This is a genomic window from Mesorhizobium sp. BR1-1-2 (assembly GCF_020165435.1).
Lineage (GTDB): Bacteria > Pseudomonadota > Alphaproteobacteria > Rhizobiales > Rhizobiaceae > Mesorhizobium.
This window is the reverse complement of the sequence record NZ_JAIUID010000002.1, coordinates 166,127-389,962: the sequence shown is the minus strand read 5'-3', so window position 1 is coordinate 389,962 and position 223,836 is coordinate 166,127. Positions and strand designations below refer to the sequence as shown.

The following is a 223,836-nucleotide window of genomic DNA, read 5'->3' as shown; positions in this document are numbered from 1 at the left end:
CTTGAGCACCCGGCCGCGGGGTACGTCGCGTTCGCGCGCCTCGCGTTCGCGCCATGCCGCCACGGCCTGCACGATCGCCAGCTCCTGCGGTTTGCGCAGCCGCATCTTCAGCCGCTTCCAGGCATCCTCCGGATGCGGATCGTAGGTTTCGCGCGAGGTCAGGACGTCCATCTCCTCGTTCAGCCAGTGGGCGCGGTTCTCCCGCTCGAGTTCGGCGCTGAGATGCTGGTAGACCTCGATGAGATGGGTGACGTCGGCAAGCGCATAGTCGAGCTGCTTTTCGGACAGCGGCCGGTGGCGCCAGTCGGTGAAGCGCGAGGACTTGTCGAGCCGCGCGCCGGTCACGCGCTGCACGAGCTGATCGTAGGAAACGCTGTCGCCGAACCCGCAGACCATCGCCGCAACCTGGGTATCGAACACCGGATGGGGAACGAGATCGCCGAGATGGACGATGATTTCGATGTCCTGCCGCGCGGCATGGAAGACTTTGACCACAGCTTCGTTGGCCATCAGCCTGAAAAACGGCTTCAGGTCGATGTCTGGCGACAGCGGATCGATCAGCGCCGTTATGCCGGGCGCCGCCATCTGGATCAGGCACAGGATCGGCCAGAAGGTCGTTTCCCGGATGAATTCGGTGTCGACGGTGACGAAATCCGATTTTTCGAAAGCGGCGAGAACGGTCTCGAGTTCTTTTTGGGTGGTGATGACGTGCATCAAATCGCTTTTGGCAGGAGTAGGGTCTTCCTAGATTTCAGCCGGAAAGGCTTTCGTCAAGCTTTGGCGCTGCGTCACGGTCCGTCCGTCCCGTCCGGATCGCCGTTTCTTCTCGCCAGCCGGGCGAAAACCGTCGAGGTGCGCAAAAGCGCCGTGAAGCGGCTGCGCTTGCCAGCCGGCACGCCCGACCGCGCCCGCATCCGATAGAGGATGACGGCGATGAAGATCGCATAGAGCAGGGCGCTGAACACGAAGAGCGCGCTCGGGCCAAAATACTGCATTGCCGTCGAGGCGGCGAAAGGGCCGCCAATGGCGCCGAAGGAATAGAACAGCATCAAGGCAGCGTTGATCAGAACGAATTCGCCTGCGCCGGCGCGGTCGTTGGAGTGCGCCGCCGACAGCGAATAGAGCGGCATGGCGAAACAGCCGAAGATGAAGATGATGATGAAATTCAGAAACGGGTCGGCTCCCGCCACGAACGCCAGCGCCAGTGCTGCCAGCATGGCGCAGCAGGTCGTCGCCAGCAGCACCGAGCGCCGGTCCCAGCGATCGGAGAGATAGCCCAACGGGTATTGGATGAGAGCGCCGCCGAATATGCCGACGCTGACGAAGGTGACGACATCGGCGACCGACATGCCGATCTGCTCGGCATAGACCGGCGAAAGCGTGCGGAACGCGCTGTTGGTGACCCCGACGGCGATGCAGCCGAAACAGCCGAGCGGCGAGATCCGCCAGACGCGCGCCAGGTCGAGCTTGACGTCTTCCGGCGGCGTCGGGTTGGAGCGGTCGCCGAGCGACACCGGCACCGACAGCGTGATCATCATCGACATGATGGCGAAGATGGCGAAACCGCCCGCGCCGAAGATCGGGATGAGGAACTGCGCGCCGGTGACCGAGCCGATGTCTACCATGCGGTAGATGGCAAGCACGCGGGCGCGGTCCTTGTTGCTGACCCCGGAGTTGAGCCAGGCCTCCATCACCGTGAACAGGCCGGCGAAGCAGAAGCCGCCGGCAAAACGCACCGCGCACCACATCACCGGGTCGATGACCAGAACCAGGAGCAATGTGCCGGCCGATGCGGCCGCCGCCAGCGCCGAGAAGGTCCTGACATGGCCGACCGCCTTCAGGATGCGGGTGACGGCTAGGCAGCCGAGCAGGAAGCCGGCGAAATAGAACGTGCCCATCAGGCCGATGTCGGAAGCCGAAAAACCTTCCTGCGCGCCGCGCAGCGCGATCAGCGTGCTTTGCAGCCCATTGCCGCCGAGCAGGATGCCTGCGGCGATGAGGAGCGGGATCAGCGGACGGATGGAGGACATCAGGCGATCACATGACTGTGATCCCTTCTTGAACCATCGTTTCCGTCAATGCCAGCGGCAATTCCCCGGACTAACAGAATGTGCCCGCCTTTCCGTTCAAGGACGCCGGCGACTGCTTTCACCACGTCCCACGGCGAACCCGCCGGCTGCTCCCGACGCGATGGCTATTCCCGCCAGGACCGCGATGAGCCCGACAATCAGGTTTGCATTGACTTGCTCGCCGAGAAAGACCGCGCCGAAGATCGATGCCGTCACGGGATTCACGGCAACCGAAACGGCAACCAGCGTTGGCGGCGCACGTTCAAGCGCGAACGCCCAGAGGAAGAAAACGAGGGCGCCGCAAATTACGGCCAGGTATCCGCTGGCAACCCATTGAGACCCGTCAAGCGCGGCAAGTCGCGTCAGGCCTCCAGTCAAAATCGACAGCGCCAACAGGCAGGCCGTGCCGACGGCCATGCCAGACGCGGCGAATGATGTCGGCGCGCAGCGGGAGAGAAAGGGTCGCGACCAGACATTGTAGAGCGCCATGCAGAATGCCGCCGCGATCATCAGGAGGTCTCCGCGCCATGCGCCCTGGGGAGCTGTCGTCAGGCTGCTGCCAAGCGCGACAGCCACTCCGGCCATCGCGACCAGGACGCCGACGATCTTGCGCGTCGTCGGCGGTTCGATCCCCAGAACCGCACCCGCCAGCATGGTGAGCACGGGCAGCGTCGAAAGCGCCAGAGCTCCTCGCGCCGCCGTCGTGTAGACAAGGGCCCCGTTGAAGAGCACCGGGAACAGGCCGAAGAACAGCAGGCCCAATACGGCGGCGCCCGGCCAGTCGCTTTTCGCAGGCCACTTGTCCCGCCGCAGAAGCGCTACGGCGGCGAGCACCAGAAAACCACCCCCGAACCGGACCGCGCCGATGGTGAGCGGATCCAGCGAACGCGCGAGATAGCGCGTTGCACCGACGGCGGTGCCGCCAAAGGCGCTGGAGAGAATCGCCGCGAGCACGCCTCCAGTTTCCATCGCTTCCCCCCTGTCAGTTCGGAGCCCAGCGGTATCGGGCAAACCGGGTAAAAGGAATCGAATAAATGCAATGAGCTTGATAAGCTTGCGCTATGAGCAGTCGGAGTCTCGATCCGGAATTGTTGCGGGCTTTCGTCGTCGTTGCCGAGCGGCTCTCTTTCACGCGAGCCGCCGAGCAGCTCAATCGAACGCAAGCCACCGTCAGCTTGCAGGTGAAGCGCCTTGAAGAGCGCCTCGACATTTCGCTGTTCCGTCGCTCGACGGCCCATGTCGAGCTTACGGCCGCCGGGGAGGGGTTTCTGATCGACGCACGCCGCATTCTTGCACTTAACGAGCAGGCGATTGCCCGTGTCTCCAACCAACAGGTGGCGGGACGCATCCGGATCGGCGTCATGGAGGACTACGGCACCAAGATCCTGCCACGCCTCCTCGCCGATATCGCCGTTCGATTTCCGCTCATGCAGGTCGAAATGGAGATCGGCCTCACCGCGCGGCTGCTGAAACGGCTCGGCTCATCATTTGACGCGGTCATCGCCATGCATCCGGAAGGTGCGGCCGAGGGCGATCTGATATGCCGCGAAAGGGCGATATGGGCGGCGGCGAGGACCCACTCTGTCGAGGAACTCGATCCACTGCCCGTCGCGTTGTCGGACCCTGATTGCTTGTTTCGCGCGTGGGCGGTTGAGGCGCTCGACAGAGCGGGCCGGCCGTGGCGACTGGCCTATGTCAGCCCGAGCCTTGCCGCGACGGAGGCGATCGTCGAGCAGGGCCTTGCGGTTACCGTGGTCAAGGGCAGCATGCTCGCGCCCGGCCTGCGCGATGTCCATCCTGGCCCTTATGTGCCGCCGCTGCCCGGGGCGGAGATCCGCCTTCATCAGGCCGCAACATCCTCCGCAAGCACCGCATTGGTCATCGGTCACCTCGCGCGGCGCCTGCGGCTGTCGAGCCTTGGCTCATAGGGTGACCCGGGCCGGGACGGAGTGGTTCAATCCAAGGCTTCCGAAACTCGGGTTTAAGAAATCCGACGACGGCCAGTCCGCTGGTGCCTGTCCGCTGGCGCCTTGACAGGTGAGGGCAGTTAATGCTACAAATTACCTATGGTGCTGATTTGCGCCAGTGACCCGCCACCCAGGCGGGTTTTTCCGTTTAATGCTCCGTCAGCCAGCGCGCCGGCGAACGCTCCAAAGGTAACTCCGTGAACACGGGTTCGTTGCCTGGCCCTCCGCCCACTCGCCTTGACAAACCCGGCCTCCCATGCGCTTTTCGCGCAAATTTTCAGGCGGGCTTCGGCCTGCAACCCAGCACCCCGGACCTTACCAATGACAATGCACCGTTACCGCAGCCATACCTGTGCCCAGTTGAGGAAGAGCGATGTCGGCAGTTCCGTTCGCCTGTCGGGCTGGGTGCATCGCGTACGCGACCACGGCGGCCTGCTGTTCATCGACCTGCGCGACCACTATGGCCTGACCCAAATCGTCGCCGATCCCGATTCGCCGGCCTTCAAGATCGCCGAGACGGTGCGCGGCGAGTGGGTGATCCGCGTCGACGGCGAGGTCAAGGCGCGCTTGCCTGAAACCACCAATGCCAACCTGCCGACCGGCGAGATCGAGATTTTCGCGCGCGAGATCGAAGTGCTTTCGGCGGCCAAGGAATTGCCGCTTCCGGTGTTCGGCGAGCCGGACTATCCGGAGGACATCAGGTTGAAATACCGTTTCCTCGACCTGCGCCGCGAGACGCTGCACAGGAACATCGTGGCGCGCACGAAGATCATCGCCGAGATGCGCAAGCGCATGGGCGAGGTCGGCTTCACCGAATTCTCGACGCCGATCCTCACCGCATCGTCGCCCGAAGGCGCGCGCGACTTCCTGGTGCCGTCACGCATTCACCCCGGCACCTTCTATGCGCTGCCGCAGGCGCCGCAGCAGTACAAACAGCTCATCATGGTCTCGGGTTTCGACCGTTATTTCCAGATCGCCCCCTGCTTCCGCGACGAGGATCCGCGCGCCGACCGCCTGCCCGGCGAATTCTACCAGCTCGACCTCGAAATGAGCTTTGTCGAGCAGGATGACGTGCTTTCCACCATGGCGCCGGTGATGACATCGGTCTTCGAGGCCTTTGCCAACGGCAAGCCCGTCACAAAGGACTGGCCGCGCATTCCCTATGATGTTGCGATGCGCAAATACGGTACCGACAAGCCGGATCTGCGCAACCCGATCGAGATGCAGGCGGTCTCCGACCATTTTCGTGATTCCGGCTTCAAGGTCTTCGCCAACATCCTGGCCAACGATCCCAAGGCCGAGGTCTGGGGCATTCCGGCCAGGACCGGGGGCAGCCGTGCCTTCTGCGACCGCATGAACAGCTGGGCGCAAGGCGAGGGGCAGCCCGGATTGGGCTACATCTTCTGGCGCAAGGAAGGCGAGAAAATCGAAGGCGCGGGTCCGCTTGCCAAGAACATCGGCGAGGAGCGCACCGAGGCGATCCGTCTTCAACTGGGCCTTGCCGATGGCGATGCCGCCTTCTTCGTCGCCGGCGATCCCAGGAAATTCGTCTCCTTCGCGGGCGCTGCTCGCACCCGCGCCGGCGAGGAACTGAACCTTGTAGACCGCGACCGTTTCGAGCTGTGCTGGATCGTCGACTTTCCGTTCTTCGAGTGGAACGAGGACGAGAAGAAGATCGATTTCGCCCATAACCCGTTTTCGATGCCGCAGGGGGGCATCGACGCCCTCAACAACCAGGAGCCGCTCGGCATCAAGGCATTCCAGTACGACGCCGTGTGCAACGGCTTCGAGATCGCCTCGGGCGGCATCCGCAACCATTTGCCCGAAACCATGGTCAAGGCCTTTGAGATGGTCGGGCTGGATCGCCAGACCGTCGAAGAACGCTTTGGCGGCCTCTACCGTGCGTTCCAGTACGGCGCGCCGCCGCACGGCGGAGCGGCGTTCGGCATCGACCGGGTGGTGATGTTGCTGGTGGGAGCCAAGAACCTGCGTGAGATCACCATGTTCCCGATGAACCAGCAGGCTTACGACCTGTTGATGAATGCGCCGTCGGAAGCCACGCCGCAGCAGCTTCGCGACTTGTCGCTGCGTGTCGCGCCGATCAAGAAAGAGGCATGATGGCGCTTCGGACGGCGCTTTAAAGAATCCTCCGAAGCGACTCGTTCGATTTGAGAATCCCAGACAAAAGCCCGGCATCGCTGCCGGGCTTTTCGCATCCTGAAGCAAGTCGAGGTCGCTTCGATCAGTCTTCGTTGGCCTTGACGGTGACGCCGAGCGTCTTCGGCAGGTCGGTTGGATTGGACATGGCGCCCGCCATGATCAGCGCGAACGGCACCGACGCCGACGGCTTGGCCGAGATTTCGAGGCTCTTCGGGTCGTCGAGATATTTGCCGACCGCCGCCGTTACCTGCGCCGTCAGCTCGGGATTGTTGAGCTGCGCCATGCCGAACGGCACGATCGCCTTGGCCTGGTTGGCGATGTCCTTGCCCGACATGCCTTGCTGCTTGCCGACATAGTCCAGCACCTTGTTGGTCAGCGAATCGTCGTCGAAGCGGATCGAGGCGCTGTTGAAGGAAAGCTGCTGCAGCAGCCCGAGCATGGCCATGCCTTGTGCGGAATTGTCGGCGCCTTCAGGCCGCGCCGCCATCTTCTTCTGCATTTCCTGCAGCGACTTGATGAAATCGAGCGTGTAGCCGCCCAGGTCGAAGGTCATGCCGAGCGTGCCGGCATTCTCGACCGAAATGTTGTATTTCGACAGCTCCATCTTGCCGTCCGTGGGCTGCCAGGTGCCGGCCATCTCGAAATTGCCCGCAATGTTCTGGTAGCCGAGTGCGTTGATGACCTCCTTCGACTTGGGATCCTCGACCAGCGTCAGGTCGGCATTGAACTTCTCGGTGGTGCCGGTGAATTCCATCGCCTTGCCGTCCGCCGGCGGCGTGATCTGGATGGCAAGCCCATCCATAGAGAAAGCCGTCTTGTCGGCGACCTTGACCGTCATGTTCGACAGTTCAGCGGACTTGTACATCATCAGCGAGCCCAGCGGGCCGCTGGCGCCTTCGGCCGGAACCATCATGTCATGGATGACGAAGGGGCTGAGATTGAGGGTGACGCCGTCCTTGCTGTGTTCGAAGGCCGAGGTCGACACGGTTGCGATATCATAGCCGCCATTGGCTTCGGTCACGCCTTCGAGTTTGACGTCGCCGATCGGAAAGGCTTCTTTTTCCGCGCCCGGTTTGATGGATACGCCCTGCAACACCATGCTGGCGTTGTCGCCGGTCACGCCGGTCCAGGAGATGTTGACGCCCTGCGCGGCAAGTGCCGCCTTCAGCCGGTCGGCGACCGCGGTGTCCTGGGCGAGCGCCGCGTTCAGCGGCAGTGTGAGCAAGAAGGTCGAAAAGGCGAATTTCCTGAGAGTCGAGCGTTTGATTGTCATCGCGAATGCCCCTGCGAGTGTCCTGAAAATTATTTTTCAATTTTTGGCGCCATCACCCTTCAGTGACGAACTGGACGGGAAAAAGGCGCATCCCGCCACAATGGTCAAAAATCGCGGCGAAAGGCAAACCCGATCCGAACATGCTGGAGACCGGGCCGCCGAGCGTCGCGCTTCGCAATAGAGACGGCATGTAACGGATTGATGTTGGCTGGCGGGCTTGCCTGCGGCTTCGTGTTGCAGGGCAGGGCATGCACCCGCTTCAAGGCTTGCCCTCTTGCCGCGAATCACCCGCTCGGCTAGTTCCAGCCCATGGGAAAAAGGCTTTTGCCGCCTGACAATGGTGGCGGCGATCATATCGAACCGGTCGATCTGAAGAAGGCGCTGGAAGAGCGCTATCTTGCCTATGCGCTGTCGACCATCATGCACCGGGCGCTGCCCGATGTCCGCGACGGGCTGAAGCCCGTCCATCGCCGCATCATGCACGCCATGCGCCTGCTGCGCCTCAACCCCGACCAAGGCTTCGCCAAATGCGCCCGTATCGTCGGCGAGGTGATGGGCAAGTTCCACCCGCATGGCGACCAGTCGATCTACGATGCGCTGGTGCGGCTGGCGCAGGATTTCTCGATGCGCTACCCCTTGGTCGACGGCCAGGGCAATTTCGGCAACATCGACGGCGATAACGCCGCCGCCATGCGCTACACCGAAGCGCGCATGACCGATGTGGCGACCGAGCTGCTCGCGGGCATCACCGAGGATGCCGTCGACTACCGGCCCACCTACAATGAGGAGGACGAGGAGCCTGTGGTGCTCCCGGGCGCCTTCCCCAACCTGCTGGCCAACGGCTCGTCCGGTATCGCGGTCGGCATGGCGACATCGATCCCGCCGCACAACGCAGCCGAACTTTGCGACGCCGCCCTTCACCTGATCGAGCATCGGGACGCGCCCGTGGCCAAGCTGATGGATTTCGTCCAGGGCCCGGATTTCCCGACCGGCGGCATCATCGTCGACAGCCGAGCCTCCATCCTCGAAGCCTACGAAACCGGTCGCGGCGGCTTTCGCGTGCGGGCAAAATGGAGCCAGGAAGACCAGGGCAGGGGCACCTGGAGCATCGTCGTCACCGAAATCCCCTATGGCGTGCAGAAGGCGCGGCTGATCGAGAAGATCGCCGAGCTCCTGATGGCGCGCAAATTGCCGCTGCTCGAGGACATCAGGGACGAAAGCGCGGAGGACATCCGCGTCGTGCTGGTGCCCAAGAGCCGCTCCGTCGATCCCGGTATCCTGATGGAATCGCTGTTCAAGCTCACCGAGCTTGAAAGCCGCTTCCCGCTCAACATGAACGTGCTGTCACGCGGCAAGGTGCCTAACGTCCTGTCGCTGAAAGGCGTGCTGCAGGAATGGCTCGAGCATCGCCGCGACGTGCTGATCCGCCGCTCGAAACATCGCCTCGGCGAGATCGAAAGACGGCTGGAGATCCTCGCCGGCTACCTGATCGCCTATCTCAATATCGACGAGGTGATCAAGATCATCCGCGAGGAGGATGAGCCCAAGCAGGTCATGATGGCCCGCTGGTCGCTCACCGACACCCAGGCCGAAGCCATTCTCAACATGCGCCTGCGCGCCCTGCGCAAGCTGGAAGAATTCGAGATTCGCAAGGAATTCGACGGCCTCACCGCCGAAAAGAAGCAGATCGAGGCGCTGCTTGCGTCCGAAGCCAAGCAATGGGGGACGATCAAGTGGGAGGTCGCGAGCCTGCGGGAGAAATTCGGTCCCGAGACCGAGCTCGGCAAGCGCCGCACCCAGTTCGCCGATGCGCCCGAGCATGACCTGACCGACATCGCGCATGCCATGATCGAGCGCGAGCCGGTCACCGTGGTGGTTTCGGAAAAGGGCTGGCTGCGGGCGATGAAGGGTCATCTGACCGACCATTCTCAGCTTGCCTTCAAGGAAGGCGACAGCCTGAAACTAGCCTTCCATGCGCAGACGACCGACAAGATCCTGGTGTTCACCACCGGCGGCAAATTCTACACCATCGGCGCCGACCGGCTCCCGGGCGGGCGCGGCCATGGCGAGCCGATCCGCATCATCGTCGACATGGACAACGACCAGGACATCGTCACCGCCTTCGTCCACGATCCGAAGCGCAAGCTGCTGCTGGTCTCGCATGACGCCAACGGTTTCATCGTGCCGGAGGAAGAGGTCGTCGCCAACACCCGCAAGGGCAAGCAGGTGATGAACGTCAAGGCGCCCGACGAAGCCAAGCGCTGCGTGCCGGTCGGCGGCGATCATCTGGCCATCGTCGGCGAGAACCGCAAGATGCTGGTGTTTCCGCTGTCCGACATTCCGGAAATGAGCCGCGGCAAGGGCGTGCGGCTGCAGAAATACAAGGATGGCGGGCTTCTCGACCTCAAGCCGTTTACGCTGGAGACCGGTCTTTCCTGGCAGGATTCGGCCGACCGCACCTTCACAAGGTCGCGCGAGGAACTGGCCGAATGGATCGGCGCCCGCGCCTCCGCCGGCCGCATGGTGCCCAAGGGTTTCCCGAGGACGGGGAAATTTGGATAATTTCCCCCCTCGTGGGGGAGATGTCGCCGAAGGCGACAGAGGGGGCTCGACCGGACGCAACCTCATACTTGAACGGAGTATGCTAGCGCCTTACGCAGCGACCCCTCTGGCCTGCCGGCCATCTCCTCTCGAGGGCCCTCGTGGCGGAAATCCGCCGCTTCACCATCACGATTTGGACTATCGTCACGATTGCTGCACTATATCAGTGCACAGCAGCCGAATGGGCCGGGGAGAGACGAGCGTTTGAAGGAAGCGAAAATCCAGAGACCGGGGCAGCGCCTGTTCGGCCTGTCGACGCCGCTCAGGGCCGCCGTCATCCCACCGCTCTCGGCGGCGCGCTGGCTGCTCGTGCTGATCGTTGCCGCCGGCGTCTATTTCTTCCACGGCTTCCTGTTCCCGGTGCTGGCCGCGCTGGTCATCGCTTTCGCCAGCTGGCCGCTCTACCGGCGGCTTTTGGCCGGTGTCGGCGGCAACCGCACCATCGCCGCCACCTTCGCCATATTGTTCATCCTCGCCTTCCTGGTGATACCGATCGCGCTCGCGGGCACCTACGCCATCAACGAGGTGCGCGAATGGGTCGGCTGGGCGATCGAGACCAATCGGCACGGCGCCCCTACACCGCACTGGATCGCCACGCTGCCTGTCGTGGGAGAATGGCTGAACCAGCAATGGACGACCAATCTCGGCCATCCCGGCGGCATTGGCGAACTGATCCAGCTGGTCAGCGGCGCCAATATCGGCAGCATCTATCGCGGCGCCCTTGCCGCCGGCGGCAGCGCCTTCGGCCTGCTTTTGACGCTTCTGTTCATGATGATCGCGCTGTTCTTCGCCTATCGCGACGGCGAGCATTTCGCGGGCCAGGTCGACCGCCTCGGCGAGCGCATCCTGCCGACGAGGTGGGAGCGCATCTCGCGCGTCGTGCCGGCGACCATTTCCTCGACCGTGACCGGCATGACCGTCATCGCCATCGGCGAGGGGCTGGTGCTGGGTATCGCCTATTGGCTGGCCGGCGTGCCGTCGCCGGTGACGCTTGGCGCGCTGACCGGCGTCATGGCGCTGATTCCCGGCGGAGCGCCGCTCTCCTTTACGCTGGTTTCGATCTATCTCGCCGCCAGCGGCTCACCGGTGGCCGGCCTGGCTTTGTTCATCTGGGGCACGGTCGAACTGTTCATCGTCGACAAGACCTTGCGACCGAAGCTCGTCGGCGGACCGATAAAACTGCCCTTCCTGCCGACCTTTTTCGGCCTGATCGGCGGCGTCAAGACGATGGGCTTTCTCGGCCTGTTCATCGGCCCGGTGCTGATGGCGCTGCTGGTGGCGATCTGGCGCGAATGGCTGCGCGAGGTCGAGATGATGGACGAGATGCCTGCTTCCCCGGAACAGGAGGGCTCGCCGTCGCTGATAGAGATCGACGGCGAGGCGAAGAAGATTCAGGCAGGATGACGCACCGTAAGGGCGGCGCGGCGCCTGCGTCCGTCATGCAATTGCCACACCGAATGGACCACCAATGTGACGATCAGGATCGCGCCGCCGATCAGGCTGTTGCGCGATGGCGCTTCGGAAAAGATCAGCCATACCCACACCGGCGCCAGCACGGTCTCCAGAAGGTAGAACATCGCCACTTCCGGTCCGGAGATGTATTTGGGGCCGGCCGCCAGGCAGAAGAACGAGATCGGCATGATCACGGCGCCGTTGAAGATGATCCACCAGGGCGCGCTCACATGGATGCCTTCGCCTGACACCATGAAGGCCGCCAGCACGAGCGGCGGAACAACCCCGACCAGCGCCGTGAAGCCCATGTCCTTGCCGCTGGCCCGCGAAATGGTGATGGCCACGGAAATGAAGAAGGCCGAACACAGCGCCATGAAATTGCCGAACAGGTGTCCGGTGCCGACGGATCCGCCGACGATTACCAGCACGCCGAGGATCATGACCAGCATCGCCGCGAGCGTCACCGCCCGCGGTCTTTCCCGGAGAAACAACCAGGACAAGAGCGCGGCGAACACCGTGTTGAAGGCCAGGATGAACACCAGGTCGGCGGTCGAGGTGTGGAAGACGGCGGTGACGAAGGTGATCGAGGTCAGCCCGTAGCATATCGCGGCCGCCAGTCCCGACCAGCCTGGAATGAGCTGGGGCGCGTTTCGGCTCAGCGCCCGCCAGACCGCCCAGATGATCATTGCCGCGATGAAGGTGGTCCCTCCGCGCAAGAGCAGGATCGTCCATGCGCCGCCATCGGCGAGCCGGATCAGCGGAATGTCGACGGTCAGCGTCAGGCCGCCAATGGCGGTTATCAGAAGGCCCTTCTGGTGGTCGCTGTGGGAACTCATATGCAAACTTTCGTAATGAAATACGGACGGGGCGGCCGATCGGCGCAATGACGCACTCTCCCGCCAAGCGGCTGAAAGACCAGCATCCCCTGCGTTGAAACAGTTAAACGTGGATCTTGGAAAAACTCAGCGTGAGACCGCTTCGTTGGTGTAGCGCTCCCAGCCTTTCGGGCCGAGATGCTCCTGCGGCATGAAGCGCATCTTATAATTCATCTTGCGCGAGCCGTTGACCCAGTAGCCCAGGTAGACATGGGGCAGCCCCATCGCCCTGGCGCGGGCGATGTGATCGAGGATCATGAAGGTGCCGAGAGACCGCTCCTCGAAGTCGGGATTGAAGTAGGAATAGACCATCGACAGGCCGTCGGCCATCTTGTCGGTGAGCGCCACCGCGATCAGCTCGCCCTGTACCTTGCCGGTGATGAAGGTGTCGGGTCCGCGCCGGCGGTATTCGATGACCTTGGTGTCGACATGGGTGTCCTCGACCATCATGGCGTAGTCCAGAACCGTCATGTCCGACATGCCGCCGCGGCGGTGGCGGGCATCGAGATAGCTGCGGAACAGCGAATATTGTTCGGTCGAGGGCTCGGCATTGTGCATGGCGCCGACAAGATCGGAATTGTGCTGCAGCACGCGCTTCATGTTGCGGCTGGCGACGAATTCCTGCGCCAGGATGCGCACGGAGACGCAGGCGCGGCAGGTCTCGCAGGCCGGCCTGTAGGCGATGTTCTGGGAGCGGCGGAACCCGCCTTGCGTCAGGAGATCGTTCATCTCCGACGCCTTGTCGCCGACCAGATGCGTGAACACCTTGCGCTCGAACTGGCCGTCGAGATAGGGGCACGGCGACGGCGCGGTCAGGAAGAACTGCGGCGACTGGGTCGGGTGCTGCGTCATCGAGTCTCGGAAACACTCCTTCGAATCGCTCTACCTTTGGCGCGGAAAGCGAAAAATTCAACAGGATTGTGAAGGCGGGGCCATGTGGACGCCTTCACATTTGCGCCGACGCCGCGGCGATGCTTGCGAAAATGCCTCTTAGCGGCCGGTGCGGCTGACCACCGTGCCGAGCAGCAGGTCGTGCAGCGTGCGCTTGCGATCGGCAAACAGCGTCACCAGCAGCACCAGCGGCGACAGGATGACGTTGCCGGCCCAGAACAGCACCGAATGGACCACTGCCGTGAGCCCGTCGATCGGCCTGCCGTCGAGCCGGTCGAGCCGGATGCCCATCATCTTCATGCCCGTGGTCGCCTGGTCGGCGCTGCCAAGCGTGTTCCAGATGTAGAGAATCGCCACAGCCGGGACCAGGACGCCGAACAGCATCCAGCCAAGACCGAGGGTCAAAAGCCCGAGGAAAAACACCAGTATGGCGACGGGGATGGTGAGCAGCGCGACAATGACATAGTCGATCATGACCGCCAGGACACGGCGCGTGCGCACGCCTTCGTAGGCCCTGACGTCGTCGAGCCTGGTGTTGATGATTTCGCCGTCGAGAACGCGAGCGTTCATGTCATTTCCTCGTAACAGGGGCCTGCTTAGCCTGCGCCCCACCTGCTGGGAAAATGGTAAAGGCTGATGACGGAATCAAGATCGGGCCTTTGCCGGTAAGCAAGGCGGGCGAAGCGGCCGGCGGGCCGGTTGAATTCGCGCCTGACATGGCGTTAGCTTGTTGCGGCGCACCAAAAGCGCCGAGGGGCAGGGACGGGCAGGATGGACTACGACATGCTGGTCATTGGCAGCGGCCCTTCCGGCCGTCGTGCCGCTGTGCAATCGGCCAAACTCGGCAAATCGGTATTGGTCGTCGACAGGGGGCGGCGCCTGGGCGGCGTTTCCGTGCACACCGGCACCATTCCGTCGAAGACGCTGCGCGAAACCGTGCTCAATCTCTCGGGCTGGCGCGAGCGCGGCTTCTATGGGCGCGGCTACCGGGTCAAGCAGGACATCTCGGTCGGCGACCTGGTCGAGCGCCTGCACAAGACACTCGACCACGAGGTCGAGGTGCTGCAGCACCAGTTCATGCGCAACACGGTCAAGAGCGCCCGTGCCGCGGTGAAATTTCTCGGGCCCAACAGGGTCAGCCTGACATCGGACAATGGCGACTACAGCGAGGTCGGCTTCGCCAATGCGCTGATCGCCGTCGGCACGAGGCCGCACCGGCCGCGCGACGTGCCGTTCGACAAGAGCCGCGTGTTCGACAGTGACGAGATGCTCGAGCTTGACCGCTTGCCGCGCACGCTGACGGTCATCGGCGCCGGCGTCATCGGGGTCGAATACGCGACGATCTTTTCGGCACTCGACGTGCCGGTGACGCTGGTCGAGCCGCGCAACACGATCCTCGATTTCGTCGACCGCGAGATCGTCGACGACTTCATCCACCAGATGCGCGACCGCGGCATGACCATCCGGCTGGGAAGCGCCGTGAAGGAGATCGCCTCGAGGCCCGACCATGCAGAGGTCACGCTGGCCGACGGTCGCACCATACGTTCCGAGATCGTGCTCTACGCCGCGGGCCGCACCGGCAATGTCGGTAGCCTCGGCCTCGACGCGGTCGGCATCGAGGCTGACTCCAGGGGACGCATCAAGGTCGATCCGCATACCTTCCAGACCAGCATGCCCAACATCTACGCCGCCGGCGACGTGATCGGCTTTCCGAGCCTGGCCTCCACCTCGATGGAGCAGGGCCGGGTGGCCGCCTGCCATGCCTTCGGTGTGACCTTGCCGCCGGCGCCGGAAACCTTCCCTTATGGCATTTACGCAGTGCCAGAGATCTCCACCGTCGGCCAATCCGAGGAACAGGTGCGCGAGAGCGGCGCCGCCTACGAGGTTGGCGTGGCGCGTTTCCGCGAGACCTCGCGCGGCCACATCATGGGCGTCAACACCGGCTTTCTGAAGCTTCTGTTCTCGATCGAGACGCGCCGCCTGCTCGGTGCGCATATCGTCGGCGAGGGCGCCACCGAACTGATCCACATCGGCCAGGCGGTGATCAATCTGGGTGGCACGGTCGACTTCTTCGTCAACAATACATTCAACTATCCCACGCTGGCCGAGGCCTACAAGATCGCCGGGCTGGACGCCTGGAACAGGATGGGGCAGGGATAGTCCTGCCGCCGGCGCACTATTATCCTCACTCCGCCGCCTCCCGTTTGGCCGTGGGCGATCCGGTTGCAAGCAGCAGGGGCAGGCAGAGGACATAGAGGGTCGCGCCCGCGACCCACACCATGCCTGGGAAGACCATTCGAGTGCGAAAATAGAGCATGGCGATGACGAGTGGTCCGAACACCGAGACCAGGCTCGTCATGCTGGTGAGCACACCTTGCAATCGCCCCTGGTGATCGGCGCCGACGCGTGACGTCAGCAACGATTGCAGCGCCGGGGCTCCGATGCCGCCGAGACAGAAAAGCGGCAACAGCGCGAACGCCATCCAGCCTTGCCAGGCGAGCGCGATCGACACATAGGCCGTGCTGTCGGCAAGGATGGCGACCATGAGCGCTCGCCTTTCGCCCCAACGCTCGGCGATCGGTCCGGCGACGAAACCCTGGGCCGCGGCATGGAAGAGGCCGAACAATGCCAGCGAGATGCCCACGGTGAAAAGGCTCCAGCCGAATTTGTCCTGCACGTAGAGAACCCAGACGGTGCCGCCGACTTCGCCGACAAGGCCGAGCACGGCAAAGGCGCCGAGCAGCGGCAGGAGGGCCGGAAAAGTCAACGCCCAACGCAGCGGCGCCAGCGGGTTGAACGACAGCGGCTCGCCTGTGCCGCCGACCCGCTCCGGCTCCGGCAGCAGAAGGAAGGCCAGCGCCAGATTGATGCCGGTGAACCCTGCCGCCGCCAGGAAAGGCGCGCGCAGCCAGAGATCGCCGAGCAGGCCGCCGAGGGCCGGACCGGCGATGAACCCGACGCCAAAAGCGGCGCTCAGATGGCCGAAGGCGCGGGCGCGCCGCTCTTCGCTGCTGATGTCGACCATATAGGCGGAGGCCACCGCCATACTGGCGCCCGTTATGCCGGCGATCAGTCGGCCGACGAACAGCAGCGGCAGCGACGGCGCGAAGGTCATGAACAGATAATCCAGCATCGACCCGGCAAGCGACAGAAGCAGCACCGGCCGGCGGCCGTAGCGGTCCGACAACGCGCCGAGCAGGGGCGAAAACAGCACCTGCATGGCGGCATAGGCGGCCAGGAACGCGCCGAAAATCCAGCCGATGTCCTCGACATGGCCAAACCTCGCGCAACAGCCCCGGCAGCACCGGCATGATCAGCCCGATGCCGGCCGCGTCCAGCGCCATTGCCGTCAGCACGACGAGATAGGCCCTTTTCATCGAGATGCTTCTTTCCTAAAGTTTATCGGTGATAAGGTGGCGTTTATCACCGATAAAATGGACGGGCAAGCGAGGTGCATATGAAGCTGGACAAGGCGCTGATCGTCGCGCTAGCGCTCGAGCTGTTGAACGAAGTCGGCATCGATGCGCTCTCGACGCGGCTGCTGGCGCAGCGGCTCAAGGTCCAGCAGCCGGCGCTTTACTGGCATTTCAGGAACAAGCGCGCCCTGCTCGACGCAATGAACGAGGAGATTCTGCGGCGCGGCCATGACCATCGAGCGCCACTGCCGGGCGAGAGCTGGCAGGAATTCGTACGCAACAACGCCCGCAGCTTCCGCGGCGCCTTGATAGCCTATCGCGACGGTGCGCGCGTCCATGCCGGTACCGAGGCCGATCCGGGCGATCTCGAACATGTCGAACGGTTGCTCAACTTTCTGCGCGAGGCCGGCATGCCTTCCGTCATGGCCATGCGGTTGCTGATGATCGTCGGGCGCTACACGGTGGGCTGCGTCCTCGAGGAACAGGCAGAATATCCGGCCGGCCCAGGTCGAGGTGCGGCGCTCGATGCCAAGGCAAGCGGTTACCCGCTGCTCAGCCAGGCCCTGGCCGATTATCGTGCGGGCGGTCACGAGGCGCTGTTCGAAAGCGGCCTCGACTTGCTGATTGCCGGGGCGCAGGCGGGCATCGCTGAACCGGGCTAAGCGCGGCGATCCGCGTCTTGCCCGTCAGGCGACAGGAACGGGCGGGGCAAGCCATTGCCGCACGATCGCGACATCGGGATCGCCGATTTCATGGCCCGAAGCGACGATACGCGCATCGACCTGGGCACCGCGCTGGCTGAGCAGCGTTACCAGCGCCGGCGCGAAGGGTCCGTAGGTCAGGTCGGCGGCGCCGGCGACGATCAGCGCCTTGATGCCGGTCAGATCGGTTGCCGGCGTCTCGTCCAGCACCGGCATCGGCCGCAGCAGTGCCGCCCGTCCGACAAGGCCGGGATGGAGCAGCATCAGGCTGGAAACCAGATTGGCGCCGTTGGAATAGCCGAGAAAAGCCGTGCGCTTCGGATCGATCCGGTGCCGCTCCATGGCCGCGGCCACGAACCGCGCGAAAGCGGCCGTCTCACGGCGGATGCTGGCCTGCTCGAAGCTGGTCGGCGTGATCCGCTCGAACCAGCGGAAGCCGTCATCCTGGACGATGCGGCCAAGCACGGCGATCAGGCAGGCATGCGGCGCGATCTGCCTCGCCAGCGGCACCAGGGTCGTCTCGTCGACACCCGATCCATGCAGCAGGAACAGGCAGTCGTCGCTGGCTCCGCCGGATCCGAAGAAGCGGTAGGGGAAGGTCAGATCTAGCCGCGGCAGGCCGTTTTCGAGGCTTGTATCGCTCATGCCGCATCCTTTTGATTATATTTCGTTTCGCTCAATTTGCCGGCTTCAAAACGCAATATTTTCATGCTCCGCGAAAGTTGATTGAACCGGGCGCATTTCAGTCCGTTTCTGCGCCGATATACTCCATCGCGGAGGAATCGAAGCGGTGCGCCGGGGGTCGCATTGCTGGGCATGAACAACCAGCTTTGAGGCCTTTTGTCGATGACCACCCCAGTTCCAACCGAGCGCGATACGCGCATCGATGTGCTGCGTGCGCTCGCGCTGCTGACGATCTTCGTCGACCATGTGCCGGGCACGGCTTTCGAGACGCTGACCTACAAGAATTTCGGCTTTTCGGATGCGGCGGAGGCTTTCGTGCTGATATCGGGCATTTCGGTCGCGCTCGCCTATGGCACGAAGTTCCGCCGGGGAGGCCGGCTGCTCGCGACGCTGAAGATGTGGCGGCGGGCAGGCGTGCTCTACATCGCCCATATCGTCACCACGATGGCGGTGATGGCGTTGTTCTGTGCCGCGGCGGTGTTCGGCCATAGGCCGGAACTGCTGAAGCTGATCAACATCGAACCGCTGATGAAGGACACGCCCGAGGTGGTGGTCGGCATCGTCACGCTCGGCCACCAGCTCGGCTACAACAACATACTGCCGGTCTACGCGGTGCTGCTTTTGCTGGCGCCGGCCTTCTTGCTGTTCATCAGCTACAGGCCGCTTGCAGCGCTGACCGTGTCCGGCCTGCTATGGCTTGTAGCCGGCATCTGGCAGATCGCCCCACCGAACTATCCCGAGCCCGGCCTGTGGTTCCTCAATCCGCTGTCCTGGCAGTTCCTGTTCAACATCGGCCTTGCCGCCATGCTGCATGTCAGGCGCGGCGGCGTCATTCCGGTCAACCGTTGGCTGATCGGTGCCGCCGCCGCCTATGTGCTGGCCGCGCTGGCATGGGTGCATAGTCCGCTTTGGGGGCAGGTGACCTGGTTCGACCTGCCGGTGGTGCTGACCGGCTTCGACAAGACATTCCTGTCGCTCCCGCGGCTGCTGCATATCCTGGCGGTCAGCTATCTGGTGGTGGCACTGCCTGTGGTCTCGAACCTGTTTCGCACCGGCCCCGACCATCCGCTGGCGATACTCGGCAAGCGCTCGCTGCCGGTGTTCATCGCCGGCACGCTGATCGCTATGGTCGCCCAGGTGATGAAGCTGATCAATCCCGGCGGCCTCGCTTATGACAGCCTGTTGCTCGCCGCCGGCATCGCCATGCAGTTCGCGCTCGCCTTCTATCTCGAATGGTTGTCGACCATCGGCGGTTCGGGGAAAGCCAGGACGACGCAAAAGGACGCCAAGCCCGTCCAGGCGTCTTACGGTATCTCGGCCGTGGCAAGAGCCAACCGCTGAGGTCGGCGAGCCGGTTCAGCGGCGCGGTGGAGCCGAGGAGGCGCGCACGATCAGTTCGACCGGCAACAATTGCCGGCTGACCTTGCCGTCGCTTTCAAGAATCGCCTTGACCGCAAGCCGGCCCATCTCGGCGATCGGCTGTGCGACCGTGGTCAATGGCGGCTCGGATAGCGCTGCCTCGGGAACGCCGTCGAAACCGATGACTGAAACATCATCGGGAACGTTCAGCCCGCGCGCGCTCAGCCATTCAAGTGTTGCCAAGGCCATTCTGTCAGACATCGCCAGGATAGCCGTTGGTGGCTCGCGGGAAGCAAAGATCGTTTCCAGCCCCGCCTTTGTGGTGGCGGCATCGTTGGCGGTTTCGTAGACGGGCACCTTGGATGTATCGATGCCAACCCGCGAAAGCTCCCGGAAATAACCGGTGAGGCGATCGCGTGTCCCCGCATAGGCTGCGGCGCGAAGCTCCTCGGGCGAAATGAGGCCTGTCCTGTCATCGGCGAAAGGCAGCGCCAGCACGGCAAAGCGGCGATGCCCGAGATCCGTAAGATGACGTGCCGCCAGGCCGGCGCCGGCGATGTTGTCGACGCCGATCGCCGCGACGGACCCATCCTCCGAATCCAGGTCGAGCGCCACGAAGGGCAGCTTGCGCTCACGCGCCAATTCGACGAGGCGCGAGCCTCCTTCGATGCAGAAGACGATGAAGCCGTCGACAAGGGCGCTCTGGATATTCCAGGCAAGCTGTTCGGTGTTGGCGGCCGAGACTAAGGAGATGCCGGCCCCGGTCGCATCGCAGGCCTGCGAGATGCCCGCCATCATCACGCGCGCGAAGGGATCCTCGAAAAAATAGGAGAGGGGCTCCGCGGTGGCGACGCCGATGGCGTTGACCTTGCCGGCCCGCAGCAGGCGGCCCTTGGGGTCGGGGCCGGCATAGCCCATCGCCTCGGCCGTCGCGCGAACGCGTTCGCGGACTTCTTCGCGCACGATCTCGGGGCGGCTGAAAACATTGGAGGCAGTGCCATGCGAAACACCGGCGGCCTTGGCGATGTCGGCCAGCCGGACGGGTCGTCGATTGCCTGCGGTGAGTGACACCATTTGTGCGTGCCTCCTGATATGCATTTAGCACGTTCCCGATTTGCATCTAGCACTTTCGTTGGATCGATTCAAATTTTGCTTGACCGGCGGCTTCCATAGGCCTATCTTTGAATCGATCCAATTCAGGCTTGCCTGCTGGATCAAATTAGATGGGAGGTGCGCCATGCATCCTGTTAACTATCTGTTCGAAGACATTTACCGCGACGACTGGAGCATCGGGTCGGCCGCCAAAGTGTCCAAGCGCCGCGGCGGAACAAGCCCGTGGATTCGCGATCTGCGCTTCCTGGTGGCGCGCAAGCGGAGCTGACTGGCGTGAATTTTTTGCGCCGGCTGATTGGATCGATTCAATTAAAGTCAAAAGGAGAAGAGCCATGCATCCGATGAAGCATCTGTTCGACGACATCTATCGCAATTATTGGGGCATCGGCCCGTCCGCGGAGCGGCCAGAGGCTCCGCCGCGCCGCGCGAAGCTCTCGGCGCGCAACCGCGATCTTTGGATCCGACTTGAACGTCGCCGGGATTGAAACCGGCCGCGCATCTCAGGGTCGCCGACGCACCACGGCGGAGACAGCTATGGCCAGCCAGCCTGCGATGAGCAGGGTGCCTCCGATCGGCGCCGACATCGGAAACAGCCTCGATCCCAGAAAATCGCGGGCAAGAAGATCGCCCGTGAAAAGCACGAGCCCGACGAGCAGCACCAGGCTGGCTATCCGCAGCGGGCGATTCGCGTCGAGGAGACCGACGGCCAGAAACGCCGGTGCGTGCATCAGCAGGAAGGATGCCGCCGTACCGGTGAAGGCGCCGCCGAGATGCGCGGCGGCCGCCGACAGCGCCACTCCTGCCGCGCCAATAAGGCCTGCGGCGAGCACAAGCAGACGGCTGCCGGTCGTTTCGGCCAGGTTCATGTCGACGCTCCTTCGCTTGATCGGCTGGGCAGCTTGTCAGAGCTTGCCCGCTTCCATCAACATATGCCGCGTCCGCCGCGCCTGGACAATCCAGTTGTAGACCGCGCCGAGCGCCATCAGCACCGACGTGCCGAGAAACACCGCCCGCATGCCGAAATGGCCGCCGACGAAACCGCCGGCAAGCGGTCCGGCCACCTGCCCGACATATTGGGCCGAGATGGAAAGGCCAAGCACGTTGCCGCCGACGCCGTCGGGAATGTTGTGGCGGATGACGCTGGTGATGCAAGGCAGCAAACCGCCGAGCGCCAGGCCCATCAGGAAGCGCAGCCCGATCAGTTGCCAGCCGTCGGTGACGAAGGCCTGTGGAATGAGCAGCAGCGCCGACACGGCCAGCGCGCCGACGACGACGTTCCAATGACCGACGCGATCGGCGAGCCTGCCAAGCCATGACGCCGACAGAATGGCGCCAAGGGCTGCCGCCGACATCACCACGCCGGCAACGAGCGTCACCCGGCTCTGGTCCTCGATCAGCTGCTGCACATAGACGGTGATGATCGGTTCGATCGACATGGTGGCGAAGGCCAGCAGCATGCCGGTCGTCAGCATGGCCACGACCGGACGCTTGTCGGCAATTTGCGACCAGCCGCTCTTCGGCTTTGCCGCCGTCGCGGCCTTGCTTGCTTGCGGGCGCTGGTTCTCCTTGATCAGGAATGTCGTCGCCAGGAAGGCAAGGAAGATGACGCCGCCGGACAACAGAAAGGTCGCGCGGATACCGATTACCGGCGGCAGCGCGCCGCCGAGCAAGGGGCCGACCAGCGAACCCGCCGTGATGCCAGCGGACAAGACACCGAGCGCCCAGCCGGAGCGGTCCTTCGGCGTCTGCATGGCCACCAATATGGTCGAGCCGGAGGAATAGCCGCCGGCAAAGCCGATCAGCAGGCGCAGCAGCACCAATTGCCAAACCGTCTCGACCATTCCGGTCAGCGACATGCAGATCGCCATGCCGAAGGAGGCGCGTACCAACATCAGCTTGCGGCCGTAGCGGTCGCCGAGCCGTCCCCATAACGGCGCAACGAGCGCCGCCGCGAAGAAGGTCGCCCCATAGGCGATGCCCGACCATTGCACGATCGCCGCATGGCCCTCGACGCCCAGTTGCTCGACATAGAGCGGCAGGAACGGCAAGAGCAGGGTCATGGCGATGAGCGTGCTGAACGAACCCGCGAAGCAGACGGCGAGATCGCGCCGCCAGTGGATGTTGTAGCCGCCCTGTGCCGTATCGTTCTGCGTCATGTCGTGCCTGCGTGTGTCAGGGGATTGTTGTGGATACCGTTTTGGGATACCAAGTCGGTATCCGTCATGGACCCACAGCCCGACCGCTGTCAATGCGGCACGTGAAAAGGCAACAACGATGTCCCAGATGCACAATGTCGAACGGCAGCTCCGCGAGATGATCCTTGGACTTGAGATCGGCCCGGGTGAGAAACTCACCGAGCGCTGGATCGAAAGCCGCTTCGGCGCCTCGCGCACGCCGGTCAGGGCTGCGCTGCTGCGGCTCGAAACCGAGGGGCTGGTCGGCAGGGACGGGCGCGGCTGGACGGTCTCGCCCATCAACCTGGCCGAACTCGAGCAGATCGCGGTCTACCGCGAAGCGGTCGAGGTCGCGGCCTTGCGGCTGACATGCGGGCTTGCCGACAGAAGTGCCATCGATGTCGTCGAGGCTATGCTCGTCTCCTGCGACGACGACACTCCGCGCGAGGAATGGCATCGCGTCGGTATGGATTTCCACATCGAGCTGGCACGACTGTCCGGCAATGAATTCCTGTTTCGAGCCGTCCGCGATGCGATGACCAGGCTTTCGCGCGCCCGTTGGCTGGAGGTACGCGATGGAGCGGCCCTTGGCCGCGCGTGGTCCGAGCATCACGCCATCCTGGCCGCCGTGCGGAGCGGCGATGCACAGGAAGCCGCGCGCTTGCTCTCGGAGCATATCGTCGGCAGTCGCGACCGTCTGTTGACGTCGCTGGCCAATGATCGCCGCGGCCTTCGCGCCAGGGGATTTGCCGTCGTGGCGGCATAATGCAGCCTGCAGGGCAGGCCACTCGCCGCCGAAAAAAGGACCGCCGGCCCCGAGCCCCACTTTCGGCCTCGCTTCGCGGACGCCGATGGCGTAGGACCGGGCGATGGAAAACAACCGATTTGAAGTACCCGTGACCGTCAAATCAGTCACGGCGGGAAGTACACAGCTCTTACGCTCGGCCCGCGAGGCTTCCGACTATCTCATGAACAGCTGGCCCGGCAAGCGCACTCCCAAGCATCGCGCGGCGCTGCAGGCCTGCCACGATGCGCTGGCCGGCGACAAGCCGGCCATGAACGCAAGGCGCGCCTTTATCGCGGCGGCGCGTGAAGTGGACGTCTTCGTCAGCGACAAGGCGCCGGCCTGATCCAGGCGGATTGCCGCCGCGCGCCGTCACTCCTCTGTTTCAGTCTCGGCGTCAGTCTCGGGTTTCGAACGCTCCCGCGCCGCAGCCTTGGCCGCCAGCTTTTCGGCCTTCTTGGCCGCCTTCTGGCGATCGCGTTCCTTGCGTTCCTGATCGTAATTTGGTGCTCGTGCCATGGCGGCTCCTTTTTGCTGTTCTTGTGGGCTGACTACGCGTCGTTCGCCTTCCGACGTCTCGGAGCCGGCATCAGGGTTCCTATAAGCTGCTTCGGTCGATCACAAGGTCGGCGGCGCCGAAACGTTCCTTTGCCGTCAGCTGCTGATGCCAATAGGGATAGAGCAGGGGCGGGCGGCTGACCGCGTCGAGACGGTCACGTTCCTCGCCGGTCAGCGTCAGGCCGGCCGCGGCGATATTGTCCTTGAACTGGGCCTCGTTGCGCCCGCCGATCACCAGCGAGCTGACGGCCGGCCTGCCAAGCAGCCAGGCAAGCGCCACCTGTGCGGCGGATACGCCGCGGGCCTTGCCGATTTCGACCAGCACATCGACGATCCGCCACAGCCGGTCCTCGTCGCGGATCGGCGGTTCGGACCACCCGGCGATCTGGCGCGCGGTCGGGCTGTCGCGGTGATATTTGCCCGACAGCAGGCCGCCCGCCAGCGGACTCCACACCAGCACGCCCAGCCCTTGGTCGACCGAGATCGGCAGAAGCTCGTATTCGGCTTCGCGTGCCTCGAGCGTGTAGTGGATCTGCTGGGTGACGAAGCGCGGTTGATGGCGGCTGTCGCTGATGGAGAGCGCCTTCATCACCTGCCAGCCGGAATAGTTGGAGCAGCCGACATAGCGGATCTTGCCCTGGCCGACCAGTGTGTCGAGCGCGGCGATGGTCTCTTCGAGTGGCGTCACGCCGTCCCATTCGTGCAGGAAATAGATGTCGATGACGTCGGTCTTGAGCCGCTTCAGGCTCTTCTCGCATTCGCGGATCAAATGATAACGCGACAGGCCCTCGTCATTGGGGCCATCGCCCATGCGCATGCGCGCCTTGGAGGCGATCAGCACGTCGCTCCTGCGCTTGCCGCCGAGCGCCTCGCCGATGATCTCCTCCGAGAGGCCGCTCGAATAGACATTGGCCGTGTCGATGAGATTGATGCCGGCATCGATGCATAGATCGATCATGCGCTTCGCCTCGGCGAGATCGCTGTTGCCGACAGCCGCGAAAGGGCCGGCGCCGCCAAAGGTCATGGTGCCCATGGTCAGTGTCGAAACCTTCAGGCCGGAACGGCCGAGAGTGCGGTATTCCATGTCAGTCCTCGCGATTGAGTAGAATGGCCCGATAGGGTTGCTGGATTTGTAGGACAATCCGCGCGGCTTGTCGCCCTCCGGCCCCGCACACCGATGAGCGGCCGTGGCGTGCCCCTGCAATAAAACCGTCATTGTCGGCCTATACTCAGTCGGTCAGGGTGTTGCGCGCCGCCGTCAGGACGCGGCCAGTGCGCCCGGCCGTTGCCGGAGGCGGCAGCTTGCAGATGGAGCAGCACGAGATGAATGAATCCATACCCAAGTCCGGCGCCAGGGACTGGCTGGAAGCCGAACTCGCCGACACGCTCGACGAGGACTATGAACTGGAGATGTCGGAACCGGCGCTGTCGTTGGAGATCGCCAGGATCTACAAGAACGCGCATCCGCCTTCTATCGACCGCATGCAGTATTTTCGCGACCTGATCGGGCTGCAATCCGAGCTGATCAAGCTGCAATCCTGGGTCGCCTACCACAAGAAGAAGCTTGTGGTGATCTTCGAAGGCCGGGATTCGGCAGGCAAGGGCGGCGTCATCAAGCGCATCACCCAGCGGCTCAACCCACGCATCTGCCGCGTCGTGGCGCTTCCGGCGCCGACCGAGCGCGAGAAGTCGCAATGGTATTTCCAGCGTTATGTGCCGCACCTGCCGGCCGGCGGCGAGATCGTTCTGTTCGACCGCTCGTGGTACAACCGTTCCGGCGTCGAGCGGGTGATGGGTTTCGCTGGGCCCGATCAGGTGGAGGAATTCTTCCGTGACGTGCCGGAGTTCGAGCGCATGCTGGTCCGCTCGGGCATCACGCTGGTCAAATACTGGTTCTCGATCACCGACGAGGAACAGCAGATGCGCTTCCTGATGCGCATCCACGATCCGATGAAGCAGTGGAAGCTGTCGCCGATGGACCTGCAGTCACGGGTGCGCTGGGAACAGTACACCAAGGCCAAGGAAGAGACCTTTGCCCGTACCAACATTCCGGAGGCGCCCTGGTTCATCGTCGAGGGCAACGACAAGAAGCGAGCGCGGCTGAACTGCATCGACCACCTCTTGCAGCAGGTTCCCTACGAAGAGGTGCCGCACGAGGAGATCACGCTCCCCGAGCGCGTCTTCAATCCCGAATACGAGCGCCAGGTGCTGCCGCGCGAGCTCTACGTGCCGGAGAAGTATTGAGGCGGGTGAAGCTGCGATCTCCCCCACGAGGGGGAGATTACGCTCCCCACCTTACGCCCGCTTGATCACCACATGCGTGGCAAGCGGCGTCGCTACCTGTTCGCTGCACTGATAGCCGAGCTTCGGCAGATCAATCCCGGCGAAGAGGTGCTCGCCGGAGCCGAGCAGCACCGGCGAGATCGCCAGATGCATCTCGTCGATGAGCTTCTCCTGAAGATATTGCCGGACGGTGGCGACGCCGCCGCCGACCCGCACATCGCTACCATTGGCCGCTGCCCTTGCCTGCTCGAGCGCCGAATGGATGCCATCCGTAACGAAGTAAAAGGTCGTGCCGCCTTCCATGACGATGGGCTCGCGCGCATGGTGCGTCAGCACGAAGACAGGCACATGATAGGGCGGGTTGTCGCCCCACCAGCCCTTCCAGTTTTCGTCGGGCCATTCGCCGCGGATCGGCCCGAACATGTTGCGGCCGAGGATCCAGGCGCCGACATTCTCGAAGCTGCCCGCCGCGAACGCGTCGTTGGTATCGGTGGTGCCGCCATCTTCTCCGAGCACCATCTTGCGGAAGGTGCGGGTACCAATCATCCATTTGTGCAGGGCTTCCCCGCCGACGCCGAGCGGGTTCTTCAAATCCTGGTCGGGACCGGCACCGTAACCGTCGAGCGACAAGGTGAATGCATTGACGCGAAGTTTGGACATGGAGGCTCCTCAGACTGATTGTAAATTGCAACCAGTATGGAATAACGCAACCGATTGCATATTGCAAGCTGTATTCCCATTGCTGTGACGTGGTGAACTGCCGGCGGTTAGCGGCAGCACCGCCAATACGCTTAATGCTTCTGACGAAGGTGACCGGGATGCTTGTGCAGCAGGCAGCTGCGGAGTGGCCGCAGCCGGCCCGCGAGGAAATGCAGCTATTTGCCTTGCAAAGCCTTGAGGATTCGCTCGATGGCCAGGCGTAGCGGCGGTAGGCTGTCTGCAACTACTGCCCAGACGAGAGCTTCGGACGTCTTGTGATATTCGTGGCGTAGAATGTTGCCTATTCCACGAACCTGTTTCCAAGGGATTTCTGGAGCAAGAATGATCAAATCGTCCGGGATATGCCGCGTGGCTTCAGAAATAATCTCGATGCCGCGCTCGACGCCATGGCGAAGTAGCCAGCTGTTACGAAAATTTCGAGAGTCTTGCCCGCGGTGGCAGCGTCGATGCCATCCAAGGCCGTCATGATCTCGGCTAGGATTGGCTCGATCCGGCGGGCTCCCATCAGAATACGCACACGGCCGATCGCTCGATCTCGGCTTTCAACATCGGATGAAGGCTATCGCGTGTGGTGAGGTCGATCTCCGCCGAGATATTCTCTTCGAGAAATTGCTTGATACCCACCAGATCGATCAGCGAAAACCGCCGCGTCGGATCATAGTCGATGAACAAGTCGAGATCGCTGTCAGTGTTCCCACTGTCGCGTGCGATGGATCCAAATAGGTAAAGCGATGTCGCGCCCATGCCTCGGATGGCATCCGCGTTTCTCCGCAACCGTTCGATGATCTCATCCTTGCGCATGATTCATTGTAACGGATTAGACTGAAATTCCAAACGATCAGACGGCTTAACCCCTCAGCATCGCCGCCACCTCAGGGGCGAAATAGGTGAGGATTCCGTCGCAGCCGGCACGTTTGAAGGCAAGAAGCGATTCCAGCATGGCCTTTTCGCCGTCGATCCAGCCATTGGCGCCCGCCGCCTTGATCATCGAATATTCGCCCGACACCTGGTAGGCGAAGGTCGGCACCGCAAATTCGTCCTTCAGCCTTCGGATGATATCGAGATAGGGCAGGCCGGGCTTGACCATCAGCATGTCGGCGCCTTCGGCCAGGTCCTGCTCGGCCTCGCGCACCGCTTCGTCCGAATTGGCGTGGTCGATGTAATAGGTCTTCTTGTCGCCCTTGAGCAGACCGGCCGTGCCGACCGCCTCGCGGTACGGCCCGTAGAAGGCGGAGGCGAATTTCGTTGCATAGGACATGATCGCCACGTCCTGGAAACCGTTTGCGTCGAGCGCATCGCGAATGGCGCCGATGCGGCCGTCCATCATGTCGGACGGCGCGATGATGTCGGCGCCGGCCGCGGCCTGGATGACGGCTGCCGCGGTCACCTGTTCCACCGTCTCGTCATTGACGATGAGACCGTCACGCAGGATGCCGTCATGGCCATGGCTGGTGAATGGGTCGAGCGCGGCGTCGGTGATGACGCCGATTTCAGGCACCGCGTCCTTGATCGCGCGCGTGGCGCGGTTGATGACGTTGTCGGGATCGAGGATATGTGAGCCGGTCTGGTCGCGCAGCGAAATGTCCACATTCGGAAAGGTGGCGAGCGCGGGGATGCCGAGCTTTGCCGCGCGTTCGGCCTCCTTGACGGCAAGGTCGATCGACAGGCGGAAGACGCCCGGCATGGCGGCGATAGGCTCGCGCACTTGTCTGCCGTCGACGACGAAGATCGGCCAGATCAGGTCGTCGACGGAAAGCCTGTTCTCCTGCACCAGGCGCCGTGACCAGTCGGCCTTGCGCATGCGGCGCAAGCGGCGGCTGCCGGTGATGTCGTCGACGCTGCGCGCGCCGGCAGGTTTTGCGGGGGTGAATCTGTTCATCGCCAAAACTCTCGTTTGGCGGGCTTTTATCACGCACCCGTGGTGCTGACCAATGCGACACGTTTGTGCCAGCGATCCGGTCGGGTCCCTATTCGGGTTGCCCGTTGCCCGAAAGGATCTGCGCCGCACCGCGCATGCCGACACGGAACGCCTCGTCGAAGCCGACGCCGCGCACTTGCCAGGCGTAGGTCTTGCCGGCCTTCGCCAGCCGCCAGTGGGCAATCCAGCCGAACTGCTTGTCGCTCCAGACGATGCTGCCGGAAAGCGCCTGATCGGCGCCGGCCATTTTCGCAACCGTGTCCAGCTTCGCCATGTCGGCGTCGCGCATGGTCCTGTCGTCCAATCCTGCCTTCGACAGCAGCGCCGCCGTGGGGAAGGCCACCTGCATGGCGATCGGCGCGGCGGCATTGCCGAACGACTCGCGCATCAGCACGCCGCGCTCGTCATCGGCATCGAGCGCGAAATGCCCGACGCCGCGCTCGGTCGACAAGAACACCGCCAGCCGTGGCCGTTCGGTCAGCCACGGCCTGCTGCCGAGCGAAGCCAGCACCGGATCGATTACCGCCGGGCTGTACTGTCAGTAGAGATTGTGAGGCCGATCATAGGTGCCCTGATCGTCATGGTTGGGAATGCCTTCCATGCGATCGCGGTAGCGAAAGCCCGCCACGAAGCTTGCGGCTCTGTCGCGCAGCGCCGCCATCTCCGGTTTCGCCGGCAGGCGCTGGTCGCCGGAGACCCGGACCAGAACAGCGTCGAGGCAACGTTTGAAGCCAGCCTGGCGGTTTTTCTCATACCGACCATTGACGATGGTCTGCGACTGGTAAAGCTCGGCGAGGCTTGCCGCCAGGGTCGGTTGCAAAGCCAGGCAAATGACGATCAGCCCGATCATCATCGGCACGAGGCGCGCAAATCCAGCCATGAGCCACACCCCATTGGAACCCGCTACAGCTGCGCCGTCGCCATGCGGTTCCCGGCGTTGCGGCCACAACGGCTCTTTTTAGCACTGGGCTCCGGCACGAGCCAAGACGCGCTGTCAGCATGCCGGCATTGACGCGGCCATGCGCCACGCTTTAGCACTTCAGTCCCGGCGGAGCGGGGGAGGGATTCTTTCACGATGGATTTTGGCGGAGGCGACGAGATCCGCTTCGAACATCTGGGTCGGGCCGGCATCGTCACGTTGACGCGGCCGCGGGCGCTCAACGCGGTCACTCACGGGATGGTCAATGCGCTCGCCAAGGCATTGCACGCCTGGGAGCGGGACTGGAGCGTCGACGCCGTCGTCGTCAAGGCCGAGGGCAGGGCGTTTTCGGCCGGCGGCGACATTCTGCACATCTACGAGGCCGGCCGGGCCGGCAAGCCGCCCGTCGAATTTTTCGCCGACGAGTATCGGCTGAACGCCCAGATCGCACGTTTCAAGAAACCTTATGTGGCGCTGATCGACGGCATCGTCATGGGCGGCGGCGTCGGCATCTCCTTTCATGGATCGCACCGGGTGATGACGGAAAATGCCCAGTTCGCCATGCCGGAGGTGGGCATCGGCTTTTTCCCGGATGTCGGCGCCAGCCACCTGCTGCCCGATCTTGGCGGTTCCTTCGGCATGTATCTGGCGCTGACCGGCAATCGCATCCGCTATGGCGACGCGTTGTGGTCCGGGCTGGCCACGCATACGATCAAGGCGCAGGACCAGGCAGGCTTTCTTGACCAGCTCGCCGCTACCGGCGATCCAGAATCGGTGCTGCGCGGCTTCTTCATTCCGGCGAAGCGCGAGACGGAAAGGCGCGTGCTGGAGGCGATCGCCCGTCATTTCGCGCAGGCCTCGCTTGCCGATATCATCGGCAGCCTGGAGCGCGCGGCAGGCAGCGACGACTTTGCCGCAACGACCCTGGCGACGATCTTGACCCGCTCGCCGACCAGCCTTCGTGTCGCCTGGCGCCAGATCACTGCCGGCCTGACGCTGCCGATGGACCAATGCATGAAGATGGAGTTCCGCATCCTCAACCGGATGCTTGCGGGCCACGATTTCTACGAAGGCATACGCGCCACCATCATCGAAAAAGGTTCCAAGCCGCAATGGATGCCGGCAACCCTCGATGCGGTCGACGATGCCGATGTCGATGCCTATTTTGCCTCGCTCGGTGAACGGGAACTCCCGCTATGAGCGAGGTGACGTCCAGACGCGTCGTGCTTCAGCCCTCGGGGGTGGAGGTTATCTTCGCCTGGTTCCAGCGGATCATATCAGGTTACTGCCTATTGTTCGGCATTCTGTACTGGGTCAGGCTGATCGGCTTCTATCCCGGCTCGCTGTGGCGCTTCGACCTGATGCCGGTCCACTGGCAGGTGACGGCGGTGATGCTCGCCGTGTTTTTTCCCTTTGCCGCCGCCGGCCTATGGATGCTGGCCTCCTGGGGCCCGGTGATCTGGTTCATCTGCGCCGTGACGGAGATCGTCATGTATGCCGGTTTCCCCGAACTCTTCGGCCACCGTCCGCTCATCGTCGTCTCGCATGCGAGCGTGGCGCTGCTCTATGTCGTTTTCCGCCTCGTCATCTATCTACAGAAGCGGTCGCCGCGGACCTGAGACCGGCACGCGCCGCCCGCCTTCCGGCGGATCAGATTTCGCCCTGAAATCATTGGCTAAATCTTTAGGTTAATTATCCTTCCTCGAGTGACCGTTCGTTAAGCGTCTTGCGAAACCTATTACCGGTAAGCTCTTGTTAGCCTTGGCGTTTAAGTCGAATTTTATGAGTATTCGATAGTGTCGCGATCAAGGTGAAAAACAAAAAATCACCAGGGCGACAAACGAGAGGCAAAGACAATGATCAATTCGCGTCCGGCGGCAAAGACCGCCAACGTTTCCGACGATCGCCGCGAGGCAATCCGTTCGCTGTACATGGAATCGCTCCAACTGGTCGAGCGCCTGCACCGCCGTCTGCTCGACGTGATCAAGGACGAGTTCGACCGCAACGGCCGTTCCGACATCAACGCCATCCAGGCCTTGCTGCTCTTCAACATCGGCAATTCGGAGCTGACCGCCGGCGAGCTGCGCTCGCGCGGCTACTATCTCGGCTCGAACGTCTCCTACAATCTCAAGAAGCTTGTCGATCTCGGCTTCATCAACCACCAGCGGTCGCGCATCGACCGCCGTTCGGTCCGCGTCTCGCTGACGCCGAAGGGCAACGAGGTGGCGGAGGTGGTCGCCGGTCTCTACGAGCGCCATGTCGGCTCGATCGAGCAGGTCGGCGGCATCAACACGGACGAATTCAAGCAGATGAACCGCGCCCTGCAGCGCCTCGACCGCTTCTGGAACGACACCATCGCTTACCGGATGTGAGCCAAGTCCAGGACTAGAAGCCGCGCCACAGAAGCGCGGCAGCAACAGCGACCTCCAGTCAGGGCCGGTGCCGAAAAGCATCGGTCTTTTCTTTTCGTTGCGTTGGCCGAAGCAAATTGCGGGCCAAGGCCACGTTGCCGCCATATTCCAATGGAACCGAAGATGGCAGTGATGCTGTGGTGAAGGCCATGGGTTCACCCGCAGCCGCGTAGCCTTGCGCGTTTTCACACCGAGGTGATGCGGACCATGGTTGGCTAATTGTTAAGATTGCCAATTTTAGAGTGCGGGCGAGATCGCCCGATGATCAACGCAGCAAGTGTCGAACTGCTACAAATGTCTGGAACGTCCATGAGAACCAGCCGCCGTTTCTTCCTTTCCGGAGCCTCCGCGCTCGCAGCCGCCGTTGTTGCCGGCCGCGCCAGCGCGCAGGACGTGATCGGGGACATCCTGAAGTCCTCGGCGCGCGGCAACTGGGATGATCAGTTCGACGCCCGCGCCAGTGCAGGCGGCAAGGTGGCCTCGACGCTGCCGATCTTCAGCCCGCAGACCGTCGCCTTCACCGAGCAGGCCGTGGCGCAGTACCAGAACATCGTCGGGCAGGGCGGCTGGGTCGAGGTTCCCGCGACCAAGAAACTGCAGCTCGGCGTCGATGATCCCGATGTCGTGCCGCTGCGCAAGCGCCTGATGGTCGCCGGCGACCTGTCGCAGAGCGCCGGCATCTCGACGGCCTTCGATTCCTATGTCGACTCGGCGGTCAAGCGCTTCCAATTGCGCCACGGCCTGCCGGCCGACGGAGCGCTGGGCAAATATACCTACGCGGCGATGAACGTTTCGGCGCAGATCCGGCTCGGCCAGTTGCAGACCAATCTCCAGCGATTGAAGGAGAAGGCGGGCACGCTTGGCAGCCGTTATGTGCTGGTCGATATTCCGGCAGCGCAGGTCGAGGCGGTCGAGAACGATCGCGTCGTGCTTCGCCATACCGCGATCGTCGGCAAGATCGATCGCCAGACACCGATCGTCAATTCCAAGATCAACGAGATCATCGTCAATCCATATTGGAACGCGCCGGTGTCGATCGTGCGCAAGGACATCATCCCGCTGATGCGCAAGGACCCCGATTATCTCAAGAACAGCCATATTCGCCTGTTTGCGCCAGATGGCAGCGAAGTCGATCCGATGAATGTGGACTGGTCGACCGACGACGCGGCCAAGTACCGTTTCCGCCAGGATCCCGGTTCGGACAACGCCATGGCGTCGGTGAAGATCAATTTCCCGAGCCCGGACGGCGTCTACATGCATGATACACCGCAGCAGAGCCTGTTCGGCAAGATGATGCGCTTCGATTCCTCGGGCTGCGTGCGGGTGCAGAACGTGCGCGACCTCGTCACCTGGATCCTGCGCGACACGCCCGGCTGGGACCGGCAGCATTTCGAGGCTGCGATCAAGACCGGCGAGAACACGCCGATCCAGGTCACCAACCCGGTGCCGGTGCATTTCCTCTATCTCTCGGCCTGGTCGACGGGCCCCGGCGTCGTCCAGTTCCGCGACGACATATATGGCCTCGACGGAGCCAACGAGCTGCAGATTACTTCGTCGCTCTAAGTGATTGATTGTTCAGGGAAAGGCCGCTCTTGAGCGGCCTTTTTCTGTCGCCAGGCCGTTCACGCCGCCGCTGACCTCCAACTCTGCGTAGGCCCGCTCCGGCTGGACGAAGCGGGCCATTGCGCATGGTCGGCAAAACTGCCGGAATCGGACCATGCAAGTTGCCGTCTTCATCCTCGTCGTGCTCGTCCTGGTGGCGCTTTCCGGTGCATTGGTGCGGCTGGTGCGGGTGCCGCTGCCGGTTCTGCAGATCGCCATGGGTGCTGCGCTGGCCTGGCCGGCGCGCGGGCTGCATGTCGAGATCGATCCGGAACTGTTCCTGCTCGTATTCATTCCGCCGCTTCTGTTCGCCGATGCCTTTGCTGCGCCCAAGCGCGAGCTTGTCGCCTTGCGTGGACCCATCCTCGACCTTGCCATCGGACTGGTCTTCTTCACCATCGTCGGATTTGGCTACGCCTTGCATTGGCTGGTGCCCAGCATCCCACTCGTTGTCGCTTTCGCGCTCGCCGCGGTGCTGTCGCCGACCGACGCGGTGGCGGTGTCTTCCATAGTCGACAGGAACATCGTTCCGGCGCGGCTGATGCACATATTGGAAGGCGAGTCGCTGCTCAACGACGCGTCGGGTCTGGTCATGTTCCGCTTTGCCGTGGCGGCGGCATTGACCGGCAGCTTTTCCTTCGCCGCGGCCTCGCTGAGCTTTCTCTATGCCGTAGGTGCCGGCATCCTCGCCGGCATGGTGGCGCTGTTCGTTGCCGCCAAGGCGCTGCAACTGCTCAACCGCATCGGCGGCGTGCCGGCGGAGGCGCAGGTTCTGGTCATGATCCTGGTGCCTTTCGTCTCCTATCTCGGCGCCGAGCATATCGGCGCTTCGGGCATCTTGGCGGCGGTCACCGCCGGCCTGTTGACCGGAGTTTCCGGCATGTTCCGCTTTCTCGGCGTCTCGGCGCGCATGCAGACGATGTCGCTGTGGTCGACGCTGTCCTTCGTCTTCAACGGCGCGCTCTTCATCCTGCTTGGCCTGCAGTTTCCCGATATTATCCGTAAAGTGCCGCCGGAGTTGTCCAGCCGGCACTGGATTATCGAGCCGGTGCTGACAGTGCTGCTGCTGACGCTCTGCCTGATCGGCCTGCGTTTCCTGTGGATCTGGATCGGCGACATGGCTGGCGCCATGTCGGCGCGGCTCGGCAAGCGAAAGGCCGAGCCGTTCGGCCTGCGCGTGCGGCTCGCCGGATCGGTCGCCGGCGTGCGCGGAGCGATCACGTTGGCCGGCATCCTGTCGCTGCCGCTCACCTTGCAGGACGGCTCGCCGTTCCCGGCCCGCGACGTGGTGATCTTCCTCGCCGCCGGGGTCATCATCTGCTCGCTGGCCATCGCCAGCCTCGCGCTGCCGAAGATCGCTCGCGGGCTGGTCGAGCCGGGCGAGGACCCGGCGGCGGCCGAGGAGCGCCGGGCGCGGGTCGGCGCAGCCAATGCGGCGATCGCCAGGATCGAGAGCATCGCCAATGAGGCAGGCGAGGGCGGGGCCGTCGAGGCACGGCTCGCCGTTGCCGACAGCATCGTCGCCGGCTACCGGCGCCGCATCGCCGCCTCCGACGAGGCCGACGAAGCGCGTGCCGAGGCGCGCGAGGCGAGCCGTCTGGAGCTTGAACTCAGGGCGGCCGGCATAGAAGCCGAGCGCGCCGCGCTACGCGCCATGTTTCTCAGCCGCGAGATCAATGACCATACGATGCGGGCGCTGTTTTCCGAGATCACCTTGACCGAGGCTCTTCTGAAGCAGCGGCGCGACAGGAAATAACGGTCCGCCGCTCTGCCTGCCGCAATCCGGCCAGCAAATTTCGCGCCGCAAACGTGGCGAGGCGAAAACAACTGTGTTAATGGCGCGGCGAACCCGATCCTGTCACCCGAAAATGTGCAGCGGTTTGGGACAACGGCATGCGCAAGACAAAACCGACCCTCCGGACCTAAGGAATTCAGGCCATGGCAACAGCAGCGGCAGCGTCGAACAAATTCGAATCCTTCTTCGAAACCACGCTGGAAGACGCCGATCCGGAAATTTTCGGCGCCATCCGCAACGAACTCGGACGCCAGCGCCACGAGATCGAGCTGATCGCGTCTGAGAACATCGTCTCGCGCGCCGTGCTCGAAGCGCAGGGTTCGATCATGACCAACAAATACGCCGAGGGCTATCCGGGCAAGCGCTACTATGGCGGCTGCCAGTTCGTGGATGTCGCCGAGGAGCTGGCGATCGAGCGCGCGAAAAAACTGTTCGGTTGCAATTTCGCCAACGTGCAGCCCAATTCCGGCAGCCAGATGAATCAGGCGGTGTTTCTGGCTCTCTTGCAGCCGGGGGACACCTTCATGGGCCTCGACCTCAATTCCGGCGGGCATTTGACGCACGGCTCGCCAGTCAACATGAGCGGCAAATGGTTCAAGGTCGTGTCCTACGGCGTGCGCAAGGACGACCACCTGCTCGACATGGACGCCATCGAGAAGACGGCGCATGAGACGAAGCCGAAGCTTATCCTGGCCGGCGGCACCGCCTATTCGCGCATCTGGGACTGGAAGCGTTTTCGCGAGATCGCGGATGCGGTCGGCGCCTACCTCATGGTCGATATGGCCCACATCGCCGGCCTCGTCGCAGGCGGCGTGCATCCCTCGCCGTTGCCGCATGCCCATGTGGTGACGACCACCACGCACAAGTCGCTGCGCGGCCCGCGCGGCGGCATGATCCTGTGCAATGACGAGGAGATCGCCAAGAAGATGAACTCGGCGGTGTTCCCCGGCCTGCAGGGCGGGCCGCTGATGCATGTCATCGCCGCCAAGGCGGTTGCCTTCGGCGAGGCGCTGAAGCCGAGCTTCAAGCTCTATGCCGAGAGCGTCGCCGCCAACGCCAAGGCGCTCGCGTCCAGCCTTCAGGAGACCGGCCTCGACATCGTGTCGGGCGGCACCGACAATCACCTGATGCTGGTCGACCTTCGTCCCAAGAATGCCACCGGCAAGCGCGCCGAGGCCGCACTTGGGCGCGCCAACATCACTTGCAACAAGAACGGCATCCCCTTTGACCCGGAAAAGCCCTTCGTCACCTCCGGCGTGCGGCTCGGCACGCCCGCCGGCACCACGCGCGGCTTCGGCCAGGCCGAGTTCCGCGAAATAGGCAAGCTGATCGCCGAGGTGCTGGATGGCCTCAAGGCCGCCAATTCCGATGATGGCAATGCCGCGGTAGAGGCTGCCGTCAAGGCCAAGGTCGTGGCGCTGACCGATCGGTTCCCGCTCTACCCTTATCTCGGTTGACCTCGCGCCACGCGTCATCTTTTATCCGCCAGCGGCGCGCCGACCCCCGATCGGTCGACGCGCCGAACTGGAGACCAGACGATGCGTAATTTCCGCCCCGCCACTCTTGGCGCCCAAGCCTTGCTGGGCGTTTTCCTGACATTGCCCGGAGCTGCCCTTGCGCAGACCCAACCCGCCCCAGAAATGCCCGCCACCGCTACCTTCGGCAGATGGACAACCATCGTCGATACGCTCGACACCGGCCAGGATGCGCGCAAGACCTGCGCCGCTTCCACCGCCTTTTTCGATGCCAGCGGCAATTCGGGCACGCTGACGCTGTCGATCTCGAACGGCGACGCCATGCCGCCGGACGCCTACCCGGTCATCATGATTATTGTCGACAACGGGAACCTTCCCACCGGCAAGAAGATCGCCGCCACTTTTGGTGATCCTGGCGTCAAGGTTTCCGCCACGGTCTATTCGAACGATGCCGTCAACGGCCGTCCCAGCTGGACGGTCGACAACCAGCCCAAGACCAGTCTCGCTCTCTTGCGAGCCATGCGCAAAGTCACCTCGCTCGATGTCGCTTTCGGCAAAGAGGCTTTCGCCAGCATTCCGATGGACGGCTTCACCAAGGCCTACCGCAACCTCGGCACATCATGCGGCTTTCCGACCAAGGACGTTGCACCCTAGCCAGGTGTGCTGAGGCAGGTGCTGGCAATCTGCCTCGCGGCTCGCTATCTCTGACGCGAAAGGGTCTGCGTGCCTTGCCATCGTGGCAAAAGGCTCTAAGCCTTTTCGCCTCACCAGATTCGCGAACCCAAGGCTCTCAATGCGCTGTCCCTATTGCCAGTCCGAAGATACGCAGGTGAAGGATTCGCGTCCCGCCGAGGATGGCGCGGCGATCCGCAGACGTCGCGTCTGCCCCGATTGCGGCGGCCGTTTCACCACCTTCGAGCGCGTCCAGTTGCGCGACCTCGTCGTGGTCAAGAAGTCGGGGCGAAAAGTGCCTTTCGACCGCGACAAGCTCTTGCGCTCCGTCGAGATCGCGGTGCGCAAGCGCAATGTCGATCCCGAGCGCATCGATCGCGCCGTGACCGGCATCGTGCGCCAGCTGGAAAGCTCCGGCGAGACAGAAGTGGCCTCGGGCGAGGTTGGGCGGCTGGTCATGGAAGCGCTGAAGTCGCTCGACGACGTCGCCTATGTCCGCTTCGCCTCGGTCTACCGCAATTTCCGCGAGGCCAAGGATTTCCATGAACTGCTGGGGGAATTGAAGGGCGACGAGGACAAGAGCGAAGAGGACGCCGGCTGAGCATGGCGGAACGCAGCGAGGCCGAACAGGCAGCCCTTGACCGCCGTTTCATGGCGGCTGCACTCAGACTGTCGCGCAGGAATGCGGGCCGGACCTCAACCAATCCTTCCGTTGGCACACTCATCGTGCGCGACGATGGCTTGGGCCCGATGATCGTCGGCACCGGCGTTACCGCCGTCGGCGGCCGCCCGCATGCCGAGACCGAGGCACTCGCCGAAGCGGGCGAACTGGCGCGCGGCGCCACCGCCTATGTCACGCTGGAGCCTTGCGCGCATCACGGACGCACGCCGCCTTGCGCCAACGCTCTGGTCAATGCCGGCATCGCGCGTGTCGTTGGCGCCGCCAGCGACCCCGATCCGCGTGTGTCAGGCCAAGGCTACGCGATCCTGCGCACCGCGGGCGTCGAGGTTGTGGAGAATGTCCTGGCGGCGGAGGCCGCCGAGCAGATGGCCGGCTATCTCATTCGATCGCTTAGGAAACGGCCGGAAGTGACTCTCAAGCTGGCGCTTTCCAGCGACGGCAAGATCGGCATGGAAGGGGCTGGGCAGGTGTCGATCACAGGCGACATTGCGCGCCGCGAAGTCTATTTGATGCGCGCCGAGGCTGATGCCATCCTGGTCGGCATTGGCACGGCGCTGGAAGACGACCCGGCGCTGACGGTGCGCTTGCCGGGACTGGAGAACCGGTCGCCGGCGCGCATTGTGCTCGACAGGCAGATCAGGCTGCCTGAGACTTCGAAACTGGTGTCCGGTGTCGACCGGGTGCCGCTCTACGTCGCGGCTTGCCTGGAAGCCGATCCTCTGCGGCGGGCAACGCTCGAACGCGCCGGCGTGCGTTTCATCGGCACCGAGACGCATGAAGGCGGCGTGGCGCTGCCGGAACTGCTCGAGGATCTTGCCGCGCTCGGCATGGCCAGCGTGCTGGTCGAAGGCGGAGCCAAGGTGGCCAGCGCCTTTCTGTCGGAAGGCCTGGTCGACCGCATCGTGCTGTTCCGGGGGCCGGAGGCGATCGGCAAGGGGGGCATTGCATCGCCCATCGACGCCAACCATGTCCCGGCGGGATTTCGCAAACTGCGCGAGATGCGGTTCGGCGAGGACAGCTACGCCGAATGGATAAGAGACTTTTAGGATCAACACCGATGTTTACCGGCATTGTTACCGACATAGGCACCGTCGCGGCCGTCAAGCCGCTGCGGGAAGGCGTGGGATTGCGCATCGACACCGCCTATGATCCCGAAACCATCGCCATCGGCGCCTCGATCTCCTGTGGCGGCGTTTGCCTTACCGTGACGGCCTTGCCCGACAGCGGCTCGAACGCGCGCTGGTTCGAAGTCGAGGCCTGGGAGGAGGCGCTCCGGCTGACGACGGCGATGGGTTGGAAATCGGGCACGCGGATCAATCTGGAGCGGGCGTTGAAGATCGGCGACGAGCTTGGCGGCCACATCGTGTCGGGCCATGTCGACGGTACCGCCGAGATCGTCGAGCGCAAGGACGAGGGCGATGCGGTGCGCTTCACGCTGGAAGCGCCGCGCGAGCTGGCGAAGTTCATCGCGCCGAAAGGCTCCGTCGCGCTCGACGGCACCTCGCTCACCGTCAACAAGGTGGAAGGCACCCGCTTCGACGTGCTTCTGATCCACCATTCGCTGACCGTCACCACCTGGGGTGAGCGCAAGGTCGGCGACCGCGTCAATCTCGAGATCGACACCATGGCCCGCTATGCGGCACGGCTGGCGGAAGCAGCGAAAGAGGGGCTTTGAGCATCGCCGAGCTGTTCATGAGGAACTAGCGGTGATGGAACACAGGAATTCCAAAGTGCAAGCGCGGCTGAGGTGGCCGATGTAGATGCTGGCCGAGTAGTGGCCCACGCCATTGTTGCCTGGGCTCAAAGCCTCGCTACAGATTGTCCGATCTCGGTACCCCGGCCCAATGAAGGCAATCTTGTGCTTGCGATCAATCCGGCTTCGGCCTAAGTCACCGGCGATCCCGGAGACATTTATGGCTGGCACATCCCAACACGGCAAAGCGTTCATTCGCCCGAAGAAGAAGGCCCACCTTCTCGTTATCGAGGCACGCTTCCACGACGATCTTGCCGACGCGCTGCTCGAAGGCGCGACGAGCGCGCTTGACGAAGCGGGTGCGACCTACGACGTCGTCACCGTTCCAGGTTCGCTCGAAATTCCCGCCGTCATAACCTTCGCGCTGGACGGCGCGGCGGAAGGCGCCACGAACTATGACGGCTTCGTCGCGCTTGGCACCGTCGTCCGCGGCGACACCTATCACTTCGATATCGTCGCCAATGAATCCAGCCGCGCACTCATGGACCTGTCCGTGCAGGACTCGGTCTGCATCGGCAACGGCATCCTGACCACGGAGAACGACGCGCAGGCCTGGACGCGGGCCAAACGTTCGGAAGGCGACAAGGGTGGCTTTGCCGCGCGCGCGGCGCTGACCATGATCGCGCTCAAGGAACGACTGGGAGCGCGATCGTGAGCGACCCCGCTTCGCCCGGACAGCCCACGGTGCGCCACGCCAACAAGCGCGGCGCGGCGCGGCTTGCCGCCGTGCAGGCCCTCTATCAGATGGATGTCGCCGGCAGCGGCGTCTTCGAGATCACCGCCGAATACGAAGCGTTCCGCCTTGGCAAGGAAGTCGATGGTGCGCTTTACCGCGAGGCGGATGCCCAATGGTTCCGCGCCATCCTCACCGGTGTCGTCGAGGACCAGAAAACCATCGATCCGGTTATCCGCCAGGCGCTGACCGATGATTGGCCGCTGTCGCGCCTCGATTCGACGCTGCGCGCAATCCTGCGCGCCGGTGTCTACGAACTGATGAAGCGCGAAGACGTGCCGGTGGCGGTGATCGTTTCCGAATATGTCGATATCGCCAAGGCTTTCTACGAGGAAGACGAGCCGAAGCTGGTCAACGCCGTGCTCGATCGCGTCTCCCGTCGGGTGCGTGGCGAGGGACGCGGCAAGGACGCTTCGTGACGGCGATCGCCATCGAGGCGGCCAGGGAGGCGCGGCGCACCGCGTTGATCCTCGCCGCCTCGCAGGCAATCATCGGTTCGGCGGCGCCCATCGCCATCTCCATGGGCGCGCTGGCCGGTCAATATCTGCTCGGCCCCGACAAGTCGCTGGCGACGGCGCCGATCACCGGCTTCAATCTTGGAGTGGCGCTCGGTGCGCTGCCGGCGGCGGCCATCATCCGCGCGATGGGCCAGCGCGGCGGCTTCATGACCGGTACGATCGTCACCGCGCTTGGCGGTCTGGTCGCGACGCTGGCACTCTTCCATGGCAGTTTTTGGCTGTTCGCCTTCGGCCTGACGGTGATCGGTGTCGGTGGCGCCTTCGTCCAGCAGTTCCGCTTTGCCGCCGCCGACAATGCGCCGCCGCAGTTCAAGGCGCGCGCCATCTCCTTCGTGCTGGCGGGCGGCATCATCACCGCCATTCTCGGACCGCAGATCGTCATCTTCACCCGCGAGTTGTTCGCACCGGTGATGTTTGCCGGTTCGTTCGCATCCATCCTGGCGCTGGCCGCCGTCGGCGCGGCGATCCTGTCATTGCTGCGCCTGCCGGCGAGGGCCACCGCTGGCGGACCGGAAATTGCCGGCAGCGATGCCCGGCCCTTGGCCGAGATCGTTACGCAGCCGCGTTTCGTCGCGGCACTCTTTTGTGCCGTCGGTAGCTATGCCCTGATGAGCTTCGTCATGACCGGCGCGCCGCTCGCCATGGTTGGCTGCGGCCTGTCGGAGGACGATGCGACGCTCGGCATTTCGTGGCATGTCATGGCAATGTTCGGGCCGAGCTTCTTCACCGGATCGCTGATCCATCGCTTCGGTGCTGAACGCATTGTCGCGGCCGGCCTCCTGCTGCTGATCGGCTGTGCGGTCGTTGCGCTGTCCGGCCTGGCGCTATGGCAATTCTGGACGGCGCTGATCCTGCTCGGCCTCGGCTGGAATTTCGGCTTCATCGGCGCCACGGCCATGGTCGCGGCAAGCTACCGGCCTTCCGAAAAGGGCAAGGTGCAGGGGTTCCACGACTTCGTCCTGTTCGGCTCCGTGGCCTGCGCCTCGCTGATGTCGGGCATGGTCTACAATGCCTGGGGCTGGACCATGCTCAACTGGATGATCTTTCCCGTCACTATGCTATGCTTCGTCGCGCTCGGCGCTCTGAGGATGGCGAGCTTGCGTCTGGCTTGACGCCCAATTTGAATCTATGCGTCCGGCGGCAGAACCTGAAGCACTCGCGCTATGAACATGTGGAACTCAGCCATATAGTTGCGTAGGAAGTCCTCGGTTGATTCGACCGTCACTTCGCCCTCGTCCGTGATCAGCCCCGGCGTGAACTGGATATAAGCTTCAGGCGCGTTCATCTGGGGCGAATTGCAGAAACTCAGAACGCTTCGAAGGCTTTGTTGAGCGACGGCGGTCGCGATGGCGCCCGGCGATGTTCCGATGACGGCTGACGGTTTGCGCGCGAAGGAATTCTTGCCGTAGGGGCGGCTGGCCCAATCGATTGCGTTCTTCAGTCCGCCGGGAATAGAGCGGTTATACTCTGGGGTGACAAACAGCACGGCCTGGACGGAGGCGATCGCCTTTTTGAAAGCCTGGGCGACCGGCGGGAAATCGGCGTCATAGTCGTAGCTGTAGAGCGGCAGATCCTTGAACGAGATTTCCGTCATTTCGAGTTCGGGAGGGGCAAGTTGAACGAGCGCCTTCGCGAGCTTGCGGTTGATGGATTCCCGGGCAAGACTGCCGATGAGGTAACCGACTTTGTGTATGGCCATGACACGCTCTCCGTGTTTGCCGCCCGCACCCTCGCTGCATTATCCGCCAGATGGCAGCAGATCGCCAGCGTCGCGTCGCAATAGGCCTTCCGAACAAAAATATTGCGTCTGTACCACTTGTTATGAAACCGTGTGCCCCGACGAGACGTTGGAGCCGTGCTCATATGCGGCACCGAATTCCGGTTCACAGCAAGGGATTTTCACAATGTTTTCAATCAAGGTTCTGGCTGGCGCGGCGCTCGCGCTCGGTATTACGATAGCGTCGGCGAATGCTCAGGTGGTAGTCTCCTCGAAGATCGACACCGAGGGCGGCGTGCTCGGCAACATCATCCAGCTCGTCCTCAATGCCAACAACATCAAGACCACTGACCGCATCCAGCTCGGCGGCACGCCGGTGGTGCGCAAGGCAATCACCGCCGGCGAGATCGACATCTATCCCGAATACACCGGCAATGCCGCCTTCTTCTTCGAGAAGACCGACGACCCGGTCTGGAAGGACGCCGCCAAGGCGTATGAGACGGCCAAGAAGCTCGACTATGACGCCAACAAGATCGTCTGGCTGTCGCCATCGCCGGCCAACAACACCTGGGCGATCGCACTGCGCAAGGAGGTGGCCGAGACCAACAAGCTCGCCACCCTGTCCGACTTCGGCAAATATGTCGCCGGCGGGGGCAAGGTCGTGCTCGCGGCCTCGGCCGAGTTCGTCAATTCAGCCGCGGCCTTGCCGGCCTTCCAGACCACCTACGGCTTCACGTTGAAACCTGACCAGTTGATCACGCTCTCCGGCGGCGACACGGCCGCGACCATCGCGGCGGCAGCCAACCAGACCAATGGCGCCAACGCCGCCATGGTCTACGGTACCGACGGCGGCATCGCGCCCTCCGGGCTGGTCGTGCTCGACGACGACAAGGGCGTGCAGCCGGTCTACCAGCCGGTGCCGATCATCCGCGAGGCGGTGCTGAAGGAGCATCCCGAGATCGAGACGTTGTTGAAGCCGGTCTTCGCCAAGCTCGACCTCGTCACGCTGCAGGAACTCAACGGCCGCGTCCAGGTCGGCGGAGAGCCGGTCAAGGGTGTGGCGGAAGACTTTTTGAAAAAGAACGGGTTCTTGAAGTAGTCAGCGCACCCGTGACGTTGATGCGAGGCGCCCCCCTCTGTCCTGCCGGACATCTCCCCCACAAAGGGGAAGATTGGCAGTTTGCGCGCCTCGCTTCTTTCTACAACGACGGAGATTGGCGAAGGCCATCACGTCATCTGATCTCCCCCCTCGTGGGGGGCAGGCCAGAGGGGGGCGCCTCGCGCAAACGCGCGTCATGATGCTCCGCTTCGACAAGCTCGGCGTGGTCATTGCCGCGATTGCTGCCTATGCGGCGTTCGCCACTCCTTTCGCCACGTTCCGCGCCAATCGCATCGTGCCCGGCCAGGCGCGCTCGATCGTTGAGGCACTTCCCGCAATGGCCGGGCCGCTGCTTTTGGCCGTCATTGTCGCAGCCGCGCTTGTCGCGCTGCTGAAAACGCCGCTCGTCCTGCGCCTTGCCGCCAGCGTGATCACGCTGGCGGCTCTCGCGCTGTTGATCGGCGTCACCGGCACATTCCTGACCCCGGCAGGCAACACCTTCGCGCGCGTTTCGCCGGGCTCCGGGTTCTGGCTGCTGGTCTTCGCCTTTACCCTCCTGCTGGCCGACGTACTGACGAGAATGAACCTGTCTCCCTGGTCACGTGTCGGCGTGCTTGTCGTTGCCGCGCTCGCCATCGGACTGCTGCTGATATCGGGATCCTGGGACAGCCTTTCGATCCTCAAGGAGTATTTCAACCGTGCCGACAGTTTCTGGGCCGAGGGCGCCAAACATGTCACGCTGGCGCTCGGTTCGCTGGCGGCGGCGGTGATACTGGGCCTGCCGCTCGGCATCCTGTGCCATCGCGTCGAGCGCCTGCGCGCCGGCGTGCTCAACGTGCTCAACATCGTCCAGACCATTCCCTCGATCGCGCTGTTCGGCCTGCTCATCGCGCCGCTCGGCTGGGTGGCGGCGCATGTGCCGGGAGCTGCCGCGCTCGGTATCCGCGGCATCGGAACGGCACCTGCGTTCGTGGCGCTGTTCCTCTATTCGCTGCTGCCGGTCGTCGCCAACACCGTAGTCGGCCTTGCGGGTGTGCCGCGTGCCGCCAATGACGCGGCGCGCGGCATGGGCATGACCGATCGCCAACGCCTGTTCGGCGTCGAGTTTCCGCTGGCTTTCCCTGTGATCCTCACCGGCATCCGCATAGTGCTTGTGCAGAACATCGGCCTTGCCACCATCGCCGCCCTGATCGGCGGCGGCGGCTTCGGCGTGTTCGTGTTCCAGGGCGTCGGCCAGACCGCGATGGACCTGGTGCTGCTTGGCGCCATGCCGACGGTCGCGCTCGCCTTCGCTGCCGCCATCATTCTCGACGCGGTGATCGAAATGACCTCAACCAAGCGCAGGGCGGACCCCGCATGATCGAGATCGAAGGCATTACCAAGCGCTACGATGCGACCACGGTGGTCGATGACGTCTCGATGATCATCGAGCCCCGCACGCTTTGCGTCATCGTCGGCACCTCGGGCTCCGGCAAGACGACGCTGCTTCGCATGATCAACCGGCTGGTCGAGCCGACTTCCGGCGTCATCAAGCTCGACGGCGCCGACAACCGCTCGGTGCCCGGCTACGAGCTGCGGCGCAGCATCGGCTACGCCATCCAGGGCCACGGCCTGTTCCCGCACCGAACGGTGGCGCAGAACATCGCCACCGTGCCGGTGCTGCTTGGGTGGGACAAGGATCGCATCAGGGCCCGCGTCGACGAACTGATGACGCTCTATCAACTGGACCCGCAGGCCTATGGGCCGCGCTATCCGCACGAGCTCTCCGGCGGCCAGCAGCAGCGCGTCGGCGTCGCTCGCGCGCTCGCGGCCGAACCCAATGTGCTGTTGATGGACGAGCCGTTCGGCGCGCTTGACCCGATCATCCGCACCAAGGCGCAGGAAGATCTGCTTGCGATCCAGAGGCGCTTCGGCACCACCATCATCCTCGTCACCCATGACATGGAAGAGGCCGTGCATATGGGCGACAAGATCGCCGTCATGGATGCCGGCAAGCTGGTACAATATGCCAGGCCGGCGGAGATACTGGCGAGGCCGGCCAGCGGCTTCGTCGAGACCCTGGTCGGCGCCAGCGAAAAACCGTTCCGGCTGCTGTCGCTCGGCCGCGTGCGCGACGCAGTCGAAAAGGGCGCGGCGGAAGGTGAGGCGATCCTCGGCGACGCCAGCCAGCGCGACGCGCTGGCCGAACTTCTCTGGTCCGGCCGTCCGGCGCTGCCGGTCAAGGATGCCGACGGCAAGCCGCTCGGCCGCGTTACCGTCGACGGCTTGGTGAAGCGTGCGGCGAGGCCGGCATGAAAGCCTGGCTGCCGTTGCTGCTCAGGCTTGCGCTGGTGGTGCTGCTGGTCGCTTTCGTCACCAGTCCCGGCTGGTTCGAGCCGCTGCTCAAGCCGCTGACCGAGAACGGCGCGCCGGTGATCTACAATCAGGGCAGCCTGCTGACGCTGATGCTGCTGCACCTGCGCACCGTGCTGATCGCCACGCTCGCCGCCACCGTCGTGGCGGTCGCGCTCGCCATCCTGGTCACCAGGCCTGCCGGCGCCGAATTCCTGCCGCTGTCACGCAGCCTGGTCAATATCGGCCAGACTTTCCCGCCGGTGGCGGTGCTGGCGCTTGCCGTGCCGGCGGTCGGGTTCGGCGAGAAGCCGACGCTGATCGCATTATTCCTCTATGGTCTGCTGCCGATCTTCGAGAACGCGCTGACCGGCCTGACGACGTTGCCCGGCAATGTCATGGAAGCGGCGCGCGGTGCCGGCATGACCGGTTGGCAAAGGCTGCTGAAGGTCGAATTGCCGCTCAGCGCGCCGGTCATCCTCGGCGGCATAAGGCTGTCGGTGGTTATCAGCCTCGCCACCGCCACCATCGGCTCGACGGTTGCAGCGAAGACGTTGGGCGAGGTGATCATTGCCGGGCTCTTGTCCAACAATCTCGCTTTCATCTTGCAGGGCGGCCTGATCGTCGCCGCCTTGGCCGTGCTGATCTATGACGGATTGTCGGCGGTCGAGCGCTATACCGCGCGGCGCATGGGGCGCCAGGCCGAGTAGGCTTCCATCCAGGGGCTCCGATCTTTCAACGTCCACTTGAACGGGCAGGGTGGTCGAGCGTCAGTTCGAGTTCGATGCCTTGCTCTTTGCAGTCCAGCGGCGGCAGATGACGGCAAAGTCGTGTTGTGTACCTGCTTTCACGAGCGAGACAAGATCACCAACGGCGCAATCGCTGCCGAGCTGGAGCGCCTCGATGGGTTCGGCGATGACTTGCTTGCCGGCATAATGTCTTGCGCTGGCCGTGAGCATAATCGACACCCGCCTGCCAGTTGCGCGATCTTCGGGACTCGGCGATTGATTGGGCCAATGCCCCGATCCTTCAGCAGGAGTTCTTGCCATGACCTTGCGCTTCTCCAAGATCGTCATGTGTCTCTGTCTGGCGGCTTTCGCCTTTCTTGTCGCTTTCGGCAACGTCACCGATTACGGCTCAAACTTCGCCTTTGTCCAGCATGTGCTGAGCATGGACACGACCTTTCCCGGCAACGCGCTGATGTATCGCTCGATCACCAACCCCTCGCTGTGGACGACGGGCTACTGGCTCATCATCGCCGGCGAGGCGCTGACCTGTCTGCTCTACCTGATCGCGGCCTGGAACCTATGGCAAGCGCGCAATGCCAGCGGACAGGTTTTCAACGATGCCAAGAAATTCGCCGTTATCGCCGCGACGATGGGATTCCTGATCTGGTATCTTGGATTCATGGTGGTGGGCGGCGAGTGGTTCGCCATGTGGCAGTCGAGCATCTGGAACGGCCAGCAGAAGGCATTCATGTTCTATATGACCATGCTGACGGTGCTGATCTTCGTCATCCAGCCAGACGGCGATCTGCGCCAGGCCTGACTGCTGATTGGCGATTTCAATCGATATAAAGCAGCAGCGGCATGGCGACACCTGCCGCTGTCCGGCTCTTTTGGGCGAAAGCCGGGCAAAAACCGAACAATATCTTGACGTTCGCGGCCCTGTTTCGCATACACCGCTGCGAAGAGGGGGATTCCGCGCACGGGATTCCGTCTTTGTCTCAACGGCCCAGGGAGGGGTTCTTTTGGGCCAGCAATCGAGGAAAACCCGGCAATGACCATAATTTCCGCCGTCATCGCCTGCGGCCTGCTTTCTGTCCTTTACGCCATCTGGGCGACACGTTCGGTCCTTGCTTCGGACCAGGGCAATGCACGCATGCAGGAAATCTCCGCAGCCATCCGCGAGGGCGCGCAAGCCTATCTGGCGCGCCAGTACACCACCATCGCCATCGTCGGCGTGGTCGTGCTGCTGCTCGCCTGGTGGCTGCTGTCCATGACCGCCGCGATCGGCTTCCTGATCGGGGCCGTGCTTTCGGGCGCGGCCGGCTTCATCGGCATGCATGTTTCGGTGCGGGCCAATGTTCGCACGGCACAGGCCGCCTCCAACAGCCTTGCCGCCGGCCTCGACATCGCCTTCAAGTCGGGCGCCATCACCGGCATGCTGGTTGCCGGGCTTGCCCTGCTTGGCGTGTCGATCTACTACCTGATCCTCACCCATTTCATGGGGCTTCAGCCCAATGACCGCGTCGTCATCGATTCGCTTGTCGCACTCGGCTTCGGCGCCTCGCTGATCTCGATCTTCGCCCGTCTTGGCGGCGGCATCTTCACCAAGGGTGCCGATGTCGGCGGCGATCTGGTCGGCAAGGTCGAAGCCGGTATTCCCGAGGATGACCCGCGCAACCCCGCCACCATCGCCGACAATGTCGGCGACAATGTCGGCGACTGCGCCGGTATGGCCGCCGACCTGTTCGAGACCTATGCGGTCACAGTCGTCGCCACCATGGTTCTGGGCGCCATCTTCTTTGGCGGCACCGCCATTCTGGGTGCGGCGATGCTCTATCCGCTCGCCATATGCGGCGCCTGCATCCTAACCTCGATCGTCGGCACTTTCTTCGTCAAGCTCGGCTCCAACGGCTCGATCATGGGCGCGCTCTACAAGGGCCTGATCGTCACCGGCCTGTTGTCCATCGTGGGCCTGGGCGTCGCCACCTCGGCCACGCTCGGCTGGGGCGAGGTCGGAACCGTCGCCGGCATGGTCATCACCGGCAAGAACCTGTTCATCTGCGGCCTGATCGGCCTCGTGGTGACCGGTCTCATCGTCGTGATCACCGAATACTACACCGGCACCAACAAGCGTCCGGTCAACTCGATCGCCCAGGCGTCGGTGACCGGGCACGGTACCAACGTCATCCAGGGCCTTGCGGTCTCTCTGGAATCGACGGCACTGCCGGCCATCGTCATCGTCGGCGGCATCATCTCGACCTATCAGCTCGCCGGCCTTTACGGCACGGCGATCGCCGTCACCACCATGCTCGGCCTTGCCGGCATGATCGTCGCGCTCGATGCCTTCGGCCCGGTCACCGACAATGCCGGCGGCATCGCCGAAATGGCCGGCCTGCCCAAGGAAGTGCGCCACTCCACCGACGCGCTCGACGCGGTCGGCAACACCACCAAGGCGGTGACCAAGGGCTATGCCATCGGTTCGGCGGGCCTCGGCGCGCTGGTGCTGTTCGCGGCCTATTCGAACGACCTGAAATTCTTTGCCGCCAATGGCGACAAATACCCCTACTTCCAGGGCATGGGCGAGGTCTCCTTCGATCTTTCCAACCCCTACGTCGTCGCCGGCCTGATCTTCGGCGGCTTGATCCCGTATCTGTTCGGTGGCATCGCCATGACGGCCGTCGGCCGCGCGGCGGGCGCCATCGTCGAGGAGGTGCGCAAGCAGTTCCGTGACGACCCGGGCATCATGGCCGGAACGTCCAAGCCGAACTATGCGCGCGCGGTCGATCTTCTGACCAAGGCGGCGATCCGGGAAATGATCATCCCGTCGCTGCTGCCGGTGCTGGCGCCGCTCGTCGTCTATTTCGGCGTGCTGCTGATCTCGGGCTCGAAAGCGTCGGCCTTTGCGGCTCTCGGCGCCTCGCTGCTCGGCGTCATTGTCAACGGCTTGTTCGTCGCCATCTCGATGACTTCGGGCGGCGGCGCCTGGGACAACGCCAAGAAGTCGTTCGAGGACGGTTTCACCGACAAGGACGGCGTCAAGCACCTGAAGGGTTCCGAGGCGCACAAGGCCTCGGTGACCGGCGATACGGTCGGCGATCCCTACAAGGACACCGCCGGCCCGGCGGTCAACCCGGCGATCAAGATCACCAACATCGTGGCGCTCCTGCTGCTGGCGGTGCTGGCCCACGGCTGAGCGGCAAACCGTTGAAAGCCCGCGGGGAGCAATCCCCGCGGGTTTTTATTTGACGGCGGTTTCGGAAAGCGGAAAAGCGAATTTCAACGGCTGCGTCCGCGTCCTGCCGTGGCTGGCTGCCCATCGCCGGCGAGCCGGCCTCTCCCGCTCCATGATAACAAAAACCCGTGGGATCGCTCCCACGGGTTTTTGGTCGCCTGAGATGGTGCTGCCTTCCCCGAGGGGAGGCGGTCTGAGATCAGGGAGTGCCGCCGCCGGGAATGCCGGGCGCCAGCTTGCTGGCGCCGTTGATGATCTGGCTGAGGAAGTTCTGGTCCTTGCCGCCAGTCGGCGTGGTGCGCGATATGAAATCGAAGATCTTGCCATCCTTCAGGCCGTAATTGGCGATCTGGGTGACCCGCCCATCGGCCCCGAAATAGACCGCCAGCACATGCTGATCGATCAGCCGCGGCTTGTCGAAGGCGACGTAACGCTTGCGAGTCTGCGAGATGTAATAAAAGGCCTCATTGTCGAAGGTCGCCGTCGTCGAGGGCGTGCCGAGCGCGAGCAGCACCTGCTCGCGGCTTGAGCCGACCGGCACCGAATCGATCGCCTGCTGATCGATGACATACCCCTGCGTCAGCGTTTCGCTGGGGTTCAGATCGCCGATCATCTTGGAACTGTTGCAGGCCGAAAGCGCCGCAATGATGGCCAGCAGCGAGATCGCGCCAGCGGGCCTGGAAGAGAAGGTCGACTTGAAATTCAGCGCGCGCAACAACAATTCTCCATTATATCGCCGCAACTTGCGCTGGGCCGCAAAACCGGTAAACCAGCTTGCTTGCCGATGCAACAAGGCCAATTCAACAAACGGTCCCCGGAGACCATCCCCATGTTCCAGCGCCTTTTTGGTCGCGAACGCCACGCCAACCGCGCCATCACCGACGCGCTTTACGCACAAATCGTGGCGGCCGCGCGGCAGACGGTATTTTATTCCCACTGGAATGTGCCGGACACGCCGCTTGGCCGTTTCGAGATGCTGTCGCTGCACATGTTCCTGGTCCAGCACCGGCTGCGTGGCGAAGACGGCGTGGCGCAGGAGATCGCTCAGGTGCTGATCGACGAGTTTTTCCTCGACGTCGACCATTCGCTGCGGGAACTCGGCATTGGTGATGTCGGAGTGCCCAAGCGCATGAAAAAGCTGGCGAAGATGTTTTATGGCCGCACCGCCGCCTATGACGACGCATTGGAGCGCAATGATCATGATGGGCTCACCGCCGCCCTTGCACGCAATATCCGGCCCGATGCCGTGGCCTGGGCGGAAGCGTTGCGACTGTCCGACTATGTCGCCGATGCCCGCAACCGGCTGGCCGCGCAGCCGTGCCGGGCGATCGTCTCCGGCACAGTGACCTTTCCGCTCGCCCAGGAGGCAGATCGATGAAGCACGCCGATCCGCAAAGCCCGGTGTCGTTTTTTGCCAACGTCGCCCGCCTGCCGCAGAAGGGCCTGCCGGTGGTCATCGAGGCCGACGCCGCGCAGCGCGCGAAACTCGCCGAGGAGCACAGCTTGCTCTCGGTCGAAGCCTACCGCGCCGAGTTCCTGGTGACGCCGTGGAAACGCAATGGTGTGAAGGTCAGCGGCCGGGTCGAGGCCGACATCACCCAGGCCTGTATCGTCACGCTCGATCCGGTCGGAGCGAATATCGACGAATCATTCGAGGCTCTGTTCCTGCCCGAGGACTCCAAGCTTGGACGACAGGGTTTCGAAGGCGGCGGCGAGATCATGCTCGACGCGGATGGACCTGACAGTCCCGAAACATTTTCAGGCGACACGATCGATGTCGGGGCACTCGCCGAGCAGTTCTTCGGATTGGCCATCGATCCTTATCCGCGCAAGCCGGGTGCGACGCTTGATGCCGGCGGCGAGGCCGAACCGGTGGAGAATGAATTTCAGCAGAAACTGCGGTCGCTGCTGGGAAAATCCTGAAAACCTCGCCCGCGACGGAAAAGTCGGTTGTGCGAATGTCCAAAACCGCTATTTTCGCCGAACCTTCGCGATCACTAAAACGATCCGCCGCCTAAGCAAAACCGTGAGATGAATACCGCGTGATCAGGATTTCCATCGATGCCATGGGCGGCGATCACGGACCAGCCGTGGTCATTCCGGCGCTCATGACCGTCGCGACCCGCCGTCCCGACGTTCGCTTCGTCATCTACGGGCGGGAGGAGGCCGTACGGCCCGAACTGGCCAAATTTCCCAAGCTGGCCGGTGTCAGTGAATTCTTCCACTGCGAGGTGGCCGTCAGGATGGACGACAAGCCGAGCCAGGCGCTGCGCCATGGCCGCTGGAAGTCATCGATGTGGAAGGCTGTCGAGGCGGTCAAGTCGGGTACGGCGGACGCGTGCGTCTCGGCCGGCAACACCGGCGCGCTGATGGCGATGTCGAAATTCTGCTTGCGCACCATGGCTACCATAGACCGCCCGGCGATCGCGGCACTTTGGCCGACGCTGCGCGGCGAAAGCGTGGTCCTCGACGTCGGCGCCACCATTGGCGCGGATGCGCACCAGCTCATCGATTTTGCCATCCTTGGAACCGGCATGGCCCGATCGGTCTTCGGCGTCTCGCGGCCCAGTGTCGGCCTGCTCAATGTCGGGGTCGAGGAGATCAAGGGCCAGGAAGAGGTTAAGGAGGCTGGGCGCATGCTGCGTGAAGCCAATATGGCCTCGATGAACTATCACGGTTTCGTCGAGGGCGACGACATCGGCAAGGGCGTGGTCGACGTCGTAGTGACCGAAGGCTTCGCCGGCAACATCGCCCTGAAGACGGCGGAAGGCACGGTGCGCCAGATTGGCGGTTACCTGCGAGCGGCGATGAGCCGTACACTGATGGCCAGGATCGGGTATATCTTCGCCAAGGGTGCGTTCGATCGCCTGCGCGAGAAAATGGATGTGGGCCGCTCCAATGGCGGCGTTTTCCTCGGGCTGAACGGCATTGTGGTCAAAAGCCACGGCGGCGCTGATTCGGATGGTTTCGCCGCCGCCATCGAACTCGGCTACGACATGGTGCGCAACAATCTGCTCGACCGCATCGAGGCCGACCTGGACTTGTTCCATGCGCGCAATCCGCATGCCCAGACATCTAGGAAATCCGACGTCGTCAGCGACGCAAAGGAATAGGAAAGAACTTTGATCAGATCAGTCGTGCGCGGCATGGGCGCCGCGCTGCCCCGCCGCATCATGAAGAATGCCGACTTTGAAGGCATGGTCGAAACCTCGGACGAGTGGATCGCCCAGCGCACCGGGATCCGCCAGCGCCATATCGCGGCCGACGACGAGACGACCGCTTCGCTGGGTGAGGCGGCGGCGCGCGCAGCGCTCGCAGATGCCGGTCTGACGCCCGGAGACATCGACCTGATCGTGCTGGCGACCTCGACGCCCAACAACACTTTTCCGGCCACAGCCGTCGAGATCCAGAACCGGCTCGGCATGCATCACGGCTTTGCCTTCGACCTGCAGGCGGTATGCTCGGGCTTCGTCTATGCGGTAACCACGGCCGACCTCTATATTCGCGGCGGCTTGGCCAAGCGCGTGCTGGTGATCGGCTCGGAAACCTTTTCGCGCATCCTCGACTGGACCGATCGCTCGACCTGCGTACTGTTCGGCGACGGCGCCGGTGCCCTGGTTCTTGAAGCCGGCGAGGGGGATGGCAGTATTGCCGACCGCGGCGTGCTGGCGATGAGCCTGCGCTCCGACGGCGCGCACAAGGACAAGCTCTTTGTCGATGGCGGGCCTTCGACGACGGGAACGGTCGGCTATCTCAGGATGGAAGGCCGCGAGGTCTTCAAGCATGCGGTGGGCATGATCACCGACGTCATCGAGGCGACGTTCTCGCAGGCCGGCATCACCGCCGACGACCTCGACTGGTTCGTGCCGCATCAAGCCAATAAACGGATCATTGACGCTTCCGCCAAGAAGCTCGGGATAGCCGAGCAAAAGGTGGTGGTGACGGTCGATCTGCACGGTAACACTTCGGCTGCTTCCGTGCCGCTTGCGCTTTCTGTGGCTGTTGCCGATGGCCGCATCAAAAAGGGCGACCTGGTGCTTCTGGAAGCGATGGGCGGCGGCTTCACCTGGGGCGCGGTTCTGCTTCGCTGGTAAGTGCCGAACGGTCCGGTTCGGTCCTTGACCTTGCCGGATCAATTACTTAGGCTCTGCCGCTGTTGTGTCGATTTTATGTTTTGAGCTGATGGGACGGTCGCATGGGGGGAAAGACACTTACGCGCGCCGACCTTGCCGAAGCCGTTTACCGCAAGGTAGGTTTGTCGCGCACTGAATCGGCCGAACTCGTCGAGGCGGTGCTGGACGAGATCTGCGAGGCGATCGTCCGTGGCGAGACGGTGAAACTGTCGTCTTTCGCGACATTCCACGTCCGCTCCAAGAACGAGCGCATCGGGCGCAATCCCAAAACCGGCGAAGAAGTGCCGATCCTGCCGCGCCGGGTGATGACTTTCAAGTCGTCGAACGTGCTGAAGAACCGCATCTTGCGTTCCCACCAGAGCGGCAAGGCGAAGGGCGGCAAGTAGGCTCGCTCCAAATGCACGGTTGAAAACAGGCCTTGCGATCATGCCGGGCTTGAATATTGCCTCACAAACCGCTGAAATGAGACCCGATTCGGCAACATGGCCGGATTGGTGTTCCGCGTGATCGTTACGCGCAGCCGGAATGAGCTCCCCTCCTGTGGAGGGAATCCCATTCGAACGCCGGTTCCCATGTCCCGGGATCATGCTCCAGTGTGAGGATTTCGCCCATGGACAAGAGCCCTGACGCCTTTCGCACCATCAGCGAGGTCGCCGAAGACCTCGATCTGCCGCAGCACGTGCTGCGCTTCTGGGAAACGCGTTTCAACCAGATCAAGCCGATGAAACGCGGAGGCGGCCGCCGCTACTACCGGCCGCAGGATGTCGAACTGATCAAGGGCATCCGCCATATGCTCTACGACCAGGGCTACACCATCAAGGGCGTGCAGAAGCTGTTGCGTGAAAACGGCAACCATTTCCTGGTTGCCATCGGCAATGGCGACATGGCCGCCGTCGAGGCGATCTCGCAACGAAAGCAGGCCGATCAGGTGCCGTTGACGGCGGCAGCGCAGCCGCGCGGCGGAGATGACGAACTGGTTGGCCAGCCGAGGGTCAAGCCCAGCCGCCGTTTCTTCGGCCTTGGCAAGAGCGACGAGGAAGGCCCGGTCCAGCCGGACGCTTCGAAACTGTCGCGCGACAACCGCGCGCTGTTGCAGGAAGCGTTGTTCGACCTGCTCGAATGCAAGCGCCTCCTCGACCAGGTGCGCTGACGGGCAACCGGCCGGCGCCTGAAGACCGGGAACCCGCCTTTGGGTGATGCGTTACGTTTCCTTGAGCAAGACAAGGCTTGAGCAGACAAGGAAACGCACCATGGCATCATTCTCGACGCTCTCGGACGTCGATCTCGACAAGCGGGTCGCTGCACTCTCCAGGGAACTGGCGGCCCTGAAGAAGGCCGTGTCCAGGCGGGGCGGCGCTTATTACGAAGGCGGTCGCGACGCGGCGCTCGACACGTATTCCGACCTTGCGGAACGTCTGCACGATGCGATGCCGGCGATCCGCGAACGAGGCAGGGCGATCGAGAAATCAGCCCGCGAGCATCCGGCGACGGCCGCCGCCATAGGTCTCGTGGTGGTTGGTCTGGTCGCCAGTCTGCTATTCAGCCGGCGCTGACTTTATTTCATTCTTCTCAAAAGACGGTTCCACCGGAATCGGTGCGGGCGGACGATTCATGTCGCGCGAAAGTGCACCGCAGTTTGGGACAGCGGCGCCTTCGGGCGTAGCGAAGAAAGGACCCTTCCACCAGCTTGTCGGTCTGTATAACGAACAGGGATTTTTCTTCAGAGCAGACGCTCGTTGTAGCTCTCGGGCTCCGCGGGAATCGCACTGATACGGCCCGTGTCCGGAGGAAACCAAGAGGAGACCGGCTTCGAACGAGAGGCCAAAACCGGTCTTCTCATTGGCAATCGGTTAAGCTCAGGCCTTCTTGCCCATAACCTTGTGGTGGTGGTGATGATAGTGGTGGCTGCGATGGTGCTTGCGATGGTGACGGTGATGCTTGTGCATCGGCGCCGCATCAGCGCTGGTCGCGCCGAGGATTGGCATGGTGAATGCAAGGGCAATTGCAAGCCCGAGGGCCGAGAGGAGGGACTTCTTCATGGATATCTTCCTTTTTTCGCAGGCAATCTGAATCAGGCCAACAGCCTGTTCGCCGCGAGCGGGATTACGCTCCCGTTTTTTTTCGTCAGTATTTCCCGAATATAGAATTTTGTTTCTGGAATGTGTCTGGCGGCGCAGGCTGTGGGCTCCGCCGACAGGCTGAGCTCACAGTGCCGATGAGCGGGAGAAATTTCGGTACGAGGCCGCAGATCCAACCGGCTTATTTACATGGGCGGGACCACGCCATTGTTGCCGACCACGACGCGGTTGGCACTCAGCGTGCCGTCGGCGCCGCGCGTCGCGGTGACCACGACGGGCGCTCCGGGCTTGAGATCGGCCGGCACGGCCGGCGCAAAGGTGACGACCGGCGTCTTGTCGGGGATTGAGATCTTCTTTGTCTGGCCGTTGTCATAGGTCAGCGTCACCGCGCGGCCATTCACCTCGGTCACGTCGGCGACGGTGCCGTTGGTCATGCGGCTGTTGGGCTTGAGGTCCCAGGCGCGGTCGCCTTCGCCCGTGCCTTTCAAGGCAGCGGGAAACACCACGACCTCGAGCGCACCGCTGCCGCCGTCGGCCTTCGACACGGACGCTATGCCGAGGAAATCGCCGAGCTTGATGTCCTTTACCGACGCGCCCGCAACGCCCGATATCTTCCATCCGGCGGCTAGCTTGACCTTATCCATGCCACCCTGTCGGTTTTTCACCGTCAACTGGGATTGATCGGAACTGGCCACGACGCCGCGCACGCGCACCGTGTCTGCCGCCGGCGCGCTGGTTGCAGCAATGCCAAGGCTGGAAAGCGTGCCGAGCACGATCATGATTGTCCGCAATTTCATCGCATTGATCCTTTCAGGAAAATGATAGCCGCGCCGGCAACGGTCTTGGGTTACGCGCCGGCGCAATTGAAACAACGAACGGGGCGTCAAAATTATCGAGCGACGAGGTGATCAGGCGCTCAAAAGAACTTGATCGAGAAAGGCTGCAAGCGACGTGCGCCACACCCCGGTTCACGATGCTGTGACGGCCAGTTTGTGACTTGGCAAATCACCCGCAAGCGGGCATGTTCTCGCCGTCTCAGGCAACACCATTTTCATCAAACTCTTTCAGCCAACGGAGTTGCCAATGCCATACAGTGCAAAGCGCGAACCCCTCCCGGAACTGGTTGCCAGCGAAGCCGGGCAAGGCCCTAGCGCCCTCAGAACGATTCGGGAAACCAAGGGATACAGTGTCGAGGAGCTGTCCCTGACAACCGGTCTGGCGGTCGACGAAATCGAGGATATCGAGAACGGCAGGACGGCCGATCCGTCGAAGCTGCGCCGTATTGCGTCGGCGCTTCGGCTTCCTCAGGAGGCGCTGCTCGGCACGGCCGCGCAGGCGCGGGCTGCGCAAGACCGCCCCGCGCTGTAAGGGCCAGTGCCAACCATGTTCGAAAACCCGCCGGGGATCTTGGCGGGTTTTCTGTTTGCCGTGACTGAAGGCTTGCCTGCTTACCCTTGGCACGTGTTTATGGACGCGCCGGCCTAGCTTGCTGCTTCGTCATGCCGGTCCGCGGGGTTTCGATGAGCCTGGAATCCGTTCGTGCCTTTTTCGCCGGCAAGGCGCCCGATATCGACGTGATCGTGACCGGGGCGAGTTCGGCGACCGTAGCATTGGCTGCGCAGGCGCACGGCGTGTTGCCGGCGCAGATCGCAAAGACGATCTGCCTTCGCGTCGGTGAACGCACCATGCTGGTCGTGACCAGCGGCACCGCCAGGCTGGACAATCGCAAGTTCAAGGATCGATTCGGCAGCAAGCCGCGCATGCTGGAGGCCGCTGAGGTTGTCGAGGCAACCAGCCATCCCGTCGGCGGTGTCTGCCCGTTCGGCCTGCCGGCGCCGCTGCCGGTCTATTGCGACGTGTCGCTGCGCGGTTTCGAAGAGGTCGTGCCCGCCGCCGGCGCCACCAACGCGGCGGTGCGTATCGCGCCGCAACGCATGGCTGACCTCACCGGCGCCGAATGGATCGATGTCTGCCAGGGATAGATGGCGATCCCCGCACGTGGCGGCAGGAAATCGAGAAACGGATCAACGAGTTGCTCGACCGGTCTATGGCGCTTATCACCGCGCTGGACTGCATGGAGGCGGACTGTGACCTAGAGGAAACCGCCGACGATGAAATACGCTCGGCTGAGGGAACGCGGCCCCTCAGGGGGTGGGATGTCCAACTGTGAGGATGCCGAGGAAGACAGCGGCGATATGCCGGAAGGAGATGACGAGCGAGAGGCCGATGACGCTGACTATGACCAGCCCGGTTTCATCTGGGGCGGGCGCGAAGGCGGGGCACCGCGCACGAAGGCGCTTGGTCAGCCCACAAGCGAAACGATGCCCGGCTGTGAGTGTAGCCGGGCGCTACGACTCCAGCTAAAATTGCCTTGTGAAAACATCAAAGCCGCCAGCAGATCATCATTTTGTACCGCAATTTTTGTTGCGAAACTTCCGCGACGAAAACGAAGTGCTGCATGTTTATGACAGCAGAACAGTTCACAGGGGGGTCTTTCCAGAGACAACTAAGAAGGTTTTTTTCGAAAGCCACCTTTACAGCAAGTTACAAAAACAAGGTGAGAAAGACCCGGCTCTCGAATGCGCTTTTAGTGCTATGGAAAGCGCCATGGCCGGCTTGGTCAAAGACATTTGCGATGATGCGAGGAAAGGAAAGAGGCGGAGTTTGTCGGCCGACGAACGGAGTCTGGTCGATCTGTTTTCCTATATGCAATGGAAACGGGTTCCCGACCGCATTAATGCAACGATGCATGATGACACCTTGCGGGCGATAGTAGACGACTCAATTCTCGAATTCGAGAAGACCTACCGCCCGCTTTCGGACGCAGAAAGGGCGGAAAGCAGCGACCCGGCCGTCTGGCGCCGAGTGAGGCAAAATGCCCGAACAAACGCCCTGGCAAATATCAGCAAAACCGTCATGGGCGAGTTCGCAAAATGCGCCTTCATGATTGTGAGGATCACTAACCCCCGATGTGCTTTCGTCATCTCAAGTAATCCAGTGTTTCGATTAGGCGGTATCGACGGCGACACGCGCCTTGGCCATCAAAATGTGGAGCTTTGGCTACCAGTCGCTTCCGATATTGCTTTTGTCCATGGCCCGCGGAATTCGCGTACGAGCTATGCGGAAGTTAACGACTCACTTCGCATTCGAAAATGGAACGCAGTTGCAGCATCCGGCAGCAAGATGATCGCTTCCAAGGCCAAGGCGCTGACCGCCAGCCTTATTGGATCTGTAGCGACGGATTTGCCCCAACCAACTAAGAAACAAGCATCAGATGGCTGAGGATGATGGGGGCGATCCGCTGCCTCACGGTGGCAGGCTTTGCATTGACCGGCAAGCGGAGCGGCGTCTGCTAGAATTTGTTGCTTGGTGTCATGTCAATCGATCGGAAATTTCGGTCGCAACTTTCCTAGTCATCGAACGGTGAGGAGGAGGCAATTCTTTTGCCCCACTCTTTTGTCGTATCCCCACTCTTGCATCCGTTTCATCAGGTCCAGCGTCCACATAGCGCTCACGACTTTGATACCGGAATGCCGTTCGCCACTGTAGGGATTGCAGGCGTTTGAACGTTCCTCTTTCCGTTGGGGTCGTAAAATGCGTGTCCGCCGCCACCAATGCCGGGTGTCCATAGTCGCAGCAACCGCAACGAATGAGGGCACCCTATGCGTTACCCCAGTGGAAAATCGTTTTGGAAACCGACGGGGGGACTTTGGGGGAAGTCCTTGTGAAAAATGGTCGGAGTGGCCGGATTCGAACCGACGACCCCTTGACCCCCAGTCAAGTGCGCTACCGGGCTGCGCTACACTCCGGACCGGTCGCGATGTATCGTGATAACCCCGCTCGGGTCAACCGAAATTCGGCGCTTATCACGCCCGTGTGGATGCGATGGCTGTTGGATCCGGCATCGCCATCCGCAACTGCCGCTGATGGCGATGTTCCAGTGCGATCGCCCCCCAGACCAATCCGAGCAGCAGGTAGACATGGCGCCAATGGTCGATGTCGATGAAGGTTCCGAGCCCGATATTGCCGATGAAGGCGACATAGGCGCACAGGAGATAGGGCTGCCATGGCCGGTCGCGCAGCAGGATGCGGAATCCGGCACCTATCGTCCAGATGACGAGCGTCAGGAACGATACGAAGCCGAGCCAGCCATAGTCCATCAGCATCTTCAGCCAGATGTCGTGGGTGTCCTCGCCGAAGATGGTGCCGAACACCAGCGGTCCGATGCCGAACGGATGCTCCATCGCCATCTGGAAGCCGATCGCATAGCGGGCGAAGCGGCCGAGGCGGGCGGTGTCGTAGCTTTGTTCGAGATGGGCACGGTTGGAGAACATCTCCGCCACGCCGGGCAGTTGCAGGATGACGATCATGGCGATCGTCAGCAGCGACAATGCCGCAATGGTCATCACCACCACGCGCAGCCGGAACATGCCGCTGTTGCTCTGCAGGAACAGGCAGCCGGTGAGCAGGACGGCAGAGACGGCAAACATGCCCCAGGCGCCGCGCGAGAAGGAGAAGAAGATGCCCGATGTGATGATGAGCAGCGGCACCGCCAGCAGCGGCATGCGCGAGACCGGCCCGGTCAGGAGCAGATGGAGCAGGTAGATGCCGGGCAGCACCAGGAACGGCCCGAACACGTTCGGGTCCTGGAAGGCGCCCGCGGCGCGGTCGTATTTGGTGAACATCTCCGCCCCCGGGAAGGCATGGAAATAGCCTGCTATGCCGAGCAGCGACGTCATCACCGCGGATATGACATAGGCGATGAAGATCAGCCGGTAGAGGCTCGGCTGCGTGGCGGTGACCGATGCGAAGAACACCGCGCTGAAAGCGAGAAACAGCGACACTGAAAGGTAGAGCGGTGTGTTGGCGAGGTCCGACATCTGCGTCATGGCGATCATGCCGCCGATATTCATCGTCACCAGAAGCACCAGCAGCGGCGCGGCCGCGCGCGAAATCCTCAAACCGAAAAGCGCCCAGATGGCAATCAGGCCGGCCATGTAGATTTCGTAAGGGGCCGGCTCGCTGATGACGAAGCCGGAAAGCAGGATGCCGAGCCCGACCGCGCCCGAGGAAATCAGCGCGATCAGCTTGGCGTTAACCGCCGCGCGCGGCAGGTCATGGGTGACCGCGCTCAATAGGCGTTTTCCGTGTTGAGCAGCCGGATCGGCGTCAGGAACAGGATCCGCAGGTCGAACAGCATCGACCAGTTCTCGATGTAGTAGAGGTCGTATTCCGTCCGCATGCGGATCTTCTCGTTGGTGTCCATCTCGCCGCGCCAGCCATTGATCTGCGCCCAGCCGGTGACGCCGGGCTTGACCTTGTGGCGCGCGAAATAGCCGTCGACCACCTCGTTGTAGAGCAGGTTGTGCGACTGCGCGGCGATCGCGTGCGGGCGCGGGCCGACCAGCGACAGCGAACCCAGCAGCGAATTGAAGAACTGCGGCAGTTCGTCGATCGAGGTCTTGCGGATGAAGCGGCCGACACGGGTGACGCGCGGATCGTTCTTGGTCACTGTCTGCTTCGCGGTCGGGTCCGACCGGTCGGCATACATCGAGCGGAATTTGTAGACCTCGATCACCTCATTGTTGAAACCATGCCGCTTCTGGCGAAACAGCACCGGTCCCTTGCTGTCGAGCTTGATGGCGATTGCTGTCGCCAGCATCACCGGCGAGAACACGACGATGCCGATCAGGCTGAAAACGATGTCGAAGGCGCGCTTGGCCACCGAATCCCAGTCGTTGATCGGCTTGTCGAAGATGTCGAGCATCGGCACGGAGCCTATGTAGGAATAGGCGCGCGGACGAAACTGCAGCGCGTTCGAATGCGCCGACAGCCGGATATCGACCGGCAGCACCCACAGCTTCTTCAGCAATTGCAGCACGCGCGATTCGGCGGTCAGCGGCAGCGACACGATCAGCATGTCGATGCGGGCGATGCGGGCGAATTCGATCAGCTCCGAGATTGTGCCAAGCTTGGGATAGCCGGCAACGATAGGCGGGGAGCGTTTGTCGCTGCGATCGTCGAAGATGCCGCAGATGCGGATGTCGTTATAGGGCTGCCTCTCGACGGAGCGGATCAGGACCTCCGCTGCCTTGCCGCCGCCGACGATGACGGCGCGCCGCTCCATGTGGCCGTCGCGCGCCCAGCGCCGGATCAGCTTCGACATCACCAGCCGCAGGCCGAAGATGAGAATGAAACCGACGGCGAACCAGGTGCCGAACAGCAATCGTGAATAGTTTTCAGATATCTTCATCACGAATGCCGTCAGCGCCATGAGGGCGAACGTGCCGGCCCAGACCAGCAGCAAACGTCCAAAATTGGCGATCGGCCGCATGAGCGAGACGATCTGGTAGCAATCGGTGACGTCGAGCAGCACCACTGCAAGGAACGACGCGGCGGCGATGGTCAGCGGATATTGCCAGGCGAAATAGTTGAAGAAGCCGACAAAGTAGAAATAGACGCCGAGGCCGGAAAGGAACAGCACTGCGAACTCGACCATCCGCAGGACGCCGCTGACCATGATGGGCGACATCGTATCGCGCCGGTATTGCGAGGCGACCTGACGGGCGACATCATTCATGCCGCCCGGCATGCCGCCATCGGTCGGGGTGTCGAGTTTGCGCACAGCCTCTGCCGAAAAGCGGTGCACGGGATCGATCTCGTTCATGGGGTTTCCGCAAGCTTCCCCCAGGCAATAGCAAAAGAGAGCTAAGAAACCCTTGAAACAACGCGTGGCTTTGGAAGAGCTTGGGACGGTGGTTTATTTGGCCAGCGCCGCGAAATACGCCTTCTCGATCTCGGCGGCCATGACATCGGCTCCGAAGCGTGCCTCCAGATCGGCGCGATCGGGCATCAGTTTTCGATAGACGGCGGGATCGGCCAGCGCTTCGGCCATCTTGTCGGCAAGCTGCAACGGATCGGGCCTGATCAGGGCAGGGGATTCGGCGCCGAAAATCTCCGGTATGCCGCCCACGGCCGTTGCGATCATCGGTTTTCCCGCCGCAAGCGTCTCCAGCACGACATAGGGCAATGCTTCGGCGCGCGAGGGAACGACGACCAGTGCGGCCAGCGCAAAGGCATCCCTGGCCGGCATAGGCGGCAGGAAACGCACGTTGCCGTCGAGCCCGAGCCGCCTCACTTGCGCGCGGTAGCGAGGCAGGTTGTCGCCGTCGCCCACCATGACCGCGCCCAGCGGGCGTCCGAGCCGTGTCCCGGCAAGGGCCAGCGCGTCGATGAAGATGTCGGGTCCCTTGAGGTCACGCATCATGCCGATGTAGAGCAGGTCCACCGTTCCAGGCTTCTCCGGAACGGGATCGAACTCGGCCGCGCGCAGGCCATTGTAGACCAGCGCGTTTGGAACGGGCGCCTCGCCGACCTTCCTGCGATAGGTGCGTCGCTCATAGTCCGAGACGAACAGAAGACAGTCGGTGAAGTGAGCCATGGATCGCTCGAGCGCGAAGAACAGCTTTCCCGTGAACGTGCTCTCGTCATAGTGGAGAGAACCGCCATGCGGCGAATAAAGGCGGGCTACGCGAGACCTTGATACCCGCAACAATGAGCCGAACAGACGGGCATAGGCACCACCTTTGGCACCGTGCCCGTGCAGCACGTCCGGCCGCAATTCTTTGATGATCCCGTAGGTGCGCCAGGCCGAGGCGAGATCGCCCAGTCCGACATGGCGCTGCATCGGCGTGCGATGGATGCCGAGCGCCAGCATGGCCTTCATCCGATCGAACAGGCGCTCCTCGAATTCCCCGCCTGTGGTCGAATCGCACACGATGCCGACCGAATGGCCGGCGGCGACCTGAGCTTCCGCGAGGTCCCGCACATGCCGAAAGATCCCCCCGACAGGTGAACGAAAGCAATGGACGATCCTGAGTTTGTCCGCCACGTGTGTTCGTCAGAACAGACGTTCGCGCACATAGACGGTATCTCCGGGCAGCAGCGGGTCTGACGTGACAACCCGGCCGGTCATCACCTTGCCGTTGATATCTCGGGTGATGTCGACGCTTTCCTGGTTGGCGCGCGGCGTGAAGCCGCCGGCAATGGCGACCGCTTTCTGAACGGTGAGGCCGGGCACATAGGAATACTGGCCGGCGGCTCCCACTTCGCCCATGACGAAGATAGGCCTGTAGCGGTCGATCTCGACGGAAACGTCAGGGTCGCGCAGATAGCCCTGGCGCAGTTTGTCGGCGATTTCCTTTTCCATCTGCTGGGCGGTGTGGCCGCGCGCCGGCACGGCGCCGACCAGCGGGAACGAGAGATAGCCGGACTGATCGACACTGTAGGTGTTGGTCAACCCGTCCTGCTCGAACACGGTGACGCGGACGCGGTCACCGGCGCCCAGGCGATAGGGTTGATCGAGCACCTCGTGGAAGGCGGCCGGCGTCGGCCGGTAGCTGGAGCAGCCAGCAAGCATCGACACGGCAAGCAGCGCGCGAAAAAGGGAAGCAGTGCTTTTCATGACAGGACACATACCTTCGACTGGCCGCTGCGGCGTCGCAGCAAACATCTGAGAGCGCGTCCGTTATCGTCCTGTTAGGGTTAATGGCCGGTAAAGGGCGCGATCGATACGGCATCGATCGGCAGGAGTTTTACAACTTTGACGGTTTTGCTTGGCGTCTGCCAGTAAGTCCTGACGGAAGCTTCCTGTGATCTTAACGGCTGAGTTACCATAGTTGTTTACGGTGCATGCGATCCGTATCGGAGTAGGATGCATGTCCGTTCAGTCCACGGCCGCAGACGTTGACGTCGATCTCAGGCAACTCTTCGCCAGCCTGGCGAGGAACTGGCTGCGAATATTGGTCGTCTCCCTGGTGGTTACCGGGTTGGCGTTTGCGCTCGCTTCGCTGGCAACCAAGCACTACAAGGCCCAGACGCAGATTCAGATCGATACGCGTGAATCCGTCTACACGCGCCCGGCCGGCAGCAATGACAGCGACAAGCCTATCCTCGATGAGCAAGGCGTCGCCACCCAGGTCCAGATCATTTCGTCCAACGAAATCCTCAAGCAGGTAGCGCAGAAGCTTGATCTGTCGCGATTGCACGAATTCGATGAAACTGTCGATATGTCGCCTCTCAGCCGCCTGCTGATCCTGGTGGGGTTGAAGAACGATCCCATGGATATCCCGGTCGACGAACGCGTCCTGAAGAAGATGCGCGAGAAGCTCAACGTCTATGGGGTCGAAAAGACGCGTATCATCGCCATCGAGTTCTCTTCGGAAGATCCCAAGCTCGCGGCTGCTATCCCCGATGCCATTGCCGCCGCCTATATTGCAGGCCAGGGCGCGGCCAAGCTCGAATCCAACACCGCCGCCGCGGACTTCCTGGCTCCCGAGATCGCCGATTTGCAGAAGCAGGTCAGGGATGCCGAGGCCAAGGTCGCCGCCTATCGCGCCCAGTCGGACCTTCTGGTGGGCGGCAACAATTCTGTGCTCGCCACCCAACAACTGGCCGAACTATCGACCGAATTGTCGCGGGTGCGGGCCAACCGCGCCGCAGCAGAAGGCACCGCCGAAAGCGTGCGCAAGGCGCTGCAGAACGGCGGCTCGCTGGATTCGCTGCCCGAAGTGCTGTCGTCCGATCTCATTCAGCGCTTGCGCGAGCGGCAGGTCGAGCTGCGCGCCAACATCGCTGACCTGTCGACCACGCTGCTCGACAATCATCCGCGCATTCGCGCGGCAAAATCACAGCTGGCCGATCTCGACGCGCAGATCCGCAGCGAAGCTCAGAAGGTGATGAAGGGCCTGGCCATGCAGGCCGATGCCGCCAAGGCACGTGAGAGCCAGCTCGTCGCCGACGTCAACACGCTGAAGGCGGCTTCGGCGGAGGCGGGCGAACAGCAAGTCGGTCTCGATGCGCTGCAGCGTGATGCTGCCGCCAAGCGCCAGCAGCTCGAACTTTACCTGACCAACTACCGCGAGGCGGCTTCGCGCCAGGATCGCAACTACGTGCCGGTCGACGCACGTGTCATCTCGAAGGCCGTGGTGCCTTCCGAGGCCTACTTCCCCAAGATCGGGCCGATCGTCGGTGCTGCTTTTGCCGCCTCGCTTTTGCTCATGTCGGTGTTCACGCTGCTGCGCGAACTCTTTTCCGGCCGCGCCATGCGCCCCGCCAGTGGCGCTCGCTTCGAGCCGATCGACGAGGTGGCGATGCCGGTCGCGGCCAGGGAACCGACGATCATTCCAGAGCTCGGGCCTAAGCACCACGCCGAGAAAGCGGCAGAACCGGAGATGATGGCGGAACCGGATCTGCCCTCGCCGGCGGAACCTGCCACAGAGGTCGAAGCCGCCGCTGGCGCCCCGGTCGCCGAAACCGCTCCTGTCGCCGAGGCCGTCCCGGTCGCCAAAACCAGGCCGCGTTCGGTGCTGGGCGAGATCGACGTCGAAAAAGCGGCGGAAAAGCTGATCGCAAGCGGCGCCGCGCGCGCCATCTTCGTGTCACCGGAAGGTGACGAGGCGGCCGCGTCCGCGATCCTGGTGGCGCGCGAGGTCTCCGACGCCGGGCTGCGCGTGCTGCTGCTCGACCTCACGGCTTCCGGCGCCGCCTCGCGGCCGATGCTCGACAGCGGGCTGTTCCCGGGCATCACCAACCTGCTCGCGTCGCAGGCGCAGTTCAGCGAGGTCATCCACCCCGACCTCTATTCCGACTGCCATGTCATTCCCGTCGGCACCGCCGATCCGGTTCGCGCCATGCGCGCCGCCGACCGCTTACCGATCATCATGCAATCGCTGACCACCGCCTATGACCTGGTGGTGGTCGAATGCGGCCCCGCGGACGCGCAAGGCATCGGCCGTCTGGGTGGCGATGCGACCGAAGTGTTCCTCTCCATGCTTGAGCCGGATGACGAGGTGACGCAGGCCGCCGTCAAGCTGATCGAGAATGGTTATCCGGAGTTGACGCTGGTGACCCCGCTCGGCCACGAACCGCCGGGCAACCCGGTGCCGGGAAGGCGCTCGGCGGCTTGAGTCCGTTGAGCGGAGCGTACGGTCATCACGTTGGAAGGGGTTAGCTTCCGTCCTCGGCGGGCGCCGGCGCCTGGCCAGCGGCCTTGCGACGAAGCAGCTTGGTCAGCTTCCACATCGTCGGACTGTTCTTGACGACGGCTTTCAGCCTGGCGCTTTGCCGCAGCCCCAGCGCCAGTGCGCGGCCTTTCGACGTCAGCGGAACCAGTACCTCGAAGTGCTGCGTTTCGATATCGCACCATAAACGCTTGTACGGCTCGTCGCCGACCGAGAAATCATAGACGTCGAAACCCGCCTCGCAGGCTTCCTGGATATTGTCGAAGAACAGGAAGTCGCCGGGGCTGGTGTGGGCGAGGTCATCCTCGGCGATCGCGCCGAACTCGCAGATCAGGCGTTTGCCCGAGCGGCTCGATCCGGTCACGGCGCGAAGCTTGCCGGCAACCTCGAGCCCGTGCAGCACGAAGGAGGGCTTGTCCTCGGCAAGTGCCTCGGTGAACAAAGCACGGAAGAACGCGCGCACTTGATCGTCGCCGAAGACGTTGGCGATGCCCATCCTGCGGAAGCGGAATTCCTTCATCTCGAAAAAGCCGTCGAGCAGCCGGCCGACCTCGTCCACAGTCCGCGCCTCGATGCGCCGATGGCTGCCGATGGCCTCGAACTTGCGCGTCTGCGAACGGTGCTTCTTGCGTTTGCGCTTTCCGTTTGTGCGAGAGAGCAGTGCATCGAAACCGTCGGCCAGGTCGACGGCGAGCGACAGGTTCGGGCTGTCGAAATGATCGAACGAGGCGAGTGGGTTGGCTACGCCATCGAGGTCGGGCAGCAGGCGTTCGAAGGCGACGAGATCGATGTCGGGGCGAGCCTCGCCTATAGCCGCCAGGGTCGAACGAATAGCGGCGCTGTCCGCCCTGGCAAGCCACTGCGGGTCGGCGGCGACGAAATTGCCATTGGCGTGGCGGCCGCCCATGAAGCGGGCAACCCGGAATGGCCCATGGCCGACGACCTCCAGCGCCAGTGCGAAAACCGGCCTGCCTTCGCAATTCAGCATCGCCACGACCGGGTCCGGCTCGACCTGCGCGGCCCAGTTGCGGATCCAAACCGCGCTCTGCGCCGGCGCGAACAAAGCTGAGCGGCAGAACGCGGCATAGGCCGCGAGCCCATCGGCGGAAGCGGTGGAAACCGACAGCCCGGCCGAGTCTGTCGGCGGCGCGCAGGGCGAGGCTTCGGTTGCCGCCAGGCGATTGCCGTCAAATGACGCGGCCGCGTCAACCATACCTCAATCCTTAGGGCGTATTGCTGCCGATTTGGGGGCGCTCAGGCGTATCCGTGCTTGGTTCAGCCTAGGCGCAAAAGGTGAAGGAATGATCGACGGCGGGGAGGCACTCCGAAAGCTGGCGCTCAACGTCGCCCGCTATACCGGCCTCGCACCGCTGGCCAAACCGCTGGTCGGCGGTATTGGCGCCATCCTCATGCTGCACCGCGTTACGGCAAAGCCCGAAAAGCCGGACAGCGTCAACCGTCATCTCAACATTGCGCCCGGCTTCCTCGACGCCATGATCGCCGGCCTGAAGGCGGATGGCTACGCCTTCGTCTCGATGGACGAGGCGGTGGAGCGTATCGCGGCGCGCGGCAAGGGCGGCCAATTCGCCGCCATCACCGCCGACGACGCCTATCGCGACAACATGACCGAGGCTTTGCCGGTACTCGAAAAGCACGGCGCGCCGATCACCATCTATGTGGCTCCCGGGCTGATCAACGGCACTGCGGATCTGTGGTGGGACGTGGTCGAGGATCTCGTCAACGCGGGCGATCGCCTGACCCTGACGACGCCCGACGGGCAAACGACGATCGACTGCACCAGCCCGGCCAAAAAGCTCCAGGCCATCGCACGGCTGCACACCTATCTCACCACCGAGATTCGCGAGGAGGACCTGCGCGCCGTGCTGCGCGAACTGGCGCATGCGAACGGCGTCGACGCCGACCGGCCGCGCGTAGACACCCTGATGACCTGGTCGCAGATCCGCGCGGTCGCAGCGCATCCGCTGGTGACGATCGGCGCCCATACGATCAACCATAGTAATCTGAAGCGGCTTTCAGAAGCCGATGCGCGGCACGAAATCGTCGGGGTGAAGTCCATCCTGCGAGCCGAGCTGGGCGAGGAGCCGCGCCATTTCGCCTATCCCTACGGCTATGCCAGCGCCGTCGGCTGCCGTGAAGTGGGTTTTGTCCGCGATGCCGGCTACACTTCGGCCGTGACCACCCGCCACGGCGTGCTGCGCGCCGAACACGCCGGTTTCCTGCACGCATTGCCGCGCATCTCGGTCAACGGCCGTTATCAGAACCTCGCCCACATCCGCACCATGCTGTCGGGCGTGACGACGCCGCTCGCCAACGCCGGTAAGATGGTGGTCACCGTCTGACGGCGGCCGGCCACGGTTCAGCGCTTGGGTCGGGGCTCCAGCATCAGCCATTTGATGATGCCCATCGCCGGCAGCACCCAGAGCAGGCCGCTCAGCAGGAAGAACAGGAAATGCGTCCACGGGCCCGCCTCGGACAGTCGGGCGACCGCGAAGATCGATGCGACCAGCGCATAGATGATGACAAGCCCCACCAGCAGGAACATTCCGATCAGCTTTTTCAGGCGCACGGGCATGGTTGGCCTCCTGGAGCTGGGTGAAGGTGCGGCCCAGCTCAATGTGTCGGCTTCGCATAGAACCTGTCGCGAAGCTGCGCAACCCGGCAGACGCGGCGCGACGGCGTGCCGCGCCATCCGGTCTTGCATGCGGGAATGCGATGGTCCACCAATCCGCGACCTCAACCTGCCGGGATAAATCCATGGCCGCCATTACTGCCGCGCCTTACGAGGCGCGTGACCGCGATCTGCACAACCGCGCGCTGGTGCGTGGCTGGCTCTACGTCGTGCTTCTGGTGCTGTTCGCGCTGGTGCTGGTCGGCGGCGCCACAAGGCTCACCGAGTCCGGCCTGTCGATCACCGAGTGGCAGCCGATCCACGGCGTCATCCCGCCGCTCAACGACGCAGAATGGCAAGAGGAATTCCAGCGCTATCAGCAGATCCCGCAATATGCCGAGCTCAACAAGGGCATGAGCATCGAGGCATTCAAGTCGATCTTCTGGTGGGAGTGGGCACATCGTCTCCTGGCGCGCAGCGTCGGTCTGGTCTTTGCCTTGCCGCTGCTGTTCTTCTGGGCGGCGCGCCATATCGAGCGCGGACTGGGGCCGAAGCTGGTCGGCATCCTGCTTCTCGGCGGTCTGCAGGGCGCCATCGGCTGGTGGATGGTCGCCTCGGGCCTGGTCGACCGCGTCTCGGTCAGCCAGTACCGGCTTGCCACCCATTTGACGCTTGCCGCGTTGATCTTCACGGCCACCATGGTCGTCGCGCGCGGCCTTGCGCCGCATTCGGAGCCTGCGGCCGATCGCTCGACCCAGAAACTGGCTGGTTTCATAGTGCTTCTGGCGCTGATCCAGATCTATCTCGGCGGTCTGGTGGCCGGGCTCGACGCCGGCCTGAGCTACAACACCTGGCCGCTGATGGACGGCAAGATCATCCCCGGCGATCTGCTGATCCTGGAGCCGGCATGGCGCAATTTCTTCGAAAGCCCCAAGACGGTGCAGTTCGTGCACCGGATCGGCGCCTACACGGTGTTCGTCGTCGCCCTGTGGCACATGATCGCCACGCGTCGCCGTCTGCCCGGTTCAACGCATTCCCGCCGCGCGACACTGTTGTTTGCCCTGGTGCTGGTGCAGGCCTCCATCGGTATCGGCACGCTGTTGATGCATGTGCCGCTGCACTTGGCGCTGGCCCATCAGGGATTCGCGTTGATCGTGCTGGGGTTTGCCGCCGCGCATTGGCGCGGCACCAAGGGCGCCTATTCCTTGCCCCACGAGATCGCCGTCGGGCGCTGAGTCTCGCAGGTCACGTCTAGAGCGCCCGACTGCGCCTTGTCGCCGTAGAATTCCGCCTGACGCAAGGCGGCACGGATCAGAAGCCGAGCCGTACCGTTCGGATCGCTGCTGCGACCGACAGTTCGCGGTTCTCCTCGACCGCGTTGCCGTCCTCATGGTGCCACGAGGCCGACAGGCAGCCATAGGCGATGGTGTGATCCAGTATTGCCGCCGGCGTCTGGCCCAGCGTTCGCGCAAAGACTTCGGCCATCCCGGCAATCCGCGGGGGATCGAGACAAAGGTCGTCGCGATCAAGAGGGTTGTAGAACATGTTCGCGGCGTCGAAGCCGGGATCGCCAAAAATGCCCTTGGGGTCGATCGCCAGCCAGCCGCGCGGCCCGTGCAGAATGTTTTCGTGGTGCAGATCGCCATGCAGCGGCCGGATGTCGCGCGGATCGTCCAGCAGCCGATCGGCGATAGCGGCGGCCTCGACATAGATGCTGACATGGCCGGCGTCGCGGTCGGTCGCGGCTTTCTTGAACAGGCTCGAAAACCGTTCTCGAAGCGGCTGCAGGTCGGCCGGGGCAGGGTGGTCCGATGGCGAAAGCAGCTTTGCCATCACCTCGGCCGCGATTGCAGTCGCGGCATCGTCGCCCTGCTCATCGAGAACCTTGGAAAGCATGGTCTCCCCGGCATATTCGAGCAGCTTGGAGTGCCCGTCGCGGCCCAGCAGCCGCACGGCGCCTTCGCCCCGCCGCCAGGCAAGGAAATGCTCGCCGCGCAACTCGTCCGCTACATCGTCGAATGGCTTCAGCGCCTTGACGATCGCCGGCGACCCGTCCTCGCGCCGCACCTTCCAGATGCGGCTCGAAAAGGTTTCGGCGATGAGCTCGGGCGCGCTGACCTTCCAGCGGTCCGGAAATGCCGGTGCCGCCATCAGAGACCGAGCATCAGGTCCATGTTCTGCACGGCAGCCCCCGATGCCCCTTTGCCGAGATTGTCGTAAACGGCGAGCAGCAGGGCCTGCGCGCGCTTGTCATTGGCAAAGACGTAGAGTTTCATACGGTTGGTGCCATTGTAGATTTCCGGATCGATCTCCGGAATGCGTTCCAGATGCGCATAGGGCGCCACTTCGACCACGCCGCCCTTGATGGCGGCGAAATGGTCGGCGATGGCTGCATGGAGTTCCGCACCGGTCGGCACATGGTCGAGACCACCGAGCTGCAGCGGCACCACCGTGATCATGCCTTGCGCGAAATTGCCCACCGCAGGCTGCATGATCGGATCGTGCGACAGTTTCGCATAGGCCCTGAGCTCCGGCACGTGCTTGTGCTGGAGGGTGAGCCCATAGGGCAGGAATTCAGAGGCGGCCTCGCCCTTGGCGACATAGTCCTCGATCATCGGGCGGCCGCCGCCCGAATAACCCGAGATGCCGTTGACGGTGACCGGGAAATCCGCAGGCAGCAGGCCGGCGGCGATCAGCGGCCGTAGCGTCGCGATCGGTCCTTGCGGCCAGCAGCCAGGATTGGCGACGCGTTTTGCCGCCCCGATCTTCTTCGCCTGCTCCTTGTCCATCTCGGCAAAGCCATATTCCCAACCTTGCGCGACGCGATGCGCGGTCGATGCATCGATGACCCTGGTGGTCTCGTTGGAAATCAGCGAGACACTCTCCTTCGCCGCATCGTCCGGCAGGCACAGGATCGCAACGTCGGCGGCATTGAGGAATTCGGCTCGCGCCGCCGTTTCCTTGCGGCGCTCGGCAGGAATTGAGATGATCTCCAGGTCGCCGCGCTCGGCAAGCAGCGCCCGGATCTGGAGGCCGGTGGTGCCGTGCTCGCCGTCGATGAAGATTTTCGGTTTCATTGGCTGATCAAATTCCCTGATATCGAAAACTATATGCCGTTGCCTTGATTCACGGCGGCGCCGTTGTGGCTGCCGTTGTTCAGCTCTTCGAGCCGTGCTTTCCGCTCGGCCAGCAGGCCGAGATACTGCATGGCGATCATCGAGCCGGCAATCGCCGTTATATCGGCGTGATCGTAGGCCGGCGCAACCTCCACGACATCGGCCCCGACAATATCGATCTGGTTGAGCTGGCGCAGCGTCGACAGGATCTTTGCAGAGGACGGCCCGCCGGCGACCGGCGTGCCGGTGCCGGGTGCATAGGCAGGATCAAGGCAGTCGATATCAAAGGTGAGATAGGTCTTCTTGCCGCCCGTCCTGTCGACGATGGCGTAGGCGATGTCGGACGCACGCATCTCCTCGATCTCGTGACCGTAGAGGATCTTGATGCCGAACGTGTCGGGCGCGTGGGTGCGGATGCCGATTTGGATCGAGCGGTCGGGATCGATAATGCCTTCCTTGACCGCGCGGCCGACGAAGGATCCGTGGTCGATGCGTTTGCCGTCATCCTCCCAGGTATCCTGGTGCGCATCGAACTGCACCAGAGCGAGCGGGCCATGGATTGCGGCATGTGCCTTGAGCAGGGGCCAGGTGACGAAATGGTCGCCGCCCAGCGACAGCAGGAAAGCACCTGACTTCAGGATCTTGGCCGCCTCGCGTTCGATCGTCCCCGGCGTCTTCTGGTGGTTGCCGGTATCAAGCAGACAATCGCCATAGTCGACCACCGCGAGGTGCTCGAACAGATCACGCGAAAAGGGATATTGCGGATCATTGTCGAGGATTGCCGAGGCGCGGCGGATCGCCTGCGGCCCGAAACGCGCGCCGGGCCGATTGGTGACGGCGGCATCGAAAGGGATGCCCCAAACCACAGCGTCCGCGCCTTTCACATCCTTCGTGTATCTGCGTCGCATGAATGACAGCGCGCCGGCATAGGTCGGCTCCAGCGAAGCACCCGTTTTTGAGCGGGCTGTGAAGGCATGGTCGATGTTCTTGTTCGCCATTACGGATCCTTGATTTTCATCGGGGTGCAACAACTACAGAACCGGCACGCAACATGCCAGTCACAGCTTGGGGAAACGAAACGGCGCGGCCGCGGTGCCGCCGCGAGACAGGATTGTATCATCATGACGCAGACCGCGTTTCTTGATTCTCCCCATGGCGCGGCGTCGATCCAGGCCGGCACGGTGGCGGGTGAGCGGTTCCTGGTTCTCGATTCGTGGCGCGGCATCTGCGCCCTGCTGGTGGCGCTGTTCCACTTCCCGACCGGTTCGACGATTTCGCAAAGCGCCTTTGTCGGTTCGTCCTATCTGTTTGTCGACTTCTTCTTCGTTCTCTCCGGTTTCGTGATCGCCAGCTCCTATGGCGGGCGGCTGAACCAGCCGCGGGAGGTTGCACGCTTCGCGCTGGTGCGCTTCGGCCGCATCTATCCGCTGCACCTTCTCATGCTCGCCGGTTTTGCCGGTTTCGAGCTGCTGCGGCTGATGCTGCCACAGTTGCATGGCGCCGGTGCCGCTCCCTTCACCGGCGGCTTCAGCCTCGAGAGCCTGCTTGCCAATCTGCTGCTGCTCCAGGGGGTCGGTTTCGAGGATCAATTGACCTGGAATGCGCCAAGCTGGAGCATTTCGGCGGAGTTCTTCGCCTATCTGTTGTTCGCCGGCGTGGTCCTCACCGCAGGCGCGCGGGCCTGGGTGTGGTTCGTCGCCGCCGCCATCACCGCGCCACTGTTCCTGCTTGGCTTCTCGACCCACCATATGGATGTGTCCTTCGATTTCGGTTTCATACGCTGCCTGTACGGCTTCTCGCTCGGCGCCTTGCTTGCCTGGTTCCAGCATGATTCCATTGCAGGCGCGCGACAGGCGCTTGCCCGGACCGGTCCGCTGCTGAGCTGGACCGTTGCCGAAATCGTCATGGCGGCTGTCATTGTGCTTTTCGTCGCGCTGGCGGGCGACAATGATGCCGGGATCGCTGCACCGCTGGTGTTCGCGCTGGCGCTGTTTCTCTTTGCTCATGAGGGCGGCTGGATCAGTGTCTTTCTGAGAACCCCATTCATGCTGACGCTCGGCGCGCTGTCCTACTCGATCTACATGGTCCACATCTTCGTCCAGGCGCGCATGATCAACGTCGCCGGCCTTGTCGAGCGCAAGCTCGGCCTCGGTCTTGTCGGCGACATCGTCTTGCGCGGAGAGCCGGCGACCGGCTTCGGCGCCGGCTGGGCGGGGGACGTTGCGATCCTCGTCATGCTCCTTGCCACGATAGGTGTCTCCTGGATCACCTGGCATTTCGTCGAGATGCCTGCGATGGCCTGGTTCCGCCGACTGTCGAAACGCATCTGAGGCGACATATCGCGGCAACCGCTAGCCGGCTTCGTTCACCTAGACGTCACGGGCATCGCCTATTCCCGGTTCGATCCGGAATGGAGCGATTCTCGATGCGGACCTTCTGGCCGAGCCTTCTGTTTTCAGTCACGCTGGCGGCTTCCGCCAGCCAGTCAATGGCGGGCGAAACCCGTGCGAGGCAGATCCTCGACCGCTTCGAACATGCCAACCAGTGGCGCGACCACGTCATGGTGGCCGCGCATCGCGCCGGCAGCATGCAGGCCGGCAAGACGCTCTATGCGGAAAATTCGGTCGCCGCCGTCGAAGGCTCGATCGCGATCGGCGCCGAGATCGTCGAGGTCGACATCCGGCGCTCGAAGGACGGCGAGTTTGTCGTCATGCATGACAGCTGGCTTGATCGCACCACGACCTGCAAGGGTGAGGTGGTTAAGTACACGCTGGCCGAACTGAAGAGTTGCCGGTTGGTGATCGAAGGCACGGGCGCCGTCACCGACGAGACAGTCGCGACGCTGCGCGAGATGCTGCTGGCGACCCGCGACAAGATCCTCATCAATCTCGACAACAAGCTCGAGGTTGGGGACCTGTCGGGTATGGTCGCGGTGGCGCGAGATCTCGGCATGGCCGATCAGGTCATCGTCAAGGAAAACCTGTGGAACCAGACCAGGATCGCTACTGTGAAGACTGCCATGGAAGCGGTCGGCGGCGGCGTCCACTTCATGCCGATCATCGCCGACGACGCAGTGCATGACGCCGGTTTCGCCGCGACGGTCGACCATGCTTTTGCGCCGCGCGCGATCGAGCTGATCAACTGGCGCGCCGGCGCGGAGACGTTGACCGAGACTGGCGGGCCGCTGTTCAGCACGCGCATGCGCGCGGCCGCTGTGAGGGGTGACTGGCACATCTGGGCCGACACCTACGCCATCGTCAACAAGCCGGGCGGCTTCCTTGCCGGCGGCCGGGGCGATGAACTGGCGGTTCAGGCGAACCTGCCGCGTGAAGCCTGGGGCTTCTGGGCTGATCGCGGCGCCACCATCATCCAGACCGATGAGCCGAAGGCGGCGATAGGCTGGCTCGCCGCGAACGGTTTTCGCGTGCCCTATGCCGGGACGGGCGAACGCGTCGAACCTGCCGCGACCGCCAGCATCAATTGATTTGCCGCGGCTGAAGTTCCAGCCTGATTGTCGCAGGCCGGCGCCTGCTGACGCAACGGTGTCAGCGGAAACCCGTTATCCATGGGCATGCCCGATACCATCGTTCTCAAGCGCCCTGCCGCCTATGCCGCCACCGTTGCTGCGACCAGCCTCGGCTTCGTGGTCGTGCAACTCGATGTCTCCATCGTCAACGTCGCGCTGAACAGGATCGGTACTGGGCTGTCGATGGGGATCGGCGGCCTGCAATGGGTCGTCGACGCCTACACGCTTGCCTTCGCCTCGCTGCTGCTCGCCGGCGGCGCGCTCGGCGACAGGGTCGGCGCCCGCCGCGTTTTCGTTGGCGGCATGGCGCTGTTCAGCATCGCTTCGCTGGTTTGCGGCCTGGCTCCGAGTGCCTGGTTGCTGATTGCGGCGCGCGCTGCACAAGGCGCGGGTGCCGCTTTGCTGATGCCGTGTTCGCTGGCACTCCTCAATCGCGCCTACGCGTCCGACAAGGCGCGCCGGGCACGCGCCGTGGGGCTGTGGACGGCGGCGGGCGGCATCGCGCTGTCGGCAGGGCCGGTGCTCGGCGGCTTCATGGTCGCGTCGCTTGGCTGGGCCAGCATCTTTCTGGTCAACCTGCCCATTGGCGCTCTCGCCATCTGGATGGCTTATCGGTTTCTGCAGGAGACGCCGCTCAAGGCCGAGCGGCCGCCGATCGACTGGATGGGGCAAGGACTTGTCGTGCTGGCGCTGTTTTCGCTGACCGGAGCCTTTATCGAAACCGGTTCGTGGGGCTGGATCTCAATGCCGGTCATTGGCGGACTGGTGTTGGCTGTGGTGGCCGCAAGCCTGTTCCTGCTGGTCGAGAGCCGTACGAGGGCGCCGATGTTTCCGCTCGGTCTTTTTGCCAGCCGCGTGCCGGCTGTGACGAGCCTCGTCGGACTGGCGGTCAACCTGACGCTCTATGGGACGATCTTCATGCTCAGCCTGTATTTCCAGCAGGAAAGGCATTTTTCTCCCGAAATGACGGGGCTCGCCTTTCTGCCGTTCATGGCGGCCGTCACCGTGTCGAACATTGCCGCCGGGCGCCTTGCCGCGAACCATGGCCCACGATTGCCCATGGCGATTGGCCTGTTCGTCGCAGCAGCCGGTTTCGGACTGATGGCGCTGATCCAGGCCGATACGTCCTACCTGTCGCTGCTGTGGCGCCTGCTGTTCCTGCCGGTCGGCATCGGCCTTGCCGTACCGGCCATGACCACCGCGCTCTTGTCTTCCGTTCCGGCGGAGATGTCGGGAACGGCATCGGGCGTGCTCAACACCGTGCGCCAGTCGGGTGGCGCGATCGGGGTGGCGCTGTTCGGGTCTGCCTTGGCACTGGGCACGATCGAGGGCATGCAACTGGCATTCCTGGCCTCGGCGTTCGCGGTGGCCGGCTCGGCACTTTGCGCGTTCCTGTTCATCCGCGACTCCGACCATTCCGCTCGATAGTGATGCGCAACGCAAAAAGGCCGCCCGGAGGCGGCCTTTCGATTGTGAAGCTGCGGTGCGCTTAGCGCTTCGAGAACTGGAACGAACGACGGGCCTTCGCCTTGCCGTATTTCTTGCGTTCGACGACGCGGCTGTCGCGGGTCAGGAAGCCGCCCTTTTTGAGCACGGCACGCAGCGCCGGCTCGTAATAGGTCAGCGCCTTTGAGATGCCGTGACGCACAGCGCCGGCCTGGCCCGAAAGGCCGCCGCCGATGACCGTGGCGACGATGTCGTACTGGCCCGAGCGGTTGGCGGCGATGATCGGCTGGTTGAGGATCATCTGCAGGACCGGACGCGCGAAATAGGTCGCGAATTCCTTGTCGTTGACGACGATCTTGCCCGAACCCGGCTTCACCCAAACGCGCGCGATGGCGTTCTTGCGCTTGCCGGTGGCATAGGCGCGGCCCGACTTGTCGAGCTTCTGGACATGGACGGGTGCCGCGGCCTGCGTATTGGTGTTGCCGGTGGCGGCGCCCAGTTCTGCGAGCGAGGAAAGCTCAGCCATCTTATGCGACCTTCTTGTTCTTGGAATTCAGCTTGGCCACGTCGAGGACTTCTGGCTGCTGGGCGACGTGCGGATGCTCGGCACCTGCATAAACGCGCAGGTTCTTCATCTGGCGACGGCCGAGCGGGCCACGCGGAACCATGCGCTCAACGGCCTTCTCGACGACACGCTCGGGGAACCGGCCTTCAAGCAGTTGGCGCGCGGTGCGCTCCTTGATGCCGCCGGGGTGGCCGGTGTGCCAATAATAGACCTTGTCGGTGAACTTCTTGCCGGTGAACACCACCTTGTCGGCATTGATGACGATGACATTGTCGCCGTCGTCGACATGCGGGGTGAAGGTCGGCTTGTGCTTGCCGCGAAGATGATTGGCGATAACGGTGGCGAGACGGCCGACGACGAGACCTTCGGCGTCGATCAGGATCCACTTTTTCACCACATCCGCAGGCTTCTGCGAAAAGGTTGTCATGTTTTCTGCTTTCGGTTCGGACCTTCCCCAATCCACAAACGATAAGGAAGGCGTTTCTTGTTGCTTGGATTGGCGAAAAGCGTTTGCCCGCCGCCAATAACAAAACGGCGGCCTTTCCGGGCCGCTGCTTCGTGAGGGCTTATAGGGGAGGGCGAGGATCACGTCAAGGCGAGTGAGAAAGCGGATGTCAAAGAAAGTATAGCGAAAACAAACGCTTGGCTTAAAGGTATTATTTTACCACATCTTGTGGGACTGCGTACCTGGTTTGGTGAGTGCTTGCCTCGATTCCCTTGCGGGCCGCGCTCGAAAGTGACGTTAGCCCTGACGACTGCGCTGTCATTGTCGATGAACGGCACCGAGACGAGATAGCCCCATTCGGCAAGCGACTCGCATATATCAGGGAGGGCGACAATCATTTCGTGGCCAGGGATATGGGGGAAGCGGATACCGAAAGCGGTGTTAGTCTCTTTTTCGACTAGCGCGAATGGTTCTCCATCTTAGCCTCCGGCATGCCTATTGGTTCAATCGCTAAGATCGTTGCGGCGGGATCGAATAGGTGCCGGTCGCATGTGCAACCGTTTGTCCCTCCGGGCCGGCGACGATGTCGATATCGAACACCATCAGGCTTCTTCCAAGCTTGAGGATCCGGCAATGGCCCTCGACCGGCCCGGCTTGCGCCTTGCGCACGAAGTTGATGTTGAGATTGGTGGTGACCGAGAGCGCGTCCGGGCCGGCATGAGAGAGCACGCAGGCATAGCCGCCTATGTCGGCAAGCGTGAACAGCGACGGGCCCGACACCGTGTCGCCGGGGCGCAGGTGCCGCCCGGAGGCGTTGAGCCGAACCGTGCAGCCGCCGGGGAACACGTCGAGCACCTCATAGAAGCGGAACTGCTCGTTGAGCTGCGGATAGACGCTATTCATCAACGTGTTGGTTTCGGCCGCGGTCAGCACGGGCGTCAGATTGCTTTGGGCGGGCATGGGCGGTTTCCTATATGAAATATGAGAGCTTCGGGCGAGAGATGCCTGGGCCAAATGTTGCCATGGAGAAAACACGCCGCGCGGCTGTTCTTCAATCGGCAGCATGCTAGTTCTTTTGCTCCATGGCCCGCCAAGCGGGGCAGACAAAGAGGTTTCATATGGCTGAAATCGTCGCCATCAAGCCGGCCGCCGAAGGCCCCGTCCTTGCCAGCCTCGACAAGGGCGTGCTGCGCCTGACGCTTGCCAATCCCCCCGCTAACGCGCTTTCCCTGGCGGCGATGGCGGCGCTGACCGAGGAACTGGACCGTGCCAGGGCCGACAAGGCCGTTCGCGTCATAGTGCTTTCGGCGGCCGGCAAGGTATTCTGCGCCGGCCACGATCTCAAGGAGATGACAGCGCGCCGCGCCGACGCCGATCGCGGCAAGGCCTTCTTCGAAGAGACGTTTGCCGCCTGCGCCACGCTGATGCAGGCGATCGTGCGCCACCCCAAGCCGGTGATCGCCGAAGTCGATGGCTTGGCCACCGCCGCCGGCCTGCAGCTTGTCGCCAGTTGCGACCTCGCCATCGCCTCGCATGAGGCGACCTTCTGCACGCCGGGCGTCAACATCGGCCTGTTCTGCTCGACGCCGATGGTGGCGCTGTCTCGCAACGTCTCGCGCAAGCACGCCATGGAAATGCTCCTGACTGGCGAAACCATCGATGCCGCGACCGCCAAGGAGTTCGGCTTGGTCAACCGCGTCGTGCCGCGCGAGTACCTGAATCAGATTGTCAACAAATACGCGCAAACCATTGCTTCAAAATCATCTTCGGTGGTGAAGACCGGCAAGGAAGCGTTTTACGCGCAGGCCGAGATGGGGCTGGCGGATGCCTATGCCTATACCGGGCGGGTCATGGTCGAGAACATGCTGGCGCGTGACGCCCAGGAGGGCATCGGCGCCTTCATCGGCAAACGCAAGCCGGAATGGACCGACGAATAAGGACGAAAATCATGGAGCCGCGCATCTCCATCATCACCATCGCCACCGACGATCTCGATCGTGCGGTGCGCTTCTACGAGACGATGGGCCTGAAGCGCCATGCCGGCATCACCGATGGCGTCGCCTTCTTCCAGATGGGTGGTGTTATCCTCGGCCCGTTCCCGCGCGCCAGCGCCGAGGAGGATTCCGGCATCACCTTCGCCAAGGGGCCTTCCGCCGTCTATCTCGCCTACAACACCCGCTCCGATGCCGAAGTCGACGCGGTGCTTGCGATGGCTGAAAAGGCCGGCGGCCGCATCGTCAAGCCGGCAGGCCGTGCCTTCTGGGGCGGCTGGTACGGCTATTTCGCCGATGCCGACGGACATGTCTGGGAAGTGGCGCACAACCCGGCCTTTCCGATCGCGGAAGACGGCACCATCTCGCTGCCCGATTGATGGCTTACCGCAGGCAGTTGACGCGGCTCAAGGCGCCCTATCTCAAGCGCATTCTGCTCGATTCCGAGCGGGTGACCGATTGGGAAAAATACCCGTGGAACCTGCCGCTGTTTCGCGGTCATGCCTTCGAACTCGAATTCACCACACCGATTACCATCATCGTCGGTGAGAACGGCACCGGCAAATCGACATTGCTCGAGGCGATCGGCGCGCTCGCCGGTTACGACGAAGCCGGAGGCGGCAAGGGCTACCGGCCCGTCGACCATTCCGGCGCCATCGACAAGAGTGGTGCCGCGCTGGCAGACACCTTCCGTGGCCATTGGTTGCCAAAAGTCACCGCCGGCTGGTTCTTTCGCGCCGAAACCTTCTACTCGGTGGCTCGCTATCTCGACCAGGTGGCCCTGGAAGATCCGTTCAAGCCATCTCCGCCCGACTTTCTGTCCTGGTCGCATGGCGAAGGGTTCATCCGCTTCTTCGAGGAACGTTGCCGCAGGCAAGGCATCTACATCCTCGACGAGCCCGAAAGTGCGCTGTCTCCATCGCGCCAGATCGAACTTCTCAAGATGCTGCGGCGCATGGACCGGTCGGGCACTGCGCAAGTGATCATGGCGACGCATTCGCCGCTGCTGATGGCCTGTCCCGGCGCGCGGCTGTTCCGCATCGGCCGGTTCGGGTTAGATTCGACCGATTTTCGGGATACGGACCACTTCCGCATGATGCGCGATTTCAGCAGTGATCCTGATGGCTTTCTCGCCGAGGCGTTGTATGAGGACGAGCCATGAATCACGATAGCTATGACAACGCCTACATCGCCGGCATCCTCAATTCGGTGAAGACCATCGCCATGGTCGGCGCGTCTGCCAACGACGTGCGTCCAAGCTATTTCGTGTTGAAATACCTGCTGGCCAAGGGGTTTGAGGTGTTTCCTATCAATCCGGGCCATGCCGGCAAGCAGATACTCGGCCGCACGGTCTACGGCAGCCTTGCCGAGATTGCGCAGCCCGTCGACATGGTCGACATCTTCCGCGCCTCGGCGGCGGTGCCCGGCGTTGTCGACCAGGTGCTGAAGCTCGATCCTCTGCCGAAAGTGATCTGGATGCAGCTCGGCGTGCGCCACGACGAGGCCGCCGCGCGCGCCGAAGCTGCCGGCATCAAGGTGGTGATGAACCGCTGCCCCAAGATCGAATATGGCAAGTTGTCCGGCGAGATCGGCTGGACCGGGGTCAATTCCGGTGTGCTGTCGTCGAAGAAGCCGCTGATGCGGTCGGGGTTCCAGAGTTTCGGCGTGCGGCAAAAATAGACAAGTGGAAGGCGCAAAATTATTCCGGCAGGAGCCGCATTTTCCTGCTGCGTGGTCGAAGATGAAACGCCGAAGGGTATTTTCTTCTTTGCATTCGTGGTCGAGCTTGGCCAAGAATGGCCGGCGAATTTCAGAAGTTTTTTCGAGGGAGGTTTCAGTGACCCGCACGCCCGGTTTCAACACGCTCGCCGTCCATGCCGGCGCCAAGCCCGATCCGGCCACCGGCGCGCGCGCCACGCCGATCTACCAGACGACCTCCTTTGTCTTCGACGATGCCGACCATGCTGCCTCACTGTTCGGGCTGAAGGCCTTCGGCAACATCTACACCCGCATCATGAACCCGACGCAGGCGGTGCTCGAAGAGCGCATAGCGGCGCTCGAGGGTGGCACGGCCGCCCTAGCGGTCGCATCCGGCCACGCCGCCCAGGTAATCGTGTTCCACAATTTGTTGCAGCCGGGCGACAATTTCGTCGCCGCCAACAAGCTCTATGGCGGTTCGATCAACCAGTTCGGCCATGCCTTCAAGAACTTCGGCTGGGAGGTGCGCTGGGCCGAAGCGGACGATCCGTCAACCTTCGAGAGCCAGATCGATGACAAGACCAAGGCGATCTTCATCGAGAGTCTGGCCAATCCCGGCGGCACCTTCGTCGATATCGAGAAGATCGGCGACATCGCGCGCAAGCATGGCCTGCCGCTGATCGTCGACAACACCCTGGCCTCACCCTACCTGATCCGACCGATCGAGCACGGCGCAGACATTGTCGTCCATTCGCTGACCAAGTTCATTGGCGGTCACGGCAACTCGATCGGCGGCGCCATCGTCGATGGCGGCACGTTCGACTGGTCGAAATCAGGGAAGTACCCGATGCTGTCAGAACCGCGCCCCGAATATGGCGGCCTGGTGCTGCACGAAACCTTCGGCAATTTCGCCTTCGCCATCGCCGCGCGCGTGCTTGGCCTGCGCGATCTCGGCCCGGCGATCTCGCCGTTCAACGCCTTCCTCATTCTGACAGGCCTCGAAACCTTGCCGCTGCGCATGCAACGCCACTGCGACAATGCGATCACCGTCGCGGGTTGGCTGTCCAACCATCCCAAGGTGGCCTGGGTCAACTATCCCGGCCTTCCCAGCGACAAGAACAACGCCCTGCAAAAGAAATACTCGCCGCAAGGCGCCGGCGCGGTCTTCACCTTCGGCCTCAAGGGCGGTTACGAGGCCGGCGTCAAATTCGTCGAAGCGCTGGAACTGTTCTCGCACTTGGCCAATGTCGGCGACACCAAGTCCTTGGTCATCCATCCGGCGTCGACCACGCACCGACAACTGTCCGACGAGCAGAAGGTCAAGGCGGGTGCGGGACCGGACACGGTGCGGCTGTCCATCGGCATCGAGGACGTCACCGACATCGTCGCCGACCTCGAACAGGCACTCGCCAAAGTTTGATCTATTCTCTCCCTCGTTGGAGGATCGGCGCAAAGCGCCGGGGGTAGGGTGAGCCGGCCCGAGGCCGGTTCTTTCATGGAGGCAAATCCTGTCCGCGCATTACCTGACGATATCTACGGACTCTGTCGACGCCGAAGAAGGCGCGCCGGCGCCCGATCGCCTGATCTCGGGCGATCCGAAATTCCGCACCTGGAATGTCGAGGAGCGCGAAGGCGGCCTTTATGCCGGTATCTGGGAATCGACTCCGGGCAAGTGGCGCATCGCCTACGACGAATGGGAATTCTGTCACATCCTCTCCGGCGTTTCGGTGATCGAAGAGGAGGGTGGCGAAGCGCGCACCGTCAGGGCCGGCGACAGCTTCGTGCTGCGGCCTGGCTTCAAGGGGAGCTGGGAAGTGCTTGAAATCACCCGCAAGCAGTATGTGATCAGGCTGTGATCACTTTGCTGCGCGCAGTTAACAGCCCAGGCCTGCGCTTCTTCAGAAGCCGACGGTGAGCGCTTCCAGCCCGTGGAAATGATACGTGTCGCGGAAGCTTGGGCTTTCGGCAAGACGGAGCTTTGGGTGCCGCTCGAACAAGGTTCTCAGCGACACCTGCAATTCGAGCCTGGCCAGAGGCGCGCCGATGCAGAAATGGATGCCGGCGCCGAACGACACGTTCTTCTGGTCGGCACGATCCGGCCGGAAGGCCCGCGGCTCGGCAAAGGCATGAGGGTCATGGTTGGCCATGCCAAGCAGCAGACCGATCGTCTGGCCGGGCTGCACGACGATCCCGGGAGCGATTTCGATCTCCTGGTAGGCGTAACGCGTGAACATGTGCAGCGGCGCATCGAAGCGCAGGCATTCCTCGACAGCGGCCGCGGTTGCCTCGGGTGAGGTGATGAAACGCCGCGGGTCGCCGCCTTGCGCAAGGATCGTGCGCACCGCATTGCCGGTCTGGTGCACGGTCGCTTCGTGGCCGGCATTGAGCAGCAGGATCGCCGAGGACACCATTTCGTCTTCCGACAGTTTTTGGCCGTCCTCCTGCGCCGAGATAAGCAGCGACAGCAGGTCGTCGCCGGGATTTTTGCGCCGCTCGGCGATGGTGCCGCGCAGGAAATCGGCGAAATCCTGCGCGGCGCGATTGGCCGTCTCCTCGGTCTCGCGGGTACGGCCATGCACGTACATGGCGACCATCTGATGTGACCAGTCGAGCAGTTGCGATCCCATTTCGACCGGCACGCCGAGCATCTCGGCGATGATGGTGATGGGCAGGGGAGAAGCGAAGGCGGGCAGCAGGTCGACTTGCTCGCTCGGCTCGAAACGATCGATCAGTTCGTTGGCGAGCGCCTCTACACGCGGCCGCAGCCGTTCGACCTGGCGCGAGACGAAGGCGCGGTTGACCAGTGTTCGAAGCCGCGTGTGCACCGGCGGCTCCAGTTCGAGCATGGAATTGGCTTCGATGCCGTCGAATGCCTTGAGATGTGTCCTATCCCGGCCGACCCCTCGACTGTCGGGAATGCCCGCCGGATTCTGACGGCCGAAGCGGCGGTCGCGCAACAGCTTGTTGACATCGTCGAAGCCGCCAAAGCACCAGAACCCGAATTCTTCCCAGAAAAAGGCGTTCGACGCATCGTGCAGGAACGCGTAGGCCTCGTAAGGATCCTGGAAGAAAGCCCGCTCGTGCGGGTCAAGCCTCAGGCGACGGGTCGCTGGATCAAAGGCGAGGTAGGATGGCGTCAATTTGGTCATGCCAGACCAATAGCGCGGCTTGCCAGCCTGGTTCCAGACCGTATGTTGGCGCCCGCAATCCAATGCGTTGAGCCAGCCGCAACGGCTGCGGAAAGTCTGATTTGATGAATGTGATCGTTGTCGGCGCGGGCATCGCCGGTCTCTCCACCGCATGGTCGCTGGTCAAGGCCGGCCATAGCGTTTCCATCGTCGAGCAGGGGCCGATCCCCAATCCATTGGCGGCATCCGGCGACCATCACCGCATCATTCGCCGTGCCTACCGGGCCGGGACCGGCTACGGCCGGCTGATCAGCGAGGCCTATGAAGCCTGGGACGAGATGTGGGCCGACCTCGGCGAGAACCATCTCGATTCCAGGGGCTTTCTCTGCGTGTCGCGCGAACCGGGCGACGAAGCCGAGGAATACCGGGAAGGGCTGAAGGAGGGAAACTATCCGTTCGATCTGCTGGAACCCGATGCCGCGGTCGAACGCTGGCCTTTCCTGGAGCCGGGCTCGTTCCGCTACGCCTATTTTTCGCCGGAAGGCGGCGCGCTGCATTGCCGCAAGATCGCGTCCGGCCTGGCCAAGTGGCTGCGCGCCAACGGCGCCAACGTCTACGAGAACAGCAAGGTGACTGAGGTCGAGCCCGAGGCAGGGCATATCGTGCTCGCGTCCGGCGAGACGATGCAGGCCGACCGCATCGTCGTCGCTGCGGGCGCCTGGGTGTTGAAACTGTTCCCCGAACTCGGCGGCCAACTGAAGACGTACCGAACCGCGCTCGCCTATGTCGAACCGCCGGCGGACCTCAAGGCCGTCTGGGAAGTTGCGCCCGTGGTCCTTGATGTCGGCGGCAAGACCGACGGCTACATGATCCCGCTGACCCGAGGTGCCGGCATGAAATTCGGTTCAGGCCTGCACAGGGTGCCGACCAGCGACGCCGACTGGAACCGGCAGCCGGTGCCGGGCGAGGGCGAGGCGATCCGCAACCTGTTTTCGCCGCCGATCGCCCGCATCGAGGAGTATGAGGTGACCGAAGTGGTCACCTGCGCCTACACATTCACGGACGATGAGAAATTCCTGGCGCATGAGACGGGCAAGTGCATGATCGTCTCGGCCTGCTCGGGCCATGGCTATAAATTCGGGGCGGCGGTCGGCAGGCGCGTGGCGGCGGCTGTCGACGATGGCGATATTGCCGGCCTGAAACGTTGGCTGCGAGCCGAAATCGCCTGAATTCAGTCCTGGCAATGCCTTGGAATATGCACGCGCCGCCAGCCGGATGAGCCTTCGCGCACCAGCACGCGCCGCGGGACGGTCTGGTAGGCGGCGGGAATGTCGATGACGCGCCTTTGTTCCGGTCGCACCAGCACCTCCTCGGCGATCCTGTCATATTGCGCCGGAATGACGACGCGCCGTGTGCGCTTCGGCCGGACCACCACCGTTTCGGCGACGCGTTCATAGCGCGCCTTGTGCCGGACCTTGCACAGCACCTTGCGGCCGTGGATGACGCGCCATTCCCAGGAATAGCCGCCATCGTCGACCTTGACTGTGTGATAGACGGTGCGGGTGATTGCGGGCACCACCTCATAGGTCACCTGTGCCGGAACGGTCATCACCACGCGCTCACGCGTGCCGTAGATCGGCGCTTCATAATCGACCTGCTGGCTCGGCGGGCTGACCATCACGTCCTCGTACACCGTGTCATAGACATCAGGCGTGCGGACCGGCTCATAGCATTCGACGGCGCGCCCGCCCGCGGCCGTCTGCGAAATCGAGCCGAGCATGGTCAGCCCGGCCATGGCGAAGCATGCGGTTTTCCTGGACATGACATTCCCCCTGTTGAACCGCGGACACAAGTTCAACGTTGAATTGTAGGGCAAGCGGTCCGCCAGAAAAGCGGTTTCGGCGCATTTCGTTAAGCGAAGCGGTTAAGAAACTGCTACCTGTCGTCTGCGGCAGGTGCCGTCGCGGGCCTGCGGAAGCATCCGCGGCTGCGAATCTTGGCTGGAAAGCTTGATTCGACTTACCCAGATGGCTAGGACGGGTCGGCCTTGCACAAGGATGAGCCGGCATCCTATTTACGCAATAACGATCCAGAACCGATTCTGCCCGAGTTGCCAGCATGTCCGGCGCCGGAATCCCACCGCGAGACAAGAGATAACGAATGAAGAACCCCGTCGAAACCTACATGAACCTCGTTCCGATGGTGGTCGAACAGACCAATCGCGGCGAGCGGGCCTACGACATTTTCTCGCGCCTCCTCAAGGAGCGCATCATTTTCATCACAGGTCCGGTCGAGGACGGCATGGCGACGCTGGTCTGCGCGCAGCTCCTGTTCCTCGAAGCCGAGAACCCGAAGAAGGAAATCAACCTCTACATCAATTCGCCCGGTGGCGTCGTCACCTCGGGCATGGCCATCTACGACACCATGCAATTCATCAAGCCGGCCGTGTCGACGCTGTGCATCGGTCAGGCGGCCTCCATGGGCTCGCTGCTCCTGACCGCCGGCCACAAGGACATGCGCTTCGCCACGCCGAACGCCCGCATCATGGTTCATCAGCCGTCCGGCGGCTTCCAGGGCCAGGCGTCCGACATCGAGCGTCATGCCCAGGATATCATCAAACTGAAGCGCCGCCTCAACGAGGTGTACGTCAAGCACACCGGCAAGAGCTACGACGAGATTGAAAAGACGCTCGACCGCGACCATTTCATGACCGCGGACGAGGCCAGGGACTTCGGCCTGATCGACAAGGTCATTTCGTCGCGCGAAGCGGCCGAAGGGGCGCTGGCATAACGGCATATTGGCAGTTGGATAGCGGCATTACGCGCTTTTGGCGCATCTTGCGGCATTTCGGCCACAATTGGCTGTTCCCTCGACGGTCGGGATTGCCTACGTTAAGGCTATGTTGATTTTCGACGGCTTAGCTTTGTGTGGGGTTGCTGCGAATCATTGCCACGTTTTCTGATTTGTGTTTCGTACGGAATACGTTGCGGGAGCCGGGATACTGGCGGCGGCGGATTCCCGCGATAAATAGAGTATGCGCCCTTTCAGCCAGACCATCGGCGGGCGGCCATGAAAGGACATGAAAATGAGCAAAGTCGGCAACAACAGCGGCGATTCCAAGAACACGCTTTATTGCTCGTTTTGCGGCAAAAGCCAGCATGAAGTGCGCAAGCTGATCGCCGGCCCGACGGTCTTCATCTGCGACGAATGCGTCGAGCTGTGCATGGACATCATCCGCGAGGAGAACAAGACCTCGATGGTGAAGTCGCGCGAGGGCGTGCCGACCCCGCAGGAGATCCTCAAGGTTCTCGACGACTACGTCATCGGCCAGCCCTACGCCAAGCGCGTGCTCTCGGTGGCCGTCCACAATCACTACAAGCGCCTCGCCCATGCCGGCAAGAACAACGATGTCGAACTGGCCAAGTCCAACATCCTGTTGATAGGCCCGACCGGTTGCGGCAAGACGCTGCTGGCGCAGACGCTCGCCCGCATCATCGATGTGCCCTTCACCATGGCCGATGCCACGACGCTGACCGAGGCCGGCTATGTCGGCGAGGACGTCGAGAACATCATTCTGAAGCTGTTGCAGTCGGCCGACTACAATGTCGAACGCGCCCAGCGCGGCATCGTCTACATCGACGAGATCGACAAGATCTCGCGCAAGTCCGACAACCCGTCCATCACCCGCGACGTGTCGGGCGAGGGCGTGCAGCAGGCGCTGTTGAAGATCATGGAAGGCACTGTCGCTTCCGTACCGCCGCAGGGCGGCAGAAAGCATCCGCAGCAGGAGTTCCTGCAGGTCGACACCGCCAACATCCTGTTCATCTGCGGCGGCGCTTTCGCCGGGCTGGACAAGATCATCTCGGATCGTGGCCGCAAGACCTCGATAGGCTTCGGCGCCACCGTGGCATCGCCCGAGGATCGGCGCACCGGCGATGTCTTCCGCCTAGTGGAGCCAGAGGATCTCTTGAAGTTCGGCCTTATTCCCGAGTTTGTCGGCCGTCTGCCGGTTCTGGCGACGCTGGAAGACCTCGACGAGCCGGCGCTGATCCAGATCCTGACCGAGCCGAAGAACGCACTGGTCAAGCAATACCAGCGGCTGTTCGAGATGGAGAATGTCGACCTGACCTTCCACGAGAACGCGTTGTCTGCAATCGCCAAGCGCGCCATCGAGCGCAAGACCGGCGCGCGCGGCCTGCGCTCCATCATGGAAGCGATCCTGCTCGACACCATGTTCGAACTGCCGGCGCTCGAAGGCGTGCGCGAAGTGGTGATTTCGGAAGAAGTGGTGACCGGCAGTGCCCGGCCGCTCTACATCTATTCCGAACAGAAGGAAAAGAAGGGCAATGTCAGCGCCTGACATGCCACTTGGCCCCATATTTTTGTGGAACGGCGCCCTCGGGGCGCCGTTTTGCCATGAGGGGCATGTGAGCTTCGCGAGGGAATGGAAAGCCGGCGATGTTAACTCTTGATCTTTGGCCCTCTGGCATCCACCTATCACGAGAAGGCCGAGGTGCCCGATTTCTGTGCTGTAAAACTCCCGTCACAAACGGTGGTAGGCGGAACGATCCCCGGTCGTTAATATAAGATTCGCGGTTGGCCTAATGGCGGCCGCGACATGAAAGGTTGGACAATGGCCAAAATAACCAAGGCTCCCAGCGACGGCGTCTTCGCAGTCCTCCCACTGCGCGACATCGTGGTGTTCCCGCACATGATCGTTCCGCTCTTTGTCGGGCGTGAAAAGTCGATCAAGGCCCTGGAAGAGGTGATGGGTCAGGAAAAGCAGATCCTGCTCGCCACCCAGATGAATGCCGCCGATGACGATCCGGAGCCCGACGCCATCTTCGATATCGGCACGCTCGCCAACGTGCTGCAATTGCTGAAGCTGCCCGACGGCACCGTCAAGGTGCTGGTCGAAGGCGCCTCGCGTGCGAAAATCACAGCGTTCACCGACCGTCCCGACTTCCATGAGGCCCGCGCTACCGCGCTGGTCGAGCCGGAAGAGGAAGAGGTCGAGGTCGAGGCGCTGGCTCGTTCGGTCGTCGCCGACTTCGAGAACTACGTCAAGCTCAACAAGAAGATCTCGCCCGAGGTGGTTGGCGCCGCCAGCCAGATCGACGACTATTCCAAGCTCGCCGACACGGTCGCTTCACACCTCGCCATCAAGATCCCCGAGAAGCAGGAGATGCTGGCCACGCTCTCGGTCAAGGAGCGGCTGGAAAAGGCCATGGGCTTCATGGAGGCCGAGATCTCCGTCCTGCAGGTGGAGAAGCGCATCCGCTCGCGCGTCAAGCGCCAGATGGAGAAGACGCAGCGCGAATACTACCTCAACGAGCAGATGAAGGCGATCCAGAAGGAGCTCGGCGAAGGCGAGGATGGCCGCGACGAGGCCGCCGAGATCGAGGCCCGCATCAAGAAGACCAAGCTCTCCAAGGAGGCCCGCGAAAAGGCGGAAGCCGAATTGAAGAAGCTGAGGACGATGTCGCCTATGTCGGCGGAATCCACTGTGGTGCGCAATTATCTCGACTGGATCCTGTCGATCCCGTGGGGCAAGAACTCCAAGGTCAAGCAGGACCTGGCGTTCGCGCAGAACGTGCTCGACACCGACCATTTCGGTCTCGACAAGGTCAAGGACCGCATCGTCGAGTATCTCGCCGTGCAAAGCCGCCAGAAGAAGCTCAAGGGGCCCATCCTGTGCCTCGTCGGCCCTCCCGGCGTCGGCAAGACGTCGCTCGGCAAGTCGATCGCCAAGGCAACCGGCCGCGAGTTCATCCGCATGGCGCTGGGCGGCGTGCGTGACGAGGCCGAGATCCGCGGTCACCGCCGCACCTATATCGGCTCGATGCCCGGCAAGGTCATCCAGTCGATGAAGAAGGCGAAGAAATCCAATCCGCTCTTCCTGCTCGACGAGATCGACAAGATGGGCCAGGATTTCCGCGGCGATCCGTCGTCGGCTTTGCTGGAGGTGCTCGACCCCGAGCAGAACTCGACGTTCATGGACCACTATCTCGAGGTCGAGTACGACTTGTCGAGTGTGATGTTCGTGACGACGGCGAACACGCTGAACATCCCTGCGCCCTTGATGGACCGCATGGAAATCATCCGTATCGCCGGCTACACCGAGGACGAGAAGATCGAGATCGCCAAGCGGCATTTGCTGCCCAAGGTGGTGCGCGATCACGCTCTGCAGCCGAAGGAGTTCTCCGTCAGTGAGGACGCGATCCGCGCCATCATCCAGACCTACACCCGTGAAGCGGGCGTCAGGAGCCTGGAGCGCGAGCTGATGAAGCTCGGGCGCAAGGCGGTGACCGAGATCCTGAAGACGAAGAAGAAGACTGTGAACATCACGGCGGACAATCTCGCCGACTATCTCGGTGTTCCGCGCTTCCGCTTCGGTCAGGTCGAGGCAGACGACCAGGTCGGCGTCATCACCGGACTTGCCTGGACGGAAGTCGGCGGCGAGCTGCTGACGGTCGAAGGCGTCATGATGCCCGGCAAGGGCCGCATGACGGTGACCGGCAATCTGCGCGACGTGATGAAGGAATCGATTTCGGCGGCGGCCTCCTATGTCCGCTCGCGCGCTCTCGATTTCGGCATCGAGCCGCCGCTGTTCGACAAGCGCGACATCCACGTCCACGTGCCGGAGGGTGCCACGCCCAAGGATGGGCCGTCGGCCGGTGTGGCGATGGCGACCGCGATCGTCTCCGTGCTGACCGGCATTCCGGTCAGGGCCGACGTCGCCATGACCGGCGAGATCACGCTGCGCGGCAGGGTGCTGCCGATCGGCGGTCTGAAGGAGAAGTTGCTTGCCGCACTGCGCGGCGGCATCAAGAAGGTGCTGATCCCGGAAGACAACGCCAAGGATCTGGCGGATATTCCTGACAACGTGAAGAACGGTATGGAGATCATCCCGGTCTCGCGGGTCGGCGAGGCGTTGCGCCACGCGTTGGTGCGTATGCCGGAGCCAATCGAATGGGTGGAACCGGTCAATTCTCCTGCCGCGACGGACACTGCGGATGACGCCGGAAAGTCGCTTGCGCATTAGTTCTTGCTAAAGTTGCAGCGCACAAACAGAAAGCCGGGCCTCGCGCCCGGCTTTTTCATGTGAAAAACCCCGGAATTCCGGGCTTTTTTCCATTCTTTCCCGGCTTTTCGACTTGGTTGCGCGAGCGCTTCTTTCTAAAGTCCGTTTCCTGCCGGATGAGTCGTGAGTTCCGGTGTTCTCATGGAAGGGAATTTTTATGAACAAGAACGAACTGGTGTCCGCTGTCGCCGACGCCGCGAGCATTTCGAAGGGTGACGCGCAGTCGGCTGTCGATGCGGTATTCTCCGTCATCACCGGCGAACTGAAGAAGGGCGGCGATGTCCGGCTTGTCGGCTTTGGCAATTTCACCGTCTCAAAGCGTGCGGCCTCGACCGGTCGCAACCCTCAGACCGGCGCCGAAGTGAAGATCCCGGCTCGCACCGTGCCGAAGTTCTCGGCCGGCAAGGGTCTCAAGGACGCCGTCAATTAAGCGCCTTTTTTAAATTTCAAAATATCAGAAAAGCCGGGCAAGCCCCGGCTTTTCTTTGCGCTCGTAGTGGTCGATAGGTTCGCGATGGCGAGCTACGCGGTCGGCGCGTCCGCCCGCATCAGGCCGTCCTTCTTCAGGTCGGCCCAGAGTGCCGCAGGCAGTTTCGCATCGAGCAGCGACCGGTTGCTTTCGACCTCGCTTGGCCGCTGGCCACCGGGGATCACCGACACGACGGACGGATGCAGCAACGGGAACTGCAGCGCTGCCTCGATCAGGCGCACGTCATGGCGCCGGCAGACCGCCTCGATACGCGCCACCCGGTCGAGCACGTCCCGCGGCGCTTCGGTGTAGTTGTAGAAGGCACCCGGCTTCGGCCCCGTGGCCAGGATGCCGGAATTGTAGGGACCGCCCAAAACGATACCGATGCCGCGCTTCTGGCAGAGCGGCAGGAAGGATGTCAGCGCCTCCTGCTCGAGCAGCGTATAGCGGCCGGCAAGCAGGAACAGGTCGAAATCACCGCGCTCGGCCAATGTCTGGGCAACCTGCCATTCGTTGATGCCGCCGCCGAAGGCCTTGATGACGCCCTGGTCGCGCAAGGCAAGCAGCCCGTAATAGCCGGAGCGCATAAACTCCTCTATGCGCCGGTCGGACGCTTCCTTGCTGCCATGAGTGAAGATGTCGACGTCGTGCACGAACAGAATGTCGATGCGGTCGACGCCGAGCCGTTCCAGGGACGCTTCGAACGAGCGCATCACGCCGTCATAGCTGTAGTCGTAGACCTCCTTGCGCGACGGCGTGTCGAAGAACTTGCCGATGCCGGTGCGCTCTTGCGGCGGACAGGCGCGCATGATGCGGCCGACCTTGCTCGACAGCACGTAGTCGTCGCGATTCTTGCCGCGCAGGAAGGGATTGAGCCGCGTCTCCGACAGGCCAAGCCCATAGAGCGGCGCGGTGTCATAGTAGCGGCAGCCGGTCGCCCACGCAGCCTCCAGCGTCGCATTGGCGTCCTCGTCGGAGACGGCGCGGTAGAGGTTGCCAAGTGGCGCCGTGCCGAAGCCGAGTTCGGTGAAGCTGATGCCGCCATTGCCGATGCGGTCGAAATACCGTGTCTTCATATCCTGCCGTTTGCCTCATTGATTTGTCTGACATGACACTATCACGCTCGTGGCACAGCAAAAGCGCGCAGGGGCGTTGGACACGGATTTTCGCGGTGATACCATGAATAAAAACAAGCTGTTCGGGGAGAGACGTGACCGGGAATTTCCACTCTTCTTCGACCTTGGGTCGTTGGACGGCACCGCCATGAGCGATGCGGGCTCGCAGATGTTCAGGACCGCTCTGGACGAGCTCGGCACTGTGCTGGCGCGCGTTGACGACGGCCGGATCGATGCCGCCTGCGGGATGCTCGCAGGAGCACGGCAGATCGTCGTCTATGGCTGCGGCCGCGAGGCCTTGCAGGTCAAGGGCTTCGCCATGCGGCTCCATCATCTGGGCCTGCCGGTGTCGGTGGTCGGCGACATGACGACGCCGCCCGTGGGACCGGGCGATGTCTTCTTCGTCAGTTCCGGGCCTGGAGAAACCGCGACCGTGCTGACCCTGATGCAGGTGGCGCGCCAGGCCGGCGCGACGGTTCTGCTTCTGACCGCCCAGCCGGGTGGCAGTGCAGCACGCTTGGCTGACTTCGCGCTGCTCGTGCCGGCGCAGACCATGGCCGACGACCAGGGCCCGCAAAAAACATCGGTCCTGCCGATGGGATCGGTGTTCGAAGGCGCGCTGTTCCTGCTGTTCGAGGTCATGGTGCTGAAGCTCAGGGGTTTGACCGCGGCCTCGCCGGAGGCGATGCGGGCCCGCCACACCAATATGGAGTAGTGCGAATGCGCTATGAGCTGATGCTGCCCCACCAGATTCGCAAGGCGATCGCCCAGAACTGGCCGGTCGCGCTGCCGCTCGGCGTGCTCGAATACCATGGCGAGCACATGGCGGTCGGCATGGACACGCTGGCGGTCGTCAAGACGCTGGAACTGTTCGAGAAGGAGCGGGACATCGTCATCCTGCCGCCCTTCCACTACGGCGCGGCGAGCTACGCCGTGGCGCCGCCGGAAGGCACAGGCTCGGTGCAGGTTGGCGGCAATCAACTGGCCCCCTTCGCGGAAGAACTGTTCTACAGCCTGCTGCGCATCGGTTTTCGCAACATCCATGCCATAATCCACCACCAGACCGAGAATTTCGCCGCCGGCATGCCGACCGATCTCGCCTTCAAGACCGCCGGCCGCCAGGCGATCTTCCGCTTCCTCGAAAAGCAGCGTGGCGAGGGCTGGTGGGGGTCCGACGCGATGGCCGACTACTATGCCGGACACGCCGCGGGTGAAAACTTCTTCAACTGGGTGCAGGTGCATCCTCTGATGCCGGCCGCGATGAACGGCAAGTACCCGTTCGACCATGCCGGCATCGGCGAGACCTCGCTGATGCTGGCGCTATGCCCCGAAGCTGTCGATACCGGCCATTTTGCCGACAATACGAGCTGGTATACGGCCAGCGCTCCGGATGCCTCGGCGGAACTCGGGCAAAAGGGCGTGGCGGTGATCCTCGATCATTTGCGGGCGATATTGGGGCACTGACGGGACGGTTCTGCCTTCTCCCCTTGTGGGAGAAGGTGTCGCCGAAGGCGACGGATGAGGGGTGTTCCAGGGAACGCCGACGTCTCACTTCGCTGGAACACCCCTCATCCGTCTCGGCACTGCGCGCCGATCCACCTTCCCCCACAAGGGGGAAGGAAGGAGCGCCGCCTATTTCACCGCTCCCGCGGTCATGCCCATGATCAGGTAGCGCTCCAGCGCGATGCCGATGACGGCCAAGGGCGCGATTGCCGCCGTGGCAAGCGCTGCCATCGACCACCAATTGATGCCTTGCGAACCGGTCTGGCTCGCCACCATGACCGGAATTGTCTTGGCGTCGGTCGAGGTCAAAAGGGCGGCGAAGAAATACTCGTTCCAGCACAGCACCATCGCCAGGATGAAAGCCGCGACCATGCCGGGCAGGGCGATCGGCATGACGATGCGAAAGAACGCGCCCCAGATCGACAACCCGTCGACAAGGGCCGCTTCCTCGAGCTCGACCGGGATGGAATTGAACTGGTCGCGCATGATCCAGATGACGATTGGCAGCACCATCAGCGTGTAGAGCAGGATCAGCCCGATGCGCGTGTCCAGCAGTCCGACTTCGCGGTAAAGCACCAGGAACGGCAGTGCGAGCACGACTGGCGGCAGGATGAGCTGCGACAGGAAGAAGAAGGAAATGTCCTCGTTCTTGAACCAGGCGAAGTGATAGCGATAGCGTGTAAGGCCGTAGGCGGCGAGGCTGCCGATGATGATGGCCAGGCTCGACGCGCCGACCGAAGTGATGACCGAATTCATGAAGCGCTTGAAGAATTCGTCGCGGACGGTCGACGTCTGGAAGATCGAATCCGGCGACAGACCGAGCGATCGCCAGCCCTTCCAGTCCGGCTGGAAGTCGATGAAGGGGATGAGATGGCCCTGGGTCACGTCTACCGCCGACTTGAACGAGGTCGTGATCGTCCAGTAGATCGGAAACAGGCAGATGAAGGCCCAGAACACCAGCGCGCCATAGATGAAGACGCGGCTGGTGATGAAGCTCGCCGGCGAGCGGATTTCGGAGACGGTGTAGTCGGTGGTCTGAACGCTCATGATCCCTGCCGCACTAGTTCACATTGCGCACGAAGCGGTTGGCGACCTTCAGCAGCCAGGTCACGAACACCACGATGATGACGAGATAGGCCATCGCCAGCATCGTGCCGTAGCCGACATTGGAACGGTCCCGGTACTCGCGATAAATAAAGCTCGACACGGAATCGGTGGCGCCGCCGGGACCACCCGAGGTGACCGTGATGATGATGTCTGCCAGTTTCAGCTTGAAGATGATGCGCAGCACGACCGCGGTCACCGACACCGGCAGCATCAGCGGGAAGGTGACCTGCCAGAAGGTCTGCCAGGCCGTGGCGCCGTCGACGCGCGCGGCCTCCAGCACCTCGCGTGACATCGCCTGCAGGCCGGCGAGCAGCATGATCATCATGAAGGGGATGAAGGTCCAGGCGTCGAGCATCATGATCGAGATGCGGGCGGTGATCGGGTTGGAGAAGAAGGCGGGGTTGTCCCAGCCGAGGTGGCGGGCCAGTGTCGCCGCCGGTCCGAACCGGTACTCCATCAGCGATTTGCCGATCATCCAGGATACCGCGACCGGTGACAGCATCAGCGGCATCAGGAAGACGACGCGGAAGAATTTGCGCGCCCGGATCTGCGCGTTGAGCAGCAGCGCCAGGCCGAAAGCGATGACATATTCGACCAGCACCGCCAGCACATAGAGCACCATGTTGAACAGCGCGTTGCGGTAATAGGGATCGCCGAGCATCTGCCAGAAATTGTCGAGCCCGTTGAACTTGCGGCCCGAGAATGAACTCAGGTTCCAGTCGGTCAGTGCGATATAGAAGCCGAACAGGGTCGGGAAGATCACCATGGCGATGGTGAACAGCAGCGCCGGCAGCAGGAACAGCGCACGCTGGCCGTCTTCGCCGCGCGTCAGCACCTGGCCGACGCCGAGCGCCACGCCCCACAGCACGTAGGCGTAGACCACGGGCCGCCATGTCTCGAAGCCGATCGTGTCGACCTCGCTCTTGTAGAGAATTTGCACCAGAATCGTTGCCAGAAGGCCGAGCGTCGCGACGGCCATCAGGGACCAACCAAGGCGCTTGCGGCCGGGCGGGATCAGGTCGGTCGGTGAAGAATTTGCCGGCCACGCATTCGTGGTCGAAGTCTGGTCAGCCACGCCTCTTGCCTCTTTTGCGCAAATGACCGGCCGAAGCCGGCCGAGATACGGCCCGGCGACGACGTTTCGCCGGGCCGTGATCCATCATAACGCCTGCCTATAGGCCGAGCGAGGCCTTGTAGAGCTTGATCTGGTTGTCGCGGCCGATCTGGTCGGTCAGCTTCTCCCAGGCCGCGGCAATGGCGTCTGCACCCTCCTGCGCCTTCATCTTGCCGGCGAAGGTGTTTGCCAGAATGTCCTCGGCGGCTGAATAGTACTGGAAGATGCCGGGGATGCGTGGCTCGATCGCCGCGTTCGGGTGGTTGTAGCTGTCCGATTCCGACTTGAGATAGGAGGTGATGAAGGCTTCGTCATAGCCCGCCGCCACCCATTCCGGAATGTCGAAATGCGAGTTGCGGTAGGGCTGGAAGCCCGACGGGTACATCGCCGTCCAGATCGACAGGTCCTTGCCGCCGAGATGGGCGGCAGCGGACCATGCCGCCTTCTTCTTCTTCTCGTCGCTGTCGACGCGGGCCATGACGTATACGCCCCAGCCGAGATAGGCGCAGTTCGGCGCATAGTTCGGTCCGCTGGCGAGTTTGTCCCACTGCCCGGTCTTGGAGTTGTAGACGTCGTCGGAGCCGGGCAGGATCGAGAAGCCGGTGACGTCGCCCACGACGGAGGAGTCGTTGGTCTTGACGTTCGAGCCGACATCGCCCCACCAGGTGACCATCGAGCCGGTGCCGGCCAGGAACTGCTGGAAGGCGGTGGTGTTCGGATCGGCGTTGATCTGGTCGGCGGGCTCCGAAGGCAGCGCGTCGATCACGTCCTGTATGGCGCGCACCCAGGCCGGATTGTTGATGCGCGGCTTCATCGTGTCGGCGTCGAACAGCCAGGCCTTGTCGTCGGGGTGCTTGGCGTAGGCGGTGGCGCGGCTGCCAAGGAAATAGAAGCCGAATCCGCCCCAGGGCTTCGGTGCGTCGAGATAGCCGTAGACGTCCTGACCCTTGACCTGCTTGCCCTTGAGGAACTTGGTGACCGCCTGGACCTGCTGCCAGGTCTTCGGCACGCCCCATTCGCCGCCGCCGCCGTCCTTCCAGGCCTTGGCGAGATCGGCATCGGAAAACACATCGGTACGGTAGTTGAAATTATGCGCGTCGCCATCGACGGTCACGCGGTACTGCTTGCCGTTCCAGGTGCCGACAGGCGGCTTCAGATAATTGACGAGGTCGTCGAAATCGATCTGGGTCTTGACCCAGTCGGGCATCTCGGACGTGAGCCCCTTGCCGCAGACGTCGCCCTCGAAGGGCGCGCCCATCTCGATGATGTCGAAGTCGACCGTGCCGGTGGCGATCGACTGCTGCAGACGGGCATTGTAGTCGGCCTGCGCCAGGTCGATCCAGTTGATCTTGGCGCCGGTATAGGTCTCCCAGGGCTTCAGGAAGCCGCGGAACAGCACATTGTGCAGGTTCTGGTTGTTGAGGCCCATGAAGGTAAGCTCGACGCCGGCGAATTCGCCTTCCTTGACATTGGCCTTGGTCGCCTCGAGGCAGAGCTCGCCGACCTTCTGGAAGTCGGCGTCGGTCGGCTGACCCTTGCCCACGCCGGGGATCTGCAGGATTTTCGAGCGCAGCTCGCTGGCGGCGGAGGCCGGGCGCGTGAGGGCGCCGAGCCCGGCGCCGGATGCGGCAGCGATCGCGGCCATCGAGGCCGCGCCCTTCAATATGTCGCGTCGGGTTGCCCCCGCGCGGACCAGCGTTTCGTAGAGACCTGTTTTCATCGATGTTCCTCCCAGAATATCTGTTGTGAATGCGGCCAAATTTCTCAGGCGCTGGAGCGCCAAACGATTCTCCCGGTTCGGAAACGAACGATGCAGGACCCCACCTGCTCGATTGAAGTTCCGTTTTTTTGGTTCGGGCGACCGGTATTCGGACCAGCGCCCGTCACTATTCTCGCAACCAAACGCCGTGTCAACGAGACCGGGTTTTTGTCGGGAAGAGACCGGCTTGCCCTGGCAGGTCGCGTTGGTTAGCTTCTGCGCATACGGCAATGGAGCCGACGGGGGAGATATGGCTCAAGTCGCGATCAGCAAAGTGGCCAAGGCGTTTGGAACCGTCAAGGTTCTGCACGAAGTCAGCGTCGATATATCTGACGGCCAATTCGTGGTGCTGGTCGGTCCTTCGGGTTGCGGCAAGTCCACGCTGTTGAGAATGGTGGCCGGGCTGGAGACCGTCTCCGGCGGCACGATCGCCATCGGCGACCGTGTAGTCAACCACTTGCCGCCGGCCAAGCGCGACATCGCGATGGTGTTCCAAAACTATGCGCTCTATCCGCACAAGACGGTGGAGCAGAATATGGCTTTCGCGCTCAAACTGCGCAAAACCGATCCGGCCGTGGTCGCCGAGCGGGTCAAGCGCGCCGCCGACATCCTCGACCTCAACCCTTACCTGAAACGCTATCCCCGGCAGCTTTCCGGCGGCCAGCGCCAGCGCGTCGCCATGGGCCGCGCCATCGTGCGCAACCCGCAGGTGTTCCTGTTTGACGAGCCGCTCTCAAATCTCGACGCCAAGCTGCGCGTGCAGATGCGCACTGAGATCAAGGAATTGCACCAGCGGCTGAAGACCACCACGATCTACGTCACGCACGACCAGATCGAAGCCATGACCATGGCCGACAAGATCGTGGTGATGCGCGACGGCCGCATCGAGCAGGTCGGCGCGCCGCTGGAACTGTTCGACCGGCCGGCCAACCTGTTCGTCGCCGGCTTCATCGGCTCGCCTTCGATGAACCTGCTCAAGGGCACCATGCGCAAGGGCGGCGTCGACATTGCCGGATCCCTGTTTCCCGTCGCGCCCGGCAGCGCCGTGGAGGAAGGGCGCGCGGTCGTCTATGGCGTGCGCCCGGAGCATCTCGAGATCCATGCCGATGGCGTGCCTGCCAAGATTTCGGTGGTCGAGCCGACTGGTTCGGAAACCCTGGTCTTCCTGCGTTTCGGGGACGGCGAGATGGTCGCGCTGTTCCGCGAGCGCCACGACTTCAAGCCCGGCGATACGCTCAAGCTCAGGCCGCGGCTCGACCACATCCATCTGTTCGATGCCGAGACCGGCAGGCGTCTCTGACCTCAAACTCATTTCACGAGGAATATCATGCTCAAAGGGATCAATCCGCTCCTCAATGCCGAGGTGCTCCAGGCATTGCGGGCGATGGGACACGGCGACGACCTGATTATCGCCGACACCAACTTCCCCTCCGATTCAGTGGCGCGCCAGACGGCGCTCGGGCGGCTGCTGCGCATCGATGCGCCGGCAGCGCAAGTCGTGAAGGCGGTGCTGTCGCTCTACCCGTTGGATACGTTCGTCGACGATTCAGCCGCGCGCATGGAGATCGTCGGCAAGCCGGACGAGATCCCGCCCGTCCAGCAGGAAGTGCAAAAGGAGATCGACGCCGCCGAGGGCAAGCCATGGCCGATGCTGCCGGTCGAGCGCTACGCTTTCTACGAGCGCGCCAAGCAGGCCTATTGCGTCATCCAGACCGGCGAACGCCGGTTCTACGGCTGCTTCGCCTTCCGCAAGGGCGTGGTCCCGCCGGATGCGGAGTAGCGGCATGGTGGCCGGCAAGCCGATCCTCATCCTCGGAGTCTTTGTCGCCGACACGGCCTATCGCGCCGCGCGGCAGCCGCGCATGGGCGAGACGATCCTCGGAACGTCCTTTACCCTCGGTCCCGGCGGCAAGGGTTCGAACCAGGCGGTTGCTGTCGGCAAGCTTGGCGCCGATGTAACCTTTCTCACGCGCCTCGGCGTCGATGCCTTCGCCGACATGGCCAAGCGCACCTGGAAGGACGCCGGCGTGAAGAATGCCGTGATCGACACGCCCGATAGCTATACGGGCGCCGCCTATATCTTCGTCGAGGAGGGCACCGGCAACAACGCCATCATCGTCAGCCCCGGCGCGGCGATGCTGATCTCGCCCGACGACATCGAGGCCAATGCCGCCTTGATTCGTGGCGCCGGCGTCTTCGTGACGCAACTCGAACAACCCATCGAGGCGGCTCTGCGGGCGCTGGAGATCGCGCGCGGGGCAAGGGTGACGACCATTCTCAACCCGGCTCCGGCGGCCAAGCTCCCCGACCGCATCTATTCGCTCTGCGACTACCTCACGCCCAACGAGACGGAGACTGAGGAGTTGACCGGAATGAAGGTTGCTTCGGTCGACGACGCGCGCCGCGCCGCCGACAGCCTGCTCGAAAAGGGTGTCGGCACGGTCATCGTAACGCTGGGCGAGAAGGGCGCGCTCCTTCACTCGAAGAATCGCTCCGACCATGTCCCGGCCGTCAGCGCGGGGCCGGTGGTCGAGACCACTGGAGCGGGAGACGCCTTCAATGGCGGGCTGGCCGCAGCACTTTCGCGAGGCGTGGAGCCGTTGCAGGCGGTGCGCTTTGCCTGTGCGGTAGCCGGCATTTCGGTGACGCGACCCGGCACGGCGCCATCGATGCCGACGCTGCAGGAGGTCGAGGCCCTGCTCGGCAGCGTTTGAGAGTTTGATCGCATCCGGGATCGATCCTGGCGAAAGCGCGAGGCCAAAGACGCAACGTCTGTGCTTCGGTTCGGAGCTCTGTGACCGATATATGGAAGTGGCAAAGGCGGGTGCCATCCTGACAAGGTTCAATAGGCCCAAGAAGGACTCCACCTTACAAATTGACATCGGCCGCATCGATCCGCGGACGACTGGATCGGCGAATGGGGGACCTGAAATCAGCGGGCAAGTCAGGTCGTGTTTCCTCGTCAGCCTTTTCGACTTCAGTGCGCGCCCCTCGAACTGTTCAGGCTTCAGAAGGCCGGTTTTCCCGTGTGAGAAATTCGCAGGCGCAACGAACGCTTTCCCAACGGGCATCGCCGTTGCAAGTCAATGTGCGTAGTGCAGGGGTCGCATGAGCAATCAAGGAAGCGGCAACGGTGCATCACTCAAGGTCCGCAGGTAGGCAATGAGGTCTGCTCTCTGGTTCTCGTCCTTTAAACCCGGAAAAGACATGTCCGTGCCGGGCAAAGTGAGTGCGGGATTCGAGATGAAGAGATTGAGCTCCTCAAAGGTCCAATTGCCTCCAGCGTCTTTCAGAGCCGATGAATACTGGACATCGCCTTGTGCACCTTTCTGGCGCCCGACGATGTCCCATAGACTGACCTTCTTGGGCACCCTGACGCCCGGCGAAAGATGACAGGCCACGCAGGTGCTGTCGAAAATGTCCTTGCCCAATTGGGCGTTTGCAGATGCAAGGCGTGGTGAAATCGGCGCGATGGCCGGTCGGGCGGCGCCATGACTGCGCAAATAGGCCGCGACGTCCTCGTGGCCGCTGACCTTGGCCAGATGTATGGGCGGGCTTCCGTTCGACGTCAGCGCGTTGACGTCTGCTCCGGCTTCGACAAGATGGATGACGCACTGGAGGCAGCCATTTTCAGCAGCCACGTGCAGCGGCGTCTGCGCTTTCGCCACCTGATTTGGATCGGCCCCACCATCGAGCAACAACTTGACGATGTCAGCGTGCCCGCCCTTGTTGGCGGTATAGAGTGGCGTTCTCTGCCAACTGACGGGCAGGTTAACGTCCGCTCCACGCTTGATCAGAAGTTTTGCCAGCTCCACATTTCCGCGTTCGCAGGCGATGTAGAGCGGCGTAACTCCGTCGAATTCGTCTACATTGGCGCCCTTGTCCAGGGCGGCAACCACCGCCGCCAGGTCGCCATTCTTGACCAGATCACCCAAGCTGCTCGCTTGGGCAGGCAGGGTCAGAAGCCAGAGGGCCCACGAAGCCCGTAGCATCCACATGCGTCCCCGCTCGATCATTGTATCCTCCCTGAGCTGCTTGTCCCGGGCACTCAACAAGACTGACCTGCAATTTAGCGGAAAGGAACGATTTAGTACATGCTAATGTAATGGCGGGGCATTGCGACCCGCCTTTGTGTGAGGTGAGAATACGCACCCTCGGGTTTCGAGAATATAGCTGCCGTCGATCTAAGAGCAGCCGCGGCTCACCACGTTCCTTGCGGCAGCATGGAATGTGGTGCTTTGAATTCCTCATTGCGGCGGTGCTGCCGCAACCGCATTTTTTTGCCCAGGAATCCGCTTGCGAATGGGCATGGGGCTGAGATCGGCAAGCTGGCGCCCACCGAAGTCGACGTCGTCTGGCAGCCTCGCTGTGGATGTTGTATGGTGGGCGATGACGGACTCGAACCGCCGACATCTTCGGTGTAAACGAAGCGCTCTACCAACTGAGCTAATCGCCCGCTCCGGGCCGGACCTTTAAGCGGTCGGGGCCAGCTTCGCAAGGCCAAATGAGCGTGGGACGCCGTGGTTGGGGGCCGTATTTGCGAACAAAACGCCGGCCGTCAAAAAACCTTCTCCAGTTTGATGTTATGATGGTTTCGTGCGCTTGACACCCGGTGGCGAACCCCTTATCCAGCGCCCCAACGACGAACACGGCTGACACGTGCTCGTCAATGCGCGGGTGTAGCTCAGTTGGTTAGAGTGCCGGCCTGTCACGCCGGAGGTCGCGGGTTCGAGCCCCGTCACTCGCGCCATTTCTCTCAAGGGGAACAAGCCCTTGGCTTCGGAGAAATGTCGACATTGAATGTCAAAATATCTTCTTGTCGGAGATAGTCCAGACCTTGCGGGTCAGGGATTTGACCCTACGCGTGCTGAACTGCGGCCCTGCTTGTAAACAACGATGAAAGCGTCTCCGATCGATCGAGGGGCAAAAGTCAATTACCCTGTCCTCCGATGAGCTGTAATGATCCACGCGCGCGAGTCGAAGAGTACGCCCTCGCTGGTCATATGCGCCTCCAGTAAATCGCGCAGCCGCCGCAATGCCTTGTCGGGCGCTTCATCGGTTCGCGCCAGCGCGTCCTTTACAAGATAAAGGTCGATGAGCGCGTCAAACGCCCTATCGACGTCTGGTCCATAGAAGACCGGTTCCCGCACGTCGATAAAATCGATCGAAACAAAGCCCGCCGTGGTCAGAAGTTCTGTGGCGAGGGTAGGATCGCCAAGTGAAAACGGTTTGCCGGCATCTGCCGAACCCGAGGTTCCTGGTGCCAAGGCTCGCCGAATGGCGCCGGACCATTCGTTACGCTCCTGACTTTGCCACACCATCCACGCAAGGCGCGCGCCCGGACGCATTGCCCGGGCGACATTGGCAAACGCCGCCGCCGGATCGGCAAAGAACATCACGCCAAACCGGCTGATGCAGAGGTCGAACGCGGCGGCGGGAAATGCGTGGTGCTGGGCGTCGCCTTGCTCAAACGCCACATTTCGCAGCCCCGCTTCACTGGAACGTCGTCGCGCAATCTCGATCATCTCCAAGGACGTATCCACGCCGATCGCTTTCCCTTCCGACGCGGCACGGGCGGCCTCACGCGTTGTTTGTCCGGCACCGCAACCGAGATCGAGCACGCGGTCACGTATCCCAACGCTGGCGGCGGCGCGCAAATGACCATTGTGGCGTGTCAGTTCCGCGTCATAGAAATCAGCCCGATCCAACATCTCCACTTTCACTTGGGTTCTGCCGCGGTCACCTAGTTTCTTTAACCAGTCTCAACCCGATCAAAGCAGTCGATTGCTGACGCTGATGAGCTACCCAGTACAGGGGCTCGATATAAGGCTGCTTGAATAACGATTTTTACTTGGCGCCGTGCCGAGCCAAGGTGGCCGGCGCCCTTTTTTGGGGGCGGGTGGGGTAAACCCGACTTGGCAGGACGCCGGCCAGGCGGGTTGGGGTCCGCCAAAAAGTATAATGGCAGAAAACCTTGCAGTTCGATATTCCGCGATAACGGAACATCTGCGCGACATGAGCGAGTTCTAGCCGATGTCGAGGGGTCCATGATCCGACTGTTCATCCACCAGCGTAGGTGGTGCATATCGGCTTTCTGGCCGCAGATATTGCAGGTGTAGACGCTGTGCTTCTTGCGCGCCGAGTCATGCGGATGGCCAGGAAGGGCGGGGGAGTCCGCCCACCGTAGGCATAACGGCTCTCCGTAAAGATGCCTTTTATGGCAGCTCTGCTATCTACCAGCCCTGCCGACTATACCAGTCGTCGACGTCTCGGCGTACGCGATCCTTCTCGATGCCGTAGCGTTCCTGGATAATGCCCTCAAGCTGATCGCGTTTGCCGGCGATGCGGTCGAGATCGTCATCAGTGAGCTTGCCCCACTGCTCCTTCACCTTACCCTTGACCTGCTTCCAGTTTCCTTCGACGCGGTTCCAATCCATTGTGGCTATCTCCTGAATCACACATGGAAGAACGGGTGTATCGCCATGAGGTTCCGGCGGCCCAAATCCCCGCACCGTCAGCGCGGGAATGCTGCGGCTGCGCTTTGGCATCAGTGATGATGTGCGCCGGCTTTCTTGCTTCCCTCACGCGTTGTTCACGGCGGCGTCAGCCTGAAGTCGCTCCCCTCCGGCAGCAATTGCCCGCCATCGACGACAATCGTGGTGCCGGTGATGTAGCTGGCATCGTCGGAGGCCAGGAACAGGAAGGCATTGGCGACGTCGCGCGGGCTGCCCAGCCGGCCGAGCGGAATGGCGTCTTCCATGTTTTTGATGAAGGCGGCGCCCCGGTGAAGCTCCATTCCCTCGGTGAGGATGTTGCCGGGTTCGACGCCGTTGACGGTTATGCCGTAGCCGGCGAATTCGAGCGCCGCCGAACGGATCAGCCCGTTTATGCCTGCCTTGGTCGCGGAATAGTGGCCGTGGCCGGGACTGGTGACGTGTGGTCCGGTGATCGAGGAGGTGAACAGCATGCGCCCGCGGCGCTGCGCCTTCATCGGCACCAGCGCGGCGCGGGCGGCATTGAAACTGCCGCGCAGATTGACCGCCATGACGCGGTCCCAGTCGTCCGGGCTGGTGTTCTCCAGCAATTGCCAGGGATAAATGCCGGCATTCTGGACGATGATGTCGAGGCGGCCGTGGCGCGTGAGTGCCAGCGCGACGGCGGCCTCGACATCGGCCAAAAGCGAGATGTCCGTGCCGATGAAGGCGGCGTCAAGTTCACTGGCGGTCGCCCGCCCCACCTCGATCTCGGTGTCGGCAAGCACAAGCCTGGCGCCTTCTTCGGCGAAACGTTGGGCGATGCCCTTGCCGATGCCGCGCGCGGCGCCGACGATCAGCGCCACCTTGCCGGACAGTCTTCCGGTCTCTGGCCGTACGGTCATGCGAGCCTCTGGCGAATGGTTTGCTTGAAGGCGTCGAGCAGGACCGCCGCCAGCACCAGCAGGCCGTGAATGACCTGGGTGAAGTTGGCGGGCAAACCCATCAGATTGATCGCCGTGTTGATTGCCGACAAAAGCAGCACGCCGGCATAGACGCCGGGTAAGGTGCCGACGCCGCCTTTCAGGCTGACACCGCCGATAACGACGGCGGCAAAGGCGTTGAAAAGAAGGCCGACGCCGAGATTGGCGGTGGCGCCCGAGGTGCGGATCGCGAGCAGCCAGCCGGCAAGGCCGGCTATGGCGCCGGCAAGCACGAAGGCGATGATCAGGTTGCGGTTGACGCGGATGCCGGCACGGAAGGTCGCCGTCTCGTTGCCGCCGATCATCACCAGGTGCCTGCCGAAAGGCGTCTTGGCCATGATCAGCGAGAAGACGACGAAGCAGGCGATCGCGATCCAGGCGGTGAGCGGCAGACCGATCAGCCGCTGGATGCCGAACCAGCGGATGGCAGGCGCCAGATCCTGCGCCGAGCGGCCGCCCGAAATGACCAGCACCAGGCCGCGCACCCAGATGTAGGAGGCCAGCGTGATGATGAAGGCGCTCATCTTGACCTTGACGACCAGAAATCCGTTGAAGGCGCCGATGATGCCGCCGACGGCAAGCGCCAGCAGCAGCGAGACCGGCACCATCAGCCAGTCCGGGTGCAACTGCACCCCGAGGCCGATGCCTGAAGAGCAGAACAGGATGCCGACCGCCATGGCGCTGAGCGCGGCCACCGATTCGACCGACAGGTCCATGTGCCCGGCGATGATGACCAGCGCCAGGCCGATCGACATCACGCCCAGCACGCTGGAGGCTTCGATGATGTTGGCGAAAATACCGAGCTGGAAATAATTGGGAATGAAAAGGGAGAACACCACCAGCACGAAGACCAGCATGAACCAGACGAGATTGTCGAGGACGAACTCGAGGATTTGACGGGTGCGGGGGCTCATGGGCTGATCCGGTTTGGGTTCGAATGCCGCGGCGGTTCTATGCCGGGCAATTCTGCCGGGCAGGGCGGCTCCGGGCGCGTGGCCCGGAGCCGTTCTGGGGGAAGGTTTACTCGACGGGCTTCACGGTGTCCGTCGGCGGCTTCTGGTTGCCCCAGAAGGCCGGATTATCGACGTTCTCCTTGGTGATCGCGGCACCCGGGATCTTGATGTTCGGGCCCCAGGCCTCCTTGGTCACCACTGACTTGAGCCCAAGCACGTCATAGTCGCCGGGCTTGATCTCCTGCTTGTTGACGACCTTGTCCATGAACATGGCGACGGCCGCGGCCTGCGCGTAGAGTGGCTGTTCGACTTCGACATTGAGCCAGCCCTTGCGGATCAGGTCGAGGCCGACCGGCGCGCCGTTCGAACTCATCAGCATGACGTCGCCCGGCTTCTTGCCGGCGGCCTCGAGCGAGGCGACGGCGGCGACCGAGAGATGCGCGGCGTGGCTGAAGATCAGGTCGATGTCGGGGTTGGCAAGCATCTGGTCGGCGACGATGGTGCCGGCGTTGCTGGCCTCCCATTGCATGGCAGGCAGCGAGATGATCTTGACGTCGGGGAACGCCTTCATCTTCTCTTCAAAGCCCTTTTGGATGTCGAGCGTGTAGGGATCGCCGGGATCGCCGAGCACCTGCAGGACCTTGCCCTTCACAGCGCCGTTCTTGGCCTTCAGCAGCGCTTCGGCCTGTTCGGCGGCGACGTGGCCGATTTCGACAGTGCCGGCTACCGACGTGAAGTCGGATGGAGTGGAGGTGATCTGGCGATCGAATTCCACGACAGGTATGCCGGCCGCGCGCGCGGCCTCGATCGACGGCTTCAGCGCGTTGAAGTCGACGGCGGCCAGGATGATCGCCTTCGGTTTCAGCGCGATGACGTCGTTCATCTGCGATTGCTGGGCGTCGGTCTTGTTGTCGGCGTTCAGCGTCTTCATCTCGTAGCCGACCTGTTTCAGGAACAGTTCCAGCGCGCTCACCGAGCCGGTCTGGAACTCGTCGAGCAAGGTCGGCACCATGTAGTAGACGGTACCCTTGGACTGGGCGAATGCCGGCGTGAGCGTGGCAACTGCCAGTGCCAGGATACCGAGGACAGAAAGAAGTATTCGTTTCATGTCGTTGGCTCCTCTAGTGCCGGACCCCTCTTTTGTCCCTCAGCCCGCCGGTCCGGCACCGGCAAGCGTCTCTCCGGTGATCATATTGATTACCGCATCGGGACTTGTCTTGTTGCGTGCGACATCGCCGGCCACGACGCCCTGCCGGATCACTACGATCCGGTCTGCGACCTGGAAGGCCTGCTGCATGATGTGGGTGATGATGACGACGCCGATGCCCTGGTTCGCCACTTGGCGGATCATGTCGAGACCGCGCCGCGTCTGCTCGACCCCGAGTGCCGCAAACGGCTCGTCGAGCAGCACCAGCTTGCCGCCCCAGTGCACGAAGCGGTTGAGCTCGATGGCTTGCCGCTGCCCGCCCGAGAGATGCTCGACATTGGTGCGCAATGACGGAATACGGGTGCCGGCACTGGCAAGCGCCTTGCCGACCACGGCCTCCATCGCCCGCTCGTCGAGCACTGGAATGCCAAGCACCTTGCGCGTGATCTCACGCCCCATGAAGAAATTGGCAACTACGTCGACATTCGTGCACAGCGACAGGTCCTGATACACGGTCTCGATGCCAGCCGCCTTGGCCTCGGCGGGGGATTTGGCAAGGAACTCCTTGCCTTCGAACAGCATGCGGCCGGAGGTGGGCTCCAGCCCGCCGGCGATGATCTTGACCAGCGTCGACTTGCCGGCGCCGTTGTCGCCCAGCAACGCGACCACCTCGCCCTTGCCGATCGAAAAGCTTATGCCCTTCAGCGCCTGGATCGCGCCATAGTTCTTGGTGACGTTGTCGAGCACCAGCAGGGGTTCGCTCATCAGGCAACCTCCCTGGCCGTCAGGATATCGCGGCCGCGCTCGCGCCCGGCGGTGAACATCTGGCCGAAGCGCGGCGACAACACGCCTGAGACGGCCAATGCGGCCGCGCCGCGCAGCACGGCATGCTGGCCGCCGCCGGCGACAATAATGCGCGGCGTCTTGCGGTCCTTGCGGGCCGAAACCGAATTGTGCAGAGGCGCAGCCGACCTCGCCAGGCGTTCGAGCAGGTCCGGCGCCGCCAGCCCGCCGAGCACGACCGTCTCGGGGTCGAAAAGATTCTCGATGATGGCTATGGCGTTGCGGAAGATCGGGCCGACCTCGGCGACCCAATCGGCATCGCTGCCCTTCCAGCGCCCTCGCGCTTCGAGAGAGACATAACGTTCGAGGCAACCGCGATTGCCGCACGGGCAAAGCTCGCCATTGGGAACGACGGGAATATGGCCGATTTCGCCGGCATTGCCCCAGGCGCCGCGCAGCACACTGCCGTCATGCATCATGGCGCTGCCAAGGCCGACGCCGAAATAGAGATAGTAATATTGGGAATGCTGGGCGCCGATGCCGTAGAGGCGTTCGCCCATCGCGGCCGCTGCCATGTCGCCGTCGAAAAAGGCCGGCAATCCCGTCGCCGCCGTTAGCCGCTCGCGCAGTGCCACGTCCTTCCAACCGGCCATTGTGGTCGGCCCGATGAAGCTCATAGTGTCGACGCCGAACGGGCCGGGAAGCGCCATGCCGATGCCGATGACACGGCCCTCGGCGCGCGTTCCGGTAAGCTCGCGGACCATGGCGCCGACCTGGTCGAACGCATGATCGGGCGTCGCGTTGGGGGCTTCGCGGTGCAAGCTGTCGATCACGTCACCGCTGAGATTGATCAGCGCCGCGTCGATCCCCAGCGGCGTCAGGTGGATGCCGACGGCATAGCCGCCCTCGGGATTGATGCGCAGCGTCGCCGGTGGCAGGCCACGGCCCTTCGGCTCCTCGCGTACGGACAGGACGTAGCCCTGCTCCTCCAGTTCGCGAACGATGGTCGACACGGTCTGGACGGTGAGCCCGACATGCCTGGCGATGTCGCCCCTGGCGATGGGGCCGTACCGGCGGATCGATTCGAGCACGATGCGCCGGTTGTACGGCCGCCCGAACTCCTGATTGGTCCCTCGCAATGCCATGCCTTGCGTCCCCGGTTGAGGCAAGGTTGGCACCAAACATTTATTCAGTCAAATGGAATTCAAAAATGTGCCGTACTTGAGGGATGTGTCCGCGACGGCAGAAAGGCCGCGGCTGTCCGGCTGATCACCGTGCCCTAGATAGGGGACATGGATAAGATTTATGTCTTGCTGATCTTCGCCGCGGCCATTGCCATCATCTGCCTGGGCGGCCGATGGAATACATCTGATACCGACCACTATATGGGCTTCGACAATTTGCGGTCGCCCCGCAAGGGAAAAGCCCTAAACGGCGACAAGGATGCGAAAAAGCAATGAGGACAGCGCGGGATGGCAAATGCCTGGACCCGTGCGTTAGAGATACTGCGCGACCTTCTTGCCGACCGTGAGGAAACGCAAAGGATCGATCGCTTCGCCATTGTGACGGACTTCGTAATGCAGATGCGGCCCGGTCGAGCGACCGCTGCTGCCGGTCTTGCCGATGACAGCGCCGGCATCCACTTTTTCGCCCACGGTCACGTCGATTTCACTGAGATGTCCATAGCGCGTGGCAAACCCGTTGCCGTGATCGACTTCGACCATGCGGCCATAGCCGCCATTCCAGCCGGCCTTGGTGACCACGCCTGGCGCGGTGACCTTGGCCGCCATGCCGATCGGCGCCCTGAAGTCCATTCCCGAATGCAAGGCGGCCGTGCCGAGGATCGGGTCGGTGCGCACGCCGAACGGGCTGGTGACGGAATGACCGGGAGCGGGATTGGCGAGCGGCAGTCGGCGTGCCTCCTTCTTGAGTTGGTCGAGCGTGTCCAGCGCCTCGTCCAGTTCCTTGACCTTGCTGTCGAAAAACATCGAGCTGTCGAGCGGGATCAGCGGTCCGCCGACATCGCTTTCGTTCTTGCCGAAGTCGCTGTCGACCGGCAGCCCGGCCGCCTCGAGCGCCTGGGTTATGGCGTCGGCATTCTTGTAGGCGTTGTCAGCAAGTATGCTGATCCGCGTGAGCTGGTCGTTCTCGATGGATTTCAACGACTTGTTGATCGAAATGAACAGCTTGTCGGCACGATCGGCGGCTGAATCGTTCGGCAGCGGATCGGAGCGGGTCGCCCACAGGGAGAACGGCCTGGTGTCGGCGGCGCCGGGGGCGGCGCCGAGGCTGGCCAGCGCGTAGCTTTGAGCAGGCTGGGCGATGCTGCCGGTTACTTCGGCGCGTTTGTCAGGCTTTGCCGGCACTGCCGGCACTGCCAGATCGTCGGCCGTCGCTGCGCCGACTTCATTTTCGGCGCGGTCCAGCAGCGGGCCGAGGCGGCCGTGGCGCTGGCTGAGCTGCGTCTGGCGTTCCAAAAGCTCGCTCACCTTGGTTTCCATCAATTGCTGATCAAGCAACTGCCGGCTGGTGATGCGGTCGACCTGGGCGCGTAACGCGGAGATGCGGTCTTCGTAAGCCTGCTGCATACGCGCCTGGCGCGCGGTGGTGGCGCCGATCAGGTCGTCGCGCAGCACGAGATAGGAGGTGGCCAGCAGGTAACCGATGGCGATCGCCACCAGCGCCGAACCGAGAAATACAACCAGCCAGGGCCGGATCGTGAAGTGCCTGATCTCGCTGCCGCGGGCAATGATGACTGTATGCGGTTCCTTGCGCCTGCCAAAGATCGCGGACTGACCGGTTGCGTTCACGGGACCAAGCTTTCGTTTACGACACCACGACAGCCCGACTACACATTATTAAGGTTAACAAAGCTTTGCCGAAGCAAGGCGTCGGCAAGGATTGCCGCAAAACGAGCATGGGGTTGTGGGAGAAATCTTCGCGCAGCCTTCTGAAAACAAGGCGCCGGCACGGAGACGCTGCCGGCCCTTAAAGCGCGCGAACGGCTTCCAGGACTTCCTCGGCATGGCCCTTGACGCGGACCTTGCGCCAGATCCTGGCGATACGCCCGTCGCGGCCGATCAGGAACGTCGCCCGCTCGACGCCCATGTATTTGCGGCCATACATCGATTTCTCGACCCAAAGATGATAGGCCTCGATCACCTTGCGCTCCTCGTCGGCGGCAAGGTCGATGGTAAGATCGTATTTCGATTTGAACTTGTCGTGTTTCCTGGCGCTGTCGGGCGACAAGCCGATCACGACGGCGCCGGCCTTCTCGAATTCCGGCTTCAGCTGCGAAAAACTGATCGCTTCGGCGGTGCAGCCGGTGGTGTCGTCCTGTGGGTAAAAGTAGAGGACGACAGGTCTGCCGGCAAAGCCGGCCAGGCTGAGCGAACCGCCGCCGTCCCGCGGCAGCTCGAATTGCGGCGCAACGTCGCCCACATTGAGGTCGGCCATATCGATGCCCTTGTTTGAGGTTACGCGCGAAGCCACACCGATATAGTGTCGAGCGGGGATTCGTCCACGAGCGAGTTCGTAGAACGGAAAATTGCGTGGATCAGGAGCAACCGCAGCACGAGAAGATCAGGTTCAGGCGGGATGAAATCACCGACCTGGGCGCCTTGCCGTCGGCTTGCCGCGTTCCGCCTCTCGGCCAGGCGGCGATCGGGCGCGGTTTTCGCATCCTTTCGCGGCTGTTTGCCGGCGCCATTGCGCTGGTGGCGCTGGCGGCGGTGGCCGTCTATCTCATCGGCGTCTCCGGAATAGGGGCCGACCGGCTGCGCGTCGAGGCGGAGGCCGCCATCGAGAAGCTTGCGGGCGTCGATGTCGATGTTGCGGTCGGGCCCGCCCGCATCACCCTCGACAGTTCGAGCTTCGTCGCGCTCCAGGTGAGCGACGTCAGCCTGAAGGCAAGCGACGGCAAGCCCATGGCCGATGCGGGCAGGGTGCGTTTCGGCATGCGCCTGCTGCCGCTGCTTCGAGGCGAGGTGCGGCTGACCAGCGCCAGGATTTCCGATGCGCGCATCGTTACCGCGGCGATGCCGTCGGGCGGCGACTGGACGGCCGAGCTGCGCAATCGAGACGGGCTGATCGATCCCGAAAAACTGTCCGATGCGCTCTTTGCCAACATCAATCACGCTCTCGATGCGGTGCGCGAGGAATCGCTGCATCGTATCGATCTTCACAATGTGGCATTCGTCTTGCCCGATACCGAGGCGGTCAGGTTGATCACCGTCGCCGACGCGGTCGTCCTGCAGTCGGGGACAGGCGGCATGGAGTTCTCCTCGCAGGCAAATGTCGACGGCAAGGCGGTGACCGTCGCCGCATCCGCCAGCCGCGATGCCGAGACCCGGCGCGTGATGTCGCTGGATGCCACCGTCGGTATCGCCGAAGATGGTGACGCGAGCGGCGCCGCGGCGTCCGGCAGTAGGTTGGGCGCGCTCAGCGTGACGCTCAAAGGGGCGCAAGGCGCCGGCGACACCGCGTCGCGGCTGACGGCTGCCTTGTCGTCCAGGGGATCGGTGCTTGATCTCGGCTCGCGCGGCCTGCTGTCGGCCGATGTCGACCTCGACGCCACGCTCGTGCGCGGCAGCAACAAGATCCAGGTGGACCGGCTGTTGCTCAAGACCGGCCGCTCGACCTTCGATTTCGCCGGCTCGATTGGGCCGAGGCCCGCGACCGGCGCCGCCGGTGAGGAGCCGGCCTACCGATACGATCTGACCAGTGACGGCTCGACGCTGGCGCCTTCGGAATCGCCGGAGCCGGCGCTCACCTTCCTTGCCCGCATCGCCGGCGTCTACCAGACCAAAAGCCATAGATTGGTAGCCGATCAGATCGCAGTCCGATCCGCCGCTTCCAGCGAGGTCCTTGGCACCGCGGCCGTGGAGTTCGTTGACGGCAAGGCTCCCGGCATCAATCTGGCGCTCAACGTCCACGACATGCCGGTCTCGCACGTCAAGCAGCTTTGGCCATGGTTTTCGGCGCGCAATGCGCGGCTCTGGGTATTGGACAATCTGTTCGGCGGCCGCGTCGTGGACGCCAATCTTCAATTCCAGGTGGTGCCTGATCGCCTCGGCAATGGTGTGCCGCTTTCCGCCGACGAGGTGTTCGGCCGCTTCCAGATAGAAGGATCGCGTTTCGACACGGCTGGCCGCATCCCGCCGATCCGCGATGCCGTCGGTGTCGTCGCCTTCCACGGCAATGACGTCGATATCTCCCTGTCCTCGGGCACCGTCTTCATGCCCAGCGGCCGCACCGTGGCGGCCAGCAACGGCACGCTGACCGTCAAGGCGGCCAACCGCCCGCCGGTCGTCGGCGCACTCGACATCGACGTTGCCGGCGAAGCGTCCGCGGTCGCTGAACTTGCCTCCTACGAGCCGATCAACGCCATGCGTCATGTCGGCTTCCTGCCGGAAGACCTGTCCGGCAGTGTCACCGGCCATGTCAGGGCCGATATTCCGCTGCAGTCCGGCGTCGACAGCTCGAAGCTCGATTGGCTGGTATCGCTCGACTACAGCGGGCTTTCATTGGCCAAGCCGTTCGAAGGCCAGACCGTCACGGATGCCGACGGTTCCGTCACGGTCGACCCTGAAAAGGCTGTCATTTCCGCCAAGGCATCCCTGAACGGCATTCCGGCCGAACTCGACCTGATCGAGCCGCTGGAGGATGGCGGACCGGCACGCAGCCGCAAGGTGGCCCTGGTGCTCGACGACAAGATCCGCGCCGCCGCCATGCCGGGACTGGCCCCATTGCTGGGCGGAACCGTGAAGGTCGCGATCGACAAAAGCGGCGAGGGCAACCAGAACGTCTCGGCCGACCTGACCAATGCCAGGCTCGACATCCCCTGGGCCGGATGGAGCAAGGGGGCGGGGATACCCGCAAGTGCTACATTCGTCATGACCACGTCCGGCGATACCACGACGCTGTCCGACTTCGACCTCGATGGCAAGACATTCTCCGTCGACGGCAACATCGTGCTGGTCAACGGGGCCCTGTCGTCGGCAAAGTTTAGCAAAGTCGCGCTGAACCGGGGCGACGACGTGGCGGTGTCCGTCAAGCGATCGGGCAGGGGCTATGCAGTCAACATCAGCGGCAACGCCCTGGATGCCCGCTCGCTGATCAAGCAATTCACCTCCGACGTCGACACCGCGACCAAGACGACGGGCGCCGACGCGATTTCCGTCAGCGCCGATGTCGATCGGCTGACCGGCTTCCACGACGAGCAATTGTCCGATCTCAAGCTCGATTACAGCGCGGCCGGTTCGAAGGTGAACGGGCTGAGGGTCAGCGCCACCGCAAGTTCGGGAGCCGCCATTGTCATCAGCAACACGAGCGGCGCCGGCCGGCGCTCGCTCAACGTGCAGTCGGCGGACGCCGGTGCGATCCTCAGGTTCCTCAATATCTACGAGCACATGGAAGGCGGAGCGATTGCCCTAGCCTTGTCGGGAGCGGGCGACGGGCCGATGAAGGGCAAGGTGGACACGACGAACTTCTTCGTCGTCAACGAACCGAAGCTCGCGTCCATCGTCTCGACCACTCCGGCAGGCGACAGCCGCAGCCTCAACCAGGCGGTCAAGGGCAAGCTCGACACCTCGCGGGTACAGTTCGAACGCGGCTACGCCGAGATCGAGAAAGGCAGCGGCTATCTCAGGCTGGCCAATGGCGTGCTGCGCGGTCCGCGCATAGGCACCACGTTCCAGGGCACGCTCTATGACCAGAACAACAATATGGACATGACCGGCACCTTCATGCCGGTCTATGGCCTCAACCGCATCTTCGGCGAACTGCCCATCGTCGGCGCGCTTCTGGGCAACGGCCGCGACCGCGGCCTGATCGGCGTGACCTACCGGCTCAAGGGCAACGCCAACAAGCCGTTGCTCGACATCAACCCGCTCTCGGTGATCGCGCCGGGGATATTCAGGTCGATCTTCGAGTACCGGTGAGGCCGATTGCCAAGGCATGCCCAGAGAGCCTGCGTCAGAACCACTGACCAGCGAAGCGGTGTCGGCTGGCCTTAATGCCGCAGCAGCCGGTGATCACGGGCTTGGGACTTGCAAAAGCTGCACTTTGCCGTCAGCCTGAGCCGATAATGGCACGGCTTTCGCCAAAACATCTTCTTGTCATGTTGCTCGCGGCCTTTCTGGCCGCGGGGTTCAGCCTGTCTACTGCTCAAGCCGGCGTCATGTCGGCCATGATGGCAGGCGGCATGACCATGGCCGCCGATGCCGGCATGGGGGCTGGCGGCGCGATGCAGGGCGATTGCACGGCGTGTCTTAAGGACATGGGCGACAATGGCAGCCTCAAGCAGTGTCCGTCTGTCTGCATTGCGCCGGTGCTCGCGGTGCTGCCTCAAGACTTTGCCGTGACGATGGCGCTGCGTCCGAAGCAGCCGTTGGCGCAGTCCACCCCGTTCCTGCACGGGCGAAGTTCCCCGCCCGACCCATTCCCTCCCAGACCCGGCGCCTGACGCCGTTTCAGCCGAGACACGGCTGATCCCCGGCGCCTGATCGCCTGCGTCGCGCACTCTTGCGCCGCGGGCCCGCATAGCAATCCAGTTCGATGCCGAACCGCTCGCCATCGATCGAGATCGCAAAGGGGTTTGAAGGGTGAATCAAGATTTCCATTGCACTATGTCGCGCCGCGCGTTTCTAGCGACCGCGGCGGGTGCCGCCGCATCCGCGTCGATGCGTGCGGCCCGTGCCTCCGCCGTCGACGAACGCCAGATCAAGGTCGCGCCCGGCGAAGCCCGGCTGAACGGCGCGGACGGTCCCTCCACCGCCGTCTGGACTTATGGCGGCACCGTTCCCGGTCCGGCGTTGCGGCTCAGGCAAGGCCAGCCGGTCCGCATCGCCGTCGAGAACGGGCTGGACGAGGACACCACCGTCCACTGGCACGGCATCCGCCTGCCGAACGCCATGGACGGCGTGCCGGGGCTCACCCAGACACCGATCAAGCCCGGCGAAAGCTTCGTCTACGAGTTCACGCCGCCGGATGCCGGCACCTTCTGGTACCATCCGCATGCCGACAGCTTCGTGCAGATCGGTCGTGGGCTGGCCGGTCCGCTGATCGTCGAGGAGGCCGAGCCCGTCGTGGTCGACCGCGACCTCTTTTGGCTGCTGCAGGACTGGCGACTCGCCAAGGACGGCCAGATCGCCGGCGGCTTCGGCAGCGCGATGGATGCCTCGATGTCGGGTCGGGTCGGCAATCTCGTCACCATCAACGGCACAGTGCCCGCCGATGAGGGCGTGAGAGCTGGCGAGCGCATCAGGATCCGGCTCGCCAATGCCTGCCTGGCCCGCATGATCGCGCTGCGCTTTGAAGGCCACCGCCCGGTCATCGTCGCCATAGACGGCCAGCCTTGCGATCCGCATGAGCCGCAGGACAGTCGTCTTGTGCTGGCGCCGGCGATGCGCATCGATGTCGTGATCGACATACAGGGTGACCCCGGTAGCCGGCACGCCGTGATCGACGACTTCTACGATGGCCTTGGCTATACGCTAACCAACCTCGCCTATGACAAGGCGCCGCCACTCAGGGCACATCCGCTCGCAGCACGCCTTGCCCTGCCACGCAATCCGCTGGCGGCCCCCGACCTCGGAAGCGCCCTGCGCCACGAGATCGTGCTGCAAGGCGGTATGATGGGTGGTGGCAAGCTCGCCGGGATAGGCGGGATGATGGGCATGGGGATGCCGGGCATGAACGGCGGTGCCGCCTGGGCGATCAACGGCATGTCGATGACCGGCGATGGCCATGCCGGCATGGCGCCGCAGTTCACGCTCGAACGCGGCACCACCTGTCGCCTCACCATGCGCAACGAAACCGCCTGGTGGCACCCGATGCATGTCCACGGCTTCAGCCTGTCGGTGCTCTCTCGCAACGGTTCGCCGGTGCCACACCGGCAATGGCAGGACACGGTGCTTCTGGCACCAAAGGATGTGATCGAATGCGCCTTTGTCGCCGACAATCCCGGCGACTGGATGCTGCATTGCCATGTCGCCGACCACCAGATGGCCGGCCTGATGACCGTGTTCCGCGTGACTTGAATTCAATCCAAATCATCAACCGAGGAGAACTGGAAATGAAACTGACCTACGCGCTTACCGCCTTCGGCCTCGCTGTTGCGATACCGCTGCCGGCGCTTGCCGCGACAATCAATGCCGTCATGTACAAGAATCCGCAATGCAGCTGCTGCGAAGCCTATGCAGCCTATCTCGAGCAGAACGGCTTCAAGGTCGAGATCAAGCCGGTCAACAACTTGTCGCAGATCAGCAGCGATGCCGGCGTGCCGGCCGACCTCGAAGGCTGCCACACACTGATGGTCGACGGCTATGTCGTCGACGGCCTGGTGCCGGTCGACGTCGTCAAGAAGCTGCTGACCGAGCGGCCTGCTATCACCGGCATCACGCTCGCAGGCATGCCTGCAGGCGCGCCAGGCATGGGTGGCGAGAAGGACGGGACCTGGACGATCTACGCCTTCACCAAGGACGGCAAGGCGCCGACCGTCTATGCGACGGAATGAGCGCCCATGACCGCACGCAAACTGGCCCTGGCCCTATCGGCGATAATGCTCGCGACCTCGCTGCCCGCAACGGCGGAGGCGCCGCAGAATTTTGCCGTTCTCGACACGCCCGTCGCCGTGCCGGAGATCGGCTTCGCGGACGCCGTCGGCCAGCCGAGGACGCTTGCCGACTATTCCGCCAAGGTGGTGCTGCTGAACATCTGGGCGACATGGTGCGCGCCCTGCCGTCAGGAAATGCCGACGCTCGACCGGCTGCAGGCCAAGCTCGGCGGGCCGGATTTCGAGGTCGTCGCGCTGTCGATGGACCGCAAAGGCCCCGATGCCGTGAGGAAATTCTTCGCCGAGACCGGCGTCCAGAACCTGGCCCTCAACATCGACACGTCGGCCAGGGCCATGTTCGCGCTCGGCGCGGTGGGGTTGCCGATGACCTTGCTGATCGACCGTGACGGCAAGGAAATCGGCCAGCTAATCGGGCCTGCCGTGTGGGATGCCCCTGACATGGTCGACTTTATCCGTAGGCGCATCGCCGCTCGTCCAACTTAGGAGTGGAACAGTGAGAACCATCTACACAACTCTCGTACTGGCTTTTGGTCTGCTGGGCCTCGGGATTGCTGTCGCGGCTTCGAACCAGATCGTGGTCGAAAAGGCATGGGCGCGGGCGACACCCATGTTGGCGGTGACCGGAGGCGGCTATCTTACCGTGACAAATCAGGGACCAGAGGAAGATCGCCTGCTGGGCGTGACGAGTCCTCTTGCGGAAAAAATCCAGTTTCACGCCATGGCGATCGATAACGGTGTGGCGAAGATGATCCAGCTTTCGGCTATCGAGCTGCATCCCGGCGTCCCCGTCGTTTTCAAACCTGGCGGCATCCACATGATGCTGCTTGGGCTGAAGCGCCAACTCAAGGAGGGCGAGACCGTACCGCTTACTCTGATGTTCGAGAAAGCCGGCGCGATCGAATTGGATGCCCGGATATTAGGGATCGCTGCGACAGGCGATCACGGCGATGCAGCCAGCGGCGACTAATGTCCAGCGCAGGTCAGGCACGATGCACCAGTCCCGTTACATGGAGGAAACACACATGAATACTAGACTGGCGCACCGATATGGTTGGCTGGCCCGCATCTTCCTCGTTGCAGGCCTGACGGGATGGTTCCTGCTCAATCCGGTCGCCCGCGGACCGGCACTTGCTGGGGGAGAAATATCCCGGGACCAGCTCGACCAGCGGATCCATGACTATATCCTGGCGCATCCGGAAGTTCTCGTGCAGGCGCTGCAAAGCCTGGATCAGCGCCAGCGCGAAGCGGACGCGGCCGAGGCCAGGAAAGTGCTCAAGGAAGGCGCGGACGACATCTTCCGCGACAAGCAAAGCCCTGTCGGCGGCAATGCGCAAGGCAATGTCACCCTGGTCGAATTCTTCGACTATAATTGCCCCTATTGCCGTGTCATGGCGCCGATCATGGAACAGGCTGTGCTCGACGACCCGCAACTCAGGATCGTCTACAAGGAATTTCCTATCCTTGGCCCGGATTCGGTGTTCGCAGCCAAGGCGGCGCTCGCTGCCGACAAACAAGGCAAATACGGTGCGTTTCACAAGGCGCTGTACGGGGCGAAGACAAGGGTGACAGAGGCGGTTGTGCTCAGGATCGCCGCCGAGGCCGGGCTGGACGTCGAGCGCCTGAAGGCCGATATGCAACGGCCCGACATCAAGGCATCGATTGATCGCAATACGGAGTTGGCCCAGACATTGAGAATTACCGGAACGCCAAGCTTCATCGCTGGCGGCCAGATATTTCCCGGCGCGACTGATCTTACGACACTGAAGAAACTCGTCGATCAAGCGAGGACCGGAAAATGACTGGCGCCCCAAACCGGGTGGACTGGCGAAATACCTGATCCACGAACATCGTTTCGCCGGCGAGCAGATCGTTGACGTCTGGAATCTTTCCGAGGGCTTCGGCGGAGCGATGTAATGTAGGCTTGCCGGGGAGATGGCATTCCGCCCGCTGACCGCCGCCGCTCGCCAACTGGAATCCTCGTCGCCTTGACGGGCTTGCGCGGCGACCTAGTTCACCTTGCAATCGCCGATACACGCCGGCCAGGCCGGCTCTCGCCACCCATGGAGGATGATCGCCATGATGGACGGTTCGGCTTGGATGATGGGCGGCATGGCGCTCATCTGGGTCCTGGTTTTCATCACGCTTGTGCTCGGTATAGCCGCGCTGGTCAAATACCTGCGAAGCTGATCGCGCCCTGGGCATCCCGAAAGATCGCGAGGATGGCAGGCGTCGTAGCCGAGCCTCGAAAGTTGTCCCGATCAAACAGAGCACAGAGATTGGAATGCGGCACGCCTGACCGAAGCAAGTCGGCTGATTTATAGTCGGGTCGTCAAACCGGCCGCACCAAAATGTGCTTTTTCCTGCCGAGTGAAAGCTTTACGACGTTTTCCGGACTCAAATCCTGAAGTGTGACCGTGCGGCGATCATCACTGACGGGCTGATCGTTGAGCCGTACCGCGCCGCCTTGCACATGCCGCCGTGCTTCGCCGTTGGACGCCGCCAGTCCGGCGGTCACCAGCAGCGACAGGATGCCGACGCCGGCTTCGAGCTTGGCGTTTTCGACCTCGACGCTCGGCAGCGTCTCGGCGAGGGCACCCTCCTCGAACGTCTTGCGTGCGGTTTCGCTGGCCTGTTCGGCGGCGCCGCGACCGTGGAGCAAGGCGGTGATCTCGGTGGCGAGGATCTTTTTCGCCTCGTTGATCTCGGATCCTCCCAGCTTCTCCAGGCGCGCCACCTCGTCCAACGGCAGCGTCGTATAGAGTTTCAGGAAACGGCCGACATCGGCGTCCTCGGTGTTGCGCCAATATTGCCAGAATTCGTAAGGCGAGAGCATCTCGGCATCGAGCCAGACGGCGCCCGTGGCGGACTTGCCCATCTTGGCGCCCGACGAGGTGGTGAGCAGCGGCGTGGTCAGCGCATAAAGCTGCGCGTCCTCCATGCGGCGACCGAGATCGATGCCGTTGATGATGTTGCCCCACTGGTCGGAGCCGCCCATCTGCAGACGGCAGCCGAGGCGCTTGTAGAGCTCGACGAAGTCATAGGCCTGCAGGATCATGTAGTTGAATTCGAGGAAGGACAATGACTGCTCGCGGTCGAGCCGCAGCTTGACGGAATCGAAGGCCAGCATGCGGTTGACCGAAAAGTGACGGCCGACGTCGCGCAGGAAATTGACGTAGTTGATCTCCATCAGCCAGTCGGCGTTGTTGACCATGATCGCGTCATTCGGGCCGCTGCCGAATTTGAGATACGGCATGAAATTGCGGCGGATACCGGCGAGATTGTCGTCGATATCGCGCGGTGTCAGAAGCTTGCGCGCCTCATCCTTGAAGGAAGGGTCGCCGATCATCGAGGTGCCGCCGCCCATCAAGGCGATCGGCCGGTGGCCGGTCTGCTGCAGCCAGTGCAGCATCATGATCTGGATCAGCGAGCCGGCGTGCAGGCTCTTGGCGGTCGCGTCGAAGCCGATATAGGCCGTCACCGTCTCCGTGGCGAAGAGATCGTCCAGCCCGGCATCATCCGAAGTCTGGTGGATGAAGCCGCGCTCGCTCATCGTGCGCAGGAAATCGGATTTGAAGGCAGGCATGTTTTCTTTCCCGAAAGCGCCCGGCCGATCCGGTACGGACGTATATGAACGCGCGCGTTTAGCACCCAAGCGCGATCAGCAAAAGTGGAATCCGGTTTTGCGTCCGATCGCGCTTTAACCAGGGACTCGCGATCAGCAAAAGTGGAATCCGGTTTTGCGCCCGATCGCGCCTCGACCTGGGGCTTGGCAATCACTTGTTGTTGAAACGCCGCAACCCGCCTCTCGGCGCGGATGCTTGCTTCATTGTTTGTGCTGGCGTAATGAGGCGCGCGCCAAAAGGTCCTTGCAGCCCACGACCCCAAGCGGCACCGCACGGCATCCACCCAATGCCATATCCGACGACAGAGCCCCACGCGACATGCCGGACGCATTGATATCCATCGTCATTCCTTGCAGGAACGAGGCGGCAAACCTGCCGCTGCTGATCGATGAGATCGAGGCGGCGATGACCGGGCGCGACTTCGAACTGATCATCGTCAACGACGGCTCGACCGATGGAACCGCAGCCGTTCTCGCCAAGCAGGCAGCACTTCGCCCGTTTCCCGTCAGGGAATTGCGGCACGAGAAATCGGCCGGCCAGAGCCTCTCGGTACGCTCCGGCGCCTGGGCGGCGCGCGGAAGCATCGTCGCCACGATCGACGGCGATGGTCAGAACGATCCGCAGTACATTCCCATGCTGGTTGACGCCTTGCGGCGGGCCGGGCCCGGCTACGGCGCCGCGCAAGGGCAGCGCCTGAAGCGCCGCGACAGCAAGGTCAAGCAACTGGCGTCGCGGTTCGCCAACTGGCTGAGAAACGCCATCCTTCATGACGAGACGCGCGACACCGGCTGCGGCCTGAAGGCGGTCCACACCGAGATCCTGCGCAAGCTGCCGTTCTTCGACGGCACCCATCGTTTCGTTCCGGCGCTGGTCATCCAGGAAGGATACCATGTCGTGCATTGCGACGTCGTCGACCGCTCCCGCCGCCACGGCAAGTCGAACTACGGGATTTTCGACCGCGGCCTCCAAGGCGTGCTCGATCTCTGCGGCGTCTGGTGGCTGCGCCGCAGACGTCGCCGGATGCCAAAGGTAGAGGAAATCATGCATGGTTAACGTGCTTCAGGAACTGGTGACCTGGATCCACCGGGTCTTCATCGAACAGTTCAACGCATGGATCCTGCTCGGCTTCGTGGCCCAGTTCTTTTTCACCATGCGCTTCGTCGTGCAGTGGCTTGCGTCGGAAAAGGCCAAGCGTAGCGTCGTGCCGATCGCCTTCTGGTTCTTCTCGCTGTTCGGCGGGGCTCTGCTGCTGGTTTATGCGATCAAGCGGCAGGACCCGGTGTTCATTGCCGGCCAGGGCATGGGCTTGTTCATCTACATCAGAAATCTCTGGCTGATCGCCAATGAACGCAAGGCGGCGATGACCAAGGTCGATTGAGCGGCTTTGCGCATCAGCAAGAATGGTCGGAGAGGCTGGAATATGGCGCTGAACAGGAACTACATCCTTCTCTTCCTGTTCAGCCTCGTGATGACGGTGTCGGGACTTGCGTCCATGCCCCCGCTGGATCGTGACGAGCCGCGCTTCGTCCAGGCCACCAAGCAGATGGTCGAGAGCGGCGATTATGTCGACATCCGCTTTCAGGACGCCTCACGCTACCAGAAGCCGATCGGCATCTATTGGCTGCAATCCGCGGCCGTGGCCCTGAGCGGCAAGGGCGCCGCCGCACCAATATGGGTCTACCGCCTGGTGTCGACGCTGGGCATCGCCCTGGCCGTTCTCGGCATCGCCTGGACCGGCACCAGGCTTTTCGGAGTCAGCGCCGGCATCGCCGCGGGCCTGGTGATGGCGGCGATCTTCGCCACCGCCTTCGAGGGCCGCGACGCCAAGACCGATGCGATGCTGCTGGCCTGCTGCGTGGCGGCGCAGGGCGCGCTGGCGCAGATCTATCTGGCATCGCGCCGCAACGAGCCCGTCGCCGGCCATCTGTGGTGGATATTCTGGCTGGCGCAAGGGGCCGCGATCCTCATCAAGGGGCCGATCGCCCCACTGCTGTCGGCGCTCACCATCGCTGTCTTGTTTGCATTCGAACGCGACGGACGCTGGCTATCGAAGCTCAAAGTGGGACGCGGCCTGCTGCTCGTCGTGCTGATCGTGTTGCCCTGGCTCGCCCTGATCACCTGGAAAAGCCACGGCGCCTTCCTCCAGCAGGCCGTCGGCAAGGATATGCTCGGCAAGGTCGCCCAGGGCGAGGAATCGCACGGCCTGCCGCCCGGCTTCTACATGCTGACCTACTCGCTGTTCATGTGGCCGTTCGGCCTGATCGCTGTCGGCGCCGGCCTGCAAGCCCTCAACCGGCTCCGCGACGATGTCAGGCTGCGCTTCTGCCTCGCCTGGTACATCCCCTTCTGGCTGGTGTTCGAGTTGATCCCGACCAAGCTGCCGCACTATGTGCTGCCGGCCTATCCCGGCATGGCGCTGCTGATCGGCTGGCTTTTGACATTGCAGCCGCAGGACGCCAATGCGCCGCTCCGGCGATGGCAGCAATGGTTGTGGTGGTCGACGGCCTTTGGCCTGGTCGTGGTCAGCCTCGGCCTGGCGGCGGTCTGCGTGGCCGCCCCGATCTACCTCACCCATGCTTTCTCCTGGTGGAGCATTCCGGCGGCCGCGTCGGCGCTCGGCGCCGGCTATCTGGCCTTCTCGCGACAGTTGCAAGTACCGCTTGCCCGTATCGGCGCCGTCGCCGCCTGTGCGGGCATCACCTACGGGTTGCTGTTTGGTGTCATCGCCCCAGCCTTGGGGCCGATATGGCTGAGCCCGGCGATCAACGAGGCTGTGCGCGCCTACAAGCCCTGCGACACCTCGGTGCTGGCGTCGGCCCGGTACCACGAACCGAGCCTTGTGTTCCTGGTGGGCACGAAAACGGTGCTGACCGATACCGATGGCGTGGCAAAGCACCTGCTTGCGGACCCCGCCTGCGCGCTGGGGCTGGCGCCGGTCGAGGATGAGCAGAAACTCAATGGTCTGCTGGCCGGGCAAGGCAAGGCGGCCAGCCGTCTTACACGGATCGACGGGCTCAACTTTTCATCGGGAGACAAAATGTCGCTCGGCCTCTACCGTATCGCCCAATGAATTCGACAATGGGATCGGGTTTTCAATGCTGGTGAAACCGCGCCCTTCCGTTTCCATTGCGCCCGCCGCGGTGCTGCGTCGGTCGGCCGGCAATTTCCGCGACACGCTGCGGATCGTCAGAGGGCGCTTCGCCGCTCGTTCCGCATCGTATCCCAAGATCCTCTGGCCGCTCTGGATCTCGGCCTGGATTTTGCTGACGGCAGTGGCGTTCGCCGGCCTCGACACGCCTGCGGGATTGCTGCACGGCCAGTGGTCGGCGGGATTCGGCCGGCTTGCCGAGTTCCTGACGCAGTTCGGCCTGGGCGGCTGGTATCTCATCCCGCCGGCACTGCTGCTCATAGGGGCCAATCTGACGGACTGGCGAAGCCTGTCGCGGCGGTCATTGATGCTCGTCTACAACTGGACCTGCCTGGCGTTCCTTGCACTGGGCGCCGTCGGCCTGTCCGGCCTGCTGGTCAATGTCCTGAAATATGCGATTGGCCGGGCGCGTCCGCTCTATTTTCAGGATCTTGGGGTCCTGTCGTTGCGTCCCTTCGCCTTCGATGCGCGCTTTGCCGGTTTTCCTTCCGGTCACGCCACGACCATGGGGGCCGTGTTCGGCATCCTGCTGCTTTTGTTCCCGCGGCGCTGGTACATCGCCTTGCCGGTCACGGCCTGCATCGCCTCGACGCGGGTCTTCGTCGGCGCGCATTATCCGAGCGATACCGTCGCCGGCTTTGGTCTTGGCTTTGCCTTCGCGCTGGTTTGCGGATTGGTCTTTGCCCGGCTCGGCTTCATCTTCAGCCCGACACGGTCGGGATTGCCGGTGCGCAAGCCGACCTTTCGGCTGATCGGTCGAAACAAGGCGAACGGCCGTCCGATCCGTTGAGCCTGGGATTTAGAGCAATTCCAGGAAAAGTGTATACGGTTTTCCGTCCGGAATTGCGTCAAACAAGGAGTTAGAGAGTTCCGTGAAACGGTGAACTGCTCTACTCGCCGTCCAGTCCGCCGTAGGACCTTACCAGGTGCACCATGTCGGATGAATTGGCCGTCTCGCTCTCAAGCCCGCGCGCAACGCCTGCGCGATCGGCGACGGGACGGTTCTGGCTGACCTTCCATTTGCCGTGAATTTCGCTGATCTCGATCTCCAGCCCGATGATGCCCTTGATCTGCGACTGGATGAACGGGGCAGGCGCATCGGTGACCGCCCATGGCGCCTCACGCGCGCCCTCCTGCGAAGCCGTCAGGTCAGCGATCTGCCGCGCCAGCCAGTCCTGGTCGTCGATCACCTTCGCGGTGCCGCGCACCTGCACGATGGCATAGTTCCAGGTCGGCACCACCTTGCCGGTTTCGCGCTTGGTCTCGTACCAGGACGGCGTCACATAGGCGTCGGTGCCCTGGAAGACGATCAGCACCGTCGAGGCCGGATTGTCGGCGATGAGGCGCCATTGCGGATTGGCTTTGGCCAGATGAGCGCGCAGCCTGCCGTTTGGCCCGATATCGGCGTCGAGCAGGAACGGGATGGCGTTGGCGACCGGCCCCTCGGGTCCGCCGGAAACCAACAGGCCGAGCGGATGCGCCCGGATCAGCCCGTGCAGCACGTCCGGCCGCGTTTCCTGGAAATGAGGGGGCTGGTACATCGCGGTCATCCGCCCTTTAGCGCAGCCGCTTCGGGCGCGGATCCGACAATTCGCCGGCCAGCCGGCGATCGAGATAATCCGCGCATTCCTCGATCAGCAGTTCGGCATCGTTGGCGAAGAAATGATTGGCGCCGGGCAAGGTCTTCTGCGTGATGGTGATGCCCTTTTGCGTGTGCAGCTTGTCGACCAGGCCCTGCACGTCCTTCGGCGGTGCCACCTTGTCGGCGTCGCCATGGATGATGAGCCCCGAGGAGGGGCAGGGAGCGAGGAAAGAGAAATCGTAGGTATTGGGCTGCGGCGCGACCGAGATGAAGCCTTCGATCTCGGGACGGCGCATCAAAAGCTGCATGCCGATCCACGAGCCGAAGGAATAGCCGGCAACCCAGCAACTCTTGGAATCCGGATGCAGCGACTGCACCCAGTCGAGTGCGGCTGCCGCATCCGACAATTCGCCTGTACCGTGATCGAATTCGCCCTGGCTGCGGCCGATGCCGCGGAAATTGAAGCGCAGCGTGGTGAAGTCGCGCTTCTGGAACATGTAGAAGAGGTCGTAGACGATCTTGTTGTTCATCGTGCCGCCGAATTGCGGGTGCGGATGCAAGACAATGGCGATCGGCGCGCTCTTTTCCTTCGAGGGCTGGTAGCGACCCTCGAGACGGCCGGCCGGACCGGTGAAAATGACCTCAGGCATGAAATACTCCACTTGGGTAATAAGAAATGCGCGGCGCCCGGAACAACCTTCCTCTGGCCTTGACGCAGGGCGAGCGTCTTCATAGAAGCTAGTTTAGAATTGTTCAAAACTGGGTGGCCGAAACGCAATCGCCCGGCCGCCCGCGCCGCAAGCCGCGTAAATAGGACGGCTTGCCTTGGAATTTCAAGGAAATAACGCGATATCTCGGTGGAATGGCTTCTGACGGGACCAACTGGAAGGAAATGGCCGGAATGCGCGCCTATCTCGACTACAATGCCAGTGCGCCGCTGCTTGCAGCGGCACGCGAGGCTATAGTCGCGGCGCTCGATATCGCCGCCAATCCATCATCGGTCCACGCCGAAGGGCGCTCGGCGCGTCGCCTGATCGAAACCGCAAGGCGTGATGTGGCGGAATTGGTGAAGGCCAAGGCTGGGCATGTCGTGTTCACGTCAGGCGCGACGGAAGCCGCCTCGATGCTGCTGACGCCCGATTGGCGGATGGGGCGCGGGATCATCCGCATGAGCCATCTCTACGTCTGCGAAGCCGACCACCCCTGCCTGTTGAACGGCGGGTCCTTCCCGGCCTCGCAGGTGACGCGGATCGGCGTCGACGCCGACGGAATTGTCGACCTCGAAGCAATGGCAAACGCCCTTGCCGCGCACGACAAGGCCAGCGGCCTGCCGCTGGTGGCAATCCATGCCGCCAATAATGAGACTGGCGTCATCCAGCCGGTCGATCGTATCGCCGAAGTCGTAAAAGCCGCCGGCGGTGTCCTCGTCGTAGACGCGGTTCAGGCGGCAGGGCGCATTTCAATCGACGTTTCGGCGGGTTACGCCGATTACCTTATACTGTCGTCGCACAAGATCGGCGGCCCCAAGGGCGTCGGCGCCATCGTCGCCGCTGCCGATCTGATGATGCCGAAGCCTCTCATCAACGGCGGTGGCCAGGAAAAGGGCCATCGCGGCGGCACGGAGAACCTGCCCGGCATTGCCGGATTTGGCGCGGCGGCGCGGGAGGCTCTCGCCGGATTGGAGGCCATCGATGCGGTGCGTCGGCGTCGCGACGAGATCGAGGCCATCGTAAAAATGTTGGTGCCGGACGTGGAAATCTTCGGAACCGGCGCGCCGAGGCTTGCCAACACGACATTCTTCGCTATTCCCGGCGTCAAGGCCGAGACGGTTCAGATCGCCTTCGACCTGGCCGGTGTGGCGCTGTCGGCGGGTTCTGCCTGCTCGTCGGGAAAAGTCGGTCCGAGCCATGTGCTGAAGGCCATGGGGCACGGTGACAGCCTGGGTGCGTTGCGCGTATCGATCGGCGCGGCGACCGGCGCGCAGGACATCGAGGCGTTCCGCCTGGCGCTGGCGGAAATCGCCGCGCGTCGGGTGCGCAAGGAGAAGGCCGCGTAGCGGTTGGACGAATTTGGGCCTTTCGGCCTGGTAGAGCCGTGCGTTTCATGCTGGCCGGGTGAATTTCCGGCCGAAGCGCACTATATGAAACTTACGCCGCCGCGGGTGCTCCTTGGGTGCTCATCCGGCGGTGCCATAGTTTGAAAACTGTCGGGCCTTGACCCCGGCGTGGATGGAGAACGCATATGCCTGCTGTGCAGGACACGATCGATCGGGTCCGAAAGATCGACGTCGACCAATACAAATACGGATTCCAGACCGAAATCGCTGTCGACAAGGCCCCCAAGGGCCTGAGCGAAGACATCATCCGTTTCATTTCGGCGAAGAAGGACGAACCGTCCTGGATGCTGGAATGGCGACTGGAAGCCTACCGGCGCTGGCTGACGCTGGAAGAGCCGACCTGGGCGCGCGTCAACTATCCCAAGATCGATTTCCAGGACATCTACTACTACGCGGCGCCGAAGAGCACGCCCGGCCCGACGTCGCTCAGCGACGTCGATCCCGAAATCCTGAAGGTCTATGAGAAACTCGGCATTCCGCTCAAGGAGCAGGAGATCCTGGCGGGCGTCCAGAAGACCGACGCGTCCGAGCTCGAGGAAGCCAGCGACAACGTCTATAAATCCGGCCGCGTCGCCGTCGACGCCGTGTTCGATTCGGTTTCCGTCGTCACCACTTTCAAGAAGGAGCTGGCGCAGGCCGGCGTCATCTTCTGCTCGATCTCGGAAGCCATCCGCGAACATCCGGAACTGGTGAAGAAATATCTTGGCTCCGTGGTGCCGACCTCGGACAATTTCTACGCTACGCTGAATTCGGCCGTGTTCACCGACGGCTCCTTCGTCTTCGTGCCCAAGGGTGTGCGCTGCCCGATGGAACTGTCGACCTATTTCCGCATGAACGAGAAGAACACCGGCCAGTTCGAGCGCACGCTGATCATCGCCGAGGAGGGGGCCTACGTCTCCTATCTCGAAGGCTGCACGGCGCCGCAGCGCGACGAGAACCAGCTCCATGCCGCGGTCGTCGAACTGGTGGCGCTCGATGACGCCGAAATCAAATATTCGACCGTGCAGAACTGGTATCCCGGCGACGCCGAGGGCAAGGGCGGCATCTACAATTTTGTCACCAAGCGCGGCGATTGCCGCGGCCACCGCTCGAAGATTTCATGGACGCAGGTCGAAACCGGCTCGGCCATCACCTGGAAATATCCGAGCTGCATCCTGCGCGGCGACGATTCCTCGGGCGAGTTCTATTCGATCGCCGTCTCGAACGGCTACCAGCAGGTCGATAGCGGCACCAAGATGATCCATCTTGGCAAGAACACGTCGAGCCGTATCATCTCCAAGGGCATCGCCGCCGGCTTCTCGCAGAACACCTATCGCGGCCAGGTTTCGGCGCACCGCAAGGCGACCAACGCGCGCAACTTCACCAATTGCGACTCGCTGCTGATCGGCGACCAGTGCGGCGCCCACACCGTGCCCTATATGGAGGCCAAGAACGCGACGGCTCAGTTCGAGCACGAAGCGACGACGTCGAAGATTTCCGAGGACCAGAAATTCTACGTCATGCAACGCGGCATCCCGGAGGAGGAAGCGATCGCGCTGATCGTCAACGGCTTCGTCAAGGACGTGATCCAGCAACTGCCGATGGAGTTCGCCGTCGAAGCCCAGAAGTTGATCGGAATTTCGCTCGAGGGCTCGGTCGGCTGACCGGACAGATATTCAGGAAACAAAAGAATGCTTGAAATCAAGAACCTGCATGCCCGCATCGTCGATGACGGCACTGAAATCATCCGCGGCCTGAATCTGACGGTGAAAGCCGGGGAGGTCGCCGCCATCATGGGACCGAACGGCTCGGGCAAGTCGACGTTGTCCTACATCCTCGCCGGCCGCGAGGACTATGAGGTCACCGAAGGCGATATCCTCTACAACGGCCAGTCGATCCTCGAAATGGATCCGGCCGAGCGCGCGACGTCGGGCATTTTCCTGGCCTTCCAGTATCCGATGGAGATACCGGGCGTGGCGACCATGGAGTTCCTCAAGGTGGCCATGAACGAGCAGCGCAAGGCGCGCGGCGAGGAGCCGCTGAAGATCCCCGAATTCTTGAAGCGGGTGAAGGATGCCGCAGCCTCGCTCAACATGGACATGAACATGTTGAAGCGGCCGCTCAATGTCGGCTTTTCCGGCGGCGAGAAGAAGCGCGCCGAGATCCTGCAGATGAAGCTTTTGGAGCCAAAGCTCTGCGTGCTTGACGAGACCGATTCCGGGCTCGACATCGATGCACTCAAGATCGTCTCCGATGGCGTCAACGCGCTGCGCTCGCCCGAGCGCGCCATTGTCGTCATTACCCACTATCAGCGGCTGCTCGAACACATCGTGCCCGACACTGTGCACGTGCTCTACAAGGGCCAGGTCATCAAGTCCGGCGACAAGTCGCTGGCGCTCGATTTGGAGGCCAATGGCTATGCCGGCGTGATCGGGCAAGCCGCGTGAGATGCCAGAAGGCAAGGTCAAACTGATGAACATGCATACACAACCGCAGCGGACGCCGGCCGAAACCGCGTTGATCGACGCTTTCGGCGAACGGTTGTCGCTGCTGCCGGGCGACGGCGCGGTGATGTTAAAGCGCGACGACGCCATCGAGGCGGTCAAGCACGGCCTGCCGACCCGGCGCATCGAATCCTGGCACTACACGGACCTGCGCCGGCTGCTGAACGCCGTGCCGGACTTCGATCCGACCGCCGTGGCCAAAGCCATCGCGCCAGTTGTTGAAGGTTCCACCGTGTTGCCGCTTCTCAATGGTGTGTCGAGCGCCAAAACACCCGGAATAGAAGGGGTCAGCGTCCAGGCCCTGTCGGAGAAACTGACCGACGGCAGCATCGCGGCTGGGCTCGATCCCTATGGCAGCGACGATGCCATCGGGGCGCTGAACACGGCTTTCGTCGCCGACGGCTATTTCGTCGACATCGCCGATGGCACCGAAGTGGAAAAGCCGATCGAATTGCAGAACCTGCAGGCCGGCGGCCAGACGCATGTGCGCCTGGCCGTGCGCGCCGGCGCCGATGCCAAGGCTGTGATCGTCGAGCGCCAGGCCGGCGAGGGCGCGGCCCTTGTCAGCTCGGTCAGTCAGCTCGTGCTCGGCGAAGGCGCCGAGGTGACCTGGCTGATCATCCAGGAGCAGCCGGATACGGCAACGCATCTGGCGCAGTTCAAGGCTCATATCGGCAAGAATGCGAAGCTGACGCTGTTCGTCATGAACGCCGGCGGCAAGCTCGTGCGCCAGGAGGTCGTGGTGAAGACCACGGGCGAGGGCGCCGACTTCCAGTTGCGCGGCATCAACCTGCTGGCCGGCGACGCCCACACGGACACAACCATGGTGCTCGACCATGCGGTGCCGCACACGACGTCGACGGAAGTGATCCGCAATGTCGTGACCGGCAAGGCCCGCGGCGTCTTCCAGGGCCGCATCAACGTCCATCAATATGCGCAGAAGACCAATGCCAAAATGGCTTGCAACACGCTGCTTCTCTCGGACGACGGCGAGTTCTCGACCAAGCCGGAACTCGAAATCTTCGCCGACGACGTCGTCTGCGGCCACGGCGCGACCGTCACCGAGATCGACCACAACCATCTGTTTTACCTGATGGCGCGCGGCATCGACGAGAAGAGCGCCCGTGGTCTGCTGGTGAAGGCTTTCGTCGCCGAGGTGATCGAGGAACTGGACGACGAGGTGATCGTCGAGGCGCTGGAAGCGCGACTCGACGAATGGTTTTTGACGCACGGGTGAAGTGATGAACGCACCAGGCAAGATCGGCGATTTCTACGACGTCGAGGCGATCCGCCGCGACTTCCCGATTCTGTCGCGCGACGTCTACGGCAAACCTCTCGTCTATCTCGATAACGGCGCCTCGGCGCAGAAGCCGCAGGCGGTGCTCGACGCCGTCCAGCACGCCTATAGCCAGGAATACGCCAACGTCCATCGCGGCCTGCATTTCCTGTCCAATGCGGCGACCGACGCCTATGAAAAGGCGCGAGAGACGGTGCGCCGTTTTCTTAACGCGCCCGGCACCGACAACATCGTCTTCACCTCGAACACGACGTCGGCGATCAACACGGTCGCTTATGGCTATGGCATGCCCAATATCGGCGAGGGCGACGAGATCGTGCTGTCGATCATGGAGCACCACTCCAACATCGTTCCCTGGCATTTCATCCGCGAGCGCCAGGGCGCCAAACTGGTCTGGGTGCCGGTCGACGATCTCGGTGTCTTCCATGTCGAGGAATTCGAAAAGCGACTGACCGACCGGACAAAGCTGGTCGCCATCACGCAGATGTCGAACGCGCTGGGCACGGTGACGCCGATCAAGGAGATCGTGCGGATCGCGCATTCGCGCGGCATTCCCGTGCTCGTCGACGGCAGCCAGAGCGCCGTCCATATGCCGATCGACGTGCAGGGCCTCGACTGCGATTTCTTCGTCTTCACGGGCCACAAGGTCTACGGACCCTCCGGCATCGGCGTGCTCTACGGCAAGAAGGACATCTTGCAGCGCATGCGCCCGTTCATGGGCGGCGGCGAGATGATCGAGGAGGTGACGGAGGACATCGTCACCTACAACGACCCGCCGCACCGCTTCGAGGCCGGCACGCCGCCGATCGTCCAGGCGATCGGGCTGGGCGCCGCGCTCGATTACATGGAAAAGATCGGCCGCGATCGGATCGCGGCGCACGAGGCCGATTTGAAGGACTATGCGCATGAGCGGTTGCGCGCCATCAACTCGCTGCGCATCTTCGGCGACGCGCCCGGCAAGGGCGCCATCATCTCGTTCGAGCTGCAAGGCATTCATGCCCATGACGTATCGATGGTGATCGACCGGCAAGGCGTGGCTGTGCGCGCGGGCACTCATTGCGCGCAGCCGCTGTTGAAACGCTTCGGCGTAACCTCCACATGCAGGGCGTCGTTCGGCATGTATAATACACGGGCCGAAGTCGATGCTTTGGCTGACGCGCTGGAAAAAGCGCGCAAGTTTTTCGGGTGACGATGATGGAAGATGCCAGCACAGCCACCGACGCTGTTCCCGAGGCGGCCGCCAATGCGGTGGTTTCCGCCTCCGCCATTCCCGCCGACGAACTGGCGCGGCTGACCGACGACATCGTTTCGGCGCTGAAGACGGTCTACGACCCGGAAATCCCGGCCGATATCTACGAGCTTGGCCTCGTCTACAAGATCGACATCGAGGACGACCGCTCGGTCAAGATCGACATGACGCTGACCGCGCCCGGCTGCCCGGTGGCCGGCGAGATGCCGGGATGGGTTGAGAATGCCGTCGGCGCCGTCGAAGGCGTGTCGGGCGTCGAGGTCAACATGACATTCGACCCGCCCTGGTCGCCCGACCGCATGTCGGAAGAGGCGCAGGTGGCCGTGGGCTGGTATTGACGTCGAGCCCGTCACACTTGCGCCAGTGGTAAAACTTCACCATTTTAGGTGAGGAATCATTCGGCAGGCCTTGAACCTGCATGGAATGGAGAAGGAAAAAGATGGGACGCTTTGCCGTCATCACGATGACCGAAAAGGCCGCCGACCGGGTGCGCGAGATCGTTGCCACGCGTGAAGGCGCGCATGGCATTCGCCTCGGCATCAAGAAGGGCGGTTGCGCCGGCATGGAATACACGGTCGATCTGGTGACCGAACCCAACACCAAGGACGACCACATCGAGCGCGACGGCGCCCACGTCTATGTCGCGCCGGAGGCAGCCCTTTTCCTGTTCGGCACCGAGATGGATTTCGAGCAGACCACGCTGCGCACCGGCTTCACCTTCCACAACCCGAACCAGAGCTCAGCCTGCGGCTGCGGTGAATCAGTCGAACTGAAGCCGGCCGATCTCAAGGCGCTGGCCGAGGCGCGCGCTTCGGCCTGACCTTCCTTCGCCGGGTTTACGGGGAGAAGAAGGGCCGGATGGGAGCAGCGCTGCCCCGTCCGAAGTCTGAGCCGTCTCTCATCTGCCTGCTTCTTCCCGAAAACGGGAAGAAGAGGACTATTCCACCCACATTCCTGTCCGCTTGTGCCAGTCGGCGATCGATTCCTCGGGATAGACGTCGAACACCTTGTCGCCCGGTCCGATATCGGGCTCGACCCAGTTGGCCTTGTATTTCAGCATCAGATGCACCTTCTCAGGCGGTGTCGGCAGGTCGCTGTCGATCGCCGAGGCGAAGGGATGGACGAGTTCCGGCCAGGTCGGGTCGTAGAGCCACAGCGCCGATCCGCATTTGCGGCAGAAATTGCGCTCTCCGGTCGAGATCTCGCAATGCGGATGTTCGTCGTCCTCGATCTCGGCCCGATAGACGCCGAGGCTGCTCTTGCCCCGGAGGGTCATCGTCTCGTAGTCGGCGCCGAGATTGATGGCAAAACCGCCGCCGCCCTGCTGCTTGCGGCAGATCGAGCAGTAGCACAGCATGAACGGCACGGGCGTGTGGCTTTCCACCTCGAAACGAACGGCATTGCAGCGGCAGGAGCCTTTGAGCAGGACAGGCATGGCGGGAAACTCCGATCGGTCATCCTTCAACCTGTCAGCATGGTTTTGGTTGCGCCGATGACAAGGCCGGATCGCGGTGACATGATCCGCGCATGGACGATGAACGCATAGAAGAACTCTTCCAGAGCCTGGGCCCGGTCAGCATCCGAAAACTGTTCGGCGGCAAGGGCATCTATGCCGACGGCGTCATCGTCGCCATCGTGCTGCGCGGCGAATTGATGCTGAAAGCGGACGAGCAAAGCGCGCCCGACTTCGAGGCGGCCGGCTGCACGCAGTGGACCTACACCGGGTCCCGCCACGGCAAGCTGGTTGCGATGCCCTACTGGAGCATTCCCGATAGTGCCTTCGACGACCCCGACGAGATGGCGGTATGGGCGCGGCGGGCCTATGAGGCGGGGCGGCGGGCGGGGAAGTAGGAGCTGCGTTCGCCGAAGAATACCGTCATGGGTTCTGAAGACGATCCAGAATGAGTCGCGTTCTGTCACGCCCCCCTCTGTCCTGCCGGACATCTCCCCCGAGAGGGGGGAGATTGGCGGTCTGGGCGGCGACGCCCTTTCTTCGATGCTGAAAATTGGCGAAAGCAGTCGGAATATCCGATCTCCCCCCTTGTGGGTCCCTTGTGGGGGAGATGTCCGGCAGGACAGAGGGGGGCGCTGGCCCGCAGGTATTGATAGATCTGCGCAGCAGATCTGTCCCCTACAGCGCCTTCGCTATCCTTGCCGCCAGCCGCGCATTGTTCTCGACCAGCGCGATGTTGGTCTTCAGGCTCCGGCCGCCGGTCAGTTCCAGGATTTTGGACAGCAGGAACGGCGTTACCGCCTTGCCGGTGACGTTGAGCGCCTCGGCAGCCTTCTGTGCGGCCTCGATATAGCCGGCCATCTCGCCGGCCGGGATTTCCTGATCCTCCGGCACCGGGTTGGCGATCAGCATGCCGCCGCTCAGGCCCAGCGCCTGTCGCGTCTTGTAGAAATGCGCGATGTCTTCCGGCGCGTGCAAGGTCAGCGGCGCGCGGAATGGCGACTGCCTGGACCAGAAGGCCGGCATGGTCTCGCAGCCATGGCCGATCACCGGCACGCCGCGGGTCTCCAGTACCTCCAGCGTCTTTTCGATGTCGAGGATGGCCTTGGCCCCGGCCGAGACGACGATGACGGGCGTGCGCGCGAGCTCATCGAGATCGGCGGAAATATCGAAGCTTTTTTCGGCGCCCTTGTGCACGCCGCCAATGCCGCCGGTGGCGAACACCTTTATGCCGACCATGTGCGCGGCGATCATGGTGGCGGCAACCGTGGTGCCGCCGGTGCGCCCTTGCGCGACGGCGAAGCCGAGATCGGCGCGAGAGAGCTTCATGGCATCGCCGGTCATGGCGAGCGATTCGCGTTCTCCGTCGGAGAGGCCGATCTTGATGCGGCCCGCGACCACGGCGATCGTCGCCGGCACCGCGCCGCCATCCCCAATGATCTTTTCCACGTCCGCCGCCATGGCGCCATTGTCGGGGTAGGGCATGCCATGCGTGATGATCGTGCTTTCCAGCGCCACCACGGGCTTCCCGGCGGCCAAGGCTTGCGCCACCGGCGCGTGGACATCGATGAAGGGGCGGGCGGTCTCTGGGTTCATCTGGATCTCCAATCCGGAGTGCGGCGCATCCTTTCGGATGCGCACTCCGGCACTATGAATTTGCCGGTCTCATGCCATCTCCTGCTCATCGGGCACAAGAGCCAGCGCTTGCGCGAAGGTCGCCGTGGTGAAATCGGGAACGGCGCCAGCGCTTTCAATAGCCAGCGTCGCGGCGGCGACGCCCTCGCGCAGCGCCGCACGCAAGGGCATGCCGCGCAGCAAGGCGGCGACCGTCGCGCCGGCAAGCGCATCGCCGGCGCCGGTGACGTCCACGATTTTTCTTGGAGGGGGCGGGACGACGGCAAAGCTGCCGTCGCGGTCGAAACCGAGCACCGGGCCGCCGCCCGCCGTGACCACCGCGCTGTCGAGACCGGCGCTTCTCAGCCCGTCGACGATAACCTTCTGGGAGGCGGCATCGTCAAGCCCGGCAAGCGCCACCGCTTCGCGCCTGTTCATGAAGGCGACGGCCAGGCCGCCGAGCACCGGTTTCAAGCGCACGACCTTGGCCGGTGAAATGGCAATGGCGAAGACGGGCTTGCCGGCGGCAAGCGATACCAGCCGCTCCAGAGCCGCCGACGACAGATTGGCGTCGCACAGGACGGCATCGGCGGCGGCGATCTCTTCCCGCACCCTGGAGCGGCGGATCTGCTTGGTAAACGCCAGCTCATAGAGCGCCATGTCGGCAAAGCCGACGAGCAATTCGCCCTCACGGTCGATCAGCGCCGTATAGCTCGGCGTCGTGCGGTCGAGGAACACCGCGGACAAGTCCGCAATGCCTGCTTCGGCGATGGCGCGCGAAACCGTGTCGGCGGCGGCATCGCCGCCGCGCACCGACAGCAGCGAGCCCGAGACGCCTCGCCGTACCGCGCTGCGTAACGCGTTGAAGGCGCCGCCGCCGACATCCTCGCGCATCGTGCCCGGGTTGGAGGCGGCCGGCACATAAGCGCCGGATACCTGGCCGCGCCTGTCGATATGGGCACCGCCCACCGCCAGGAGTCTTGGAGATCTTACCATGCGCCGATATGACCTTTGTTGGCGCTCACGCACAAGCGCCATGCCGTGCGACGGAGCTTCGCAGGCAACGGCCGGCGATTCGTGAGGCCGGCACGGCGAACCAGCCTGGCCTAATGTTCGGCCATGCTGGAGCCGAATCCTGAGACAAAAAAAGAACAAATCAGGATGTTGCTTATTTTTCAAATGCTTGATCCCCCTTGCCAAATGAGAACAAAAAAGGTACAAATAACCAAGGATTACGGATTGTCCGGCCTTCATTGACGACTACGGGGTGATGTATCATGGCTCAGAACAGCTTGCGGCTTGTAGAGGATAAGGCAGTGGACAAATCAAAGGCTCTGGATGCGGCGCTGTCGCAAATCGAGCGAGCTTTCGGCAAGGGCTCGATCATGCGGCTCGGCGCGAACGAGCAGGTTGTCGAGATCGAAACCGTGCCGACCGGCTCGCTCGGTCTCGACATCGCGCTTGGCGTCGGCGGCTTGCCGCGCGGCCGCATCATCGAGATCTACGGGCCGGAAAGCTCGGGCAAGACGACGCTGGCGCTGCACACGGTGGCGGAAGCCCAGAAGAAGGGCGGCATCTGCGCCTTCGTCGATGCCGAGCACGCGCTCGATCCGGTCTATGCCCGCAAGCTCGGCGTCGATCTCGAAAACCTCCTGATCTCGCAGCCTGACACCGGCGAGCAGGCGCTTGAAATCTGCGATACGCTGGTGCGCTCCGGCGCCATCGATGTGCTGGTGGTCGATTCGGTCGCGGCACTGACGCCACGCGCCGAAATCGAGGGCGAGATGGGCGATTCGCTGCCCGGCCTGCAGGCCCGCCTGATGAGCCAGGCGCTGCGCAAGCTGACCGCCTCGATCTCGCGCTCCAACACCATGGTCATCTTCATCAACCAGATCCGCATGAAGATCGGCGTCATGTTCGGTTCGCCCGAAACCACCACCGGCGGCAATGCGCTCAAATTCTACGCCTCGGTGCGTCTCGATATCCGCCGCATCGGCTCGGTCAAGGACCGCGACGAGGTCGTCGGCAACCAGACGCGCGTCAAGGTGGTCAAGAACAAGCTGGCGCCGCCCTTCAAGGTGGTCGAGTTCGACATCATGTACGGCGAAGGCGTGTCGAAGACCGGCGAACTGGTCGATCTCGGGGTGAAGGCCGGCGTGGTCGAGAAGTCGGGCGCCTGGTTCTCCTACAATTCGCAGCGTCTCGGCCAGGGCCGCGAGAACGCGAAGCTGTTCCTGCGCGACAATCCCGATACGGCGCGCGAGATCGAACTTGCGCTCAGGCAGAACGCCGGACTGATCGCCGAAAAATTCCTCGAGAATGGCGGCTCCGAAGGTGGTGACGATGGGTTCGAGGATGAAGCCGGCGCGATGTAGGCGTTCGCCGGCGTAATCCAAGCGTTCGCCGGCGCGATCTAGCATTCGGTTTACGGCCCGAGTTCGGCCATAATCCAGGTTCATCAACTTGAGCTTATGTAATCGAGTTCTGTAGTATTGCGTTTCGAACCGCCGGCCCCGTGCCGGCGGTTTGCGTTTTGAGCGGCTGGTGAACCGCGAATTGACCAGCTTGCGTGTTTCTGGACAGGGTGCCAAGCGGCGGCTAAAAGGCCAGCTCCATCTTCTAAAGCGCAGAGCCCATTTTCCGCCGGTCCGGCCGGCGGCTCTCTCGAAAAGGCAGCATTCATGAGTGGCGTGAACGAGATCCGGTCGACATTTCTCGACTATTTCCGCAAGGAGGGTCACGAGGTCGTGGCGTCGAGCCCACTTGTGCCGCGCAACGATCCGACTCTGATGTTCACCAATGCCGGCATGGTGCAGTTCAAGAACGTCTTCACCGGCCTGGAGAAGCGGCCCTATTCGCGTGCCACGACCGCCCAGAAAAGCGTTCGCGCCGGCGGCAAGCACAACGACCTCGACAATGTCGGCTACACCGCGCGCCACCTGACCTTCTTCGAGATGCTCGGCAATTTCTCCTTCGGCGACTATTTCAAGGCGCGCGCCATCGAGTTGGCCTGGAACCTCATCACCCGGGAATTCGGGCTGAAGAAGGACAAGCTGCTCGTCACCGTCTATCACACCGACGACGAGGCGGCTGGTCTCTGGAAGAAGATCGCCGGTTTTTCCGACGATCGTATCATCCGCGTCCCGACCTCGGACAATTTCTGGGCGATGGGCGACACCGGCCCATGCGGGCCGTGCTCGGAAATCTTCATCGATCGCGGCGAGCACATCTGGGGCGGTCCTCCCGGCAGCCCGGAGGAGGATGGCGACCGGTTCCTGGAATTCTGGAACCTGGTGTTCATGCAATATGAGCAGGTGACGAAGGACGAGCGCATCGACCTGCCGCGCCCGTCGATAGACACCGGCATGGGCCTGGAGCGCATGGCCTCCATCCTGCAAGGCGTTGAAAGCGTCTTTGAGACCGACCTGTTCCGCCATCTGATCGATGCCGCGTCGTCAGCGCTCGGCCGCGGTCCCGACGCCGAGACCGTCGCGTCCTATCGCGTCATAGCCGATCACCTGCGCTCGTCCTCCTTCCTGGTCGCTGACGGCGTGCTGCCGTCCAATGAGGGGCGCGGCTACGTGCTGCGCCGCATCATGCGTCGCGCCATGCGCCATGCGCAGCTGCTCGGTGCGAACGAACCCCTGGTCTGGAAGCTGGTGCCGGCGCTGGTTCGCGAGATGGGCCAGGCCTATCCGGAACTTGTGCGCGGCGAACAGCTGATCACCGAGACGCTGAAGCTTGAGGAGACCAGGTTTCGCAAGACACTGGTACGCGGTCTCGGTCTGCTGTCGGAGGCGACGGAAAAGCTCGGCGCCGGCGACATGCTGGATGGTGAGACGGCCTTCAAGCTTTACGACACCTATGGCTTCCCGCTCGACCTGACGCAGGATGCGCTGCGCCAGCGCAACATCTCGGTCGATCTTGCCGGCTTCACCAATGCGATGGAGCAGCAGAAGGCGGAGGCGCGTAAGCATTGGGCGGGCTCCGGCGAGGCGGCGACCGAAGCGGTCTGGTTCCCGGTGCGCGAAAAAGCCGGTGCCACCGAATTCCTCGGCTACGAGACTGAAGCTGCGGAAGGCATCATCCAGGCGCTTGTCCGCGACGGCAAGGCTGTCGACAGCGCCGGCAAGGGCGAAGCGGTTGCCGTGGTCGTCAACCAGACGCCGTTCTATGCCGAATCCGGCGGTCAGATTGGCGACACGGGAACCATTTCAGGCGAAGGCTTCTCGATCGAGATTTCCGATACGCAGAAGAAGGCCGACGGGCTGTTCGTGCATCTCGGAAAGGTGATCAGCGGCACTGCCAGGACGGGTGCCGCCGTCGAGCTGAAGGTCGACCATGCGAGGCGCTCCAGGCTGCGCGCCAACCATTCCGCGACGCATCTGATCCATGAGGCGCTGCGCGAGGTGCTGGGCACCCATGTCGCGCAGAAGGGCTCGCTGGTCGCGCCCGAGCGCCTGCGCTTCGACATCTCGCACAACAAGCCCATCTCGCCCTCGGAACTCGAGGAAGTCGAGCGCATGGCCAATGAGATCGTGGTGCAGAACAGCCCGGTGACCACGCGCCTGATGTCGGTCGACGATGCCATCGCCGAAGGTGCCATGGCGCTGTTCGGCGAGAAATACGGCGATGAGGTGCGCGTCGTGTCGATGGGCACGGGCCTGCACGGCGCCAAGGCCAACCGCCCCTATTCGGTCGAGCTCTGCGGCGGCACGCATGTCAGGGCAACCGGTGACATCGGCCTGGTGCGCGTCGTGTCCGACAGCGCCGTCGCCGCAGGCGTGCGCCGCATCGAGGCGCTGACCGGTGAGGCCGCGCGCAAGCATCTCGATGAACAGGACCGGCGGCTGAAGGCGGCCGCGGCAACGCTGAAAATCTCGCCGGCCGACGTGCCGGCGCGTGTTGAAGCCCTGCTCGAAGAGCGCAAGAAGCTCGAGAAGGAGCTCACCGAAGCGCGCAAGAAGCTGGCGCTGGGCGGCGGGTCGCCCGCTGACGCGCCGGCCGCGAACGAGACCGTCGCGGGGGTCGGCTTCCTCGGCAAGTCGGTTTCCGGTGTCTCGCCGAAGGATCTGAAGCCGTTGGCTGACGCCGGCAAAAGCTCGCTCGGTTCAGGCGTCGTCGTCTTCGTCGGCACGGCTGAGGACAACAAGGCGAGCGTCGTGGTCGCCGTCACCGACGATCTCGTCGGCCGCTTCAGCGCCGTCGACCTGGTGCGCGTGGCCTCCGCAGCACTCGGCGGGCAGGGCGGCGGCGGCAGGCCCGACATGGCCCAGGCGGGTGGCCCCGATGCCTCGAAGGCCGATGACGCAATTGCTGCGGTGAGGGCGGCGCTGGAGGCCGCGTGAACTGCCGGAATCATCAGATGTTCAGGGCAGCGCCGCCCCTCATCTGGCTGCCGCCATCTTCTCCCCCGTAAACGGGAGAAGGACGCTCTCGGGCGTGATTTCGCCAATTATCGTCGTTGAAGAATGGCCGCGGAGGTCGCGGCCAGCTTCTTTCTCCCCGTTTTACGGGGAGAAATGCCCGGCAGGGCAATGAGGGGCGGCGCTAACGCCGAGCAAGTTTCGCTCGACTAGCCCAGCTTTTCGGTGCGTGCAAAGCTCGGGCGCTCGACCACCGAGCATGCCAGTCCCGGATATCCGCAAACCGAGCCAGCAGATCCCGCCCCTCGCTGACCTTGACGAAATAGGCAATGATCGGCGCCGCATGCAGGTCGGCGAGCGTCACCCGGTCGCCGAGCAGCCACGGTCCGGGAACCTTGAGTGAGGTGAGCACCCTGAGGATCGTTTCCGCCTGGCTCAGGCCATCGGCGATCAGCCTCTCATCCGGCTCGGTCTTCTCCAGCCGCTCCACGGCGACATCCCAGACCATGGCCCGATAGCCATAGGCGTCGAGCATGCCGATGATCTGGTTCATCCGCGCGCGGCCGCGCGGATCCTTCGGCTGCAAGGGTGGCCCGTCGAACGCCTCATCGATATAGCGCGCAATCGCGCTGGCCTCGAACAGGCGAAAACCGTCGTGCTCGAAGGCCGGGATGCGGCCGAATGGGTGGTGCTCGAAATACCAGCCGGGGATGCCCTCGGCGGCGAAGACATCGACCGGCACAAGCTCGTAGTCGACGCCCTTCTCCTCCAGCGCCATGCGCGCTATGCGCACGTAAACACTGTAGTCAGCGCCGTAGAGGACCGGTTTGGCCATGCTGCCAGCCCTTTGCTCGTTTTCGTTGGCCCAAAAGCCGAAGGCTCCTTCCGGAGCCTTCGGCATGTCGAACCCGCGGGTGCCTACGCCATCGCCTTCTGCAAGTTCTCGTCGATCTTGTCGAGGAAGCCGGTGGTCGAGAGCCAAGGCTGGTCGGGGCCGATCAGCAGCGACAGGTCCTTGGTCATGTAGCCGCTCTCGACCGTCTGGATGCAGACCTTCTCCAGCGTCTCGGCGAAGCGCTTCAGTTCGGCATTGTCATCGAGCTTGGCGCGGTGGGCGAGACCGCGCGTCCAGGCGAAGATCGAGGCGATCGAATTGGTCGAGGTTTCCTCGCCCTTCTGGTGCTGGCGATAGTGGCGGGTGACGGTGCCGTGCGCGGCTTCCGCTTCCACCGTTTTGCCGTCCGGCGTCATCAGCACCGAGGTCATCAGGCCGAGCGAGCCGAACCCCTGCGCCACCGTGTCGGACTGCACGTCGCCGTCATAATTCTTGCAGGCCCAGACGTAGCCGCCCGACCACTTCAGGCTGGAGGCCACCATGTCGTCGATCAGGCGGTGCTCGTACCACAGCTTCTTCGACTTGAACTCGGCCTCGAATTCTGCCTCGTAGACTTCCTGGAAAATATCCTTGAAGCGGCCGTCATAGGCCTTGAGGATGGTGTTCTTGGTCGAGAGATAGACCGGGTAGTTGCGCAGCAGGCCGTAGTTCAGCGAAGCGCGGGCGAATTCGCGGATCGACTCGTCGAGATTGTACATGGCCATGGCTACGCCGGCGCCGGGCGCATCGAACACGTCGTGCTCGATAACCTGGCCATCCTCGCCGACGAACTTGATCGTCAGCTTGCCCTTGCCAGGGAAACGGAAATCGGTAGCGCGGTACTGGTCGCCATAGGCGTGGCGGCCGACGATGATCGGCTTGGTCCAGCCGGGCACCAGCCGCGGCACGTTCTTCATGATGATCGGCTCGCGGAAGATGGTGCCGCCGAGGATGTTGCGGATGGTGCCGTTGGGCGACTTCCACATCTTCTTCAGCTTGAATTCCTCGACGCGCTGCTCGTCGGGCGTGATGGTCGCGCATTTCACGCCGACGCCGTACTTCTTGATGGCGTTGGCCGAATCGACGGTCACCTGGTCGTTGGTGGCGTCGCGATGCTCGATGCCGAGGTCGTAATATTCAAGCTTGAGGTCGAGATAAGGGTGGATCAACTTGTCCTTGATGAACTGCCAGATGATGCGGGTCATCTCGTCGCCGTCGAGTTCGACGACCGGGTTCGCCACCTTGATCTTCGCCATGGAAAGAATGCCTCGTTGCTGGGAAATGGGACGGCCTTGCCCGCGTGGCGTTCGGCCGGGATGCGCCCCTATATCAAAGCGTTTTTGGCCGCGCAAACGGCGATCGGTCACGAAAGCGAAGCGATCGCCCCGCCATTTGCGAATGCTTCATTTTCGCGGCCGAATATGGCAGGGGACGCTGAAATGCCGCAAACAGCAGTTCATTGACAATCATGCCCGTCATCAAAGATTCCGATAACGCTTCAGCCGCCGGCCCCGCCATCATCCTCGTGGAGCCGCAGCTCGGCGAGAATATCGGCATGGTTGCGCGCGCCATGGCCAATTTTGGCCTGGTCGAACTTCGCCTCGTAAACCCGCGCGACGGCTGGCCGAACGAGAAGGCGCGGGCGGCGGCCAGCCGTGCCGATCATGTTATCGACGCCGTGAAGGTTTTCGACGATCTCGCCACGGCGATGGCCGACCTGAATTTCGTTTTCGCGACCACGGCAAGGCAGCGCGACGGCTTCAAGCCCGTGCGCGGGCCGGTCGAGGCGGGAAGGGTGCTCCGGGCCCGTCATGGCATGGGTCAGCGAACCGGCATACTGTTCGGCCGTGAGCGTTTCGGCCTCTACAATGACGAGGTCGGCCTCGCCGACGAGATCGTGACTTTTCCGGTCGATCCCGATTTCTCCTCGCTCAACATCGCCCAGGCCGCGCTACTCATGTCTTACGAGTGGATGAAGTCCGGCCTTGAGGACGAGACTAAGACAAATTTTACGGGCCCGGAGATGAAGCCGGCCAGCAAGGAAGAACTGCACGGCCTGTTCACCTATCTCGAAGGCGCACTCGAAGCGCGCGGCTATTTCCGGCCGGCGCCGAAGAAGCCGAAGATGGTTGACAATCTGCGCGCCGTATTGACCCGGGCGGGTTTCGCCGAGCCGGAGCTGAAGGTGCTGCGCGGCATCATCTCCTCGCTGGACAGGTTCTCGCCGGTGATGCCGCGCGGCGACGGCTCTCCGGGAGATGATCCAAGGCGGCTTCCGGCCGCCGCGCGCGCCGGCGGTCCGGGCCGCAAGACCAACGCGGATCGTCAGGTGGCCGATGACGACGACAGCGCCACGCCGCCGCTCGGCGGCAAGGGAACCGACAATGACTGATCAGCCGATCCTGATGTTCGATTCCGGCATCGGCGGGCTGACTGTGCTGCGCGAGGCGCGCGTGCTGATGCCCGACCGCCGCTTCGTCTACATCGCCGACGATGCCGCCTTTCCCTTTGGCGCTTGGGAGGAACCGGCGCTGCGGATCCATATACTCGACCTGTTCGGCAAATTGCTCGACCGGTTCGCCCCGGCCATCTCAGTCATCGCCTGCAACACCGCCTCGACGCTGGTGATCGATGCTTTGCGCGCGAGGTTTCCCGGCCATCCCTTTGTCGGCACCGTGCCTGCGATCAAGCCTGCGGCGGAGCGCACTCGCTCCGGCCTCGTCTCCGTGCTGGCGACGCCGGGCACGGTGAAACGGCAATACACGCGCGACCTGATCAGCAAATGGGCGCAGAAATGCCATGTCCGTCTGGTCGGCAGCGACCGGCTGGCTGGGCTGGCCGAAGCCTATATGCGCGAAGGTTTCGTCGACGAGGAAGCCGTGCGCGCCGAGATCGCCCCGTGTTTCATCGAACGCGACGGCATGCGCACCGACATCGCCGTGCTCGCCTGCACGCATTATCCTTTTCTGGTCAACCGCATGCGCAAGACCGCACCCTGGCCGGTCGACTGGATCGATCCTGCCGAAGCGATCGCCCGGCGGGCGATGTCGCTGCTGTCGCCGCTCAACGAGCCGTTGCTGCAAGGTCAGCCGGACATCGCGGTCTTCACATCCGGCAAGGCGGACTTTGCCACCAGCCGTTTGATGCAGGGCTTTGGACTGACGGTCACCTGATTTCCGGAACATTGGCGAGGCCGTTTCGTTTTCTCCCAGGCGATGAAGGGAGAAAAACCATGCCTGCCACCTCGAAAGCCCAGCAGAAGGCCGCCGGCGCCGCACTGTCGGCCAAGCGCGGCGAGACCAAGAAGAGCGAGCTCAAAGGCGCTTCCAAGGGGATGTACGAATCCATGAGCGAAAAGCAGCTCGAGGAATTCGCCGAAAGCAAGCGCAAAGGTTTGCCCGAAAAAAAGAAAGATTGAAGGGAAGCGCTATTGGCAATACCATTTGCAGGGTTCGTCAACGGCAAGAAATAGCCCGCGACGAGGTCGCAGGCCTTTATATAATTGTCAGTCATTGGTCGGTGTAATCAGCGCCAGTGGCGGCTGTTAGCGCCAGTGGCAGCGTCGCACTTTCTGGCGAATGACATGGCGGTGACCATGGCGCCACACCACGCGCTTCTTGACCACGGTCCGACATACCTGATGAGGCCGGTGGCCTTGCCAGTGCCTTGCCATCGCCGGCTCCGGCGCGATGACGGCCATCGATCCGGCTAACACCGCCGCACCAGTCAGGCTTAGAAAGAACTTCTTCATCCGAATTCAGGCTCCTCTGCTCAGGTCCCTTCCTGGAGCGGTTCAGCTTCAGGGAATCGCCGTCCCGCTCCGGTTTTTTACACAATCCCCGGTAGAAACTGCTAGCGCTTTCCTGGAATTGTTCTAGTGCCGCTGGCGCGACAACCTCCCGCCCGATACGGCACCGCATTCAACAACAACATTGAAAACCGCATATGGTCGCGCGGGGCGGCGCCAGTTGGAAGCTTGACAGCGGTTAAATCTCTGTTTAACAGCGCTCCCAACACCGGGCCGCAACGCCCGGTGGTTTGTTTTGCATGCGCAAGACCCGGTGGGAAGCCAGTCTGTTTCCGAGGTCTTGTTTGAACTGACGTGTCCCGTGGGTTTTCCGCCGCGTTGCGTGGGAAAACCCTGTCAGGTCTCGAAAACGGAGGCCAGAGGAGGGCGCGTTTCCTTCACCCGGAGCATGAGGTTCCGGGTGTATTCTTTTGAAAGGGAATGCGATGAGCAAGCGCGAATCCGCGAAGTACAAGATCGACCGCCGTCTTGGTGAAAACATCTGGGGCCGCCCGAAGTCCCCGGTCAACAAGCGTGAATACGGCCCCGGCCAGCACGGCCAGCGCCGCAAGGGCAAGCTTTCCGATTTCGGCCTGCAGCTGCGCGCCAAGCAGAAGCTGAAGGGCCACTATGGCGACGTTTCGGAAAAGCAGTTCCGCAAGGTCTATGAAGAGGCCGATCGCCGCAAGGGCGACACCTCCGAGAACCTGATCGGCCTGCTCGAGTCGCGTCTGGACGCGGTCGTCTACCGCGCCAAGTTCGTTCCGACCATTTTCGCCGCCCGCCAGTTCGTCAACCACGGCCACGTCAACGTCAACGGCAAGCGCGTCAACATCGGCTCGTACCGCTGCAAGCCGGGCGACGTCGTCGAAGTGCGCGAAAAGTCGAAGCAGCTGGTGATCGTCCTGGAATCGGTCGGCCTCGCCGAGCGCGACGTTCCCGACTACATCGAAGCCGATCACAACAAGATGACCGCGACCTTCTCACGTATCCCGGGCCTGGCGGACGTTCCGTTCGCCGTCCAGATGGAACCGAACCTCGTCGTCGAATTCTATTCGCGTTAAGCGAAGGCTTTTTGCGAGACCGGAAGGGGCCGCCCATCGAGGCGGCCTTTTCTTTGTCGGCCATGTCCGCTAATCCGGGCGGCAACGAAGCTCCGAACGTTCGTTGCTCCAGGATTTGGAACCGACGCCATGAACATGCTGCCAGACGCTCAATCGCTTGAGCAGGCCGCCGACATCGAAGGCGGCTTTCATCCGCTGTTCGCCGATGTGCCGTCTTCGGTCGAGTTCAACAAGTTGCGCAAGCGGTTGCTGCGCCTGACCCGCCAGGCAATCGAGGATTTTTCGATGGTCAGGCCAGGCGAGCGCTGGCTGGTGGCTCTGTCGGGCGGCAAGGATTCCTACGGCCTGCTTGCCATGCTCTTGGACCTCAAATGGCGAGGCCTGCTGCCGGTGGAGCTGTTGGCCTGCAATCTCGACCAGGGCCAGCCGAACTTTCCCAAGCACATCCTGCCCGATTACCTCAATGCCCACGGCATCGCACACCGCATCGAATACCAGGACACCTATTCCGTCGTCACCGACAAGCTGCCGCAAGGCAGCACCTATTGCTCGCTCTGTTCACGCCTGCGGCGTGGCCATCTCTATCGCGTCGCCCGGGAGGAGGGATGCTCGGCGCTGGTGCTCGGCCATCATCGCGAGGACATCCTCGAAACCTTTTTCATGAATCTGTTCCACGGCGGCCGGCTCGCCGCCATGCCGCCAAAGCTGCTCAACGACGAAGGCGACGTCATGGTGCTGCGCCCGCTTGCCTACTGCGCCGAAGCCGACCTCGAAAAGTTCGCCGCGGCGATGCGGTTCCCAATCATCCCTTGCGATCTCTGCGGCAGCCAGGAAGGCCTTCAGCGCAACGCTATGAAGGCCATGCTCGACGATATCGAGAAGCGCATGCCCGGCCGCAAGGATACGATGCTGCGTGCGCTGTCCAACACCAGGCCGTCGCATCTGCTCGACAGGAAACTGTTCGATTTCGCCGCCCTCGATGAAACGCTCTCCAGCAGGCAAGACATTTCCGATGACATTTGACGACACCGCGATCGACTGGCTGGCCAGCACCCTGGCCGAAGCAGCCGAAGCCGAAATCATGCCGCGCTTTCGCCGGTTGGGCGACGGCGACGTCCGTCATAAGACGTCGGCCGCCGACCTGGTGACGCAAGCCGATGTCAGTGCCGAGCGGCTGATCACCGCCAAGCTGCGTGAGCGCTACCCAACAGCCATGATCGTCGGCGAGGAAGCCTGTTCCGACAATCCGGCGCTGCTCGACGGCCTTGGCGATGCCGATCTGGCTTTTACGATCGATCCGGTGGACGGCACTTTCAATTTCGCTTCCGGCGTGCCGTTGTTCGGCGTCATGCTGGGTGTCGTGGTCCGGGGCGAGACCGTCGCAGGCATCATCCACGATCCGGTCGGCAAGGACTGTCTGATCGGCGCCAAGGGTGCGGGCAGCCATATCAGGCACGCCCATGGCAGTCTGGAAAAGGTGCGTGTCGCGGCGCCCGCGCCGATCTCGGGAATGACCGGTTCCGTCTCCTGGCAGTATATGGCCGAACCGGAGCGGTCCCGGCTGGCGCGCAACCAGACGAAAATCCTGTCGCAATTCGCCTATCGCTGCGCCGCGCATGAATACCGCCTTCTGGCCAGCGGCCATGCCCATTTCGTCGTCTACAACAAGCTGATGCCGTGGGACCATCTGCCCGGTGTGCTGATCCATGCCGAGGCCGGCGGCCACGCCGCGCGTTTCGACGCCAGCGCCTATCTGCCATCGCATGTCGGTGGTGGCCTGCTTGTCGCACCCGACCGGGAAAGCTGGCGCGAGTTGCGCAGGGAGCTCTGGGCGCAATAGGCCGGCTGCCAATTAGGATGCCCAGCCGAGCGTCGCAAAGGCGACAATTCAATGCAGATCGGCGATGTGCCCTGAGACGGGTGGGTTCTGCGGCTGGAACATCTTGCCGCGCTCGGCGATGAAGATCATCAGCAGCGCTGCGACCGAGACGCTGCAGAAGCCGGCGGCGAGCGGCGTCACGGTGCCGTTGAAAGCCTGACCGATCAGCGTGCCGAGAATGCCGCCGAGAAACGTCTGCATGAAGCCCAGGATGGACGAGGCCGTACCGGCCAGCTGACCAAGCGGCTCCATGGCCAACGCATTGAAATTGGCGCCGAGCGCGCCGAACGGAAGCATGGCGCAGGCAAAGAAGGTGACGAACAGCCAGAGCGGCATCTTCATTTCCAGCGAAACGACCAGCCAGGCCAGGCTGATGATCAGAAACAACAGCAGCGCACTCTGCGACAGGCGGCGCATGCCGATGCGGCCGACAAGGCGCGAGTTCAGGTAGTTGGAGAAGGCGAGCACGCCGGCCACGCCGGCGAAGATGACCGGAAACAGCTCGCCGACGTTGAAAATATCGACATAAATCTGCTGCGCCGAGGCGATGAAGCCGAACATGGCACCGAAGATGAATGTGCTGGCGAAGGCATAGCAGATCGCGACCCGGTTGGTCAGCACGATGCGAAACCCGCCGACAATGGCATTGACGGTCAATGGCCGGCGATATTCGGGATGCAGCGTCTCGGGCAGACGCAGCAGCGACCAGGCCGAGACCACAAGCGCGCCGACGGCCATGGTGACGAAGATCAGATGCCAGGTCGCGAACAGCATGATGAACTGGCCGATGCCGGGAGCGATCACCGGGATCGCCATGAACACCATGAAGATCAGCGACATCACCTCGGCCATGCGCCGGCCATCGAACGTATCGCGCACGATCGAGACGGCGATGACGCGGGTCGCGGCCGCACCGATGCCTTGCACGGCCCGGCACAGCAGAAGCGTCTCGAAGCTTGGCGCTATGGCAGCCGCGGCCGCCGCCGCCACATAAATGATTAGGCCGGCGACGAGCGGCGCGCGGCGACCGAAACGGTCCGAGAACGGTCCGAAAAAAAGCTGTCCGCCGCCAAAACCCAGAATATAGGCGGTGATCACATATTGCCGGTGGTTTTCGTTCTCCACGCCAAGCGAAGCGCCTATCTGCTGCAGCGCCGGCAGCATGATGTCGATGGCCAGTGAATTGAGCGCCATCAGCGCCGCGCACAGCGCGATGAACTCCCAGCGCGGAATGGGCAATTTGCTTGCCGATTGCGGTGCTGACGTCTGCTGGTCCACGGCAAGTCCGATCTCTCAAACGAAAACGCGCCGGTAGGCCGGCGCATTGGCTCGTCTCGGTCCCGGTCAGGGACGCAAAATAGCCGAGGAGGTGAGGCTCCCGGTGTTCAGGGCATGTCGGCAGCGACATGCCCAACCGAAATCAGGCAGCGCCCTTGACGCTCACGCCCTTCTCGACAAGGAATGTCTGCAACTCGCCCGCCTGGAACATTTCGCGCACGATATCGCAGCCGCCGACGAACTCGCCCTTGACATACAGCTGAGGGATCGTCGGCCAGTTGGAGTATTCCTTGATGCCCTGGCGCAGTTCGGCCGAATCCAGCACGTTCACGCCTTTGTAGTCGGCGCCGATATAGTCGAGGATCTGGACAACCTGGCCGGAAAATCCGCACTGCGGGAAACCGGGCGTGCCTTTCATGAAAAGCACGACGTCGTTGCCCTTCACCTCGTTGTCGATGTAGTCGTTGATACCGCTCATGGAATATCCTTTCCCGCCTGTGGGAGTCAGGCTCGAAGCTTTTCCATCAGATAAACCCATAGGTTGCCCGAAACAAGACTTTAGCCGCGTCGTGGCCTGAATGGCGCAAAAGATGCGGCGTTTTGGGCCAAGCGACTTTCGCGTTGGAATCCCTTAATCCGGCACGCTCGTCTGCAGCGCGAGCGCGTGCAGCACGCCGCCCATATTGCCCTTCAGCGCGTCATAGACCATCTGGTGCTGCTGCACGCGGCTTTTTCCGCGAAAGCTTTCGGCCACGACTTCGGCCGCATAGTGATCGCCGTCGCCGGCAAGGTCACGGATGGTCACCCTGGCGTCCGGGATGCCTTCCTTGATCAGTTTTTCGATGTCGCGGGCATCCATTGCCATGGCAAATTCCTGTTTTTTGGTCGGGCTGCGGCATGGCTGCCCGTGCGATGAGAGTCGGGTGAACCTAAAGCCTTTCCGGTCGGGATTGAAGCCGTTCCGTCCAGCCCCACCGCGGTTGTGGCTCACGACGCGTTCTCGCCCTGACCGCCGGCGTCGTCCGCGGGATCGTCCTCGGGCGTCGAGAAGGTCCGCCCAAGGCTGAAGGTCAGCACATAGAGAGGAAGGTTGATCGTGAGGTTGGCAATCGGCAGATAGGCGGTCATCCGCCAGACGGGCGAGAAGAACGGCTGGCCATAGCCATCGCAGACCAGCGAGGAGCCATACTCCCACAGTGCCCCCAATGCGGCCGCGACGGCGAAAAGTTTGATGCAGGTGAAGACGTGCCTCGTCCTTGCTTGGTCCGGCAGAAGCCGGCTCCAAAGCACCAGGCAGACAAGCGGAACCGCATAAAGAAGGTTCTGCAGGCCAAGCATCGGAAGCGTGTCGTTGGCCGCGGCGAGGAACTCCGCGCGTGTTTCCAACCGGGCGCAGACCTCGCTCGAGGTCGTCGACAGCAGGAAAAAGACGAACGGGCCGAGAAACCAGAAGAAGAACAGCGATGGCCAGAAGACGACTGCAAGCAGCGCCCGGGCGGCCAGTTTCCTGTGATTGAGCTTTTCCGAAAGATCGGTTCCCACTTTTCGGGATCACGCTCTGGTCAAATGGCCTGATCCATGAAGCGCGGGAACCAGCCTTCGTGCGCGGCGGTCAATTCGCCGAGCGGTATCGCCCGTGCCTCGCCGAGTTTCAGCGTGTCGCCGCCGGTCGAACCGATCCACGGCGCGAAGATGCCGAGCTCGCCTTGCTGTTTGCGGATTGCATCCCAGTCCTCACTGTCTGGATCGATCGACAGCGTCAGGAGATAGCGGCCCTGGTCCTCGCCGAACCAGACCGGGATGGGATCGGTGCCGGCCAGTCCGGGGACGGTCGCGCCGATGCCCGACGCCATCGCCATCTCGGCCAGGGCGACGGCGATGCCGCCGTCGGAAACGTCGTGAGCCGCGGTGACGATGCCGGACGCGATGAGGGCGCGCACATGGTCGCCGACCCGCTTTTCATGGTCGAGGTCGACCGGCGGCGGCGGGCCGTCGCTGCGGCCGTGGATGTCGCGCAAGTAAACCGATTGGCCGAGATGCGTGCCCCATGAGGCTGGTGCGCCGACCAGCAGGATCATCTGGCCTTGCGCCGCAAAACCGGCCCGCACCATCTTCGACCAGTCGGCGATCAGCCCGACGCCGCCGATGGTCGGCGTCGGCAGGATGCCCCGGCCATTGGTTTCGTTGTAGAGCGAGACATTGCCCGATACGATCGGGAAGCCGAGCGCGCGGCAGGCATCGCCAATGCCCTTCACCGCGCCGACCAGCTGACCCATGATCTCGGGCCGTTCCGGATTGCCGAAATTGAGATTGTCGGTGGCGGCCAGCGGCAGCGCGCCCGTGGCGGTCAGGTTGCGCCAGCATTCGGCTACCGCCTGCTTGCCGCCCTCGTAGGGGTCGGCCTCGCAATAGCGTGGCGTCACGTCCGAGGAGAAAGCCAGCGCCTTTGTCGGATGGCCTTCGACTCGCACCACGCCGGCATCGCCACCGGGAAGCTGCAGCGAATTGCCCTGGATCAGCGTGTCGTACTGCTCCCACACCCAGCGGCGCGACGACAGGTCAGGCCCGCCGAGCAGTTTCAGCAGCGCGTCGGCGACATCGGCCTGCGGAACGTCATTGGCCGCAAGCGGCGCCGGCTTCTTCGGCTCGACCCACGGACGGTCATATTCCGGCGCCTTGTCGCCGAGATCCTTGATCGGCAGGTCGGCGACCTGGTCGCCTTGATGCAGAACGCGGAAGCGCAGATCGTCGGTCGTCTTGCCGACAATGGCGAAGTCGAGCCCCCATTTGTGGAAGATCGCCTCGGCCTCCTTTTCTTTTTCGGGGCGCAGCACCATCAGCATGCGCTCCTGGCTTTCCGACAGCATCATCTCGTAGGCGCTCATACGCTCCTCGCGCACCGGCACCTTGTCGAGGTCGAGCTCGATGCCGAGATCCCCCTTGGCGCCCATCTCGACGGCCGAACAGGTAAGGCCGGCAGCACCCATGTCCTGGATGGCGATGACCGCGCCGGACGCCATCAGTTCGAGACATGCTTCCAGCAGGCACTTTTCGGTGAAGGGATCGCCGACCTGCACGGTCGGGCGCTTCTCGTCGATCTTGTCGTCGAATTCGGCCGAGGCCATGGTGGCGCCGCCGACGCCGTCGCGACCGGTCTTGGCGCCGAGATAGACGACCGGCAGGCCGACGCCCTTGGCCTCCGACAGGAAAATCGCGTCCGTCTTGGCAAGACCCGCGGCAAAAGCGTTGACCAGGATATTGCCGTTGTAGCGGGCGTCGAAATTGACCTCGCCGCCGACCGTCGGCACGCCGAAGGAATTGCCGTAGCCGCCGACGCCGGAAACCACGCCCGCCACCAGGTGCCTGGTCTTGGGGTGGTCGGGAGCGCCGAAGCGCAAGGCGTTCATCGCCGCGATCGGCCGCGCGCCCATGGTGAAGACGTCGCGCAATATGCCGCCCACGCCTGTCGCCGCCCCTTGGTAGGGTTCGATAAACGAGGGGTGGTTGTGGCTCTCCATCTTGAAGACGACGCAGTCGCCGTCGCCGATATCGACCACGCCGGCATTCTCGCCAGGCCCCTGGATGACCCGCGGGCCGGTCGTCGGCAGCGTGCGTAGCCATTTCTTCGAGGACTTATACGAGCAATGCTCGTTCCACATCGCCGAGAAGATGCCAAGTTCGGTGAAGCTCGGCTCGCGCCCGACAAGGTCGAGGATGCGCTGGTATTCGTCTGGCTTCAGCCCGTGCGCGGCAATGAGCTCGGGCGTGATCGGCACGGAATTGGAAATGGTCATGGGCGGCGGTTTTTATCCGTGGGAGCTTGGGATTTTGAGTCTCCTCTTATCGCAAGCTTTGCGGCCGATACACCCATGGGCGGACGAAAAATGGCTGAAATCCGGAGAAAGCCGCGACGTCATGAGCGCGCTTCCCATCGGACCGGATTCAACCGACGCGCCTCGGTCTTGCCGGAGGCATGCCGTCGTCCTGAACGGCCGGCGCTCCAAGGCGATGCGGATCAGGAAAAACTGTCGTAGCCGGCGCGGCCTTCGTCGAGGAGCCTCCGGATCGCCGCAACGCCGTCCGCGATGTCCTTACGCTGCCTCGGTTGCGAAATGCCGAAGCGCACGGCATGGAAGACCTGCTCGGAACGGCCCGCCTTGAACTCGTCTTCGTCGTCGATCAGCACGCCGTGCTCGAGGCAGGCGTTCTTGAACGTGCCGGAAAGCCAAGGGTCGGGCAAGGTTAGCCAGACAAAGGGTATATTGTCCCGTGACTTGAATTCGAAGCCGGCCAAAGTCTCGCGCACGATGGCGGTGCGGGCGTTGATTTCGGCGATGCTGCGTTTGCGTATGTCCGCGGCCTGGCCCGACAGCACCAGCCGGGCATTCACCTCGGCCAGCAGGAAAGGCATGCCGCCGGTCATCATCTTGTGGGCAACGCGGATGCGATGGCGATAAGCGGGCGGGCAGGAAAGCCAGCCGCCGCGAACGCCGGCCGCTACCGATTTCGACAGGCCGCCTGCGACAACGGTGCGCTCGGGTGCATAGTCGGCCAGCATTGGCGTCGGATCTTCGGTCAGGCCGCCGTAAAGATCGTCCTCGATAAGGACGACATTGTAGTCACGCGCGATCCGCGCGATTGCCTCACGTCGCGCTGCCGGCAGGATCGCCAGCGTCGGATTCTGCACAGTAGGCATCAGAAAGATCATCTTCGGATGCTTTTGCGCGCAGACACGCTCGAAATCGTCGGGGTCGAGACCCTGATGGTCCGATGCCACCAGCGCCGTGCGGCGACCGATCAGGTCGGCGCTGCGCGAAATCTGCGAATAGGTCAGGTGCTCGAAGGCGACGTAATCGCCGGGCGTGGTCAGTGCGGCGATCGCCGCCATGACAGCGGCATGGGTGCCGAGCGTCGGCACGATCGTATCGGCGCTCGGTCGAAACGAATTGCGCGACAGCCAGCTGGCGCCGGCCTCGAACCAGCGCTCGGGAAAATCACGCGTGTAGCTCGAAATCTCATGCGCATGATCCAAAGCCGTGCGCGACAGCACTTCGGTGACGATGGCGCCCTGGCCGATATCGGGCGCCGCGGTGCTGTCGAAGCGCAGCTTGCCGCGCGGCGCATCGATGTCGCGCGTGCCTTGCGCGTCCGGCGCTATGAAGTCGGGCCTCGCGTTCTGCCGGCCGAGGACATAGGTGCCGCGCCCGACCTCGCCGCTGACCAGTCCGCGCTCGCGCAGCAATTGATAGGCCCTGCCGACCGTGCCGACGGTTGCGCCGATGTCATAGGCGAGATCCCGCTGCGGTGGCAGCTTTGCCCCGGCGTCGATCACGCCACAATCGATATCTGACTCAATGCTGTCAGCAAGGCGCTGATAAAGCGGGCCAGAGCTGGCCGTGAGGTCGGGAAGCCAATTTGTCATGGTGACAATTTTGTATATTGCGTCGAACGATGAGTCAATTCACATGCATTGTGTGGAAGAAACAGTGCAATTTGCAGCTTTGGTAGAGCGAAAATGGATACAATCGAGACAATCAGCCAGACAGGTGCAGGATTGTTCGGACCTGCCGCGCGACCTGTGGGCCGCGGCGGCTTTGTCAGCCGCATCGTGCATTATGGTCAAATCGCTGGGGCGCTGGATCGACGGCCTGCTGGAGCGCAGGCGCAGCCGGCTTGCCTTGCTGGACATGGCCGATGATCAGTTGAAGGACATCGGCATTTCCCGCTGCGACGCCCATCGCGAAGGGATCAGGCCATTCTGGGAATGAACAGGCGCGATGCAGTGTTCAATCCGGATTGCCTGGAGCCGGAAAGTGTGAAGCTGCAGCAGCCGGCCCATGCTACGCGGCGGCGGCGCAGGCCGGATTGCCTGACTGCCAGCGCGCGATGTCAGAGCCGATGCGCGCGCCGAGCGGTTCGGCCATCAGCGGACCGAACACGTCGACACGGCTCGAATTGCCTTGTGCCTGCACCACCAGCAGCGGCTTGCCGCCATAATGCTTGGCCGGCACCAGCAGGAAGCGTGGCGTGCCGCTGAACGAATTCAGTTCATTGGCCATCTGGTAGGATTTGAAGGCCGGGTCCTTGCTGGCGATCCAGCATTTATGCGCTGATATCGCCACCTGTTCCATGGCCAGCAGAGCGGCGCTCTTGCCGGAGGGTGGCGGCGCACTTTTCGGGCCCGACTGGCAGGATGCCAGCGCAAGCCCGGTCGCAGCCAGGAGGGCAAAGCGAGCAATCGTCAGTCTCATGGTCAGGCCGCCCCCACGTTCTGAAAGAATTTTGGAATATCAGGCAGCGATGCCGAGCGCGCCTTCGAACAGCGCCCGCCCGTCATTGCCGCCATGTGCCGCTTCGATCAGGTTCTCGGGATGCGGCATCAGGCCGAGCACATTGCCCTGGCTGCTGATGATGCCCGCGATGTCGTTGATCGAGCCGTTGGGATTGGTGCCGTCGGCATAGCGGAACACCACCTGGCCTTCGCCTTCCAGGCGTGCAAGCGTCTCGGCATCGGCGAAGTAGTTGCCGTCGTGATGCGCCACCGGCGAGCGGATGATCTGGCCCGGCTGATAGCGGCGGGTGAACATGGTGTTGGCGTTGGCGATCTCGAGCTTCACCTGCCGGCAGACGAATTTGAGCGAGGAGTTGCGCATGAGCGCTCCCGGCAGCAGGCCGGCCTCGACCAGGATCTGGAAACCGTTGCAGACACCGATGACCATGACGCCCTTGGCCGCCTTTTCCGCGACCGCCCGCATCACCGGCATGCGCGCCGCGATCGCGCCGCAGCGCAGATAATCGCCGAAGGAGAAGCCGCCGGGAATGGCGATCAGGTCGACATCCGGGATTTCGGTGTCGGTTTGCCAGACGGTTGCCGGCGCCTTGCCGGAAATCTTGGTCAGCGCCGCGATCATATCGCGGTCGCGGTTAAGGCCAGGCAGGAGGACGACGGCTGATTTCATTTCGGTTCGTAAGGCCTTTGGGTTTCGGCAAGTTCGCGCAGGTCAAGACGGCGTTCGATATGTTCCAGCCGATCATCCTGGCGAGCGAGCACACCATAGATATTCTTCACATCGCTCTCAGTGGCTATCAGATGGCCGCGGATGGAGCCAAGCTCTGATTTCACCTCTCCAAGCGTCAAATCCATCCTGTCCAACCGCGAGTGGATCGACTTGAGGACTTCAAATATCAGGCTTCCATCGATCTCGGCCACCAACCCCTCCGACACAACTTCAGGTAAGCGTCACACTATAATTCTCAATCACCGTATTCGCCAGCAGTCTGTCGCACATGGCTTTCAGGTCGGCCTCGGCCTTGGCCTTGTCGGTCCCGGCGAGCTCGACGTCGAACACCTTGCCCTGTCGCACCGAGCCGATGCCGTCAAAACCCAGCCCCGACAGCGCATGCTCGATTGCCTTGCCTTGCGGGTCCAGCACGCCGTTCTTGAGGGTTACGGTGATACGGGCTTTCATCGACGCTCCTGAATGATCGGTATCGGCCTGCCGGGGGCGTGCCGTGGCCGGCAGGCCCGTTGCGGGCAATTAGTGCTTCATGCCCTTCGGCGGTTCGCTGGACGCGACGAGCACCGGTCCGGTTGGACGCGGCGGCTCGTTCTCGTTCATGATGCCGAGACGGCGGGCGACTTCCTGGTAGGCCTCCACGAGGCCGCCCATGTCGCGGCGGAAACGGTCCTTGTCGAGCTTGTCCTGCGTCGCCACGTCCCACAGCCGGCAGGAATCGGGCGAAATCTCGTCGGCGACGACGATGCGCATCATATCGCCCTCGAACAGGCGTCCGCACTCGATCTTGAAATCGACGAGCTGGATGCCGACGCCCATGAACAGGCCGGACAGGAAGTCGTTGACGCGTATGGCCAGCGCCATGACGTCGTCGATTTCCTGCGGGCTCGCCCAGCCGAAGGCAGTGATGTGCTCTTCAGACACCATCGGATCGTCGAGGGCGTCGGCCTTGTAATAGAATTCGATGATCGAGCGGGGCAGGACGGTGCCTTCCTCGATGCCGAGGCGCTTGGACAGCGAACCGGCGGCGACATTGCGCACCACCACTTCGAGCGGAATGATCTCGACCTCCTTGATCAACTGCTCGCGCATGTTGAGCCGGCGGATGAAGTGGGTCGGAATACCCATCCGGTTGAGATGATTGAAGATGTGCTCGGAAATGCGATTGTTAAGCACGCCCTTGCCATCGACGACTTCGTGTTTTTTCTTGTTGAACGCGGTGGCGTCATCCTTGAAGAACTGGATCAGCGTCCCGGGCTCAGGGCCTTCATAAAGTATCTTGGCCTTGCCTTCATAAATGCGGCGGCGATTTTTCATTTGATTTTTCTCTGGATTTGCGGGCAGGCGGCAAGCGACCAGTTCCTGTCCGTCTGCCTAAATTAGTGTGGCGACGGTGGCGTTCAATGCCGGTGTCTATCGTAATCGCCTTGTTTGCTCAATCGGCAAATCCTTTCAATCAACTGCTTTCGGGACCGAAATGCCGCAGCGCAGCAAACCACGAAGCGTATTGACCGGCCGCCAGCCTTTTGGTTTGTGCTCCGCCATCACATATTCATCAATGCCAGCGAATCGATTTCCATCGGAGGGATGCCATGAGCAACATGAAGGATCGCGAAGAGGGTTTTGAGCGCAAATTCGTGTTCGACGAGGAGCTTCGGTTCAAGGCGTCGGCGCGCCGCAACAAGGCTCTCGGCCTGTGGGCCGCGGAAAAGCTCGGGAAATCCGGCGCCGAGGCCGACGCCTACGCCAGGGAAGTGGTTGTTTCCGATATCGAGGAAGCCGGCGATCACGACGTCTTCCGCAAGATACGCAAGGATTTCGACGCTGCCGGCGTCAGCCAGTCGGACCATCAGATCCGCCGCACCATGGACGAATTGATGGCGCAGGCGATCGAGCAGATCAAGAACACCTGATCCGGCTGAAGCAGGTTCTGCGAAAGTGTCCCACCATTTGCGACGGAACCTGCGGCACACAAAAGAATGACTGGACCAATCGACCGCCCGGCCCAGCCGGGCGGTTTTTCTTTGCGTTTCCCGGCGTTTCCGGCTGAAACTGCGATCCTTAGCGAGGAAAAAGCCGATGTCCCTGAAATCCCGCCTTGCGGCCGATGAAACGCTGGTCACCGCGTGGTCGGGCGTGCCGGACGCGCTGACCGTCGAAATCCTTGCCAGGCAGGACTTCGATGCGGTCACGCTCGACATGCAGCATGGCGGCCATCATGAAGACAGCGTGTTGCGCGGCCTGGCGCCCGTGCTTGCCACCGGCAAGCCGGCATTGGTGCGTATTCCCGTCGGCCGTTTTGACATGGCCAGCCGGGCGCTCGATTTTGGCGCCGAGGCGGTGATCGCGCCGATGGTCAACTCGGTGGCGGATGCAAAACTGTTCGCTGCGGCGATGAAATACCCGCCGGTGGGCGAGCGCTCCTGGGGCCCGACCTATGCCTTCCCACGCCATGGCAAGGGTGATCATGCCGAATGGCTGCGCGACAGCAACCAGCGCACCATGGCCTTCGCCATGGTCGAGACGCGGGCGGCGCTCGATGCGCTGGACGGCATCCTCGATACACCCGGTATCGACGGCATTTTCCTGGGGCCATCGGACTTCTCGATTGCCTGGTCGAACGGCACGACCGTCAATTCGACGCTCGAAAGCATGATGGAAACGGTGGGTTCGATCGCTGAGCGTACCCGCAAGGCCGGCAAGCATGCGGCGATCTACGTCATCGAACCGGCCATTGCCGGCCGCGTCGTGGCGATGGGCTACCGGCTGCTGGCCACAGGGTCCGAGCACTCGCTGATTTCGCTGGGGGCGAAGACGCTTTTGAGGGGTATCAAGGATTCGATCGGCGCCTGATTGAGAGCAACGATCCGGTGGGGGTCGTCAGGCCTTCAGGTCGGTCAGGAATTTGGCGAAGGTCATCGAACCTTCGGGCCATGGGCCGAAGCCTGAATCTGCGTTGAGGTGACCGGCTTCACCGGCATCGATGAAGAGAGACCCCCAGGCGCCCGCAATGTCCTCGGCGACGTCGAAGGCGCAGAACGGATCGTTGCGGCTGGCAATCACCATGGACGGGAAGGGCAACGGCTCGCGTGAGTAGGGGCCGAACGTCATCAGGTGCCTTGGCCGTATCTCCGGATTGGCGACATCGGGCGGCGCCACGAGGAATGCGCCGGCGACCGGCTTGCGGAACCGCGGGATGGCTTGTACCGCCGCGGCAACGCCCAGCGAATGCGCGACAAGGACGACGGGTCTCTCGGCCTCGTTGACGGCGCTGGCCACGCTCGCCGTCCAGTCCTCGCGCACGGGCTTGGACCATTCCGCCTGTTCGACGCGCCGCGCGGTCGACAGCTTGGATTGCCAGCGGGTTTGCCAGTGCTCGGGTCCGGAATTGGTATAGCCCGGGATGATGAGAATATCTGTGTCCTTGACCTTCATGGCGCGCATGTAGCGAGCGTCTCTGTTTCGTGCAACTATCTCGGCAGGCACGGCACGTCACAATTGTGAACAACCTGTTCGATTTTTCCCGCCTTGTGTGAACGATCGCGATCGACGATCTACCGTGGTGAAACGAAACAGCCGTGTGAGAGCCGGGCTTTTGGATCTGACACGACGCAAGATGATCGGTGGCGCAAGGCTCCTTGCCTTGGGTGTCGACTGGCGCCGGCCGAGCGGAGACTTTGATGAGTGAACTGCCTTTTGCCGCCACCACGCCGGTGAGCGTCGCCCGGGTCGGGCTGAAGGCGCGCGACGCCGAAGGCCTGGCCGCTTATTATCGTGCCGTTGTCGGCCTGCAGGAGTTGAGCCGCGCCGATGGCGTGATCACCTTGGGCGCCGCCAACCGTCCGCTGCTCGTGCTGGAGCCGGATGCCTCGGCCAAGCCTGACGATCCGCGCAGCGCCGGGCTGTTCCACACCGCCTTCCTGCTGCCCAGCCGCGCCGATCTCGGCCGCTGGATCAACCATGCCATCGCCAGCAAGATCGCCATCGAAGGCGCCTCCGACCATCTGGTCAGCGAAGCGCTTTATTTGACCGATCCGGAAGGCAACGGCATCGAGATCTACGCCGATCGCCGGCCGCAGGACTGGAAATGGAACGGCGACAAGATCGCGATGGCGACCGAGCGGCTGAACATCCCGTCCGTCGTTGCCGACGTGCCGGCCGGTGACGCCGGCTGGCAGGGTGCGCCTGAAAACAGCATTGTCGGCCACGTCCACCTGCGCGTCGGCCGGCCGGAAGAGGCGGAAGCCTGGTGGAATCAGGAATTCAGCTTCGACACGGTGGCGAAGTATGGCGGCCAGGCTGTGTTCCTGTCGTCAGGCCACTACCATCATCATATCGGCGCCAATGCGTGGCAGAGCGCCGGCGCCGGCCGCCGCGACCCGGCCCGGTCGGGCCTTGCCTGGGTCGAGATGCGTTCCGACAACGTGGCCAATGAAACGACCCGCGAAGATCCGTGGGGCACGGTGATCAGGACCGTTCCCGGCAAAGCGTGATCGGCAGTTACGTCCTGCGGTACCCTCTCCTCGTAAAGCGAGGGGGAGAAGGAAAGCCCGTCTCACGCCTCTCCGAACACCCGCCGGAAGATCGTGTCGACATGCTTGGTATGATAGCCCAGGTCGAATTTCTCCCGGATCTCGGCTTCCGGCAGGGCCGCGATGACGTCCTTGTCGGCCAGCAATTCTTCAAGAAAATCAGCGCCTTGTTCCCACACCTTCATGGCATTGCGCTGCACCAGGCGGTAGGCGTCCTCACGCGAAACGCCGGCTTGCGTCAATGCCAGCAGCACGCGCTGCGAATGCACGAGGCCGCGAAACTTGTTCATGTTCTTCAGCATGTTGTCGGGATAGACGAGCAGTTTGTCGATGACGCTGGTCAGCCGCGCCAGCGCGAAATCCAGCGTCACCGTCCCATCCGGCCCGATCATGCGCTCGACGGAGGAATGCGAAATGTCGCGCTCGTGCCAGAGCGCCACATTCTCCATCGCCGGCAGTGCGAAGGAGCGCACCATGCGGGCAAGGCCGGTTAGGTTCTCTGTCAGCACCGGGTTGCGCTTGTGCGGCATCGCCGACGAACCTTTCTGGCCAGGCGAAAAATACTCTTCGGCTTCCAGCACCTCGGTGCGCTGCAGATGCCGGATCTCGATCGCCAGCCGCTCCACCGACGATGCGATGACGCCGAGCGTGGCGAAGAACATGGCATGGCGATCGCGCGGGATCACCTGCGTCGATATCGGCTCCGGCTTCAACCCGAGCTTTGCCGCGACATGCTCTTCGACATAAGGCTCGATATTGGCGAAGGTGCCGACCGCTCCCGAAATGGCGCAGGTGGCTATGTCCTCGCGAGCGTGCACGAGCCGCTCGCGGCAGCGCGAAAATTCGGCATAGGCTTGCGCCAGCTTGACGCCGAAAGTGGTCGGCTCGGCGTGGATGCCGTGGCTGCGGCCGATGGTAACGGTATCCTTGTGCTCGAAAGCGCGGCGCTTCAGCGCCGCAAGCAGCGCATCGATGTCGGCCAGCAGCATGTCGCTGGCGCGGGTGAGCTGCACCGCGAAACACGTGTCGAGAACGTCCGAGGACGTCATGCCCTGATGGATGAAGCGGGCGTCGGGTCCGACGAATTCGGCGAGATGGGTGAGAAAAGCAATGACGTCATGCTTGGTGACGCGCTCGATCTCGTCGATCGCATCGACGTCGAACTTCGCAGCATTGCCTTTTTCCCAGATGGTCTTCGCCGCCTGTTTCGGGATGACGCCGAGTTCGGCCAGCGCGTCGCAGGCATGAGCCTCGATCTCGAACCAGATGCGAAACCGGGTTTCGGGCGACCATATGGCGACCATTTCCGGCCTGGAGTAGCGAGGGATCATCGGTCAGTCCTGACGTGTCGAGAAATTTGCCTGCGTCCTAACAGAGGCGGACAAAATGCTCAACGCCGCTGCCGCGCAAACCAGAGGCTGGCGGCAAACAAGGCGACGAAGCCGAGCGGAAAATAGAGCCGGATGCCCAGCACCGCGAACTGGTAGAGTGCCACCGCCATCGTGAAGACGAACTGAAGCCCCCAGGTGAGGGTGAAGGTGGGTGCATGCCATTCGGCATAGTAGGACCGGTACTGCAAGGCATACAGCCCGGCGGTCAGGCCGATCGTCGCCGCAGCGAGACCCACGAACGCCGCCGCGAAGGCGACTTCCCGGCTCCTTCCGAGCGAGACCAGCCGTGCCGCGAACAGGCCAACAGGAAAGGCCAGAGCGCCGCCGCCTGCAAACAGCAGCGTCACGGTGCGGATTTTATCTGGCGTCACCCAACTTTCCAGCAACAGGTTGAGGAGCGCGCTGGCGCCCATCGTGGCGGCCCACACCACAGCGCCGAGCAGCGCCGTGCGCAGCGCAGGTATGGCATGGCGGAGGCGGCCCAGGGTGCGGAGACGCCTGGCGGGTTGGACGAGCGGTGTCACAGGTGACCCGTCACCGCGATCCAGCGATAATCCGGCCCTTCGAAGCCATATTGGCGCACCGCAATCAGCACCGCATAGGCGCTGAGACTGTAGCGATTGCCGCAGGGAAATCCCGATCCATCCTGCACGCCATATTCTTCGAACGCGAAGACGCCGCCGTCCTTGGTGAAGCCCAGGATTTCAAGCTCGGCGACATCTCCGGCCCGGGCGGCGACGAGCGCGCAAAACTGCGCAAGCAGGCAAACGGCAAACAGAAGACGGTTTTGCATGACGTTTCCCGCCGGGCCAACGATATCGCCATTCCCTATCACGGCAAGACGCCGGCGTCGCGCTGTCCGATAAAGCAAGCGCCATGCATCCAATCGCGGCCTCGTCTGTTATTGTCGGCAGTCCCAATGGAGAACCACCATGACCGACACCAGCAAAATTCGTGAGCATATGGAAGTGATCGGTGCCGATGGCGTCCATGTCGGCACCGTCGACAAGGTCGAGGGGCAGCGGATCAAGCTGACCAAGTCCGACAGCGGCATGGGCGCGCATAAGGGGCACCACCATTTCATTCCCTTGAGCCTTGTTGCGGAGGTCGAGGGAAAGAAGGTCTGGCTGTCGGCGAATTCCGACGTCGCGGTCACTTTCGAGGAAGAAAAGTCCGACCCCACCTGATCGCGTGTAACCGCCGTCAGCGCGACGACCAGACCGGAAACAGATCGCCCTCGGCGGGCGTCGCGGCGAAAACGCCGCGAGTGATGGCGCGCGCCATCGTGGCGCCTGCCGCGGCATAAAGGTCGATTGCCGTGTCGGCTTCGAGCCGGATACCGCTCCTGCCCGTCGCCAGCGCGAAGACCAGATCGCCATCGGCCGGCGTGTGCGTCGGCCATATGGCCCGCACGAAACCGTCATGCGCCGACATGGCCAGGCGCTTTGCAGCAGCCTTGGTGAGAACGGCGTCGGTGGCGATGACGGCGATTGTGGTGTTGCCGCCCGTGTCCGTCTTGCCCGTGAACTCCTTGTCGCGAAATTTCAAGAGGATGCTTTTGGCGTCGTCCGGCATCGGCGAGGGATAGCCAAGTGCGCCGAATTCATCGCCGATCTCGAACGGAGCCGCCCAGAAATGGCGGCTTCGGCTGACGGTTACCGAACCGGTCGGATTGACCGCCGCAAGCGCGCCGATCGTGATGCCATTGTCAAGCAGCGTCGAAGCCGAGCCAAGCCCGCCCTTGAGACCGGAGGTCAGCGCGCCGGTGCCGGCGCCGGTCGTGCCGATCTGGAAATCCGAACCGGCGGCCTGCGCCGCCGCGTAGCCGAGATCGCGGTACGGCGGATAGCGGCCCCAGTCCTTGTCGCCGCCATTGCGCAGGTCGAAGAGGATCGCCGCCGGCACGATCGGCACGCGAAAGCCGCCGACCTCGAAGCCAATGCCACGCTCGCGCAGCGCTGCCTGTACGCCGGACGCTGCGTCGAGGCCGAAAGCCGACCCGCCCGACAGCACCACGGCATGGACCGTCTCGACCGAATTGTGGGGTTCGAGCAGGTCCGTCTCGCGCGTGCCCGGTGCACCGCCCAGGATCTGGACGCCGGCTACAGCCGGTTCGTCGCAAAGGACGGTCGTCACGCCGGATTTCAGTCGGGCATCGGAGGCATTGCCGACGCTGAGACCGGCGACATCGGTGATCAGGTTACGCGGGCCGGTGCGAAACATCAGTTGCTTTCCAGCGGTACGAAGCGGGCGCCATCGAAACGGAAGACGCGGTACGGTTTCCGGCTGAGGTCGCCCTTTGCGTCAAAGCGCACCGGCCCGATCGCCGTGGTGAAATCATGCCCGATGAGCGCTTCGGCAAGCGGCCTGCCGGAGCTTGCCGCTTCCGCCATGGCCGCCTTGGCGGTTTCTACCGCCGCATAGGCCGGCAGCGTATACCCGTCCGGCACGATCTTTTGCGAGGCGAACGCCTCGAGCACCTTGGGATCGGCGACATCGGCCCATTCGGGGGGAGCGATCATCAGTGTACCCGTGGCATAGGGCACTGCGCCGGGCGGCGTGCGCAGGTTCTCGCCGCCGGCGAATACGATGCCGGCGTCGAGTTGCGCGGCGTCGCGACCCATGATGGCGATGTCGTCGCCATCGCCACCGGCAAAGACATGGGTTGCGCCGGCCTTCTTCAGCCGGCCAATCAGACCGATCTGGTTGTCGAGCTGCGGCCGGAACGTATCGACGAACACCGGTTTCAGCGCCGCCTGTTCGGTCGCCGCCCGCAACGTCTCGGCGATCTCGCGGCCATAGATGGTGCCGTCATCGATGACGGCGAACAGTTCGTTCTGCCAAAGCCGTGTGAGGGTGGCGGCGACGGCGTTGCGCTCGTCGTCGCCCCTCGGTCCGAGCCGGTAGACCGGCCAGCCGGTCTTGGAGCGGCGGTCCGTCAGGCTTTCGGTTCGCACGCCAACAGTGATGACGGGGATGCCCGCGTCCTTGAGGATCGGCATCGCCGCCTCGATCGTTTCCGTACAAAGAAACCCCACCACGACATTGACCTTCGCGGCCGCGAATTCCCGGGCTGCCGCGGCACCCCCCTCGGCCGTGCAGGCATCGTCGACCGTCTTGAACTCGATGCCGTTCACCTGGGCCGCCATCTCGGCGCCCGCCTCGATCTGCCTGCCGAGGATCGCCGAGGATCCGGAGAGCGGCGCGGCAACGCCGACAAGCACCGTCTGGGCGCTGGCGGCGCCGGTCAGCAGCAGCCAGGCCAGCGCGGCAGATATCGTTCCCCCGGGTCGCATCCTGTCGAAGACTTCCTCCAAGCGAGTCCGGATGGTCCCGGCGCCACTCCCGCCAAGACCTAAAGGCTGCCCGGTCTTGGCGCAACACGCGAATATCGGGATATGGGCCAAGCGCTTCGCTTGTGGCATGTCATATCTGGCCATATATAGCGGTAGGGTTCTGGTTATGGAAAATCTCCGGTGTTGAAGAAGAACGACATTGGGCCGCAAGCCTATCGCGACGCGATGAGCCATTTTGCCGGCCACGTCCATGTGGTCACCACCGACGGTCCGGCCGGCAGGCGCGGCGCGACGGTGATCGCGGCCTGTTCTGTGTCGGACACGCCGCCGACCATTCTGGTCTGCCTCAACCGCGAAAATCCCAAGAATGAGCCGTTCGTGAAAAACGGCAGGTTTGCCTTGAACACGCTTGCCTCGCACCAGGAGCCGCTGTCGGTGGGCTTTTCCGGCATGACCGGCTTGCCGGTCGAGGAACGTTTCGCGCTCGGGGAGTGGGATGTGATCTCCACCGGCGCGCCGACGTTGAAGGGCGCGCTGGCGGTGTTCGACTGCGAACTGATCGACACCAAGGACTTGGCCACCCATCGTGTGCTTTTTGGCAAGGTGACAGGCCTGCGCATGGGCGATAATTTACGGCCGCTGATCTATCACGCCCGCGGCTACCACGTTCTGGAAAGCGGGGCAGAGGCGTCCACGGAGAAGGAATGACCGAGCTGAAACCGCGCCCCGTGCCGCGGACGATCGACGAGACGCTCGATCTTCTGACCGGCGCGGACTATGTGGCGGACCGGTCGTTGGCCACCGTGCTTTTCCTGTCGCTGCGCATGAAGCGGCCGTTGTTCCTCGAGGGCGAGGCCGGCGTCGGCAAAACCGAGATCGCCAAGGTGCTGGCCGAGGCACTCGGCCGCCGGCTGATCCGTCTGCAATGCTATGAGGGTCTCGACGTTTCGTCCGCCGTCTATGAGTGGAATTATGCCGCGCAGATGATCGAGATCCGCATGGAGGAGGCGGCCGGCAAGGTCGACCGCTCCGACATGGAGCGCAACGTTTTCTCGGAAAAATACCTGATACGCCGTCCGGTGCTCGATGCGCTGACCGGCAAGGCCGGCGCCGCCCCGGTTTTCCTGATTGACGAGCTCGACCGTACCGACGAGGCGTTCGAGGCCTTCCTGCTCGAGATCCTTTCCGATTTCCAGGTGACGGTGCCCGAACTCGGCACGATCAGGGCGGAGGAACCGCCGATCGTCATCATCACCACCAACCGCACCCGCGAGATCCATGACGCGCTGAAGCGGCGCTGCCTCTATCACTGGGTCGATTATCCCAGCGCCGAGCGGGAGTTGGAGATCGTGCGCCGCAAGGTGCCGCAGGCGAACAGCCGGCTTTCGGCCGAGGTGGTCTCCTTCATCCAGAAGCTGCGCCAGATCGAATTGTTCAAGATGCCGGGCGTCGCCGAGACCATCGACTGGGCCGGCGCGCTGACCGAACTCGACAAAGTCGCGCTCGACCCGGAAACCGTCTCCGATACGATCGGCGTGCTGCTGAAATACCAGGACGACATTGCCCGCATCGGCGAGGGCGAAGGCCGGCGTATCCTCGACGAGGTGAAGGCCGAGCTTTCGGCGGCGGAGTAGGGCTCATGGCCATGCCTCGCGCGGAACCCAAGGAGGCGACTGTCGACGGCCACATCGCCGACAACATCGTCTATTTCGCCCGTGTCTTGCGCAAATCAGGCATGCGGGTCGGGCCTGCCTCGGTCAAGGATGCCATCGAGGCGGTCCTTGCCGCCGGCATCGGCTCGCGCGACGATTTCTACTGGACGCTGCATGCCGTGCTGGTGTCGCGGCATGAGGACCATGCCACCTTCGACGAGGCCTTCCGGCTATTCTGGAAGTCGCGTGAGCTGGTCGAAAAGATGCTGGCGATGCTTTCGCCGGTGGCGCCCGATACCAGGGAGAAGCAGAAGCCACGCACGGCTGAAAGCCGTGTCAGCCAGGCTATGTTCGAAGGCCACAGCAGGAACCAGCCGGCGCAGGAAATCCCCGAGATCGAGGTCGACGCGCGCTTTACTTTCTCCGGCAACGAGGTGCTGAGGGCCAAGGATTTCGCTCAGATGAATGCCGCCGAGATGGCCGACGCCAGGAAAGCGATCGCCGAACTGCGGTTGCCCTTCGACATGGTGCGGACACGCCGGTTCAAGGCCGATGCGCATGGTCGCCGCATCGATCCGCGTGCCATGATGCGCTCGGCTGCACGCACTGGCGGCGAACTGATCCTGCCGAAGTTCCGCTCGCCCCGCGAAGTGTATCCGCCGCTGGTCGTGCTCGCCGACATTTCCGGTTCGATGAGCCAATACACGCGTATTTTCCTGCATTTCCTGCATGCTCTGACGGAAAAGCGCCGTCGCGTGCACACTTTCGTCTTCGGCACCAGGCTCACCAATCTGAGCCGCCAGATGCGCCATCGCGATCCCGACGCCGCCTTGGCCGATTGTTCCGCCGCGGTGAAAGACTGGTCGGGCGGCACGCGCATCGGCGACACGCTGGCCGAGTTCAACCTGATATGGTCGCGTCGCGTGCTGGGACAGGGCGCGGTGGTGCTTTTGATCACCGACGGGCTCGAGCGAGACGCGGTCGACGGCCTGTCGGAGCAAATGGAGCGTCTGCACAAATCCTGCCGGCGGCTGATCTGGCTGAACCCCTTGCTGCGCTTCGGCGGTTTCCAGGCGCGCGCCCGCGGCGTCAGGGCGATGCTGCCGCATGTCGATGAATTCCGTGCCGTGCACAATCTCGACGCGCTCGCCGATCTCTGCGCTTCGCTGGACCGGAAGCCTGGATATGCCGTCGATCCGCGGCGATGGATGGAGGGTGGCGCGAGGCGCGCCGCGTAGCCATATGCTGCTGAAGACACATATTTTCGGGAAAAACAGACCCTGAGAGAAGCAACGATGAGCGACAGCATTTACCTCGACGAGGCCCGCGACCCGCTGATCATCGCGGAAGGCTGGATGAAGGACGGCAAGGATGTCGCCATCGCGACCGTCGTCGAGACTTGGGGTTCCGCGCCACGCCCGGCCGGCAGCCATCTGGTCATCGACGCCGACGGCAATTTCCACGGCTCGGTTTCGGGCGGCTGTGTCGAAGGCGCCGTGGTCACGGAGGCCATGGACGTCATCGGCACCGGCAAGCCCAGAATGCTGGAATTCGGCGTCGCCGACGAGACCGCCTGGCAGGTGGGCCTTTCCTGCGGCGGCCGCATCAAAGTTTATGTGGAAAGACTAGGCTGATCTTCGATGGATCCTTATGCGCTGAAAACACTCAACGCCGAGCGTCGCGCGCGCCGCGCCGCGATCCTGGTCACCGATCTTGGTGATGGCCGCGACCGTGTCGTGCGCGAAGGCGATGCGGTCGCCGGCGATCTCGGTGCGGCGATCAGCAAGGCGTTCCGCACCGGGAATTCCGGCTCGGTCGAAGCGGAAGGGCGGACCTTCTTTCTCAACGCGCATCTGCCGCATCCGCGCCTGGTGGTGATCGGCGCCGTGCATATCAGCCAGGCGCTGGCGCCGATGGCCAGGATCGCCGGCTATCCAGTCGAGATCATCGATCCGCGCACGGCTTTTGCCACGTCGGACCGCTTCCCCGACGTCGCGTTGCACGCCGAATGGCCTGCGGAGGTCCTGCAACGACAGCCACTCGACAGCTACACGGCGGTCGCTGCCGTCACCCACGATCCCAAGATCGACGATTTCGCGTTGAAAGCGGCGCTCGACGCCAGGTGCTTCTATGTCGGGGCACTCGGCAGCAGGAAAACCCACGCCAAGCGGGTCGAGCGCCTGTTGGCGCTGGGCGCCAGTTCCGAGCAGATCGGTCGCATCCAGGCGCCGATCGGTCTCGACATCGGTGCGGCCAGCCCCGCCGAGATCGCCGTCGCCGTGCTGGCGCAGGTTATTCACGCATTTCGCTCGCGCGGCCTTGAAGCCAGGGACGCCGCAGCGTGAAATTCGGCCCGGTTCCTATCGAACAGGCTGAGGGCGCCGTGCTTGCACACGCGACGACGGTCGGCGAGCGACGATTCCGCAAAGCGCATCGGCTGAGTGCAGAGGATGTCGGGGTGCTGAAAGCGGCGGGCATCGGCGAAGTCGTCGCGGCCGTGCTTTCTCCCGGCGATCTGGGCGAAGACGCCGCCGCTGAACGGATCGCGACCGGTATGCGCCACCGCAATGTCGTGGCCAAGCCTGCCGCGACCGGGCGGGTCAACCTCCATGCCCAAGCCGCTGGCGTCTTCACCGTCAACAGCGCGATGATCGACGCCATCAATGCCGTCGATCCAACCATTACCATTGCCACGCTTGGCCAGCATGCGCCGGTTGAAAAGGGCCAGATGGTAGCGACAGTGAAGATCATTCCCTTCGCCGTCGGGTCGGCGCTGGTCGATGCGGTCATGAAGATCTGCGCCGGCGGCGAGATCTTTGCCGTCAATGCCTATCGGCCCATTCGTGTCGGTGTCATCCAGACCGTGTTGCCGGGCGTCAAGCCGAGCGTGCTCGACAAGACGTTGCGCGTCACCGAGGCACGGCTGGCGCGTTCGGGCGGGCGGCTGACGGCCGAGCGCCGCACGCCGCACGAGGTTGCGTCGGTGGCCGAGGCGGCCGCCTCGCTGGCGCGCGATAACGACATGGTGGTGATCTTCGGCGCTTCGGCCATGAGCGATTTCGCCGACGTCGTTCCGGCCGCGATCGAGGAAGCGGGCGGTACCGTCATCCGCGCCGGCATGCCGGTCGACCCCGGCAATCTGCTGGTGCTCGGCAAGCTTGCCGGCAAGCAGATCATCGGCGCGCCGGGCTGCGCCCGCAGCCCCAAGGAGAACGGCTTCGACTGGGTGCTCGACCGGCTGATCGCCGGCATCGACGTAACGGCGACCGACATCGCCGGCATGGGCGTCGGCGGCCTGCTGATGGAAATCCCCACACGCCCGCAGCCGCGCGAACCGCTGCCGGCCGTAAGCCGGCTCAAGGTTGGGATCGTGCTTTTGGCAGCAGGCCGTTCGAGCCGCATGGGCGGGCCGAACAAGCTTATGGCGCTTTTCGACGGCCAACCGTTGGTCCGCCGTACAGCAGAGCGTGCGCTCGCCTCGAAAGCTTCGGCCACGATCGTCGTCACCGGCCATCAACGTGAGCGGGTGCGCGGCGCGTTGTCGGGCCTGGACGTGACCTTCGCCGACAATCCCGATTTTGCCGATGGGCTCTCCACCTCCGTGAAAGCCGGTATGGCCTATCTGCCGGGAGACGCCGCCGGTGCGATGATCGTTCTCGGAGACATGCCGGGTGTCTCGTCCGGCGATCTCGACCGGCTGATCGATGCGTTTCGCGGGGCAGGAGGCAATTCGGTGGTCCGCGCCTCGCACCTTGGCAAACGCGGCAACCCGGTACTTCTGCCGCGCGCGCTGTTCCCGGCGATCGCCCATCTCGAAGGCGATACCGGCGCACGCCATCTGGTGGAGGCCGAGGGGCTCGATGTCATCGATGTGGAGATCGGCGAGGGCGCGTCCGTTGATGTCGACACCCGCGAGGCGCTGGAAGGCGCCGGCGGCGTGCTGCAGGATTGACAAACCGAAGCTGAATTACGCATGGCTGAGTGATGGTTTTCAGTTCACCAGCGTCTGCGCTTCTACCCCCCTCTGGCCTGCCGGCCATCTCCCCCTCAAGGGGGGAGATCGACAGTTTCGATGGCGGCTCCCGCCTTGCAAGCGTGGAGGTTGGCGAAAGCCGAACATATGTCCAATCTCTCCCCTTGAGAGGGAGATGGCCGGCAGGCCAGAGGGGGGCGTGCCGCGCTGCCCTCACAGCCTTGCTTTTCTTGTTTTCCGCCGCCTATGCCGAGGCGCTCGAACTAAAACCCTTCAAGGACGATCTGTTCGCCTATCCCCCGACCCTCTCATCCGACACCAATGGCGCCTATACGGTCATCGACTACCGAGAGATGCGTGACATCAACCAGCGTGACCAGGTGCCGGAGCGAAGGGTGCACGCCCAGTACACCGACACCGGCGTACGCAAGGTGCAGCAGGATCTGCTGTTGAAGACCGATGCTGGCGATGTCAGGCACATTGCCGTTGGCAAGACGCAAGGCGCCGGCATCATCGTGCTTTACCTACACGGGCAGGGGGGCAGCCGCAAGCAGGGCGTCGACGACTTCACCTTCGGCGGTAATTTCAACCGACTGAAAAACCTGATGGCCGGCAATGGCGGCCTCTATCTCAGCCCGGACTTTTCCGATTTCGGCGACACCGGCGCGGCGCAGGTCGCGGCCCTGATCAATCACTATGCCGAACAATCGCCAGCCGCGAAAATCTTTGTCGCCTGTGGCTCGATGGGCGGCGCCCTGTGCTGGAAGCTTGCCGCCCGCAACGATACCGGCCGGCGCATCAACGGGCTGCTGCTGCTCGGCTCGCTATGGGACGAGAGTTTCCTCGCAAGTCCTGCCTTCAGGCGCCATGTCCCGGTCTTCTTCGGCCAGGGCAGCCATGACGTGGTTTTCCCCGTGGAAAAGCAGGAAGCGTTCTTCCGCTCCATCATCGCAAGATCGAAAGCCTATCCCTATCCGACGCGGTTTGTCCGTTTCGAGACCGGCACCCATGGTACGCCGATCCGCATGACCGACTGGCGCGGCACGCTCAACTGGATGCTGTCGAAGGCGCCTTGATGCATGTCGGCCAGAGAGCATTGGGTTTGGCTATCATCGTTCGGCCGATATCCTCTTGCAGGTGGAGGCTGATATGATCCCACGGCTCGGAAGCACGGCGATGGACGCTCGCCCCTTCAATATCCAGATTCCGAGCGAACAACTTGAGGATCTCCAGGGCCGTCTTCACGCAACGCGATGGCCCGTTCCGCCAATCCAAACAGGCTGGAACGATGGGGCCGACCTGCCGTTCATGGAGCGCCTTGCGGATTACTGGCGAGATCGCTTCGACTGGAGAGCGCAAGAGGCGCGGCTGAACCGGCTACCGCAATATCTGGCCAGGGTGAACAACCTGGACGTCCATTTTATCCACCAGCCAGGCACCGGACCGGCGCCGCTGCCGCTGATCATCACGCACGGCTGGCCCGGTTCCTTCATCGAAATGGAACGCATCATTCCATTGCTGACGGATCCATCTGCCCATGGTGGTGACCCAGCCGACGCTTTCCACGTCGTGGTTCCCTCGTTGCCCGGATATGGCTTCTCGCAGGCGCCGACGGAACCGGGCTTCCACTCCGGCCGCATCGCGGAGCTATGGGTGCAGTTGATGTGCGGGCTCGGCTATGACCGCTTCGCTTGCCAGGGCGGCGACATCGGCGCGGGCGTCTCCGCCTGGATGGCACGGCTCCTTCCTGAAAACGTGCTTGGCATTCACGTCAATTACATTCCCGGGAGCTATCGGCCACCCTTGGGTGCAACTGAGCCACCTGTCACCGTTGAGGAACAGGCATTTCTGGACAAGGCTGCGGCCTGGACGGCAACGGAGGGTGCCTATGCCCATCTGCAGGGCACGAAGCCTCAGACGCTTGCTTATGCGCTGACAGACTCGCCGATCGGTCTCGCAGCCTGGATGATCGAGAAGTTCCGTTCCTGGAGCGATTGCGACGGTGACGTGGAACGCGCCTTTGGCATGGACGCGCTCCTTACGGACGTTTCTCTCTACTGGTTCACCAATGCGCTCACCTCGTCCTTGCGACTATACAAGGAGAATCGGCTGTCCCCTCTTGCGTTCAAGGCGCAGGAACGCGTTTCGCCGCCGCTTGGGGTAGCGCTTTTCCCCCGCGAATTGCCAATGCCGCCGCGCTCCTGGGTGGCGAGGGTCTTCGACGTGCAGCGGTGGACGCCGATGCCGCGGGGCGGCCATTTCGCTGCGCTGGAGGAACCCAATCTTCTGGTCCAGGACATTCGCGCCTTCTTTCGGCCGATGCGTTCGCGGCCTGAATCGAGAAGGTGAATGCGAAGGACGGGTCGAACGCGGCGTTCTTGATTGAGTCTTCCCTACGGAGCGGTGTTGTAGTCGACAACCGTCTGCGGGTTTTCCTCGCCGTCATAGGAGGCGTCGACGTCGTACTGGACGAGCGAAAAATCGCCGTTGCGGAACAGATAGGTGCCTGCTGACGAGGCATCGCCGGCGCCGCGCCATTTGTTGAAGGTGGTGATCGTGTGGGCGTCCTGGTCGTAGCTGGAATTGGTCGCCCAGCCGGTGGTCTGAAAGCCGACGATGTGCATGGATTCGACCTTGCCTTCGCTGTCGTTGTTCACGTAGCGGATGTCCATCTCCGGTTCGGTGAACTGCAATTGCCTGACGCCATTCGCCTCGTCGGTCATGTAGTAGATCGAGCTTTCATTGTATGCGGCCGCCGAGCAGGAAAAATGGAACAGGCGCGTTTCCTTGTCGGGATCGCCGGCCGCCGCATCCTTGTCCCTGTATTTAATGGAAAAAATCTCCGGCTCCTTGGCCGCGAGATCCCTGTCGCATTGATCGCTATAGCTGGCCAGGAAAGCCTTCCTGGCCTGCTCCAGGGCTGCATCCTTCTTCGGCGGCGGCGGGCCGTCGCCACAGCTAGCCGGCACGGCCTGCTCGAAATCCGCGCTCGACGGCTTCAGCGCTCCGCTGTCGATGAAGATCGGCTGGAATGGCGGCGCCTGAATCTGGGCATTGACCTGGCGCAGAGTGTAGCAGCCGGAAAAGACCTTCGCCTCGCCCTTCTTGTCGGTTGCCTGGATCGCGACCGGAACGCTGTAGTAGATGCTGCCTGCCGCGCCCTCGTTGGATACGGCGCCGGTCCTGACCTCCACCTTGTCGGTACCGTCATAGCCCTTGACGAAGCTGTCGAAGTCCTTGGCCGGCTTGGTATCGCCGTAATAACCCCAGGCACGCGCGAATTCATGCCGGTTGATGGCGCTGTAGAGCGAGCGGACAACCGCCTCGGCGCTCGACCTGTCATCGACGTAGGGCGCCTCGTCGGCAGGTGCCGACTGGGCGATGGAGGCAAGGGAAAACAAGGCGGTAGCTGCGAGAAAAGCGTGTCTCATCGGGAATCTCCACGCGGTAACGGAAATTCTACCACGGTGATTGCGGCGACGTGGTGACGCCTTGCGGGTATCGCTTGAAGAATCGCCCGGGAAGGCGCTAGTTCGCACTCACGGCGCCTCAACTGCCCGGGAGATAATTGCGTGACCCTATCCATGTATGAAGTATCGGTGGTCGTGTTTTCGACCCGGTTGAAAGCGCTGTCCAGCGTGCTGTCCACGGCCGAACAGAACGCTGGTGAGCGCAAGATCGACCCGCAGGTATTCCTGACGGCGCGGCTGGCGCCCGACATGTTCGCGCTGACCAGGCAGGTGCAGATCGCCACCGACCATGCCAAGGGAGCCCCATCGCGGCTCGTCGGCCGGGAGGTTCCCAAATACGAGGACAATGAGGCGAGCTTTGCCGAATTGCAGGCACGCATCGCCAAGACGCTTGACTATCTTGCGACGTTCTCCGCAGCCGATCTCGAAGGTTCGGACGAGCGGATTGTCGAGGTCAGGCTCGGCGGGCGCGAGGTCTCGATGGCCGGTTTGCAGTATCTCCTGCATCTGGCCATGCCCAACTTCTATTTCCACCTCACCACCGCCTACGACATTCTTCGCCACAATGGTGTGCCGCTGGGCAAGGCAACGTTCCTGGGCTCGCGTTGACGGATCACGCCGTCAAGGCGTTGCGCATCAGGAGCGGAAAATATCCTGGCTGCCCGAACTAGCGAACGGACATTTCGCGGGCGATGCGCGGGAAATCGGCGGGCTTGATGCCGATGTCGGCGCGGTCCGCATTGCTCATGGAATGCAGCAGCGCGAGCGCGGCACGATAACGCAGATGTTCCTGCGGCCGTGGCCGCGCGAACATTTCAGTGAAGAACCCCATAATCCAGGCCCCTGTTGGACCTCCCAGCGTTGGAATATAGGGGATTCATGACAATTGTGCAGTGCAGCATTTGCATGCCTGCCATGCTCAGCAAAATTTTCTGCCATGATCCTGCATCGCCTGAAATTTTCGCAGATCGCGAAATCGTATCCCTCTTGCTGGCACTTGGCCGGTTTTTCCTCTCCGCTTCCGGCGAATTGCGGACTGCCGAAAGTGCGGCCTGGCCTTTTGTGAGTGATTGGGCTGCGGTCCAGTCTCGTCAACGCTTTCAATTGTTAAATCGGCGGCATGCATTTTTAACGAGCGGACCCTAAGGTGGATGTCTCGAACACACCGTGAGACTGGGGAGGCTGACATCGTTACCAGCGCCAAGCGGGATTTCGCTTCGTTGCTCGATGATCTCTTCGTCGCCCCCGACAAGGACGGCGAAGAGGCGGCCACTCGCCCGTCGATTCCATTTGACTATCTTTCCGTCGCCGACGAGCTTCATTCCGGCCGTATCAAGGTTTCTGGCAGCGGATTTGCCACGGAGTACCGCGAGGCAGGCGCGGATCTCGCCGCAGAATTCGCGGCCCTGCTCGATCACGCGAAGCTGGCGCTGGCGGGCGAAGAAAGGAAGCCCGAGGAAAAACTGCCGCCGATCGATCCCGAATCAATTGCCGTGGAATTGGGATTGGACACACCTAAGGCTGTCGCCGATTTTGGCCGCATGCGCCGCAGCTTCGCCTTTTCGAACCATCCCGATCGCGTCGCGCCGCACCTGCGCCAGCGCGCCATGATCCGCATGCAGGTGGCCAACATGCTGATCGACGAGGCCAAGCGGCGCGCCCTGGCAGGGGCTCGCCGGTAGCGCAGTCTGGTTCACGCAAAAGTCGGTTTGCCGAGGCTTGGAGAGCGCCTCTGCTTTCTTGTAGGATGAAACTTCCTTCCCCGCGCAGCCGCGCAAGCTTTTCCCGCCGGAGCACACTTCCATGCACAAACGCCGTCTCGGTCGGACCGATCTTCTTGTCACCCAGATCTGCCTCGGTTCGATGACTTGGGGCCAGCAGAACACCGAAGCCGACGGCCACGCCCAGATGGACCTGGCCTTTTCGCGCGGGGTGAATTTCATCGACACTGCCGAGCTCTACCCAATCCCGCCCAAGCCGGAGACGCAGGGGCGGACCGAGAAGATCATCGGCAGCTGGATGAAGGCAAAGGGCAACCGCGACAAGGTGATACTCGCCTCGAAGGTCGTCGGGCGCACCGCCAACAGCTGGTTTCGCGGCGACAGGCCGTCGCAGCTGGTGCGCGCCGATATCTTCGATGCCGTCGACAAATCGCTGGCCAGGCTCGGCACGGACTATATCGACCTCTACCAGATCCACTGGCCGGAGCGGGACATACCCTGGGGCGCCAATCCGACGCGCGTCGGCGCTGTGGCGCGCCGCACTGATTCCGTCGGGGCGCCGACCGGGGAAACGCCGATCGCGGAGACGCTTGCCGTTTTTGACGAGCTGATGAAGGCAGGAAAGATCCGCCATTTCGGCCTGTCGAACGAGAGCTCCTGGGGCGTCATGCGCTTCATTGCAGAGGCTGACAAAGCCATTGGTCCGCGCGTCGCCTCGATCCAGAACGCCTACAATCTGGTCAACCGGACCTTCGAGGTGAACCTCGCCGAAGTCTGCGATCGCGAAGAGGTCTCGCTGCTTGCCTATTCGCCGCTGGCACAGGGTTATCTCTCGGGCAAATACGATCACGGTGCGCGTCCGCAGGGGTCGCGCACGCAGCTCTTCAATCGCGGCCAGCGTTACGAGACGCCTAACGCCGCCGAGGCGCAGCTTGAATATAACGAGCTGGCGCGCTCCTTTCGCCTGGAGCCGGCGCTGTTCGCCAACGCCTATGTGGCGAGCAGGCCCTTTGTCACCTCTAACATCATTGGCGCGACGACCATTTCGCAACTCGAAATGGCGCTGTCTTCAGTCGAGGTCGTCTGGACCGAAGAGATGCAGAAGGCGGTGGACGCCATTCACCAGCGGGTCGGCAATCCCTGTCCTTGATTGGCTCGTGAGTGCAATTAACCAAGAATAACAGGGGGATGCAGACGATGGTGGATTTTCCGATTGAAACAGTGCGTGGAAAATTCCCCGCGCTCGCTCTGACCGATAAAGGGCGCCGGCGCATCTATCTCGACAATCCCGCCGGCACGCAGGTGCCGCAGGCTGTGGCAGACGCAGTGTCGCGCTGCCTGTTGACCACCAACGCCAATCTCGGCGGCTATTTCGAAACAACGATCGCGGCTCAAGCTGTCGTCGACGAAGCGCATCACGCAATGGCCGACTTCCTTGGCGCCGCGAGCCCTGAGGAGATCATCATCGGCGCCAACATGACGACGATGACCTACCACATGTCGCGTACGCTCGGCCGCACGATGAAGCCCGGCGACGAGATCATCCTCACGCGCATGGACCACGAGGGCAATGTTTCGCCGTGGCTGCAGCTTGCCGAGGATCTTGGTCTCGTCGTGCGCTGGCTGCCCTTTGATGAAAAGAGCTGGCAGGTCGAAGAGGCCGCGCTGACAGGGCTTCTGTCCGGGAAGACTCGAATGGTCGCTTTGAACTATGCCTCGAACCTGACCGGTTCGATCAATCGGGTTAAATCTCTGACGCGCCTCGCAAAACAAGCCGGTGCCCTGGTCTATGTCGATGCGGTGCAGTTCGCGCCGCATGGGCTGATCGACGTGCAGGACCTCGGCTGCGATTTCCTGATCTGCTCGGCCTACAAATTCTTCGGACCGCATATGGGCATATTGTGGGGCCGTCGGGATGTCATCGATGACTTGCAACCCTACAAATGCCGCTGCTCGTCAGACAACCTGCCGGAGCGGTTCGAACTTGGCACGCCGCAGATCGAACTGATGGCCGGTTTGACGGCGGCCATCGACTATTTCGCCGATCTCGGTGCCGCGGCGGGCGAGGGCGGTTCACGGCGGCAAAGCATTGCCAAGGCGTTCGAAGTGTCGATCCCATATGAGAACGTGCTGGCCCGGAGGCTGATCGAAGGCCTGTCGGATATCCAGGGGCTGACGATCCGTGGCATCACCGACCCCGCCCGGATCGGCGAGCGTGTGCCGACGGTATCCTTCACCGTCGACGGGATCGCGCCGGAAACGATCGTCCGGCAGATGAACGCAGAGAACATCTTCCTCTGGTCCGGCCACAACTACGCCTGGGAGATCGTCCACCAGCTCGGCATTCCGGCCGAACAAGGCGTCGTGCGCATCGGCATCGCCCACTACAACACATCCGGCGAGATCGATGAGACGCTGGAGAGCGTGCATCGGGTCATCGCCATGCTCAGGCAGCAGCGGCCCTGACCCGAGATCGACCGGTCAGCGTGCCTTGGTGCCGAACCCGGTCAGGAAAGCGGTGAGGTTGTCACCGAGTTCGTCGCAGAGATAGCCGCCTTCCTGGACGATTGCTGTCGGCAGGCCGAGCTTGGCGATGGCTTCGCCGATGCGCGAGAAACCTGGCGTCGTCACCGAAAGTCCGCCGAACGGATCACCCTCGAACGCGTCGAGCCCGAGCGCCACGACCAGCGCGTCGGGCGAGAAGGCGCGGATGCGCTGGAACGCCACCTCAAGCGCTTCCAGAAACGCCGCGTCGGCGGATTTGCGTGGCAAGGGCAGGTTGAAATTGTAGCCGAGACCGGGCCCTTCGCCGCGCTCGTCGGCATGGCCCCAGAAGAACGGATAGAAGCGCACCGGATCGGCATGCAGCGAAACGGTCAGCACGTCGGGCCGCGCATAGAAGATGCCTTGCGTGCCGTTGCCGTGATGCAGATCGACATCGAGGACCGCAACCCGTGCCGCTTGGCGGCGCAGTACCTGTGCTGCGACGGCCGAATTGTTGATGAAACAGAAGCCGCCGGCGACGTCGGCGAACGCATGGTGACCGGGCGGGCGGCAAAGCGCATAGGTGGCCGGCGCGCCCGCCATCACCGCTTCCGCCGCCTCAACCGCGCTCCACGCGCTCCACAGCGCGCTTTGCCAGGTCTCGCTAGAGATCGGGCAGGCCGTGTCGGCCATGTGGTACCCAGCCTGGCCGACCGCGGAGGCCGGATAGGAGCCGTTGCGCACGATCGGGTGGATGTTCGGAATCACTTCCGCCGAGGCACCCTCAATGCGTTGCCAACGCGTATAGATATGCTCCAGGAAATCGAGATATTCGGGCGTGTGCACCGCCGCGACCGGACCAAGTCCGTGATTGCGCGGCCGCTCGATCGTGCAGCCGGCCGATTTTGCGCCTGCCAACAATCTCTCGACGCGCTCCGGCTTTTCCGGATTGGGCTGCGGGGCGCCGCTGGAAAGGAAAGCCTTGGGGTCGTGGCGCTTCTGCTCCTGCGCGTAGAAGGCTTTCATTCCTTTTCCTCCGGCGCGTCGGCAAAGGTGAAGAAAGCGTCGCCGATGATCTTCTGCGTCTGCTCGTAGCTCGACCAGGCGATGCCCAGCCGTTCATAAAAGGCCTTTGCGCTCTCATTGTCGGTATCGACGGACAATCTGAGATAAACACCGCCTTGCTTGCGGCACTCGGCCGCGACGCGCCGCAGCAGGCGCTCGCCGATCCTGCGGCCGCGAAACCGGTCCTCGACATAGAGGTCCTGCACATAGACGCCGGGCCGCCCCATCCAGGTTGAGAAGATCGGGAAATAGAGGCACAGTCCGGCGAATTCGCCATCGACTTCGGCGATCAGGGTCGAGAAGGCAGGTCTTTCGCCAAAGCCGTAGCGGCGCAGGTCCTCTGGCGTCGAGGTGATCTCCTGATGCGCGCCGATATTGTTTCCGAGTTTCAGGATTGCCGCGTGGATGGTTTCGACATCGTCGATCCGGCCGGGGCGAAGTGTAACCGCTTGTGATGGGCGAACCTTGTTCATTGAGAGCATGGCGCCAAGGCACCCCCCTCTGTCCTACCGGACATCTCCCCCTCAAGGGGGGAGATTGGCAGCTTCGAGGTCACCGCCGGTGTTGCGATGTCGGTGATTAGCGAAAGCCGTAGCGATGTTCGATCTCCCCCCTTGAGGGGGAGATGGCCGGCAGGCCAGAGGGGGGTGGGCGCTACCATCTCAATCGCATCTCAAAACGCCACCCTGTCGCCGCCCTTCAGCGCCAGCATGTCGCGTGCTTCGGCCGGCGTGGCAATCTCCAGCGACAGCCCGTCGAGAATGCCACGGATGCGGCGCACCTGATCGGCGTTGGATTTCGCCAGCTGGCGGCCGTCGTAGAGACTGTCTTCCAGCCCGACACGGACATTGCCGCCCATGGCCGCGCCGATCGAGATCAGCGGCATCTGGTGGCGGCCCGCGGCCAGCACCGAGAACTGGTAGCTGTCGCCGAACAGCTTGTCGGCGATGCGCTTCATGTGGATGAGATTGTCCGGATCAGCGCCGATGCCGCCCAGAATGCCTAGCACGAACTGAATGAACAGCGGCCCCGACACCAGACCCCGGTCGCGGAAATGCGCCAGCGAATAGAGATGGCCGACATCGTAGCACTCGAATTCGAAGCGCGTGCCGCAGCCCTTGCCCAGCCTCTCCAGCACGCCTTCCATGTCGGCGAAGGTATTCTTGAAAATCGTGTCGTGTGTGGCTTCCAGCAGCTTCGGTTCCCATTCGTGTTGCCATTCCCTTGGCTTGTCGAGCATCGGGAACAGCGCGAAATTCATCGAGCCCATGTTGAGCGAACACATTTCGGGCTCGGCCCGCAAAGGTGCCGCCAGCCGCTGGTCCAGCGTCATCAATGAGGAGCCGCCGGTGGTGATGTTGATCACCGCCGCCGTCGCCTGCTTGATGCGCGGCAGGAACTGCATGAACACGTCCGGATCGGCCGTTGGCCGACCGTCTTTTGGGTCTCGGGCATGGAGATGCAGGATCGAGGCGCCGGCCTCGGCCGCGGCGATGGCATCCGTCGCGATCTGGTCCGGCGTTACCGGCAGATAAGGCGACATGGATGGTGTATGGACCGATCCGGTGACGGCGCAGGTGATGATGACCTTTCTCGGCTCCATTGTTTTATCCCTGACCTTCGACCGGCAGGTCGAGCTCGGCTGCCAGGACTTCGAGCGAGTCGCCGATGATGGAGACGATCTCGCCGACCTGTTCGCTGGTGACGATCATCGGTGGTGCGACCATGAAATTGTCGCCGTCGACACCGCCCTTGACCTTGCGGCCATAAATGATCAGCCCGCGCTCATAGGCGAGGTCGAGCAGGCGCTGGGTGGCCTTCCTGCCCTGGTCTATCGGCCGCAGCGTTTCGGGGTCGGCAACCATCTCGGCACCGGTGAGCAGGCCCTTTCCGCGCACGTCGGCGATGAACGGGAAGCGCTTGGCGAGCCCCCGCAATCCCTCCATCAGCACATCGCCCATGGCGGCCGCATTGGTGATCAGGTCGAGCCGGTCCATTTCACCGAGCACGGCAAGACCGGCGGCGCAGGCGAGCGGATTGCCGGCATAGGTATGGCCGTGCTGGAAGCCGCCGGAGGCAAGCAGCGGCTGCACCAGCCGCATCGGCGCCGCCAGCGCGCCGAGCGGCGCGTAACCCGATCCCAGGCCTTTGGACAGCGCGACGATGTCTGGCTTGCAGTTCCAGTGGTCGCCGCCGAGGAATTTGCCGGTGCGGCCGGCGCCGCTCATCACTTCGTCATGGATGAGCAGGATGCCGTAGCGGTCGCAGATCTCGCGGATGCGCGCATAGTAGCTGTCCGGCGCCACCAGCGCCGCGGTGGCAGCACCCCCGATCGGTTCCATGATGAAGGCGACCACGCTTTCCGGCCCCTCGGCCAGGATTTTCTCCTCCAGCATGTCGGCATAGCGGATGCCGCGCTGCTCCATCGAGAGATTGTCGCGGTCGCGCCAGGCGGTAGGTGCCTGCACGGTCGGCATTACCCTCATCATCGGCGTGAAGGTCTCGGCCAGCGCATCGTCCCCGGTGATCGAGAGCGAACCCAGCGTGCCGCCATGATAAGAGGGGAAGCGGGTGATCACCTTCCAGCGGCTGGCCTGGCCGGTGGCCACCGCCCACTGCCGCGCCAGCTTGATGCAGGATTCCGTCGCCTCCGAGCCGCCGGAGACGAAGAAGATGCGATCCATGCCTTCGGGCAATTTGCCGGCGAGTTCGCGCGCCAGCTCTTCGGCCGGCTCGTTCTCGAAATGCAGCCGGTAGGCGAAGGTGGCGCGATCCATCTGCCGCTTCATGGCGTCGAGCACATTGCGGTTGGAATGACCGATATTGGCGACCATTGGGCCGCTCGATCCGTCGATGAAACGGCGGCCGTCCTGCGTCCACATATAAATGCCCTCGGCGCGGTCGATCAGCGGCCGGCGCAGGCTGGAGAGGTAGAACAGATGCGATTGGCGCCGGGCTTCGGCGTCCGGTACGGCAGTCTGGGCGTTCGACATGTCAGGACTTTCCAAGATAACGATCGAGGACGTTTTGTGTAACGCGTTCGACCATCGGGTCCTGCCTCAGCAGGCCGGCGACCCATTCGCAGCTTCCGGCGTGGAAGACCTCGCCCTTGCCGCGCGGGAAACTGACGATCATGCCGTTGCCGCGTTTGACTTTTTCCAGGCTGGCGTCGCTCCGATCGCCAAACAGCGTCTCGGCGCTGAAGCGGCCATCCTCGTCGGTGAGAAACTGATCCTCGATCGGGATATCGGCGCTTTCCTCGACCTGGCTGGCCATGCCGACCGCGAGAACCTCCAAGCCATCCGGCGCGCCGCTGGTCGCGGTCGGGTAGGGAAGGCCGCCGCGGATTTCGAAATCCAGCCCGTCGACCTCATAGCCATAGACATGACTGTCGGCGCCAAGCAGGTCGCCATAGTAGACGCCGGTTCCGGCAAAGGCCCAGTGCTCGGGTCGATACACGGGAAAGCCGCGCACACCGCGTGGCGCGCAGCCGCCCCATCCCGCATAGAGGCCGCGTGTGGCGTTGAGCCCGAAGGTCGCCGAACCCGGCCGGCCGATCTCGGGCGCCTCCCAGGAGTTGGTGGCGCGGGTCACATCACCGCCGCGATAGGCGGGGTCTTCGGCGCGGGCGCGGTATTTGTAGCAGACCTGGCGGCGGCCTTCATCTTCCAGCCGCGTCTGCCACATGAAATTGCCGGCGAAACGCGCCGCATGGCCGCCGCGCTCGACATAGCTGTCAACCGCATCGCGCATCTCCCAGGTCCAGTATTCGTCATGGCCGACAAAGACGGCGCAGTCGTAGCCATCGAGAATGTCCGGCGAGAAATGCAGATCGTGCTGGCTGGCGAGGTCGACGGCGTAGCCCGCCCGTTCGGCGAAGCGGAAGAAATGGCTGTCATAGCTCGCCCAGCCCGACGAGGCGTATTTCTTCGAATGGCCGGTCGCAAGCGCCCATTCCATGTGCGGATAGCGCGGCACGGTCCTGGGTGGCACAGCGACCTCCAGCGGCACGCGCGGCGCCTCCTTCGGCAGCACGACGAAGCCGCGGCACCAGGGGCGCTGCGTCGAGACAACAGGCGAGTACTGGTTGCGGTCCGGCCCGGTGATGCCCTGATAATGATTGGAGCCGCCCCAGGTGTTGTAGGCGAGCCAGGTGCCTGTCGCCGCCACCTGCAGCACACGGCCTGGCTTCTTGCCCGGCAGGGGCGCGACGATGAAGAGATGATGGGATTGGATCGGCTTGCCGTCGCGGCCTTCCGCGGTCAGCGTCACGCGATAGGCGCCGGACGGCCAGTCGCTGCCGACGCGGAATTCGAACGAAGCTTCCCAGCCGCAGCCTTCGGCCGAACACTGGTCTGGACTTTCCTGCCAACGCGCCGCAATGCTCGATTTCTCGAACATTCTCGTTTCCGTGCCGCCGTCGCGGACGATCGCCATGCTGAAGGACGGTGCCGTCGAACTGACATGCAGCGTCACTGTCTCGCCGGCGCGATAGGAAAACCGGTCGCTGTAGCACCAGATTTCGCCGCGCTCGCCATCTATGCCCGGCCACTCATAATAGTGGCCGCGCACTGCGTGGCGGCGCTGCTCTGGCGTCAGTCCGAAATCGGGGAATTCAGTGGTCAGTCTGGTCATCGTCGTACTCAGGCGGAAAGGTATTTTTTGAGGAAGGTGCGGGTGCGTTCTTTTTGCGGGGCGCGGAAGATGTCGCCCGGCGGGCCTTCTTCCACCACCACGCCGCCATCCATGAACAGCACTCTGTCCGCCACTTCGCCGGCAAAGCGCATCTCATGCGTTACGATGAGCATGGTCATATGCTCGGCGGCAAGCTGCTTCATCACCGCGTTGACCTCATCGACCAACTCCGGATCGAGGGCCGAGGTGGCCTCGTCGAACAGCATCACCTTGGGCTGCATGGCCAGCGCGCGGGCAATCGCCACGCGCTGCTTCTGCCCGCCCGAAAGGCGCGAGGGATAGGCGTCGATCTTGTCGGCGAGCCCGACCTTGGACAGCAGACCAAGCGCCAACTCACGAGCTTCGGCTTTTGGCATGCTTTTCAGGATCACCGGGCCCATCGTGATGTTCTCGATCACGGTCAAATGCGGGAACAGGTTGAAGTGCTGGAACACCATGCCCATCTGCTGACGCACCTTGTTGATGTGCCTTTCGAACGCATGGCCATGCAGCTCCTGGTTGACCTGTACGCCGTCCAGCCAGACCTCGCCGCCGTTCAAACTCTCGAGATGGTTGATGGAACGCAGCAGCGTGCTCTTGCCGGAGCCGCTCGGCCCGATGATGGCGACGATCTGCCCACGTTCGACCGACAGGTCGATGCCTCTGAGGACCTCGACGGCGCCAAACGATTTGCGTGCGCCGCGGACCTCGACCATTGGCCGCTGCGTGCTCATCGGGAAACCTCCACATGTCTTTCAAACCGATGCAAGGCCGCCTCGAGCACGAGATTGAGAATGTAGTAGAGCGCCGCGGCCGTGATGTAGAATTCGAAGGGGCGGAATGTTTCGCTGATCGCCAGTTGCGCCGAGTGAACCAACTCGGCAATGCCGATGACCGAGACGATGGAGGATTCCTTCAACAGCGCGATCAAATTGCTGCCGATGGGTGGCGCCGTGTTGCGGATGGCCTGCGGTATCACGACATGGCGCAGCGTCTGCCACTTGCCGAAGCCGATGCTGCGCGCGCCTTCCGTCTGGCCGACATCGACGGCCACGATTCCCGCGCGGATGACATCGGCATTGTAGACGGCAAAATGCAGTCCAAGGCCGACAATGCCGGCCGCAAGGGCAGGGATGTCGATGCCGACCTGCACCAGGCCGAAGTAGATCAGGAAGAGCTGCAACAGCAGCGGCGTGCCCATGAACACCCACATGAAGGCGCGCACGGGGTAGGCCAGGATTGCCGGTGCGTAGAGTACGACAACGGCAAAGAAGATGCCGCCGGCGAAGCTGAGCGCTCCCGCCGAGACCGTCAGCACCGATGTCCACCAGGCGCCGGTCAGCAGAAGATCCCAGTAGGGCGCGACGACGGTGAAATCCAGGCCTTGCATCGTTTTCCGCCCCTCAGACGATTGCGAAGCGCTTGTCGAGCAAGTCGACGACACGGGCGACGGCATAGACCATGATCATGTAGAGCAGGGCTGCGATGCCGAAGATCTCGAACGGCTTGTAGGTGGAGCCGATGAAGCGCTGGGCGGTGTAGGTCAATTCCACGACCGAGATGGTAGACACCAGTGCCGACCCTTTCAGCAGCGCGACCGTGTTGACGCCGAGCGGCCGGATCATCAGTCTGGCGGCCTGCGGCAGCACGACCTTGCGCAAGGTCTGGAACCGGCCGAATCCGATCGTGCGCGCCGCCTCCGTCTGGCCGCGGTCGACCGCCACCACGGCGCCGCGGATTGATTCCGCCATATAGGCGCCGATGTTCAGCCCGAGGCCGATCACGCCGGCCGCGAACGGATCCAGATTGATGCCGATCTGCGGACCGCCGAAATAGAGCACGAAGAGCTGGATCAGGCAGGGTGTGCCGCGAAACAGGCTCACATAGAGCGTGCCGACGGCCCGCAGGACCGCCGATCTCGACATTCTTGCGGTCGCGGCCAGTGCTGCCGCGACCAGCCCCAGAACCAGGGCCAGCGCTGTCAGTTCCAGTGTCACCAAGGCGGCTTCCACGAAGAACGGGAAGACGCGCTGCATCAAGGAGAAATCCATGCAATGGCCCGTGGCTCTCGGCTTCAGGCGGCCTTGACCGCCGAAGCCTGACGAAGTTAGCGGATGTCGCTGCCGATCCAGTGCATGGATATCTTCTGGTAGGTGCCGTCGGCCATCATGCGGTCCAGCGCCTTCTGCATGGCGGCCTTGAGCTCCGGATTGTCCTTGCGGATAGCGATGCCGATGGCGACACTGCCGCCTTCGATACCCGGCGTATCGAGCTTGCGCACCTTCTCGCCGGTCTCCTTGACGGCGACCATGACCGGAATGTTGTCGACGACGATGGCGTCGACGCGGCCCGCCTTCAGCTCCAGCAGCAATTCCGGCAGCCCCTTATAGGTGCGGATGTCCCAGCCGCCCTGTTGGCGCGCCCATTTCTCATGCGTTTCGCCGAGCGTCACGCCAAGGGTCTTGCCCTTGAGTTCGTCGAGGCTCTGCACCTTGGAATCCTGGTTGACGAAAACCGCGCGGCCGGCGTGGTAGTAGGGGCCGACGAAATCGACCACCTTCTCACGCTCCGGCGTGATCGTCATCGAGCCGACCACGGTGTCGTATTTGTTGGCGAGCAGGCCGGCGATGATGCCGTCCCAGGCGGTGGTGATGATGGTGCCCTTCACGCCGATGCGATCGGCGATCGCCTTGCCGATATCGGCGTCGAAGCCGACGACCTCGTTCTGATCGTTGACGAAGTTGAAAGGCGGATACTGTCCGCTCATGGAAATCTTCAATTCGCCCGCCGCCTTGATCTTCTCGAGGTCGTCGGCCCGAGCCGAGACGGCTGCGAAGGAAGACGCAAACAGCAGCGTCGCCACGGCAATACCGGAAAATATTTTGTTCATCTGATTCCTGTCCTCTGGATGGAGCGCGACGGCTTGTTCTTGGGAGGCGTTGGAGCGCTCCTGAGGTCAATGATTGCCTTTGCGGCAGTATTGCGCAAATAGATAATGGAAATAGGGAGCATAGATATCAGGAATGGCATTGCCGCGCCCCGAACGGCTGGTCTGGGATCTGGACTGGAACCTCCTGCGGACATTCGTCGTCATCGCGGAGGTGAAGAGCATCACGCGTGCCGCTGAGAGGCTGAACCTGAAGCAGCCAAGCGTCAGCAATGCGCTGCGGCGGCTGGAAGACCGGGTCGGCCGGCGGCTGGTCGAGCGTGACGCGACACGCTTCGAGCTCACCGAGGTTGGAGGGCTTCTCTACGAGCAGAGCGTCGAGGTGTTCGGCACCATATCGCAGCTGCCGCTCTTGATGCGCGGCATCAGCGACGATGTCACCGGCCATGTCATGATCGCGACCGCCAGCCATGTGGTCTCGCCGCTGTTCGACCGGGCGCTGTCGGAATTCCACCGCAACTATCCGCGCGCCAGCATCACCATTTCGGTCGCGGCAAGCACGGAAGTGGCCAAGCAGGTGAGGGAGCGCCGTGCTTCGTTTGGCGTCTGCCTGGTCAGCCAGCGCGATCCGGCGCTGCAATACGACATGGTCTATCGCGAGTTCTTCGGCTTCTTCTGCGGGCCGCGGCACAGGCTCTACGGGCAAACCGGACTGAGGCTCGCCGATCTCCGCGACGAGCCCTCGGTATCGTTCCAGACCGACCATATATCGGATGCGCTGCGGCCGGTCGCGCTGTTGCGCAGCGAAGCACGGCTGAACGCGGATGTCGTGGGCGTGTCGTCGAGCCTGGAGGAGGTGCGGCGCATGATCGTCGCCGGGCTCGGCATCGGCCCGCTGCCGCTGCATGTCGCGCGGCGCGATGTGGCCGACGGCACGCTCTGGCGGCTGCCGCCCTACGATGCCCCGCCGGCTATCGACATCTTCCTGCTGGTCAATCCGGACAAGGCTATGAACCGCGCCGAGAAGGCGTTGCTGTCGGGCCTGCAGACGCTGATCGCCGAAACGCCGCTCGAGGACCGTATCTACAAAGGCTGATATGCAATATCGAATGTGCGGCGGCAGACAAACCCGCTTGCCTCCCTATTCGTCGCCATGCCCTTGGCCCTCGTCAACAAAGCGACTATCTCAGGACAAGGCGGCGTTCCGCCCAGGGGGTTGACGTGCTCAGAGTGCAGAAGGTCAAGGTCGACGACATCTACGTGCCGACGGCGCGCAAGAAGACGCTGCATCCCGAGACGGTCCGTCATCTCGCCGAGGACATATTGGAGAACGGTATGAAGATGCCGATCCAGGTCCGCCACGACGGCAAACGGCATATATTGGTCGAAGGCCTGCACCGGCTGGAAGCGGCCAAGTGGCTCGGCGAGACCGAGATTGATGCCTATCTGGTGCAAGCCAAGCGCCACTGAGGCGTCCTCGATTTCGCCGTTGCTCCCCATCCACGGGAAAGCCCCAGAATTTCTCCTTGATGATGTCGGTTTGCATTTCGTTGGTTCGTCCTTGGGACGGAAGCCGGGTCAGACCAATATTCTTGATCGGTTTTCGCGCGGGTTGGGGCCGATGGACCAGCCAGCTCAGGAACGCACCGACACACGGACAGACTGGAGGAGATCGATATGTCCAAAGCCCTGCTTTTCGCCATTCTTGCTTCGGCCGCGGCGCTTCTCGCCTGTCCGGGCATCACCAACGCAAACGAGGTAAAATCTGCCATGACGACCGAAGCGAAGACACCGCCGAAGCCTGAAAAATCCGGACTGCTGCCGATCAACGGCCTGAACTACTATTATGCCGTCCACGGCAAGGGTGAGCCGCTGCTTCTGCTGCATGGCGGTCTCGGCACAGCGGACATGTTCGCCCCCATCCTGCCAAAGCTTGCCGAACATCGCACTGTCATCACCGTCGACCTGCAAGGCCATGGCCGCACCGCGCTTGGCGACCGGCCGTTCACGCTGGAGGCGGTGGGTGACGACATGGCCGATATCGTCAAGGCGCTCGGCTACGATCATGTCGACGTCATGGGCTATTCGCTGGGTGGCGGCGTTGCCTTCCGCATGGCTGTCCAGCATCCCGAAGCGGTGCGCCGGCTTGTGCTGGTCTCGACCGGCTATGCCGCCGACGGGTTCTACGACGAGATGCGCCCGCAGCAGGCGCAGGTGAGCGCGGCCGCCGCCCCCTTCATGAAGGACACGCCGATGTACAAATCCTACGTCGCCGTGGCGCCGCATCCCGAGGAGTTCCCGAAGCTGCTCGACACGCTCGGCAACTTCATGCGCCAGAACTACGACTACTCGGCCGATGTTCCCAAGCTCAAGATGCCGGTCATGCTGGCCTATGGCGACAGCGACATGTACAAGCCCGAGCACGAGATCAAGTTTTACCAGATGCTCGGCGGCGGGTTGAAGGACGCTGGCTGGATGCGCGAGAACCTGTCGCGGAACCGCCTGGCGATCCTGCCCAACCGCACGCACTACGACGTCTTCTTCGCCCCGGAACTGACTGCGGCAGCACTGCCGTTCCTCGATGGTCAGACCAAGGTGAAGAGCTGGGACGAGGTAGTCGGCGAAACCGAATAGCTTGTCGGGTATTGAGTGCCGGCAGTCTCCTTTGAGGCGGCCGGCAGTTTCATCGCAGCCGTCGATGGGATCGCATCAATGCTTTTGAATTGACCCAATGTCGGGCGTCGATAGTCTCGCATCAAATCCTCTCGGGAACGGATACGGCAATGGCTAAATATCAGGGCGGATGCCTGTGCGGAGCGGTGCGTTATCGCGCCGACGTCGAGCCCGTCAACGAACGCATCTGCCATTGTCGGCTTTGTCAAAAAGCGATCGGCGCCGCCTTCAATGCGCGTGTGCTGTTTCGCATCGAGGATGTGACGGTCGAAGGGCCGTTCGCGATTGTGAACAGCTCGCCGGATATCAAGCGCGGGTTTTGCCCCAGCTGCGGCACGACGATGTTTTCGCGGCGCGATGCCGCCGGCATCATAGGCGTCACCACCGGCTCACTCGATGATCCGTCCGTCTTCAAGCCGCAGATGCACATCTGGACCGCCTCCAAGCAACCTTGGGTGGTGCTCGATGACGGCTTGCCGCAGCACGAAGGCGCGCCGCCTGCCTAAGGCCTCCGGCCTCCCTTTTCGACTTATGAAAGAAGATGGATCGGGGATCGAGCGCCGAGACGGTTGAGGCGTGCTGGATGAAGTGTGGCACTGCCACGCATCCACCCTTCGGGCCAACAGAGGGATGAAGTCACGTGACCATGACAAAAATTAATCGAAACAGTCACGAAATAATCGAAACAGTCACGCGAAAGCCGGCAAAGCGTCATTGGCGAGCCATCATTGTCTCCCTATTTAACCGGTGCGGGCCGGCATTCGAGGAGACGACGGATGAACGACAGCATCAGTACCCTGGACGAGCTTTTGAGCGATCCGATGGTCCTGCTTGTGATGGAGCGCGATCGTGTGCGCCCGGAACAGGTGCGCATGCTGCTCGAACGGGCGCGTCGGCCTTCCGTCGAGGAGCCGGTTGTCCCGCCGGCGCACGTGATCGCCAGGGCGTGCCAGAAACTCTGGCTGTGCCCCTGATCGCGGCTGTGCCCCCGATCGCATCGTGATTTCCTCCAGTTTTTGCAGACCGACCCAACGGGCCGGTCTTGACTGCCTGGCGCTGCCAGCGCGCCGAGGCGGCGCGGTGTTGATATTCGAACACGCCTCCGCACCGGTGGCGTCCATTCCCGGGCGCCAGTTCACAAATCCGTAAATTGATTTTCCGCCCCATGGCGGTATGGCTTGCCTCGGGCCGATTGTCACCAGTCGTTCTCCGCGCAACTCCGATCTCTCCGACATGGAATTCGACATGGCCGACAGCTGCATGCAAGGCATGGACATGGGCTTTGTCGGCCTGGGCTACGCCAAGGTCGCATTTCTCGGCTTGGTGCAAGGCATCACCGAACTGCTGCCGATTTCCTCGACCGCCCACATGCGCGTCGTCCCGGCGGTGCTGGGCTGGCAAGATCCCGGCTCCGCTTTCTCCGCCGCCATGCAGCTTGCGGCCCTCGCCGCGGTGATCAGCTACTTCTGGAACGATGTCAGGGACATCCTGTCCGGTTCGCTCGGCGCCTTGAAACGGCGCGATTTCGCCGACCGGCATTTCCGGCTGGCGCTCTGGATCATGCTGGCGACGATCCCGATCGTCGTCGCGGGCGTGGCTCTGTCCGGCGTGCTCAACGCCTGCAATTCACCGCTGCGCGGCCTCGGGGTCGTCGGCTGGGCCTGCATCGCTATGGCACTGCTGCTGGCGCTGGCCGAACTCCGTGCCCGCCATGCGCGCACCATGGGCCAGGCGTCCATGGCCGATGCGCTGCTCGTCGGCGTCGCCCAAATCGGCGCATTGATCCCGGGCGTCTCGCGGTCCGGCTCGACCTTGACGGCAGCACTGGGGCTCGGCTTCAAGCGGGAAGAAGCGGCGCGCTTTTCATTCCTGCTGGGGCTGCCGGCCATCGCGCTCGCCGGTCTCAAGGAGCTCTGGGAACTGCACAAGGCTCATCTCGATGCCCAGGGCTGGTCGATCCTCGCGGTCGGCCTGGTCGTCGCCTCGCTATCCGCCTTCTTTGCTATATGGAGCCTGATGCGCGTGCTGGAACGCTTCTCAGCCTGGCCTTTTGTCATCTATCGTGGCGTGCTCGGCATCGCCCTGCTGCTGGGGCTGGCGATGGGATGGTTTGCCTAAAGCATTCCAGGAAAGTGCGTAGCGGTTTTCCGCCGGCTTCACACAAGGACTAAAAGGCACTTCCAGGAATGTGCTTGCCGGTGTTGCTTCGGCGCAACCCTGGTCGGGCATGCGTCGATCGCCAAAGATGTGATCGGCCGCCTTCATTGACTCCGGGCAAAATCCATCTTTAACGTTCTGTTAACAAAAATAGATGGGTGGGGCCGTATGGCATCCTCGGTGGGTTGGCGCCGCAAGGCGACGGGTTTGGGGTTCGCGTTTGCGCTGACGGCTTTTTGTTCGGCCGCGGGTTTGGCGAATGCGGGACCGCTTTCCATGACCATCGGCGGGCAAACCTCCCAGCCGATCGGGCACTATGATTTTTGCAAGATCCATTCCGCCGAATGCTCCATCCGCTCGCCCGACAACGCGCCGGAGAGCATGACCGGCCAGCTGTTGCGGGAAATTTCCGCCGTGAATCTCTCGGTCAACACCCGCGTCAAGCCGATGAGCGACATCGACAATTACGGCAAGGACGAGTGGTGGGCCTATCCCGACAACGGCTTTGGCGACTGCGAAGACTACGCGCTTGAAAAGCAGCGCGAGCTCAAGGCCGCCGGCATTGCCATCGCCAATCTGCTGATGACGGTGGTGCGCAAGCCGGACGGCGAAGGCCACGCCGTGCTCACGGTGCGCACCGACAAGGGCGATTTCATCCTCGACAATCTCAGCGACAAGGTTCGCCTCTGGAACCAGACAGGCTATCGCTACCTGAAGAGACAGGCGAGCGACAACAGCGGTCGCTGGGTTTCCATCCTTGGCGGCGACGAGCGGCTCGTCAGCTCTGTTCAATGATGTCGCCGCTTTCTGATATCGGCAGCCGCACTTCGACCTTGGCCGTCTGATCCATTCCCGCTTGGGACCGGTCTTGCGTCGTGCCGGCGAATGCTGGCAGCGGCTCGTTGGACTGGCAATCCGGTGCGCACATGGATCTTTTGACTGTCCTCCAATCCGCGCCTTTGCTGCTCGCGCTGATCAAGACCGCGCTGCCGTCGGCGGCGGCGATCGGCATGGGGTTCGGCCAGTGGCTCGCCTCGTTGCCGCCGTGCCGCGACTTCGCCTTCGAGGCCACCAGCTATCTCGTCTGTGAGGTCGATCCCAAACACTATCGGATCGAACTGTTCTGGAAGGACCCCGCCGGCAAGCCCTATCAGTCGCTGCACAATCTCGACGACGCCCAGCGGCGGGCCGGGCGCACGATGCTGTTCGCCATCAATGCCGGAATGTACCATCCAAATCTCGCGCCGGTCGGCCTGTATGTCGAGCGCGGGCAGGAACTGGCCTCGGCGAAGGTCGGGTCGGGAAGCGGCAATTTTTCGCTCCAGCCCAACGGTATTTTCTACATCAGAGACGGCAAGGCCGCGGTCCGCGCGACAAGGGATTTCCTAAAGAAGCGTCCGCCCACCGACTATGCCACGCAGTCCGGGCCGATGCTGGTGATCGACGGCCGATTGCACCAGAAATTCCGGGCCGACAGCACCTCGCGCAAGACGCGCGACGGTGTCGGGGTGCGAAGGGACGGTGTCGCCGTCTTCGCCATTTCGAATGGCACGGTGACATTCCATGCATTCGCACGCCTGTTTCGCGACGGGCTCGGCTGCGACAATGCGCTGTTCCTCGACGGGTCGATATCGAGCCTGCTCGCGCCGGCTATCGGCCGCAATGACGACTACTGGAATCTGGGGCCGATGATCGGCGTCTTCAGGCGATAGGATCGGCAGGCCTAGATTGTGCTTCTGACCGCGCACGGCCGACACTCGGAACCGTGCCCAACATGCTTAAAAACTTGATTCAATCTTTATTGGTAATTTCCCGTTCATAACTAGACCTGGTTTGTCCGTCGGCCGTCGCCTTCGGTCTGTTGTGTTTGAGTACAGGTCCAGATGCGGTTACCAGGCGCCGTCAGTTTCGTGATCGCATCCCTGTGCCTTGCCGGCTGCTCATCGACATCGGGCATGGACGCGCTGGACATGCAGAAACCATCGAACGAGATCACCAGCTCGGTCGTGCGGCCCAGCGCGCCGATCGCATCGGTCCCAGTGAGAAAGGCTGAACGCAGAGTGGCGGAAGCCGTGCCGGCGGACGAGAATGTCCGGCCTTACGGCCTGGCCGAGGAAGAGACGGTGGCGTTTCCGGCGACCGACCTGCCGGACAGCGTGGAGCCGCCGGTCGTCGAGCCGGCGGCGCTGGTGTCGCCGCCGAAGCTCTTGTCGCGGGCAGCCCCTGCGATGCTTGCCGGGCCGGTCACGCGCTACGGCTTTCGCGATGCCAAGCCGATCAATTTCGGCCGCTCCTCGCCCCGCCACCTTGCCGTGCATGGTGTCGACGTGTCGCGCTGGCAAGGCAACGTCAACTGGGAGAAGCTGCGCGCACAGGGCGCCAACTTCGCCTATATCAAGGCCACCGACGGTGGCGACCATCTCGATCCCCTGTTCATGAAAAACTGGCGCAACGCCGACGCCGCCGGACTGAAGCGCGGCGCCTATCACTTCTTCTACTGGTGCCGCACCGCCGGCGAGCAGGCCGACTGGTTCATCCGCAACGTGCCGAAGGTCGACGGTGCCTTGCCGCCGGTGATCGACGTCGAGTGGAACGGCGAATCCAGCTGCAAACGGCGCCCGTCGCGTGAAAAGGTGCTGGAGAAGATGCAGGTGTTCATGGACAAGCTTGAACGCCACTACGGCCAGCGACCCATCATCTACACCGCGCCCGATTTCTACCGCGACAATCTCCGGGGCGAATTCCTCGATTATTCATTCTGGCTGCGCGCTGTGGCGCAGCACCCCTCAAAAGTCTATCCCGGCCGCAAATGGCTGTTCTGGCAATATTCCGGCTCCGGCCTGTCGCATGGCGTCACCGGCCGCATCGACCTCAACGTCTTCCACGGCGACGAGCGGCAATGGCGCGCCTGGGCCGGCGGCCGCCAAATGGTGGCCGACGCGGATTGAGGCGGCGCCATTCGCCCCGTCCTAGCGTCTGTTTGAGCTGCTTGCTCTTGCCGTTGACCCCTCGCTCCGCGAAAGGGCCCCCAAGCACCGTGTTGAGCAGTGCCTGGATATAGACTATGCCTCTACATATTCCGCCAAGCTCACACTTTCGGGCACATCCAGCCCATCGGCTCGCAAGCCCTCGATATGGAAGCGTATTGCGTCCCGAATCTCGGTTTCCACCTCGGGCACCGTCGCGCCAGTCGCGATGCAGCCGAGTAGGTCCGGCACATAAGCAGAAAAATTATTTCCTGCTTTCTCAATCACGACCGCGTAACGCATGTCGTCACTCCTTTAAACCGGACTGCTTGAGGATGCTGTTCAGGGTTCCTGGCGCAACCTCTTCAGACGGCTTGCCGGCCACGGGGACGCGGCCGGCTTTGGCACTGTGCTTATATACTGGCGATGGCTTATACTGGCGATGGCTGCCCTTGGTTGCAACCAGATATCAGCCATCGGTCTCCAGCAAGCGAATGACGTCGCGGACTGTAAGCCGAGGCGGCATCAGCCCTCAGCTACACCCGCTGGTGCTTCCACACGTATCGCACTTCTCGCAGGTGCCATTCCGCACCATGGTGAAGTTATGGCACTCGGAGCATTCGTTGCCGGTGTAGCCCTGCATCAGCGATTGCTGGCGCCGGGTGGCGGCAAGCGCCTTGGCTTCCGCGGCCTCGTGCGCGGCGGTGTCGGTGAACAGCCCCTCGACGCCGGAGGCTTCGGCTTCCTCGTAGACGATGTCCTCGACCAGTTCCCTGGCGCGTTCCTCATAGTCGCGCTTGTAAGCGATGGCCTCGTCGCTCGCCGGCTTCAGCGCCAGCACGTTGGAGCCGGAGAAGGCCGTCGGCGCCACGCGGGCAGGGGCCGTTGCCGGGCCAGAACCGCCAAATCCCTTGGGCTCGGCACCCGACACCAGCTTGACCGGCGAGGCACCGCGATAGAGTCCCTTGGAGAAGGGCGTGGCCTTGCCTTCGGTGATGCCGCGGCCGAGTGCCGTCTTGTCGAAATCCGATTGGTCGACATGGGCGAGGTCGTGGCGGTTGAGATAGGACACGGCAAGTTCGCGGAACACGTAATCGAGGATCGACGTGGCGTTCTTGATCGCGTCATTGCCCTGCACCATGCCGGCCGGCTCGAACTTGGTGAAGGTGAAGGCTTCGACAAATTCCTCGAGCGGCACGCCATATTGCAGGCCGAGCGAGATGGCGATGGCAAAATTGTTCATCATCGCCCGGAAGGCAGCGCCTTCCTTGTGCATGTCGATGAAGATCTCGCCGAGACGCCCGTCGTCGAACTCGCCGGTGCGCAGGTAGACCTTGTGGCCGCCGACGACTGCCTTCTGCGTATACCCCTTGCGGCGGTTCGGCAGTTTTTCGCGGTCGCGGTAGAGACGCTCCACGACGCGCTCGACGATCTTTTCGGTGACCTGCACCGCACGCTGCGCGGCTGGGGCGGCGATCAGCTGCTCGATGGCTTCGTCCTCGTCGTCCTCTCCATCGGCGAGCAGCGAGGAGTTCAACGGCTGCGACAGCTTCGAGCCGTCGCGGTAGAGCGCGTTGGCCTTGAGAGCCAATTTCCACGACAGCATGTAGGCGCCCTTGGCGTCCTCCACCGTCGCGTCGTTCGGCATGTTGATGGTCTTGGAGATGGCGCCGGAGATGAAGGGCTGTGCGGCCGCCATCATCTGGATATGGCTGTTGATCGACAGCGAACGCTTGCCGATCTTGCCGCAGGGGCTGGCGCAGTCGAACACGGGGAGGTGTTCGGCCTTGAGGAAGGGCGCTCCCTCAAGCGTCATCGCACCGCAGACATGGATGTTGGCGGCTTCGATGTCCTTCCTGGAGAAGCCCAATGCCGGCAGCATCTCGAACGAGAAGTCGTTGAGCTGCTCGTCGGTGAAGCCAAAGGTCTCCTTCACCCAGTCGGCGCCCAGCGTCCACTGGTTGAAGACGAACTTGATGTCGAAGGCCGACTTCAGCGCGGCATTGAGCGCCGCGATCTTGTCGTCTGTGAAACCCTTGGCCTTGAGCGAGCCGGGGTTGATGCCGGGCGCCTGGTTGAGGTTGCCGTGGCCGACGGCGTAAGCCTCGATCTCGGCGATCTGGCTTTCCGAATAACCCAGCGTGCGCAGCGCTTCCGGCACAGCGCGGTTGATGATCTTGAAGTAGCCGCCGCCGGCGAGCTTCTTGAACTTCACCAGGGCGAAGTCGGGCTCGATGCCGGTGGTGTCGCAATCCATGACGAGACCGATCGTGCCGGTCGGCGCGATCACGGTTGCCTGCGCGTTGCGATAGCCATGCTCCTCGCCGAGTTCGATGGCACGGTCCCAGGCAGCCTTGGCGTGCGTCGCCAGGTCCTGCTGCTTGAGGTCGGAAGCGACCAGCGGCACCGGATTGACGGCCAGTTTCTCATAGCCGTCCTTGTCGCCATAGGCGGCGCGGCGATGATTGCGCATGACGCGCAGCATGTTCTGCGCATTACGGTCGTAATCGGGGAAGGCGCCGAGTTCGGACGCCATTTCGGCCGAAGTGGCGTAGGCGGTGCCGGTCATGATGGCGGTCAGCGCAGCGCAGATCGCGCGGCCCTCATCGGAATCATAGGGAATGCCGGAGGTCATCAGCAGGCCGCCAATATTGGCGTAGCCGAGGCCGAGCGTGCGGTATTCGTAGGAGAGCTTGGCGATCTCCTTCGACGGAAACTGCGCCATCATGACCGAGATCTCGAGAACGATGGTCCACAGCCGCACGGTGTGCTCGTAAGCGGCGATGTCGATCGTGCCGTCCGCATTGCGGTAGGGGAGCAGATTGATCGAGGCGAGATTGCAGGCCGTGTCGTCGAGGAACATGTATTCCGAGCACGGGTTGGAGGCGCGGATCGCACCGGCGGACGCGCAGGTGTGCCAGTCGTTCATCGTCGTGTTGAAGTGCAGGCCCGGATCGGCGGATGCCCAGGCGGCGTAGCCGATCTTTTCCCAGAGATCCCTGGCCTTCAGCGTCTTCAGCACCTTGCCGTCCTTGCGGGCGGTGAGATGCCAGTCGGCATCATCCTCGACGGCGCGCAGGAAATTGTCCTTCAGCGACACCGAATTGTTGGAGTTCTGGCCCGACACGGTGAGGTAGGCATCGGAATCCCAGTCGGTGTCGTAGGTCTTGAACGACATCGAGGTGTAGCCCTGCCTGGCGAACTGGATGACGCGGTAGATGTAGTTCTCCGGCACCGCGGACTTCTTGGCCGCCTTGATCTCGCGCTTCAGTGCGGTGTTGACGGCGGGGTCGAAGCAGTCGTCGTCATGGCCTTCGCAGTTGACGCAGGCCTTCATGATGGCTTCGAGATGCTTCTTGACGATCTTGGAGCCGGTCACCAGCGAGGCGACCTTCTGCTCTTCATTGACCTTCCAGTCGATGAATTCCTCGATGTCGGGGTGATCGGCGTCGACGATGACCATCTTGGCGGCGCGGCGCGTCGTGCCGCCCGACTTGATGGCGCCCGCAGCGCGGTCGCCGATCTTAAGGAAGCTCATCAGTCCGGACGAACGGCCGCCGCCGGACAGCTTTTCGCCCTCGCCGCGCAGCAGCGAGAAATTGGAGCCGGTGCCCGAGCCATATTTGAACAGGCGCGCCTCGCGCACCCACAAATCCATGATGCCGCCCTCATTGACGAGGTCGTCCTGCACGCCTTGGATGAAGCAGGCATGCGGCTGCGGGTGCTCGTAGGAGGATTTCGACTTGGTCAGCTTGCCGGTGAACGGGTCGACATAGAAGTGGCCCTGGCTCGGGCCGTCTATGCCATAGGCCCAGTGCAGGCCGGTGTTGAACCATTGCGGCGAGTTCGGCGCCACGCGCTGGGTGGCCAGCATGTAGGCGAGCTCGTCGCGGAAGGCGCGCGCGTCTTCCTCCGACTTGAAATAGCCGCCCTTCCAGCCCCAATAGGTCCAGGTGCCGGCCAGACGGTCGAAGACCTGGCGGGCATCGATCTCGGAGCCGTAGCGCTCGGCTTCCGGCAGCTTGGCAAGTTCGGCCTCGTCGGCGACGGAGCGCCACAGGAAGGAGGGAACATCGTTCTCCTCGACCTTCTTCAGCCGCGCGGGGACGCCGGCCTTGCGGAAATATTTCTGCGCCAGGATGTCGGCGGCGACCTGCGAGAACTGCGCCGGCACGTCGATATTGTCCAAGCGGAACACCACCGAGCCATCCGGATTCTTGATCTCGGAAAGCGCCTTGCGGAATTCGATCTCCGCATAAGCAGATTGGCCTAGCTTGGTGAAACGACGCTCGATGCGCATTGGTCCGGTCCCTTTTGTCTATATATAGCGCTTTTCCCGAGGGATTTCTGCCCCAAAGGTGAAACGCGCACTCCGCCGTCTGCCGGCGTTCGAAAACGGCCGGCTCTCCATTTTCGCGGTCTCTGTCCGACTTGCTGGTCAAACTTCTCGCGAAGCGCCTGTCCAGCTCACCGACGAACCCGCGGGTCCCTCAAAACTGATTTTTTCCGATTCCCTCACTCGAGGGAAATTCACATTATCTAGCGTCGAACCTGCCTGCAAACACTAAATATAGTGTTAACAGACAATTTATTCCAGTCCGACAATTCTCCCTTTATCGCCCAGGCCCCCACAATCCCAACGCTTCCGCCAGCCTCGTAAACAGGCGGAAATGTGGGGAAAAACGCACATAATCCGGGAAAAAGACCGGGCTCAGAACTTTCCGGTCGCGCTCTCAACAGGAGCGCATGGCCTATAAAAGGCGACTCGTTTTGCGCCGTCAAGGATTCGTTTGCGTAGCTTTTATGACCCCAACATCTTGTGTGTCACACATGTGGATAACGGGGATAGAATGAAGGTGCGGCAGTCGCCGCTCGCCGAGGGGAAAAAGGTGCGCTTGTCAGGCTCCGCGATGGCGTGGGGGCGTCATCCAGGCACCGACTGCCTGGCACATCCGGCGTCGCGGATCAGCCGTAGTGCGTCCTGGGCTTCGGCTCGGTTCCGGTGAACTGCACCCCGATCCGGCCGTTGCGGCGCCAGCGGACCTCGCATCGATAGCCGATGCCGTCGACGGGCACATAGAGAAGGAAGCGATCCGGAATTCTTGCTTCGGGGGGAATCTTGAGTTCGGCGCCGCTATCATTTTGATTGCGCAGCGTGCAGCCAACTTCCGAATTCGAGATGCCGGTAATGATCGTGGCGCCCTTGAGCACGCGCTGGCGATGCTCCCGCTTGTGCTCGTCGGATCGCTCTGGAATGGGATTTGCGGGATTTGTCATCGGTGAAACGCCAGGATCGGATCAGATCCTATTGCGTCTTCATTAGCAAAGCATTCACGCCGGCGGGCACGACCCTCCGGGTCGCTTGGTCGCACGGTCAATCCCGGTTCAGGTAAACCGGTGCGGGTCGGCGCAGAAATAGGCGATGATCTGGCAGAGGTCCGGTTCGTTGACCATGCGCACCGCTTCGCCCGAGCTGACCCATTTGCGGGTGCGGGAGCGTTTTTCCTTCCAATGATCGGCGACCTTGTCGACATGCAGCGGGAACACCAGCACCTCGCACGGCACTTCCTCGCCGGAGGCCAGGGCCTTGGCGTAGAAATAGCGGCCGGCCTCGAGATGCGAGATCGTCCCGCGCAGTCCGGCTTCCTCGACAGCCTCGCGCGCCGCGGCTTCGCAAAGCGGCTCCCTGGCTTCAGGCCAGCCCTTCGGAAGCACCCAGCGGCCGGTATCGCGGCTGGTAATCAGCATGATCTCGACACCGTTTCCGGTTTCGCGCCAGGGCAGGGCGGCTACCTGCAGACGGCACGGCGCGGTGCCGAAGAGTCGCCGGACCCTTTCGGCCAGATGGTTGTGCGTCGTTGGCCTCGTCAGCATCGGAGAAGCTAGCCCCAGCCTCCAGAATCGTTTGCCGTCTCACGAATCTTACGGCCAATTATCGGCAATAAAAGTAAAAACTTTCATCAGGATGGCCGATTTTCACCAATAGACGCCGATTCCGCGCGCCAGCCTGCCTCGCGAGACCCCTTTGCCTAGTGGATGAGACTTCCCTGCGGCTCGATTTGCAGCAGGTTGCTTGCCGCGAATCAGCCGGCGTGATCGTCGGCGATCGGCTTCTGGTAGGTGAAGCCCATGTCCCAGGGAAAATAGATCCAGGTATCCTGGCTGACCTCGGTGACGAAAGTGTCGACCAGCGGCCGCCCTTTCGGCTTGGCATAGACGGTGGCGAAATGCGCCTTCGGCATCATGGCGCGCACGATGCCCGCCGTCTTGCCGGTATCGGTCAGGTCATCGATGATCAGCACGCCCGCGCCGTCGTCGGCGAGCAGGGCCGGCGTGACCTCCTTCAGCACCTGCAACTGCCCCTGGCTGCTGTAGTCGTGATAGGAGGCGACGCAGACCGTCTCGATAACACGGATGCCGAGTTCCCGCGAGATGATCGCCGCGGGCACCAGCCCGCCGCGCGTGATGCAGACGATGGCTTTCCATTGCGCCTTGTTGGTACCGGCAAGCCGCCAGGCGAGCGCACGCGCATCGCGGTGGAACTGGTCCCATGAGACCGGAAAGGCTTTTTCGGGAAGGGACATTCTTCGCGCACTCCGCAGCACGCGCGGTCGCGCGCAAAAAACAGGGAATTGCGCGCGGAAGTAACTGGAAAACCTCGCGCTTGGCAAGGGCGGCGCAAACGATCCTTGTGGACTTACCGCGACAGGAAAGCCGCGACCGGCGCGGTGCGCAGCACGGAGCGCGTCACCCCGCCGAACAGGAGCTGGCGCAGCCACGAGTGGCTGTAGGCGCCGAGGACCAGCAGGTCGGCGCCGGTTTCTGCGATCCTGGTCTGGATCACCTCGTCGACCGAGGTGCCGCCCGACCTCTGCACCGAGACACTCACGCTGGCGCCATGACGCGACAAAGCGGAAGCGATTTCCGCTCCGGCGGCTTCGGGGCGTTCATCGAGCGTGTCCGGCGGATCGATGACCAGAATGTCGGTTTTCTCGGCCTCGATGATGAAGGGCAGCGCATCGAAGGCGGCGCGTGCGGCCTCCTTGCTGCCGTTCCAGGCAAGCAGCACACGCTTGAAGGTGGTGATCAGCGGACCCAGATGCGGCACCACCAGCACCGGCCGTCCGGCGTCGTAGACCAGCGTGTCGACGTCGGCGCTCGCATCGCCGCCCGTCTCGCGCTGCGCGGCGATGATCAGGTCGGCGGCACGCACGCTTGAAATGCCGGTCAAGGCGCTGTCGCCGGAAAAACTCTCCAGGCTGTGCCATTCGAAGGACAGGCCGGAATTCTCGATATGCCTGAGAAACGCGGCCCGCAGCTTTTCGGCCCGTTCACGGTTCATGTCGGCCGAAACCTGCAGGAACTCGGTGTCGGGAAAGCCGGTGGCCGAGGTGTAGGGCACCGGAAGCGCTTCGGCGTGGATACCGATCAGATGACTCTGGAAGCGGTTTGCAAGCGGAATGGCGAAGTCGAGCACGCGCTCCGCGTCCTGCTCGTTCTGCAGAATGGCGACGATCGTCTTGAAGCGCATGGTGATCCCCTCATTTTGCGAGCGATCCGCCCGCGGCAAGGAAACGTCGCAGCGTTGTGCTTGGTTCCGGCCTGGACCGGATCAGCTCGCGCTGCCGGCAAAGCCGGCCACCATCGCCTCGACATCGGCGCGCGCGGCGTCCAGGGCCTGCTGGCTGCGGGCACGGACCACCAGTTCGGTCCAGAACTTGCCGTCGCCGTATTTCGGGTAGGAGCCGATGATCGTATCCGGATGCGCTTTCTGGATCTCGCCCAGCGGCCCGCCGACGAGACCTTCGCCGAACGGGCAATGCACCGCCGCCGACAGCATTTTCGTGCCGGCCTTCAGCGTCGGCACGACATTGTCGAGCATGGCCTGGAAAATCGAAGGCACGCCGGCCATGACGTGGACATTGCCGATGCGGAATCCAGGCGCGACCGACACCGGATTGTCGATATGGTCGGCGCCGCGCGGCATCCGGGCCATGCGCTTGCGGGCCTCGGTGTATTCGATGCCTCGCGCGGCATAGCTTGCTTCCAGCAGGGCATAGGCCTTGGCATCGTATTCGCAAGGCACGCCGAAGGCCTTGGCAATCGAATCGGCTGTGATGTCGTCATGGGTCGGGCCGATGCCGCCGGTTGTGAACACATAGGTGTAGCGGGCCCGCACTGCATTTACCGCGGCGACGATCTCGTCTTCCTCGTCGGGAACGATGCGCACCTCCTTCAGGTCGATGCCGATGGCCGTCATGATGTCGGCCAGATGACCGATATTCCTGTCCTTGGTGCGGCCGGACAGGATCTCATCGCCGATGACGAGCATGGCGGCGGTAACGATTTCGGACATTGAAGGCTCCGGCAAACGGGTCGCCTGAAATAGCGCGGCAAGCGGCCAGCGGCAATGCCACCCGACCGGTGAACAATCTGTGCCCGCATACGCGCCTGTCCCCGCACTTCAACCTTTCGGCGGCCCGCGGCGAACATGGGCGGGAGGCGCTCGTCTTCCTGAACGGGCTTGGCGCTGAAATGCATCACGTTCGCCATACGGGTCGCCGCCTTCATCCAAGGCATAGTGGCTCGCGCATTTGGGATCGGCTTCACCGACGCTTCACAAGGAATTCAAGGAACCATTCGGTTGATGACTGGTTTGCCCCGTGTCGCACCCAAGGCGACGACGACAAAACGGAGTGATACAATGTACAAAAAACTTCTCGCGGCACTCGTTCTGACAGCCGGCCTTGCCACATCGGCGATGGCGCAGTCGACGGACGGCAGATATTACAACCATGACAATTGGTGGAACAATTGGTCGCTGTTCAGCAATGAGGATTCATCAGGCATCGACCGGAGCACCACCGGGAGCATCAATGCATACGGCTCCGGGTTGAGCACCCAAGGCTATACCGGTGCGATGGGCCCATGTGCCCATAACACTCCAGGCCCGGACGCCAATGCTCAAGGCAACGTCAATGACCAGTACTGCGGCAAATAATCAGCCGTAGGCTCCCTGCTGACCGTAGGACGTTTTCTCTCCCGACGTCCGCGGTCGGCGCTCCGGGGCGGCCGGCCTTTGGGGCGATCGGGCTTTGGGCTGCAAGATCAGTCGGAAACCTCGGTCTGCGGCCGGTCGCGTCCATCGGCCAGTTCCTCGTGCCATTTGCCGTCGGCATCCTCGTACTGGATGCCGTCCGTCGACCCAGCGACCTGCTGCTCGGCCGAAGCGATCTCGGCGGCCCGCAGCGCGTCCTGATGCGTGGGAAACGTCTCCGAGAAGGTCGCTCCGACCTTGTAGGCCCAGCCGCCGTCATGCTCGACGATCTTGTAAGTCAGCTTCGCCATCAAAAACCTCCGGTTTAAAGGTCCGTCCGCTTAATGCAGCCGGTCGTCGGACAGCTTGTCGTCCGGCACCAGCACGTCCGATTCCCTGGCGGCTTCGATAAGTGCCCGACGCGCATCCGCTGTCGAACGATAACCTTCCAGCACTTTGAGGCAAGTGTCGAGAGCATCACGATGACGAGGGCCGCGATTGAGCGGCCAAACCGTCATCAGGCACTCCGCCGCCTCCTGGGCGCTGCGGATATGGCGATATTTGCCGACATGGCCGAGTTCGACCACGACCGGTGTTTCAAAAGGCTTGTTGTCCATCATGGCCGCAACGCAAAGCAGCCAATTTGGTTGCAACCGTGTCCTCAGCCTGCGCCCAAACGTCTCAAGAGCGGGGCCGGCGGGCTCGATGGCCCGCCAGACCAGGCAAATGTCAGCCCGTCGCCTTCATCCAGTGCTGCATCGTCGTCACCGAGCGCGCGAGCTGCGGCGCCGGATGGATCGTCTCGTTGAAGGTGGCGGCCGCTCGCCATCCCCAGCGCGGGTCGGCGAGGAAGGCGCGCGCCAGCGCCACCATGTCGGCGCGGCCTTCGGCGATGATCGCCTCGGCCTGCTTGGGATCGTCGATCAGACCGACCGCGCGGGTAGGGATGCCGGCGCCCCTGCGCACAGCCTCAGCCAGATGCACCTGGTAGCCCGGGCCGGAGGGCAGTTTCTGCAGGGGCGAATTGCCGCCGCTCGAGCAACAGAGATAGGCGACGCCTTCGGCCTTCAGCGCTTTCGCCACTTCGATCGCATCCTCGACGTCGAAACCGCCATCGACCCAATCCTTGACCGACAGCCGGGCGCCCAGCATCAGTTTCGGCGCTGCCTTCTTCACCGCCCTGGCGATCTCGACGACAAGACGCATGCGATTTTCCAGCGAGCCGCCCCAGCGGTCCGTGCGTTGGTTGGAGAGCGGCGACAGGAACTGGAAGATCAGATAGCCGTGCGCCGCGTGCAGCTCGATGAAGTCGAAGCCCGCGCGTTCGGCCCGCCTTGCCGCCTCGGCGAACCGCTCGATGAGCTGGAGGATCTCCTCGTCTTCCAGCGCTCGCGGCACGTTCCAGCCGGTATCGTAGGCGATTGCCGAGGCCGAGACGGTCTGCCAGGGATCCTCGTCCGGCTGCAGCGGTCCGCCGCCCTCCCAGGGCTTGCGGTTGGAGGCCTTGCGCCCGGCATGGGCAAGCTGAGTGCCGAACTTGGTGCCGGGTGCGGCCACGCGCCTTGCTGCGTCCAGCGCCCGCCGCGCTGCGGCTTCATTGTCTTCGGAATAAAGGCCGAGGCAGCCATGGCTGATGCGGCCACGCCGCTCGACATCGGTCATCTCGACCGTGACCATGCCGGCGCCGGACATTGCCAGGTTCATCCAGTGGTGGAGATGCCAGTCGCTCGCCGAGCCGTCCTCGGCCGAATACTGGCACATCGGCGCGACGGCGATGCGGTTGGGAAAGCTCAAGCCATCGAGCGTGATCGGCTGGAAAAGCGATGTCGTCATGAAAGAAACTCCGGGAGGGGAACGCGCTATCTAGGCGATCGATCGCCTCCATACCAGACACGAGAGAGTGAAACGCCTGCTGGACCAATCGCTGCCCCGATTGCGCGAACGCCGGTTCGCGGCTACGCCTCGCGGGCAACATGGAGGCAGCCGATGGAAGATCGTATCCGCATACGTTCTGAAGAGATCCTGTCCGACGACTGGGCGGTTCTGAAGAAGACCGTCCTCGACTATCGCCGCCGCGACGGACAATGGGAGACGCAAATCCGCCAGACCTACGATCGCGGCGATGGCGCGGTGATCCTGCCTTACGATCCCCAGCGTTCGACCGTGCTTCTGGTGCGCCAGTTCCGTTATCCCGCTTACGTCACCGGGCACCGCGAGCCGCTCATCGAGGCCTGCGCGGGGCTGCTCGATCAAAACGATCCGGAGACCTGCATCCTCAAGGAGGCTGAGGAAGAGCTCGGCTATAGGCTGAACCATGTGGAGCGGCTGTTCTCGCCCTATATGAGCCCGGGCAGCGTCACCGAGCGGCTCTGGTTCTTCACCGCCCTCTATTCGCCCGCCGACCGCATTTCGGCCGGTGGCGGCGCCGCCGACGAAGGCGAGGACATCGAGGTGCTGGAAATGCCGCTCGAGGAGGCCCTGGCCGGCATCGCCGATGGCCGCATCATCGACGCCAAGACCATCATCCTGATCCAGCATCTGAAGCTCAATCCGATCGCTGCTTGACCGATTTCGGTCGCCCTCGGCGCCCGGGGGCGTTGAACGCCTGCGGGACAAAGAATCGGGTGCGGGGCGGATGAAAACGAACTTTTTTTGCACAACGCTTTTTCGGGACTGCATGACACCGATTGACGAGATCGCCTAGGTAGTTGAAACGAAAGGCGCGCGGACGTGGCGGAATTGGTAGACGCAAGGGACTTAAAATCCCTCGATCTCTGATCGTACGGGTTCGATTCCCGTCGTCCGCACCAACCTTGGCTCTACTTGAGCGGTCGGCAGGGCCTAGGCGCCATCAGCGGAAACTGCCTGGCGGGTCTTTTCGGCTCGGCGAGCGCGCACCGAGGCGTGCCGTCCGGCAATAGGTTCTCGGCGAATGTCGCCACGGTCCGCCGCCTTGAAGCGGCGGACCGTGCGTTCAATCGCTCACTGGAGGATCTTTACGATCTTGCGCGTGCCGGGATCCACGATAACCGTGCGATTGTCCACGACGACATAGCGATATTTGACGTTGGGAACTTCATGGAGCTCGACCGTGTCGGGCAGGGCGGTCCCGACATTGAGTTCCACACCGGGAACCTTGACCGAGGCCAGAGGCTCTTTCTTGACGTACTCCTGTATGACTGTCTCGTCCTGCGGCTGAATGACCACATCCTGTGCGGCGGCGGCACCGATGCCGGTAAGCAGCAGAATTCCCGCTGCGATGGTTGCAAGATCGGTTCTCATTGTTGCTTCCTTTCTTTCTCGTTGAGCTTGGCGCGAAGAGCGGTGGGCGCCCGGCGGATTGCCAGGAATTTGGCAGGGGCTCCCAATGCAGGCCATCGATCAGGAACCATCGTTCGATGGCCTGTCAGGCAATCGCTTTTAGACGGGTGGGTTCCGAACAACCGTAAGTTTGGGGCTTTTGCGCGCTATGACCTGACCTTTAGTCGCATGTCCAATAGGACCGAAGCCCTAGCAGTGGAACTGCCGGTAGGAAGCGTGCGTTGCGTTTGCTGCTGATCTTCCAGAGGAGGCCGATCATGGCAGCTCGCCCCACGGTGGTAAATCTGGCGGTGGCGGCGCTGCCGTGGCCCTAGTACTCGCGATTGTTGCGATTGTTGTCCTGCTCATCTTCATGGGCGTGATAAATGTCGGTGGCGGCGGAAAAGACATCGACGTCAAGTTTGATGCTCCCAAAGTCGGGGTACCTCCCACGCCCGCACCGGCGAAGCCGGCAACGCCCGCCGCTCCGTCGAACGGTGGCTGATGTCAATCCGACGCTTCGTGAGGTTAAGCATGACCCCTGGCTCCATCAAAACTGATGGCCACGATCGTGTGGAGATCCCTGCCAATGACAATCACATGGCTGGCGCCGAAATCTTCACCGACCCGCTGTTGGACGTTATCGAGAGCGACGACGTCGCCAACGCGCTTTGCGCGAGAGCGGAGCGCTTCGCGACCAAGATGGTCGTGGTAATGGCGATTTGCTGGACATCAACGCTGGTCGCCAGCCTTTATTTTCTACTGGCGCCCACTTGATAGGAAAGGCGGCCTCGCTTCTTCAGCCTCGACCTCCGCTAGCCCAGGCTGGCGAGGCGTTGTTGTGGGGACGAGCGCCGCATCCCGTTGTTGTCAGCCCGCCGCTTCCTGGACGGCCCGGCGGGTTGGCGATCAGCCGGGCCGAACTGCACAACATTAGTAGTCGCTGTTGTCGATCACCACCGGGTGATGCCGATGGTGACGGTGTTCGATAGAGCCCGTTACGACGACGGTGTCGTGGCGATGATGATGCCGACGACCTTGGTCATAGAAAGCCACTGTGCCATGGCGCCGATGATGGAGGCGCTGCCCTTGATCGTTTATCACGGCCACGTGGCGGTGATGGTGGCGGTGGGTTTTGATGACGACATCGGCCTCTGCCGCCGAAGCGACGATCGGCATCGCAACGAAAATGAGCGCCATGGCACTTGTCAAAAGAGTCGCTTTCATCAGTGTTCTCCATCTTTCGGATCCCTCGGCTACGTTCACGGCAGCCCAAGCCGCACGAGATCTCGATTGAGCTTTCTGCCTTCGAAATGAGCAGGGGCCGCCAACTGTTTGGGGTACGGTTTGATCGGTGACCCCTGCTCTCATGGGCGCATGAAGGGACCGTTGCTGCACCCGTCCAACAAATGGAAGGCGTGCGAGTACGTTCCTCGCAGGAGAGCGGATCGGACCTCTGCTGTAGGTATTCAGACCAAGGTCTGGCGGATGTTCTTGGACCTTCGTCCTCACTTGCGGCTCGACGGCCCTCTTCTCGATGCAATTCCTCAAAGGGTGCGCCGTGCAATCGGGCGAGGGCGTTGCCATGGGCGATGCGCGCCTTTGCGCGAGGGCAGGAGCATGACCGCACGCGGCGTCAAGCTCCTGCGCGGTCGCGTTCAGACAAGCGGGCGTGACGATACTGGTGCGATCGCGCAATTCCGCGCGCCGCGAGCAATGATAGGGTGTTTGCGCGGCGGATCTGATCCGTCCAGGCCGGCGTCCACCAGCCCCAACCCATCCCCCCGCCCACTGGGGGACGCCGGCCCCTCAGTTTTCCGAATTGCCGTCGCGGACCTGCGACATCGGACCAGATCCTGCCGGGGCTCAGAACTTGTAGCTCAGATTGATGCCGACCGTGTTCAGCTTCACATTCTGGTCGCGGTCGAGAAAATCGTCCGGAGCATCGAAGTGCTCCTTGCTGAAATCGTAGTAGCGATACTGCGCCCCGACGACGAACTTGTCGGTAAGGGCATAGTCGACCCCGGCGCCAACCGTCCAACCGACGCTGGTTCGCGTGTTGTCGAACGAGGTGCCGGCATTTTGCGAGGTTTCGATACCGGCAAAGGCGATGCCGCCGATGCCGTAGATCAGGAACCGGTCCATCGCATAGCCGGCCTTGGCATTGATGGAACCGAACCACTTGACATCCGTGCCGAGCAGATTTCCCGCGCCCAGTTCTTCGGCGCCCTTTGCCGAGGAATAGTTGAGCTCTGCTTCGGCGCCGAGCACCGCCTGGTCGAATTGCCACAGACCGGCGACATGGCCACCGACGAAACCGCCGTCGAGGTCTGGCGAGGCGGCAAACGGCTCGCCCTCGGTTCCCGAAATGTCGGAACTGCCCCAGCCATAACCGCCTTGCAGGCCGGCATAGTCGCCGGTCCAGTCGAAACCGGGCGCGGTCATCGGCACATCGGCCACAGGCTCGGCTGCGAAAGCCGGGGCGGCCAGAGCGGCAAGAAAACCAGCACTTACAAGCGCTAGGCGGCGCATCGAACTCCCCGAACGAAGAGCTGGAAAGATCCTGGCGGGCACGGTAGCCCGATTTGCGGCAAAACGGTATCGGATTTCTGTGCGGCCGATTTACGCTCTCCTTCGGCCTTCGATAAAGGGGCCAGAGGCCCCGCCATTCCGTTCGGAATTGCGTAAAACCTTGGAGCAATTTTAGGAAAAGTGTGAGGCTGGTCAAAATGCTGTCGGCTTGGCACAGTCACGCAAACGGGAGTTCCTTCATGGCAAAGAAGCCGGCGGCGCATGCGACGAAACCGAAACCCTGGACCGAAATGGCGACGCATCTGGTCGACGTCGCGATGGGCAGGAAACCCGCCGATCTCGTCATTCGCAATGGACGCTGGGTGAACGTCCATTCGGGCGAGATCATCCCCGGCACCGACATCGCCATTGCCGGCGGCCGTTTCGCTTATTGCGGTCCGAATGCCGGCCACGCCATCGGGCAGGGCACCAAGGTGGTAGATGCCGGCGGGCGCTATCTGGTGCCCGGCCTTTGCGACGCGCACATGCATGTCGAGAGCGGCATGGTGACGGTGACCGAATTCTGCCGCGCGGTGATCCCGCACGGCACGACTTCGATGTTCATCGATCCGCACGAGATCGCCAATGTGCTCGGCCTGCCCGGCGTGCGGCTGATGCATGACGAGGCCGTCGCTATGCCGATCAACGTGCATGTCCAGATGCCATCCTGCGTGCCCTCGGCCCCCGGGCTCGAACATGCCGGCGCCGAACTAACGGTCGCCGACGTCGCCGAGGCGATGGGCTGGGAAAATATCATCGGGCTGGGCGAGGTGATGAATTTCCCCGGCGTCGCCGCCAACGATCCAGTGATGTCGGGCGAGATCGCCGCGACGGTGAAAGCCGGCAAGACCGTCGGCGGGCACTATGCCTCGCGCGATCTCGGCCTGCCGTTCCACGGCTATGTCGCCGGCGGCCCGGAGGACGACCATGAGGGCACGCGCGCCGAGGATGCCATCGCTCGCGTGCGGCAGGGGATGAAGGCGATGCTTCGGCTGGGCTCGGCCTGGTACGACGTCGCCTCGCAGATCAAGGCGGTCACCGAGAGCGGCATCGATCCGCGCAATTTCATCCTGTGCACCGACGACAGCCATTCCGGCACCTTGGTTCATGAAGGGCATATGGACCGCGTGGTCCGTCACGCCATCAGCCAGGGCTTGAAACCAGTGACCGCGATCCAGATGGCGACGCTCAACACCGCTCAGCATTTCCGGCTGGAGCGCGAGATCGGATCGATCGCGCCGGGGCGGCTGGCTGACTTTTTGATCGTCTCGGATCTCGCCGAAATGACCATGGACGAGGTCTATGCGCGCGGCGTCAGGCTGGCCAGGGCCGGCAAGCTCGACATCGACATTCCGGTCTACGACTATCCCAAGGCGGCGAAGAACACCGTCAAGCTCGGCAAGAAGCTGAAGGCCCACGATTTCGACATCACGGCACCCAAGGGCGCGAACGAAGTCCGGGTCCGGGTTATCGGGGTCATCGAAAATCAGGCACCGACGCGGGCGCTGGAAGCGGATCTCGCCGTCGAGGACGGGCTGGTCGCCATGGATCGCCGCAATGACGTCTGCCAGATCGCGCTGGTCGAGCGTCACAAGGGTACCGGCGGCGTCACCAATGCCTTTGTCTCCGGCTTCGGCTACATCGGCGATTGCGCGATGGCGTCGAGCGTGGCGCATGATGCCCACCACATCATCGTCGTCGGCACCAACAAGCGGGATATGGCGCTGGCGGTCAACCGACTGGGCGAGGTCGGTGGCGGCGTCGTGCTGTTTTCCAAGGGTAAGGAACTGGCGCTGGTCGAAATGCCGATCGCCGGGCTGATGTCGGACGAGCGGGCCGAAATCGTCGCGGCCAAGGCCGACAAATTGACCGAGGCCATGCGCCAGATGGGCTGCTCGCTGAACAACGCCTACATGCAGCACTCGCTGCTGGCGCTGGTCGTCATTCCGGAGCTCAGGATCTCCGATGTCGGCCTGATAGACGTGACGACCTTCCAGAAGGTCGACCTCTTCGTATAAGAGCAGTTGCGGTCGCTTCGCTCATCCGCCGGTGGCGATCGTCAGCACCTTGAACGGCGTGGTGATGACGATCTCGGCAACCGAGCCTACGGCCTTGCCGAGGCCTTGGCCGAGATTGTTGAGCTGCACTGGAGGTTCGTCCGATGCCAGGCCGGCCGGGGCCCGCAGCCGGTCGCCGAGCAACTGAACCAGAATCGGATTGTCGGCGAATTTGGCGTGGTTCAGCCGGTCGCCACCCTTGGTCTGGCTGAGATCGACCACAGACACGCCATAGCTGGCGAGATCGGCCGCATCGCCATAGTCGCCGACGCGGGGCTTGTCGCCCGAGATCAGGGAAGACAATTTGAGCGCCCGGTCGTCCGCGGAAAGCAGGATGGCGAAGGGTTTGTCCGGCTTGCCGTAGCGGATCATCTGTTTCTTGAACACGTCGACGTCGATGTCGGGCGACGCCAGGATGACATAACCAAGCTTGCCGTCGAGATCGCGGTCGCCGGTGATGGCAAGCTGGCGCAGCGCCTCCATGGTCACCCATGTTCCCATCGAATGGGCGACGATGTCGATGCTCTTGGCCCGCGTCTTGGCCAGCATCCTGAGCGTTGCCTCGAGGTCGTCACGCGCCGCGTTGGCGCTCTCCTTGTCGTAGATGTAGCCCGTCGTCTTGCCGCTCGAGGCCCAGGAGAACAGCACCGGCGTGCCCGGATATTTCGTGTCGTGCGCGATCTGCGTCAGCCGGTAGATGCCGTCGTCGAAACCATTGTTGAACCCGTGCACGAAAACCAGCGCACGGTCGCCGCGCATGGCGATGTCGGCACCGACCGCCTTGGCGAATTGCGGCGCATCCGCATAGAACGCGACATCCTTGGCGGTGAAATCCTTGGCTGGATTGCTGTTGGCAGACCCTCGGACACGCTCGATCATGCCGACCTTATGGCTTTTCGGCACGGTGACGTCGACCCGGGCGAAGCTGGTGGTCAAGGAGCGATCGCCGTCGAACACCTGCCGCGGGTTCTTCGTCGCCTTCTGGCGGGTGGTGGCGACGAATATCTCGTGGGTGGCCGCGATGTCGGACGCGGGTACGGCAACCGTCGTCCTGTTCAGCAGATCGTGCGTGTTTCGGCCGGCGCAGCCTGAGACCAGCAGCGCGAACGCAATGACGATGAAACTCTTCGAATGCACCGTCACACGCCGGCTCCCGCAAAGGAGGACGTCAAACGCGTGACGTCGCTGGATATTTCGATAAGGCCAGAGGCCGGCGCGGTCCAGTTCAAAGTTGGTCGACACCGTCGCAAGGCCGAGCGGGCCATGCGAAGCCGCGGCGATGCATCTATTGCCCGAGCAGGCTGATGCGGTCGGTCACGTCGCGGTCGCTGGCAAATCCATCGTCTTCGCGCAGCCGTTGGCCGATCATCTTCACCAGCGCGGGATTGTCGGCGAATTTCGTATGGTTGAAACTGTCCGCTCCCTTGATCTTGGAGAGGTCGACGACCGTTACGCCGTAGGATGCAAGGTCGGCGGCGTCCTTGTAGTCGCCGACACGCGGCCGTGCGCCGGCAATCAGGCCGGAGAGCCTGAGCGCGCGGTCGTCATCGGACAACAACAGGATGAACGGCTTGTTGGGTTTGCCATACCGGCGCATCTGGCTCTTGAACACGTCGACATCGATGTCGGGCGATGCAAGCACGACGTCGCCGAGCTTGCCGCCGAGATCACGGTCGCCGGTGATGGCGAGCTGGCGCAGCGTCTCCATGGTCACCCAGGTTCCCATCGAATGGGCGACGATATCGATGCGCCGCGCGCCGGTCTGCGCCAGCATGCGCAACGTCACTTCGAGCTGGTCGCGCGCGGCGCTGGCGCTTTCCTTGTCGTAGACATAGTCGGTGGTCTTGGCGCCGGATGCCCAGGAAAACAGCACGGGTGTGCCGGGATAGCCGGAATCGTGGACGATCTGGGTCAGGCGGTAAACGGCGTCGTCAAAGCCGGTGTTGTAGCCATGGACGAAGACCATGACGCGGTCGCCGCGCGCCGCGATGTCAGCACTCAGCGCATTGGCGAATTTCGGCTGGGTGTCGTAGCCGACGACCTCGGAGGCCATGAAATACTTGGCCGGATCGTTCGACTTGCCGCGCGAGCGGCGTTCGATCTGCCCGGTCTGGTGGATGCCGGGAACGGTAACGTTGACGCGGGCATAATTCAGCGTGGCCGATCGCTCGCCATCGAAGACCTTGTTCGGATCGTCGGACTTCTTGCGCGTGGTGGCGATGAAGATGCTGTGATTCCCGGCGATCTCGGTTACCGGCGCTGCCACGATGGCGCTGCCGAGCAGTTCCTGGGTCTGCTGTCCCGCGCAGCCCGCGACAAGCAAGGTTAGGCCAATGGCAAAAATCGTCTTCAACGGCACGTCTGAAATTCCACTCCGGCCCGAAAGGCCAATCGCCTCCGCGAAGTCTCCCCCGACAGCGCAAGTGCGGCGGAAGTAAGTCGTGCCCAGCCGAAAAGCGGTCGGCGTACAGCGACCGCCGCCGCAGTGTTGCACGAAAGCCAGATTGGCATCAGGGCGGGCCCCGACGGGCCTTGGCACCCGCATCGATTTCAAGCTGGCCGATGCACGGCATGAACCAACGCCCCCAACTGACTGCAAGCATGTCACGAACGCCCCCCGCATGGGTGCATGAATGACGGGGCAATGGCTTCAGGGGGCAGCCTGTGCAATAGACGGAACCGGGATGCTCGACGGCTAGGCTCGCGGCAAACGGACGTTCCGCGGCCGATCGATGATAGACATTCCCAAACGACATGCGTTCAAGGTGGCTTTCCGATGACCAGCTTCTCTTCCCGTGTTGCCACCGCTGCTTCCGCGATCCGCCGGATCTTTCCGGAAACGCCGCTGCAGGAGAACGACTACCTGTCGAAGAAGACCGGCGCGCGGGTGCTTTTGAAGCGCGAGGACCTGAGCCCGGTGCGATCCTACAAGATCCGCGGCGCCTTCAACCTCTTCCGCAAGGCACTGGGCGAGGGCAACCAGGCCGAACTGTTCGTCTGCGCTTCCGCTGGCAACCATGCGCAGGGTTTCGCCTTCGTCTGCCGCCATTTCGGCAAAAAGGGGGTTGTGTTCATGCCGGTAACGACGCCGCAGCAGAAGATCGACAAGACGCGGCTGTTCGGCGGCGACTTCGTCGAGATCAGGCTAGTCGGCGATTTCTTCGACGATTGCTATCGCGCCGCCATCGAATTCACCGAAAGCGCCGGCGCCCATATGGTGCCGCCCTTCGACCATAAGGACATCATCGAGGGGCAGGCGACGGTCGCCTATGAGATCGCCAACCAGATGCCCGGCGCGCGTATGCCCGATCTCGTCATGCTGCCGGTCGGCGGCGGAGGTCTGGCCGCAGGGGTGACGCACTACTTCGCCGATCAGGGGCGTGAGGCGCGCTTCGTCTTTTGCGAACCGGCAGGGGCGCCAAGCCTGCGCGAGAGCCTTGCGGCGGGAAAACGGCTCAAGCTCGCCAAGGTCGACAATTTCGTCGACGGCGCGGCGGTCGCCGAAATCGGCCGTGAGCCCCTGCGGCATCTCAAGGACTTTGCCGCCGAGACGGTGCGGCTGATCCCGGAAAACCGGCTCTGCGCGACCATGATCGAGATGCTCAATGTCGAGGGCGTGGTGCTGGAACCGGCCGGCGCGCTGGCTATCGATGCGCTGAAGGATTTTTCCAGGAAGGAAATCCGCGGAAAGACCATCGTGGCCGTGGTTTCGGGTGGAAATTTCGATTTCGAACGGCTGCCGGACGTCAAGGAACGGGCACTGCGCTTCGAGGGCCTGAAGAAATACTTCATCATCCGTTTTCCGCAGCGGCCGGGCGCGCTGCGCGACTTCCTTGAAATGCTGGGGCCGGACGACGACATCGCCCGGTTCGAATATCTGAAGAAGTCAGCACGCAATTTCGGCTCGGTTCTGATCGGCATCGAAACCAAGGCTCGCCGCAATTTCGACCTGCTGAAAGCGAATTTCGAGGCCGAAGGCGTCCAGTATCAAGACATCACCGACAACGAGACATTGGCCGGGTTCATCATATGAGCGGAAACGTCTTCATAGCCCTGTTTTCAGGCATCAACGTCGGCGGCAACCGCATCGTCAGGATGGCCGAGTTGCGGGCGTTCTTCGAGGATCTCGGGTTTTGCGATGTCGCTACCTACGTGCAGAGCGGCAATGCGGTGTTCCGAACCAAGGAAGGTGACGCCGCCGCGCTGACCAAACAGATCGAAGCGGCTTTCGAGGAGAAATGGGGTTTTCATTCGCGCATCATGGTACGCGATCTCGGCTGGCTCGAACGGCTGGTCCGGAAAAATCCCTATCCGGAGATTGCCGAGGAGCCGACCAAGCTGCACGCGTATGCGCTGGAGCGCGCGCCGACCGCCGAGGAGGCGGCGCGGCTGGCCGAAAGATGTACGGGTCCGGAGCGGTTCGAGGTCAAGGGCGACGTGCTTTATCTGCACGCACCCGAGGGGCTCGGCAAATCGGTGTTTGCCAATCTCATTCCACGCGTGCTGAAGGTACCGGGCACGGCGCGCAACTGGCGCTCCGTGCTGGCGCTGCTGGAGATGGCCGGCAAGCCGGCGGCGGCTGATTGATGCCTGCCGTAATGCGCAGAGAAGGGCCTATGCCGCCTCGGCGCGTTTCCAGTCGAACGTCAGCTCCTCGCGAAACGCAAAGCGTTTGATGTGGTCGGCGACGACGCTTTCGAGGCGCTCGATGGAGCCGGGGTCGTCGCTCGATACGGTGATGTGCAGCGCAGCTCCATCGGCATCCATGATGGTGCGGCCGAGCGAAAGGTCGATGGCGCCATGATTGGGATCGAATTCCACGGGGAATTTGTGGGCCCAATGTTTGCACAATTGCTGCAGATAACGGCTTGCATGTGCGGTGGTGACATCGGCATGGCTGATCGTCATGAAGGGATCTCCGAGGGTGAAACGCACGAAACGGCGCCCGCTTGCGAGGCGGGCGCTATCGCCGCATAGATAGGCGCAACCTCGCCCGCCGCCATAGGCCGGCTGCCGACCGCTCGAAAAGGTGATCGATCACCAGCTTCCGGTGTTCGGCATCGACGCCCATGGTTCGGCCTTTGTCTTCGCCGGACCTTTCTGCAGAAGTTCGATCGAGATGCCGTCAGGCGACCTGACGAAAGCCATGTTGCCGTCGCGCGGCGGCCGGTTGATGGTGACGCCGCTGTCCATCAGCCGCTGGCAAGTGGCGTAGATGTCGTCGACCTCATAGGCGAGGTGGCCGAAATTGCGGCCGCCCTTGTAGTCTTCCGGGTCCCAATTGTAGGTGAGCTCGACCAGCGGTGCTTTCTCGTCGATGCCGCTTTGCTCGTCTTCCGGCGCGGCCAGGAAGATCAGCGTATAGCGGCCCTGCTCGTTCTCGTAGCGGCGCACTTCCCTCAAGCCGAGCTTGTTGCAGTAGAAATCGAGCGAAGCATCGATGTCGGCGACGCGGACCATGGTGTGCAGATAGCGCATGTGATTTCCTCGACTTGTTGGGTTGCGGCGCAACATAGGCGCGGGCCGTCCAAAGGGCAAATCCCAGGCGGCCGCCGGCGCCGCCAAAGAACAAATCCGGTATTCGCATAATGAACCGTGAAAAAAGGCACGTCAGGTCTTGCACACACCGGAAGCCGCAGTGTTAATCTGGTGTCAAGAATCAGTTGCGGTGTTCTTGAAAAAAGGGGGCATTCTTATGGGGGAAAAGGCCTCTTTGACGGGGCGGTCCGAAACCCTTGGCGACGCCATGAAGCGCGACGAAGGCGGCGATGCCGTCGATCTGACCGAAATATCCGGCGCCATCAAGTGGTTCGATGTAGCCAAGGGCTATGGCTTCATCCTCCCGGATGACGGCGTTTCAGGCGACATCCTCCTCCATGTGACATGCCTTAGACGGGATGGTTTCCAGACTGCTCTGGAGGGAGCGCGCGTTGTCTGTCTCGTTAAGCAGGGCGAGCGCGGATTGCAGGCTTTTCGGGTTCTCTCGATGGATGTCACCACAGCGGTCCATCCCGCCGAAATGCAGGAACAGCGCACCCATGTCTCGGTGACACCCGAAAGCGGGCTGGAACGTGCCTTGGTGAAGTGGTTCAACCGCACCAAGGGGTTTGGTTTCCTGACCCGGGGCGAGGGCACTGAGGACATCTTCGTCCATATGGAGACCTTGCGTCGCTACGGCATCACCGAGCTTCGGCCGGGGCAGGTCGTGCTTGTCCGCTTCGGGCGTGGCGACAAAGGCCTTATGGCTGCCGAAATCCACCCCGATATGGGAACCTTGCCGGTCGCGCATTAGGGCGGTTGCCGAGGATTTTCGCATGACACATAGGAACTGGCTGACGGCGGGCGCAATGTGCGTCCTGGCTGCCGTCATCGTCGCCGTGGGCGCCTATTTCTATTCGCCCACACCGACGGCGGCCGACAGCCGGGTGATGATCCTGCCGGTCGACCCGATGCCGCTGGTCGTGGCGACGAAAGACGGGGATCGCTCCTTTTCCATCGAAATCGCCGACACCGACGCTGAACGCGAGGCTGGCTTGATGTATCGCCAGGATATGGCGGACGATCACGGTATGTTGTTCGTCTTCGATATGCAGCAGCAGGTCAATTTCTGGATGCAGAACACGCCGATGCCGCTTGACCTGATTTTTATCGGCCAGGATGGCAAGATCCGGGCGGTCAAGCACGGTGAGCCGCAATCCCAGGCCCTGATTTCGCCTGGCGTGCCGGTGCGCTTCGTGCTTGAGCTCAAGGCGGGCACCGCCGCCAGGAACGGTATCGACTATGGCGACCTCGTGCTCCATCCGGCCGTCGGCACCGTATCGGGCCCCGGCACGCCGCCATCGGACAATGGCGATGCGCCGAACGGCGGTGGCGGTTGAGGACGCGGGCGGTATAGCCGATGCAGTTTTTTTCCCATGACGGGTTCGACATCGCCTTCCTTGATCGCCAGCCGGGATCGGGCCGGGGAGATCCTGTGCTGATGATCCATGGCTTTGCCTCCAGCCACTACGTCAACTGGGTTTCGCCCGGTTGGTTCAAGACGCTGAACGATGCCGGCTACCGCGCTATTGCGCTGGACAATCGCGGCCACGGCTCGTCATCGAAAAGCTATGAAGAGGCAGACTATACCCCGGCCCGGATGGCCTCGGACGCGGCTGCCCTGCTCGATCATCTCGGCATCGGGCGCGCCCATGTCATGGGCTATTCGATGGGCGCGAGGATAGCGGCATTCCTGGCGCTGTCCGATCCCGACAAGGTGGCGACGCTGGTTTTCGGCGGTCTCGGCATCGGCATGATCGACGGCGTCGGCGATTGGGATCCGATCGCTGCAGCCCTTCTTGCCGACGATCCGGCCCAGACCACCCATCCCCGCGGCCGTTCGTTTCGCGCCTTCGCTGACCAGACCCGCAGCGACCGTCGGGCGCTCGCGGCCTGCATCGCCACCTCCCGCGAGTTGCTGAGCGAGGACGACATTGCCCGGATCGCCCAGCCGACGCTGATCGCCGTCGGCACCACGGACGACATTGGCGGCTCGCCCGACGAGCTTGCCGCGCTGATGCCCAATGCCAGGGCTTTCCACATCGAGGGCCGCGA

Annotated in this window: 228 protein-coding genes, 4 tRNA genes and 5 pseudogenes (2 of these 237 only partly in view); 128 read left to right on the top strand and 109 right to left on the bottom strand. The window is 62.9% G+C overall.

The features are described from left to right. The 3 genes from rnd to LB551_RS05270 all read right to left on the bottom strand — a co-directional run. Positions 1–714: the 5' portion of a ribonuclease D gene (rnd, locus tag LB551_RS05280; RefSeq protein WP_224622574.1), read on the bottom strand. 438 nt of this gene lie to the left of the window's left edge; the window shows 714 of its 1,152 coding nt (coding positions 1–714); it begins with the start codon at positions 712–714; its stop codon lies off the left edge, out of view. 74 nt (positions 715–788) lie between these two features. After that, positions 789–2,030: an MFS transporter gene (locus tag LB551_RS05275; RefSeq protein WP_224658450.1), complete on the bottom strand. Its 1,242-nt coding sequence runs from the start codon at positions 2,028–2,030 to the stop codon at positions 789–791. Between the two features lie 96 nt (positions 2,031–2,126). Next, the gene (locus LB551_RS05270; RefSeq protein ID WP_224658449.1) at positions 2,127–3,038 is read right to left on the bottom strand and encodes a DMT family transporter; all 912 of its coding nucleotides are present in this window, start codon (positions 3,036–3,038) and stop codon (positions 2,127–2,129) included. Positions 3,039–3,157: 119 nt separating this feature from the next. On the opposite strand from LB551_RS05270, the gene LB551_RS05265 reads away from it, so the two are divergent. After that, positions 3,158–3,997, top strand: a complete 840-nt coding sequence (locus tag LB551_RS05265; RefSeq protein ID WP_263495698.1) for a LysR family transcriptional regulator — start codon at positions 3,158–3,160, stop codon at positions 3,995–3,997. 366 nt (positions 3,998–4,363) lie between these two features. Then, complete coding sequence (gene aspS, locus LB551_RS05260) at positions 4,364–6,154, top strand: aspartate--tRNA ligase (RefSeq protein ID WP_181172369.1); 1,791 nt, start codon at positions 4,364–4,366, stop codon at positions 6,152–6,154. A gap of 124 nt (positions 6,155–6,278) precedes the next feature. Here aspS and LB551_RS05255 read toward each other — a convergent pair whose 3' ends face one another. Beyond that, entirely contained in the window at positions 6,279–7,469 is a 1,191-nt protein-coding gene (locus LB551_RS05255; protein ID WP_224658447.1) for a hypothetical protein, read from the bottom strand. Positions 7,470–7,778: 309 nt separating this feature from the next. Here LB551_RS05255 and parC point away from each other — a divergent pair, with 309 nt between their 5' ends. Then, positions 7,779–10,031, top strand: coding sequence for a DNA topoisomerase IV subunit A (gene parC, locus LB551_RS05250; protein ID WP_224658446.1), 2,253 nt, complete (start codon positions 7,779–7,781; stop codon positions 10,029–10,031). A gap of 243 nt (positions 10,032–10,274) precedes the next feature. Beyond that, positions 10,275–11,474 (top strand): AI-2E family transporter, encoded by a 1,200-nt coding sequence (locus LB551_RS05245; protein WP_140549110.1) that lies wholly within the window; start codon positions 10,275–10,277, stop codon positions 11,472–11,474. On the opposite strand, the gene LB551_RS05240 is transcribed toward LB551_RS05245, so the two are convergent. The 3 genes from LB551_RS05240 to LB551_RS05230 form a co-directional block, all read right to left on the bottom strand. Then, positions 11,462–12,358 carry a DMT family transporter gene (locus tag LB551_RS05240; protein ID WP_224658445.1) on the bottom strand — a complete coding sequence of 299 codons (897 nt, stop codon included), beginning with the start codon at positions 12,356–12,358 and terminating at the stop codon, positions 11,462–11,464. The two genes, LB551_RS05245 and LB551_RS05240, sit on opposite strands and share 13 nt — an antisense overlap. A gap of 126 nt (positions 12,359–12,484) precedes the next feature. Continuing rightward, the gene (locus LB551_RS05235; RefSeq protein WP_224658444.1) at positions 12,485–13,249 is read right to left on the bottom strand and encodes an arginyltransferase; all 765 of its coding nucleotides are present in this window, start codon (positions 13,247–13,249) and stop codon (positions 12,485–12,487) included. A 138-nt stretch (positions 13,250–13,387) separates the two neighbouring features. Further along, entirely contained in the window at positions 13,388–13,858 is a 471-nt protein-coding gene (locus LB551_RS05230) for an RDD family protein (protein ID WP_224658443.1), read from the bottom strand. 201 nt (positions 13,859–14,059) lie between these two features. Between LB551_RS05230 and sthA the strand changes: the two genes are divergently transcribed. Next, the gene (gene sthA / locus LB551_RS05225; protein ID WP_224658442.1) at positions 14,060–15,448 is read left to right on the top strand and encodes a Si-specific NAD(P)(+) transhydrogenase; all 1,389 of its coding nucleotides are present in this window, start codon (positions 14,060–14,062) and stop codon (positions 15,446–15,448) included. A 25-nt stretch (positions 15,449–15,473) separates the two neighbouring features. Here sthA and LB551_RS05220 read toward each other — a convergent pair. Beyond that, positions 15,474–16,665 (bottom strand): annotated as a pseudogene (locus tag LB551_RS05220) (TCR/Tet family MFS transporter). A gap of 80 nt (positions 16,666–16,745) precedes the next feature. Between LB551_RS05220 and LB551_RS05215 the strand changes: the two are divergent. Continuing rightward, positions 16,746–17,366 carry a TetR/AcrR family transcriptional regulator C-terminal domain-containing protein gene (locus LB551_RS05215; protein WP_224658441.1) on the top strand — a complete coding sequence of 207 codons (621 nt, stop codon included), beginning with the start codon at positions 16,746–16,748 and terminating at the stop codon, positions 17,364–17,366. Between the two features lie 24 nt (positions 17,367–17,390). On the opposite strand, the gene LB551_RS05210 is transcribed toward LB551_RS05215, so the two are convergent. Further along, on the bottom strand, positions 17,391–18,050 hold the full coding sequence (locus LB551_RS05210; RefSeq protein ID WP_224658440.1) for an alpha/beta hydrolase: 660 nt from the start codon (positions 18,048–18,050) through the stop codon (positions 17,391–17,393). A gap of 201 nt (positions 18,051–18,251) precedes the next feature. On the opposite strand from LB551_RS05210, the gene LB551_RS05205 reads away from it, so the two are divergent. Then, on the top strand, positions 18,252–19,430 hold the full coding sequence (locus LB551_RS05205; protein WP_224658439.1) for an OpgC family protein: 1,179 nt from the start codon (positions 18,252–18,254) through the stop codon (positions 19,428–19,430). A 15-nt stretch (positions 19,431–19,445) separates the two neighbouring features. Here the strand turns inward: LB551_RS05205 and LB551_RS05200 are convergent, their stop codons facing one another. Then, the gene (locus LB551_RS05200; protein WP_224658438.1) at positions 19,446–20,522 is read right to left on the bottom strand and encodes a LacI family DNA-binding transcriptional regulator; all 1,077 of its coding nucleotides are present in this window, start codon (positions 20,520–20,522) and stop codon (positions 19,446–19,448) included. Between the two features lie 163 nt (positions 20,523–20,685). Between LB551_RS05200 and LB551_RS05195 the strand changes: the two genes are divergently transcribed. Both LB551_RS05195 and LB551_RS05190 read left to right on the top strand, forming a co-directional pair. After that, on the top strand, positions 20,686–20,829 hold the full coding sequence (locus LB551_RS05195) for a hypothetical protein (RefSeq protein ID WP_224658437.1): 144 nt from the start codon (positions 20,686–20,688) through the stop codon (positions 20,827–20,829). A gap of 64 nt (positions 20,830–20,893) precedes the next feature. Then, on the top strand, positions 20,894–21,046 hold the full coding sequence (locus LB551_RS05190; protein WP_224658436.1) for a hypothetical protein: 153 nt from the start codon (positions 20,894–20,896) through the stop codon (positions 21,044–21,046). Positions 21,047–21,061: 15 nt separating this feature from the next. Here the strand turns inward: LB551_RS05190 and LB551_RS05185 are convergent, their stop codons facing one another. Together LB551_RS05185 and LB551_RS05180 are read right to left on the bottom strand one after the other, a co-directional pair. Then, positions 21,062–21,427: a DUF423 domain-containing protein gene (locus LB551_RS05185; protein WP_140549100.1), complete on the bottom strand. Its 366-nt coding sequence runs from the start codon at positions 21,425–21,427 to the stop codon at positions 21,062–21,064. Between the two features lie 36 nt (positions 21,428–21,463). After that, on the bottom strand, positions 21,464–22,717 hold the full coding sequence (locus tag LB551_RS05180; RefSeq protein WP_224658435.1) for a multidrug efflux MFS transporter: 1,254 nt from the start codon (positions 22,715–22,717) through the stop codon (positions 21,464–21,466). A gap of 118 nt (positions 22,718–22,835) precedes the next feature. Between LB551_RS05180 and LB551_RS05175 the strand changes: the two genes are divergently transcribed. Both LB551_RS05175 and LB551_RS05170 read left to right on the top strand, forming a co-directional pair. Then, positions 22,836–23,501 carry a GntR family transcriptional regulator gene (locus tag LB551_RS05175; RefSeq protein WP_224658434.1) on the top strand — a complete coding sequence of 222 codons (666 nt, stop codon included), beginning with the start codon at positions 22,836–22,838 and terminating at the stop codon, positions 23,499–23,501. A 130-nt stretch (positions 23,502–23,631) separates the two neighbouring features. Continuing rightward, positions 23,632–23,865, top strand: a complete 234-nt coding sequence (locus LB551_RS05170; protein WP_246670991.1) for a DUF982 domain-containing protein — start codon at positions 23,632–23,634, stop codon at positions 23,863–23,865. Positions 23,866–23,891: 26 nt separating this feature from the next. Here the strand turns inward: LB551_RS05170 and LB551_RS05165 are convergent, their stop codons facing one another. After that, positions 23,892–24,038, bottom strand: a complete 147-nt coding sequence (locus LB551_RS05165; protein ID WP_224622543.1) for a hypothetical protein — start codon at positions 24,036–24,038, stop codon at positions 23,892–23,894. A gap of 79 nt (positions 24,039–24,117) precedes the next feature. Beyond that, the gene (locus tag LB551_RS05160) at positions 24,118–25,161 is read right to left on the bottom strand and encodes an aldo/keto reductase (protein ID WP_224658433.1); all 1,044 of its coding nucleotides are present in this window, start codon (positions 25,159–25,161) and stop codon (positions 24,118–24,120) included. A gap of 239 nt (positions 25,162–25,400) precedes the next feature. Between LB551_RS05160 and ppk2 the strand changes: the two genes are divergently transcribed. Further along, a complete protein-coding gene (ppk2, locus tag LB551_RS05155) occupies positions 25,401–26,321 on the top strand; it encodes a polyphosphate kinase 2 (RefSeq protein WP_140637792.1) in 921 nt (306 codons plus the stop codon). 51 nt (positions 26,322–26,372) lie between these two features. On the opposite strand, the gene LB551_RS05150 is transcribed toward ppk2, so the two are convergent. The 5 genes and pseudogenes from LB551_RS05150 to LB551_RS05130 form a co-directional block, all read right to left on the bottom strand. Beyond that, a complete protein-coding gene (locus tag LB551_RS05150; protein WP_224658432.1) occupies positions 26,373–27,020 on the bottom strand; it encodes a dihydrofolate reductase family protein in 648 nt (215 codons plus the stop codon). 215 nt (positions 27,021–27,235) lie between these two features. Then, a pseudogene (locus tag LB551_RS30020) lies at positions 27,236–27,454 on the bottom strand (DUF86 domain-containing protein); the annotation flags it as partial. A gap of 130 nt (positions 27,455–27,584) precedes the next feature. Beyond that, the gene (locus LB551_RS05140) at positions 27,585–27,881 is read right to left on the bottom strand and encodes a nucleotidyltransferase family protein (RefSeq protein ID WP_140549093.1); all 297 of its coding nucleotides are present in this window, start codon (positions 27,879–27,881) and stop codon (positions 27,585–27,587) included. Between the two features lie 46 nt (positions 27,882–27,927). Next, on the bottom strand, positions 27,928–28,959 hold the full coding sequence (hemB, locus tag LB551_RS05135; protein WP_140549092.1) for a porphobilinogen synthase: 1,032 nt from the start codon (positions 28,957–28,959) through the stop codon (positions 27,928–27,930). A gap of 88 nt (positions 28,960–29,047) precedes the next feature. Beyond that, a pseudogene (locus LB551_RS05130) lies at positions 29,048–29,848 on the bottom strand (DUF2066 domain-containing protein). Positions 29,849–30,073: 225 nt separating this feature from the next. On the opposite strand from LB551_RS05130, the gene LB551_RS05125 reads away from it, so the two are divergent. The 13 genes from LB551_RS05125 (at position 30,074) to LB551_RS05065 (ending at position 42,670) form a co-directional block, all read left to right on the top strand. Beyond that, positions 30,074–31,117 carry an enoyl-CoA hydratase/isomerase family protein gene (locus tag LB551_RS05125; protein WP_224658431.1) on the top strand — a complete coding sequence of 348 codons (1,044 nt, stop codon included), beginning with the start codon at positions 30,074–30,076 and terminating at the stop codon, positions 31,115–31,117. Continuing rightward, positions 31,114–31,536 carry a DUF6163 family protein gene (locus LB551_RS05120; protein ID WP_224658430.1) on the top strand — a complete coding sequence of 141 codons (423 nt, stop codon included), beginning with the start codon at positions 31,114–31,116 and terminating at the stop codon, positions 31,534–31,536. Before LB551_RS05125 ends, LB551_RS05120 begins: the two co-directional genes overlap by 4 nt. A 237-nt stretch (positions 31,537–31,773) precedes the next feature. After that, positions 31,774–32,289 carry a transcriptional regulator LdtR gene (gene ldtR, locus LB551_RS05115; RefSeq protein ID WP_008875359.1) on the top strand — a complete coding sequence of 172 codons (516 nt, stop codon included), beginning with the start codon at positions 31,774–31,776 and terminating at the stop codon, positions 32,287–32,289. A gap of 348 nt (positions 32,290–32,637) precedes the next feature. Continuing rightward, positions 32,638–33,891: a murein L,D-transpeptidase gene (locus LB551_RS05110; RefSeq protein WP_224622530.1), complete on the top strand. Its 1,254-nt coding sequence runs from the start codon at positions 32,638–32,640 to the stop codon at positions 33,889–33,891. A 154-nt stretch (positions 33,892–34,045) separates the two neighbouring features. Continuing rightward, positions 34,046–35,686 carry a Na+/H+ antiporter gene (locus tag LB551_RS05105; protein ID WP_224658429.1) on the top strand — a complete coding sequence of 547 codons (1,641 nt, stop codon included), beginning with the start codon at positions 34,046–34,048 and terminating at the stop codon, positions 35,684–35,686. Positions 35,687–35,868: 182 nt separating this feature from the next. Then, a complete protein-coding gene (gene glyA / locus LB551_RS05100) occupies positions 35,869–37,182 on the top strand; it encodes a serine hydroxymethyltransferase (protein WP_140549086.1) in 1,314 nt (437 codons plus the stop codon). An 81-nt stretch (positions 37,183–37,263) separates the two neighbouring features. Next, positions 37,264–37,854, top strand: coding sequence for a hypothetical protein (locus LB551_RS05095; protein WP_224658428.1), 591 nt, complete (start codon positions 37,264–37,266; stop codon positions 37,852–37,854). A gap of 139 nt (positions 37,855–37,993) precedes the next feature. Next, positions 37,994–38,473, top strand: a complete 480-nt coding sequence (gene nrdR, locus LB551_RS05090; RefSeq protein WP_010915593.1) for a transcriptional regulator NrdR — start codon at positions 37,994–37,996, stop codon at positions 38,471–38,473. Positions 38,474–38,475: 2 nt separating this feature from the next. Then, entirely contained in the window at positions 38,476–39,600 is a 1,125-nt protein-coding gene (ribD, locus tag LB551_RS05085; RefSeq protein WP_411970931.1) for a bifunctional diaminohydroxyphosphoribosylaminopyrimidine deaminase/5-amino-6-(5-phosphoribosylamino)uracil reductase RibD, read from the top strand. Between the two features lie 11 nt (positions 39,601–39,611). Further along, positions 39,612–40,229: a riboflavin synthase gene (locus tag LB551_RS05080; RefSeq protein ID WP_140521775.1), complete on the top strand. Its 618-nt coding sequence runs from the start codon at positions 39,612–39,614 to the stop codon at positions 40,227–40,229. Between the two features lie 238 nt (positions 40,230–40,467). Further along, the gene (ribH, locus tag LB551_RS05075; RefSeq protein ID WP_224622524.1) at positions 40,468–40,962 is read left to right on the top strand and encodes a 6,7-dimethyl-8-ribityllumazine synthase; all 495 of its coding nucleotides are present in this window, start codon (positions 40,468–40,470) and stop codon (positions 40,960–40,962) included. Further along, positions 40,959–41,459, top strand: a complete 501-nt coding sequence (gene nusB / locus LB551_RS05070) for a transcription antitermination factor NusB (protein ID WP_140494035.1) — start codon at positions 40,959–40,961, stop codon at positions 41,457–41,459. The genes ribH and nusB overlap by 4 nt, the downstream gene beginning before the upstream one ends. Beyond that, the gene (locus tag LB551_RS05065) at positions 41,456–42,670 is read left to right on the top strand and encodes an MFS transporter (protein WP_224658427.1); all 1,215 of its coding nucleotides are present in this window, start codon (positions 41,456–41,458) and stop codon (positions 42,668–42,670) included. Before nusB ends, LB551_RS05065 begins: the two co-directional genes overlap by 4 nt. Positions 42,671–42,684: 14 nt before the next feature. Here the strand turns inward: LB551_RS05065 and LB551_RS05060 are convergent, their stop codons facing one another. Further along, positions 42,685–43,257, bottom strand: coding sequence for an NADPH-dependent FMN reductase (locus tag LB551_RS05060; RefSeq protein WP_140549080.1), 573 nt, complete (start codon positions 43,255–43,257; stop codon positions 42,685–42,687). Positions 43,258–43,462: 205 nt separating this feature from the next. On the opposite strand from LB551_RS05060, the gene LB551_RS05055 reads away from it, so the two are divergent. From LB551_RS05055 to LB551_RS05040, 4 genes are all read left to right on the top strand, one after another. Continuing rightward, on the top strand, positions 43,463–44,374 hold the full coding sequence (locus tag LB551_RS05055; RefSeq protein WP_224658426.1) for an ABC transporter substrate-binding protein: 912 nt from the start codon (positions 43,463–43,465) through the stop codon (positions 44,372–44,374). A 196-nt stretch (positions 44,375–44,570) separates the two neighbouring features. Next, positions 44,571–45,734 carry an ABC transporter permease gene (locus tag LB551_RS05050; protein WP_224658425.1) on the top strand — a complete coding sequence of 388 codons (1,164 nt, stop codon included), beginning with the start codon at positions 44,571–44,573 and terminating at the stop codon, positions 45,732–45,734. Continuing rightward, positions 45,731–46,669: an ABC transporter ATP-binding protein gene (locus LB551_RS05045; RefSeq protein ID WP_224658424.1), complete on the top strand. Its 939-nt coding sequence runs from the start codon at positions 45,731–45,733 to the stop codon at positions 46,667–46,669. Before LB551_RS05050 ends, LB551_RS05045 begins: the two co-directional genes overlap by 4 nt. Continuing rightward, positions 46,666–47,415 (top strand): ABC transporter permease, encoded by a 750-nt coding sequence (locus tag LB551_RS05040; protein WP_224622515.1) that lies wholly within the window; start codon positions 46,666–46,668, stop codon positions 47,413–47,415. The genes LB551_RS05045 and LB551_RS05040 overlap by 4 nt, the downstream gene beginning before the upstream one ends. 60 nt (positions 47,416–47,475) lie before the next feature. Here the strand turns inward: LB551_RS05040 and LB551_RS05035 are convergent, their stop codons facing one another. Then, positions 47,476–47,754, bottom strand: coding sequence for a hypothetical protein (locus LB551_RS05035; RefSeq protein WP_224658423.1), 279 nt, complete (start codon positions 47,752–47,754; stop codon positions 47,476–47,478). Between LB551_RS05035 and LB551_RS05030 the strand changes: the two genes are divergently transcribed. Beyond that, the gene (locus LB551_RS05030; RefSeq protein ID WP_140549074.1) at positions 47,753–48,253 is read left to right on the top strand and encodes a DUF2165 family protein; all 501 of its coding nucleotides are present in this window, start codon (positions 47,753–47,755) and stop codon (positions 48,251–48,253) included. The two genes, LB551_RS05035 and LB551_RS05030, sit on opposite strands and share 2 nt — an antisense overlap. Positions 48,254–48,484: 231 nt before the next feature. Continuing rightward, positions 48,485–50,626 carry a sodium-translocating pyrophosphatase gene (locus LB551_RS05025; RefSeq protein ID WP_140549073.1) on the top strand — a complete coding sequence of 714 codons (2,142 nt, stop codon included), beginning with the start codon at positions 48,485–48,487 and terminating at the stop codon, positions 50,624–50,626. Positions 50,627–50,864: 238 nt separating this feature from the next. Here LB551_RS05025 and LB551_RS05020 read toward each other — a convergent pair whose 3' ends face one another. After that, positions 50,865–51,380, bottom strand: a complete 516-nt coding sequence (locus tag LB551_RS05020; RefSeq protein ID WP_140494015.1) for an outer membrane protein assembly factor BamE — start codon at positions 51,378–51,380, stop codon at positions 50,865–50,867. Positions 51,381–51,494: 114 nt separating this feature from the next. On the opposite strand from LB551_RS05020, the gene LB551_RS05015 reads away from it, so the two are divergent. From LB551_RS05015 to LB551_RS04985, 7 genes are all read left to right on the top strand, one after another. Beyond that, on the top strand, positions 51,495–52,043 hold the full coding sequence (locus LB551_RS05015; protein ID WP_140549071.1) for a ubiquinol-cytochrome C chaperone family protein: 549 nt from the start codon (positions 51,495–51,497) through the stop codon (positions 52,041–52,043). After that, a complete protein-coding gene (locus LB551_RS05010) occupies positions 52,040–52,588 on the top strand; it encodes a YceD family protein (RefSeq protein ID WP_224658422.1) in 549 nt (182 codons plus the stop codon). The genes LB551_RS05015 and LB551_RS05010 overlap by 4 nt, the downstream gene beginning before the upstream one ends. Positions 52,589–52,707: 119 nt before the next feature. Further along, entirely contained in the window at positions 52,708–53,778 is a 1,071-nt protein-coding gene (gene plsX, locus LB551_RS05005; protein WP_140494009.1) for a phosphate acyltransferase PlsX, read from the top strand. Positions 53,779–53,787: 9 nt separating this feature from the next. Beyond that, a complete protein-coding gene (locus tag LB551_RS05000; protein ID WP_224658421.1) occupies positions 53,788–54,759 on the top strand; it encodes a beta-ketoacyl-ACP synthase III in 972 nt (323 codons plus the stop codon). Positions 54,760–54,860: 101 nt separating this feature from the next. After that, entirely contained in the window at positions 54,861–55,184 is a 324-nt protein-coding gene (locus LB551_RS04995) for an integration host factor subunit alpha (RefSeq protein ID WP_140494007.1), read from the top strand. A 224-nt stretch (positions 55,185–55,408) separates the two neighbouring features. Continuing rightward, positions 55,409–55,948 (top strand): MerR family transcriptional regulator, encoded by a 540-nt coding sequence (locus LB551_RS04990; protein WP_140494005.1) that lies wholly within the window; start codon positions 55,409–55,411, stop codon positions 55,946–55,948. A gap of 100 nt (positions 55,949–56,048) precedes the next feature. Beyond that, positions 56,049–56,351 (top strand): hypothetical protein, encoded by a 303-nt coding sequence (locus tag LB551_RS04985; RefSeq protein ID WP_140549067.1) that lies wholly within the window; start codon positions 56,049–56,051, stop codon positions 56,349–56,351. Between the two features lie 303 nt (positions 56,352–56,654). Here LB551_RS04985 and LB551_RS04980 read toward each other — a convergent pair whose 3' ends face one another. Beyond that, positions 56,655–56,837: a hypothetical protein gene (locus tag LB551_RS04980; protein WP_224658420.1), complete on the bottom strand. Its 183-nt coding sequence runs from the start codon at positions 56,835–56,837 to the stop codon at positions 56,655–56,657. 224 nt (positions 56,838–57,061) lie between these two features. After that, positions 57,062–57,673 (bottom strand): hypothetical protein, encoded by a 612-nt coding sequence (locus tag LB551_RS04975; RefSeq protein ID WP_181172346.1) that lies wholly within the window; start codon positions 57,671–57,673, stop codon positions 57,062–57,064. 286 nt (positions 57,674–57,959) lie between these two features. Between LB551_RS04975 and LB551_RS04970 the strand changes: the two genes are divergently transcribed. The 3 genes from LB551_RS04970 (at position 57,960) to LB551_RS04960 (ending at position 60,158) form a co-directional block, all read left to right on the top strand. Beyond that, the gene (locus LB551_RS04970) at positions 57,960–58,244 is read left to right on the top strand and encodes a helix-turn-helix domain-containing protein (protein ID WP_224622496.1); all 285 of its coding nucleotides are present in this window, start codon (positions 57,960–57,962) and stop codon (positions 58,242–58,244) included. Positions 58,245–58,396: 152 nt separating this feature from the next. Next, a complete protein-coding gene (locus tag LB551_RS04965; RefSeq protein ID WP_224658419.1) occupies positions 58,397–58,858 on the top strand; it encodes a YbaK/EbsC family protein in 462 nt (153 codons plus the stop codon). A 391-nt stretch (positions 58,859–59,249) separates the two neighbouring features. Next, entirely contained in the window at positions 59,250–60,158 is a 909-nt protein-coding gene (locus tag LB551_RS04960; RefSeq protein ID WP_224658418.1) for a DUF4238 domain-containing protein, read from the top strand. Positions 60,159–60,608: 450 nt separating this feature from the next. On the opposite strand, the gene LB551_RS04955 is transcribed toward LB551_RS04960, so the two are convergent. From LB551_RS04955 to LB551_RS04935, 5 genes are all read right to left on the bottom strand, one after another. Continuing rightward, positions 60,609–60,685: transfer RNA gene (locus LB551_RS04955), tRNA-Pro, on the bottom strand. A 57-nt stretch (positions 60,686–60,742) separates the two neighbouring features. After that, positions 60,743–62,011 carry an O-antigen ligase family protein gene (locus LB551_RS04950; RefSeq protein WP_224658417.1) on the bottom strand — a complete coding sequence of 423 codons (1,269 nt, stop codon included), beginning with the start codon at positions 62,009–62,011 and terminating at the stop codon, positions 60,743–60,745. Further along, positions 62,008–63,543: an undecaprenyl-phosphate glucose phosphotransferase gene (locus tag LB551_RS04945; RefSeq protein ID WP_140549062.1), complete on the bottom strand. Its 1,536-nt coding sequence runs from the start codon at positions 63,541–63,543 to the stop codon at positions 62,008–62,010. The genes LB551_RS04950 and LB551_RS04945 overlap by 4 nt, the downstream gene beginning before the upstream one ends. Before the next feature lie 93 nt (positions 63,544–63,636). Next, entirely contained in the window at positions 63,637–64,767 is a 1,131-nt protein-coding gene (locus LB551_RS04940) for a glycosyltransferase family 4 protein (RefSeq protein WP_224658416.1), read from the bottom strand. 9 nt (positions 64,768–64,776) lie between these two features. Continuing rightward, the gene (locus tag LB551_RS04935; protein ID WP_140493982.1) at positions 64,777–65,340 is read right to left on the bottom strand and encodes a polysaccharide biosynthesis/export family protein; all 564 of its coding nucleotides are present in this window, start codon (positions 65,338–65,340) and stop codon (positions 64,777–64,779) included. Between the two features lie 253 nt (positions 65,341–65,593). On the opposite strand from LB551_RS04935, the gene LB551_RS04930 reads away from it, so the two are divergent. Further along, positions 65,594–67,843, top strand: a complete 2,250-nt coding sequence (locus LB551_RS04930; RefSeq protein WP_224658415.1) for a GumC family protein — start codon at positions 65,594–65,596, stop codon at positions 67,841–67,843. Positions 67,844–67,883: 40 nt separating this feature from the next. Here LB551_RS04930 and LB551_RS04925 read toward each other — a convergent pair whose 3' ends face one another. Then, positions 67,884–69,110, bottom strand: coding sequence for a GNAT family N-acetyltransferase (locus LB551_RS04925; RefSeq protein ID WP_224658414.1), 1,227 nt, complete (start codon positions 69,108–69,110; stop codon positions 67,884–67,886). Between the two features lie 88 nt (positions 69,111–69,198). Here LB551_RS04925 and LB551_RS04920 point away from each other — a divergent pair, with 88 nt between their 5' ends. Beyond that, a complete protein-coding gene (locus tag LB551_RS04920) occupies positions 69,199–70,257 on the top strand; it encodes a polysaccharide deacetylase family protein (protein ID WP_224658413.1) in 1,059 nt (352 codons plus the stop codon). Positions 70,258–70,274: 17 nt separating this feature from the next. On the opposite strand, the gene LB551_RS04915 is transcribed toward LB551_RS04920, so the two are convergent. After that, entirely contained in the window at positions 70,275–70,490 is a 216-nt protein-coding gene (locus tag LB551_RS04915; protein ID WP_224658412.1) for a DUF2842 domain-containing protein, read from the bottom strand. A 182-nt stretch (positions 70,491–70,672) separates the two neighbouring features. Between LB551_RS04915 and LB551_RS04910 the strand changes: the two genes are divergently transcribed. Next, complete coding sequence (locus tag LB551_RS04910) at positions 70,673–71,761, top strand: COX15/CtaA family protein (protein WP_224658411.1); 1,089 nt, start codon at positions 70,673–70,675, stop codon at positions 71,759–71,761. Between the two features lie 76 nt (positions 71,762–71,837). Here the strand turns inward: LB551_RS04910 and LB551_RS04905 are convergent, their stop codons facing one another. Genes LB551_RS04905 through speB form a run of 3 tightly spaced genes read right to left on the bottom strand, consistent with a single transcriptional unit; the run spans position 71,838 to position 74,640 of the window. Beyond that, complete coding sequence (locus LB551_RS04905) at positions 71,838–72,680, bottom strand: aminoglycoside phosphotransferase family protein (protein ID WP_224658581.1); 843 nt, start codon at positions 72,678–72,680, stop codon at positions 71,838–71,840. After that, on the bottom strand, positions 72,677–73,603 hold the full coding sequence (gene argC / locus LB551_RS04900; protein WP_224658410.1) for an N-acetyl-gamma-glutamyl-phosphate reductase: 927 nt from the start codon (positions 73,601–73,603) through the stop codon (positions 72,677–72,679). Before argC ends, LB551_RS04905 begins: the two co-directional genes overlap by 4 nt. A gap of 29 nt (positions 73,604–73,632) precedes the next feature. Continuing rightward, positions 73,633–74,640 carry an agmatinase gene (gene speB / locus LB551_RS04895; protein ID WP_140631572.1) on the bottom strand — a complete coding sequence of 336 codons (1,008 nt, stop codon included), beginning with the start codon at positions 74,638–74,640 and terminating at the stop codon, positions 73,633–73,635. Between the two features lie 123 nt (positions 74,641–74,763). Between speB and LB551_RS04890 the strand changes: the two genes are divergently transcribed. The 3 genes from LB551_RS04890 to LB551_RS04880 all read left to right on the top strand — a co-directional run bounded on the left by LB551_RS04890 (position 74,764) and on the right by LB551_RS04880 (position 78,596). After that, on the top strand, positions 74,764–75,972 hold the full coding sequence (locus LB551_RS04890; protein WP_224658409.1) for an acyltransferase family protein: 1,209 nt from the start codon (positions 74,764–74,766) through the stop codon (positions 75,970–75,972). 95 nt (positions 75,973–76,067) lie between these two features. Continuing rightward, entirely contained in the window at positions 76,068–77,126 is a 1,059-nt protein-coding gene (locus LB551_RS04885) for a glycerophosphodiester phosphodiesterase family protein (RefSeq protein ID WP_224658408.1), read from the top strand. 81 nt (positions 77,127–77,207) lie between these two features. Next, positions 77,208–78,596 carry an MFS transporter gene (locus LB551_RS04880; protein ID WP_224658407.1) on the top strand — a complete coding sequence of 463 codons (1,389 nt, stop codon included), beginning with the start codon at positions 77,208–77,210 and terminating at the stop codon, positions 78,594–78,596. Positions 78,597–78,657: 61 nt separating this feature from the next. Here the strand turns inward: LB551_RS04880 and rpsI are convergent, their stop codons facing one another. From rpsI to LB551_RS04865, 3 genes are all read right to left on the bottom strand, one after another. Next, positions 78,658–79,140, bottom strand: a complete 483-nt coding sequence (gene rpsI, locus LB551_RS04875; RefSeq protein WP_140493960.1) for a 30S ribosomal protein S9 — start codon at positions 79,138–79,140, stop codon at positions 78,658–78,660. Between the two features lies 1 nt (position 79,141). After that, a complete protein-coding gene (gene rplM / locus LB551_RS04870) occupies positions 79,142–79,606 on the bottom strand; it encodes a 50S ribosomal protein L13 (RefSeq protein ID WP_010915638.1) in 465 nt (154 codons plus the stop codon). 528 nt (positions 79,607–80,134) lie between these two features. Next, positions 80,135–80,584, bottom strand: coding sequence for a PaaI family thioesterase (locus LB551_RS04865; protein ID WP_224658406.1), 450 nt, complete (start codon positions 80,582–80,584; stop codon positions 80,135–80,137). Positions 80,585–80,742: 158 nt separating this feature from the next. Here LB551_RS04865 and LB551_RS04860 point away from each other — a divergent pair, with 158 nt between their 5' ends. The 6 genes from LB551_RS04860 (at position 80,743) to LB551_RS04835 (ending at position 85,169) form a co-directional block, all read left to right on the top strand. After that, the gene (locus tag LB551_RS04860) at positions 80,743–81,561 is read left to right on the top strand and encodes an enoyl-CoA hydratase (RefSeq protein WP_224658405.1); all 819 of its coding nucleotides are present in this window, start codon (positions 80,743–80,745) and stop codon (positions 81,559–81,561) included. 11 nt (positions 81,562–81,572) lie between these two features. Further along, complete coding sequence (locus LB551_RS04855) at positions 81,573–81,995, top strand: VOC family protein (protein ID WP_224658404.1); 423 nt, start codon at positions 81,573–81,575, stop codon at positions 81,993–81,995. After that, the gene (locus tag LB551_RS04850; RefSeq protein ID WP_224658403.1) at positions 81,995–82,777 is read left to right on the top strand and encodes an AAA family ATPase; all 783 of its coding nucleotides are present in this window, start codon (positions 81,995–81,997) and stop codon (positions 82,775–82,777) included. The genes LB551_RS04855 and LB551_RS04850 overlap by 1 nt, the downstream gene beginning before the upstream one ends. Beyond that, the gene (locus LB551_RS04845) at positions 82,774–83,295 is read left to right on the top strand and encodes a CoA-binding protein (RefSeq protein WP_224658402.1); all 522 of its coding nucleotides are present in this window, start codon (positions 82,774–82,776) and stop codon (positions 83,293–83,295) included. The genes LB551_RS04850 and LB551_RS04845 overlap by 4 nt, the downstream gene beginning before the upstream one ends. A 157-nt stretch (positions 83,296–83,452) precedes the next feature. After that, a complete protein-coding gene (locus LB551_RS04840) occupies positions 83,453–84,733 on the top strand; it encodes an O-acetylhomoserine aminocarboxypropyltransferase (protein WP_224658401.1) in 1,281 nt (426 codons plus the stop codon). A gap of 88 nt (positions 84,734–84,821) precedes the next feature. Beyond that, positions 84,822–85,169, top strand: a complete 348-nt coding sequence (locus tag LB551_RS04835; protein WP_263495713.1) for a cupin domain-containing protein — start codon at positions 84,822–84,824, stop codon at positions 85,167–85,169. Between the two features lie 42 nt (positions 85,170–85,211). Here LB551_RS04835 and LB551_RS04830 read toward each other — a convergent pair whose 3' ends face one another. Further along, positions 85,212–86,462: a cytochrome P450 gene (locus LB551_RS04830; protein WP_224658400.1), complete on the bottom strand. Its 1,251-nt coding sequence runs from the start codon at positions 86,460–86,462 to the stop codon at positions 85,212–85,214. A gap of 104 nt (positions 86,463–86,566) precedes the next feature. Between LB551_RS04830 and LB551_RS04825 the strand changes: the two genes are divergently transcribed. Next, the gene (locus LB551_RS04825; RefSeq protein WP_224658399.1) at positions 86,567–87,670 is read left to right on the top strand and encodes an NAD(P)/FAD-dependent oxidoreductase; all 1,104 of its coding nucleotides are present in this window, start codon (positions 86,567–86,569) and stop codon (positions 87,668–87,670) included. A 2-nt stretch (positions 87,671–87,672) separates the two neighbouring features. Here the strand turns inward: LB551_RS04825 and LB551_RS04820 are convergent, their stop codons facing one another. Beyond that, a complete protein-coding gene (locus LB551_RS04820) occupies positions 87,673–88,263 on the bottom strand; it encodes a hypothetical protein (protein WP_224658398.1) in 591 nt (196 codons plus the stop codon). Positions 88,264–88,601: 338 nt separating this feature from the next. On the opposite strand from LB551_RS04820, the gene LB551_RS04815 reads away from it, so the two are divergent. From LB551_RS04815 to LB551_RS04800, 4 genes are all read left to right on the top strand, one after another. Further along, positions 88,602–89,231: an ATP-dependent Clp protease proteolytic subunit gene (locus tag LB551_RS04815; RefSeq protein ID WP_140549039.1), complete on the top strand. Its 630-nt coding sequence runs from the start codon at positions 88,602–88,604 to the stop codon at positions 89,229–89,231. Positions 89,232–89,526: 295 nt separating this feature from the next. After that, positions 89,527–90,801 (top strand): ATP-dependent Clp protease ATP-binding subunit ClpX, encoded by a 1,275-nt coding sequence (gene clpX, locus LB551_RS04810; RefSeq protein WP_140493939.1) that lies wholly within the window; start codon positions 89,527–89,529, stop codon positions 90,799–90,801. A gap of 273 nt (positions 90,802–91,074) precedes the next feature. Beyond that, the gene (lon, locus tag LB551_RS04805) at positions 91,075–93,486 is read left to right on the top strand and encodes an endopeptidase La (RefSeq protein ID WP_140549038.1); all 2,412 of its coding nucleotides are present in this window, start codon (positions 91,075–91,077) and stop codon (positions 93,484–93,486) included. Positions 93,487–93,682: 196 nt separating this feature from the next. Beyond that, positions 93,683–93,955, top strand: a complete 273-nt coding sequence (locus tag LB551_RS04800; RefSeq protein ID WP_006201846.1) for an HU family DNA-binding protein — start codon at positions 93,683–93,685, stop codon at positions 93,953–93,955. A gap of 92 nt (positions 93,956–94,047) precedes the next feature. On the opposite strand, the gene LB551_RS04795 is transcribed toward LB551_RS04800, so the two are convergent. Then, positions 94,048–95,070, bottom strand: coding sequence for an aldo/keto reductase (locus LB551_RS04795; RefSeq protein ID WP_224658397.1), 1,023 nt, complete (start codon positions 95,068–95,070; stop codon positions 94,048–94,050). A 187-nt stretch (positions 95,071–95,257) separates the two neighbouring features. Here LB551_RS04795 and LB551_RS04790 point away from each other — a divergent pair, with 187 nt between their 5' ends. Then, positions 95,258–95,824, top strand: coding sequence for an SIS domain-containing protein (locus LB551_RS04790; RefSeq protein WP_224623606.1), 567 nt, complete (start codon positions 95,258–95,260; stop codon positions 95,822–95,824). Positions 95,825–95,829: 5 nt separating this feature from the next. Continuing rightward, positions 95,830–96,573 carry a creatininase family protein gene (locus tag LB551_RS04785; protein ID WP_224658396.1) on the top strand — a complete coding sequence of 248 codons (744 nt, stop codon included), beginning with the start codon at positions 95,830–95,832 and terminating at the stop codon, positions 96,571–96,573. Between the two features lie 168 nt (positions 96,574–96,741). On the opposite strand, the gene LB551_RS04780 is transcribed toward LB551_RS04785, so the two are convergent. The 3 genes from LB551_RS04780 to LB551_RS04770 all read right to left on the bottom strand — a co-directional run bounded on the left by LB551_RS04780 (position 96,742) and on the right by LB551_RS04770 (position 100,553). Continuing rightward, entirely contained in the window at positions 96,742–97,659 is a 918-nt protein-coding gene (locus LB551_RS04780) for a carbohydrate ABC transporter permease (RefSeq protein WP_140549034.1), read from the bottom strand. Positions 97,660–97,672: 13 nt separating this feature from the next. Beyond that, entirely contained in the window at positions 97,673–98,794 is a 1,122-nt protein-coding gene (locus tag LB551_RS04775) for a carbohydrate ABC transporter permease (protein WP_224658395.1), read from the bottom strand. A 97-nt stretch (positions 98,795–98,891) separates the two neighbouring features. Then, positions 98,892–100,553 (bottom strand): ABC transporter substrate-binding protein, encoded by a 1,662-nt coding sequence (locus tag LB551_RS04770; RefSeq protein WP_140670011.1) that lies wholly within the window; start codon positions 100,551–100,553, stop codon positions 98,892–98,894. Positions 100,554–100,842: 289 nt separating this feature from the next. On the opposite strand from LB551_RS04770, the gene LB551_RS04765 reads away from it, so the two are divergent. From LB551_RS04765 to rbsK, 3 genes are read left to right on the top strand one after another with little or no spacing between them, the layout of a single operon-like run. After that, positions 100,843–101,892 carry an ABC transporter ATP-binding protein gene (locus tag LB551_RS04765; protein ID WP_140549031.1) on the top strand — a complete coding sequence of 350 codons (1,050 nt, stop codon included), beginning with the start codon at positions 100,843–100,845 and terminating at the stop codon, positions 101,890–101,892. 27 nt (positions 101,893–101,919) lie between these two features. Further along, complete coding sequence (locus LB551_RS04760; protein ID WP_224658394.1) at positions 101,920–102,372, top strand: RbsD/FucU family protein; 453 nt, start codon at positions 101,920–101,922, stop codon at positions 102,370–102,372. Between the two features lie 4 nt (positions 102,373–102,376). Beyond that, positions 102,377–103,306 (top strand): ribokinase, encoded by a 930-nt coding sequence (gene rbsK, locus LB551_RS04755; RefSeq protein WP_224658393.1) that lies wholly within the window; start codon positions 102,377–102,379, stop codon positions 103,304–103,306. 402 nt (positions 103,307–103,708) lie between these two features. Here rbsK and LB551_RS04750 read toward each other — a convergent pair whose 3' ends face one another. Continuing rightward, positions 103,709–104,608, bottom strand: a complete 900-nt coding sequence (locus tag LB551_RS04750) for an ankyrin repeat domain-containing protein (protein WP_224658392.1) — start codon at positions 104,606–104,608, stop codon at positions 103,709–103,711. Positions 104,609–104,972: 364 nt separating this feature from the next. Continuing rightward, positions 104,973–105,048, bottom strand: a tRNA-Val gene (locus tag LB551_RS04745). 217 nt (positions 105,049–105,265) lie between these two features. Between LB551_RS04745 and LB551_RS04740 the strand changes: the two genes are divergently transcribed. Beyond that, positions 105,266–105,342, top strand: a tRNA-Asp gene (locus LB551_RS04740). A 184-nt stretch (positions 105,343–105,526) separates the two neighbouring features. Here the strand turns inward: LB551_RS04740 and LB551_RS04735 are convergent. The 7 genes from LB551_RS04735 to LB551_RS04705 all read right to left on the bottom strand — a co-directional run bounded on the left by LB551_RS04735 (position 105,527) and on the right by LB551_RS04705 (position 112,076). Continuing rightward, positions 105,527–106,303, bottom strand: coding sequence for a class I SAM-dependent methyltransferase (locus LB551_RS04735; RefSeq protein WP_224658579.1), 777 nt, complete (start codon positions 106,301–106,303; stop codon positions 105,527–105,529). Positions 106,304–106,825: 522 nt separating this feature from the next. Beyond that, positions 106,826–107,029 (bottom strand): CsbD family protein, encoded by a 204-nt coding sequence (locus tag LB551_RS04730; RefSeq protein ID WP_140493912.1) that lies wholly within the window; start codon positions 107,027–107,029, stop codon positions 106,826–106,828. Positions 107,030–107,184: 155 nt separating this feature from the next. Then, the gene (locus LB551_RS04725; protein ID WP_224658391.1) at positions 107,185–107,970 is read right to left on the bottom strand and encodes an SDR family NAD(P)-dependent oxidoreductase; all 786 of its coding nucleotides are present in this window, start codon (positions 107,968–107,970) and stop codon (positions 107,185–107,187) included. Then, on the bottom strand, positions 107,967–108,962 hold the full coding sequence (locus LB551_RS04720) for an ABC transporter permease (RefSeq protein ID WP_140548970.1): 996 nt from the start codon (positions 108,960–108,962) through the stop codon (positions 107,967–107,969). Before LB551_RS04720 ends, LB551_RS04725 begins: the two co-directional genes overlap by 4 nt. A 106-nt stretch (positions 108,963–109,068) precedes the next feature. After that, entirely contained in the window at positions 109,069–110,109 is a 1,041-nt protein-coding gene (locus LB551_RS04715) for a sugar ABC transporter substrate-binding protein (protein ID WP_140637871.1), read from the bottom strand. A 39-nt stretch (positions 110,110–110,148) separates the two neighbouring features. Beyond that, positions 110,149–110,913, bottom strand: a complete 765-nt coding sequence (locus LB551_RS04710) for an ATP-binding cassette domain-containing protein (RefSeq protein ID WP_140493903.1) — start codon at positions 110,911–110,913, stop codon at positions 110,149–110,151. Next, positions 110,913–112,076, bottom strand: a complete 1,164-nt coding sequence (locus LB551_RS04705; protein WP_224658390.1) for an ROK family transcriptional regulator — start codon at positions 112,074–112,076, stop codon at positions 110,913–110,915. Before LB551_RS04705 ends, LB551_RS04710 begins: the two co-directional genes overlap by 1 nt. A 147-nt stretch (positions 112,077–112,223) precedes the next feature. Between LB551_RS04705 and LB551_RS04700 the strand changes: the two genes are divergently transcribed. Next, positions 112,224–112,391, top strand: a complete 168-nt coding sequence (locus tag LB551_RS04700) for a hypothetical protein (RefSeq protein WP_181168489.1) — start codon at positions 112,224–112,226, stop codon at positions 112,389–112,391. A gap of 36 nt (positions 112,392–112,427) precedes the next feature. Here LB551_RS04700 and LB551_RS04695 read toward each other — a convergent pair whose 3' ends face one another. Then, positions 112,428–113,741 (bottom strand): M23 family metallopeptidase, encoded by a 1,314-nt coding sequence (locus LB551_RS04695; RefSeq protein WP_224658389.1) that lies wholly within the window; start codon positions 113,739–113,741, stop codon positions 112,428–112,430. A gap of 178 nt (positions 113,742–113,919) precedes the next feature. Further along, positions 113,920–114,387, bottom strand: coding sequence for a peroxiredoxin (locus LB551_RS04690; protein WP_224658388.1), 468 nt, complete (start codon positions 114,385–114,387; stop codon positions 113,920–113,922). A gap of 95 nt (positions 114,388–114,482) precedes the next feature. Here LB551_RS04690 and LB551_RS04685 point away from each other — a divergent pair, with 95 nt between their 5' ends. The 7 genes from LB551_RS04685 to LB551_RS04655 all read left to right on the top strand — a co-directional run bounded on the left by LB551_RS04685 (position 114,483) and on the right by LB551_RS04655 (position 122,307). Further along, positions 114,483–117,872 (top strand): DUF3971 domain-containing protein, encoded by a 3,390-nt coding sequence (locus tag LB551_RS04685; protein ID WP_224658387.1) that lies wholly within the window; start codon positions 114,483–114,485, stop codon positions 117,870–117,872. 146 nt (positions 117,873–118,018) lie between these two features. Next, positions 118,019–118,396 (top strand): hypothetical protein, encoded by a 378-nt coding sequence (locus LB551_RS04680; protein ID WP_224658386.1) that lies wholly within the window; start codon positions 118,019–118,021, stop codon positions 118,394–118,396. A gap of 163 nt (positions 118,397–118,559) precedes the next feature. Continuing rightward, positions 118,560–119,972 (top strand): multicopper oxidase family protein, encoded by a 1,413-nt coding sequence (locus LB551_RS04675; protein ID WP_411970930.1) that lies wholly within the window; start codon positions 118,560–118,562, stop codon positions 119,970–119,972. A gap of 35 nt (positions 119,973–120,007) precedes the next feature. Beyond that, complete coding sequence (locus LB551_RS04670) at positions 120,008–120,448, top strand: DUF411 domain-containing protein (protein WP_224658384.1); 441 nt, start codon at positions 120,008–120,010, stop codon at positions 120,446–120,448. 6 nt (positions 120,449–120,454) lie between these two features. After that, on the top strand, positions 120,455–120,991 hold the full coding sequence (locus LB551_RS04665; RefSeq protein WP_224658383.1) for a TlpA family protein disulfide reductase: 537 nt from the start codon (positions 120,455–120,457) through the stop codon (positions 120,989–120,991). Positions 120,992–121,001: 10 nt separating this feature from the next. Beyond that, positions 121,002–121,475: a copper chaperone PCu(A)C gene (locus tag LB551_RS04660; RefSeq protein WP_224658382.1), complete on the top strand. Its 474-nt coding sequence runs from the start codon at positions 121,002–121,004 to the stop codon at positions 121,473–121,475. Between the two features lie 55 nt (positions 121,476–121,530). Further along, positions 121,531–122,307: a DsbA family protein gene (locus LB551_RS04655; RefSeq protein ID WP_224658381.1), complete on the top strand. Its 777-nt coding sequence runs from the start codon at positions 121,531–121,533 to the stop codon at positions 122,305–122,307. Between the two features lie 530 nt (positions 122,308–122,837). Here the strand turns inward: LB551_RS04655 and tyrS are convergent. After that, positions 122,838–124,091 carry a tyrosine--tRNA ligase gene (gene tyrS, locus LB551_RS04650; RefSeq protein WP_224658380.1) on the bottom strand — a complete coding sequence of 418 codons (1,254 nt, stop codon included), beginning with the start codon at positions 124,089–124,091 and terminating at the stop codon, positions 122,838–122,840. Between the two features lie 358 nt (positions 124,092–124,449). On the opposite strand from tyrS, the gene LB551_RS04645 reads away from it, so the two are divergent. From LB551_RS04645 to LB551_RS04630, 4 genes are read left to right on the top strand one after another with little or no spacing between them, the layout of a single operon-like run. Further along, positions 124,450–125,184 carry a glycosyltransferase family 2 protein gene (locus LB551_RS04645; RefSeq protein WP_140548956.1) on the top strand — a complete coding sequence of 245 codons (735 nt, stop codon included), beginning with the start codon at positions 124,450–124,452 and terminating at the stop codon, positions 125,182–125,184. After that, entirely contained in the window at positions 125,177–125,509 is a 333-nt protein-coding gene (locus LB551_RS04640; protein WP_140548954.1) for a lipid-A-disaccharide synthase N-terminal domain-containing protein, read from the top strand. The genes LB551_RS04645 and LB551_RS04640 overlap by 8 nt, the downstream gene beginning before the upstream one ends. Before the next feature lie 42 nt (positions 125,510–125,551). Then, positions 125,552–127,201, top strand: coding sequence for an ArnT family glycosyltransferase (locus LB551_RS04635; RefSeq protein WP_224658379.1), 1,650 nt, complete (start codon positions 125,552–125,554; stop codon positions 127,199–127,201). Positions 127,202–127,226: 25 nt separating this feature from the next. After that, positions 127,227–128,069: a phosphatase PAP2 family protein gene (locus tag LB551_RS04630; RefSeq protein ID WP_224658378.1), complete on the top strand. Its 843-nt coding sequence runs from the start codon at positions 127,227–127,229 to the stop codon at positions 128,067–128,069. Between the two features lie 100 nt (positions 128,070–128,169). Here the strand turns inward: LB551_RS04630 and LB551_RS04625 are convergent, their stop codons facing one another. Both LB551_RS04625 and LB551_RS04620 read right to left on the bottom strand, forming a co-directional pair. Next, positions 128,170–128,820, bottom strand: coding sequence for an FMN-binding negative transcriptional regulator (locus LB551_RS04625; RefSeq protein ID WP_224658377.1), 651 nt, complete (start codon positions 128,818–128,820; stop codon positions 128,170–128,172). 16 nt (positions 128,821–128,836) lie between these two features. Continuing rightward, positions 128,837–129,511 carry an alpha/beta hydrolase gene (locus LB551_RS04620; RefSeq protein ID WP_140493883.1) on the bottom strand — a complete coding sequence of 225 codons (675 nt, stop codon included), beginning with the start codon at positions 129,509–129,511 and terminating at the stop codon, positions 128,837–128,839. Positions 129,512–129,753: 242 nt separating this feature from the next. Here LB551_RS04620 and LB551_RS04615 point away from each other — a divergent pair, with 242 nt between their 5' ends. From LB551_RS04615 to sufA, 7 genes are all read left to right on the top strand, one after another. After that, positions 129,754–130,917, top strand: a complete 1,164-nt coding sequence (locus LB551_RS04615; RefSeq protein WP_224658578.1) for a cysteine desulfurase family protein — start codon at positions 129,754–129,756, stop codon at positions 130,915–130,917. Between the two features lie 185 nt (positions 130,918–131,102). Continuing rightward, the gene (gene sufB, locus LB551_RS04610) at positions 131,103–132,620 is read left to right on the top strand and encodes a Fe-S cluster assembly protein SufB (RefSeq protein WP_140548947.1); all 1,518 of its coding nucleotides are present in this window, start codon (positions 131,103–131,105) and stop codon (positions 132,618–132,620) included. Between the two features lie 27 nt (positions 132,621–132,647). After that, positions 132,648–133,403: a Fe-S cluster assembly ATPase SufC gene (gene sufC / locus LB551_RS04605; protein WP_140548945.1), complete on the top strand. Its 756-nt coding sequence runs from the start codon at positions 132,648–132,650 to the stop codon at positions 133,401–133,403. A gap of 25 nt (positions 133,404–133,428) precedes the next feature. Further along, complete coding sequence (gene sufD, locus LB551_RS04600) at positions 133,429–134,697, top strand: Fe-S cluster assembly protein SufD (RefSeq protein ID WP_224658376.1); 1,269 nt, start codon at positions 133,429–133,431, stop codon at positions 134,695–134,697. Positions 134,698–134,701: 4 nt separating this feature from the next. Beyond that, a complete protein-coding gene (locus tag LB551_RS04595; RefSeq protein ID WP_224658375.1) occupies positions 134,702–135,946 on the top strand; it encodes a cysteine desulfurase in 1,245 nt (414 codons plus the stop codon). Between the two features lie 5 nt (positions 135,947–135,951). After that, a complete protein-coding gene (locus LB551_RS04590) occupies positions 135,952–136,344 on the top strand; it encodes an SUF system Fe-S cluster assembly protein (RefSeq protein WP_140548939.1) in 393 nt (130 codons plus the stop codon). Positions 136,345–136,445: 101 nt separating this feature from the next. Continuing rightward, a complete protein-coding gene (gene sufA / locus LB551_RS04585) occupies positions 136,446–136,826 on the top strand; it encodes a Fe-S cluster assembly scaffold SufA (RefSeq protein ID WP_140548937.1) in 381 nt (126 codons plus the stop codon). Between the two features lie 117 nt (positions 136,827–136,943). Here the strand turns inward: sufA and LB551_RS04580 are convergent, their stop codons facing one another. Then, positions 136,944–137,441: a GFA family protein gene (locus tag LB551_RS04580; protein ID WP_224658374.1), complete on the bottom strand. Its 498-nt coding sequence runs from the start codon at positions 137,439–137,441 to the stop codon at positions 136,944–136,946. A gap of 92 nt (positions 137,442–137,533) precedes the next feature. On the opposite strand from LB551_RS04580, the gene LB551_RS04575 reads away from it, so the two are divergent. Beyond that, entirely contained in the window at positions 137,534–137,857 is a 324-nt protein-coding gene (locus LB551_RS04575; protein WP_224658373.1) for a TfoX/Sxy family protein, read from the top strand. Between the two features lie 280 nt (positions 137,858–138,137). Here LB551_RS04575 and LB551_RS04570 read toward each other — a convergent pair whose 3' ends face one another. Next, positions 138,138–139,055 carry a pseudouridine-5'-phosphate glycosidase gene (locus LB551_RS04570; protein WP_224658372.1) on the bottom strand — a complete coding sequence of 306 codons (918 nt, stop codon included), beginning with the start codon at positions 139,053–139,055 and terminating at the stop codon, positions 138,138–138,140. Between the two features lie 69 nt (positions 139,056–139,124). Continuing rightward, the gene (locus tag LB551_RS04565) at positions 139,125–140,069 is read right to left on the bottom strand and encodes a carbohydrate kinase family protein (RefSeq protein WP_224658371.1); all 945 of its coding nucleotides are present in this window, start codon (positions 140,067–140,069) and stop codon (positions 139,125–139,127) included. Between the two features lie 281 nt (positions 140,070–140,350). On the opposite strand from LB551_RS04565, the gene recA reads away from it, so the two are divergent. Both recA and alaS read left to right on the top strand, forming a co-directional pair. Then, entirely contained in the window at positions 140,351–141,448 is a 1,098-nt protein-coding gene (recA, locus tag LB551_RS04560; protein WP_010909075.1) for a recombinase RecA, read from the top strand. A gap of 306 nt (positions 141,449–141,754) precedes the next feature. After that, a complete protein-coding gene (gene alaS, locus LB551_RS04555; protein ID WP_224658370.1) occupies positions 141,755–144,421 on the top strand; it encodes an alanine--tRNA ligase in 2,667 nt (888 codons plus the stop codon). Positions 144,422–144,648: 227 nt separating this feature from the next. Here the strand turns inward: alaS and LB551_RS04550 are convergent. Continuing rightward, a pseudogene (locus LB551_RS04550) lies at positions 144,649–145,274 on the bottom strand (glutathione S-transferase family protein). Between the two features lie 83 nt (positions 145,275–145,357). Beyond that, positions 145,358–146,569, bottom strand: coding sequence for an NADP-dependent isocitrate dehydrogenase (locus LB551_RS04545; protein WP_140548923.1), 1,212 nt, complete (start codon positions 146,567–146,569; stop codon positions 145,358–145,360). A 212-nt stretch (positions 146,570–146,781) separates the two neighbouring features. On the opposite strand from LB551_RS04545, the gene LB551_RS04540 reads away from it, so the two are divergent. The 3 genes from LB551_RS04540 to LB551_RS04530 are packed head-to-tail and all read left to right on the top strand — an operon-like array spanning position 146,782 to position 148,731. Beyond that, the gene (locus tag LB551_RS04540; protein WP_224658369.1) at positions 146,782–147,705 is read left to right on the top strand and encodes an RNA methyltransferase; all 924 of its coding nucleotides are present in this window, start codon (positions 146,782–146,784) and stop codon (positions 147,703–147,705) included. Further along, positions 147,698–148,486 (top strand): glutamate racemase, encoded by a 789-nt coding sequence (gene murI, locus LB551_RS04535; RefSeq protein ID WP_224658368.1) that lies wholly within the window; start codon positions 147,698–147,700, stop codon positions 148,484–148,486. The genes LB551_RS04540 and murI overlap by 8 nt, the downstream gene beginning before the upstream one ends. 59 nt (positions 148,487–148,545) lie before the next feature. Further along, the gene (locus LB551_RS04530; protein WP_224658367.1) at positions 148,546–148,731 is read left to right on the top strand and encodes a DUF3008 family protein; all 186 of its coding nucleotides are present in this window, start codon (positions 148,546–148,548) and stop codon (positions 148,729–148,731) included. 126 nt (positions 148,732–148,857) lie between these two features. Here the strand turns inward: LB551_RS04530 and LB551_RS04525 are convergent, their stop codons facing one another. Next, the gene (locus tag LB551_RS04525; protein WP_224658366.1) at positions 148,858–149,064 is read right to left on the bottom strand and encodes a hypothetical protein; all 207 of its coding nucleotides are present in this window, start codon (positions 149,062–149,064) and stop codon (positions 148,858–148,860) included. Between the two features lie 482 nt (positions 149,065–149,546). Here LB551_RS04525 and rpsD point away from each other — a divergent pair, with 482 nt between their 5' ends. The 3 genes from rpsD (at position 149,547) to LB551_RS04510 (ending at position 152,004) form a co-directional block, all read left to right on the top strand. After that, entirely contained in the window at positions 149,547–150,164 is a 618-nt protein-coding gene (rpsD, locus tag LB551_RS04520; RefSeq protein ID WP_140493847.1) for a 30S ribosomal protein S4, read from the top strand. Between the two features lie 129 nt (positions 150,165–150,293). Beyond that, positions 150,294–151,187 (top strand): tRNA 2-thiocytidine(32) synthetase TtcA, encoded by an 894-nt coding sequence (ttcA, locus tag LB551_RS04515; protein WP_224658365.1) that lies wholly within the window; start codon positions 150,294–150,296, stop codon positions 151,185–151,187. Continuing rightward, positions 151,177–152,004 carry an inositol monophosphatase family protein gene (locus tag LB551_RS04510; RefSeq protein ID WP_224658364.1) on the top strand — a complete coding sequence of 276 codons (828 nt, stop codon included), beginning with the start codon at positions 151,177–151,179 and terminating at the stop codon, positions 152,002–152,004. Before ttcA ends, LB551_RS04510 begins: the two co-directional genes overlap by 11 nt. Positions 152,005–152,052: 48 nt before the next feature. Here the strand turns inward: LB551_RS04510 and LB551_RS04505 are convergent, their stop codons facing one another. The 6 genes from LB551_RS04505 to LB551_RS04480 form a co-directional block, all read right to left on the bottom strand. Further along, a complete protein-coding gene (locus LB551_RS04505; RefSeq protein WP_224658363.1) occupies positions 152,053–153,321 on the bottom strand; it encodes a multidrug effflux MFS transporter in 1,269 nt (422 codons plus the stop codon). A gap of 142 nt (positions 153,322–153,463) precedes the next feature. Next, a complete protein-coding gene (gene grxD / locus LB551_RS04500) occupies positions 153,464–153,799 on the bottom strand; it encodes a Grx4 family monothiol glutaredoxin (protein WP_013532137.1) in 336 nt (111 codons plus the stop codon). A gap of 153 nt (positions 153,800–153,952) precedes the next feature. Beyond that, positions 153,953–154,186, bottom strand: coding sequence for a BolA/IbaG family iron-sulfur metabolism protein (locus LB551_RS04495; RefSeq protein ID WP_140493839.1), 234 nt, complete (start codon positions 154,184–154,186; stop codon positions 153,953–153,955). A 122-nt stretch (positions 154,187–154,308) separates the two neighbouring features. Further along, positions 154,309–154,863, bottom strand: a complete 555-nt coding sequence (locus LB551_RS04490; protein WP_224622420.1) for a hypothetical protein — start codon at positions 154,861–154,863, stop codon at positions 154,309–154,311. A gap of 20 nt (positions 154,864–154,883) precedes the next feature. After that, on the bottom strand, positions 154,884–157,115 hold the full coding sequence (gene purL, locus LB551_RS04485) for a phosphoribosylformylglycinamidine synthase subunit PurL (RefSeq protein ID WP_224622418.1): 2,232 nt from the start codon (positions 157,113–157,115) through the stop codon (positions 154,884–154,886). 221 nt (positions 157,116–157,336) lie between these two features. Next, complete coding sequence (locus LB551_RS04480) at positions 157,337–158,743, bottom strand: PLP-dependent aminotransferase family protein (RefSeq protein WP_224658362.1); 1,407 nt, start codon at positions 158,741–158,743, stop codon at positions 157,337–157,339. Here LB551_RS04480 and LB551_RS04475 point away from each other — a divergent pair. After that, the gene (locus LB551_RS04475; RefSeq protein ID WP_224658361.1) at positions 158,742–159,089 is read left to right on the top strand and encodes a DUF1127 domain-containing protein; all 348 of its coding nucleotides are present in this window, start codon (positions 158,742–158,744) and stop codon (positions 159,087–159,089) included. The two genes, LB551_RS04480 and LB551_RS04475, sit on opposite strands and share 2 nt — an antisense overlap. 72 nt (positions 159,090–159,161) lie before the next feature. Here LB551_RS04475 and LB551_RS04470 read toward each other — a convergent pair whose 3' ends face one another. The 5 genes from LB551_RS04470 to purC form a co-directional block, all read right to left on the bottom strand. After that, positions 159,162–159,572, bottom strand: coding sequence for a hypothetical protein (locus tag LB551_RS04470; protein WP_224658360.1), 411 nt, complete (start codon positions 159,570–159,572; stop codon positions 159,162–159,164). Positions 159,573–159,611: 39 nt separating this feature from the next. Next, a complete protein-coding gene (purQ, locus tag LB551_RS04465; protein ID WP_140493824.1) occupies positions 159,612–160,280 on the bottom strand; it encodes a phosphoribosylformylglycinamidine synthase subunit PurQ in 669 nt (222 codons plus the stop codon). Beyond that, a complete protein-coding gene (locus tag LB551_RS04460; protein ID WP_224658359.1) occupies positions 160,277–160,531 on the bottom strand; it encodes a hypothetical protein in 255 nt (84 codons plus the stop codon). Before LB551_RS04460 ends, purQ begins: the two co-directional genes overlap by 4 nt. A 19-nt stretch (positions 160,532–160,550) precedes the next feature. Continuing rightward, positions 160,551–160,790, bottom strand: coding sequence for a phosphoribosylformylglycinamidine synthase subunit PurS (gene purS / locus LB551_RS04455; protein WP_140517697.1), 240 nt, complete (start codon positions 160,788–160,790; stop codon positions 160,551–160,553). Between the two features lie 69 nt (positions 160,791–160,859). After that, complete coding sequence (gene purC / locus LB551_RS04450; RefSeq protein WP_127282327.1) at positions 160,860–161,654, bottom strand: phosphoribosylaminoimidazolesuccinocarboxamide synthase; 795 nt, start codon at positions 161,652–161,654, stop codon at positions 160,860–160,862. 275 nt (positions 161,655–161,929) lie between these two features. On the opposite strand from purC, the gene LB551_RS04445 reads away from it, so the two are divergent. Beyond that, positions 161,930–162,250, top strand: a complete 321-nt coding sequence (locus LB551_RS04445; RefSeq protein WP_140548897.1) for a DUF1476 domain-containing protein — start codon at positions 161,930–161,932, stop codon at positions 162,248–162,250. A gap of 166 nt (positions 162,251–162,416) precedes the next feature. Beyond that, complete coding sequence (locus tag LB551_RS04440) at positions 162,417–163,190, top strand: HpcH/HpaI aldolase family protein (protein WP_224658358.1); 774 nt, start codon at positions 162,417–162,419, stop codon at positions 163,188–163,190. 27 nt (positions 163,191–163,217) lie between these two features. Here the strand turns inward: LB551_RS04440 and LB551_RS04435 are convergent, their stop codons facing one another. Next, positions 163,218–163,772: an RBBP9/YdeN family alpha/beta hydrolase gene (locus LB551_RS04435; protein ID WP_224658577.1), complete on the bottom strand. Its 555-nt coding sequence runs from the start codon at positions 163,770–163,772 to the stop codon at positions 163,218–163,220. Between the two features lie 245 nt (positions 163,773–164,017). On the opposite strand from LB551_RS04435, the gene LB551_RS04430 reads away from it, so the two are divergent. Then, positions 164,018–164,830 (top strand): VOC family protein, encoded by an 813-nt coding sequence (locus LB551_RS04430; RefSeq protein ID WP_224658357.1) that lies wholly within the window; start codon positions 164,018–164,020, stop codon positions 164,828–164,830. A 62-nt stretch (positions 164,831–164,892) separates the two neighbouring features. Here LB551_RS04430 and purB read toward each other — a convergent pair whose 3' ends face one another. The 3 genes and pseudogenes from purB to LB551_RS04415 form a co-directional block, all read right to left on the bottom strand. After that, the gene (purB, locus tag LB551_RS04425) at positions 164,893–166,200 is read right to left on the bottom strand and encodes an adenylosuccinate lyase (RefSeq protein ID WP_224658356.1); all 1,308 of its coding nucleotides are present in this window, start codon (positions 166,198–166,200) and stop codon (positions 164,893–164,895) included. Positions 166,201–166,259: 59 nt separating this feature from the next. Then, positions 166,260–166,784 carry a hypothetical protein gene (locus LB551_RS04420; protein ID WP_224658355.1) on the bottom strand — a complete coding sequence of 175 codons (525 nt, stop codon included), beginning with the start codon at positions 166,782–166,784 and terminating at the stop codon, positions 166,260–166,262. Positions 166,785–166,873: 89 nt separating this feature from the next. Continuing rightward, positions 166,874–167,053: pseudogene (locus tag LB551_RS04415) on the bottom strand (hypothetical protein); the annotation flags it as partial. A 139-nt stretch (positions 167,054–167,192) separates the two neighbouring features. Between LB551_RS04415 and LB551_RS04410 the strand changes: the two are divergent. After that, on the top strand, positions 167,193–167,447 hold the full coding sequence (locus LB551_RS04410) for a DUF2171 domain-containing protein (protein ID WP_140548888.1): 255 nt from the start codon (positions 167,193–167,195) through the stop codon (positions 167,445–167,447). Between the two features lie 16 nt (positions 167,448–167,463). Here the strand turns inward: LB551_RS04410 and LB551_RS04405 are convergent, their stop codons facing one another. Continuing rightward, entirely contained in the window at positions 167,464–168,483 is a 1,020-nt protein-coding gene (locus LB551_RS04405; protein WP_224622400.1) for a P1 family peptidase, read from the bottom strand. Continuing rightward, positions 168,483–169,556, bottom strand: a complete 1,074-nt coding sequence (locus tag LB551_RS04400; RefSeq protein ID WP_224658354.1) for a branched-chain amino acid ABC transporter substrate-binding protein — start codon at positions 169,554–169,556, stop codon at positions 168,483–168,485. The genes LB551_RS04405 and LB551_RS04400 overlap by 1 nt, the downstream gene beginning before the upstream one ends. A 180-nt stretch (positions 169,557–169,736) precedes the next feature. Here LB551_RS04400 and LB551_RS04395 point away from each other — a divergent pair, with 180 nt between their 5' ends. From LB551_RS04395 to LB551_RS04360, 8 genes are all read left to right on the top strand, one after another. After that, positions 169,737–170,264: a flavin reductase gene (locus LB551_RS04395; protein ID WP_140548882.1), complete on the top strand. Its 528-nt coding sequence runs from the start codon at positions 169,737–169,739 to the stop codon at positions 170,262–170,264. Beyond that, positions 170,261–171,190, top strand: a complete 930-nt coding sequence (locus LB551_RS04390) for an AAA family ATPase (RefSeq protein ID WP_140493800.1) — start codon at positions 170,261–170,263, stop codon at positions 171,188–171,190. The genes LB551_RS04395 and LB551_RS04390 overlap by 4 nt, the downstream gene beginning before the upstream one ends. Before the next feature lie 11 nt (positions 171,191–171,201). Then, entirely contained in the window at positions 171,202–172,446 is a 1,245-nt protein-coding gene (locus LB551_RS04385) for a vWA domain-containing protein (protein ID WP_224658576.1), read from the top strand. A 57-nt stretch (positions 172,447–172,503) separates the two neighbouring features. Beyond that, on the top strand, positions 172,504–172,842 hold the full coding sequence (locus LB551_RS04380; RefSeq protein WP_140548880.1) for an XdhC family protein: 339 nt from the start codon (positions 172,504–172,506) through the stop codon (positions 172,840–172,842). A gap of 6 nt (positions 172,843–172,848) precedes the next feature. After that, positions 172,849–173,553 carry an XdhC family protein gene (locus tag LB551_RS04375; protein WP_140548878.1) on the top strand — a complete coding sequence of 235 codons (705 nt, stop codon included), beginning with the start codon at positions 172,849–172,851 and terminating at the stop codon, positions 173,551–173,553. Beyond that, positions 173,550–175,160 (top strand): NTP transferase domain-containing protein, encoded by a 1,611-nt coding sequence (locus tag LB551_RS04370; RefSeq protein ID WP_224658353.1) that lies wholly within the window; start codon positions 173,550–173,552, stop codon positions 175,158–175,160. Before LB551_RS04375 ends, LB551_RS04370 begins: the two co-directional genes overlap by 4 nt. Before the next feature lie 242 nt (positions 175,161–175,402). Then, complete coding sequence (locus LB551_RS04365) at positions 175,403–176,257, top strand: alpha/beta hydrolase (protein ID WP_224658352.1); 855 nt, start codon at positions 175,403–175,405, stop codon at positions 176,255–176,257. A 73-nt stretch (positions 176,258–176,330) separates the two neighbouring features. After that, positions 176,331–177,530, top strand: coding sequence for an epoxide hydrolase family protein (locus tag LB551_RS04360; protein WP_224658351.1), 1,200 nt, complete (start codon positions 176,331–176,333; stop codon positions 177,528–177,530). A 44-nt stretch (positions 177,531–177,574) separates the two neighbouring features. Here LB551_RS04360 and LB551_RS04355 read toward each other — a convergent pair whose 3' ends face one another. Further along, positions 177,575–178,612, bottom strand: a complete 1,038-nt coding sequence (locus LB551_RS04355; RefSeq protein WP_224658350.1) for a DUF1176 domain-containing protein — start codon at positions 178,610–178,612, stop codon at positions 177,575–177,577. A 141-nt stretch (positions 178,613–178,753) separates the two neighbouring features. On the opposite strand from LB551_RS04355, the gene LB551_RS04350 reads away from it, so the two are divergent. Then, entirely contained in the window at positions 178,754–179,260 is a 507-nt protein-coding gene (locus LB551_RS04350) for a DUF1993 family protein (RefSeq protein ID WP_224658349.1), read from the top strand. Between the two features lie 58 nt (positions 179,261–179,318). Here LB551_RS04350 and LB551_RS04345 read toward each other — a convergent pair whose 3' ends face one another. Next, positions 179,319–179,483 (bottom strand): hypothetical protein, encoded by a 165-nt coding sequence (locus tag LB551_RS04345; protein ID WP_140493788.1) that lies wholly within the window; start codon positions 179,481–179,483, stop codon positions 179,319–179,321. Between the two features lie 388 nt (positions 179,484–179,871). Between LB551_RS04345 and LB551_RS04340 the strand changes: the two genes are divergently transcribed. The 3 genes from LB551_RS04340 to LB551_RS04330 all read left to right on the top strand — a co-directional run bounded on the left by LB551_RS04340 (position 179,872) and on the right by LB551_RS04330 (position 182,838). Then, positions 179,872–180,333 (top strand): hypothetical protein, encoded by a 462-nt coding sequence (locus LB551_RS04340; protein ID WP_224658348.1) that lies wholly within the window; start codon positions 179,872–179,874, stop codon positions 180,331–180,333. 121 nt (positions 180,334–180,454) lie between these two features. Beyond that, positions 180,455–181,522: an aldo/keto reductase gene (locus tag LB551_RS04335; protein WP_224658347.1), complete on the top strand. Its 1,068-nt coding sequence runs from the start codon at positions 180,455–180,457 to the stop codon at positions 181,520–181,522. A 47-nt stretch (positions 181,523–181,569) separates the two neighbouring features. After that, positions 181,570–182,838: a cysteine desulfurase-like protein gene (locus LB551_RS04330; RefSeq protein WP_181172337.1), complete on the top strand. Its 1,269-nt coding sequence runs from the start codon at positions 181,570–181,572 to the stop codon at positions 182,836–182,838. 15 nt (positions 182,839–182,853) lie between these two features. Here LB551_RS04330 and LB551_RS04325 read toward each other — a convergent pair whose 3' ends face one another. The 9 genes from LB551_RS04325 to LB551_RS04285 all read right to left on the bottom strand — a co-directional run bounded on the left by LB551_RS04325 (position 182,854) and on the right by LB551_RS04285 (position 191,485). Then, positions 182,854–183,882 (bottom strand): histone deacetylase family protein, encoded by a 1,029-nt coding sequence (locus LB551_RS04325; protein WP_140548862.1) that lies wholly within the window; start codon positions 183,880–183,882, stop codon positions 182,854–182,856. Beyond that, a complete protein-coding gene (locus LB551_RS04320) occupies positions 183,879–184,394 on the bottom strand; it encodes an N-acetyltransferase family protein (protein ID WP_411970929.1) in 516 nt (171 codons plus the stop codon). The genes LB551_RS04325 and LB551_RS04320 overlap by 4 nt, the downstream gene beginning before the upstream one ends. Positions 184,395–184,594: 200 nt before the next feature. Further along, positions 184,595–185,524 carry a 3-keto-5-aminohexanoate cleavage protein gene (locus LB551_RS04315; protein WP_224658346.1) on the bottom strand — a complete coding sequence of 310 codons (930 nt, stop codon included), beginning with the start codon at positions 185,522–185,524 and terminating at the stop codon, positions 184,595–184,597. 4 nt (positions 185,525–185,528) lie between these two features. After that, positions 185,529–186,914 carry an aspartate aminotransferase family protein gene (locus LB551_RS04310; RefSeq protein WP_224658345.1) on the bottom strand — a complete coding sequence of 462 codons (1,386 nt, stop codon included), beginning with the start codon at positions 186,912–186,914 and terminating at the stop codon, positions 185,529–185,531. A gap of 1 nt (position 186,915) precedes the next feature. Then, a complete protein-coding gene (locus LB551_RS04305) occupies positions 186,916–188,556 on the bottom strand; it encodes a N,N-dimethylformamidase beta subunit family domain-containing protein (protein ID WP_224658344.1) in 1,641 nt (546 codons plus the stop codon). Between the two features lie 8 nt (positions 188,557–188,564). Then, positions 188,565–189,329: an amino acid ABC transporter ATP-binding protein gene (locus tag LB551_RS04300; protein ID WP_140548850.1), complete on the bottom strand. Its 765-nt coding sequence runs from the start codon at positions 189,327–189,329 to the stop codon at positions 188,565–188,567. Next, complete coding sequence (locus LB551_RS04295) at positions 189,326–189,985, bottom strand: amino acid ABC transporter permease (RefSeq protein ID WP_224658343.1); 660 nt, start codon at positions 189,983–189,985, stop codon at positions 189,326–189,328. The genes LB551_RS04300 and LB551_RS04295 overlap by 4 nt, the downstream gene beginning before the upstream one ends. Positions 189,986–189,998: 13 nt before the next feature. Next, a complete protein-coding gene (locus tag LB551_RS04290) occupies positions 189,999–190,646 on the bottom strand; it encodes an amino acid ABC transporter permease (RefSeq protein WP_224658342.1) in 648 nt (215 codons plus the stop codon). A 56-nt stretch (positions 190,647–190,702) separates the two neighbouring features. Then, positions 190,703–191,485, bottom strand: a complete 783-nt coding sequence (locus tag LB551_RS04285) for an ABC transporter substrate-binding protein (protein ID WP_224658341.1) — start codon at positions 191,483–191,485, stop codon at positions 190,703–190,705. A 133-nt stretch (positions 191,486–191,618) separates the two neighbouring features. Here LB551_RS04285 and LB551_RS04280 point away from each other — a divergent pair, with 133 nt between their 5' ends. The 9 genes from LB551_RS04280 (at position 191,619) to LB551_RS04240 (ending at position 199,260) form a co-directional block, all read left to right on the top strand. Next, positions 191,619–192,578 (top strand): LysR family transcriptional regulator, encoded by a 960-nt coding sequence (locus LB551_RS04280; protein WP_224658340.1) that lies wholly within the window; start codon positions 191,619–191,621, stop codon positions 192,576–192,578. 125 nt (positions 192,579–192,703) lie between these two features. Beyond that, positions 192,704–192,952 (top strand): ParB N-terminal domain-containing protein, encoded by a 249-nt coding sequence (locus LB551_RS04275; RefSeq protein ID WP_006206067.1) that lies wholly within the window; start codon positions 192,704–192,706, stop codon positions 192,950–192,952. 207 nt (positions 192,953–193,159) lie between these two features. After that, on the top strand, positions 193,160–194,116 hold the full coding sequence (locus LB551_RS04270; RefSeq protein ID WP_224658339.1) for an alpha/beta fold hydrolase: 957 nt from the start codon (positions 193,160–193,162) through the stop codon (positions 194,114–194,116). A gap of 149 nt (positions 194,117–194,265) precedes the next feature. Further along, positions 194,266–194,661: a GFA family protein gene (locus LB551_RS04265; RefSeq protein WP_224658338.1), complete on the top strand. Its 396-nt coding sequence runs from the start codon at positions 194,266–194,268 to the stop codon at positions 194,659–194,661. A gap of 270 nt (positions 194,662–194,931) precedes the next feature. After that, positions 194,932–195,129, top strand: a complete 198-nt coding sequence (locus LB551_RS04260) for a hypothetical protein (protein WP_140493757.1) — start codon at positions 194,932–194,934, stop codon at positions 195,127–195,129. Positions 195,130–195,400: 271 nt separating this feature from the next. Next, positions 195,401–196,273, top strand: a complete 873-nt coding sequence (locus LB551_RS04255) for an undecaprenyl-diphosphate phosphatase (protein WP_224658337.1) — start codon at positions 195,401–195,403, stop codon at positions 196,271–196,273. A 207-nt stretch (positions 196,274–196,480) separates the two neighbouring features. Next, a complete protein-coding gene (locus tag LB551_RS04250; protein WP_224658336.1) occupies positions 196,481–197,107 on the top strand; it encodes a transglutaminase-like cysteine peptidase in 627 nt (208 codons plus the stop codon). A gap of 131 nt (positions 197,108–197,238) precedes the next feature. Further along, positions 197,239–198,024, top strand: coding sequence for a phosphodiester glycosidase family protein (locus LB551_RS04245; protein ID WP_224658334.1), 786 nt, complete (start codon positions 197,239–197,241; stop codon positions 198,022–198,024). A gap of 171 nt (positions 198,025–198,195) precedes the next feature. Then, positions 198,196–199,260: a GH25 family lysozyme gene (locus tag LB551_RS04240; protein WP_224658332.1), complete on the top strand. Its 1,065-nt coding sequence runs from the start codon at positions 198,196–198,198 to the stop codon at positions 199,258–199,260. A 114-nt stretch (positions 199,261–199,374) separates the two neighbouring features. Here the strand turns inward: LB551_RS04240 and LB551_RS04235 are convergent, their stop codons facing one another. The 8 genes from LB551_RS04235 to LB551_RS04200 all read right to left on the bottom strand — a co-directional run bounded on the left by LB551_RS04235 (position 199,375) and on the right by LB551_RS04200 (position 207,634). Then, complete coding sequence (locus LB551_RS04235; protein WP_224658330.1) at positions 199,375–199,581, bottom strand: type II toxin-antitoxin system HicB family antitoxin; 207 nt, start codon at positions 199,579–199,581, stop codon at positions 199,375–199,377. A gap of 4 nt (positions 199,582–199,585) precedes the next feature. Further along, complete coding sequence (locus tag LB551_RS04230) at positions 199,586–199,744, bottom strand: type II toxin-antitoxin system HicA family toxin (protein WP_224658575.1); 159 nt, start codon at positions 199,742–199,744, stop codon at positions 199,586–199,588. Between the two features lie 66 nt (positions 199,745–199,810). After that, a complete protein-coding gene (locus tag LB551_RS04225) occupies positions 199,811–203,578 on the bottom strand; it encodes a vitamin B12-dependent ribonucleotide reductase (RefSeq protein WP_224658328.1) in 3,768 nt (1,255 codons plus the stop codon). Positions 203,579–204,243: 665 nt separating this feature from the next. After that, positions 204,244–204,555 carry a PilZ domain-containing protein gene (locus LB551_RS04220; protein WP_224658325.1) on the bottom strand — a complete coding sequence of 104 codons (312 nt, stop codon included), beginning with the start codon at positions 204,553–204,555 and terminating at the stop codon, positions 204,244–204,246. A 108-nt stretch (positions 204,556–204,663) separates the two neighbouring features. After that, positions 204,664–205,152: an NUDIX hydrolase gene (locus tag LB551_RS04215; RefSeq protein WP_224622348.1), complete on the bottom strand. Its 489-nt coding sequence runs from the start codon at positions 205,150–205,152 to the stop codon at positions 204,664–204,666. A 209-nt stretch (positions 205,153–205,361) separates the two neighbouring features. After that, complete coding sequence (gpt, locus tag LB551_RS04210; protein ID WP_140493737.1) at positions 205,362–205,862, bottom strand: xanthine phosphoribosyltransferase; 501 nt, start codon at positions 205,860–205,862, stop codon at positions 205,362–205,364. A gap of 113 nt (positions 205,863–205,975) precedes the next feature. Beyond that, on the bottom strand, positions 205,976–206,809 hold the full coding sequence (locus tag LB551_RS04205; protein WP_224622346.1) for a universal stress protein: 834 nt from the start codon (positions 206,807–206,809) through the stop codon (positions 205,976–205,978). A gap of 81 nt (positions 206,810–206,890) precedes the next feature. Beyond that, positions 206,891–207,634, bottom strand: a complete 744-nt coding sequence (locus tag LB551_RS04200; protein WP_224658316.1) for a competence/damage-inducible protein A — start codon at positions 207,632–207,634, stop codon at positions 206,891–206,893. A gap of 348 nt (positions 207,635–207,982) precedes the next feature. Between LB551_RS04200 and LB551_RS04195 the strand changes: the two genes are divergently transcribed. Continuing rightward, positions 207,983–208,279: a hypothetical protein gene (locus LB551_RS04195; protein ID WP_224658315.1), complete on the top strand. Its 297-nt coding sequence runs from the start codon at positions 207,983–207,985 to the stop codon at positions 208,277–208,279. Between the two features lie 107 nt (positions 208,280–208,386). Here the strand turns inward: LB551_RS04195 and LB551_RS04190 are convergent, their stop codons facing one another. The 3 genes from LB551_RS04190 to LB551_RS04180 all read right to left on the bottom strand — a co-directional run bounded on the left by LB551_RS04190 (position 208,387) and on the right by LB551_RS04180 (position 210,148). Further along, complete coding sequence (locus tag LB551_RS04190; RefSeq protein WP_140493732.1) at positions 208,387–208,626, bottom strand: DUF2188 domain-containing protein; 240 nt, start codon at positions 208,624–208,626, stop codon at positions 208,387–208,389. A 30-nt stretch (positions 208,627–208,656) separates the two neighbouring features. Continuing rightward, on the bottom strand, positions 208,657–208,935 hold the full coding sequence (locus LB551_RS04185; protein ID WP_140548812.1) for a DUF982 domain-containing protein: 279 nt from the start codon (positions 208,933–208,935) through the stop codon (positions 208,657–208,659). Between the two features lie 109 nt (positions 208,936–209,044). Further along, on the bottom strand, positions 209,045–210,148 hold the full coding sequence (locus tag LB551_RS04180; RefSeq protein ID WP_224658313.1) for an NADH:flavin oxidoreductase/NADH oxidase: 1,104 nt from the start codon (positions 210,146–210,148) through the stop codon (positions 209,045–209,047). Positions 210,149–210,301: 153 nt separating this feature from the next. Between LB551_RS04180 and LB551_RS04175 the strand changes: the two genes are divergently transcribed. Next, complete coding sequence (locus LB551_RS04175; protein WP_224658311.1) at positions 210,302–210,880, top strand: NUDIX domain-containing protein; 579 nt, start codon at positions 210,302–210,304, stop codon at positions 210,878–210,880. Positions 210,881–211,039: 159 nt separating this feature from the next. Then, positions 211,040–211,125 (top strand) — tRNA-Leu (locus LB551_RS04170). Between the two features lie 172 nt (positions 211,126–211,297). Here LB551_RS04170 and LB551_RS04165 read toward each other — a convergent pair. Next, positions 211,298–211,597, bottom strand: a complete 300-nt coding sequence (locus LB551_RS04165) for a DUF1236 domain-containing protein (RefSeq protein WP_224658310.1) — start codon at positions 211,595–211,597, stop codon at positions 211,298–211,300. Between the two features lie 552 nt (positions 211,598–212,149). On the opposite strand from LB551_RS04165, the gene LB551_RS04160 reads away from it, so the two are divergent. Further along, positions 212,150–212,392 carry a hypothetical protein gene (locus LB551_RS04160; protein WP_224658308.1) on the top strand — a complete coding sequence of 81 codons (243 nt, stop codon included), beginning with the start codon at positions 212,150–212,152 and terminating at the stop codon, positions 212,390–212,392. A gap of 156 nt (positions 212,393–212,548) precedes the next feature. Here LB551_RS04160 and LB551_RS04155 read toward each other — a convergent pair whose 3' ends face one another. Together LB551_RS04155 and LB551_RS04150 are read right to left on the bottom strand one after the other, a co-directional pair. After that, entirely contained in the window at positions 212,549–212,842 is a 294-nt protein-coding gene (locus tag LB551_RS04155) for a hypothetical protein (protein ID WP_140548802.1), read from the bottom strand. Between the two features lie 639 nt (positions 212,843–213,481). Next, complete coding sequence (locus LB551_RS04150; protein ID WP_224658307.1) at positions 213,482–214,147, bottom strand: outer membrane protein; 666 nt, start codon at positions 214,145–214,147, stop codon at positions 213,482–213,484. A gap of 239 nt (positions 214,148–214,386) precedes the next feature. Between LB551_RS04150 and ade the strand changes: the two genes are divergently transcribed. Continuing rightward, positions 214,387–216,204: an adenine deaminase gene (ade, locus tag LB551_RS04145; RefSeq protein WP_224658305.1), complete on the top strand. Its 1,818-nt coding sequence runs from the start codon at positions 214,387–214,389 to the stop codon at positions 216,202–216,204. 21 nt (positions 216,205–216,225) lie between these two features. Here ade and LB551_RS04140 read toward each other — a convergent pair whose 3' ends face one another. Both LB551_RS04140 and LB551_RS04135 read right to left on the bottom strand, forming a co-directional pair. After that, on the bottom strand, positions 216,226–217,386 hold the full coding sequence (locus LB551_RS04140) for an alpha/beta hydrolase (RefSeq protein ID WP_140548796.1): 1,161 nt from the start codon (positions 217,384–217,386) through the stop codon (positions 216,226–216,228). A gap of 142 nt (positions 217,387–217,528) precedes the next feature. Beyond that, on the bottom strand, positions 217,529–218,602 hold the full coding sequence (locus tag LB551_RS04135; RefSeq protein WP_140548794.1) for an alpha/beta hydrolase: 1,074 nt from the start codon (positions 218,600–218,602) through the stop codon (positions 217,529–217,531). A gap of 417 nt (positions 218,603–219,019) precedes the next feature. Between LB551_RS04135 and ilvA the strand changes: the two genes are divergently transcribed. Together ilvA and LB551_RS04125 are read left to right on the top strand one after the other, a co-directional pair. Beyond that, entirely contained in the window at positions 219,020–220,276 is a 1,257-nt protein-coding gene (ilvA, locus tag LB551_RS04130; protein WP_224658304.1) for a threonine ammonia-lyase IlvA, read from the top strand. Beyond that, positions 220,273–220,830, top strand: coding sequence for a DUF1697 domain-containing protein (locus tag LB551_RS04125; protein WP_224658302.1), 558 nt, complete (start codon positions 220,273–220,275; stop codon positions 220,828–220,830). The genes ilvA and LB551_RS04125 overlap by 4 nt, the downstream gene beginning before the upstream one ends. Positions 220,831–220,857: 27 nt before the next feature. Here the strand turns inward: LB551_RS04125 and LB551_RS04120 are convergent, their stop codons facing one another. Both LB551_RS04120 and gloA read right to left on the bottom strand, forming a co-directional pair. Beyond that, positions 220,858–221,151: a DUF2218 domain-containing protein gene (locus tag LB551_RS04120; RefSeq protein ID WP_140522099.1), complete on the bottom strand. Its 294-nt coding sequence runs from the start codon at positions 221,149–221,151 to the stop codon at positions 220,858–220,860. A gap of 129 nt (positions 221,152–221,280) precedes the next feature. Then, positions 221,281–221,721 carry a lactoylglutathione lyase gene (gloA, locus tag LB551_RS04115; protein WP_224658300.1) on the bottom strand — a complete coding sequence of 147 codons (441 nt, stop codon included), beginning with the start codon at positions 221,719–221,721 and terminating at the stop codon, positions 221,281–221,283. 268 nt (positions 221,722–221,989) lie between these two features. On the opposite strand from gloA, the gene LB551_RS04110 reads away from it, so the two are divergent. The 3 genes in view from LB551_RS04110 to LB551_RS04100 are tightly spaced (at most 22 nt apart) and all read left to right on the top strand, a layout consistent with a single transcriptional unit that may run on beyond the window. Continuing rightward, positions 221,990–222,535, top strand: coding sequence for a cold-shock protein (locus LB551_RS04110; RefSeq protein WP_181165163.1), 546 nt, complete (start codon positions 221,990–221,992; stop codon positions 222,533–222,535). Between the two features lie 22 nt (positions 222,536–222,557). Then, complete coding sequence (locus LB551_RS04105) at positions 222,558–223,121, top strand: DUF192 domain-containing protein (protein WP_224658298.1); 564 nt, start codon at positions 222,558–222,560, stop codon at positions 223,119–223,121. A 20-nt stretch (positions 223,122–223,141) separates the two neighbouring features. Then, positions 223,142–223,836, top strand: the 5' portion of a protein-coding gene (locus LB551_RS04100; protein WP_224622319.1) for an alpha/beta fold hydrolase. 73 nt of this gene lie beyond the right edge of the window; only the first 695 of its 768 coding nucleotides appear in the window; it begins with the start codon at positions 223,142–223,144; the stop codon falls past the right edge of the window.

Coding starts and splice junctions, on each gene's coding strand:
- LB551_RS05275 (WP_224658450.1), bottom strand. CDS start 2,030: ATGTCCTCCATCCGTCCGCTGATCCCGCTCCTCATCGCCGCAGGCATC.
- LB551_RS05270 (WP_224658449.1), bottom strand. CDS start 3,038: ATGGAAACTGGAGGCGTGCTCGCGGCGATTCTCTCCAGCGCCTTTGGC.
- aspS (WP_181172369.1), top strand. CDS start 4,364: ATGCACCGTTACCGCAGCCATACCTGTGCCCAGTTGAGGAAGAGCGAT.
- LB551_RS05255 (WP_224658447.1), bottom strand. CDS start 7,469: ATGACAATCAAACGCTCGACTCTCAGGAAATTCGCCTTTTCGACCTTC.
- parC (WP_224658446.1), top strand. CDS start 7,779: ATGGGAAAAAGGCTTTTGCCGCCTGACAATGGTGGCGGCGATCATATC.
- LB551_RS05240 (WP_224658445.1), bottom strand. CDS start 12,358: ATGAGTTCCCACAGCGACCACCAGAAGGGCCTTCTGATAACCGCCATT.
- LB551_RS05235 (WP_224658444.1), bottom strand. CDS start 13,249: ATGACGCAGCACCCGACCCAGTCGCCGCAGTTCTTCCTGACCGCGCCG.
- LB551_RS05230 (WP_224658443.1), bottom strand. CDS start 13,858: ATGAACGCTCGCGTTCTCGACGGCGAAATCATCAACACCAGGCTCGAC.
- sthA (WP_224658442.1), top strand. CDS start 14,060: ATGGACTACGACATGCTGGTCATTGGCAGCGGCCCTTCCGGCCGTCGT.
- LB551_RS05215 (WP_224658441.1), top strand. CDS start 16,746: ATGAAGCTGGACAAGGCGCTGATCGTCGCGCTAGCGCTCGAGCTGTTG.
- LB551_RS05210 (WP_224658440.1), bottom strand. CDS start 18,050: ATGAGCGATACAAGCCTCGAAAACGGCCTGCCGCGGCTAGATCTGACC.
- LB551_RS05205 (WP_224658439.1), top strand. CDS start 18,252: ATGACCACCCCAGTTCCAACCGAGCGCGATACGCGCATCGATGTGCTG.
- LB551_RS05200 (WP_224658438.1), bottom strand. CDS start 20,522: ATGGTGTCACTCACCGCAGGCAATCGACGACCCGTCCGGCTGGCCGAC.
- LB551_RS05195 (WP_224658437.1), top strand. CDS start 20,686: ATGCATCCTGTTAACTATCTGTTCGAAGACATTTACCGCGACGACTGG.
- LB551_RS05190 (WP_224658436.1), top strand. CDS start 20,894: ATGCATCCGATGAAGCATCTGTTCGACGACATCTATCGCAATTATTGG.
- LB551_RS05185 (WP_140549100.1), bottom strand. CDS start 21,427: ATGAACCTGGCCGAAACGACCGGCAGCCGTCTGCTTGTGCTCGCCGCA.
- LB551_RS05180 (WP_224658435.1), bottom strand. CDS start 22,717: ATGACGCAGAACGATACGGCACAGGGCGGCTACAACATCCACTGGCGG.
- LB551_RS05175 (WP_224658434.1), top strand. CDS start 22,836: ATGTCCCAGATGCACAATGTCGAACGGCAGCTCCGCGAGATGATCCTT.
- LB551_RS05165 (WP_224622543.1), bottom strand. CDS start 24,038: ATGGCACGAGCACCAAATTACGATCAGGAACGCAAGGAACGCGATCGC.
- LB551_RS05160 (WP_224658433.1), bottom strand. CDS start 25,161: ATGGAATACCGCACTCTCGGCCGTTCCGGCCTGAAGGTTTCGACACTG.
- ppk2 (WP_140637792.1), top strand. CDS start 25,401: ATGAATGAATCCATACCCAAGTCCGGCGCCAGGGACTGGCTGGAAGCC.
- LB551_RS05150 (WP_224658432.1), bottom strand. CDS start 27,020: ATGTCCAAACTTCGCGTCAATGCATTCACCTTGTCGCTCGACGGTTAC.
- LB551_RS05140 (WP_140549093.1), bottom strand. CDS start 27,881: ATGCGCAAGGATGAGATCATCGAACGGTTGCGGAGAAACGCGGATGCC.
- hemB (WP_140549092.1), bottom strand. CDS start 28,959: ATGAACAGATTCACCCCCGCAAAACCTGCCGGCGCGCGCAGCGTCGAC.
- LB551_RS05125 (WP_224658431.1), top strand. CDS start 30,074: ATGGATTTTGGCGGAGGCGACGAGATCCGCTTCGAACATCTGGGTCGG.
- LB551_RS05120 (WP_224658430.1), top strand. CDS start 31,114: ATGAGCGAGGTGACGTCCAGACGCGTCGTGCTTCAGCCCTCGGGGGTG.
- ldtR (WP_008875359.1), top strand. CDS start 31,774: ATGATCAATTCGCGTCCGGCGGCAAAGACCGCCAACGTTTCCGACGAT.
- LB551_RS05110 (WP_224622530.1), top strand. CDS start 32,638: ATGAGAACCAGCCGCCGTTTCTTCCTTTCCGGAGCCTCCGCGCTCGCA.
- LB551_RS05105 (WP_224658429.1), top strand. CDS start 34,046: ATGCAAGTTGCCGTCTTCATCCTCGTCGTGCTCGTCCTGGTGGCGCTT.
- glyA (WP_140549086.1), top strand. CDS start 35,869: ATGGCAACAGCAGCGGCAGCGTCGAACAAATTCGAATCCTTCTTCGAA.
- LB551_RS05095 (WP_224658428.1), top strand. CDS start 37,264: ATGCGTAATTTCCGCCCCGCCACTCTTGGCGCCCAAGCCTTGCTGGGC.
- nrdR (WP_010915593.1), top strand. CDS start 37,994: ATGCGCTGTCCCTATTGCCAGTCCGAAGATACGCAGGTGAAGGATTCG.
- ribD (WP_411970931.1), top strand. CDS start 38,476: ATGGCGGAACGCAGCGAGGCCGAACAGGCAGCCCTTGACCGCCGTTTC.
- LB551_RS05080 (WP_140521775.1), top strand. CDS start 39,612: ATGTTTACCGGCATTGTTACCGACATAGGCACCGTCGCGGCCGTCAAG.
- ribH (WP_224622524.1), top strand. CDS start 40,468: ATGGCTGGCACATCCCAACACGGCAAAGCGTTCATTCGCCCGAAGAAG.
- LB551_RS05060 (WP_140549080.1), bottom strand. CDS start 43,257: ATGGCCATACACAAAGTCGGTTACCTCATCGGCAGTCTTGCCCGGGAA.
- LB551_RS05055 (WP_224658426.1), top strand. CDS start 43,463: ATGTTTTCAATCAAGGTTCTGGCTGGCGCGGCGCTCGCGCTCGGTATT.
- LB551_RS05050 (WP_224658425.1), top strand. CDS start 44,571: ATGATGCTCCGCTTCGACAAGCTCGGCGTGGTCATTGCCGCGATTGCT.
- LB551_RS05045 (WP_224658424.1), top strand. CDS start 45,731: ATGATCGAGATCGAAGGCATTACCAAGCGCTACGATGCGACCACGGTG.
- LB551_RS05040 (WP_224622515.1), top strand. CDS start 46,666: ATGAAAGCCTGGCTGCCGTTGCTGCTCAGGCTTGCGCTGGTGGTGCTG.
- LB551_RS05030 (WP_140549074.1), top strand. CDS start 47,753: ATGACCTTGCGCTTCTCCAAGATCGTCATGTGTCTCTGTCTGGCGGCT.
- LB551_RS05035 (WP_224658423.1), bottom strand. CDS start 47,754: ATGGCAAGAACTCCTGCTGAAGGATCGGGGCATTGGCCCAATCAATCG.
- LB551_RS05025 (WP_140549073.1), top strand. CDS start 48,485: ATGACCATAATTTCCGCCGTCATCGCCTGCGGCCTGCTTTCTGTCCTT.
- LB551_RS05015 (WP_140549071.1), top strand. CDS start 51,495: ATGTTCCAGCGCCTTTTTGGTCGCGAACGCCACGCCAACCGCGCCATC.
- LB551_RS05010 (WP_224658422.1), top strand. CDS start 52,040: ATGAAGCACGCCGATCCGCAAAGCCCGGTGTCGTTTTTTGCCAACGTC.
- LB551_RS04995 (WP_140494007.1), top strand. CDS start 54,861: ATGGGGGGAAAGACACTTACGCGCGCCGACCTTGCCGAAGCCGTTTAC.
- LB551_RS04990 (WP_140494005.1), top strand. CDS start 55,409: ATGGACAAGAGCCCTGACGCCTTTCGCACCATCAGCGAGGTCGCCGAA.
- LB551_RS04985 (WP_140549067.1), top strand. CDS start 56,049: ATGGCATCATTCTCGACGCTCTCGGACGTCGATCTCGACAAGCGGGTC.
- LB551_RS04980 (WP_224658420.1), bottom strand. CDS start 56,837: ATGAAGAAGTCCCTCCTCTCGGCCCTCGGGCTTGCAATTGCCCTTGCA.
- LB551_RS04975 (WP_181172346.1), bottom strand. CDS start 57,673: ATGAAATTGCGGACAATCATGATCGTGCTCGGCACGCTTTCCAGCCTT.
- LB551_RS04970 (WP_224622496.1), top strand. CDS start 57,960: ATGCCATACAGTGCAAAGCGCGAACCCCTCCCGGAACTGGTTGCCAGC.
- LB551_RS04965 (WP_224658419.1), top strand. CDS start 58,397: ATGAGCCTGGAATCCGTTCGTGCCTTTTTCGCCGGCAAGGCGCCCGAT.
- LB551_RS04945 (WP_140549062.1), bottom strand. CDS start 63,543: ATGAACGAGATCGATCCCGTGCACCGCTTTTCGGCAGAGGCTGTGCGC.
- LB551_RS04935 (WP_140493982.1), bottom strand. CDS start 65,340: ATGAAAAGCACTGCTTCCCTTTTTCGCGCGCTGCTTGCCGTGTCGATG.
- LB551_RS04930 (WP_224658415.1), top strand. CDS start 65,594: ATGTCCGTTCAGTCCACGGCCGCAGACGTTGACGTCGATCTCAGGCAA.
- LB551_RS04925 (WP_224658414.1), bottom strand. CDS start 69,110: ATGGTTGACGCGGCCGCGTCATTTGACGGCAATCGCCTGGCGGCAACC.
- LB551_RS04920 (WP_224658413.1), top strand. CDS start 69,199: ATGATCGACGGCGGGGAGGCACTCCGAAAGCTGGCGCTCAACGTCGCC.
- LB551_RS04915 (WP_224658412.1), bottom strand. CDS start 70,490: ATGCCCGTGCGCCTGAAAAAGCTGATCGGAATGTTCCTGCTGGTGGGG.
- LB551_RS04910 (WP_224658411.1), top strand. CDS start 70,673: ATGGCCGCCATTACTGCCGCGCCTTACGAGGCGCGTGACCGCGATCTG.
- argC (WP_224658410.1), bottom strand. CDS start 73,603: ATGAAACCGAAAATCTTCATCGACGGCGAGCACGGCACCACCGGCCTC.
- speB (WP_140631572.1), bottom strand. CDS start 74,640: ATGGCGAACAAGAACATCGACCATGCCTTCACAGCCCGCTCAAAAACG.
- LB551_RS04890 (WP_224658409.1), top strand. CDS start 74,764: ATGACGCAGACCGCGTTTCTTGATTCTCCCCATGGCGCGGCGTCGATC.
- LB551_RS04885 (WP_224658408.1), top strand. CDS start 76,068: ATGCGGACCTTCTGGCCGAGCCTTCTGTTTTCAGTCACGCTGGCGGCT.
- LB551_RS04880 (WP_224658407.1), top strand. CDS start 77,208: ATGGGCATGCCCGATACCATCGTTCTCAAGCGCCCTGCCGCCTATGCC.
- rpsI (WP_140493960.1), bottom strand. CDS start 79,140: ATGGCTGAGCTTTCCTCGCTCGCAGAACTGGGCGCCGCCACCGGCAAC.
- rplM (WP_010915638.1), bottom strand. CDS start 79,606: ATGACAACCTTTTCGCAGAAGCCTGCGGATGTGGTGAAAAAGTGGATC.
- LB551_RS04865 (WP_224658406.1), bottom strand. CDS start 80,584: ATGCCCGCCCAAAGCAATCTGACGCCCGTGCTGACCGCGGCCGAAACC.
- LB551_RS04860 (WP_224658405.1), top strand. CDS start 80,743: ATGGCTGAAATCGTCGCCATCAAGCCGGCCGCCGAAGGCCCCGTCCTT.
- LB551_RS04855 (WP_224658404.1), top strand. CDS start 81,573: ATGGAGCCGCGCATCTCCATCATCACCATCGCCACCGACGATCTCGAT.
- LB551_RS04850 (WP_224658403.1), top strand. CDS start 81,995: ATGGCTTACCGCAGGCAGTTGACGCGGCTCAAGGCGCCCTATCTCAAG.
- LB551_RS04845 (WP_224658402.1), top strand. CDS start 82,774: ATGAATCACGATAGCTATGACAACGCCTACATCGCCGGCATCCTCAAT.
- LB551_RS04830 (WP_224658400.1), bottom strand. CDS start 86,462: ATGACCAAATTGACGCCATCCTACCTCGCCTTTGATCCAGCGACCCGT.
- LB551_RS04825 (WP_224658399.1), top strand. CDS start 86,567: ATGAATGTGATCGTTGTCGGCGCGGGCATCGCCGGTCTCTCCACCGCA.
- LB551_RS04820 (WP_224658398.1), bottom strand. CDS start 88,263: ATGTCCAGGAAAACCGCATGCTTCGCCATGGCCGGGCTGACCATGCTC.
- LB551_RS04815 (WP_140549039.1), top strand. CDS start 88,602: ATGAAGAACCCCGTCGAAACCTACATGAACCTCGTTCCGATGGTGGTC.
- clpX (WP_140493939.1), top strand. CDS start 89,527: ATGAGCAAAGTCGGCAACAACAGCGGCGATTCCAAGAACACGCTTTAT.
- lon (WP_140549038.1), top strand. CDS start 91,075: ATGGCCAAAATAACCAAGGCTCCCAGCGACGGCGTCTTCGCAGTCCTC.
- LB551_RS04800 (WP_006201846.1), top strand. CDS start 93,683: ATGAACAAGAACGAACTGGTGTCCGCTGTCGCCGACGCCGCGAGCATT.
- LB551_RS04795 (WP_224658397.1), bottom strand. CDS start 95,070: ATGAAGACACGGTATTTCGACCGCATCGGCAATGGCGGCATCAGCTTC.
- LB551_RS04790 (WP_224623606.1), top strand. CDS start 95,258: ATGAGCGATGCGGGCTCGCAGATGTTCAGGACCGCTCTGGACGAGCTC.
- LB551_RS04785 (WP_224658396.1), top strand. CDS start 95,830: ATGCGCTATGAGCTGATGCTGCCCCACCAGATTCGCAAGGCGATCGCC.
- LB551_RS04780 (WP_140549034.1), bottom strand. CDS start 97,659: ATGAGCGTTCAGACCACCGACTACACCGTCTCCGAAATCCGCTCGCCG.
- LB551_RS04770 (WP_140670011.1), bottom strand. CDS start 100,553: ATGAAAACAGGTCTCTACGAAACGCTGGTCCGCGCGGGGGCAACCCGA.
- LB551_RS04765 (WP_140549031.1), top strand. CDS start 100,843: ATGGCTCAAGTCGCGATCAGCAAAGTGGCCAAGGCGTTTGGAACCGTC.
- LB551_RS04760 (WP_224658394.1), top strand. CDS start 101,920: ATGCTCAAAGGGATCAATCCGCTCCTCAATGCCGAGGTGCTCCAGGCA.
- rbsK (WP_224658393.1), top strand. CDS start 102,377: ATGGTGGCCGGCAAGCCGATCCTCATCCTCGGAGTCTTTGTCGCCGAC.
- LB551_RS04750 (WP_224658392.1), bottom strand. CDS start 104,608: ATGATCGAGCGGGGACGCATGTGGATGCTACGGGCTTCGTGGGCCCTC.
- LB551_RS04735 (WP_224658579.1), bottom strand. CDS start 106,303: ATGTTGGATCGGGCTGATTTCTATGACGCGGAACTGACACGCCACAAT.
- LB551_RS04730 (WP_140493912.1), bottom strand. CDS start 107,029: ATGGATTGGAACCGCGTCGAAGGAAACTGGAAGCAGGTCAAGGGTAAG.
- LB551_RS04725 (WP_224658391.1), bottom strand. CDS start 107,970: ATGACCGTACGGCCAGAGACCGGAAGACTGTCCGGCAAGGTGGCGCTG.
- LB551_RS04720 (WP_140548970.1), bottom strand. CDS start 108,962: ATGAGCCCCCGCACCCGTCAAATCCTCGAGTTCGTCCTCGACAATCTC.
- LB551_RS04715 (WP_140637871.1), bottom strand. CDS start 110,109: ATGAAACGAATACTTCTTTCTGTCCTCGGTATCCTGGCACTGGCAGTT.
- LB551_RS04710 (WP_140493903.1), bottom strand. CDS start 110,913: ATGAGCGAACCCCTGCTGGTGCTCGACAACGTCACCAAGAACTATGGC.
- LB551_RS04705 (WP_224658390.1), bottom strand. CDS start 112,076: ATGGCATTGCGAGGGACCAATCAGGAGTTCGGGCGGCCGTACAACCGG.
- LB551_RS04700 (WP_181168489.1), top strand. CDS start 112,224: ATGGATAAGATTTATGTCTTGCTGATCTTCGCCGCGGCCATTGCCATC.
- LB551_RS04690 (WP_224658388.1), bottom strand. CDS start 114,387: ATGGCCGACCTCAATGTGGGCGACGTTGCGCCGCAATTCGAGCTGCCG.
- LB551_RS04680 (WP_224658386.1), top strand. CDS start 118,019: ATGGCACGGCTTTCGCCAAAACATCTTCTTGTCATGTTGCTCGCGGCC.
- LB551_RS04675 (WP_411970930.1), top strand. CDS start 118,560: ATGTCGCGCCGCGCGTTTCTAGCGACCGCGGCGGGTGCCGCCGCATCC.
- LB551_RS04670 (WP_224658384.1), top strand. CDS start 120,008: ATGAAACTGACCTACGCGCTTACCGCCTTCGGCCTCGCTGTTGCGATA.
- LB551_RS04665 (WP_224658383.1), top strand. CDS start 120,455: ATGACCGCACGCAAACTGGCCCTGGCCCTATCGGCGATAATGCTCGCG.
- LB551_RS04655 (WP_224658381.1), top strand. CDS start 121,531: ATGAATACTAGACTGGCGCACCGATATGGTTGGCTGGCCCGCATCTTC.
- tyrS (WP_224658380.1), bottom strand. CDS start 124,091: ATGCCTGCCTTCAAATCCGATTTCCTGCGCACGATGAGCGAGCGCGGC.
- LB551_RS04645 (WP_140548956.1), top strand. CDS start 124,450: ATGCCGGACGCATTGATATCCATCGTCATTCCTTGCAGGAACGAGGCG.
- LB551_RS04640 (WP_140548954.1), top strand. CDS start 125,177: ATGGTTAACGTGCTTCAGGAACTGGTGACCTGGATCCACCGGGTCTTC.
- LB551_RS04635 (WP_224658379.1), top strand. CDS start 125,552: ATGGCGCTGAACAGGAACTACATCCTTCTCTTCCTGTTCAGCCTCGTG.
- LB551_RS04630 (WP_224658378.1), top strand. CDS start 127,227: ATGCTGGTGAAACCGCGCCCTTCCGTTTCCATTGCGCCCGCCGCGGTG.
- LB551_RS04625 (WP_224658377.1), bottom strand. CDS start 128,820: ATGTACCAGCCCCCTCATTTCCAGGAAACGCGGCCGGACGTGCTGCAC.
- LB551_RS04620 (WP_140493883.1), bottom strand. CDS start 129,511: ATGCCTGAGGTCATTTTCACCGGTCCGGCCGGCCGTCTCGAGGGTCGC.
- LB551_RS04615 (WP_224658578.1), top strand. CDS start 129,754: ATGGCCGGAATGCGCGCCTATCTCGACTACAATGCCAGTGCGCCGCTG.
- sufB (WP_140548947.1), top strand. CDS start 131,103: ATGCCTGCTGTGCAGGACACGATCGATCGGGTCCGAAAGATCGACGTC.
- sufC (WP_140548945.1), top strand. CDS start 132,648: ATGCTTGAAATCAAGAACCTGCATGCCCGCATCGTCGATGACGGCACT.
- sufD (WP_224658376.1), top strand. CDS start 133,429: ATGAACATGCATACACAACCGCAGCGGACGCCGGCCGAAACCGCGTTG.
- LB551_RS04595 (WP_224658375.1), top strand. CDS start 134,702: ATGAACGCACCAGGCAAGATCGGCGATTTCTACGACGTCGAGGCGATC.
- LB551_RS04590 (WP_140548939.1), top strand. CDS start 135,952: ATGGAAGATGCCAGCACAGCCACCGACGCTGTTCCCGAGGCGGCCGCC.
- sufA (WP_140548937.1), top strand. CDS start 136,446: ATGGGACGCTTTGCCGTCATCACGATGACCGAAAAGGCCGCCGACCGG.
- LB551_RS04580 (WP_224658374.1), bottom strand. CDS start 137,441: ATGCCTGTCCTGCTCAAAGGCTCCTGCCGCTGCAATGCCGTTCGTTTC.
- LB551_RS04575 (WP_224658373.1), top strand. CDS start 137,534: ATGGACGATGAACGCATAGAAGAACTCTTCCAGAGCCTGGGCCCGGTC.
- LB551_RS04570 (WP_224658372.1), bottom strand. CDS start 139,055: ATGAACCCAGAGACCGCCCGCCCCTTCATCGATGTCCACGCGCCGGTG.
- LB551_RS04565 (WP_224658371.1), bottom strand. CDS start 140,069: ATGGTAAGATCTCCAAGACTCCTGGCGGTGGGCGGTGCCCATATCGAC.
- recA (WP_010909075.1), top strand. CDS start 140,351: ATGGCTCAGAACAGCTTGCGGCTTGTAGAGGATAAGGCAGTGGACAAA.
- alaS (WP_224658370.1), top strand. CDS start 141,755: ATGAGTGGCGTGAACGAGATCCGGTCGACATTTCTCGACTATTTCCGC.
- LB551_RS04545 (WP_140548923.1), bottom strand. CDS start 146,569: ATGGCGAAGATCAAGGTGGCGAACCCGGTCGTCGAACTCGACGGCGAC.
- LB551_RS04540 (WP_224658369.1), top strand. CDS start 146,782: ATGCCCGTCATCAAAGATTCCGATAACGCTTCAGCCGCCGGCCCCGCC.
- murI (WP_224658368.1), top strand. CDS start 147,698: ATGACTGATCAGCCGATCCTGATGTTCGATTCCGGCATCGGCGGGCTG.
- LB551_RS04530 (WP_224658367.1), top strand. CDS start 148,546: ATGCCTGCCACCTCGAAAGCCCAGCAGAAGGCCGCCGGCGCCGCACTG.
- LB551_RS04525 (WP_224658366.1), bottom strand. CDS start 149,064: ATGAAGAAGTTCTTTCTAAGCCTGACTGGTGCGGCGGTGTTAGCCGGA.
- rpsD (WP_140493847.1), top strand. CDS start 149,547: ATGAGCAAGCGCGAATCCGCGAAGTACAAGATCGACCGCCGTCTTGGT.
- ttcA (WP_224658365.1), top strand. CDS start 150,294: ATGAACATGCTGCCAGACGCTCAATCGCTTGAGCAGGCCGCCGACATC.
- LB551_RS04510 (WP_224658364.1), top strand. CDS start 151,177: ATGACATTTGACGACACCGCGATCGACTGGCTGGCCAGCACCCTGGCC.
- grxD (WP_013532137.1), bottom strand. CDS start 153,799: ATGAGCGGTATCAACGACTACATCGACAACGAGGTGAAGGGCAACGAC.
- LB551_RS04495 (WP_140493839.1), bottom strand. CDS start 154,186: ATGGCAATGGATGCCCGCGACATCGAAAAACTGATCAAGGAAGGCATC.
- purL (WP_224622418.1), bottom strand. CDS start 157,115: ATGACCATTTCCAATTCCGTGCCGATCACGCCCGAGCTCATTGCCGCG.
- LB551_RS04475 (WP_224658361.1), top strand. CDS start 158,742: ATGGTGACAATTTTGTATATTGCGTCGAACGATGAGTCAATTCACATG.
- LB551_RS04480 (WP_224658362.1), bottom strand. CDS start 158,743: ATGACAAATTGGCTTCCCGACCTCACGGCCAGCTCTGGCCCGCTTTAT.
- LB551_RS04470 (WP_224658360.1), bottom strand. CDS start 159,572: ATGAGACTGACGATTGCTCGCTTTGCCCTCCTGGCTGCGACCGGGCTT.
- purQ (WP_140493824.1), bottom strand. CDS start 160,280: ATGAAATCAGCCGTCGTCCTCCTGCCTGGCCTTAACCGCGACCGCGAT.
- purS (WP_140517697.1), bottom strand. CDS start 160,790: ATGAAAGCCCGTATCACCGTAACCCTCAAGAACGGCGTGCTGGACCCG.
- purC (WP_127282327.1), bottom strand. CDS start 161,654: ATGAAAAATCGCCGCCGCATTTATGAAGGCAAGGCCAAGATACTTTAT.
- LB551_RS04445 (WP_140548897.1), top strand. CDS start 161,930: ATGAGCAACATGAAGGATCGCGAAGAGGGTTTTGAGCGCAAATTCGTG.
- LB551_RS04440 (WP_224658358.1), top strand. CDS start 162,417: ATGTCCCTGAAATCCCGCCTTGCGGCCGATGAAACGCTGGTCACCGCG.
- LB551_RS04435 (WP_224658577.1), bottom strand. CDS start 163,772: ATGAAGGTCAAGGACACAGATATTCTCATCATCCCGGGCTATACCAAT.
- LB551_RS04430 (WP_224658357.1), top strand. CDS start 164,018: ATGAGTGAACTGCCTTTTGCCGCCACCACGCCGGTGAGCGTCGCCCGG.
- purB (WP_224658356.1), bottom strand. CDS start 166,200: ATGATCCCTCGCTACTCCAGGCCGGAAATGGTCGCCATATGGTCGCCC.
- LB551_RS04410 (WP_140548888.1), top strand. CDS start 167,193: ATGACCGACACCAGCAAAATTCGTGAGCATATGGAAGTGATCGGTGCC.
- LB551_RS04405 (WP_224622400.1), bottom strand. CDS start 168,483: ATGTTTCGCACCGGCCCGCGTAACCTGATCACCGATGTCGCCGGTCTC.
- LB551_RS04400 (WP_224658354.1), bottom strand. CDS start 169,556: ATGCGACCCGGGGGAACGATATCTGCCGCGCTGGCCTGGCTGCTGCTG.
- LB551_RS04390 (WP_140493800.1), top strand. CDS start 170,261: ATGACCGAGCTGAAACCGCGCCCCGTGCCGCGGACGATCGACGAGACG.
- LB551_RS04385 (WP_224658576.1), top strand. CDS start 171,202: ATGCCTCGCGCGGAACCCAAGGAGGCGACTGTCGACGGCCACATCGCC.
- LB551_RS04380 (WP_140548880.1), top strand. CDS start 172,504: ATGAGCGACAGCATTTACCTCGACGAGGCCCGCGACCCGCTGATCATC.
- LB551_RS04375 (WP_140548878.1), top strand. CDS start 172,849: ATGGATCCTTATGCGCTGAAAACACTCAACGCCGAGCGTCGCGCGCGC.
- LB551_RS04360 (WP_224658351.1), top strand. CDS start 176,331: ATGATCCCACGGCTCGGAAGCACGGCGATGGACGCTCGCCCCTTCAAT.
- LB551_RS04355 (WP_224658350.1), bottom strand. CDS start 178,612: ATGAGACACGCTTTTCTCGCAGCTACCGCCTTGTTTTCCCTTGCCTCC.
- LB551_RS04345 (WP_140493788.1), bottom strand. CDS start 179,483: ATGGGGTTCTTCACTGAAATGTTCGCGCGGCCACGGCCGCAGGAACAT.
- LB551_RS04335 (WP_224658347.1), top strand. CDS start 180,455: ATGCACAAACGCCGTCTCGGTCGGACCGATCTTCTTGTCACCCAGATC.
- LB551_RS04330 (WP_181172337.1), top strand. CDS start 181,570: ATGGTGGATTTTCCGATTGAAACAGTGCGTGGAAAATTCCCCGCGCTC.
- LB551_RS04325 (WP_140548862.1), bottom strand. CDS start 183,882: ATGAAAGCCTTCTACGCGCAGGAGCAGAAGCGCCACGACCCCAAGGCT.
- LB551_RS04320 (WP_411970929.1), bottom strand. CDS start 184,394: ATGAACAAGGTTCGCCCATCACAAGCGGTTACACTTCGCCCCGGCCGG.
- LB551_RS04315 (WP_224658346.1), bottom strand. CDS start 185,524: ATGGAGCCGAGAAAGGTCATCATCACCTGCGCCGTCACCGGATCGGTC.
- LB551_RS04310 (WP_224658345.1), bottom strand. CDS start 186,914: ATGTCGAACGCCCAGACTGCCGTACCGGACGCCGAAGCCCGGCGCCAA.
- LB551_RS04305 (WP_224658344.1), bottom strand. CDS start 188,556: ATGACCAGACTGACCACTGAATTCCCCGATTTCGGACTGACGCCAGAG.
- LB551_RS04300 (WP_140548850.1), bottom strand. CDS start 189,329: ATGAGCACGCAGCGGCCAATGGTCGAGGTCCGCGGCGCACGCAAATCG.
- LB551_RS04295 (WP_224658343.1), bottom strand. CDS start 189,985: ATGCAAGGCCTGGATTTCACCGTCGTCGCGCCCTACTGGGATCTTCTG.
- LB551_RS04290 (WP_224658342.1), bottom strand. CDS start 190,646: ATGGATTTCTCCTTGATGCAGCGCGTCTTCCCGTTCTTCGTGGAAGCC.
- LB551_RS04285 (WP_224658341.1), bottom strand. CDS start 191,485: ATGAACAAAATATTTTCCGGTATTGCCGTGGCGACGCTGCTGTTTGCG.
- LB551_RS04280 (WP_224658340.1), top strand. CDS start 191,619: ATGGCATTGCCGCGCCCCGAACGGCTGGTCTGGGATCTGGACTGGAAC.
- LB551_RS04270 (WP_224658339.1), top strand. CDS start 193,160: ATGTCCAAAGCCCTGCTTTTCGCCATTCTTGCTTCGGCCGCGGCGCTT.
- LB551_RS04265 (WP_224658338.1), top strand. CDS start 194,266: ATGGCTAAATATCAGGGCGGATGCCTGTGCGGAGCGGTGCGTTATCGC.
- LB551_RS04260 (WP_140493757.1), top strand. CDS start 194,932: ATGAACGACAGCATCAGTACCCTGGACGAGCTTTTGAGCGATCCGATG.
- LB551_RS04255 (WP_224658337.1), top strand. CDS start 195,401: ATGGCCGACAGCTGCATGCAAGGCATGGACATGGGCTTTGTCGGCCTG.
- LB551_RS04250 (WP_224658336.1), top strand. CDS start 196,481: ATGGCATCCTCGGTGGGTTGGCGCCGCAAGGCGACGGGTTTGGGGTTC.
- LB551_RS04245 (WP_224658334.1), top strand. CDS start 197,239: ATGGATCTTTTGACTGTCCTCCAATCCGCGCCTTTGCTGCTCGCGCTG.
- LB551_RS04240 (WP_224658332.1), top strand. CDS start 198,196: ATGCGGTTACCAGGCGCCGTCAGTTTCGTGATCGCATCCCTGTGCCTT.
- LB551_RS04235 (WP_224658330.1), bottom strand. CDS start 199,581: ATGCGTTACGCGGTCGTGATTGAGAAAGCAGGAAATAATTTTTCTGCT.
- LB551_RS04225 (WP_224658328.1), bottom strand. CDS start 203,578: ATGCGCATCGAGCGTCGTTTCACCAAGCTAGGCCAATCTGCTTATGCG.
- LB551_RS04220 (WP_224658325.1), bottom strand. CDS start 204,555: ATGACAAATCCCGCAAATCCCATTCCAGAGCGATCCGACGAGCACAAG.
- LB551_RS04215 (WP_224622348.1), bottom strand. CDS start 205,152: ATGCTGACGAGGCCAACGACGCACAACCATCTGGCCGAAAGGGTCCGG.
- gpt (WP_140493737.1), bottom strand. CDS start 205,862: ATGTCCCTTCCCGAAAAAGCCTTTCCGGTCTCATGGGACCAGTTCCAC.
- LB551_RS04205 (WP_224622346.1), bottom strand. CDS start 206,809: ATGCGCTTCAAGACGATCGTCGCCATTCTGCAGAACGAGCAGGACGCG.
- LB551_RS04200 (WP_224658316.1), bottom strand. CDS start 207,634: ATGTCCGAAATCGTTACCGCCGCCATGCTCGTCATCGGCGATGAGATC.
- LB551_RS04195 (WP_224658315.1), top strand. CDS start 207,983: ATGTACAAAAAACTTCTCGCGGCACTCGTTCTGACAGCCGGCCTTGCC.
- LB551_RS04190 (WP_140493732.1), bottom strand. CDS start 208,626: ATGGCGAAGCTGACTTACAAGATCGTCGAGCATGACGGCGGCTGGGCC.
- LB551_RS04185 (WP_140548812.1), bottom strand. CDS start 208,935: ATGATGGACAACAAGCCTTTTGAAACACCGGTCGTGGTCGAACTCGGC.
- LB551_RS04180 (WP_224658313.1), bottom strand. CDS start 210,148: ATGACGACATCGCTTTTCCAGCCGATCACGCTCGATGGCTTGAGCTTT.
- LB551_RS04175 (WP_224658311.1), top strand. CDS start 210,302: ATGGAAGATCGTATCCGCATACGTTCTGAAGAGATCCTGTCCGACGAC.
- LB551_RS04165 (WP_224658310.1), bottom strand. CDS start 211,597: ATGAGAACCGATCTTGCAACCATCGCAGCGGGAATTCTGCTGCTTACC.
- LB551_RS04160 (WP_224658308.1), top strand. CDS start 212,150: ATGACCCCTGGCTCCATCAAAACTGATGGCCACGATCGTGTGGAGATC.
- LB551_RS04155 (WP_140548802.1), bottom strand. CDS start 212,842: ATGAAAGCGACTCTTTTGACAAGTGCCATGGCGCTCATTTTCGTTGCG.
- LB551_RS04150 (WP_224658307.1), bottom strand. CDS start 214,147: ATGCGCCGCCTAGCGCTTGTAAGTGCTGGTTTTCTTGCCGCTCTGGCC.
- ade (WP_224658305.1), top strand. CDS start 214,387: ATGGCAAAGAAGCCGGCGGCGCATGCGACGAAACCGAAACCCTGGACC.
- ilvA (WP_224658304.1), top strand. CDS start 219,020: ATGACCAGCTTCTCTTCCCGTGTTGCCACCGCTGCTTCCGCGATCCGC.
- LB551_RS04125 (WP_224658302.1), top strand. CDS start 220,273: ATGAGCGGAAACGTCTTCATAGCCCTGTTTTCAGGCATCAACGTCGGC.
- LB551_RS04120 (WP_140522099.1), bottom strand. CDS start 221,151: ATGACGATCAGCCATGCCGATGTCACCACCGCACATGCAAGCCGTTAT.
- gloA (WP_224658300.1), bottom strand. CDS start 221,721: ATGCGCTATCTGCACACCATGGTCCGCGTCGCCGACATCGATGCTTCG.
- LB551_RS04110 (WP_181165163.1), top strand. CDS start 221,990: ATGAAGCGCGACGAAGGCGGCGATGCCGTCGATCTGACCGAAATATCC.
- LB551_RS04105 (WP_224658298.1), top strand. CDS start 222,558: ATGACACATAGGAACTGGCTGACGGCGGGCGCAATGTGCGTCCTGGCT.